This window comes from Mesorhizobium sp. CAU 1741, assembly GCF_039839275.1.
GTDB lineage: Bacteria > Pseudomonadota > Alphaproteobacteria > Rhizobiales > Rhizobiaceae > Aerobium.
Map to the genome: position 1 here is coordinate 1,243,430 of NZ_JBDOQP010000001.1, position 201,510 is coordinate 1,444,939.

The following is a 201,510-nucleotide window of genomic DNA, read 5'->3' on the forward strand; positions in this document are numbered from 1 at the left end:
CATTCGACGTCCTGTGTGGGCCCGGCAATAATGGCGGCGATGGCTATGTCGTTGCAAGACTGCTGCACGAATGGGGCAGCCTCGTTAGGGTCTGGACGGACGGTGCGCCGCGCGCCGCGACTGATGCCGCGCTGGCTGCCGCAGATTGCCCGGTGACCGTTGCTCCGCTTGCCGATTTCGTGCCCTCGCCTGGGGCCGTCGTCGTCGATGCGCTCTACGGCGCTGGACTGACGCGGGCCCTGGACGGCGCTGCCTTGCAAGCGGCAAGAGCCTGCAATGCCGCCGGCTGCACCGTGGTATCGGTCGACCTCCCGTCGGGCGTATCGGGCGCCAGTGGCGTCTCGCTTGGCGACGCGTTTGCGGCGCTACTGACCGTGACGTTCTTCCGCAGGAAGCCCGGCCATATGCTTGAGCCAGGGCGTCGCCTCTGCGGCGAGACGATCGTTGCCGATATCGGCATCGAGGGCGGTGTGCTCGATGTCGTCAAGCCGCTGGCCTTCGTCAATTCTCCCCTCAGTTGGCGCCACTCGTTTCCAAGGCCCGATCCCGACCAGCATAAATATTCGCGTGGCCACGTCGCCGTCTTCTCCGGTGGCATGATTTCGACCGGCGCAGCGCGTCTTGCAGCCATGGCTGCTGCGCGCATCGGGGCAGGGGCGGTGACCATTTATTCACCTGCCGCCGCCATCGCCACGAATGCGGCCCATCTGACGTCGATCATGCTGCGCAAGATCGACGACGCGTCCGAACTGCGTGCGGCTCTCGCAGCGCGCGCACCCGATGCGTTCGTGCTCGGACCTGGCTTCGGGCTCGGCAGGCCTGTGCGCGAGACGGTGCTCTCATTGCTTCGCGGCACCCAAAAGGGCGTATTGGTGCTGGATGCCGATGGGCTCAGCGCATTCCGCGACGAGCCTGAAGGGCTCTTCGAAGACGCGCGGCGCTCGCGCATGGGACTGGTACTGACGCCGCACGAGGGTGAGTTCGCGCGTCTGTTTCCCGATCTCGCCTGCAGTGACACGCTTTCAAAGCTCGACAAGGCGCGCGAAGCGGCCAATCGCGCGGGAAGCGTCGTGGTCTACAAGGGTCCCGACACGGTTATTGCCGCCCCGGATGGCCGCGCGGCGATCAATGCCAACGGTTCACCCTATCTTGCGACGGCGGGTTCCGGCGATGTCCTGGCTGGCATGATCGCGGGACTTTGCGCACAGAATATGCCCGCGTTCGATGCAGCATGTGTCGCCGTGTGGATCCACGCCGAAGCTGCCTTACGCTTCGGCCCCGGGCTGATCGCCGAGGACCTTCCGGGCATGCTGCCACCCTTGCTTGGGGAGTTGCTAGCCGACTAACTCCTGGAGTGCGATGGCTCCTTGGGGAGCGCGCACCTTACCTTCATGGATGATGTAGGCGAACACGTCGCGCGGCGTCTTCTCGACCTTAGCATCGGGGTCGGCGCGCGGCAGGCTGTCGGGCACGCCGCCCGCAGCCCATGTCTGCATGCATCTCGCCCAGCTATCGAGATCGTCCTGTGCATAGGCAGTCGGAATGTCGTCGCTGCCGCGCTGCAGCCGCGCATAGACGAAGTCGGCCGTCACGTCCGCGATCTCGGGATAGTCGGCATGATGCGCGTAGCAGATCGCCATGCGGTATTTCCGCGCGAGTGCGACGAAGCCTGCATCGACGAAGGTCGGGTGCCGCACTTCGAGCACGTGGCGCAGCGTCAGGCCGGCATGCTTTTCCGGCAGCAGCTTCAGAAACCCTTCGAAATCCTCGGGATCGAACTTCTTGGTGTTAGCGAACTGCCAGCAGATCGGTCCCAGCTTCGGGCCGAGTTCTTCCAGCCCCTGGGCGAAGAACTTTGCCATTGATTCCCCTGCCTCGGCCAGCACCTTGCGGTTGGTGACGAAACGGTTGCCCTTGATCGAAAAGACAAAATCGTCCGGCGTCTCCTCGTTCCATTTGGCGTAGGTGGCCGGTTTGAACCCTGAATAGTAGGTGCCGTTGACCTCGATCGTCCTGACCTGGCGCGAGGCGTATTCGAGCTGCTTCTTCTTCGACAGCTTGTCGGGATAGAACGTGCCCTCCCAAGGCTCGAAGGTCCAGCCGCCCATGCCGGCGCGGATCGTTCCGGAAGTCACGATTTGCTCCTCCAAATTAGTGGAATGCCCTATCGGCCGCGCTGTTTCCTGCGCACTCCAATGTAAGATTTGATGCATAGGCTGGATGACAGATCAATGTGGTGGATGGAACAGAAATATTCGGGAAAATATACACGCCTTTCTGCATAAGTTGTGGTCTATCGCAATAAAATAGCGTCTCAAACCACTTTTTATGCTTGAGGCCATACATGACGACAATCGACGGCGTTGCGCGCTTGATAAAATCGCGAATTAAGGTTGCTCTCCTCTCGAATAAGAATCTGTAGTATGTTTTTCGACTGACCCTAATTTCTGGAACTCTAGTCCAATCAGCATACAGCCACTTATTTATAGATGGCGAGGGGAGAGGGAATAGCTCTATTGATGCCACGTCACTATCAGGACCACACCATTCATCGCGCTGGAATGCATTGAGATCTTTGATAGGAATACCGAGTGCATTCCGGTATAGTTTTATAAGGCCCTGCCACGTATTCTGACGTCGATAGCCGGCTGTGCAGAATAGCTGCGGCATGCCTATGCGGGAATGGTATTCACGAATATCTGCCAGTCGAGGACGGCCAAGCGCCTCCCACGCATTTAGTCGTTTTGCTACCTCTTCGAGAGAGTTTCCGCCTCCTTCCTCCATCCCTATAAAGACTATTCTAGGCTTAGCGCTGCCATAGCCAAGAAAATTGAACGAGAAATCCTGAATAAGTTCGTCGTCTAGCACGTTGACTACTCCGCCGCCTCGCGCTTGCCGGGAGGCCTTCTCTCCAGAAGTTCCCTCAGAAATTGCCCGGTATGGCTGCGGGGTTCGTCGACGACGTCTTCCGGCGTCCCCGAAGCAACGAGTTCGCCGCCGCCGTCGCCTCCGTCAGGACCAAGGTCGAGCAACCAGTCGGCGGTCTTGATCACCTCGAGATTGTGCTCGATGACGACCACGGTGTTGCCCTGCTCGACGAGTTCATGCAGCACTTCGAGCAGTTTGGCGACGTCGTGGAAGTGCAGGCCGGTCGTCGGCTCATCAAGGATGTATAGCGTCTTGCCCGTCGCCTTGCGCGACAGTTCCTTGGCGAGCTTGATGCGCTGCGCCTCGCCGCCCGAAAGCGTGGTCGCCTGCTGTCCGACCTTGATGTAGCCCAGCCCCACCTTGGCCAGCGTCGCCAGCTTGTCGCGCACGCCCGGCACCGCGGCGAAGAAGTCGACGCCTTCCTCGACCGTCATGTCGAGCACGTCGGCGATCGACTTGCCCTTGAACAACACTTCCAGCGTCTCGCGGTTGTAGCGCTTGCCGTGGCAGACGTCACAGGTGACGTAGACGTCCGGCAGGAAGTGCATCTCGATCTTGATGACGCCGTCGCCCTGGCATGCCTCGCAGCGCCCGCCCTTGACGTTGAAGGAGAAACGGCCCGGCTGGTAGCCGCGCGCCTTGGCCTCCGGCAGACCGGCGAACCAGTCGCGGATCGGCGTGAAGGCGCCCGTGTAGGTCGCGGGATTGGAACGCGGCGTGCGGCCGATCGGGCTCTGGTCGATGTCGATGACCTTGTCGAGGAACTCGAGCCCCTCGATGCGGTCATGGTCGGCCGGGTGCTCGCGCGATCCCATGATGCGGCGCGAGGCGGCTTTGAACAGCGTCTCGATCAGGAAGGTCGACTTGCCGCCGCCCGAAACGCCGGTGACACAGGTGAACGTGCCGAGCGGAATTTCGGCGGTGACGTTCTTCAGGTTGTTGCCGCGCGCGCCGACTACCTTGATGCGCTTGCCCTTCTTGCCTTTGCGCCGCTCTGAGGGGACGGGAATGCCCATCGCGCCCGAAAGATATTGCCCGGTCAGCGAGTTGGGGTTGGCCATCACTTCGGCGGGCGTGCCCTGGGCGATGACCTTGCCGCCATGAATGCCGGCCGCCGGTCCGATGTCGACGACGTAGTCGGCGGTCAGCACGGCGTCCTCGTCGTGCTCGACCACGATGACCGTATTGCCGAGGTCGCGAAGATGCTTGAGCGTATCGAGCAAGCGGGCATTGTCACGCTGGTGCAGGCCGATCGACGGCTCGTCCAGCACGTAGAGCACGCCGGTCAGGCCGGAGCCGATCTGCGAGGCGAGGCGGATGCGCTGGCTCTCGCCACCAGACAGCGTGCCCGAATTGCGCGACAGCGTCAGATAGTCGAGGCCGACATCATTGAGGAAGCGCAGGCGCTCGCGGATCTCCTTGAAGATGCGCGCGGCGATCTCGTTCTGCTTGTCGGAGAGCTTGCCGGGCAGTTCGTTGAACCACGCATCCGCCTTGCGGATGGACATGCCTGTCACTTCGCCTATGTGCAAGCCAGCGATCTTGACCGCCAGTGCCTCCGGCTTGAGCCGATAGCCATTACAGGCCGGGCAGGGGGTGGCTGACATGAAGCGCTCGATCTCCTCGCGCATCCAGGCCGACTCCGTCTCTTTCCAGCGGCGCTCCAGATTGGGGATCACGCCCTCGAAAGTCTTGGTCGTCTTGTAGGCTCGCAGCCCATCGTCATAGGCGAATTCGATCTTGCGATCGCCGGTGCCACGGAGGATCGCATCCTTGCCTTCGTCCGGCAGATCGCGCCAGCGGTCGCCAACCTTGAAGCCATACGCCTTGCCCAGCGCTTCCAGCGTCTGAAGATAGTAGGGCGATGTGGATTTCGCCCACGGCGCCACGGCGCCCTGGCGCAGCGAAACATGCTCCTCGGGAACCACCAGGAACGGATCGATGGCGCGTTGCGTGCCGAGACCATCGCAGGCTGGGCACGCGCCGAACGGATTGTTGAACGAAAACAGTCGTGGCTCGATCTCGGGAATCGTGAAGCCGGACACCGGGCAGGCGAATTTCTCCGAGAACAGGATGCGCTCGTGCGTCTCGTTCTTCGACTTGTTGACCGCATCCGCGCCCGTCTGGCTGGCATCGAGCGGCTTGTCGGCGAATTCGGCGACGGCGATGCCTTCGGCGAGCTTGAGCGCCGTCTCGAGCGAGTCGGCCAGGCGGGCAGACAGGTCAGGACGCACCACGACACGGTCGACCACCACGTCGATGTCGTGCTTGTATTTCTTGTCCAGCGTCGGAACGTCTCCGATCTCGTAGAAGGTGCCGTCGATCTTGACGCGCTGGAACCCCTTCTTCTGGAGCTCGGCCAGTTCCTTGCGGTACTCGCCCTTGCGGCCGCGCACGATCGGCGCGGTGATGTAAAGCCGCGTCCCTTCCTCGAGCGCGAGAACGCGGTCGACCATCTGCGATACCGTCTGGCTCTCGATCGGCAGTCCGGTGGCCGGCGAATACGGAATGCCGGCGCGCGCGAAGAGCAGGCGCATGTAGTCGTAGATTTCAGTGACCGTGCCGACGGTGGAGCGCGGGTTCTTCGATGTGGTCTTCTGCTCGATGGAAATGGCCGGCGAAAGCCCGTCGATCTGGTCGACATCCGGCTTCTGCATCATTTCGAGAAACTGGCGCGCATAGGCCGACAGGCTCTCGACATAGCGACGCTGGCCTTCGGCATAGATGGTATCGAATGCAAGCGACGACTTGCCGGACCCCGAGAGCCCGGTCATCACGATCAGCCTGTCGCGCGGAAGGTCGAGATCGACGTTCTTGAGATTGTGCTCGCGCGCGCCGCGAATGGAAATGAATTTGTGGTCCGCCATGACCCTGTCGCCGCCTTGCATTGAAATGGCCGGCGCTTTGCCGGCCCTGAGCCTATATGGTGGTCGGGTCGCCATCCGTCGAGGCGGCCGCGTTCATGAAAACCAGCGATCGGTTTTCACGCATTCCAGCAATCAGGGCAAGCGCAAAGAACAGAGTGCGAACGACTTCCTGACATCGTGCTGGCAGGAGGGCGGTCGGGGTCGTCACGAATTGTTTCGCCGGGCACCTTTCCATTGACGCAGCGGAGGGCAGGGAGCACATTGTTACGGTGCAGTTGACGCTCGCGTCGTAGATCGTCCACACGCGCCCATGCGGCGGTGGAAACACTTCGTAGCTTGAGCATGCCTGCACTGAACGCAACCGGAAAGGAGGGAGGCATGACTCCACCCGACCAACTTGGCAGGCTCCTCGCTTGAAGGAGCCGCGGCGACGTTCGGACCGATCTAGAGGTGCCGCTGACATCGTCGATATCACCTCACAATCTGGCATATGGTCGGATCATCGGGCGTGACCCGAGACGCATCCGAAAACAGCCGGGCGCTTTGGCCCGACGGGAAACCATGAGTTTCCGTTGCCCTGCCCACCTCCGTGGTGGCAGGGCATTTGTCTGTGCCTCGAGCCCGGCGCTGCCACCCTGGACTTGCAAATGCTCCGGTTTGACGCTAGAACAAAAAGCGAACGCCATCGTCCATATTATTTGTGGACGACGCCCGGCGACAAGTCGACGGACAGCGCATGAATGCCGGGGTTCGGATAGTGTGCCGGCGACATCATTCAAGGTTTAGGACGAGCGCAGGAGAGTTTCATGGCCGGTAGTGTCAACAAGGTCATTCTGGTGGGCAATCTCGGGGCCGATCCCGAGATCCGTCGTTTGAATTCCGGCGATCCGGTCGTCAACCTGCGCATCGCCACATCCGAAACGTGGCGCGACAAGGGAAGCGGTGAACGCCGAGAGAAGACCGAATGGCATAACGTCGTGATATTCAACGACAATCTCGCCAAGGTTGCCGAGCAATATTTGAAGAAGGGCGCCAAGGTTTACATTGAGGGCCAGCTGCAGACCCGCAAATGGCAGGATCAGACCGGTCAGGACAAATACACCACGGAAGTGGTGTTGCAGAAATTCCGCGGCGAGTTGCAGATGCTTGACTCGCGCGGCGAAGGCGGCGGCGGCCAGGTTGGCTACCAGGGCGGCGGGCGAGGTTCGGACTTCGGGCAGTCAGGCCCGAGCGACGATCGTGGCCGCGGCAGCAGCGGTGGGGGTGGTGGCGGCTTTTCGCGCGACCTCGATGACGAGATCCCCTTCTAAGGCGACGACCAGCCTATGTGCCTTCTGTGCGGGGATGCCGGCGCGACGCGTCACGGAATCGCTATCACCGAGCGCCCCGCGCATCGTCTGGGCGGCTTGTGGTGGAGAGGGTCGTTCGAAGACGCCGCGGCGTCGGCCCTGCATCCGCTCATTGAAACCGTGAAGGACTTTTCCGCGGCCCGCGATACGGTCTGGAAGAGTCCGATCGTCGGTCTGTCGCGCAACCAGAGCAAAGATGGCTTCGACTATTTTGTCGGCATCGCCGTCGAAGAATCGGATGCGTTGCCTTCAGGGTTTCAACGGCTGAATGTCCCGGAGACGACGTTTGCAAGTTCGTGGCACGGTCGCGAAGACGGTGATGTCGTAAGCCATTACGGTGCTATGCTCGAATGGTTGAAGCTGCAGGGACACTCCGTTGATGCAAGCTTCTGCAGTCAACGCGAAGAATATCCTCACGATGTCGATCTAACGCAGGCTCCCACGCTGCGGCTGATGCTGCCGGTCCGCATGGTTCAGAACGCCGGGGCCACTACAAGGGCCATCATTTCTGAACGTATGTAAAAGAATGTTTCGTGCCACGTGCCAAAGTGACCGCGAAGCCTGATTTTGTCTCCATCTTCGTCACATTCTCGGCAGGTTGAGCGGCGAGTCTCCCGCCTGAACCTGCGGCATGCAAGCCCTCAGGTCTCCGACCAAATCGGGTTTCGAAGAGGAATGATGATGACTATCAAAGGGACGTTTCTAGCCGGGATTTCATCGCTGGCCATCGCATTTGGCGCATCGCTCGGCATCGCAGTTGCCCAGGACGCAGCGCCATCTCCGCAGACGCAAGCCCCTGCAGAGGCGGCGCAGATCGATGAAGGCAAACTGCAATCATTCGCAGTGGCCTTCCTGGAAGTGACAAAGGTCACACAGTCCTACCAGCCGCAGATCGAGGCGGCCGCGACTCCGGAGGATCAGCAGCGTCTCCAGCAGGAGGCCGGTGAACGCATGATCCAGGCGGTAAGCGACTCGGACGACATCACGGTCGACGAATACAACCAGATCATCCAGGCGGCGCAGGCCGATCCTGAACTCGCTCAGCGTATCAATACGCATATCAGCGAGGCAGCAGAGGGCCAGCAGCGCGCGCCGCAGCAGCCTGCCACGGAATAGCCTATCCCTGCTTGTCCCGGCCGCATTCTCTGCGGCCGGGACACAGTCAGGCTGCGATGAGCGCCTTGATCCCGTCAGCGACGAACTGCACGGCCAGCGCGGCGAGAATGACGCCCAATAGCCGCGTAAGGATCGACCGGCCCGTTTCCCCCAGGAAGCCGTCTATGCGCTCTGCCGCGACGAAGGTCAGCCACGTCAGGACGATGCACGCCGCAATGATAGCGACGAGCGTGATGCTCCCAGCAAGCCCCGGAAACGACCCTGAAATGAGTACCGTGGCCGAGATCGCGCCGGGACCGGCAATCAGTGGAATGGCGAGTGGAAACGCTGCGATGTTGCGGATGTGGTCGCGGGTAATCGCCTTGTCCGCGCTCTTTTCCTTGCGCTCCTGGCGACGCTCGAAGATCATCTCGAAGGCGATGTAGAACAGCAGCAATCCGCCAGCCACGCGGAATGCGGGCAGGGTGATGCCGAAGACCGACAGGATCACGGTTCCCGCAACGGCGAAAACCGCCATCACCACGAAACCGATGGCCGAGGCGCGCAGCGCGACCTGCATCCTTTCGCCACGGTTCATGCCGCCCGTCAGCGCGAGGAAAAGCGGCGCCAGCCCGGGCGGATCGATCGTCACGAGGATCGTGACGAATGCGTTGAATATCATCTCGAAGTTCGGCACGGGCATCCCTCCTTGCACCTCGCCGATAGCCAATTTGCTGTTCTAGTGCCTTTCACCGGCGAATGGAAATGGCATCCAGACGGGCAGCGATTCGCTCCATGCGGTGGTTTTTTGCCGCCATATCGGAGCCTCATCGACCGCACCTGTGCAAAATGACATTGCCATACCCGTAACATACTGAAAACATGCGAGAAAACGGCTCTGGAAAATCCGGTTGCCGATTTGGAAATCCGCAGACGCTTCCTATATAAGGAGCATGTGATTCCTTAGCATGATCGTGATCCCCATTGAGTGACCTGACCACGCCGCGCGGCCCGCAGGACCTGCCTGAAGGCATCGAGCCGATCTCCATCATCGAGGAGATGCAGCGCTCCTATCTTGACTACGCCATGAGCGTGATCGTGAGCCGCGCTCTGCCCGATGTCCGCGACGGTTTGAAGCCCGTGCACCGCCGGATCCTGTTTGCCTCGCATGAGAGCGGCTATCACTGGAACCGCAAATACGTGAAGTCGGCGCGCCCGGTCGCCGACGTGATGGGTAAGTATCACCCGCACGGCGACGCCTCGATCTATGACGCGCTCGTGCGCATGGCGCAGCACTGGTCGATGCGCGTGCAGCTCATTGACGGGCAGGGCAATTATGGCTCCATCGATGGCGATCCCCCTGCGGCGATGCGCTATACCGAGGCCCGCCTCACCAAGGTCGCCCACGAAATCCTCGAGGATATCGACAAGGATACCGTCGATTTCCAGGACACCTATGACGGGTCGGGGAGCGAGCCGAAGGTGTTGCCGGCCAGGTTCCCCAACCTCCTGGTCAACGGGTCGGGCGGCATCGCGGTCGGCATGGCGACCAACATCCCGCCCCACAACCTTTCCGAGGTGGTGGACGGTTGCGTGGCGCTGATCGAAAATCCGGCGATCGAGCTGCCGGAGCTGATGGAGATCATTCCCGGTCCCGATTTCCCCACGGGCGGCATCGTTCTCGGCCGGTCCGGCATCTACAATGCCTATTCGACCGGCCGTGGCTCGATCATCATGCGCGGGCGCGTGCATGTCGAGCCGATCCGCAACGAGCGCGAGGCCATCATCGTCACCGAAGTTCCCTATCAGGTGAACAAGGCGTCGATGATCGAGAAGATGGCGGAACTCGTGCGCGACAAGCGCATCGAGGGCATCTCCGACATCCGCGACGAAAGCGACAGGCAAGGCTATCGCGTCGTCATCGAACTCAAGCGCGATGCTAATTCCGACGTCATCCTGAACCAGCTCTACCGCTATACGCCGCTGCAAACCTCTTTCGGCGCCAATGTCGTGGCGCTGAACGGTGGCAAGCCGGAAGTGCTGACGCTGATCGACATGCTGCGCGCCTTCGTGACCTTCCGCGAGGAAGTCGTCAGCCGGCGCACGAAATTCCTGCTGCGCAAGGCGCGCGACCGCGCGCATGTGCTGGTGGGCCTGGCGATCGCTGTCGCCAATATCGACGAGATCATACGGCTGATCCGCCAGGCACCCGATCCGCAGACCGCGCGCGAGCAGTTGATGGAGCGCCGGTGGCCGGCGGCCGATGTCGAGGCGCTGATCCTTCTGATCGACGATCCGCGCCACCGGATCAACGAGGATGGCACCTACAACCTCTCCGAGGAGCAGGCGCGGGCCATTCTCGAACTGCGTCTGCAGCGCCTGACGGCGCTTGGCCGCGACGAGATCGCCGACGAGCTGAACACGATCGGCGCGGAGATCAGCGACTATCTCGACATTCTTTCGTCGCGCGCCCGCATCCAGCAGATCGTCAAGGACGAGCTGATCGCCGTCCGCGACGAGTTCGGCACCCCGCGGCGCACCGAACTCGCCGATGGCGGCGCGGACATGGATGACGAGGACCTGATCCAGCGCGAAGACATGGTCGTTACGGTCACGCATGAGGGCTACATCAAGCGTGTGCCGCTTTCGATCTACCGGTCCCAGGCCCGCGGTGGCAAGGGGCGTTCGGGCATGGCGACGAAGGACGAGGATTTCGTCACACGGCTGTTCGTCGCGAACACCCACACGCCGATCCTGTTCTTCTCTTCGCGCGGCATCGTCTACAAGGAGAAGGTGTGGCGGCTGCCGATCGGCACGCCGCAATCGCGCGGCAAGTTCCTGCGAAACATCCTGTCGCTCGACGAGGGCGACCGCATCACCGCCATCCTGCCGCTTCCGGAGGACGAAGATAGCTGGAGCGAGCTGGACGTGATGTTCGCAACCACACGAGGCACGGTGCGGCGCAACAAGCTGTCGGATTTCGTCGACGTCAAACGCAATGGCAAGATCGCCATGAAGCTCGACGAGGGCGACGCCATCCTGAATGTGCAGACCTGCACGGAAAATGACGACGTGTTGCTGACGGCCGATACCGGCCAATGCATCCGGTTCCCCGTCACGGACGTGAGGGTGTTTGCGGGCCGCAACTCCGTCGGTGTGCGCGGCATCTCGCTTGGCGACAGCGACCGGGCGATTTCCATGACGATTCTCGAGCATGTCGAGGCAGACGCTGCCGAACGCGCGGCGTATCTCAGGCGCGCGATGGCGGAACGCCGTGCTGCCATGGCCGATCTGGCGGAAGGGGACGACGATCTCGCGTTGACTAACGAGGAAGTCGTCGAGGAGACTGACCTGAACGAGGAGCGGTACGAGTTTCTCAAGGAACACGAACAGTTCGTGCTGACCGTGACGCAACGCGGCTACGGCAAGCGCTCGTCTTCCTACGATTTCCGCGTGATAGGGCGTGGCGGCAAGGGTATCCGCGCGACCGACGTGTCCAAGAAGGATGAAATTGGCGGGCTTGTTGCCGCGTTCCCAGTCGGAAATGACGACCAGCTTATGCTGGTGTCTGACGGTGGGCAGGTCATACGCGTTCCGGTCGCCGGCATCCGGTTTGCAAGCCGCGCCACGAAGGGCGTCACCATTTTCAAGACGGCATCAGACGAGAAAGTGGTGTCGGTGGAGCGGATTTCCGAGCCTCAGTCTCCAGAGGAGATCGAGGAGGTAGCTGCGGACGGCGCGCAGGGAAGTACGCCGCCCGCTGCTCTGGAGGATTAGTATATCAGCCGATCGGGTAGCGCCGAACTCTCTGGCGCTGCCGCTCAAGCTTGGCATTCTGGGCTTCGTTGTGGATGCCGAAGGCGGTTGCGATGAGCATCGCCAGCGTCATGGTCGTAGCAAGCAGGTAGATCATCATTCTGTTCTCCTTCGTGCTGTAGTAACGAGCGAACTCGAAAATCGTTTCATTCGGTTGATTTTTAGCGATTCGGGTTGAACTGGCGGTGAGCGCCGCGTTCATCGTCGGTTCAATGTCGGGGATCCAGACCGAGGAACGTGCCATTGGCCAGAGCGTGGAATTGCCTTTGTCCCGGTGTGCGGCTAGAAGCGCTGGCATGACCCAGCGCACTGCCTTTTATGCCGGTTCCTTCGACCCGTTGACCAATGGCCATCTCGACGTTCTCAAGGGTGCGCTCAGCATCGCGGATGAAATCATCCTCGCGATCGGAGTTCAGGCTTCGAAGCAGCCGCTGTTCTCGTTCGAAGAGCGGGTGGCGCTGATCGATGAATGGGCGCGCACGGAACTTCGCGATGACGCGACCCGCCTTCGCACGGTTGCATTCAAAGGGCTTCTCGTGGATGCGGCGCGCCAGCACGGCGCCTCGATCCTCATTCGTGGACTGCGCGACGGCACCGATCTCGACTATGAGATGCAGATGGCCGGGATGAACGAGACGATGGCGCCCGAACTGCAGACGATTTTCCTTCCCGCCAGTCCTTCCGTGCGCACCATTACCGCCACACTTGTGCGCCAGATAGCCTCGATGGGCGGAAACATCCGCCCCTTCGTTCCCGACAATGTCGCCCAGGCGCTGGAAACGAAGTTCAATTCTTGAGAACCGGGAGTCTTTCCATGCAGTTTCTGAGGCTGGCCTCTTCAATGGTGGTTGCCGCTATCCTTTTCACGGGGGCGCCGGCGCTCGCCGCCGATCCGGAAAACACGATGATCATCGAACTGGAGGACGGTGAAGTGGTCGTCGCTCTCCGCCCCGACCTCGCTCCCAAGCATGTCGAGCAGATCAAAGCACTGGTGCGCGCTGGCGAATACGACAATGTCGCGTTCCACCGTGTCATCGAAGGCTTCATGGCGCAGACGGGAGACGTCCAGTTCGGCGACCTTGCCGATGGATACAACAGCCAGCGTGCGGGCACCGGCGGTTCGTCGCTGGGCAACGTCGAAGCGGAATTTTCTGAAACGCCCTTCGAGCGGGGCACGGTCGGGATGGCGCGCGCCCAGGATCCCAATTCTGCCAATTCGCAATTCTTCATCATGTTCGCACCCGGTTCATCGCTGAACGGCGGATATACCGTCATCGGCAATGTCGAGAGCGGAATGGAGTTCGTCGACGCCATCAAGCGCGGAGACCAGGCCAATAACGGTGTCGTCACCGATCCGGATCGCATGATCTCCGTGCGCATTCAGGCAGACGACTGAGACCAGAGACCCAACGATCAGGAAGGAAGCCTCATGGCCGAGATCAAAGACCCCGAAAACACGATCATCATGGAAACGACCAAGGGCAAGGTTGTCATTGAACTCCTGCCCGATCTCGCGCCCGGCCACGTGGCCCGCGTCAAGGAACTCGCCCGCGAGAAGTTCTATGACGGCATTGTCTTCCACCGTGTGATCGACGGCTTCATGGCGCAGACCGGAGATCCGACGGGAACCGGCATGGGCGGTTCGGACAAGCCTGACCTCAAGGCCGAGTTCTCCAATATGAGCCACGTGCGCGGAACCTGCTCGATGGCGCGTTCGCAAAACCCGAACTCGGCCAATTCGCAGTTCTTCATCTGCTTCGACGATGCCCCTTGGCTCAATCGCCAGTATTCGGCCTGGGGTCAGGTGATCGAGGGCATGGAGAACATCGACCAGATCAAGAAGGGTGAGCCCGTGCGCGACCCCGACTCGATCGTCACCATGCGTGTTGCCGCCGACGTCTGATCGTCGGACGCGGCACGGACGGAGCGCGCCGTGCGTGTCGATCTGTTTGATTTCGAACTTCCTGAGGAGCGTATCGCGGTTCGGCCTGCCGAGCCGCGACACGCCGCGCGCATGCTTGTGGTCGAGCCGCAACGGCGGCTGGAAGACAGGGTGGTGTTCGATCTGCCGCAGTTCGTGCGGCCCGGCGACGCGCTGGTTTTCAACGATACCAAGGTGATACCCGCACAACTGACCGGGTTGCGGCGGCGCGAGGACAGCGTTGCGCAGGTCGATGCGACACTGCACATGCGCGTGGCGCCCGACCGCTGGAAGGCGTTCATGCGGCCTGCCAAGCGGCTTGCAAAGGGCGATCGCATCCAGTTCGGCCATGATGGCGGCAATGCCTGCTTGCTGGGATCGCTGGACGCGACTGTCGCGGAGAAAGGTGAGGCGGGCGAAGTCACGCTCGCCTTCGACCTCTCCGGACCGGCACTCGACGAGGCATTGCACGCCGTCGGCAAGATCCCGCTTCCGCCATACATCGCCGGCAAGCGGCCGGAGGATGAGCGGGACCGTAGCGACTACCAGACAATTTACGCGCGGGAGGAAGGCGCCGTGGCTGCTCCGACCGCCGGGCTGCATTTCACGCCGGAACTGATGGCGGCGCTCGATGCCATAGGGGTCGAGCGGCATTTCGTCACCCTGCATGTCGGCGCCGGCACCTTCCTGCCGGTTAAGGTCGACGATACGCAGCGGCACCGGATGCATGCCGAGATCGGCCATGTCGACGCTCGCACTGCATCGGCATTGAATGCAGTCAAGGCGCGAGGAGGGCGCATCGTCTCGATCGGCACGACGTCGCTGCGCCTGCTCGAAAGCGCGGCGAGTGTGGACGGCACGATCAATGCGTGGTCTGGCGCCACCGACATTTTCATCACCCCCGGCTACAGCTTCCGCACTGCCGACATTCTGATGACCAACTTCCACCTGCCGCGTTCGACCTTGTTCATGCTGGTCTCCGCGTTCTGCGGCCTGGAGACCATGCGGGCGGCCTATGCACATGCGATCGATCAGCGGTACCGCTTCTATTCGTATGGCGATTCAAGCCTGTTGTTCAGGAACACCAAGTGAGTGACGAATTCACCTTCAGGCTGCTCGCCACCGACGGTGGTGCGCGGCGCGGCGAGATCACTATGCCGCGTGGCACCGTGCGTACGCCTGCCTTCATGCCGGTGGGCACCGGCGGCACCGTCAAGGCAATGTACATGGACCAGGTACGCGACCTGGGCGCCGACATCGTGCTTGGCAATACCTATCACCTGATGCTCAGACCGGGCGCGGAACGGGTCGCGAGGCTCGGCGGCCTGCATGATTTCGCCCGCTGGCCATGGCCGATCCTTACAGATTCCGGCGGCTTCCAGGTCATGTCTTTGTCGAAGCTTCGCAAGCTCAACGAGCAAGGCGTGACCTTTCGTTCGCATATTGACGGCGCGAAATACGAGATGTCGCCCGAACGCTCGATCGAAATCCAGGGCCTGCTGGATTCGGACATCCAGATGCAGCTCGACGAATGCGTTGCGCTGCCGGCGAAGGAAGTCGACATCGCGCGTGCGATGGAGATGTCGCTGCGATGGGCCGAGCGCTGCAAGGTCGCGTTCGGAGACCAGCCGGGCAAGGCGATGTTCGGCATCGTCCAGGGCGGCGACATTCCGGCGCTGCGGGAACGATCGGCACAGGCGCTCACGGAGATGGACCTCAAGGGCTATGCAGTTGGGGGATTAGCGGTGGGCGAGCCTCAGCAGGTGATGCTCGACATGCTGGAGGTGACCTGTCCCGTTCTGCCGCAGGCGAAGCCGCGATACCTCATGGGGGTCGGCACGCCGGACGACATTCTCAAATCGGTTGCCCGCGGCATCGACATGTTCGACTGCGTGATGCCGACGCGGGCCGGGCGCCACGGCCTGGCATATACGCGACGGGGCAAGATAAACCTGCGCAATGCGCGGCACGCGGATGACCCACGACCTCTCGACGAGGAAAGCGAGTGCCCCGCTGCGCGCGACTATTCGCGTGCGTACCTTCATCACCTCGTCAAGTCGGGCGAGTCGCTGGGCGCAATGCTGCTGACCTGGAACAACCTCGCCTATTATCAGGCACTGATGGCGGACATCCGGTCAGCCATTGAGGCAGGCTGCTTTGCCGGGCGAGCGCGAGAGATCAGTCAGGCGTGGGAAGACGGCGACCTGCCGGCGCGCTGAGCGATGCCTGTCCGGGCAGACGGCAAGCCGCCTGTTTCTTGGGCAGTGGGCGCGATTTTGTACGCGGACAGGGTTTCCCTGCCTGAATTCACTTGATTTTCTCCCGGCCACTCCATGTTATGGGGAGGAGAGGGAGTTTCCGCTTGGTAGCATTCGATGAGATGCGCCCGGAAGGAGCCGGGCTAAGACAACCATATTCGAGCTATGAATCCTGGCTGCAAACCCAGGATTCGTCGCGTCTTACAGAAAAGATGCGTGATGCCGAACATGTGTTTCGCCGCACCGGCATCACCTTTGCCGTCTATGGAGAGCAGGAAGCGGCGGAGCGGTTGATCCCGTTCGACATCGTGCCGCGCATCATTTCGGGCGCCGAGTGGCGCAGGCTCACGCAGGGCATCGAGCAGCGCGTCCAGGCGCTGAACGCATTTCTCGACGACATCTACCATCGCCAGGAGATACTCAGGGCAGGGCGCATTCCCCGCGAATTGATCGCCGGCAATGCGGCTTTCCTGCCGGAGATGATCGGTGTCCGCCCGCCGGCTGGCGTGTACACCCACATTATCGGCGTGGATATCGTGCGAACGGGCGAGAACGAGTTTTTCGTCCTCGAAGACAATGCGCGCACGCCATCGGGCGTCTCCTACATGATCGAGAACCGCGAGACGATGATGCAGCTCTTTCCAGAGCTGTTCCAGACGATCAAGGTGCGTCCGGTGGAGAACTATCCGCAGCTTCTGCGCCAGTCCCTGTCCCAGGTTGCGCCGCGCAGCACGAAAGGCACGCCAACCGTCGCGGTGCTCACCCCGGGCAGCTACAATTCGGCCTATTTCGAACACGCGTTTCTCGCCGACCAGATGGGCGTCGAGCTCGTGGAAGGCCAGGACCTTCGCGTTGTCGACGGTCACGTCGCCATGCGAACCACTCAGGGCTACAAGCAGATCGACGTGCTGTATCGGCGTGTCGATGACGATTTCCTCGATCCGTTGACCTTCAACCCGGATTCCGCCCTTGGCGTACCCGGCATCATGGACGTGTACCGCGCGGGCAACATCACCATCGCCAACGCCCCAGGCACGGGGATTGCCGACGACAAGGCAATCTATTCCTACATGCCCGAGATCATCGAGTTCTATACCGGCCGTAAGGCGATACTCGGCAACATCCCGACATGGCGCTGCTCTGAAGCCGATAGCCTCAAATACGTGCTCGAGCACCTCGACGAACTCGTGGTGAAGGAGGTCCATGGTTCGGGTGGTTATGGAATGCTGGTGGGGCCAACCTCATCAAAAAAGGAACACGAGACCTTCGCGGCCAAGCTCAAGTCCAAACCGACCAACTATATTGCCCAGCCTACCCTCGCACTCTCGACCTGCCCGATTCTGACCGAGCAGGGGCTCGCTCCACGGCATGTCGACCTGCGCCCATTCGTGCTTGTCTCCGATCGCATCCGCATCGTACCCGGCGGCCTGACACGCGTCGCGCTCAAGGAGGGGTCGCTGGTGGTCAATTCTTCGCAAGGCGGCGGTACGAAGGATACATGGGTGCTCGATGACTAGCGCGGAGGGCTGACGGATGCTCCTGGGCAGGACGGCCAATGGTCTCTACTGGATGAGCCGCTACATCGAGCGAGCCGAGAACATGGCGCGGCTCGTCGATGCCGGGCTGCGCCTGGCGCTGACGCGAACCGAGACGTCCGCCGACGAGTGGCATTCCGTCGTCGTAAGCGCTGGCGCGGAAAACGCCTTCGCTTCACGCCATCAGACCTATTCGGCCGACAATGTCGCAGATTTCCTTTTGCGCGACACCAGCAATCCGTCGAGCGTCCTGTCGTCGGTCGAGACCGCGCGGAGCAACGCCCGCATGGTGCGCACCGCCCTGACGCGCGAAGTATGGGAGAGCATCAATGACGCCTGGATGACGTGCCGGCGCATTCTTGCATCGCCGATCGACCAGCGCGAGCTTCCCAAGATCCTCGACGCAGTCAAGCGCGAGACCGCACTCATCCGGGGCGCATTGCACGGCACGATGCTTCGCAACGAGATTTTCGACTTCGCCCAGCTCGGGATCTATGTCGAGCGCGCCGACAACACCGCGCGCATCCTCGACGTGAAATATTACGTGCTCCTTCCGTCGGTCTCCTGGGTCGGGTCTTCGCTCGACAACTACCAGTGGGAGTCGATCCTGCGGTCGGTATCCGCCCACAGATCGTATCGCTGGGTCTATGAAGCCGACTACAAGCCGACAAACATAGCCGACTTCCTGATCCTGAACCGGCGCATGCCGCGCTCGCTGGCCTTCTGCTACCGGATGATCGCGGAAAGCCTGACCTTCCTTGCCGACGACTATGGCGAACGCCATGACTGCCACCAGACACTGGAGGAGATTCTCAGCAAGCTTCGGCCCGGCACCATCGACGCGGTTTTCGACATCGGCCTGCACGAGTTCCTCGGGGATTTCATCCACCGCAACAACACGCTCGGCGACGAGGTCGCGCAGAATTACCGGTTCTTCTGATGCGGCTGAAGATCTCGCACCGGACCCAATACTCCTACGATGCCCCTCTGGCCTATGCCTTGCAGCGGCTTCGCCTGACGCCTCAGAACGCCCGTGGCCAGACGGTCGCGTCATGGACAGTCGAGACGCGCGGCGCAAGCGAAGAGGTGCGCTTCTTCGATCATTTCGCCAATGATACGCGGCTAGTCAGCATCACCGGCGAAGCGAACGTGATTGAAGTGCTGGCGCAAGGTGAAGTCGACGTGCAAGACACGGCCGGCATCACCGGCGCGCATAGCGGCTTCGCGCCGCTTTGGCTGTTCAACCACGAAACGCCATTGACCGTGGCGGGCCCGTTGGTAAGCGAAATCGCACAAAACGTGCAGGGTGCCAGCGATGTCGAGAGCCTGCACGCGCTGTCGCACCTCATTCGCGAAAAGGTCGCCTATACCCTCGGCTCCACCGTGTCCACGACGGCGGCGGAGGATGCCGTCTTACGCGGCGAGGGGGTGTGCCAGGACCATTCCCACATTTTTCTCGCTGCTTCCCGCAAGCTGGGATATCCGGCCCGCTATGTCAGCGGCTATCTGATGCTGGACGCCTCGAAGGACCAGGTCGCAACCCATGCGTGGGCGGAAGCCTATGTGGCGGGACTGGGCTGGGTGGCATTCGACGTTTCCAACGGCATTTCGCCGGACGAGCGCTATGTCCGGCTCGCAACGGGCCGCGACTACCGCGATGCGATGCCGGTTTCCGGTATAAGACTGGGTCAGGCGCAGGAACAGCTTGAAGTTCACATCACAGTCGAGCAGTAATCCGCAACTCGGCAACTGCGGACACCTGATTCATGACCTATTGCGTCGGCCTCAAGATCGATCGCGGCCTGGTATTCATGTCGGACACCCGCACGAATGCCGGTATCGATTCGATCTCCACGTTCCGCAAAATGTATACGTGGGAGGTGCCGGGCGAGCGCGTCTTGGTGCTTCTCGCCGCAGGAAACCTGGCGACCACGCAAGCCGTGGTCAGCCTGCTCGACGAGCGTTCCAAGGCGCCTGAAGACCGTTCCCCGTCGATCCTCAAGACGCCATCGATGTACCAGTCGGCAAGGCTGGTCGGCAACACGGTCAAGGAGGTCATCTCCAGTTCGGCCCCCGTCGGGCAGAGCGCCGACGCATTCTCGGCGTCTTTCGTCTTTGGCGGACAGATCCGGGGTACGGAACCCCGCCTGTTCCTCGTCTATCCCGAAGGCAACTTCATCGAGGCCAGCGACGACACCCCGTTCTTCCAGATCGGCGAAACCAAGTATGGCAAGCCGATCCTGGTGCGCGCCTACGACAAGGCGATGACGTTTGCGGAAACGGCGAAACTGCTGATGGTGTCGTTCGATTCGACGGTTAAGTCGAACCTGTCCGTTGGCTTGCCGCTCGACATCCTTTTCTACGGCAGGGACGGTTTCAATGTCAGCTACCGAAAGCGGATCGGCCATGACGACGCCTACTATCGCGAGATTTCGGATGGCTGGTCCGACGCGCTGAAATCGGCGTTCAAGAGGCTGCCCGACTTCCAGCAGTGATCCTGCGAATGCGGGTTGCATCGAACGCCATCCACGGGCTTTCTTGCGCAAACCGCTGAACGCGGGTCCGCAGGGCGCAATCAATCCGGAGGATGGCCATGGACAATGAGGATTTTCGCGCCTGGTCGCGACGCGCCGCGGAGTGGGGGGCGGACTATCGCGCCAATCTGAGCGAACGCCCGGTTCGGGCCAGGACCGCCCCAGGCGAAATTGCCTCGGCAATCGCCTCCCATGCGCCGGAAAAGCCGGAGGCGATGGACGACATCTTTGCTGACTTCGAAGCGCATATCGTGCCCGGCATGACGCATTGGCAGCACCCGCGCTTCTTTGCCTATTTCCCCGCCAACGCCGCGCCGGTCTCGGTGGTCGCCGAGTACCTCGTCTCGGCGATGGCCGCGCAGTGCATGCTTTGGCAGACGTCGCCGGCCGCGACGGAACTCGAGACGAAGATGCTCGACTGGCTTCGCCAGGCTCTCGGCCTGCCCCAAGAGTTTCAGGGCGTCATCCAGGACTCCGCATCGTCTGCCACGCTCGCAGCCGTTTTGACGATGCGCGAACGTGCGCTCGAGTGGCGCGGCAACAAGGCAGGGCTGGCGGGTCAGGCCGCCGTGCGCGTCTATTCTTCGGATCAGGTCCACACCTCGATCGACCGCGCCATCTGGGTCTCGGGTATCGGTGACGACAATCTCGTGCGCGTGCCGGTCTCCGGTCCGCTGCGTTCCATGGACACGCAAGCGCTGGACGCAGCGATCCGCGCCGATCGCGAAGCAGGCCTTCTGCCAGCCGGCATCATCGCTTCGGTCGGCGGCACCAGCACTGGTGGCACGGACGACGTTGCCGCCGTTTGCGCGGTTGCCCGCGCGCATGGCCTGTATGTCCATGTCGACGCCGCCTGGGCAGGCTCCGCGATGATCTGCCCGGAATTCAGGCATTTCTGGGCCGGCGTGGGGGAGGCGGACTCCATCGTCTTCAATCCGCACAAGTGGCTCGGCGCCCAATTCGACTGCTCCGCGCACTTCCTGCGCGATCCCGACAGCCTGGTGAAGACCCTCGCGATCCAGCCCGAATTTCTCAAGACCCACGGCCGCGACGGCATCATCAACTATTCGGAGTGGTCTGTGCCGCTCGGCCGCCGTTTTCGCGCGCTGAAGATATGGTTCCTCCTGCGCGCCCATGGTCTCGAGGGTCTCCGCGCAATGATACGCAACCATGTGGCGTGGAGCCAGGAGCTGGCCGAGCGGGTCCGTGCCATGCCGGGCTTCGAGATTGTCACCGAACCGATGCTATCCCTGTTCTCGTTCCGGCATGTGCCCGAAAACGCCGATGATCTCGACGCCCACAACCTGGCGCTCGTTACCGCGATCAACGATGACGGCCGGATTTACCTCACCCAAACGCGGGTGGACGGAAAACTTGCGATCCGCTTCCAGGCCGGGCAATTCGAGACGACCCGCGAAGACGTTATGTCGGCGCTGGACGTGATCGTCGGCTGCGCACAAAGGCTGATGTCAAATCGATAAACAAAGAAGAGGCCCGTCGCACTGGACGGGCCTCGTTCAATTCAGTCAGGTTGGTTCAGCCGTAAGGCGAGTTGCACTGACGGCGTCCGCCATTATAGGGCTGGAACGTGTTGTCCGAGGCGCGGTACGACCGATAGCGGTTGTAGCACCACTCTTCATGCGCACCGCCGCGCGGCCGGTAGCGAACCGGGGGTTCCTGTCCGGCAATAGCCCCACCGATGATCGCACCGGCAATAAAGGCTGCCGGCGGGAACCAGAAACCGTCATGGCGACGATAGCCAGGCCTGTAGTCGCGGTAGCCGCGGTGTCCGCGCCAATGGCGAACCTGCGGTCCGTCACCGCGCCAGCGGCGGTCGTTGTCGGCCCAATTGTCGCGACGCGGCGGCCAGCCACGGCGAAGATTGCGGTCTTGGCTGTAGCGGTCATGCTGGACCAGCAGGGGCGACGCGTCGCTCCAGGCAGGCGCGGGCTTCGCAACCGGCATGGCAACAGCGGGCGCGGCGAATGGTACCGTGACCACCATCACTGCCGCGCAAACACTAGAAACGAACTTGAACATGCTTGTTCTCCTCGGTCGTCCGTCAGAAAGTCCCTTAACTTCTCATATTAACGGATCGGCAGGCGATTTGTTCCGCCCCTGCAAATATCCGAAATATACGTCTGCGACCATATCGCGATCTCTGGCCGTATTCTTGCGGAAATCGAAGAGGGGAGATCACCGATTGGTGAGCGCGCAGGGGCTCGAACCCTGGACCTACTGATTAAAAGTCAGTTGCTCTACCAGCTGAGCTACGCGCTCCCTCGCGGGCGTACGAAGCCGCCCGGAAAGTGCGGCGGAACATAGGGAGAGGCGGTTCGCCGGTCAACCGGAAAAAGCCCATGGCCGGCAAGGCATTGCGCGCGCAGCGACGCTTTGCCACAAATTGGTGATTGGAGGCGGGCTTGTGCAACGACTATACCGCTCGCGACATGCCTGAACCATCGAGACAATAGCGACCATGGCCATCGACATCGGCTATCTCAGCGCCGTGGGTGCTGGCGCCATTTCCTTCCTGTCGCCGTGCGTGCTGCCGCTGGTGCCCCCATACCTGTGCTATATGGCCGGGGTCTCTATGGATGATTTCCGTGGCACCCATTCGTTGCCGCCGCAAGATGGCGCGGCGGTGGTCTCTGCCCCGCCGGCCCGCATGGCGCTGATTACCGCGTCCGTCGCCTTCGTCCTTGGCTTTTCCAGCGTCTTCGTGGCGCTCGGCGCGGGAGCATCCAGCATTGGCGGTCTGCTGCGCGCCTACCAGCAGGAACTGGCGGTCGTGGCCGGCCTGCTCATCATTGCCATGGGGCTTAACTTCCTTGGCGTGATCCGCATCCCGCTGCTTTCGCGCGAGGCGCGTTTCCAGCCCGGTGGAAAGCCCGCCAGCGCCGCGGCCGCCTATGTCATGGGGCTTGCCTTCGCCTTCGGCTGGACACCATGCATCGGCCCGGTGCTCGGCCCCATCCTGACACTGGCGGGCGGGCGAGAGACGGTGGGCGAAGGCGCATTGCTGCTGGCTGCCTATTCGCTCGGTCTCGGCATTCCCTTCCTTCTGGCGGCGTTCTTTTCAGGTGCGTTCATGCGCTTTCTTGGCCGTTTCCGCGGACAGATGGGACGGATCGAGAAGCTGATGGGGGGACTGCTTGTGCTCGCCGGCGTGCTGTTTCTGACCGGCGGCATCCAGGCGGCATCGTTCTGGCTGCTGGAGACGTTTCCCGCACTCGGCATGCTCGGCTAGAGATTTCGCCGCGCCGGAAAGGTTGCAAGGATCACCCCACCCATGACGAGCGCGATGCCGGCAGCGTGGAAAGGCTCGAAGCGTTCGCCCAGCAGCAGTGCTGCAAGCACGACGCCGTAGGGCGGCAAGAGATACATGAAGACTCCGGCCAAAGGCGCGCCAAGCTGCCTGATTCCGTATTGGAAGGTCATGAAGGCCAGCAGCGATGCGAAGACGACGATGCCGGCAATGCCCGACCATGCCTGGGCCGTAATCGGCAGGCGCGCGCCCATGATCCATTCGACGGCGGCCGCAGGCAACAGCAGGCCGGCGCCCAGTGCCGCCAGCAAGCCCAGCATCGCGGCGTTTGATACCTGCTGAAGCTCTGGGCTGCGATAGAGGATAGAGTAACCTGCCCAGGCAAAGGCAGCCGCGACGAGGACGAGGTCGCCGACATTGAAGCTTAGAGAAAACAATGCCGCCGGATCGCCGCGCAGAACGATGGTCGCGACGCCCAGAAAGGCAATGACGGCGCCTGCGCCTTCGCGCAGCCTGACGGGTCGGCCGCGGAAAATGCCTTCAAGCACCAGGATGATGACCGGCGATGTTGTGTAGATCAGCGTCGCATTGGTGGCTGTCGTCCATTGCAGCCCGAAATAGACGCCGCCACCGCACACCCACATGGCCAGGAAGGCGAGCGCCAGCAGCAAGCCCCACCGCCGCTGTACAACCACGCGCAGCTTCATTCGCTCGGCATAGATAAACGGCGACAGCGCCGCCGCCACGGCCAGCCAGCGAATCAGGGCCAGCGTGAACGGCGAGACTTCGCTGACGACGCCACGACCGAAGACGAGATTGGTGGCGAAGAAAAGCGGCGCGACGAGCATGACGAGGTAGGCGAGCCGCTGGCGGCTTGAATTGTCGTTGGGCAAGAGGGGGAAATCCTCGGGAAAACGGATCAGCCCGCCCGCAATAGCCGCACCGCGTCGTCGCGGCCATAGAGATAGAGAAGAATTCTCAACGCCTCGCCGCGCTGGGAGCGCAATTCTGGATCGCGCTCCAGCACAAGGCGCGCATCGTCGCGGGCGATTTCCAGCAGATCGCCATGGCGCTCGAGGCGGGCGACACGGAACCCCGGTGTGCCGGACTGGCGGGTGCCCAGCAATTCGCCTTCGCCGCGCAGCTTCAGGTCCTCTTCCGAGATGCGAAAGCCATCCTCTGTCTCACGCAGCACTGAAAGGCGCTGCTTGGCCACGAGGCCCAGCGGTTCCTTATAGAGCAGCACGCAGGTCGAAGGCTTGTCGCCGCGACCCACGCGGCCACGAAGCTGGTGCAACTGCGCCAGACCGAAGCGCTCGGCATGCTCGATCACGATGATCGTGGCATCTGGCACGTCGACGCCCACCTCGACGACCGTGGTGCCGACCAGGATGCGGGTGTCGCCATCCTTGAAGGCCCGCATCGCCTCGTCCTTGTCGCGCCCGGCCATGCGCCCGTGAATGAGGCCGACGGCCGCACCGAAGATGCTCTTGAGCGATGCATGGCGATCCTCCGCCGACATCAGTTTGATTTCTTCGGACTCTTCGACCAGCGGGCAGATCCAGTAGATCTTCTGGCCTTCCTCGACTGCATTTCTGATGCGTTCGACCAGTTCTGCGAGCCGCTCGACGGGCAGGGTCACGGTGGTGATCGGCCGCCTGCCAGCCGGCTTTTCGGTCAGCCGGGATACGTCCATGTCGCCGAATGCCGTCAGCACCAGCGTTCGCGGAATCGGCGTCGCCGTCATGACGAGCATGTCGACCGCATCGCCCTTTGCGGAAATTGCCAGACGCTGGTGGACACCGAAGCGGTGCTGCTCGTCGATGATGGCAAGCGCCAGATCGTGGAAGACGACGCTCTCCTGGAACAGGGCATGGGTGCCCAGAAGGATATCGATGCCGCCGGAAGCGACGGCTGCGAGAATTTCGGCGCGTTCGCGACCCTTTTCCCGCCCGGTCAGGACAGCCGCCCGCAGCCCCGCTTTCGCGGCGAGAGGCGCGATGGTGGCAAGATGCTGGCGGGCAAGGATCTCCGTTGGCGCCATCAGGGCGGATTGTCCGCCAGCTTCGGCGGCGCGCGCCATCGCCAGCAGCGCGACAACGGTCTTGCCTGCACCGACGTCGCCCTGAAGCAGACGCAGCATGCGCTCTGGCGAGGCAAGGTCGGCATGGATCTCACGCAGGGCGTGTTCCTGCGAGCCCGTCAGCGAGTAGGGCAGGGCCTCGCGGATCTTCTGCTCTATGCGACCGTCGCCACGCAGCGGTCGACCGGCGGTGCGCCGCAGCCGCTTGCGAACCAGTGCCAGCGCGAGCTGGCCGGCGAGCAATTCGTCATAGGCCAGCCTGCGCCAGGACGCGCTGGCGGGGTCGATGTCGAGTGGGTCCGACGGCTCGTGCAGCCTGTGCAGCGCCATGCGCAGGGATGGAAAGGAGTGGCGCCGGGCGAGCTCGGGATCGAGCCACTCGCTCATGTCCGGCAGCCGTTCAACGGCGCCCAGTACAGCGCGGCGCAGGATTTTGCCCGACAGGCCGGCGGTCAACGGATAGACGGGTTCCATCGCCGGCAGGTCGCCGGCGCGGCTGAACGGGACCATGTGGTCCGGATGCACCATGGAGGCCCGACTGTTGAACCACTCCATGCGGCCGGAAATCAGCATCCGTTCGCCTTCCGGCAACGCCTTGGCCAGCCATTCCGCCCTGGCATGGAAGAAGGTCAGTGCGATGTCGCCCGAATCATCATGCGCAAAGACGCGGTACGGCGCCGATCTGTTGCCCCTTGGCGCCGGCTGATGCTGGTCGATGGTGACGTCGAGTGTCACGATCATGCCTTCCGGCGCATCCGCAATGCGATAGCGCTTGCTCCTGTCGATGACGGAATGCGGCAGGACGAAGGGCAGGTCACCGACCCGCACATCACGCCCGGTCGTGTCGAACGGCAGCACGTTGGCGATCAGGCCGACAAGTTTCGGGCCGACGCCGTCGAGGGTCGTTGCGGGGGCGAACAGCGGATCGAGCAGGGAGGGACGCATCGGCCGAGCTTATGTCGGCAGACCGGTTCCGGAAAGGCTGACAATGGCGCGCACAGTCGCTATATGCCGCTGTCATCCACAAAGGTTTTTTGAATGACTGGAACTACGCGGTCCAGCGCCGACCTCGACATTCGCCGCCGCAAGGTGCTTTTCCGTTCCTGGCATCGCGGCATGCGGGAGGTCGACCTGATCCTCGGCGCTTTCGCCGACGCCGAGATAGGGCGCCTGTCCGATGCCGAACTCGAAATATACGAAGCCCTGATGGCCGAACCAGACGCCGATATCCTCAAATGGGTAACTGGAGAGGCAGCCGTGCCGGCGCATCACGACACGGACATCTTCGCCCGGATCCTGTCATACCGCGGCAGCGCCAACGCCTGAGCAAGCCATGAGCCTGATCCCCCCCATTCGCATGCCGGCAAGCGGCCTTGTCACAATTGACGGCGTCACCGACGGCTATGAAGCCTTTGCGCTGGCGTCCATTGCGCAGAACCTCGGCGAAGAACCGCTGATCTTCGTCGCGCGCGATGGCCAGCGCCTGCCCCAGATCAGGGAAACGCTGGCCTTTGCCGCGCCCGGTCTGCCGGTGCTCGAAATGCCGGCCTGGGACTGCCTGCCCTACGACCGGGTTTCGCCCGGCTCCGATGCCGCCGCACGGCGACTGGATGCCATGGTGGCAATGGCAGCACTTCGCCTTGCGCCCCATCGTGCGGTGATCCTGGTGAGCGCCAATGCGCTGCTGCAACGGATGCCGCCCGCAGATGCGGTCTCCGCCCAGACCATCGTGGCGAAGCCGGGCAACCAGATCGACATGAACGAACTGGCTCTGCGGCTGGATACGGCTGGTTTCGAGCGCGTTCCTACTGTTCGCGACGTGGGGGAATTTGCCGTGCGCGGCGGCATTCTCGATATCTACGCCCCCGGCGACGATCCGCTGCGGCTGGACTTCTTCGGCGACACGCTGGAATCCGTGCGAGCCTTCGATGTGGCGTCGCAGCGCACCACCGGGCAGCGGCAGTCGTTCTCGCTGAAACCGATGAGCGAGGTTGCGCTTACTCCCGAGACGATCAGTCGTTTTCGCCGCGCCTATATCGAGGCTTTCGGTGCGCCGTCGCGCGACGATGCTCTCTATGCGGCGGTCAGCGAAGGTCGTCGGTTCGCCGGCATGGAGCACTGGCTGCCCATGTTCTACGAGCGGCTCGACACGATATTCGACTATCTGCCGGACGCGCCGGTAATATTCGATCATCTGGCGCGCGAGGCGCTCGGCGAGCGGTACGCGCTCATCGTCGATCACTACGAGGCACGTTCGAAGCAGCCGGCGGATGCTTTCGCGGATTCCGTGCCCTACAAGCCGGTCAAGCCGGAATTGCTGTACCTGTCGCCGGAAGAGGCCTCGGCGAACGCGGCGATCGGCCTCTCCGCTAATCTGACGCCATTCGATGTCCCGGAGACCAGCGATCGGGCGCTGCGCCATGCCGGCGCCCATGCCGGCCGGAGCTTTGCCGAGGAACGGGCTGATCCCAATACAAATGTGTTCGAACATGCTGTCCGTCACATCGCCGACCGACGGGCAGCGGGGCGGCGTGTCCTCGTCGCCGGCTGGAGCGAAGGATCGCTCGACCGGCTGACGCAAATTCTTGCAGAGCATGGGCTCGAAAATCTGAGCCGTGTGCAATCGCTGAAGGAAGCGGAAGCGCTCAAAGCGGGCCAGGCGGGGCTCGTCGTGCTGCCGCTCGAATCGGGGTTCGAGACGCCTGAAATCGTTGTGGTGGCCGAGCAGGACATTCTTGGCGACCGGCTTGTCAGGCGCACGAAGAAACGCAAGAAGGCATCTGATTTCATTGCGGAAGTTTCGGCTCTTTCTGCCGGAGATATCGTTGTCCACGCCGATCACGGGATCGGCCGGTTCATTGGCCTGCGCACGATCGAGGCAGCCGGCGCACCGCACGACTGCCTTGAGTTGCGCTACGCGGGCGACGACCGGCTCTTCCTGCCGGTGGAGAATATCGAGCTGCTGTCGCGCTATGGTTCGGACGCGGCGGAAACCGTTCTGGACAAGCTAGGCGGTGTCGCGTGGCAGTCGCGCAAGGCCAAGCTCAAGCGGCGCCTGCTCGAGATGGCAGGCCAGCTCATCAACATCGCTGCGGAGCGCCAGATGCGGCCGGCGCCGGTGCTGACGCCTCCGGATGGACTCTATGGCGAGTTCGCCGCCCGCTTTCCATATGACGAGACCGAGGACCAGCAGACGGCCATCGACGCGGTGGCGGACGATCTTGCGGCTGGCCGGCCTATGGACAGGCTCATCTGCGGCGACGTCGGCTTCGGCAAGACGGAGGTCGCGCTGCGCGCCGCCTTCCTGGCAGCCATGGAAGGCTTTCAGGTGGCTGTGGTCGTTCCGACGACGCTTCTCGCGCGCCAGCACTACCGCACGTTCAGCCAGCGCTTCTCGGGCCTGCCCGTAAAAGTGCGTCAGGCATCACGGCTCGTAACGGCCAAAGAACTGGCCGAGACGAAGAAAGGCATCACGGAAGGCACAGTTGATATCGTGGTCGGAACCCATGCGCTGCTCGGGACTGCTATCGGCTTCAAGAATCTCGGCCTCCTGATCATCGACGAGGAGCAGCATTTCGGCGTCAAGCACAAGGAGCGGCTGAAGGAGCTGAAGAGCGACGTGCATGTGCTGACCCTCTCGGCGACACCGATCCCGCGCACGCTGCAACTTGCGTTGACGGGCGTGCGCGAGCTCTCGCTCATCACCACCCCACCGGTTGACCGGATGGCAGTGCGTACGTTCATTTCGCCCTTCGACGCGCTGGTGGTTCGTGAGACGCTGCTGCGGGAGCGTTATCGCGGCGGCCAGAGCTTCTACGTTGTGCCGCGCATCGCCGATCTCGGTGACATCAAGCAGTTTCTCGACGAGCAGGTGCCCGAACTGAAGGTCGCCACCGCGCATGGCCAGATGCCGGCAAGCGAGCTCGACGACATCATGAACGCGTTCTACGACGGCCAGTACGATGTGCTCTTGTCGACGACGATCGTGGAGTCCGGCCTCGACATTCCAACCGCCAACACGTTGATCGTTCATCGCGCCGACATGTTCGGGTTGGCACAGCTTTATCAGCTTCGCGGGCGGGTGGGTCGATCGAAGCTGCGCGCTTATGCGCTGTTCACTCTCCCGGCAAAGAAGACGCTGACCCAGCTTGCGGAGCGTCGACTCAAGGTTCTCCAGTCCCTCGACACTCTCGGCGCAGGCTTCCAGCTTGCAAGCCACGATCTCGACATTCGCGGGGCGGGCAATCTGCTGGGCGAGGAGCAATCCGGCCATATCAAGGAGGTCGGTTTCGAACTCTACCAGCAGATGCTCGAGGAGGCGGTCGCGGAACTCAAGGGCGACGCAGAGGCGACAGACGGAAGCTGGTCACCGCAGATCACCATCGGCACGGCCGTGATGATCCCGGAGAGCTACGTGCCCGACCTGCAACTCAGGCTTGGTCTATATCGCCGCCTCGCGGAACTCGAGACGCCGGAAGAGATCGACGGTTTCGGCGCCGAACTCATCGACCGCTTCGGCTCACTGCCGGAAGAAGTCGACCATCTGCTCAAGATCGTCTTCATCAAGTCGCTGTGCCGCAAGGCCAATGTCGAGAAGCTGGATGCAGGCCCGAAAGGCGTGGTGCTGCACTTCCGAAACAAGGCGTTCCCCGAGCCGGCAGGACTGGTTCGGTTCATCGCCGAGCAGGGGTCGCTCGCCAAGATCAGGCCGGACCACAGTGTCGTGCTCATGCGCGACTGGGCGAGCGCTTCCAAGCGCCTCTCGGGTTCGGCGGTGGTGATGACCCAGTTGGCGAAGCTGGCGGAAAAGGCGGCCTGATGCGACGGCTCATCATCCCGGGCAAGGAAACGAAGCGACCGCAGAGTCGGGACCCATTGATCCGAAGATCATGGGGCGCGGCCCGGTCGTCGTGAAAATGCATGCCAGCGCAGTAGCGCGCAACCGGCCGACCGGCCGCGCTGCTCAATCGGTCCCGACTCTCCCTCGCTTTGCTCGGTCGGCCGGGATGACGGTGTCATCGATCTATCCCGCCTCGTCGCCGCTCTCGATTTCACCGCGCGCCTTGGCCGCTGCAATCTGCTTCAAGGCGTCGGCGATCACTTCGGCATCCTGAGCGCCCATGACGGCGTATTTGCTTTCGATCAGGAAGCACGGCACACCGCGCACACCCATCTGTGCGGCGGTCGCGATCTCCGCCTGGACGGAATCCGCATCCGCATTCGAAGCCAGCAATGCCGTGACAAGCGCGGAATCCATGCCGATCTCGTCGGCGACTTCGCCCAGGACAGCAGGATCGCTGATGTCACGGCCCTCCTCGAAATTCAACTCAAACAGACGACGCACGGCCTGGGTCTGCGCACCGGACGGCGATTGCGGCGAGCCCGCCCACCGGATCAGCCGATGCGCGTCAAGGGTGTTGGCGGCCTTCTCCATGGCGTCGAAATGAAAACGGATGCCTTCGACCTCGCCGATCGTGGCGACCTGTTCGTGAATGGCCTTGAGCTTTTCATCGCTGCCGAATTTCGCCAGCATGTAGTCGCGGCGGGGGAGGCCTTCCTTCGGTATCGAGGGGTCGAGCTGGTAGGGGCGCCACCGCAGCGCGACATCGACTCCGTCCACCAACGCGACCGCCCGTTCAAGGCGCTTCATGCCGATGAAGCACCAGGGGCAGACCACGTCGGATATCACATCGACCGATATGTGTTCGACTTCGCTCATCTTTGTCTCCATCACTCCGACGGCTCGTGCCACCATGTCTGGAACTGGGGGCCGTAAAGCGGGGTGGTCTCCGGACGTTGGATCTGCTTCCAGCGCGCGACCCAGCTATTCGTCAGCGGGTTATAGAGCGGCACCACATAGGCGCCACTCAGAAGGACACGATCATAGGCGCGCACGGCCGTGACAAAATCCTCGCGCGAGCGCGCGGCAAGCAATGCCTCTATCATAGCGTCGATCGCCGGCTCCGCCACGCCGGCGAAGTTGAAAGTACCGTCGAGGTCGCGCGTTACCGAACCGAAGCGCGCAAGTTGCTCTGCGCCTGGCGAAAGCGACGAGGAGTAGTTGTGCAGGATGATGTCGTAGTCATAGGTGCGCTGGCGCTGGAGATATTGGGCGCTGTCCACGACGCGGATCGTCGCCGCGATGCCAAGACGCTCCAGCGTGCGCGCCCACGACATCGCAAGTGCCTGGCCCGATGGTCCGTTGAGCAGGATCTCAAAGCCTAATTGCGTGCCATTTTCGTCGACCAGCCGCCGACCGTCGAGACGATAGCCGGCCGCCTGCAAGGCTTCCAGCCCCTGGCGCATGAAGTCCCGGTCGCGTCCCGAACCATCTGACGTAGGCAGGACGTATGTGCCATCCATGATCTCGGGCCGCACGGCGTCGGGGTAAGGGGCGAGCAGGGCGCGCTCTGCCTCGCTTGCCGGTACGCCGTGGGACGAAAGCTCGGACCCGTCATAATAGCTTCTGATCCGCTTGTAGGCGCCGTTGAAGAGATTACGATTGGCCCACTCGAAATCGAACAGACCGACCAGCGCGCGACGCACGGCTTCGTCCGCGAAGACCGCGCGTCGGGTATTCATCACGAAACCATACATGCCCGATGGCAAGCGGCTTTCGAACTCGTCCTTGATGACCTTGCCTTCATTGGCGGCGGGAAAATCATATCCGGTTGTCCAGCGGCCCGTGTCCGTCTCGATGTGAAGCGAGAACAGACCGCGCTTGAAGGCCTCGAACATGGTGTTGTCGTCGCGGATATAGTTGATGCGGATCTCGTCGTAATTGTCGAAGCCGCGCTTGCTGGGGATGTCCTTGGCCCAATAGTCCGGATTGCGCTTCATCACGACCACTTCGCCGGGTCGCACGCTGTCGACGATATAAGGCCCCGACCCGATCATCGGCTCGAGCGAGGACCGGTCGAACGTTTCGGCGTCGATGGCGTGTTCCGGCAGGATCGGCAGTTGCGCCAGAAGCAGCGGAATCTCGCGTCCGGCATCCGGCTTCATCGTGAAGCGCACGCCGCGCTCGCCGACCGTCTCCATGGTGTCCACGGCGCGAATCCAGTTCTGGTAGTTCGGCCTGGCCTTGTCCAGAAGCAGCTTCATCGAGAAGATCACGTCGTCCGGGGTGATCGGTTCGCCGTCGGAGAAGCGCGCGCGTGGGTCAAGGGTAAACTCGATGAAACTGCGCTCCTCGTCCGTCTCTACGCTCTCGGCGATCAGCGGATAAAGCGTGAAGGCCTCGTCGCGCGAGCGCAGCAGCAACGTCTCGAACACATTGCTGCCGAAGAACTGGTCGAAGAGCCCGCGCGCGCCATCGCCCTGCACGATGAAGGGGTTAAGGCTGTCGAACGAACCCTGCACCGAATAATCGATGCGCCCGCCTTTCGGCGCATCGGGATTGGCATAAGGAAAATGGGTGAAATCGGAGGGCAGTTCCGGCTCGCCGTGCATCGCGATGGCATGGCTCGGACCGTTCTGCGCGGCGACAGGTCCCAGGGCCGACGCAAAGGCCATGATGAAAAGGGCGAGCATCGACATGCGCATCAACGAACTCCGGTACGATGTCTGGGACGGGCGATTCGAAGAACCCTAACATGAGAGCGGCGTGCGCCGGAATCCCCGCCGAAAGCGGCAAAACACCACTGGAGGTCTGGATTTGCCGTCACGTGCGGTGTAACACGCGCAAGAGTCATGCTGTCGCCGTATTTGATCAGCAGTAGCGGATCGATCGCCAGTCAGCGCCGCAGCCCACTTTCTGAGAGGAAATCGACCACATGAATCGCCGCAAGACCAATGCGACCCGACTTTCCCTTCTGGCCGCCGGCATCGCGGCCATCTTCGCCGGCGCGACAATGCCCGCATCTGCCCAGCAGCAGCAGCAGCAACAGTTGCCCGAAGGCTGGTTCAAGGCCTGCAGCAAGCAGGAAGACATCGACATCTGCAACGTGCAGAACATCCTCGTTGCCGACACCGGCCAGCTTCTGACCGGGGTGAGCCTGATCGAAGTCAAGGGCAAGACCAATCGCCGCATCTTCCAGATCACCGTGCCTACCGGCCGTCTGGTGCCTCCGGGCGTCGGCATGCAGATCGATGGCGGCCAGCCGCAGAAGATCGACTACATGATCTGCCTGCCGGATCGCTGCATTGCCGAGGGTCCGTTGAACGACGAACTGGTTGCATCGTTCAAGCGCGGCTCCGAACTCACATTGACGTCGGTCAACTTCCAGAACCAGCCGAACCCGATCAAGGTTTCGCTGGCAGGGTTCACGGCGGCGTTCGACGGCGAGCCGCTGCAGCAGGCCGACATCGAGGATCGCCAGAAGCGCATCCAGGACTTCGTCAACCGCAACACCGAAGACTTTGCTGAAAAGCTGCGCGAAGAGCAGGAAAAGGCGAAGCAGGGCAACTGATCGGACGCGCCCCGAAGCCAGTCTCGAAATACTGAAAAGGCGGGCCAAGGCCCGCCTTTTTCGTTATAGACCCTCAAACACGCGGTCAGTGGCTGGCGCGGCCCTTTGGCGCGTAGTGGCCGTCGCTGGTCTTGTCGAAGAATTCCGTCAATTGCGGATGGCGCACGGGCTCGCCGGAACTGTCGTCGAGCAGGTTCTGCTCGGACACGTAGGCGACGTACTCCGTGTCATCGTTTTCCGCCAGCAGATGATAGAATGGCTGGTCCTTCGACGGCCGGACCTCGGCTGGTATCGCCTCGTACCATTCATCGGTGTTGGCGAACTCCGGATCAACGTCGAAGACAACACCCCTGAAGGGGAAAAGCCGGTGGCGAACCACTTGGCCAATTCTGAACTTTGCTAGTTTTGCTTCACGCATATCCCGGTACCCTAGCCGCGCAATGTGGCGCATTGCGCCGCACAATTCAACCGTCTTGCAACTTGACGACGAGACAGGCGCGGGTTAGCCGCCTTCCGAGTGGCATCCGGCCTCTTGGATTCCAGGACCTTTCATGGCGAACATCATCGGCCTCGTTCTCCCGTTCTTCGGGATGATCTTCCTCGGCGCGCTGACCGCCCGGCTCACCCGGCAGCCGCTGGAGGCGCTGGGCTGGATGAACACGTTCATCATCTACGTGGCCTTGCCGGCGTTGTTCTTCCAGCTCATCGCGCGCACGCCCGTCGAACAGTTGACGGAGTGGCGCTACGTGTTTGGAGCGGTCTTCTCGACCTATCTGATCTTCGGGTTGATGTTCGCCGCATCGATGCTGGTTTCGCGGGATGGCATACGGCAAAGCACGATCAAGGCGCTTGCCGCAGCCTACGGAAATATCGGCTTCATGGGGCCGGGGCTGGCGCTGCTGGCATTCGGTCCCGAGGCTGCCGTGCCGGTTGCGCTGATCTTCTGCGTCGAGAACATCATGCATTTCGCGGTCGCACCGATGATGATGGCGCTTGCCGGCGGGCAGAAGGAACCGGCATCGCGCCTTGCTTTCGATGTTGCAAGGCGCATCGTGCTGCACCCCTTCATCATTGCAACAGCGGTCGGCGTCCTTGCTGCCGTCGTTCGTTTCGAGCCGCCAGCGCCTGTGGCCACGCTGCTCCAGTATCTCGCCCAGGCCGCGGCCCCATGTGCGCTGTTCGCCATGGGCGTGACACTTGCCTTGCGACCGCTCAAGCGAGTGCCACGCGAACTGGGGGCAATCGCCGCTCTCAAGCTCGTCGTGCATCCGCTCGTCTGCTACGTCGTTCTGAGCCTCGTCGGCGACTTCTCGGCGACATGGATGTATTCGGCGATGCTTCTGGCGGCGCTACCGACGGCGACCAACGTGTTCGTCATAGCCCAGCAATACGGGGTATGGCTGGAGAGGGCATCGGCCAGCGTGCTGATAACCACCGTGCTTTCCGTCGCCACCCTGACCGCGCTGCTCTACCTCATCAAGAACGGCATGGTGCCGCCCGATCTGTTTCCCTGAAATTAGCCTCGAAACAGGTTGCCGAGCCCGCTTCCGGTCCGCAGGCCTTCGCGCATGAAAAGCGCGCGCAGCGGGGAGGCGGCGCCAAGCAGCCCTAATCCGGCCGACCGCATCACCTGCACCGGCAGCATGTCCGATAGCAGCGAACGGTTGAGCAACTGGACCGCCGAGGAACGCGCGACGATGTCGGGCCTGCGGGCGCGATCATAGGCGTCAAGCGCCTTGACCGACCCGGGATCGGCGCCATGCCGGGCAGCAATGGCCGCAAGGCTCTCGATGTCCCGTATCCCGAGATTGAGCCCCTGGGCGCCTATCGGCGGAAAGATATGCGCTGCTTCACCGACCAGCGCCACGCGGTTGGCGGCGAACCGGTGCGGCAGGGCGGAGGCGAGGGGATAAAGCTGGTGCCCAGCCTCCACGGTCACACGGCCCAGCATGGATTGCATGCGTTCTTCGATGCGGCGTGAGAGCGTGTCGTCGTCCAGCGTCATGAGCGTTTCGGCCTCGTCCGGACGCGTTACCCAGACAAGGCTCGATCGCTTGCCCTGGAGCGGGACCTGGGTGAACGGGCCGGTTTCGGTATGAAACTCTGTCGAGGTGTCCTCGTGGCTCCGTGAATGCGAAAAGCTCAGCACCACTGCCGACTGTCGGCTAGGTCGCGATCTGACTTGGATGCCCGCAGCCTCGCGTGCGGGAGACAGTCGTCCGTCTGCGGCCACTGTGAGCATCGCCGCAATCATGTCGCCGTTGTCGAGCGCTGCCTCGACGACATCGGCTTGCGGCGCCCAACGTGCCACCAGCGAGGTCACGCGCTCGATGTTGGAGTTGCCTTTCACCGCCGCATCGAGTTCCGCCAGCAAATGCCCGTTGGGGATGTTGAGGCCGAAACGCGCTTCGCCGATCTCGCTGGCACGGAAAGTCACGACCGGGCTTCGAAAGAGACGCGAGGTTGCGTCCGCGATTCGCATGATCCGCAGCGGGGCTGAACCCGCCTCGAGCGAACCCAGGATCGACAACCGGTCGAGAAAGTCGAGCTGCGGCTCCATCAGCGCTGTGGTGCGCCGATCAGTCAGATTGGTCTCCGGCCCCACCAGAACGATGCGAAAGCCCTCGCCGGCCAGGGCAAGAGCCGCCATCAGGCCGGCTGGTCCGGTACCCGCAACGACGATGTCAGTCGAGATTTTCATGTGAAGCTCCGGCCAGTGCGCCTGACGCATATAGGCGCTGGGGCCTATGTCGATCAACGGCGGAAAGCCATCTACCTCGCGAACATGTCCGGCTCTCCCACACGGTTTTACAGCGCGCTCCGGTTCACGGGCCCCGAGGGATCGATGAAGATGTTCTGGATGATGCGCCTTGCGTATCACCCGCCAGTTGAAAAGCAGGTGCGCCGCGCGATATCCCATCGGCGAGACTGGCGCGATACTGCTTGTCTGAGAGTGCGCGGTGCTTGTAGTTTCGGGCCAGGAGGAGCAGAGGATGCGAAACGGGGACAGGGCAGTGAAGGGCGCTCACGCGCCGTTGCGCAACGGCACGTGCATCGACTTGCACGCCTTGGGACGACCGGCGAGAACGTCGAAGACCGGCGGATGCCGGCGGTGAACGGCGAGATACCCAGCAGGAAGAAGCTCTCGGAACGCATTCCGCGCCCGAAGAAGAAGGTGACGTGGCCGCAAGCGCGGGCCTTTTCGGTTCACCTGCTGACCGCCTCCGGTTCCTTCCTTGCATTTGTGTCGCTGGTGTTTGCCGCCGAAAAGCAGTGGACGGAAATGTGGCTGTGGCTCGGGCTTGCACTGTTCGTCGACGGCATCGACGGTCCCATCGCGCGCAAGCTGCAGGTCAAGGAAGTGCTGCCGACCTGGTCGGGAGAAATGCTCGACAACATCATCGACTACGTCACCTACGTGCTGATTCCGGCATTCGCGCTGTACCAGAGCGGCTTCATGGGTGAGGGGTTGTCCTTCCTTTCGGCGGCGATCATCGTCGTTTCGAGCGCGATCTACTACGCAGACACAGGCATTAAGACGAAGGAGAACTTCTTCAAGGGGTTCCCGGTCGTCTGGAACATGCTTGTCTTCACGCTATTCGTGATCGAGCCGGGAGAATATGTCTCGCTGGCGGCGGTGATCGTCGCGGCGATCCTCTCGTTCATTCCGGTGAATTTCCTCCACCCCGTACGCGTCAAGCGGCTGCGTCCGTTGAACCTGGGCATCTTCCTCGCCTGGTGTGCCTTCGGGGTCGTAGCGCTCATCCAGAACATGGAGGCGTCGATGCCGATACAGGCAGGCATTGGCGCAACGGGCATCTACCTGTTCGTGATCGGCGGTGTGATGCAGATGTTCCCAACTCTCGGCCTCAGGAAAGACTGACATGTCAAAGGCAATTCTCATTCGCGAGCATGGCGGACCCGAGGTCCTGCGATACGAGGATCATGACGCCGGCCGCCCTGGCAAAGGTCAGGTGTTGATCCGCCACACCGCCGTCGGTCTGAACTTCATCGATGTCTATTTCCGCACCGGCCTCTATCCTGCGCCGGCAGGCTTGCCGTTGATCGCCGGTGGCGAAGCGGCCGGAGAGGTGCTCGAGACGGGCGAAGGCGTTGACTGGCTTAAGCCCGGCGACCGGGTCGCCTATACAGTTCCCGTCGGCGCCTATGCGCAACAGCGGGTGATTGCCGCAGACCGCCTCGTAAAGGTGCCTGAAGGGATTTCCGACGACGAAGCCGCCGGCATGATGCTCAAGGGCATGACTGCCGAGTACCTCCTGCGCCGGACCTTTGCGGTCAAGCCGGGTGACATCGTGCTCTATCATGCCGCGGCAGGCGGAGTGGGCCTGATCTTCGGCCAGTGGGCGCGTGCGCTCGGCGTCACGCTGATCGGCACCGTCGGCTCGGCCGAGAAGGTCGAACTGGCCAAGGCGCATGGCTACGAGCATGTCATCAACTATCGCGAAGAAGATTTCGCCGCCCGCGTCAAGGACATCACCGGCGGCAAGAAATGCGACGTCGTCTACGATTCGGTTGGCAAGGACACGTTCGAAGGCTCGCTGGACTCACTTAAGGTCAGGGGAATGTTGGTCAGCTTCGGCCAGTCGTCTGGGCCGATCCCGCCCTTCAGCATGGGGCTGCTTTCCCAGAAGGGTTCGCTCTACACGACGCGCCCAACCCTATTCCAATATATCGCCACGCGTGAGGAGCTGGAGGAATCAGCTGGCGCGCTCTTCGACGTTGTGAAGTCCGGCGCCGTCAAGATCGCTGTGAACCAGCGCTACGCGCTCGCCGACGCCGCGCAGGCGCATATCGACCTTGAGGCGCGCAAGACCACCGGCACCACCGTTCTGCTGCCCTAGGGCGAACCGCGGCATTGCCTGCGTATTCGTTGAAAACCTTGAAGCACTTTCAATATTCGCGCTGGTTTGCTTACCGCTGGCGTGAAGCCTACGATACACGCGGGAACACAAAAAAACGCTCGGGCAAACCGCAGCGAAGGCCGGTAACGGATCGAGGGACACGTTGAACGAAGTGCGCAACGCGGGTGCAGCACCTCTGCTTGAGGTGCGCGGACTTACCAAGATTTTCGGACAGCTCAAGGCCTGCGACGCGGTCGACCTGACGATATCCAAGGGCGAGATCCACGCGCTGCTGGGCGAGAACGGTGCTGGCAAGTCGACCTTGGTGAAGATGCTCTTCGGCACGCTTGCGCCGGCGCAAGGCGATATCGTCTGGAAGGGTGAGACGGTCGACATCTCGACGCCGGCACAGGCGCGCCAGCTCGGCATCGGGATGGTCTTCCAGCATTTCTCGCTGTTCGAGGCGTTGACGGCGGCCGAAAACATCCTGCTTTCGCTTGACGACGGCACCTCGCTGGACACGATCGCGGCGAAGGCCCGCGACCTCTCCAAGGCCTACGGACTGCCGCTTGATCCGTTTGCGTGGGTGGGCGACCTGTCCGTCGGAGAGCGCCAGCGCATCGAGATCATCCGTTGCCTCCTGCAGGAACCGGAGTTGATCATCCTCGACGAGCCGACCTCGGTGCTCACGCCCCAGGAAGCCGACAAGCTGTTTGAAACGCTGGAGCGCCTGCGCAGTGAAGGCAAATCGATCCTCTACATTTCCCACCGGCTTGAGGAGGTGAAACGGCTGTGCGACCGCGCCACGGTCCTGCGCCACGGCAAGGTGGTTGCGAATTGCGACCCGCGCCAGGAAACCGCCGCGTCGCTTGCGCGCATGATGGTCGGCTCGGAGGTGACCACGGCAACCCGTCCTCCGTCGACGATCGGCGATGGTGAAGAGCTGCTCGCCATTCGCGGGCTTTCGCGCAAGCCGGCAAATCCGTTCGCGGTCCCTCTTCGTGAAATCTCCCTCAGCGTGAAAGCGGGCGAGGTGCTCGGCATCGCCGGCGTCGCGGGCAATGGCCAGGGTGAATTCTTCGAGGCCGTCTCCGGCGAGGTGAAGCAGGAAAGCGCCGACGTGGTCCGGATCAGAGACAAGCCCGTCGGGCATCTCGACATTTCCGAGCGACGGCTGCTTGGCGCGGCATTCGTGCCGGAAGAACGGCTCGGGCACGGCGCCGCCCCACGGATGCGTCTTTCCGAAAACCTGCTGCTGTCGCGCTTCCGGACGGACGCGAAGGCCTTCCTTGGCAGTCTTGGCGTCGTGCGCACTTCCGCGATCGCGGGCGCAACAAGACGCATCGTCGCGGAAATGGATGTGCGCAAGAGCGGGGAGGACCCGGAGGCCGCCGCGCTGTCGGGTGGAAACCTTCAGAAGTTCATCATCGGCCGTGAGCTCGACCGCAAGCCAGCCGTGATCGTCGTCAACCAGCCGACCTGGGGTGTGGACGCGGGCGCTGCCGCCCGCATTCGCCAGGCACTGATCGACCTCGCGCGCTCCGGCTCCGCGGTTCTGGTGATCAGCCAGGATCTGGACGAACTCTTCGAGGTCGCCGATTCCATCGCAGTCATGCACGATGGTCACCTGTCGGCACCGCTGCCGATCGCGGAGGCAACGCTCGAGCGTATCGGTCTTCTGATGGGCGGTGCCCAGACCGGCGCAGGTCTCACAGGAGAAGCCGCCTGATGCGCCTCGAACTCGTCAAGCGGCCACAGCAATCGAAAGCCTTCAGTGCACTGTCGCCGTTCATCGCTTTCGCCCTGACGATTCTGGCCGGCGCGCTCCTGTTTGCGCTCCTCGGCAAGAACCCGGCGACCACCCTGTATTACTATTTCATCGATCCGCTGATGGAGGAGTGGTCACTGCATGAGCTCGCCATCAAGGCTGCGCCGCTGATCCTCATCGCGGTCGGCCTGTCGGTCTGCTTCCTGTCCAACAACTGGAATATCGGGGCGGAGGGCCAGTTCGTGATCGGCGCCATCACCGGTTCGTTCCTGCCGGTGATCTTTCCCGAGTTCCAGGCGTGGATCGTACTGCCGTTGATGCTTCTGATGGGTATTGCCGGTGGTGCGGCCTATGCGACGATCCCGGCCTTCCTGAAGGTGCGGTTCAACACCAACGAGATCCTGACCAGCCTGATGCTGGTCTATGTAGCGCAGCTCTTTCTCGACTGGTTGGTCCGGGGCGCGTGGCGCAATCCGGCCGGGTTCAACTTTCCCGAGACGGTGCGGTTTCATTCCTATGCCGTACTACCGGAAATCCTCCCGGCATCGGGCCGCGCCCACTGGGGGTTTGCCTTCGCGCTGATCGCCGCGGTCCTGGTCTGGTTCATGCTGTCGAAGACGTTAAAGGGCTTCGAGGTCAAGGTGCTCGGCCAGAGCCCGCGCGCGGGCCGCTTCGCTGGATTTTCCGCCGGGCGCATGACGCTGTTCGCATTCGCGGTATCGGGCGGTCTGGCCGGCCTTGCAGGCATCTCGGAAGTCTCCGGTGCCATTGGGCAATTGCGGCCTGCGATATCGCCCGGTTACGGGTTCACGGCCATCATCGTGGCGTTTCTCGGCCGTCTCAATCCGCTCGGCATCGTGGCCGCGGGGCTTGTGCTTGCACTGACCTATCTCGGCGGCGAAGCCGCACAGATATCGGTCGGGCTGTCGGACAAGGTGGTGCGCGCATTCCAGGGGATGATCCTTTTCTTCGTCCTCGCCTGCGATACGCTGATCCACTACCAGCTTCGGCTGGTTCGTCCGCATGGGGCAAAGGCCGGGGAGACCTCGCATGTTTGAGGCCATCGTCATCACGATCGCAACGGCCGCGACGCCGCTGCTCATTGCCGCGATGGGAGAGCTAGTCGTCGAACGTTCCGGCGTGCTGAATCTCGGCGTCGAAGGCATGATGATCATGGGTGCGGTGACGGGCTTCGGCGTGGCGTTCACGACTGGATCGCCCTGGCTTGGCGTCGTTGCAGCGATCGTCGTCGGCGCGCTGTTCGCGCTTTTGTTCGGCTTCCTGACACTCACATTGGTGACCAACCAGGTGGCGACCGGCCTTGCGCTCACCCTGCTGGGTCTCGGCCTATCCGGCATGATCGGCGAAAGCTTCGTCGGCTTGCCAGGCGTCAAGATGGGCACGCTCTACATCCCCGGCCTGACCGAGTTGCCATTCGTCGGCCGGCTTGTGTTCGGCCAGGATCCCATCTTCTACATTTCGATCCTGCTGACGGCAGGCGTGGCCTGGTTCCTCTTCTTCACCAAGGCTGGACTGACACTTCGCTCGGTCGGCGACAATCACACCTCTGCCCATGCGCTGGGCATCAAGGTCATCGCCATCCGCTACCTGGCGGTGATGTTCGGTGGCGCGTGCGCAGGGCTCGCGGGCGCATACCTCGCGCTCGTCTACGTACCGCAATGGGTCGAGGGCATGAGCGCGGGTCGCGGATGGATCGCGCTGGCGCTGGTCGTGTTCGCTTCATGGCGGCCCTGGCGGGTTCTGGCCGGTGCCTACCTGTTCGGTGCGGTATCCATCGGCCAGCTCCACGCACAGGCGCTCGGCTGGCCGATCCCTTCTCAACTGCTTTCTGCGCTGCCCTATCTGGCGACGATCGTGGTTCTCGTTCTAATCTCGAGAAACAGGCGACTGACACTGGTGAACACACCGGCCTCGTTGGGGCGGCCATTTGTGCCTGATCGCTGATATAACAACGGGATAATGCCCCTTTCCTGAACTTAAACCTTAGAGGACGGACAACATGAAGAAGCTCATTACGGCCATGGCCGTGTCGGCGGCGGTGCTTCTGCCCGGCGGCGCCGCGCTTGCACAGGACCCGACCAAAGCCTGCTGGATCTATATCGGCCCCACGGGCGATTTCGGCTGGAGCTACCAGCACGACCAGGGTCGCCTCGAAGTCGAGGAAGAACTGGGCGACGCGGTCGAGACGGTGTTTCTCGAGAGCGTGCCGGAAAGCGCGGATGCCGAGCGTGCGCTGGAGCGTCTTGCGCGTTCGGGCTGCGATATCATCTTCACCACGTCGTTTGGCTACATGGACCCCACCAATGCGGTGGCCGCCAAGTTCCCGGACGTCAAGTTCGAGCACGCAACGGGCTACAAGCGCGAGCACGCAAACGTCGCGACGTACAACTCGAAGTTCCACGAGGGACGCTACGTCCAGGGCGTGATCGCGGCCAGCCTGTCAGAGGCCGGCGTCGCCGGCTACATCGCCTCCTTCCCGATTCCGGAAGTGGTGATGGGCATCAATGCCTTCGTGCTCGGCGCGCAATCGGTCAATCCGGATTTCCAGGTCAAGGTCGTGTGGGCCAACACGTGGTTCGATCCGGCCAAGGAAGCGGACGCGGCCAAGGCGCTCATCGACCAGGGCGTCGACATCATCACCCAGCACACCGATTCCACTGCGCCGATCCAGGTTGCCGCCGAGCGCGGCATCAAGGCCTTCGGCCAGGCGTCGGACATGATCGCCTTCGGTCCCGAGACGCAGCTCACCTCGATCATCGACGACTGGGGTCCGTATTACGTCGAGCGCGTCAAGGCGGTGATCGACGGCACGTGGGAACAGGTCGATGTGTGGGGCGGCATGGCCGAGGGGCACGTGGTGATGGCTCCCTATACCAACATGCCTGACGAGGTGAAGAAGCTCGCCGAAGAAACCGAGGCCAAGATCAAGAGCGGCGAATTCAATCCGTTCACCGGCCCGATTACAAAGCAGGACGGCTCGCAGTGGCTTGCCGACGGCGAAGTGGCCGAAGATGGCGTGCTGCTCGGCCTGAACTTCTACGTCGCCGGTGTCGACGACCAGCTTCCGCAGTAGAATCGTTTTTAGGATCATTCACGACGAAAGGGCGGCCTGTGGGCCGCCTTTTTTTGTTTTGGTCTGCTCTTGCCAGATAGCTGTCAGGAGGGCGGTGCTATGGTCCGACGCATTGCAAATAGGAGCACGAAATATGTTGAAGTTCTATCATGCACCGTGGTCGCGCTCGTCCGGCATCCTCTGGTTGCTCGAGGAGCTCGGTGCAGAATACGAGATGATCGAGATCGACATACGCCAGGACGGCGGCGTGCCTGAGGACTATCGGCTGATCCAGCCCAACAAGAAGGTGCCAGCCATCGAGCATGATGGCGTGGTCATCACCGAGCGCGCGGCGATCACGATCCATCTCGCCGATGCTTTTCCCGAAGCAGGCCTCGCCCCGCCGATCGGTGATCCGATGCGCGGTCCGTGTCTGTCGATGCTCGTCTATTGCGACGCGGTGTTCGACCCGGCGCTATCGGCAAAGGCCCAGGGTTGGACCTATGAGAGCAACGATTTCCCCTTCGGGCTCGCAGAGGACATGGTCAACCATCTCGACCGCATTCTCACCGAGCGCCTTTACGCCGCGGGAGACAGGTTCACGGCGGCGGACGTCCAGCTCGGTTCGGGTATCGGTTATACGATGGATAATCTGAAGGTGTTGCCGGAACGCCCGTCCTTCCGCGCATACATGGACAGGCTGAGCGATCGGCCTGCAAACATCCGCGCTGCGGAACTGGATAAGCAGATGGCCATGAACACACCATACTTCCAGAAGCAGTTCGGTGCGGCACCTAGCGAAGCATGAGCACACGGCACGCCGCGCCCTTCGCCGCCCCTGGCGCGTGCGGCTCGCGCACGATCAGCGCGTTGGCATCGGCAAGCGTCGTGAGCATCGAGGAATCCTGCGTGTCGAACGGCGTCGCGACGAGCCCGGCAGCCTCTTCGGTAACTTTCGCGCGAACGTAGTCCTGACGATGGTCGTTGGCCTTCATTGCCGCGGCCAGAGTGGCGGATCGGATGTCGGGCCGCCACTCGATGCCTGCCAGGCGTGCGATGAGCGGGCGAAGGAAAAGGTGAGCGCAAACCAGGCTCGAAACGGGGTTGCCCGGCAGACCGAGAACGCGACGCGTGCCGAAGCGGCCGAACATCAGCGGCTTGCCCGGTCGCATCCTGATCTTCCAGAAATCCAGGCTCATGCCTTGCCCGGTCAGCACCTCGCGTACGAGGTCGTGGTCGCCCACCGATGCGCCGCCGAGCGTGACGACGATGTCGGCTCCCGCGTCGACTGCGCGGCTTACCGCGCTTGCGATCACGTCGCGGTCGTCGGGCGCTATACCGAGGTCGAGGACAGCGGCGCCCGCCTCGCGCGCCAGCAGGCCAATCCCCAACCCGTTGGACGCCACGATCTGGTCGGGGCCGGGTAGCGCGCCTGGCGCGACCAGTTCCGTGCCCGTCGCCAGCACCGCCACGAGCGGCTGGCGAACGACCGCCAGATGTGCGTGGTTGCCTGCCGCGGCCAGCGAAAGGGCGGCCGCATCGAGCCAGCGCCCCGGTTCAAGCAGGCGGTCGCCCTTGCTGAAATCAAGCCCCGCGCGCCGGATATGACGCCCGCGCTCCGTCGCCTCAAGCACTTCGACGCCGCCGTCTGGCATCCGTCGTGCATCTTCCTGAAGAAGGACGGTGTCGGCACCTTGGGGGACGGGCGCGCCGGTGAAGATACGCACAGCCTCGCCAGGATTCAGATCTCCCACGAAGCGTTTTCCGGCTATCGATTCCCCGATGACGCGAAGCGTCGCGGGCAGGTCGGAGATATCGTCCGCGCGCACGGCATAACCGTCCATGGCGGAAGCGTCGAATGGGGGCTGGGTCCGCTGCGCGACGACGTCCTGGGCGAGCACGCGTCCGCCTGCCGCGGCGATATCGACGGTTTCGGCCCCCAGTGGCGCGGCGTCTTCTAGAAGCCGCGCCAGAGCGTCGTCGACCGACAGGAGATCGCTCATGTCAGAGTTCCCGTGTCGCGCGATAATCGCCCGACTTGCCGCCGCTCTTCTCCAGCACGCGTATGCCGGAAATCGTCATCCCGCGATCGACGGCCTTGGCCATGTCGTAGATCGTCAGGCAAGCGACGGAAGCGGCAGTCAGCGCCTCCATCTCGACGCCCGTCCTGCCGGTGACACGGACCAATGCGGTCACACGCAGACCGGGCAGGGCCTCGTCCAGCTCGATGTCGACGGTCACTTTCGTCAGGAGAAGCGGATGGCACAGCGGGATCAGTTCATGGGCGCGTTTGGCTGCCATGATGCCCGCGATGCGAGCGGTGCCCAGCACGTCGCCCTTCTTCGCGTCACCGGCGAGGATCATCGCCAGGGTCTCGGGCTTCATCGACACCGTGCCCTCGGCAACGGCGGTACGGCTCGTTTCGGCCTTGTCGCCAACGTCGACCATGTTGGCCTCGCCGGAACTGTCCAGATGCGTGAGCCGGGTTCCGCTCACCGCGTCAACCCTCGAAACCGAGCAGCGAGCGCGTCGCCGCCGCAACGTCGTGCCGGCGCATCAGGCTCTCGCCGACGAGGAAGGTGTTGATGCCCGCACGCGCAAGCCTTTGGCAGTCGTCGTTGGTCAGGATGCCGCTTTCGCCGACGATGACACGGCTGTCGGGCACGAGCTTTGCCAGGCGCTCGGATGTCTCCAGGGCGACCTCGAAGGTCCGCAGATTGCGATTGTTGATGCCGATCAACGGTGATGACAGGCTCGCCAGAGCGCGCTCCAGTTCGCTCTCGTCATGCACCTCGACCAGCACGTCCATGCCGAGCGATTGCGCCTCGTCTTCCAGCGCCTTCGCCTCGTCGTCAGCGAGGCTCGCCATGATGACGAGTATGGCATCGGCGCCCCAGCTCCGTGCCTCAAGCACCTGATAGGGCTCGAACATGAAATCCTTGCGCAGGGCCGGCAAGGTGGTTGCCGCGCGCGCCAATGTCAGGAATTCTGGCGCACCCTGAAAAGAGGGCGTATCGGTCAGGACCGACAGACAGGCCGCACCACCCTGCTCATAGGACCGGGCGAGGGCAGGCGGGTCGAAATCGGGCCGGATAAGTCCCTTGGACGGGCTCGCCTTCTTGATTTCGGCGATGAGCGCAAATTCGCTGGCCGCGTGCTTTTCCCGCAACGCAGCGGCAAAGCCGCGTGGTGGCTCGGCGTCGGCTGCTCGTGCCTTCACCTCGGCCAATGGCATCGCAATCTTCGCCGCGGCGATCTCCTGTCGCTTGTAGGCCTCGATCTTGCGCAGGATGTCGGTCATGCCTTTGGCCTGTTCGATACTTCGATCAGCCGGTCGAGCGCGGCCGCAGCAGCTCCGCTGTCGATCGACCGGGAGGCGATTTCCAATCCGTCTGTCAACGTACGCGCCTTTCCGGCCACGAAAAGAGCTCCGGCGGCATTGAAGATCGCGATATCGCGATAAGCGCTTCTCTGGCCGTCCAGGACGGCGCGCAGCGCCTTGGCATTGTGGGCGGCATCCGCGCCCTTGAGGTCATCGACCCGGGCGCGTGGCAGTCCGACATCTTCGGGTGATATCTCGAAGGTGCGGATTTCGCCGTCCTTCAGTTCGGCCACGCGCGTCATGCCGGCGGTCGTCATCTCGTCCAGCCCATCGCCGTGGACCACCCAGACCGATTCGGAACCCAGGCCTTTGAGGACATGCGCGATCGGCTCCACCCACCGCGGGGCGAAGACACCGACGAGCTGGCGCTTCACGCCAGCCGGATTGGACAGCGGCCCGAGCAGATTGAAAATCGTGCGGGTGCCGAGCTCAACGCGGGACGGCCCGACATGGCGCATCGCCGAATGGTGCGAGGGCGCAAACATGAAACCCAGGCCCGCCTCTTCGATGCATGCCGAGATCGCATCCGGTCCGATTTCGATATTGATGCCCAAAGCCGCCAGAGCATCGGCAGCGCCGGACTTCGAAGACAGCGCCCGATTGCCGTGCTTTGCAACCGGCACGCCGGCACCAGCGACGATGAATGCCGCACAAGTGGAGACGTTGTAGGTGCCGGACGCGTCGCCCCCGGTTCCGACGATGTCGATCGCGTCCGCCGGCGCTCGAACCGGCAGCATCTTCGCCCGCATCGTTGCGACTGCGCCCGAAATCTCGTCGACGGTCTCACCGCGCGTGCGCAGGGCCATCAGGAAGCCGCCAATCTGGCTGGGCGTTGCCTCGCCGGACATCATTATATCGAATGCCTGGCGAGCCTCCTCGAAGGTAAGAGGCGTTCCATCCGCAGCCTTGGCGATATGCGCTTTGAGATCGACCATCGTACCACTCAGAAGCTCAGCGCCTGCTGGATGGCGTTGCGATCGACCGTCACCTCGTACTGCGATTGCAGGCGCGCCACCAACTGGTCCAGCAAGTCGTCGCTGATGCCCGACGCCATTGCATCCCGCGTTTCTTCCGGCACCGCATCCGGACCTGCGCCGGCCGGCTGGATGACCTCGGCAACGCGAAACACGATCTGTGAGGTGTCGTCGGGCGCCGGGGCGACTCCGGTTTCGCCGCGCGCCACGCCAAAGGCCGCCGCGACCGCGGCGGTGCCCAGGTCAGCGTCGTTGGCATCGCGCGTGAGACCGCGCTTGGTCTGCAACTCGACGTCGAGCTCCTCGGCCAGTTCCGAGAACGGCGTCCCGTCAGCCAGGCGCTGTTCGATTTCCGCGGCGCGCTCGCTGAGCCGTGTGCTCCGCTCGTTGGCCGTCCAGTCTTCCACCACGCGCTCGCGCACCTCATCGAGTTCACGGTCTCGCGCCGCGTCCACCTGCGTGACTTCGTAGAAGAGATAGCCGGTCGAGCCCAGATTGAGCGGCGGGTTCTCGATGCCCTGTTCCGTCTCGAAAGCCTCCTGCAGCAGCAACCGGGATTCCGGCAGGTCGGTCAGGATGGTTCCTTCGGGATTGCGGCCACTGCGATCCACGGCTTCGACGGTCACCACCTCGAGGCGCTGGCTATCGGCAGCCGCCTGCATGGTATCGCCGGACGCGCGCGCATCCTCATAGGCATCATAGACATTGGTGACGAGGCGGTGCGCTTCGTCGATCGCGATCGCTTCACGAATTTCCTGCGACACCATTTCGAAGGGGCGGACCGTTTCCGGCGTGATCTCGGTCACGCGCAGGAGGATCGGGCCAAAGGTGCCCTCCACGACATCGCTGACCGCGCCTTCTTCGAGAGCGAACGCGGCTTCGGCAATCGCCGGATCGGCGACGCGCTCCTTTTCGAACGTACCGAGCAGCACGTCGCTCATCTGCTTGCCTTCCTCGGCAACCACATCCTCGAAGCTCGCGCCGGAACGAATCCTGTCGAGCGCGGCGCTGGCGGCCTCCGTGTCGGCAAAAACGATCTGTTCGATACGCCGCCTTTCGCCGGTCGTGTAGCGCTCGATCGTGCGGTCATATTCCTGGCGCGCCTGCTCCTCGCTCACGGCTGACGGGTCGGCGATGTCTTCCGGCTCGAGTTTGACGTACTGGATCTGCCGGTATTCCGGAGCGGCATAGTCCGAACGATGCTCCTCGAACCATTGCGCCACCTGCTCTTCGGAAGGTGCCTCGATCGGCTCGACCAGCGACGGGGGCAGCACGACAAATTCGACGGTCCTGTCCTCGCCGCCATGCAGAGCGACCGCACGGAGGAATGCATCGGGCGCATCGAGGCCATCGGAGACCGCTTCGACGATCTGCTGGCGCACTGCGACTTGCTGGCGATTGCGCAGATAGTCGTCGGGCCGCATCCCCACCTGCTGGAGGACCCAGTCGAACTGGTTCCGGTCGAATCGTCCGTCGGGCCCGTGGAAGGCGGGGTCCTCCGCCGTCAGCGATGCAAGACGATCTTCGGAAAGGCCAAGCCGCATTTCGCGGGCCTGCTCGTCGAGCACCGCGCCTGCCACCAGTTGCGCCAGCACCTGGTTGTCGACGCCGAAGGCCTGCGCCTGCTCGCGGGTGATCGAAGTTCCGAACTGCTGCGAGAGCTGCGCAATCTGCCGATCATAGGCGAGGCGGTAGTCCATCACCGAAACCCTGGTATCGCCCACAGCAAGGACGTTCGAGCCCAGGCCCCCGAAAATCTGCCCGGAAATGCCCCAGATCGCGAAACTGAGGACGAGCAGGACAAGGAGAACCTTCGAGACCCAGGATCGTGCTGCGTTTCTGAGGGAATTGAGCATGTCTACTTCCGGTTAGCCTGAAAATTGCGCCAATAGAGGCGGTGAACGGCAATACCGTCCTTCCCGGCCTCTGTCGATTGCTTTGTACCCCGTTTTTGATAGGAAAGCCCAGCTTCACGGCCAAAAGGAAGGACCTGATCGCCATGACACCGGGAATTCGCCCACTGGTTGCCGGCAACTGGAAGATGAACGGAACGAGCGCCGATCTGCCCGAACTGGCCGCGATCGGCAACGGCTTCATGAAAGGCCTCGAGACGGAACTCGACGCGCTCGTCTGCGTCCCAACGACGCTTTTGTGGCGCGCGTCCGAAATGCTTCATCGAACGCCGGTGAAGTCGGGAGGACAGGACTGTCACGCCAGCGAAAAGGGCGCGCACACCGGCGACGTGTCGGCGGAGATGCTCGCAGATGCGGGCGCTGCCTTCGTCATCACCGGCCATTCCGAGCGCCGGGCCGATCATGGCGAAAGCGACGCTGTCGTGCATGCCAAGGCTGATGCGGCATGGCGCGCAGGGCTAATCGCGATCATCTGCATCGGCGAGACGCAACAGGAACGAGAGGCGGGAAAGACGCTGGACATTCTGTCGCGGCAGATCGCCGGGTCCGTGCCCACCAGCGCCACGCATGCCTCCACGGTCATCGCGTATGAGCCTGTCTGGGCCATCGGAACCGGGCTGACGCCATCCGTCGACGACGTAGCCCAGGCGCATGCGCATATCCGCACGCAGCTTACCGCACTGATCGGCGACGAGGCGTCACGCACGCGCATCCTCTATGGCGGATCAGTCAAGCCGTCCAACGCCCGCGAATTGCTGTCGGTCAGCAATGTCGACGGCGCGCTCGTAGGGGGCGCGAGCCTGAAAGCCTCGGATTTCCTGGGCATCGCGGAAAGCTATCGCTCGTTCTAGGTCTCAATTTTGCGATATCGTCTTTTTTGCATGGCTGGTCTTTCCCATATGGGTTGGAATGCGCGGCAAAGCCGTGTAATGAGCCGCGTCCGCTCGAACGCGGCGGGAACTTTCCGGAAGGAACCATGCAGACTATTCTCATTGTGATCCATCTGATGGTCGTCATCGCCCTGGTGGGGGTGGTGCTTCTGCAGCGTTCGGAAGGCGGCGGTCTCGGTATTGGCGGCGGCTCGGGCTTCATGACCGCACGGGGTGCATCGAATGCGCTGACCCGCACGACGGCAATTCTTGCTGCGGCATTCTTCGCAACCTCGCTGTCGCTGTCGCTGCTTGCGCGCTACGGCGGCAACCCGTCCGACATCTTCGACCGGATACCGACGTCGAACGAGCAGAGCGCGCCTTCCGGCAGCGGCGGCATTCTCGATGAGCTCGGCGGCGAGACCACCGAGCCGGATGCGGCACCGGCTGAACCCGCCCAGCCGCAGGTGCCGAGCGGCGACTGACAGGTAGCCATCAAGAGGCTAGCCGTGGGCCGGCATGTGTCGGCCCTTTTTGTTTGTGGACTGGATAACCCGGTGGCGGATCATTTTCCGCTGGTGGAATCAATTCGAGCAGGTTAAGCGACGACTCCCATGGCGCGATACGTTTTCATCACCGGCGGCGTGGTTTCCTCACTCGGCAAAGGCATCGCCGCAGCGGCTCTCGCAGCCCTGCTGCAGGCGCGTGGCTACCGTGTGAGACTGCGGAAGCTCGATCCCTATCTCAACGTCGACCCGGGCACGATGTCGCCCTATCAGCACGGCGAGGTTTTCGTCACCGATGACGGGGCGGAGACCGACCTCGACCTTGGCCACTACGAGCGCTTTACCGGTCGCTCGGCCAACCAGCAGGACAACATCACCACCGGCCGCATCTACAAGAACATCATCGAACGCGAGCGGCGTGGCGACTATCTCGGCGCGACGGTGCAGGTGATCCCGCACGTCACCGACGAGATCAAGAAGTTCGTGCTCGAGGGCAACGAGGAATACGACTTCGTCCTGTGCGAGATCGGCGGCACGGTCGGCGACATCGAGGCGATGCCGTTCCTGGAATCGATTCGCCAGATCGGCAACGACCTGCCGCGCGGGCAGGCCGTCTACATCCATCTCACCTTGATGCCGTGGATTCCTGCTGCAGGCGAGCTCAAGACCAAGCCGACGCAGCATTCGGTCAAGGAACTGCGTTCAATCGGCATTGCGCCCGACATCCTTCTCGTGCGTGCCGACCGTGAAATCCCCAAGGAAGAACGCCGCAAGCTGTCGCTGTTCTGCAACGTGCGCGAGTCCGCCGTCATCCAGGCGCTCGACGTGGCACACATCTATGATGTGCCGATCGCCTACCACACGGAAGGGCTTGACGGCGAGGTGCTGGCCGCATTCGGCATCGATCCCGCGCCGAAGCCGCGCATGGAGCTTTGGCAGGAGGTTTCCGGCCGCATCCACAATCCGGAAGGCGAGGTCACCATCGCCGTGGTCGGGAAATATACCGGCCTCAAGGATGCCTACAAATCGCTGATCGAGGCGCTCTCGCATGGTGGCATCGCCAACCGCGTACGCGTCAAGCTGGAGTGGATCGAGAGCGAGATTTTCGAGAAGGAAGATCCCTCTCCGTGGCTCGAAAAGGTGCACGGCATCCTCGTGCCGGGCGGATTCGGCGAGCGTGGTTCCGAGGGCAAGATCCTGGCGGCGAAATTCGCCCGCGAGCGCAAGGTGCCGTATTTCGGCATCTGCTTCGGCATGCAGATGGCGTGCATCGAGGCCGCCCGCTCACTTGCCGGAATCGAAAACGCATCTTCCACCGAATTCGGCGAGACGAGGGAACCCGTCGTCGGGCTGATGACGGAGTGGCTCAAGGGCAACATGCTGGAAAAGCGCCGGGCCACCGGCGACCTGGGCGGCACGATGCGTCTGGGCGCCTATGCGGCAGAGCTTCGAGAGGGCACCCGGATAGCAGACATCTACGGCGACACGCACATCTCCGAACGCCATCGCCATCGCTATGAAGTGAATGTCGACTACAAGGAACGGCTGGAATCGTGCGGGCTGGTATTTTCCGGCATGTCTCCCGACGGCGTGCTTCCGGAGACAGTGGAATATGCCGACCATCCGTGGTTCATCGGCGTGCAGTACCATCCTGAACTCAAGTCGCGTCCGTTCGAACCACATCCGCTGTTCGCGAGCTTCATCGGCGCGGCCGTCGAGCAGAGCCGGCTGGTCTAGAAGTCGTACCGCCGCGTGCTCTTGTGGCGAACGCACGATCACTCTAAGACCGCGCCCATGACGATCCGTTCCATCGACCACCTCGTTCTGCCGACAGGTCATCTCGACGTTGCGCGGGCACGATTTCAGGCGCTGGGATTTACCGTGGCGCCAGAGGGGCTGCATCCGTTCGGCACGAAAAACGCTTGCGTCTATCTCGCCGACGACACCTTCATCGAGCCATTGGCGATCGCCGACCCGCTTCTCGCGGACGCGGCTGTTGCGGCCGGAAACGTCTTCGTGGCACGCGACAGGACGTTTCGTGCCAGTCGCGGCGAAGACGGCTTCTCCGCCGTCGTCATGGCGACCGCCGATGCAGACGCCGACCACGCCGCGTTTCACGCCGCCGGCGTTTCGGCAGGCATGCGGTTGGATTTTTCCCGCGCCTATGTCGATGCCGCAGGACGGTCGAAGACCGTATCATTCCGTCTGGCATTCGCGGCTCCAACGGGCGTGGGCGATACGTTCGTCTTCACTTGCGAGCGTGTCGATGCTCCTGTCGGGGGACGCGGCGCGCTCGCCGATCATGCGAATGGTGTTGTCGGGCTGTCGCGCATCGTTGGCTGCGCGCGCGATCCGCAGGCGGTGGAGGGACTGCTCTCGATACTGGTCGGCAGGCATCCCGAAGCAGAGGACGGCGGTCTCAGCGTGGCGGCTACGAATGCTTCGATTTCCGTTCTCACCCCGGCAGCGCTCGCTGCCCGATATCGCGTGGCACCTCAGCGGGATGCCGAACTGACCCTGCGTGGCATCGTCTACCGCGTCGCCGATCTCGGCGTGACGCAACGCGTGCTTGAGGCCAGCGGCATCGAATTCACGCGTATCGACGACCTGATCATCGTCGGGCCAGCCGACGGGCAGGGCGCCTTCTTTGGCTTCGAGGAGACCTCATCATGACCGTTCCCAATGCGTCCGTGTCCGCAGGCGCCGTCACGTTCTCGAACAGCGCGCCGCTGTCGCTGATAGCAGGCCCCTGCCAGCTCGAATCGCGCCAGCACGCCTTCGACATGGCCGGCGCGCTCAAGGAGATGTGCGCGAGCCTCGGGATCGGGCTCGTCTACAAGACGTCCTTCGACAAGGCCAACCGGACGTCGCTTTCCGGCAAGCGCGGCGCGGGCCTTGATGCGGCCATGCCAATCTTCGCGGACCTGAAGCGCGACCTCTCGCTGCCGGTGCTCACGGACGTTCACACCGAAGAGCAATGCGCCATTGTCGCGGAGACGGTGGACATCCTGCAGATCCCCGCTTTCCTCTCGCGCCAGACCGATCTTCTGATCGCCGCGGCAAACACGGGCAAGATCGTCAACGTCAAGAAGGGCCAGTTTCTGGCTCCATGGGACATGAAGAACGTAGTTGCCAAGGTGACGGAGTCTGGCAACGCGAATGTGTTGGTGACGGAGCGTGGTGCGTCGTTCGGCTACAACACGCTGGTGTCCGACATGCGCGCGCTGCCGATCATGGCGGGGTTCGGCGCACCGGTTATCTTCGACGCCACCCACTCGGTCCAGCAACCGGGCGGGCAGGGGGGCTCGAGCGGCGGTGACCGCCGGTTCGTGGAGACGCTGGCGCGCGCTGCCGTGGCAGTCGGCGTGGCAGGAATTTTCATCGAAACGCACCAGGATCCCGACAACGCGCCTTCCGACGGCCCCAACATGGTGCCATTGAAGGACATGCCCCGGCTGATCGAGACGCTGATGGCTTTTGATGAAGTAGCCAAACGCACCTGATCGCTCCGGAACTTCGCGACGCGTTCCTCATTGTCATGGAACACGGGGTGCGAAACGAAAAGGAGCGAACCATGGCCACTGCAACAGGGCATACGGAAGCCATCCAGGCCTCGCGCGTCATCGGCACCGAGGTCTACAACACCGAAGGCGAGCATATCGGGTCGATCGAGGATGTGATGCTGGACAAGACGACGAACAACATCATGTTCGCCGTCATCGGTTTCGGCGGTTTCCTCGGCATCGGCGAGAAATTCCATGCGATTCCATGGTCTTCGCTTGACTACGAACCAGCCCGGGGTGGCTATGTGGTGCCATTCACCAAGGATCAGCTCAAGGCTGCACCCGCCCATGACATCAACGAACTGACGGGCGGCGATGGGACCAAGGTCCGTGACGCTTCCTACAGCTACTACAAGGTCCCGCCTTACTGGGTGTGACGGCTACTATCTAGATCATCTGAAGGGCCTCGCGGCATGACGCGGGGCCCTTTCTGCTATTGTCCACGCAGATTGCCTCTTGCCCAGCCTTTCGCTAAGACGGCGGCGACCTCGTCATCCTGCATCGAAGGGACAACAGCCATGACCGCAATCATCGACATTATCGGCCGCGAAATACTCGACAGCCGCGGCAATCCGACCGTCGAGGTCGACGTGGTTCTGGAAGATGGCTCGATGGGGCGCGCTGCTGTGCCCTCAGGCGCGTCCACAGGCGCGCATGAGGCGGTGGAACTGCGCGACGGTGGGGCGCGCTATCTGGGCAAGGGCGTGATGAGCGCCGTGGATGCAGTCAATGGTGAGCTCTTCGAGGCGATCGGCGGGCTCGACGCCGAAAACCAGATGCAGATCGACCGCGCGATGATCGAGCTCGACGGAACTGCCAACAAAAGCCGGCTCGGCGCCAACGCCATTCTCGGCGTGTCGCTCGCCGTTGCGAAAGCTGCCGCAGAGGCGTCGTCACTGCCGCTCTACCGCTACGTCGGCGGTGCCGCCGCCCATGTCCTGCCCGTACCGATGATGAATATCGTCAATGGCGGTGCCCATGCCGACAATCCGATCGATTTCCAGGAATTCATGATCATGCCGGTCGGCGCGGAATCGTTTCGTGAGGGGCTGCGCTGGGGTGCGGAGATCTTCCACACGCTGAAGAAGGGCCTGAAAGACGCCGGCCACAACACCAATGTCGGCGACGAGGGGGGCTTTGCGCCCAACCTGAAGAGTGCACAGGCGGCGCTCGACTTCGTCATGGCCTCGATCGAGAAGGCGGGCTACACGCCTGGCGAGCAGATCGGCATCGCGCTCGACTGCGCGGCGACCGAATTCTTCAAGGACGGCAACTACGTCTATGAAGGCGAAAAGAAGACGCGCGATCCGAAGGCGCAGGCCAAGTACCTCGCCAAGCTTGCCGCCGATTATCCCATCATCTCTATCGAGGACGGCATGGCCGAGGACGACTGGGAGGGCTGGAAGATGCTGACGGACCTGGCCGGCGACAAGGTACAGCTCGTGGGAGACGACCTGTTCGTCACCAATTCGGCGCGGCTCAAGGACGGCATCCGCATGGGCGTTGCCAACTCGATCCTCGTCAAGGTCAACCAGATCGGGACGCTCACGGAGACGCTCGATGCCGTCGCGACTGCCCACAAGGCATCCTACACGGCGGTGATGTCGCATCGCTCCGGTGAGACCGAGGATTCCACCATCGCCGATCTGGCGGTGGCCACCAATTGCGGGCAGATCAAAACCGGATCGCTTGCCCGCTCGGACCGGCTTGCCAAGTACAACCAGCTCCTGCGCATCGAGGAAGAACTGGGCCGCAGCGCCCGCTACGCCGGCAGGGACATCCTCAAGGCGTGAAATTTCTGCGCTTGAGATGGACGATTTTGCGAGGGGCGGTTGCGGCGGTAACCGCCCCTTAAGCATGATGGTGTCAGATATGGCGATTGTATCCGAGTATCGCGTCAGCCATGTGGACCCGTCAGCATAAAAAGAGAAACACCGGCGCGCTGATCGTGCCGGCGATTGCCGTCGTCTTCCTTTCGTATTTCGGCTTCCACGCCTTCAACGGCGAGTACGGGATCTATTCCAAGCACCAGCTCGAAGGCCGCGTCGCGGTGCTCGAAGCTGAACTCGCAGGCGTCACCGCCACGCGAATCGAACTGGAAGAGCGGGTCAAGCTGCTGCATGATGGAACGCTGGAGAAGGACATGCTCGACGAACATGCCCGCTACTCCCTCAATCTTGCGCTGCCCGACGAGGTCATCATCATGAGGCCCGTCGCCGGCGATTAACCGACTTCGAGTTAATCGCTCAATTCCCCTGCAATTAGAGTTGCTTATGCGCATGCGAGCCATGCGTTTTTCCGCATGGCGGATCGATGCGGCTCATGCTAGCCTTTTCATGCAAATGGGAGGCGTCAAGCGTCCCCGAGTCCGCCAGGGACGCGTGAAGCAAGGGAGCGAACGATGGCGACAGCCGCCAGGAAAACATCCGCCAAATCCAAGGCGGATGGCAAAGCCCAGCCAACCGTGAAGACGCCGCCGCCGGCCAAGTTCTCCAAGGAGGACGAACTCAAGGCGTATCGCGGTATGCTCTTGATCCGCCGCTTCGAAGAAAAGGCCGGGCAACTCTACGGCATGGGTTTCATCGGCGGTTTCTGCCATCTCTATATCGGCCAGGAAGCGGTCGTGACCGGCATGTCGATGGCGATCAAGGACGGCGACCAGATGATCACCGCCTATCGCGATCATGGCCATATGCTGGCGATGGACATGTCCGCCCGTGGCGTCATGGCCGAGTTGACGGGTCGCCGTGGAGGGTACTCCAAGGGCAAGGGCGGCTCGATGCACATGTTCTCCAAGGAGAAGAACTTCTACGGCGGCCACGGCATCGTCGGCGCCCAGGTGTCGCTGGGCACCGGGCTGGCTTTCGCCAACCGCTATCGCGGCAACGACAATGTTTCGCTGACGTTCTTCGGCGACGGCGCGGCCAATCAGGGCCAGGTATACGAGAGCTTCAACATGGCCTCGCTGTGGAAGCTTCCGATCATCTACATCATTGAAAACAACCGCTATGCGATGGGCACCGCCGTGGCGCGCTCGTCGGCGGAGACGGATTTCTCGCATCGCGGCCTGTCCTTCCGCATTCCAGGGATACAGGTCGATGGCATGGACGTGCGCGCGGTGCGCAGCGCCAGCGACATGGCGCTGGAGTGGTGCCGCGCCGGCAATGGTCCGATCATCCTGGAAATGCAGACCTACCGCTATCGCGGCCATTCGATGTCGGACCCGGCAAAGTACCGGTCCAAGGACGAGGTCCAGAAGATGCGCTCGGAGCATGACCCCATCGAGCAGGTCAAGGCGCGCCTTCTGGAAGCCAAATGGGCAACGGAAGACGAGTTGAAGGCGATCGACAAGGAGGTGCGTGACGTGGTGGCGGACGCGGCCGACTTCGCCCAGACCGATCCCGAGCCCGATCCGTCGGAACTGTGGACCGACATCTATCTCGAGGCCGCCGAGTGACGGTTCGCATGCGCGGGTGTGTGGCAGAACTCCTGCCCGCGCCCCTGCATCGAGCTTCGTCATTCAAGGCGCTGACTTAAAGACTTCAATCGAGCGCGCGCCAAGGCAGCGAAGCTCCTCGGAGGAAACGAAAAAAGATGCCAGTCGAGATACTCATGCCAGCCCTTTCCCCGACGATGGAGGAGGGCAACCTGTCAAAATGGTTGAAGAAGGAGGGCGACAAGGTCGCCCCCGGCGACGTGATTGCCGAGATCGAGACCGACAAGGCAACGATGGAGGTCGAAGCCGTCGACGAAGGCACGTTGGGCAAAATCCTCGTGGCCGAGGGTTCGGAGGGCGTGAAGGTCAACACGCCGATCGCCGTGCTGCTCCAGGAGGGTGAAGACGCCAGCGCAGTGGAGAAGGCGGAGCCCAAGGTGCCTGCGCCAGCAGCCGACGACGCCGGTGGCAAGGGCCGCAAGGCAGAGGAAGAGCCGAGCGCGAAGAAGGACGCGACAGTGCCTGCAGCGCCGAAGCTCGAGGTCGCTGCCGACCCCGACATTCCCGAGGGCACCGAGATGGTGCCGACCACGGTGCGCGAAGCATTGCGCGATGCCATGGCGGAAGAGATGCGCCGTGACGAGAAGGTATTCGTCATGGGCGAGGAGGTCGCCGAGTACCAGGGCGCCTACAAGATCACGCAGGGGCTGCTGCAGGAATTCGGCGCGCGCCGCGTCGTCGATACGCCGATTACCGAGCATGGCTTTGCCGGCGTCGGAGTGGGCGCGGCGATGGCCGGGCTTCGGCCAATCGTGGAGTTCATGACCTTCAACTTCGCCATGCAGGCCATCGACCAGATCGTCAACTCCGCGGCGAAGACGCTCTATATGGCTGGCGGCCAGATGGGTGCGCCGATGGTGTTCCGCGGTCCCAACGGCGCGGCTGCCCGCGTCGCCGCTCAGCACTCGCAGTGCTACGCTGCCTGGTACAGCCACATACCGGGGCTGAAGGTGGTGATGCCATACACCGCCGCGGACGCGAAGGGACTGCTAAAGGCGGCAATCCGCGATCCGAACCCGGTGATCTTCCTCGAAAACGAAATCCTCTACGGCCAGACCTTCGACGTTCCGAAGCTGGACGATTTCGTGCTGCCGATCGGCAAGGCGCGCATCCACAAGAAGGGCAAGGACGCCACGATCGTCTCGTTCGGCATCGGCATGACCTATGTGGTCAAGGCCGAAGCGGAACTGCGTGAAATGGGCCTCGACGTCGAGATCATCGACCTGCGCACGATCCGGCCGCTCGATTTCGACACCGTCATCGCTTCGGTCAAGAAGACCAACCGCCTGGTGGTGGTCGAGGAAGGTTTCCCGCAATCGTCGGTGGGCGACCATATCGCCAGCCAGGTCATGCAGCGGGCCTTCGACCATCTCGACGCCCCGGTCATCACCATCGCGGGCAAGGACGTGCCGATGCCATACGCAGCCAATCTGGAGAAGCTGGCGCTGCCGAACGTCGGCGAAGTGGTCGAGGCGGTCAAGGCCGTCACCTACCGCACCTGAGGGAGGGCGCACCGATGCCGATCGAAATCACAATGCCCGCCCTTTCGCCGACGATGGAAGAGGGCAATCTCGCCAAATGGCTGGTCAAGGAAGGCGACGCTGTCGCACCGGGCGATGTCATCGCCGAGATCGAGACCGACAAGGCCACGATGGAAGTCGAGGCGGTCGACGAAGGGACCGTCGCCAAAATCGTCGTTCCCGCGGGTACCGAAGGCGTCAAGGTCAATGCGCTGATCGCGATACTCGCCGAGGAAGGCGAGGACGTCGCTGCTGCCGCAAAGGGCGATGGCGCGAAGGCGAAGGCTGAACCGGCGAAATCGGAAGCGGCTGAGAAACCGGCTAAGCAAGTTCCGGAACCGACAAAGCAAGCTCCATCGTCCAGCAGCCAATCGACTGCAGCGTCCGCGCCTGCGGTCACCAATGGCGAGCGGATATTCGCCTCGCCGCTCGCCCGCCGCATCGCCAAGGATGCCGGCGTCGACATTGCCGCCGTTGCCGGTTCCGGCCCCAGAGGGCGCGTGGTCAAGGCGGATGTGGAGGCTGCAGTCGCCGGCGGTGGCGCCAAACCGGCCTCGGCGAAGGCCGAGGCACAGGCCCCCGCGGCCCCGAAGCCGATGTCCGACGATGCGGTGCTGAAACTGTTCGAGGAAGGCTCCTACGAACTCGTGCCGCATGACGCCATGCGCAGGACCATCGCGCGCAGGCTGGTCGAGGCGAAGTCGACGATCCCGCATTTCTATCTCACCCTCGACTGCGAGATCGACGCGCTGCTGGCGCTGCGCAAGCAGCTCAACGACGCCGCCCCCAGGGTGAAGTCCGACAAGGGCGAGGAGCCGGCCTACAAGCTGTCGGTCAACGATCTGGTCATCAAGGCGATGGCGGTGGCGCTCAGGGCCGTGCCCGACGCCAACGCGTCGTGGACCGAAGGCGGCATGCTCAAGCACAAGCATGCCGACGTCGGCGTTGCCGTGTCGATCCCGGGCGGGCTGATCACGCCGATCGTGCGCAAGGCCGACGAAAAGACGCTGTCGGTCATCTCCAACGAGATGAAGGACCTGGCCGTGCGTGCGCGAAACCGCAAGCTGAAGCCGGAGGAGTACCAGGGCGGCACGACGGCGGTCTCCAATCTCGGCATGTTCGGGATCAAGGATTTCGCCGCCGTCATCAACCCGCCGCATGCGACGATCCTGGCGGTCGGCGCGGGCGAGGAGCGGGCGGTGGTCAAGGGGGGGCAGGTGGTCGTTGCCAATGTGATGTCGGTGACGCTGTCGACCGACCATCGCGCCGTCGACGGCGCGCTCGGCGCCGAACTGCTCGCCGCCTTCAAGCGCGCGATCGAAAACCCGCTGACGATGCTGGTGTAGAAGAACGGGCATGGTGCCCGGTTCCCTGGAGGGTACGGTCATGGCCGCCACAGTGCATGACGAGAAGCTGAGGAAGTCCTGGATCTGGATGGCGGTCTTCGCCGCCATCTCGCTGATCGGCGGCGTGCTAGCGCTGCTCAATCCGTTTGCGGCGACGCTGGCTGCCACCCTGATGGCCGGTTGGGCGTTCATTCTCCTGGGCGGCATGCAGGTCATCCAGTCGTTTCAGGTTCAGGGCTGGGGCGGCTTCCTCTGGGCGCTGCTTTTCGGCGTTCTGACGCTGGTCGTCGGACTTTCCCTGGTCTTCAACCCACTGGCAGGGATGGTGTCGCTGACATTGCTGGTTGCGGTGCTGTTTTTGGCCACTGGCATCGCGAAGATCATGTATGCGCTTTCGCTTCGGTCGATCTCCGGCTGGGGCTGGGTGCTGTTTTCCGGCATCGTCTCGCTGGCGCTCGGAATTCTCATTCTCGCTGATTTTCCGTGGGCGGCAGCGTCTGTGCTGGGCATCCTCCTCGGCGTCGAGCTGATTTCCAACGGCGTGCTCTTCATGGTCATGGCGCTGGGTCTGCGCCGGCTGGCATGAGGGCCGCGCACCGCAGGAGTGCTCGATGAAGACCATCCTATCTTATGGCGACTCACTCACATGGGGCTACGATCCTCGCGGACCGGCGCGGCACGCGCCGGAAGACCGCTGGCCCAATGTCCTGCAGTCGCTGCTGGGCGAAAAGGCGCAGGTGATTGCCGAAGGTCTCAACGGCCGTACCACCGCCTTTGACGACCATCTCGCCGATGCTGACAGGAATGGCGCGCGTCTGCTGCCAACGATCCTTCATTCGCACGCACCGATCGACCTCGTCATCATCATGCTCGGCTCGAACGACATGAAGCCGTTCGTCTGCGGCCATGCGTTTGGCGCCAAGCAGGGCATGCGCCGGCTGATCAACATCGTTCGCGCGCACGCCTATCCTTTCGAGATGGACGCGCCGGAGGTGCTGATCGTCGCGCCGCCGGCACTTTGCGAAACCGCCGATCCGGATTTTGCCGCAAGCTTCGGCCTCGGCAGGGAGCAGTCGGCAATGCTGGCCAGCCTCTATTCCGATCTCGCCGATCTGGAAGGATGCGGTTTCTTCGACGCGGGCTCCGTCGCGAAGACGACGCCGATCGACGGTGCGCATCTCGACGCCGACAACACACGCGCCATCGGCAAGGGGCTGGAGCCTCTCGTCCGGATGATGCTGGGACTTTGACTGAGGAGACGGGCAGTGGCCGAGAATTACGACGTCATCATCATCGGGGCTGGACCGGGCGGCTACATCGCCGCAATCCGCGCCGCGCAGCTCGGGCTGAAAACCGCGATCGTCGAGCGCGAACACCTGGCCGGCATCTGCTCCAACTGGGGCTGCATCCCGACGAAGGCGTTGCTGCGCTCCGCCGAGGTCATGCATCTTGCCGGGCACGCCAAGGATTACGGCCTGACGATCGAATCGGTAAAGCCCGACTTGAAGGCGATCGTCGCCCGCTCGCGCGGTATTGCCGAGCGCATGAACGGCGGCGTCGGCATGCTGATGAAAAAGAACAAGGTGGATGTGATCTGGGGCGAGGCAAAGTTCACCAAGCCGAATGAAATCGTCGTCTCCAAGACCGCGAAGAAGGTCATGCAGCCGCAGGCGCCGATGCCGAAGAACGCCAAGGGCGAGGGTACCTACACGGCCAAGCACATCATCGTGGCGACGGGCGCGCGGCCCCGCGCATTGCCCGGCATCGAGCCCGACGGCAAGCTGATCTGGACCTATTTCGAGGCAATGGTGCCGCAGGAAATGCCCAAATCTCTGCTGGTGATGGGTTCCGGTGCCATCGGCATCGAGTTTGCATCATTCTACCGCACGATGGGCGTCGACGTGACCGTCGTGGAGTTGATGCCGCAAATCATGCCGGTGGAAGATGCCGAGATCTCCAAATTCGCCCAGAAACGGTTGGAGAAGGAGGGCATGAAGTTCATTCTCGAAGCCAAGGTGACGAAGGTCGACAAGGCCGCGAACTCCGTCACTGCGCATGTCGAGAAGAAGGACGGCTCGGTCGAGAAGATCACCGCCGACCGGATGATCTCCGCCGTCGGGGTCCAGTGCAACACCGAGAATCTCGGCCTCGAGGCCATCGGGGTCAAGCTCGACCGCGGCGCTGTCGCCATTGACGGCTACTGCCGCACCAATGTCGCCGGCGTCTATGCGATCGGCGACGTCGCAGGTCCACCGATGCTCGCGCATAAGGCCGAGCACGAGGCCGTCATTTGCGTGGAGAAGATCGCAGGTCTCGACGTGCACCCGCTCGACAAGTCGCGCGTGCCCGGCTGCACCTACTGCCATCCGCAGGTTGCGTCCGTTGGCCTGACTGAGGCGAAAGCCAAGGACGCGGGGCATGACGTGCGAGTCGGCCGGTTTCCGTTCGTCGCCAACGGCAAGGCGGTGGCGCTGGGGGACGACCAGGGCCTCGTGAAAACGATCTTCGACAAGAAGACCGGCCAGTTGCTTGGCGCTCACATGGTGGGTCCCGAAGTAACAGAACTGATCCAGGGCTTCGTCGTGGCGATGAACCTGGAAACCACCGAGGAAGACCTGATGCATACGATCTTCCCGCATCCGACGCTGTCGGAAACGATGAAGGAAAGCGTGCTCGACGCTTACGGCCGCGCGCTGAACATGTAGGCGGTGGCGCGGTTTCAATCCCGCCCCGCAACGCCTATATCTGCCGGACGACAAGGATTCTTCCAGCATGGTCAACGTTCTCAATCTGATCGACAAGCCGCGCCCGCGCCACCCTGAGAAGGCCCACCGGCCCGACCAGGAAGTGCTACGCAAGCCGGAGTGGATACGCGTCAAGGCACCTGTTTCGCGGGGCTATCTCGAAACGCGCGAGATCGTGAAGTCGAACAAGCTCGTCACCGTTTGCGAGGAGGCCGGCTGTCCCAATATCGGCGAGTGCTGGGACAAGAAGCACGCCACCTTCATGATCATGGGCGAGATCTGCACGCGCGCCTGCGCCTTCTGCAATGTCGCGACAGGCATTCCCACGGCGCTTGATCCGGCGGAACCGGAGAGTGTCGGCAAGGCCGTACGCGAAATGGGCTTGAACCACGTGGTGATCACCTCCGTCGACCGGGATGACCTCGCCGATGGCGGAGCGCAGCATTTTGCAGACGTGATCCATGCCATTCGCGCGGCCTCACCGGGCACAACAGTTGAAATCCTGACGCCCGACTTCCTGCGCAAGGATGGCGCCAGGGCGCTGGAAACCGTCGTTGCCGCACGGCCCGATGTGTTCAACCACAACCTGGAGACGGTGCCGTCGAACTATCTCAAGGTCCGGCCGGGCGCGCGTTATTTCCATTCGCTGCGCCTGCTGCAGCGGGTCAAGGAGATCGATCCTACCATCTTCACCAAGTCAGGCATCATGGTCGGCCTCGGCGAGGAGCGCAACGAAGTGCTCCAGCTGATGGACGACCTGCGCACGGCCGACGTCGACTTCATCACCATCGGGCAATATCTGGCACCCTCTCGCAAGCATCACCCGGTCAAGGCGTTCGTCACTCCGGAAGAGTTCAAGTCGTACGAGACGATCGCCTACACCAAGGGTTTCCTCATGGTGGCATCCAGCCCTCTGACGCGATCCTCGCATCATGCGGGCGATGATTTCGCACGGCTGCGCGTTGCGCGGGAAAAGAAACTGGCAGCGACGGTTTGATCCCCATAGCCCATGCATGGCCGTCGCTGAGATCGGCCAGGCGCATGCTCGTCATCGGCTGCTCGGGAAGCGGCAAATCGACCTTGTCGCGCGCGCTTTCAGGCGCGCTCGGGCTGCCATACATATCGATGGATCGCGAGTTCTTCTGGATGCCGGGATGGAGGCTGCGGGAGAGGGCGGAAATTCGCCAGATGATCGCCGAAGCCGCGGCCGGCGAGCGATGGATCATGGACGGTACCAGCCCGGGAACGCTGGACCTTCGGCTTCCGCGCGCGGATCTGGTCGTGTGGATGCGCATGCCGAGACACCTTTGTCTGGCAAGGGTATTGAAGCGTCGGCTTCAGTATTCCGGCAAAAGCAGACCGGAGATGGCGGAAGGGTGCCCGGAAAGGATCGATATGGAGTTTCTGCGATACATCTGGAATTTCGAGCGCACGGAATCTCCGGAAATCATGCAGGCGCTTGAAGCCTGCAATCCGCCAGTGCCGCTCCTGACATTACGCACGCCTGCCGAGACCGCGGCAGTTCTTGCCCAACTGAAAATCGCGGTGTAGCGCTTTTTCATGCCCAGTTTCGAAACCACCAGAGTCGTCACGCACTCACCCGAGCAGATGTTCGCCCTGGTCGCGGATGTCGAACAGTACCCCGAATTCCTGCCGATGTGCGAGGATCTGACGGTGCGTTCGCGGCGCGAGCGCGACGGTGTCACCTTGCTTGTCGCCGACATGACCGTTGGCTACAAGGCGATCCGCGAGACCTTCACCAGCCAGGTCGTCCTCAAGCCGTCGGAAAGCCGCATCGACGTCAAATATCTCGACGGACCGTTCAAATATCTCAGCAATATCTGGCGCTTCGAAGAACGGGCCGGCGGCGGCACCGACGTGGTCTTCTTCATCGATTACGAATTCAAGAGCCGCATTCTCGGCGCCTTGATGGGCGCGATGTTCGACCGGGCATTCCGCATGTTTGCCGAAGCGTTCGAGAAGCGAGCGGATAAGATCTACACGACGGGCACGGTGCAGACGAGCGTATGAACGCAGTTCATTTTCGCGATAGCGCGCCGATACCCAGTTCCAGCGCGGTCGCAACAGCTTCCTTACGGATGAACTCGCGTCCATGATTGTCGAAACTGCGGCTTTCGGCCGTTGGTTCGTACCCCGTTCGCGCGACGCCAAACCAGACAAGTCCCACCGGCTTGTCGACACTGCCGCCGCCGGGGCCAGCGATTCCGGTCACGGACAGCGCGATGTCCGCGCGGCTGCGCTCGAGCGCGCCGGCGGCCATTTCCAGCGCCGTCTGGCGGGAGACGGCGCCATGGGCTGCGAGTGTGTCCGGCGAAACGCCGATCATTTCCATCTTCGCTTCATTGGAATAAGTCACGAAACCCCGATCGACCACCGAGGATGAGCCGGCGATATCGGTTAGTGCGGCAATGATGAGTCCACCCGTGCAAGACTCGGCAGTCGCCGCCATGATGCCTCGTTGCGTGCATCCGTCGAGAAAGCGGCGTGCAAGACTTGGGATCTGGTCGTCGCTCATGCCGGCACTTCGCCGTGAAACACCACGGTAGCGGTGGCTATCGCGGCAATGCCTTCCTCGCGCCCGACAAAGCCGAGCTTTTCGTTCGTCGTCGCCTTGATGGAAATCCGGTCCGCGGAGATGGTAAGCATGGATGCGAGCGCCTTCGTCATCGCTTCGCGGTGCGGCCCGACCTTCGGTGCCTCTGCGATCAATGTAATGTCGGCATTGGCAATGCGCCCTCCGCGCCCACGCACGATACGCACCGCTTCCTCCACGAAAATCCGCGAAGCCGCGCCCTTCCAGCGCATGTCGGAAGGCGGGAAATGCACACCGATGTCGCCGGCGCCACATGTGGCCAGCAGCGCATCCGTCAAGGCGTGCAATCCGACATCGGCATCTGAGTGGCCCGACAGTCGCTTATGGTACGGTATGTCGACGCCGCACAGTGTGACATGGTCGCCATCCTCGAAGGAATGCACATCGTAGCCATTGCCGGTTCGCACATCCGGAAAGGCGTTGGTCTGCAAGCGGGCGTTTGCCATCTCGATATCCCTTGCCCATGTCAGCTTGACGTTGTCTGCCGCACCCTCGACGATACGCACGGGAATTCCAGCCCATTCCGCGATCGCCGCATCGTCTGTAAAGTGATGATGCCCCTGGACATGAGCGCGCTCATGGGCGTCGAAAATCGCGTCAAATGGAAAACCCTGTGGGGTCTGGGCGCCAAATAGCCCGGCGCGCGGGATGGTTCCGGCCACAAGACCGTCGGGTCCCGCCTTCTTCAAGGTATCGGAGACGGGCAGCGTCGGAAGGCTGCCGCTGCCGCCCGCAAGCCCCTCAATCACGCGGTCGACGAGCCATGTGTCGACAAAGGGCCGCACTGCATCATGAATGAGCACAGCTTCTGGCGACCGGTGCCGCAATGCGTGCAGGGCAAGCCTCGTTGACGCCTGTCGTGTCGGCCCGCCGGCAACCGTGGTCACCGCCTTTGCCGCGTCACCTGCCGCGTCCAGGAACAGCGCTTCATCATCGGCATGAATGGCGACGATGATGTCGCCGATGGCGGGGTGAGCAAGAAAGGCATCAAGGGTGTGGCGGATCACCGGAATGCCTCCGATGCGGCGGTATTGCTTCGGGCCCTCGACGGATTGACCAGCGCGTTCACCTCGTCCGGCAGCGACGATCACCACTCCGATTCTGCCCGCCGCCATCGTTCCGCCGTTCTCTCCGGGTCTTGCTTTTGTGCGAGGCAAAGGCTTAGTGCGAGGGTCGGCGGATGACCAGCCCTATTCGTCCTCAGAGCTCTCTCCAACTGAATTCGCGGTTGCACAAACCAGGCTTTCTGGTTATTGCTTGTGCAATTGAAGCTAATGCTTGGTTTTTGTGCATGTCTCAACCAGCCAGACTTGCGACACCGCTCCGTCTTGGCAGCATCGTCATTGAAAACCGCGTTTTCCTCGCGCCACTCTCGGGTATCACCGATGAGCCGTTCCGGAAGCGCGCGATCATGCATGGTGCCGGGCTGGTCGTATCGGAAATGGTCGCCAGCGGCGAGTTGGCAAAGGGCCGCCGCAATTCCACTCTGCGCATTCGCCGGCCCGATGTTCCCGTTCATGTCGTGCAGCTTGCCGGACGCGAAGCGGAATGGATGGCCGAGGGCGCGCGTATTGCCGTGGGCGAGGGCGCGGATGTCATCGACATCAACATGGGCTGCCCTGCCAAGAAAGTGACGGGCGGCTACTGCGGGTCTGCATTGATGCGCGAGCCGGACCACGCGCTCTCGCTGATCGATGCCGTCGCATCGGCGGTGGACGTTCCCGTCACCGTCAAGATGCGACTGGGCTGGGATGAAGACGCGCTCAACGCACCTTTGATCGCGCGCCGCGCCGAGGATGCGGGCGTCGCCCTAGTAACCGTTCACGGGCGCACACGGTGCCAGTTCTACAAGGGCAGTGCCGACTGGCGGGCAATCCGCCGGGTCAAGGAGGCTGTCGGAATCCCGGTCGTCGCCAATGGCGACGTCCACTCGCTGGCGGATGCCGAGCGGGCTCTGGCGATGTCGGGCGCCGATGCGGTGATGGTCGGTCGCGCGCATTATGGAGCGCCATGGCTTGCCGGCGCCATCGCGGCGGAAGCCGCCGCCAGCGAGGCGCCCGCCGCTCCTAAAGGTGCAATTGAGCTTTTTGCTTATATTTCAAATCATTATGAGGACATGTTGATCTTATACGGAACACATCAAGGCGTTCGTCATGCGCGCAAGCATCTTGGCTGGTATCTCGACCGCCATGCGCCCGGAACAGACAGCGCCCTTCGCGCAACGGTCATGACGTCCACAGACCCCGACACGGTAAAGGCAGCGCTGTGCGCCGCATTCGATACTGCGATGCCGACAAGGAGCGCGGCATGACGCCGAAGCTTCCCAACGGCGCAGACCCTGCGTCGATCGTGCTGAACACAATTCGCCATCCCGTCATCATGGTGAACCCCGCTGGCAATATCGTGTTCGCGAATGCGGACGCGGAAGATTTCTTTCGCTCCAGCGCGACCATGCTTTCGCGCGTTGGTCTCGACAGGTTCGTGCCATTCGGCAGTCCGCTGCTGACGTTGGTGGATCAGGTGCGCGAGCAGCGCGCGCCGTTCAATGAGTACCGTGTCGACATTTCGTCTCCGCGCCTTGGGCCGGAGCGTGTCGTCGACCTCTACGTCGCCCCCGTGCCGGAATTGCCCGGCCACGTCGTGGTGATGTTCCAGGAGCGGTCGATGGCCGACAAGATCGATCGCCAGATGACGCACCGCGGTGCGGCGCGCTCGGTGACCGGCCTGGCCGCGATGCTCGCGCACGAGATCAAGAATCCGCTGTCCGGCATACGCGGCGCAGCCCAATTGCTCGAAAGCGTCGTCAGCGATGAGGACCGCGCGCTGACCCGGCTGATCACCGACGAGACCGACCGTATCGTCTCGCTGGTTGACCGGATGGAAGTGTTCTCCGACGAGCGACCCATCGACCGGCAGCCCGTCAACATTCACATCGTGCTCGATCATGTGAAGGCGATCGCCAAGAACGGCTTCGGACGCAAGGTGAAGATCGCCGAGGACTACGATCCCTCCTTGCCGCCGGTCTATGCCAACAGGGACCAGTTGATCCAGGTGTTCCTCAATCTCGTGAAGAACGCGGCTGAGGCGATCGGCAACGATTCCAATGGGGAGATTTCACTGACCACCGCCTTCCGGCCGGGCATCAGGTTGTCGGTGCCGGGAACCCAGGATCGCGTTTCGCTGCCACTGGAATTCTGCGTCCACGACAATGGTCCGGGGGTCCCTGACGACCTGCTGCCCATCCTGTTCGACCCCTTCATCACCACCAAGCAGAACGGCTCGGGCCTCGGCCTCGCGCTGGTGGCCAAGATCGTCGGTGAGCATGGCGGCGTGATCGAATGTGAATCGTCGTCGCGAGGAACGACGTTCCGCATTCTAATGCCCACCTGGAAGGAGCCGCGTGCGATGAACGAAGCGCCCGAACTCGAAGGGAATCCGGCATGACGATCCGCGGTAACATCCTCGTCGCCGACGACGACGCGGCGGTGCGCACCGTTCTCAGCCAGGCGCTGTCGCGCGTCGGGCACGACGTGCGCGTCACGTCGAACGCTTCGACGCTCTGGCGTTGGGTCGCCGCCGGTGACGGCGACCTCGTGATTACCGATGTCGTGATGCCGGACGAAAATGCATTCGACATGCTGCCGCGCATCAAGAAGGCGCGCCCCGACCTGCCGGTCATCGTGATGAGTGCGCAGAACACGTTCATGACGGCTATCCGGGCATCGGAGACAGGCGCCTACGAATATCTGCCGAAACCCTTCGACCTCACCGAACTCCTGACGATCGTCAGCCGCGCATTGTCCGAGCCGAAGCGGCATGCGCCCGACATGCGCGGCGAAGAGCAGCCGGACCCGATGCCGCTCGTCGGGCGATCGGCGGCGATGCAGGACATCTACCGCATGCTGGCGCGGATGATGCAGACCGACCTGACGGTGATGATCTCGGGCGAGTCCGGCACCGGCAAGGAGCTTGTGGCGCGCGCACTGCACGAATATGGCCGCCGCCGCAACGGGCCGTTCGTCGCGATCAACATGGCGGCGATCCCACGCGACCTGATCGAATCGGAGCTGTTTGGCCATGAGAAGGGCGCCTTCACAGGTGCGCAGAACCGCTCGACCGGACGTTTCGAGCAAGCAGAGGGCGGCACGCTGTTCCTCGACGAGATCGGCGACATGCCGATGGAAGCCCAGACACGGCTTCTGCGCGTCCTGCAGCAGGGAGAGTACACCACGGTTGGCGGACGGACGCCGATCCGCACCGACGTGCGCATCGTGGCGGCGACCAACAAGGACCTTCGCACCCTGATCAACCAGGGACTGTTCCGCGAGGATCTGTTCTATCGCCTCAATGTCGTGCCGCTTCGCCTGCCGGCGCTACGCGAACGTTCGGAAGATGTGCCGGACCTCGTGCGTCACTTCTTCAAGCAGGGCGAAAAGGAAGGCCTGCAGATAAAGCGCATCACGTCCGGCGGCATCGAACTGATGAAGCGCTATGCCTGGCCCGGAAACGTGCGCGAGCTGGAAAACCTCGTTCGTCGCCTGGCGGCACTTTATCCGCAGGACGAGATCGCCGCCGAGATCATCGAGACGGAGCTTCGCACCACCGATTCGGCACCGAGCGCGCCCGGCGGATCGATGCTGCCCGAGGACATCACGATCGCACAGGCGGTCGAGCACCACCTTCAGCGTTATTTTGCCAGTTTCGGTGGAGAGTTGCCGCCCCCCGGCCTGTACCAGCGTGTCCTTGCGGAAGTCGAGTATCCGCTGGTCCTGGCTTCCATGACGGCCACGCGCGGCAACCAGATCAAGGCAGCGGAACTCCTGGGCCTCAACCGAAACACGCTGCGCAAGAAGATCCGCGAGCTTGGAGTGAACGTTTATCGCGCATCGAAATAGCGCACAATTCAGCAGCCCCAGCCACGCTCCGTTGCATAATCGCCACAATGCGTTGCATAGATGCAACGCAATTTTGGGCGGACAGACAGGCTGATGGCGTTACAGACCCCCGCTATGACCGGCACGGTGCCAGCCGCAGACAACACGCGCGCTGATGGGCGCAGGCTGCTTGCCCTGCCTGGCATCGCAGCCATAATTGGGGCTCTCGCGACCTCTGGCGTGTCGTTTCTCGTGCTGCTCGGGCTGACGCCGATCACGCCCGACGAGACGACAACGCTGACGCTTATCGCTATCAACGCGGCGTTCATCCTGCTGCTGATCGGACTCATCGGCCGAGAGGTCCACCGCATTTCGATGGCGAGGCGCCGCGGCAAGGCGGCCTCGCGGCTGCATGTGCGCATCGTCACGATGTTCTCGCTCGTCGCAGCGATACCGGCGATCGTCGTTGCGATTGTTGCATCGGTCACGCTCGATCTCGGACTTGATCGCTGGTTCGAGATCAGGACCAAGGTCATCATCAGCTCATCGCTGTCGATTGCCGAAGCCTACGTCAACGAGAACGCCCGCAACCTGCAGGGTACGACCCTGTCGATGGCCTATGACCTCGACGCAAACCGCACGCTCTACACACTTGATCGCACGGGTTATCGTGTACTTCTGAGCAGGCAGGCCCAGGGCAGGGGCCTCGATCACGCCGCGATGATCCGCTCCGACGGCTCGGTCATCATGCAGGCCGATACGCCGGCCGACTTTCCAATGCCTGCACCCTATGCCGAGGTGATCGCGACCGCGGCGGACGGCTTGCCGGTGCTGATACCGCCGGGCACACGCAACATCGTCGGCGCCATCGTCAAGCTGCGCGACATCGAAGACGCCTATCTCTACACGATCCGGACACTCGACCCCGAGGTCATCCGGGCTCGCCAGATCGTGCGTGCCAATACGGACGAGTATCGGTCGCTGGAAGCCAACCGGCTGAGTACGCAGGTCGCCTTCGCGCTGATCTATCTTGGCGTGACCTTGATGATCGTGCTCTCGGCGATCTGGACCGGCATCGCGGTCGCAGACCGGCTGGTTCGGCCGATCCGCCAGCTCATCGGTGCCGCCGACGAGGTGGCGACCGGTAATCTCGACGTCGCGGTACCGATCCGGCAGTCGGACGGCGACGTCGCCTCGCTGGGCGACACCTTCAACAAGATGATCCTGCAACTCAAATCGCAGCGCACCGAACTCATCGGCGCCAAGGACCTGATCGATGAACGCCGCCGCTTCTCCGAAGCCGTGCTGGCGGGCGTTACCGCGGGCGTGATCGGCGTCCATCGGGACGGGACGATTTCGATCGTCAATCGTTCAGCGGAAAAGATGCTCGCACTGCGCTCCGAAACGGCAATGGGGCGCAGCCTCGTCGAAGTGCTGCCGAATGTCGGCGCGGTGTTCGACAACGGCCGCAAATCCGGCCGGCCGGTTCATCGCGAGCAAGTGACCTTCTTCAGGGCAGGGGCGGAACGAACCTTCAACGTGCAGGTGACCATCGAGGAAGGGGGTACCAGCGGCGAGACGACCTCCTATGTTGTGACCGTCGACGACATCACTGATCTCGTCTCCGCGCAGCGTTCCTCGGCCTGGGCAGACGTGGCGCGCCGCATTGCTCACGAGATCAAGAACCCGCTGACTCCGATCCAACTTTCGGCGGAGCGCATCAGGCGCCGTTTCGGCAAGGTGATCACCGAGGACCGCGAGGTGTTCGACCAGTGCACTGAAACCATCATTCGCCAGGTCGGCGACATCGGTCGGATGGTCGACGAGTTCTCCGCATTCGCCCGCATGCCCAAACCGGACATGCAGGTTCTCGATCTGCGCGAGCCGCTGCGCGAGGCGTCATTTCTGGTAGAAGTCAGCCGCGCCGACATCGCCTTCGAGCGGGATTTCGGCAGCGCGCCCTTGATGGGTACGTTCGACAGCCGGCTGCTCAGCCAGGCCTTCGGCAATCTCATCAAGAACGCCGCGGAAGCGATCGAAGCGGCGGAGCGCGGGTCCGACACTCCGGGCATAATTCGCATCCGTGCCGAAAAAACCGGCAAGGAAATTCGCGTCGATGTGATCGACAATGGCAAGGGACTGCCGCGCGAAAACAGACAGCGGCTGCTCGAGCCCTATATGACGACACGTGAAAAGGGCACCGGCCTTGGTCTCGCCATCGTCAAGAAGATCGTTGAAGACCATGGCGGGCGACTCGAATTGCACGATGCGCCGACGGATTTCCACGGCGGGCAAGGGGCGTTGATCCGGATCGTGCTCCCGGCAGTCGAAGCCGGACCGCGCGACAAGACTACTGAGAAGGTTGAAAATGGCGTCTGACATTCTGATCGTGGACGACGAGGAGGACATCCGGGAACTCGTTGCCGGCATTCTCGGGGACGAGGGCCATGAGACCCGAACGGCCCACGACGCCGACAGCGCGCTGGCGACGATCTCCGACCGTGTGCCGCGACTGGTCTTCCTCGACATCTGGCTGCAGGGTTCGCGGCTGGACGGGCTCGCCCTGCTCGACGAGATCAAGAAGATCCACCCCAACCTGCCGGTCGTGATGATATCGGGCCACGGCAACATCGAGACGGCGGTGTCGGCGATTCGTCGTGGCGCCTACGACTTCATCGAGAAGCCCTTCAAGACGGACCGGCTTATCCTGATCGCGGAACGCGCCCTGGAGACCTCGAAGCTTCGGCGCGAGCTCTCCGACCTGAAGAAACGCAGCGGCGAGACGTTCGACCTGATCGGCATGTCGGCGGCGATGACGCAGTTGCGCCAGACGATCGAGCGTGTCGCGCCCACAAACAGCAGGGTGATGATGATCGGACCGTCGGGATCCGGCAAGGAATTGGCCGCCCGCGCAATGCATGCGCTGTCGGCGCGCAAGGACGGCCCCTTCGTCACGGTCAGCGCCGCATCGATCACGCCGGATCGAATGGAGGTGGAACTCTTCGGTACGGAGGCCAATGGAGGCGGATTGCGCAAGGTCGGCGCGCTGGAGGAAGCGCATCGCGGCATCCTCTACCTCGATGAGGTCGCCGACATGCCGCGCGAGACACAGGGAAAAATCCTGCGGGTGCTGGTCGACCAGCAATTTGAGCGCGTCGGCGGCTCCCAGCGGGTGAAGGTCGATGTGCGCATTATTTCTTCGACAGCCCAGAATGTAGAAACCCTGATCCGCCAGGGGCGTTTTCGCGAGGACCTCTACCATCGCCTCGCGGTCGTTCCCGTCGTCGTGCCTGGGCTGTCGGAACGGCGCGAAGACATCCCCTACCTGGTCGACCACTTCATGCGCCAGGTGGCTGGCCAGGCGGGCATCCGCATGCGCCGCATCGGCGACGATGCGCTGGCCGTTCTGCAGGCCCACAATTGGCCCGGCAACGTGCGGCAGCTCAAGAACAACATCGAGCGCCTGATGATCCTGGCACGCGGTGACGACGTCGATGCGCCGATCACCGCCGACCTGCTGCCGCAGGAGATCGGCGACGTGATGCCACGCGCTCCCAATCAGTCGGACCAGCACATCATGGCGCTGCCGTTGCGAGAGGCTCGGGAACTGTTCGAGAAGGAATACCTGCTGGCCCAGATCAACCGTTTCGGGGGGAATATATCGCGCACCGCCGAGTTCATTGGCATGGAGCGTTCCGCGTTGCACCGAAAGCTGAAGTCGCTGGGCGTGTAAAACCGGTTCCAAGGGCGCCGCAAAAGCGGCAAGAGTGTCGAGACGCGGCGTGGTGGTGGTGCGCCGCCTTGCAATTCCCGTGGCTGCTGCCTTATTGCCGTACTGCCTTATTGCCCTACCGAGAGGGGAACACATGCCACGCATAGCCTATGTCAACGGCCGCTATACGCCGCACTCCGATGCAGCGGTGCACATCGAGGATCGCGGTTACCAGTTCGCCGACGGCGTCTATGAAGTCTGCGAGGTTTCGCGCGGCCACATCATGGATATGACGCGGCATCTCAATCGGCTCGATCGATCGCTCGGAGAGTTGCAAATCGCATGGCCCATGAGCCGGCGTGCGCTTCAGATGGTGATGTCGGAGGTGGTGCGTCGCAACAAGATCACCAACGGGCTGGTCTATCTCCAGGTTACGCGCGGCGTTGCTCCGCGCGACCATTTCTACCCGTCAGCCGACACTCCGCCGGCGATCGTGGTGACCGCGAAGCGCAGCGATCCCAAGGCGGCGGCGAGCAAGGCCGCGCAGGGCATCAAGGTCATAACCGTTCCGGAGAACCGCTGGGAACGCGTCGACATCAAGACGGTCGGGTTGTTGCCGAACGTCATGGCACGCCAGAAGGCGAAGGAAGCGGGCGCTTCCGAAGCGTGGTTCGTCGACGCTGACGGCACCGTAAAGGAGGGTGCGGCGACCAATGTCTGGATCGTCACCAAGGACGGCAAGCTGGTCACGCGGCCTGCGGATTTCGGCATCTTGCGCGGCGTCACGCGCACAACTGTGTTGGATGTCGCCAAGAAGCTCGGGCTGAGCGTCGAGGAGCGCAGCTTCACCGTCGACGAGGCCAAGCAGGCTAAGGAAGCCTTCATTACCGCCGCCACGGCGCTGGTTATGCCGGTTGTGGAGATCGATGGCGACAGCGTCGCAAACGGCCACCCCGGTTCGGTGACACTTTCCCTGCGCGAGGCATTTTTTGACGTTGCGGAGAAGACTCCGGCCTGATAACCGCAACAGCGAAAGGGCCGAATGAATCGTTCGCGGGCTCATCGAAGCGTGCGGATTGTGTGTTGCGCGCTTGACATCGCCCTTTCAATTGGGCGCTACTAGCGATGCACCGTTGGGGATCGGCGAAAGAAAAGAAAAATGGCGGAACGGACGCAAAACCTCCAGGACGTGTTCCTGAATTCAGTTCGCAAGAGCAAGAATCCACTTACAATCTTTCTTATCAACGGCGTCAAATTGACGGGCGTCGTCACCTCGTTCGACAATTTCTGCGTCCTGCTGCGGCGCGACGGGCATTCGCAGCTTGTCTACAAGCATGCCATATCCACGATCATGCCAAGCCAGCCGGTACAGATGTTCGATGGTGAAGACGGCAGCCGGGACGCCTGATTGACCGGAAACAGGCGGGCAGGGGGCAAGGAAGGCCGTTCCAGCGGAGCGGACCGGAAAAACATGCCCGACGACAAGACGGCACGCGCCGTCATCATCGTGCCGGTTCTCACACGCCAGCCAAGGAGCAGCGCGGATGATGCTTCCGGCCGGCCGCGCCTGGCGCGGTCGCCGCAGGCCCGCCTTGACGAAGCGATCGGTCTCGCCGGCGCGATCGATCTCGATGCCGTCCACAGCGAAATCGTCACGGTCAACGACCCTCGGCCGGCCACGTTGCTCGGCACCGGTAAGCTCGAGGACTTTGCCGAGATCGTCAAGGAACGAGACGCGGAACTGGTCTTCGTCGACCATCCTCTGACGCCGGTCCAGCAGCGCAATCTTGAAAAGGCGTTGAATGCGAAGGTGCTCGATCGCACCGGCATCATCCTGGAAATCTTCGGACGCAGAGCGCGTACCCGAGAGGGCACGCTGCAGGTCGATCTCGCCCACCTGAACTACCAAAAGGGACGTCTCGTGCGAAGCTGGACGCACCTCGAGCGCCAGCGCGGCGGTGCAGGCTTCCTCGGCGGCCCTGGCGAAACCCAGATCGAAGCCGACCGGCGCATGCTGCAGGAAAAGATCATCAAGCTGAAACGCGAACTGGAAACGGTGCGCCGGACGCGTGAACTGCATCGGTCGAAGCGCAAGAAGGTGCCCTATCCGATCGTTGCCATTGTCGGCTATACCAATGCTGGCAAGTCGACGCTCTTCAACCGCATGACGGGCGCTGGCGTCCTGGCGGAAGACATGCTTTTCGCCACGCTCGACCCGACATTGCGGCGCGTGAAGCTGCCCTATGGCACGATCGTGCTTCTGTCTGACACCGTTGGCTTCATTTCTGACCTGCCCACCCATCTTGTCGCCGCGTTCCGTGCCACGCTGGAAGAGGTTGTCGAAGCTGACCTTGTCATCCATCTTCGCGACATCTCCGACCCCGACACGATGGCGCAGGCCGAGGACGTCGAGCGGATCCTGGGAGACCTCGGCGTCGATGCGGAAGACGAACGACGCGTGCTCGAGGTGTGGAACAAGGTGGATCTGCTCGATCCTGCCGACCACGACAGGCTGCTAAGCGAGGGCGCACGGCGAGACAAGATCCAGCCGATCGCGATTTCGGCGGTGACGGGCGAGGGTGTCGAGCAGCTTGCGGCGATCGTCGAGGAACGTATCGCGGGAAGTCTGTCCACGATCCAGGTGGTCGTTCCGGCACAGCAGGCAGGCGACGTCGACTGGCTCTACCGCAACGGGGACGTGACGGGACGAACCGATCGAGAGGATGGCGGTGTCGAGCTGACGATCCGCGCCACTGAGGCTATTCGCCGAGAGATCGCCGGGCGCTTCGGTGACGGAGTCAAGCCGGCTTGAGAGTCACCTCCGTTCGCGGAATGCCGAACACCGGCTACTTCGCGGTCTTGGCCTCCTGCCACAGCACTTCCATCTGGTCGAGAGACGCCTCTTCGAGTGAGCTCCCCTTTTCTGCGAGCTGTGCCTCCACATAGTGGAAGCGCGACCGAAACTTGTCATTGGTGCGCCGCAGAGCGTCTTCGGCGTCGATCTTAAGGTGCCGGCCGAAATTGACGAACGCGAACAGCACGTCGCCAAATTCTTCGGAGACATGGTCGGCATCGCCTTCTTCCATCGCCTCGCGCAGTTCGGCGATCTCCTCCTCGATCTTGTCGAGAATCGGCTTGGCTTCCTTCCAGTCGAATCCGACACGCGCCGCTTTTTCCTGAATTTTTAGCGCCCGTGTCAGCGCGGGATGCACGAGTGGGATGCCATCGAGATAGCCGCTGCCATGATCTTCCGGCTCAACGCCCCTTGCGAGCCTCGCTGCACGCTTCTCGGCTTTTTCCTCCGCCTTGATCCTCTCCCACATGCCCTTGGCCATGCCGGCACTGCGCGCCGCGTCGTCACCGAAAACATGCGGGTGCCGGCGGATCATCTTTTTCGTCACCGCCTCGACGACGTCGCCGAAGTCGAAATCGCCGTCCTCCTGCGCCATGCGGGCGTGGTAGACCACCTGAAGGAGGAGATCGCCGAGCTCGTCACGCAGATCGTCGCGATCACCGCGCTGTATTGCGTCGGCGACCTCATAAGCTTCCTCGATGGTGTAGGGGGCGATGGAAGCGAAGTCCTGCTCGATGTCCCACGGACAGCCGGTGTCGGGATCGCGCAGAGCAGCCATGATCTCGATCAGGCGCGAAATGTCTTTGGAAGGTGTCATGGAACTCTCTCGGGGCAGGGATGCGCGCGCCCCGAGAGGTAGAACGTGCGCGGGCCGATGTCCACGGCCCGCCAACAGTCGATCAGAAGAACGCCTGGATGCCGGTCTGCGCCCGGCCGAGGATCAGCGCATGCACATCATGCGTGCCCTCATAGGTGTTGACCGTCTCGAGGTTCGCCGCGTGGCGCATGATCTGATATTCGATCTGGATGCCGTTGCCGCCGTGCATGTCGCGCGCCATGCGGGCGATGTCGAGAGCCTTGCCGCAATTGTTGCGCTTGATGATCGAAACCATCTCCGGGGCAGCTCGACCTTCGTCCATCAGGCGGCCGACGCGCAATGACGCCTGGAGGCCGAGCGCGATCTCGGTCTGCATGTCGGCGAGCTTCTTCTGGAAAAGCTGGGTGCCGGCGAGCGGCTTGCCGAACTGCTTGCGGTCGAGGCCATACTGGCGCGCGCGGTGCCAGCACTCTTCCGCAGCGCCCATCACACCCCATGAAATGCCGTAGCGGGCGCGGTTGAGGCAGCCGAAGGGACCCTTGAGGCCTTCGACATGCGGCAGCAGGGCTTCCTCACCAACCTCGACGTTCTCCATGACGATTTCGCCGGTGATCGAGGCGCGCAGCGAGAGCTTGCCGCCGATCTTCGGCGCGGACAGGCCCTTCATGCCCTTGTCGAGCACAAAGCCACGGATCTTGCCGCCATGGGCTTCCGATTTGGCCCAGACAACGAAGACGTCGGCGATCGGTGCGTTGGAGATCCACATCTTGGAGCCGTTGAGGCGATAGCCGCCGTCGGTCTTCACGGCTCGCGTCTTCATGCCGCCGGGATCGGAACCGGCATCCGGCTCGGTCAGGCCGAAGCAGCCGATATATTCGCCGGAAGCGAGTTTCGGCAGGTACTTCTTGCGCTGCTCCTCGGACCCGTAGGCGTAAATCGGGTACATCACGAGCGACGACTGCACGCTCATCATCGAGCGATAGCCGGAATCGACGCGCTCGACTTCGCGGGCGACGAGGCCGTACGAAACATACGAAGAACCGATACCGCCATATTCTTCCGGAATGGTCACGCCGAGCAGACCGAGCGCACCCATCTCGCGGAAAATCTCGGGATCGGTCACTTCGTCGAGATAGGCCTTCTCGACACGCGGCCGCAGGCTCTGGTTTGCGAACTCGGCCGCCGAGTCGCGGATCATCCGCTCTTCCTCGGAGAGCTGGTCATCGAACAGGAACGGGTCCTCCCAGTTGAAGCTGGAAAGGTCGGGACGTTCCTTGGGCTTGAGCGTACGTGTTTCGGGCGCGGACATCTTATCCTCCATCTTGTTCGACGGCGCAGTCTGGTGCGCGCCGCATAGCATGGCCGGGGGCTGGTTTCCAACGAGCATTGCTGTCATGGTGATGAGCATTACTCATAGGGCGGAAATCAGGTCATGCGTGATGCTTATATGCCCACGATCAGCGAGTTGCATGCGTTCGTTTCGTGCGCCAGGACCGGCTCGACGACGCGCGCCGCCGATGAATTGCACTTGACCCAAAGCGCGGTCAGCCGCTCGCTTGGAACTTTGGAGGAGAGGCTCGGCGTCCTTCTGTTTCATCGCGTCAAGCAAAGGCTGGTGCTTTCCGATGCCGGCCATGCGTTCCGCAGGGAGGCCGAGCGCATACTTGGCGATCTCAACCAGGCCGCCGTCGCCGTTATGGCGTTTGGCGGACACAGCGAGGTCCTGCGGCTTGCGGTGCTGCCGACTTTCGCCTCGCGCTGGCTGGTGCCGCGCCTGCGCCAGTTCCGCGACCTCATGCCGAAGGTGAGTTTCGACATCGTCTCGCGACTCGATGCCATCGATTTCGACAACGAGCCCTTTGACGCCGCGATCCAGCGCAGCGACCTGCGTCCGTCCAACGCCGAGTTGCTTCCGCTGATGGAGGAGCGGCTCGTGGTGGTTGTGGCGCCGGAACTGCTGGCGGGGAAGGGGGAACTGAGCGACGCTGAACTCGGTCGCCTGCCCTTGTTGCAGCAGACGACGCGTCCGACGCTGTGGCTCGACTGGTTCAGGGATGTCGGCAACGATCCCCGCTCCATCCTGCGCGGTCCGCGTTTCGAGCATTTCGACATGGTCATCAACGCCGCGGTCTCGGGCCTCGGCGTCGCCCTCGTACCAGAGGTCCTGGTGGAACCGGAGATGGCGGCAGCCCGCCTCGTCCCCGCGTCGAGCCGGCGACTGATCGTCAGTGAACCCTATTCGCTGATCTATCCATCGCGCAGCATGGACGTGGTCGGTTTCGCGGCGTTTCGACAATGGCTCGACGGCCTTGTCCGCTCCGAGACATAACCGGATGTTGACATAAACATGTCTTTATGTGATTTCTTCCTTGTCGTTGGAAGGATGGATCATGTCGCAATCATCGTCACCGCTGGACGCACTGCTCGGACCGGTTGCCGCGAAACCCGATGGCTCGGAGATATTCGACGCTCTCGCCGCTGCGGCTCGTGAACGCATTCTCGTGCTCGACGGGGCGATGGGCACTCAGATCCAGGATCTCGGATTTGACGAGGATCATTTCCGCGGTGACCGCTTCGGTGGCTGCGCCTGTCACCAGCAGGGCAACAACGACCTCCTGATCCTGACACAGCCCAAGGCGATCGAGGACATCCACTACGCCTATGCGATGGCCGGCGCGGATATCGTCGAGACCAACACGTTTTCCTCGACGACGATCGCCCAGGCCGATTATGGCATGGAGGACATGGTCTACGACCTCAACCGCGACGGCGCGCGGCTTGCGAAGCGGGCGGTGCGCCGGGCAGAGCAGCAGGACGGTAAGCGCCGTTTCGTGGCCGGCGCTTTGGGACCGACGAACCGCACCGCGTCGATCTCGCCGGATGTGAACAATCCGGGCTATCGCGCCGTCACTTTCGACGATCTGCGCATCGCCTATGGCGAGCAGCTACGCGGCCTGATCGACGGCGGCGTCGACATCATCCTGATCGAGACGATCTTCGACACGCTCAATGCCAAGGCGGCGATATTCTCCACGGAAGAGATTTTTCTGGAGAAGGGCGTGCGCCTGCCGGTGATGATCTCCGGCACCATCACCGATCTGTCGGGCCGCACGCTTTCAGGCCAGACGCCGACCGCGTTCTGGAACTCGATCCGTCATGCACGGCCGTTCACCGTCGGGCTGAACTGCGCGCTCGGCGCAGCGGCCATGCGGCCGCATCTGGGCGAGCTTTCCAGTGTCGCCGACACCTTCACCTGCGCATATCCCAATGCCGGTCTGCCAAACGCCTTCGGAAAATATGACGAGAGCCCGGAGTTCATGGCAGCCCAGGTCGAGGAATTCGCACGCGAGGGCTTGGTCAACGTTGTCGGTGGGTGCTGCGGGTCCACGCCCGAACACATTGCTGCCATTGCCCAGGCCGTCGCAAGGCACCGGCCAAGGGCGCTGCCTGAGGTGAGGCCGCTGATGCGCCTGTCGGGGCTGGAACCGTTCACGCTCACGGACGACATTCCGTTCGTCAATGTTGGCGAGCGTACCAATGTCACCGGCTCGGCGAAATTCCGCAAGCTGATCACGGCGGGCGACTATGCGGCCGCACTTGATGTCGCCCGCGACCAAGTCGCCAACGGCGCACAGATCATCGACATCAACATGGACGAGGGGCTGATCGATTCGACCAGGGCGATGGTTGAGTATCTCAACCTGATCGCGGCAGAGCCAGACATCGCGCTGGTGCCGGTGATGATCGACTCCTCCAAATGGGAGGTGATCGAGGCCGGGCTGAAATGCGTGCAGGGCAAGGCAATCGTCAATTCGATCTCGATGAAGGAAGGCGAGGAGGCATTCCTGCATCATGCCAGGCTCTGCCGCATGTACGGCGCTGCGGTCGTCGTCATGGCGTTCGACGAGGCCGGGCAGGCGGATACGAAGGCCCGCAAGGTCGAGATTTGCACGCGCGCCTACAAGCTTCTGACCGAGCAGGCCGGGTTCGCTCCGCAAGACATCATCTTCGACCCAAACATTTTCGCCGTCGCCACCGGTATCGAGGAGCATGACAATTACGGCGTCGACTTCATCGAGGCGGCCCGGGAGATCACCTCCACGTTGCCGCATGTCCACGTCTCGGGCGGCGTGTCGAACCTGTCCTTTTCCTTCCGTGGCAACGAGCCGGTGCGCGAGGCGATGCATGCCGTGTTCCTCTATCATGCCATCCAGGCTGGCATGGACATGGGTATCGTCAACGCCGGCCAGCTTGCCGTGTACGAGTCGATCGATCCCGAGCTGCGGGAGGCGTGCGAAGACGTGGTCCTCAATCGAACGCCCAAGGCTGGCGGAACGGCGACGGAGCGCATGCTGGAACTGGCCGAACGCTACAAGGGCACCGCAGGCAAGGAAGCGCGGGAGAGGGACCTTGCATGGCGCGAGTGGCCGGTGGAGAAGCGGCTCGAACACGCTCTGGTCAACGGCATCACCGAATTTATTGATGGAGACACCGAGGAAGCGCGACAGAATGCCGAGCGTCCTTTGCATGTCATTGAGGGCCCGCTGATGGCCGGCATGAACGTCGTTGGCGACCTGTTCGGTGCTGGCAAGATGTTCCTGCCGCAGGTGGTGAAGTCGGCGCGAGTCATGAAGCAGGCCGTCGCGGTGCTTTTGCCCTATATGGAGGCCGAGAAAGCCGCCAATGGCGGTGGCGAGCGTGAAACCGCCGGCAAGATCCTGATGGCCACGGTCAAGGGCGACGTCCACGACATCGGCAAGAACATTGTCGGCGTCGTACTTGCCTGCAACAATTACGAGATCATCGATCTCGGCGTGATGGTGCCGGCAGCAAGGATCCTCGAGACGGCGAAGGCCGAGAAGGTCGACATTATTGGCCTGTCTGGCCTGATCACGCCGTCTCTGGACGAGATGGCTCACGTCGCCGCCGAGATGGAGCGCGAGGGCTTCGACATCCCGCTGCTCATCGGCGGCGCCACCACCAGCCGCGTCCACACGGCTGTGAAAATTCATCCGCGTTACGATCGAGGGCAGGCGGTGTACGTTACCGACGCGAGCAGGGCGGTCGGGGTGGTCTCCAGCCTTCTTTCTGCGCAACAGAAGCCCGGCTACGTCCAGACGATCCAGGCGGAATACAAGAAGGTCGCGGACGCTCACTATCGTTCCGAGGCCGACAAGCAGCGTCTGCCGCTGGCAAAGGCGCGTGCCAACGCGCATCGCGTCGACTGGGACGGCTACACCCCGCCGGCGCCATCATTCCTCGGCACAAGGACGTTCGAAGGCTGGGACCTTGCCGAGCTCGCCCGCTACATCGACTGGACGCCGTTCTTTCAGACCTGGGAGTTAAAGGGCCGCTATCCGAAAATCCTCGAGGACGAGAAGCAGGGTTCTGCAGCGCGCCAGCTCTTCGAAGACGCTCAGGATATGCTCAAGAAGATCATCGACGAGAGGTGGTTTGCGCCGCGTGCCGTCATCGGGTTCTGGCCTGCGAACGCGGTCGGCGACGATATCCGCTTGTACGCGGACGAGGCGCGCGCGAAGGAATTGGGAAGCTTCTTCACGCTGCGCCAGCAACTGACGAAACGTGATGGCAGGGCGAATGTCGCGCTTTCCGATTTCGTCGCGCCAGCCGGCATCGGCAAGCCGGACTATGTCGGCGGCTTCGTCGTGACCGCCGGCATTGAAGAAGTCGCAATCGCCGAGCGCTTCGAGCGTGCCAATGACGACTATTCGTCCATCATGGTCAAGGCGCTGGCCGATCGCTTCGCGGAAGCCTTTGCCGAACGCATGCACGAGAAGGTGCGCAAGGAGTTCTGGGGCTATGCGCCGGAGGAGGAACTGGGTCCCGAAGATCTCATCGGGGAACCGTACCGCGGCATCCGTCCGGCGCCCGGCTATCCCGCGCAGCCGGATCACACCGAGAAGCTGACCTTGTTCCGGTTGCTCGACGCCGAGAGGCAGGCAGGCGTGAGCCTGACCGAAAGCATGGCGATGTGGCCGGGCTCGTCGGTATCGGGACTCTATCTCGCGCATCCCGAAAGCTACTATTTCGGTGTCGCGAAAGTAGAACGCGACCAGGTCGAGGATTATGCGGCGCGCAAGAAGATGGATGTGGACGAGGTCGAACGCTGGCTCGGTCCGATCCTCAACTACACGCCTTCCTCCTATGCGCAGGCGGCAGAATAGGGCACTCGGCGTCGGCGGGTATTGCAACCGGCCGGCTTCCGCAGTTGGAGTTATGCGGGCATGCGGACAGGCACACACCTGAGTCGCATAAGATGGATTATGGAACCCACGAGCATCAACTACCGGGACAATTCGGGCACAAGGCAATCGCCTTTCATATAATGTAATCAGTGCCCTGTGACAGGAAGCTCAATTACCATGCCGTCGTGGGCCGGCACGACGTGGTCCGGCGTCTCGGCGAGAACGGTGTCGTAGTCGAGCGGGATGTGCATGTGGGTCAGCACGGCCAGCTTGGGTGCAAGTCGGTCGATCCACTCCAATGCCTGTCCCAGCGAGAAATGGCTTGGATGCTCGCGGTACTGGAGAGCATCAATGATCAGGACGTCGAGGTCCCGGAGCTGGCTGGCGGTTTCGTCCGGAAACGCGCTGACGTCGGAACAATAGGCAAGATTGCCGATACGAAAGCCGAGAGAAAAGATGTCGCCGTGAAGCTGCGTCAGCGGCGTGAATGGTATCGCGCCGCCTGCGCCGCTGATCTCGAACGGCAAATCGTGGGCGATATGATGCGGTTCGACGATCGGCGGATACGAGCTTCCGGGCGGCGTCTTGAAGCAATAGCCGAAACTGTCCTCGATCTTGTCCAGCGTCGTCTTGTCGCCATAGACGTCGATGCGATGTCGCTGCACGAGGAAATAGCCACGCAGATCATCGACGCCGTGGATGTGATCGGCATGGGCATGCGTATAGACCACCGCATCGAGATGCGTCACGTTTGCATCAAGCATCTGGTCACGGAAATCGGGGCCGGTGTCGATCGCGACACGCGTTATCCCGCCGCCGGCTGACACCCGTTCGACGACGGCGGCGGCGCGCCGGCGCCGGTTCCTCGGATTTGATGGATCGCAATTGCCCCAGTCACCGGTGATGCGCGGAACGCCTGGCGACGACCCGCACCCGGTGATGGTAAAACGCAGGCGGTCAGCCATCGTCGCCCGGCCGAGGCATCTTGGAGAACAGACGGAAGAAGTTGTCGGTCGTCAGGCGTGCGACGTCATCTGTGGAGATACCGAGCGTATCGGCGAGTACCTTCGCCGTTTCGGCCACATAGGCCGGTTCGTTTCGTTTGCCGCGATATGGCTGAGGTGCCAGATACGGCGCATCGGTTTCGACCAGCAGCCTGTCACGAGGAATGTCGCGCGCGATGTCACGCAGATCCTGCGAACGCTTGAACGTCAGGATGCCTGAAAACGAGACGTAGCCGCCAAGCGTTACGCCGCGCTCGGCCAGTTCGCGGCCCGAGGAGAAGCAATGCAGTACGAAAGGGAAGGCCCCCTTCCCTGTTTCTTGCTCAAGGATAGCGGCCATGTCGTCGTCGGCGTCGCGTGAATGGATGACGAGTGGCAGCCCGGTTCGGCGCGCGGCCTCGATGTGGGTGCGCAGCCCCTGCGCCTGCGCATCGCGTGGTGCGTTGTCATAGAAATAGTCGAGGCCGGCCTCGCCGATCGCCACCACCTTCGGATGGCGCGCGGCGTCGACCAGATCGTCGACGGTCACGTCGAGTTCTTCATCTGCATTGTGCGGATGCGTGCCGACCGAGCAATAGACCTGCGGATACGTCTCGGCGATGGCGCGGATTTCCGCAAATCGCCTGACCCGCGTCGAGATCGTCACCATGCGGCCGATGCCGGCGGCAAGGGCGCGCGACACGATGGCATCGCGCTCCTCGGCGAAATCCGGAAAATCAAGATGGCAGTGGCTGTCGACGAGCATCACGATCGTTCAGCTCGCCGGTTCCTGCTCGACATAGCGCGGAAATACCCCTTGTGGCGCCGGCAGCGCGTCGCCGGGCGTCAACGCCTTGTCGTCCGCAACGTGGGCGAAACTGCGCGCGCGTTCAGGCACCGAAAGCAGGTCGAGCAGCCTGGAAGACGATTCCGGCATGAAAGGCTGGCACATGATCGCCACGCGCCGAACGGTCTCGATCGTCGTCCAAAGCACGGTCTCCATGCGCGACGGGTCCGTCTTGCGCAGCGCCCACGGCTCCTGCCCGGCAAAATATCGGTTGGCTTCCGCGACCACAGCGAAGATGGCGCCGAGGGCCGTATGGATCGCCTGCGTCTTCATGGCCGCGCGTGCGGTCGCCAGCGCCTGGGTTGCCTGGAACAGGATGGCGCGATCCGCCTCCTGCAGCGCGCCGCGCTGTGGCACCACGCCGCCGCAATTTTTGGCGATCATCGACAGCGAGCGCTGCGCCAGATTGCCGAGATCGTTGGCGAGATCCGCGTTGGTGCGGTTGACGATCGCATCGTGGCTGTAGTTGCCGTCCTGGCCGAACGGTACTTCGCGCAACAGGAAATAGCGCACCTGGTCGAGGCCATAGTGTTCGACGAGCGCGAAAGGATCGATGACGTTGCCCACCGACTTCGACATCTTCTCGCCGCGGTTGAACACGAAGCCGTGGCCGAAGACACGCTTCGGTAGCGGAATACCCGCAGACATCAGGAAGGCAGGCCAGTAGACGGTATGAAAGCGCGTGATGTCCTTGCCGATCACGTGCAGGTCAGCCGGCCAGTACTTCCACAGCTTGGCATTGTCGTCGGGATAACCGACGCCGGTGATGTAATTGGTCAGCGCGTCCACCCACACATACATGACATGCTTTTCGTCGCCGGGAACGGGAATGCCCCAGTCGAACGTGGTACGCGACATGGAGAGGTCGCGCAGGCCCGACTTCACGAAGCTGACGATCTCGTTACGCCGCTCGACGGGGCCGATGAAGTCGGGACGGTCTTCATAAAGCTTGAGCAAACGGTCCTGATAGGCGGACAGCTTGAAGAAATAGCTCTCTTCCTCCACCCATTCCACTGGCGTGCCCTGTGGCCCGTAGCGGACGCCGTCCTCTCGAACCTCTATCTCTTCCTCGTCGTAATAGGCCTCGTCGCGGACCGAATACCAACCGGCATAACCACCCTTGTAGATGTCGCCATTGGCCGCCATCGCCTTCCAGATCGCCTGCGAGGACGCATGGTGCCGTTCCTCGGTCGTGCGGATGAAGTCTTCGTTGGACGCGTTGAGAGCCTCCGCCATGCGCTTGAACTCGGCCGCATTGCGGTCGGCCAGCTCGCGCGGCGAGACGCCTTCCTTCTTTGCCGTCTGCACCATCTTGATGCCGTGCTCATCGGTGCCGGTGAGGAAGTAGACATCCTTGCCGTCGAGGCGCTGGAAACGCGCCAGCGCGTCCGTCGCGATCAACTCGTAGGCATGGCCGATATGCGGCTTGCCGTTCGGATAGGAGATAGCCGTGGTGATATAGTAGCGGTCGCGTGACATGTGAGCTCGGAGTTCCGACGGGTCTGTGGTCTGGCGGTCAGATAGCGCATCGACGATGCGATGGCTACAGGGCTGGTTCGCTCGCGTGGTACGCCTGCCACATTCGCCGCAGCAATCCGCCGACATGCTGCTTCTTGTCGAGATTGTAGGTCTCGGTCTCGACTATCGTCCGCTCGGCGTCGTTCCAGACCTGCGACATGCGCGCAGCCTGGTCGAGCAACCCAGCTTCGGCCATCTGCCTCGCCCAGCCGGCAACGATATCTAGGGCCGCCTGATTGAAGATCGAAAACTGGATGGCGTTGTCTCGACCCGCTACAGCATCGGCGACCCGCATCGCGGCACTCACCTTGAAGCGCGGCGCATCCACCACCGAAACGATCGCATCGGCGATGTCGAGCCCGCCGAACTGCGTCAGCAGGAGTGCGTCGCGAACGCTGCCTCCTGCCCTGCCCACCAGCGCCGCGCGCCCATTCCCGTCCTGCGGCAGGCCCGCGTCGAGGCCCTCGAGAACATTCAGCAGCGACGTGTCGTCCAGCGGCTTGAGCTTGATTGTCTGGCAGCGCGAGCGGATCGTGGGAAGCAGGCTGCCCAGCGAATGGCTGATCAGAACGAAGAGCGTGCGGGCGGGCGGCTCTTCCAATGTCTTCAAGAGCGCATTCGCCGCGTTGACATTCATGTCGTCGGCCGGATCGACAATCACGACGCGATAGCTGCCGTCATGCGACGTCATCGACAGGAAGCGATTGACGCGGCGGATCTCATCCACCGTCACGACTGATTTGAAAGCCTTGGTCTTGTCGTTGAGTGGTCGCGTCAGATGCAGCACTCCGGCATGGGAGCCCTGCGCAACCTGTCGAAACAGGCTCGATGCCGGATCGCGTGGCGAGAAATTTGGGGGCGCTTCACTTGCCACGGGGTTGGCAAGCAGATGATGGGCAAGATGAAAGGCGAACGTCGCCTTGCCGATTCCAGGCGGACCAGCCAGCAGGATGGCGTGGTGCAGCTTGCCGGACCGATAGGCATCGGCCACCTGTGCCATTGCTTCGTCATGCCCGACGAGCCGGGGATTTTCGGCCGGCTCGGCGATCTCTGGAATGGTGTCGTACTGCTCCGGGGCAAGGCGAACGAAACTCATGCCGCCCCGGCCTCCTCGACGCTCAGCCTTCGGCGGTGGAGCAGGTCGCTGACAGCCAGCGCTATCTGGGCCGCAACCTTCTTCGGGGCCTGCGCTGCGTCGACCACGACGCAGCGTTGAGGTTCGGCCCGCGCGATGTCGAGGAATGCCTCGCGGCGGCGGCGGTGAATATCGATCGTCTCCTTCTCGAACCGGTCGGCGCTGCCGTCGCCGCGGCGCGCGGTTGCGCGGCGAAGACCTTCCTCCGGGTCGAGGTCCAGAACGATCGTCAGATCCGGCGTCATGCCGTTGATCGCGACTTCCTCGAGCGAACGCATGAAGTCGGCATCGAGGTTGCCCGTCACGCCTTGATAGACGCGGCTCGAATCCATGAAGCGGTCGCACAGCACGATCTTGCCGCGTTTCACGGCCGGGCGAATGACCTGCTCGACATGATCGGACCGCGCGGCGGCAAACAGAAGCGCTTCCATGCTCGGACCGAACGGCTCGGCGGCGCCCGAAAGCAGGACATGCCTGACGGCTTCGGCACCTGGCGAGCCACCGGGCTCCCGCGTGACGAGGACATCCCGGCCGTTCTCGCGCAACGTCGCGGCAAGGGTTCGGATCTGGCTCGACTTGCCAGCTCCTTCGCCGCCCTCGAATGTAATGAAGATGCCGCGCGCCACGTCGATCTTTCCGCTGCTCATCTGCTTGCCTGCCTCCCCACGAGGCATCGGCAATCACATAGGCCAACATGAGCAGGATATCCACGGTGCGTTGTCGCGAGGACGGATTCAGCGCAGCCAGCCGACCAGCAATTCCTCGACCGCATCCAGGGCGCGTTGGTGGATCTTGCCCACGCCCACGCTTTCGGCAGCATAGAGTGGTGTTTCCTGGCTCATTGTGTCGCCGATCCAGACACGCAGCGCGCCGATCGGAGCCCCCTCCTCCACTGGCGCGATCACGGGGCCTTCATAGACGATCCGGGCAATCAGCCGGTCTCGGTTGACCATGGGCACAAGTATCGAGACCGGACCATCCGCGCGCAAGGGCACGCCGCCGCGATCACCGCCATAGGTCTTTGCTTCGCCGACGATTTCGCCGGCGGCGTAGATCTGCTTGCTGTCGAAGGCACGCAAACCCCAATCGAGGATGCGGCGCGCCTCCTGGGCTCTTTCATTGTCACTTTCGAGGCCACTGAGCGCCAGAAAGACACGCCGTCCGTCACGGTCTACCGAGCCGACGATCGCATAGCCGGATTCCTCGGTGAAACCCGTCTTCAGTCCATCAGCGCCGATGTTCATCGCCAGCAGCGGATTGCGATTGCGCTGCAGAATCTCGTTCCAGGTAAATTCGGTCTGAGAATAGTAGCGATAGAATTCCGGGTACTCACGCCACAGGTGCTGCGCCAGTTTGACGAGCTCTCGCGCGGTGACGAACTGGCCCTCCGCCGGAAGTCCTGTCGAGTTCTTGAAGACGGATGTCTGCAACCCGATCGCGCGCGCCCGATCGGTCATCAGCCGGGCGAAATTCTCCTCCGAACCGGCCATGCCCTCGGCAATGATGATGCAGCCATCGTTCGCCGATTGCACGATAACACCCTGGATGAGGTCTTCCAGACGGATCGATGAACCCAGTTCCGCGAACATTGTGGACGTTCGTGATGGCGCGCCGCCGGTGCGCCAGGCGTTCTCCGAAACGTAAAACTCTTCGTCGAGCGACAGCCGCCCCGACTTGATCGCATCGAAGACGACTTCCATGGTCATCAACTTGGCAAGCGAGGCCGGCGGGAACGGCGCGTCCGGGTCCTTGGAATACAGAACCGTCCCGGTCTGGGCGTCGACCATGAAGGCCTGTTTCGCCCTCGTCTCGAAGTCCTGCGCTTGTGCGCCGACGACCAGAAAAAGCAACGAAATCAGGAACGACAGTCCACCTTTGCGTGCCGACGATGCCATGATTATCCTTGTCGCGGCGCGTTTGCCCAATGTCGGCGGCAAGCTAGTGCGTTTCAAGGCCGATGGAAAGGCCGTCGCGGCCCCCTCGCCCGCTCGCTCGCACTATTCGCGGACCGTCAACGCATCCTTGGCGCCGGCAGCCCATGCTGTACGCAGCATGTCGTCGATGGGAAGCGAACCGTCCGGCATCATGCGCAGACTGTAGCCGTCGCCATGATAGTCGGTCTCGATGAGAATGCGACCCGCGCCATCCAATGCACGGGCCATGGCTTCCGCCGCATGCTGGTCGGAATAGGTGCCGACTGCAATATACTCGGACGATGCGACCTTGGCAGGTGCGTCCGCGTAGCGCCGATTGAGCGCGGCAACCAAGGCCCGCTTTGCATCGCTTTCATCAGCAAAATCGTTGACCGCCTGCGCGGCACGCTTGACCCGGTCGTCGGCATAGGCGAGTGCGCCGGAAAGCGACTTGCCGGCGAGCGCCGCAATGCCGGCACCCGGGCGCTCCGGTGCAATGGGGCCGAAATCCGGCAGCACGATATCAAACTCACCCAGCGCCACCACCGTCTGCGCGGCGGGATTTTGCTGGCCTGGGAAAGCCGGAGAAGCACCAGATACGGAAGCGGTTGGTGTCGGACCATTCAGCGCGATCATGACACCGGTGGGCAAGCCGTCGGACGGATCGATGGAGCGACCCGCGGGCCTGTAGGAGGCCATCAGGAAGGCGTCGTCCTGCCCATCCAGCGGTGCGCGGCCGATATATTCGACGTCGACCTTGGCCAAGCCGTTATGTGTGTAGTCCAGAAGTTCGGCCGCACGGCGTGAAAGGTCGATGATGCGGCCACGCGCGAACGGGCCGCGATCGTTGACGCGCACGACCACCGAGGAGCCATTGGATTTGTTGGTCACCCTCGCATAGCTCGGCAGCGGCATCGTCGGATGCGCCGCAGTAAGATGCGTCATGTCGTAGATTTCACCGTTGGCGGTAAGACGACCGTGAAACGCATCGCCGTACCATGAGGCCATGCCCGAGTTGCGGTAATCGGGATCTTCCTTTGGGTGATACCACTGCCCCTTGACCTTGTACGGCCTGCCGATCTGGTCGCGCCCGCCGCCCCGCGGCAGTCTCGACCTCTGGTTCGTGACCCTGGGACTGGCTTTCACGCCATATTCCGATTCGGCGAAATATTCCTTTGAACGGGTCGGCTTGCCTGATGCCGATTTCTGGCCGGACGATGAACAAGCCGCCAACGCCAGTGCAGAAGCGGCCAGCAGAACCGTCGTCGCGCCGCGCAGCGCAGGCATAAAACCGTCGGTCATACGTACATCGTCCCCGAACTTTCAGGATTCCGTGACAGATCTGTCCATCAGCGGTTCCCGACCCCCTGTCCGCATTGCACGAACGATAGAGCCTAAGTGAGCTACAATACCTTATTACCCTGTTAATCAATTGTGACATCATGCGGGCAAGATTGTGGCATCGCATCCGCCTTTGGACATTTGGCCTCTTTGACGGAACCAATCGGCCCTATCGGCGTTACGTGATGGGAACAATCGTCTGGAGGGACATCCGAGATGCCGGTACCACAAGTTCCGTCACGACCAGCGACAGGCAAGGCGCGCGCCGAACGCTCGCCGTTGCGCATCGATCGCGATGCTGAGGGCGTGAAAGTGATCTTCTCGATGGCCAGCTCGCAGGGATCGCAGGCCAATCGCGGCAAGGTTCTCGAGCGCGCACGCCGTATGGTTGCCGCCGCTATCGAAGAAGAACAGCGCCGGGAAGCGGAAGCCATCGAAACGGCGCGCACCTCGCGCAACGCCATCGGGTGCGCCCCAGGCAACGGCGCGTGGTGGTGTTTTTGACCGCGACATCCTGGGAATGAGTTTTCCGCCAATCGACATACGACGAACGGCCTTTTTTCTGGATTTTGACGGGACGCTGGCTGAGATCGTGGACGATCCAGACAAAGCTGCAATATCCGAGGCAAACTTTGCCGCGCTGCAAAAACTTGCGGAAGCAGCCGACGACGCCGTGGCGGTTGTTTCGGGTCGAAGCATTGCCCAGCTCGATCGTCTTCTTCATCCGTTGCGCCTGCCGCTTGCCGGTGTGCATGGCCTCGAACGGCGCACCGCCGACGGCCGTCTCGTGAACGCGCCCATCGATGAGGATGCGCAACGCACGCTTCAGGCCGGTGTCAAAACGTTCGCAGATGCCAATCCGGGACTGCTCGCCGAAGCCAAACCCGGTTCCGTGGCGCTGCATTACCGAATGCGTCCCGATCTCGCGGCAGAATGCGCGCGCTTGGCCGATGAACTCGCACGGCACGATCCTCGAATTGAGGTGGTGGCTGGAAAGATGGTGTTCGAAATCAAGCTTGGCGCCCTGACCAAGGGCGATGCGATTTCGGCCTTCATGGAGGAGTCGCCATTTCGCGGCCGCGTGCCGTTTTTCGCCGGCGACGATGTGACCGACGAAACCGGCTTCAAGGTGGTCAACGCCATGGGCGGGATTTCGCTGAAGGTGGGCTCCGGGAAGACTTTTGCCGACCACCGTGTTATGGATACCGCCTCATTCACGGCCGGCTTCGAAGCTCTGGTCATGAATTCGCCGGCGGCAGGGAAAGTCACTTAGGCTTTCCAGGAGGAGGAACCGAAGCGCCGCCAGAAAACTGCGCGTTTTGGAGGAGAAACAAAGAAGAAGAACAAGGTTGATGAAGCCACTCACCATGCAAGCACCGATTTCTATTGCCGATACGCCGACTGTTCCACTTGAGCTGACCTTCGCCGACAGCGACCCCGACGCTCAAAGTAGGAACTCGCCCTCACCCGCCCCTCGGAGAGAGCGGTTGGTCATCGTTTCCAATCGCGTCGCCGATCTGCGGGCCTCGTCCCAGTCTGGCGGATTGGCGGTGGGTCTTGCCGATGCGCTGAAGGAGCGTGGCGGCATCTGGTTCGGATGGAATGGGGAACGCGAAGGCGTTACGGGCGGCGACCTCAACATCGAGTCGATCGGGTCGGTTGAGCGCATCGAGGCACAAATTTCACCGCAGGATTTCTCCGACTATTACCTCGGCTATTCGAACAGCGTGCTGTGGCCCCTATTTCACTATCGCCTTGATCTCGTCGACTTCCGACCTGCCTATTTCGAGGGCTATCAGCGCGTCAACGAGATGTTCGCGCGCCAACTCGCCACCTTCCTGCGGGAAGACGACGTGATCTGGGTGCACGACTACCACCTCATCCCGCTCGCCTCCTTCCTTCGCAAACTCGGCTGCAAGCAGCGCATCGGCTTCTTCCTGCATATCCCGTTTCCGCCACCGGACCTGCTGGCGGCGTCTCCGAACCATGCGGAGCTAGTGGACGGTCTGCTGGAATACGACGTCGTCGGTTTTCAGACGAAAACGGATGTCGTGAACCTGAAATCCTACCTTCGCGAACATGCGTCTGCGGTGCAGGTCGCTGAAGATCGTTTCAGCATTGGCGAGCGTTCGGTCGTGGTCGATCGCTTTCCCATCGGCATCGATGCGGCCGGCTTCACGGCGCTTGCCAAACAGGCGGACGAAGATGTCCAGGTCGACCTCATGCGCCGGCGTGTTCTCGGGCGGCGGCAGATCATCGGCGTCGACAGGCTCGATTACTCGAAGGGTCTGCCCGAACGGCTAAAGGCATTCGGCAAGCTTTTGTCGACGCATCCGGAGATGGAAAAGGCCGTCACCTTCCTGCAGATCGCACCGCCGACGCGCGAGGAGGTCGACGCTTATTCGGACATTCGCATGGAACTGGAGGGGCTTGCAGGATCGATCAACGGACAGTTTGCCGACTTCAACTGGACACCGATCCGCTACATCCACAGGCCCGTTGCGCGTGACAAGCTGGCGCCGCTGTTCAGGGGCAGCCAGGTGGGCTTCATCACCCCCTTGCGGGATGGCATGAACCTCGTCGCCAAGGAGTATGTCGCGGCGCAGAACCCGGAGGATCCGGGCGTGCTGGTGCTGTCGCAATTTGCCGGCGCGGCGGAGGAAATGCACGACGCGCTGATCGTCAACCCATACGATATCGACCACATGGCAGAGCAGTTGCACCGTGCGCTGACAATGCCTCTGGACGAACGGCGCCGTCGCCATGAAACGCTCATGCACCATGTGACCACGCAGGACGCGCAGGCGTGGCTCCAGTCATACCTGAAGACGTTGACGCAGGACGAACCTGAATACGGTGCCGTGGGCTGAGCGGAGCCCGGGGAACAAGTCGTCACCAGAGGGGTTTAGTCCTGCAAGGCAGGAGAACCTCGATGACAAACGCCTCCCCGATAGACGACCACGAGTCGCCGGTTTCCACCGCGCTGGCTGACGCTGACAGCTCAGGCGAAGCAGTGGCGCGACCAGCCGGGGGGCTCGTCGCTTTTGCGGAAGCCATCGAGGCATCGAAGGGCGATCTTGCCGGAACGCTGGAGCGGCTCGCCCAGTCGCTTTACGAAAAGGATCGGCGGGAACTCCTCGACGAGATGTTGGCGCGAGAGCGTGAAAATCCCGGCGCGTTCCTGTCAGGTGCCCTTGCGGGCTTCGTGATCGGGCGCGGCGGGGCCGACTTCCGCTCTCTGCGAGAAGCGGCTGAGCCTGCGAAGGCTCCCACGGACGACCGCGAGGCCGGTATCGTCGTTGGACCGATGGATACCGCGCAGCAAGGTCCGGGAGGCCCCGGTCACCTCGAACCCGGACATTCCGACGACGATCGATCATAACAACCGTCAACCAAATCGCCTGGCGACAGGAGGTCTATCATGTGGAATCGACTTCGCAGCCTGCTCGCGGAACTACTGCCTGGAATGGTCAAGGCGCGGGCGTTGCGCGCGCAGAAAAACAAGATCCGTTCTCAACCGGTAGCTCAGGCTGATTCCGTTCGCGCCAGGGCCCAGACCAATAGTCGGCGATAGAGGCGCTCTGTCAGCGATTGGGGCGCGTCTAGCCTCATACGACGCAATTGTGTGATGTATTTCGTGTCATCATCCCGCTTGACGATTGCCGACCACGCGGCCGCCAATGCGCCCGTTCGCGACGCGGTGCGCTCGCGCAACAGAGCGAGCGCCGGCAAGAGGCGTCGTTCTTCATCGGTAAAGTTGGTGCCGAATGGAAACGCGTCACCCCATCCGTGCTCACGCGCGCTGGACAGCGCTTCTGTGAGAAAGGCGGCGGTATTGGTGCGCTTGCCAGCGTCCAGTCGGTAGCTCCTTTCCATCTTTGACGCGCCTTTGGCCTGTTCCAGCAAAGGCTCCTGAAACGCAGCGTCGCAGATCGCCAGCATTTCGGCGACGCAATCGCGATCCGTTTTGCCACGTAGGTCCGCGACCCCGTACTCAGTGATGAAGATGTCGCGCAGGTGGCGCGGGATTGTCGTGTGTCCGTAGTTCCAAAGGACGCGCGACTCAGACCGGCCGCCGACCGTGCGCGTTGCGTTCAGCGTGATGATCGAGCGCGCGTCATCGAGCGCAAACGCCTGCGCCACGAAATTGTATTGTCCACCCACACCCGAGACGATCCGCCCGTCGGCGAGTCCATCCGACACCGCGCTGCCGAGCAGCGTTGCCATCATCGCGGTGTTGACGAAGCGCGCATCCGTCCGGTCGGCACGCTTTTGCTCTTCATCGCCATAGAGTTCGTTGACGAACGAGATGCCGCGCATCTGGAACAGGTCACGCTCCTCGTCCGGCAGTTCGCGCAGGAAACAGTAGAAATCTTCGGCGCCAAGGAAGAATCCGGCGTGAAGAAGGGCGCCATCGCTGGCCCGCCGCTTGAGGATGCCATGGCGGTAGAGTTCCATGAATCCGTCGACGAACATCTCGCTCGCAGCGTAGAGACCACGCTCGAACCGGCCCGTCTCGCGTCCCGGAGGAATGTCGCCATGGCAGAGCCGACGTAGCGTTTCCACGAAGATATCGGGCGCCTCGTGCCGCATGACGAGTGCGGCAGCCACGGCGTCTCCCAGCGAACCGATGCCGATCTGAAGGGTGCCTCCATCCTTGACCAGGCTGGCGACGTGGATGCCGATCGCGTGATCGGCGTCAGAGACCGGTTGCTTTGGAGTGGCAAAAAGCCTCGGCTCATTGCCGGGCGTTTCCAGCATGTGTGCGAAGCGTGACGCCGGCAACACCGCCTTGCCGCCCATGTAGGGGAGCGCGCCACTGACTTCACCGGCAAGGATGACCTTGCGGTCGGCCGCATCGAGCGCCGGGAGAAGATCGAGCGTGATGTCGGTGTTGCAAGACAGGCTGAAACTGGCGTCTTCACCGGTGCCGCGCTTGGCGACGAGTTGCGCGATCACATTGACCCCGCGATCGAGCAACACGCGCGCGGCATGGGTATAGTTGGCGCTCACATAGGACCGTTGCACGGCCGGATCGCCGAGCCAGCGCCCGGCGAGCAGGAAGAATTCGCTGACGGAAACGTTGGCCGGCAGCGTTCCGCTGCGCAGGGCTCGGGCGTAGTCGAGCTCTTCATAGCCGGCAAAAAGACGTTCGCTCAGAGGCTCGAGAAAACGCCGCTCCATATCCGACGACGCGGTGGGCGGCTCCAGCGTCAGCGCGGTGAAGATTTCCAGAGAGAGAGCAGGATTGGCCTTGGCGCGCCTGAACAGCGCGTTGGCGATGCGGTTGGCCTTGCCAAGACCGAGCGGGAGACCGAGTACGATCCTGCCGTCGAGCTCATCGAAGATCCGGGCAGCGATCGCGTCTGCATCCCTGTCGTAGATAGGACCCTTCATCTCAGGTCGCTGAAAGGCTGCGCCAGCCGTCATCCGGGCGGAAGCGACCCCCATGCGCCTTTTCGAGGCCATTCAGGGTGGTGACGACGTCCTCGATGCCGCGCTGGTGCGCATAGTGGATCGGGCCGCCACGGAACGGTGCGAAGCCGGTGCCGAAGATCATCGCGCCATCGAGTGTGTCTGCGTCCACGACAATTCCGTCGCGCAACATGCGCACGCACGCGTTCAGCATTGGCAAGACAAGCCGGTCCGCCATCCGCGGATCGGGCGATGGCGCCTCGCTCTTTTTTGGCTTCCCCTCATCGTCATAGTCGTAGAGACCCTTGCCCGTCTTGCGGCCGAGTTCCTTCCGTTCGACCTTTTCGCGCAACCATCCCGGAACGTCAGGCACTTCTTCAGGAAAGGCTGCTTTCAAACTCTCCGCCACTTCCAAGGCAATGTCGAGACCAACACGATCGGCTAGTTCGACCGGTCCCATCGGCATTCCGAAGCTGGTGGCCGCCTTGTCGATGGTCTCCTTGGCGATGCCTTCTTCGATCATCAGGAATGCCTCGGCGAGATAGGGCGTCAAGGCGCGGTTGACGAGAAAGCCGGGAGCGCTCTTCACTGGCGCGGGCAGACGATCTATCGCGCCACAGAACGCCCGTGACCGCGCAAGCGTGTCGTCACTCGCCTGATCATGCGAAACGATTTCGACGAGCTCCATTCTGGTGACTGGATTGAAGAAATGGATACCGACCAAGCGCTCCGGACGAGGCAGGTCTTCGCGCAGGGTTTCAAGCGGAATGCTCGACGTGTTTGTCGCCAAGAGAGCGTCAGGCTTCATGCGCGGCGCGATCTCGGCAAACACCTTCTTCTTGACCTCCGCCTTCTCTGCGATCGCCTCGATCACCAGATCGGCGCGCGCAGCACCCTCGCCTGAGAAATCAGGAACGAGCCGGTCCAGCGCATCGCGGCGCTCGATCCCGCTATGCAGCTTGCGGCCATAGAATTTTCGTGCCTCGCCAACCGCCCGGGCGAGCGCCTTGCGGTCGAGATCGGCAATCGTCACGACAAGGCCTTGAGCCGCGCACCACATGGCGATCTCGCGCCCCATCTCGCCCGCTCCGATGACGTGGACGTGTTTGATGCCGCTGGCGCCCTTCCCGAACGCCTTCAATTTCTCGCGCAGGAAGAAGACGCGGATCAGGTTCTGCGCCGTCTGGCCGGCGAGCAGGTCAGAGAACGAGCGTATCTCCGCCTTCTGCATCAACTCAGCATTTCCGCCATAGGACTCCCAAAGACCGATGAGCCGCTGCGGCGCGGGATAATGCTCCGGCGGCGCCTGCCTGGCCGCTTCCTTCCTCATCCGACCGGCGGCAAGCTTGCGTGCGGGGGCAAAGGCGAAGACGCCGTGTTTCCAATCACGCCCGCCGCGCTCCAGTTCGCCATCGATAGCCGACTGTACGGCAGCGGTGACGTGCCGTTCCTCGACGACGGCGTCCACGAGCCCCAATGTCCTGGCGCGCTGCGCGTGAGCCGACTTGCCCGTCAGCATCATCGTCATTGCTTGGATCGGGTCGATCAATGCCGGCAGGCGGAACGTTCCGCCAAGTCCCGGATGAAGACCCAGCATGACCTCCGGAAATCCGAGCTTGGCATCAGGAGTAGCGATTCGGTGATCGCATGCCAGCGCCAATTCGAGGCCGCCGCCGAGGCAATGGCCGTGAATGACGGCAACCGTCGGCATCTTCAACCGATCAAGTCTGTCAATGACACCGTGCGCGCGGGTCATACGCTCTACGATTTCGTCGGCGTTGGTGACATTGCGGAAATCGCGGATGTCAGCACCGGCTACGAATCCACCCTTCTTGGCGGAGCGGATCACCAGGCCGCGTGGGTTGAGGCCCTCGACCTTCGAAAGAATGGTATCGAGTTCGGCGATAACCTCTTCCGACAGCGTGTTGGTGCTCTCGTCGGCCCGATCGAGCGTCAGCCAGGCTATGCCGTCGTCACCCTTGGCAAGAGTCCAGTGGCGAAGAGCCTGAACGATATCGTTCGGCCCCCGCTCCTGTTCGCGTTGTGCGAGTGCTGCGCGAACACGTCCGTGCTTGTTTTGCATCACACGGCCTCCAGCAGCATCGCGCCGCCCTGGCCGCCGCCGATGCATTCGGTTGCAACGCCGCGCTTGGCGCCGCGCTTGCGCATGGCGTGAGCCAGATGTAGCACGATGCGATTGCCGCTCGTCCCGACCGGATGTCCAAGACTGATGGCGCCGCCATCGACGTTCAGGCGGTCATGGGCGACGCGTCCGAACGCGTTCTCAAGCCCCAGCACGTCGCGACAGAAAGTCTCGTCTTCCCACGCCGCCTGGCAGGCGAGCACCTGGGCGGCGAACGCCTCGTTGAGTTCCCACACGTCAATATCCTCGCGGACGAGGTCGTGCCGCTTCATCATCGGCGTGACGGAAAGCACTGGCCCCAGCCCCATGATGGACGGATCGAGAGCCGCCCACTCGCTGTCGACCAGCCGCGCCAACGGCGTCAAGCCGTGCTCTTCCACCGCCCGCTCCGACGCCAGGACAACCCAGGACGCGCCGTCGGTGATCTGTGATGAGTTGCCGGGTGTCACCTTCCCATAGGGCTTCTCGAACACCGGCTTGAGCCGGGCGAGCTTGTCCATCGACGAATCGGGGCGAACGCCGTCATCCTTGTCGTACAACGCGCCGCTGCGCGAGATCGCCGGCACGACTTCGTCCTCAAGTTCTCCATTGTCCTGTGCCCTCGCAAGCCGGCGGTGACTTTCCAGCGCGTAGGCATCCGCCGATTTGCGCGAAATATCGAAGAGATGCGCGAGGACTTCCGCTGTCTGGCCCATGTTCAGCGTCGTGATCGGGTCGGTCAGGCCACGCTCCAGGCCGATCACCGGCTTGAGGAATCCGGGCCGCCATTGGCCCAGCGCCGCCAGTCTTTGGGTCAACGTCCGTGCACCGGCGAATGCGCCGAACCACTCCGTTGCCTCACGCGAGAGCACCAATGGCGCATGGCTCAGTGACTCGGCCCCGCCTGCGAGTATGAGGTCGGCCTTGCCTGCTTCGATCGTCCGAAAGGCCGTGTCGATCGACTGCATGCCGGACCCGCAATTGATCTGAACGGTGAAGGCGGTCATTGCCTCCCCCATGCCAAGCCGCAGCGCCGCAACCCGAGCCGGGTTCATCTCGTCGGCGACGACGTTGACGCAACCCAGGATGACGGTGTCGAAGCGATCCGGCGCAAAGGGCTGTCGCAGCAGCAGCGGGCGCCCACACTGCACCGCAAGGTCTACGGGGGTGAACGGCCCCGGCTTGCCGCGCGCGCGCAGGAATGGTGTGCGGGCGCCATCAACGAGATAGACGGGCCTCTGTGCGCGTTGCGCGGATGCTTTCGCTGTCCTGCGCGGCGCGGCTTTCTTCGCAGGCGCAGGGGCCATTATTCTGCGGCCTCGCGACGTGTAGGCTTGCCGGGCTGCTGCGGCCGATGTTGGGCCGCGATCGGCGACACCTCCTCCATCGGCCATGCGTCGACCGCGACGACCCGCGCCACGGCATCCTGTGCCTCGACGATGCGGCCATGTTCCGCCTCGTCGATCACACCTTGCTGCAGCGCTGCGTCGGCATCGCGCAATTTCGCCTCGCGCATCTTCCGCTCGAGCGGCTCGATATCGGTGATCAGCGCGAAGGCGCGTTCAAGATCCTTCAGTGCATGATCGTCGTGCCCCTCACCCAGATAGAGCCCCGGCGTCAGCCGGTCACGCTGCTGCGACGGCTTCATCAGCGTTTCCGCCACCTTGTTGACAAGGCGGTCGGACGGCGCGCGATGAGCGATGCCGAACGGGAAGGCGATCACGCGCACCATAAGAGCTGCCCAGCGCGCGGGTAGGTTCTGGAGGACACCTTCGAAAGCATCGGCGATGCGATCGATGCCGCGCACCATGACATAGTCGACGATGGGACGGTCGACCTTTTGGCGCCCTTCGTCTTCATAACGCTTGAGCACCGCGCCGAGCAGGTACAGTTCCGACAGGATGTCGCCCAGCCGCGCCGAAATCATCTCCTTGCGCTTGAGTTCGCCGCCGAGTGTCAGGAGCGACATGTCCGAGAGAAGCGCGAACGCCGCCGTGTACCGCGAAAGCCGCTGCCAGTGATGTGGCAGGTCGGCGTCCTTCGGCGACGGAGCGATCGCCGCTCCCGACCAGCCACGAATAAATGACCGGCCTACATTTCCGATCGCGTGGCCGACATGGGACCAGAAATTGCGATCGAATGTATCGAGACCTGACTCCTGGTCATCGTCGGATAGGGCGAGCAATTCTTTGAGCATGTAAGGGTGCGATCGGATCGCACCCTGCCCGAAGATCATCAGATTGCGGGTCAGGATATTGGCGCCTTCGACGGTGATGCCGATCGGCACCGAGCGATACTGCCCACCCATATAGTTTCGCGGGCCGTCGATGATCGCCTTGCCACCATGAATGTCCATGGCCTTTTCAATCGACTCGCGCATGCGCTCGGTCGCGTGATACTTCATTACCGCTGAAATCACCGAGGGCTTGTGGCCTTCGTCGAGGGCGGCAACCGTCAGCCGTCTGGCTGCATCGATCAGATAGGCATTGGCTGCCAGATTGGCCAGATGCTCGCGGATGCCCTCGAATTGGCCGATCGGGATGCCGAACTGGCTGCGAACACGCGCATAAGCGCCGGTCGCCCGAGCGCACATCGCCGCCGAGGCGGCGGATTGAGAGGGCAGCGAAATGCCCCTGCCCGCCGCAAGCGCTGTCATCAGCATCTTCCAGCCCTGGCCGATCTGCTTCTCACCGCCAAGCACCCACTCCAGTGGGATGAAGACGTCTTCGCCGTACAGCGGACCGTTCTGGAAGTGCGTGAATTGCGGGATATGCCGATCGCCGTGCCGGACACCGGGTGTCGATGTGGGGAGCAGTGCCACCGTAATTCCACGCTCGACACCGCCGCCCAGATGGTCCTCGGGGTCGCGCAGCTTGAATGCAAGGCCCATGACGGTCGCGACCGGGCCCAACGTGATGTAACGCTTGGCGAAGTTCAGCCTGATGCCGAGCACCTGCTCCCCGTTATGCTCACCGTACTCGATGATACCGCTGTCGGTCATTGCCGCGGCATCCGACCCCGCATCTTCAGACGTCAGGCCGAAGCAGGGTATCTCGGAACCTTCCGCCAGGCGCGGCAGCCAATGATCCTTCTGCTCCTGCGTGCCGAAATGCAGCAGCAGTTCGCCTGGTCCGAGCGAGTTTGGAACCATTACGGTGACACCGGCGACGACGCTGGCGGACGACACCGTTCGGACGACTTCCGAATGCATCGTGTTGGAGAAGCCTAGACCGCCATAGTCTTTCGGGATGATCATGCCGAAGAATTTCTCCCGGCGCATGAACTCCCACACCTCCGGCGGCAGGTCCCTGTCCTGCCAGGCAATCTTCCAGTCGTCGATCATCGCGCAAAGCTGGCGCACAGGCCCTTCCATGAAGGCCTGTTCCTCGTCGCTGAGCTTTGCGGCCGGCATCGCCAGCAACGCTGACCAGTCCGGATTGCCGGAAAACAGCTCGCCGTCCCACCAGACCGTGCCCGCATCGATGGCGTCGCGCTCGGTCTCGGAGATCGGCGGCATCGCCTTTTTCGCCCAGCGAAAGATCGGGCCTGTCAGATAGTCTCTGCGCAGTGTTCGTATGGACATGTCGCTCCCCTGTGCCTCGTCAGGAACGCATCTGTCGGCGTTTTGGTTCCTGAATCGCCGCTCAGGTCAAGCGGCGTGCCAGGTCTGCGGCGTGGACGAGATCGTCAGGCGTGTTGACATTGAAGAACGGATCGAACGGGGTTGCTTCGAACTCAACCGTCACAACCTCATGGCGCTCAGCCCAGACGCGGACCTTGCGCATCCCCGCATGGAGCGATCCCCGCAAGTCGGCTGCCAACGCAGTCGACCAGAGCCCAATCGTCGGATGAACATGCAGTGTTCTGCTGTCATCCCGCGATGCAGCCAATGCGATGCGGGCGTCCCGCCCATCCACTGCCTCCGCCAACCGACTGACGAGATCACGCGGAACGAACGGGGTATCTGCGGCAACCGTCACCATCCAGGCGGCGCGCCGGCTGGTGCCCCACTCCATCCCAGCAAGAATACCGGCTAGAGGTCCGGGAAAGTCATCGACGCTGTCAGCGATAACTGGCAGGCCAAATCCCGAGAAACGCGCGGGTTCGCCATTCGCGTTGAGCACAAGCTCACCGCATTGCGGCCGCAGCCTGTCGAGAAGGTGCTCGAGCAGCGTGCGACCATCAATATGCAGCAGGGCCTTGTCGACGCCTCCCATGCGGGTCGCCCGTCCGCCCGCCAGGATAACGCCGACAACGTCGCTGGTCATTTGCGCTTGAACGCGTCGGCGAGCGCTGCCCCAAACGACCCGACGTTGCCGGATTTGGCCGCCGGCGGCTGCTTGCGCTCGCTTTGATTGCCCTTCGCCGAGCGCTGTTTTGCTGGACTGCGGTCGCCGCGCGGCTCGGCGCGCTGCTCTCCGCCGTCCTTGCGCATGCTCAGACCGATTCGCTTGCGCTTGACGTCCACTTCGACAACGCGAACCTTCACAACATCGCCCGCCTTGACGACCTCGTGGGCATCCTTGACGAAACGGTCGGCCAGTTGCGAGACATGCACAAGCCCGTCCTGATGCACGCCGATGTCGACGAAAGCACCGAAAGCGGCGACGTTCGTGACGGTGCCTTCCAGCACCATCCCGGGCTTGAGATCCTTGATGTCGTCGACGCCATCGGCGAATGTCGCGGTCCTGAACTCCGGACGCGGATCGCGGCCGGGCTTTTCCAGCTCCGAAATGATGTCCCGCACGGTGGGCAAACCGAACCGTTCGTCGACGAAGCTGCGCGGATCCAGCGCGCGCAATGCGGCGCTGTCGCCCATAAGGATGCGGAGGTCCCGCCCACAGGCGGCGACGATCCGGCGCGCCAGGCCATACGCCTCGGGGTGCACGGCCGATGAGTCAAGTGGCTCGGCACCATCGCGAATCCGAAGAAATCCGGCGCATTGTTCGAACGCGCGCGGCCCCAGCCGGCCCACCTTGAGCAACTCCTTGCGGCTTGAAAAAGGCCCATTGGCATCGCGATGCAGCACGATCGCCTCGGCGAGCGACGCACCAAGGCCCGACACGTGCGAAAGCAGAGCCGCGGAAGCAGTATTGAGGTCGACGCCGACTGCGTTCACCGCATCCTCGACGACCGTCTCGAGCATCCAGCCGAGATGATGCTGGTCGACATCGTGCTGGTACTGCCCGACCCCGATCGCCTTCGGTTCGATCTTCACCAGTTCGGCAAGCGGATCCTGCAGCCGGCGCGCGATGGAAACGGCGCCACGCAATGAAACGTCGAGGCCGGGCAATTCGGCCGAGGCTGCCGCCGAGGCAGAATAGACCGACGCACCCGCCTCGCTGACGATGACCTTCAGAGGTTTCCTGCCGTCTTTCTGGCTCGGCAGCTCAGCCAGCATCTCCGCGACGAGTTTCTCCGTCTCCCGACTGCCGGTGCCGTTGCCGATGGCGATCAGTTCGACCTTGTGCCTGACGATCAGAGTGGCAAGTTCGGCCTGCGCGCCGCGCACGTCGTTTCTCGCCTGAAACGGATAGACCGTCGACGTATCCAGCACCTTGCCGGTGGCGTCGATGACCGCAACCTTGACCCCGGTCCGGATGCCGGGATCCAGCCCCATCGTCGCCCTCGTGCCGGCTGGTGCCGCCAACAGCAGATCCTTCAGATTGCGGGCAAAGACCCTGATCGCCTCCTCCTCGGCGCGCTCCCGCAGTTCCCGCATCAGGTCGAGCGACAGCGACAGGGAGAGTTTCACACGCCAGGTCCAGCCAGCCACTTCCGCCAGCCACGTGTCGCCTGCGCCACCGTTACCGATCCTGAACTCGGCGCGGATGATCCGCTCCACGGGCTTGACGGGCGCCGTGTCGTCCGCATCGACCTCGATCGCCAGCGACAGGACGTCTTCATTGCGGCCGCGCAGCATGGCCAGCGCGCGGTGGCTCGGAACGGTCGCCCAGCGTTCGGCATGATCGAAATAGTCGGAAAACTTCGCGCCTGCCTCCTGCTTGCCATCAACGACTGTCGCGCGCAGGAAAGCGCGCTCGCGCAGATGGGACCGCAGCCGGCCGAGAAGGTCGGCACTTTCCGCGAAGGTTTCTGCCACGATGTCGCGCGCGCCTTCCAGGGCCGCCTTGACGTCCGGCACCTCCTCGCTGACGTAGCTTGCGGCTAGCTGCGCAGGGACGAGGCTGCGATCGGCAAGGATCGTTTCGGCGAGCGGTCCAAGCCCGCGCTCTCGCGCGATCTCCGCGCGCGTGCGCCGCTTCGGCTTGTAGGGAAGATAAATATCTTCCAGTTCAGCCTTCGTCGCCACCGCCACGATCCTGGCTTCGAGGTCGACCGTCAGCTTGCCTTGCGAACGGATCGAGTCGAGGATCGCATCGCGGCGTGCGTCGAGCTCGCGCAAGTAGGAAAGGCGCTCGGCAAGAAGACGAAGCTGAGTGTCGTCGAGGCCACCTGTCGCTTCCTTGCGGTAGCGGGCGATGAACGGCACCGTAGCGCCTTCGTCGAGGAGAGCGATGGCGGCAGCCGCCTGTTCATCGCGGGCGTTGACCTCTCTGGCGATGAGTGTGGCGAGGCGTGTCTTGTCGTTGGCCATGAGTGTCCGTGGAATCGTTTGCAAGTGGCGACCATAGGGCCAAGCTGCGCGGCTTCCAACCGGCAGGGTGTTCGCACGCAATCCCGTTCACGACGAGATTTTGAAACTCGAACGGCCGGGCCTAAAAAGCACCGGCACGTGATATGTTTTACCGATCCGTTACATGTCGTGATGTCAGGTGACGTCGTGCCTAAATCCCATACGCGACCGGCCCCGAACGACGGTTTGATGCAACGCTGCGGGCACGGCGGCATTGGGCAATGACGATCGCGGCCTTTGGTGCCGCAATGAAGTTAGAACCGTCCGGTAAGCCGGCCGGGTCGCAGCAGAAAGTGGTGTAGTGAAAGCAAGCAAATACATATGGCCGGTCATCGGCGTTGCAGCCGTCGCGTTCTCGATCTGGCTTCTCTACCATGAATTGAGGGGGCTATCGTTCGCCGAACTTGGCGACAGCCTGCGTGCCATTGCACCGACTGGATGGGCGTTGGCGGGTTGTGCCACCTTGCTAGCCTACGGTGCCTTGGCGGGATACGACCATTTGGCACTGATGCATCTGGGCCGACGTGTCGGCTGGCTCTACATCACGCTGTGCTCATTCACCACCTACGCACTGTCTCACAATATAGGCGCCTCGGTCTTCTCCGGTTCCGTGGTCCGCTACCGCGCCTATACCGCGAAAGGTTTAAGCGCGGCGGAGGTTGGCGTGCTGGTCGCGTTCTGCTCATTTACCTTCGCGCTCGGGACGATCATGCTCGCCGGCATCGTCCTCGTGTTCATGCCTGAGCTATCGGAGCGCTTCGTGGACGTGATGCCGGTAGAGGCATCAGCGGCCACCGGCTTTGCATTGCTGGGCCTGGTGACCCTCTATGTTCTTGGCAGCGCGTTGCACCTGAAGCCGCTGAAGCTCGGCTCGTTCGCCGTGTACTATCCACGTCTGCCGATCGTTGCGCGGCAATTGATCGTCGCGCCGCTCGAACTCATCGGCGCGGCGGGAATCGTCTACTTTGCACTTCCGGAAATGGGAAATCCCGGCTTCATGATCGTGCTGGGCATCTTTGTCGTGTCTTTTTCCGCCGCCCTGCTTTCGCATGCTCCAGGCGGACTCGGCGTGCTCGAACTCGTGTTTATCAGCGGCCTGCACGAAATGGACACCGCCGACGTGCTGGCAGCACTGCTGGTCTTCAGGTTGTTCTACTTGATCATACCCTTCATCGTGGCTTCCGTGGTGGTTCTGGCATTCGAGAAGACTCAGCTTGCGGATCAGGAGGAATGACCGCGGTGCCATGGCTTGGCCAGCGTATCGGTTGGGATTCGGGGATCATCGCGCCGCCCGAAACGATGAACGCCATTGCATCGTTCTTCGTCCAATCGAGAAAGGTCAGTCGCGACGTCGGCACCAGCTCGACGAAGCCGGAGGTGGGGTTCGGTGTCGTGGGCACATAGACGGCAGCAAGCTCGGGATTGTGTTCCGTGGCGGGAAACACCCGTGTCACGATTCCAACAGCGCGCATGTTCTCCGAAGGGAATTCGATCAGAACGACACGCTGGCCTGTGGGTTTTCCATCGCCACCGAGCGAACGGATGAGGGTCTGGGTCGCACTGTAGATGGTGCGCGCAAGCGGCACCGCTTCCACGGCGCGGTCGAAAAGGCGAAGAACCCGGCGCCCGACGACGGCGTTGGCGATGCGCCCGAGCAGAAACAGGAACGCCAGCGCGAGAAGCAGCGCCAGCGCCGACTGGAACCAGGTCTCCAGTAACAAATTCGCAAGGTCTGGCCATGTCGGCCGAATCATGCCCGACAGCGCGAACGTCCCCGGACGCCCCAGCCATATCAGCATATCGACGACGAACCACACGATCCATATCGTGACAAATAGCGGGATCACGGTCAGGACGCCGGCGATGACGTGACGGGTAATACCCTGCATGTTCTTGCCCCCGTTCCTTCGGCTAGCTATGCGCGCGCGGCGGCACTGTTTCGGCAAGTGTACCGCGTGCGACGTCCTGGGCGGGGACTTCCGGGCTGCCCTCCGCGCGGTCGCGATAAAGCGCCGCCCTTCCCAGCATCATCAACGTCACCGGAGTGGTGATCGTCACAAAGACGCCGATGAGTATTTCCTGGAATACCGGCCGCGTCTCGAGCACCGTGAACGTGATCATCGATGCGATAAGAATGCTGGCAGTGCCCCAACTCGTGCCCAGTGTCGGTGCATGGATGCGATCATAAAACGAGCGCAGCCGGATGAAACCGACGCAGCCAATCAAGGTGAGACCCGCGCCGAGCAGCATGAAGACGGCAACCGGGAGCGCGGCCCAAAGTGGAAGATCGGCAGCCCCGGTCATTCGATCACCTCGCCACGCATCAGGAATTTCGCGAGCGCCACTGTCGCAACGAAGCCCAGCAAGCCGATGACCAGCGAAGCTTCGAAGTAGACCGAATTGCCGGTGCGGATGCCGAACACCAGCAGCATCAGCATCGAGTTGATATAGAGCGTGTCGAGGCCGAGCACACGGTCCTGTGCGCGCGGACCCTTGATCATGCGAACGGTGGCCAACCACATCGCTACCGCCAAAGCTGCCTGTGCGATTGTCGCTGACCACAAGATGATGGTGGCGCTCATTCGAATATCTCCAGCAACAGATGCTCGTACCGCTCCTTGATCAGGCCGTGCCATTCTTCCTCGTCAACAAGATCGAACACGTGCATGAGCAGCGTACCCCTGGCGGAATCGTAGTCCAGCCAGGCCGTGCCGGGGGTCGCGGTGAGGATGATCGCAAGGATGGCAAGCGCCGTTGGATCACGCAGGTCGAGCGCGATCGTCATGAAGCCGGATCGTCGGTTGCGCCGCGTTCCGCTCAGGATGATGCCGGCCACCGCGATGTTGGAACGTATGATGTCGTACAGCACGATCGCAATCAGCTTGGGGACCAGGTCCCACCGCCGCAGTCTCGGCTTTGCCGGATGCAGCGCAGCCATCCCTTGAGCGGCGAGCATGGCGACAGCGAAGCCGACGATGAACTGTCCGACGGTGAAGCGTGTCAACAAGAGCCACGCCATGACCAGCGAGGCGATGAGCAGCGGATAAGGGAAAACCCTGCTCATTCGCCACTCTCCTGTTCGCGTTCGACGCGCGGTGCTCCCATGACGCCCTCGACGTAGGAACGCGGCGAATGAAGCCCGGCGGCGGTCGCCTCCATGAACCGCATGATCGGCCCCGCCTGGACCGTCAGGAACAGCGTCATCGCCAGCAGCGCGGCAACGGGAGCGATTTCTATCAACAGGACGCGTGGCACGTTTTCCTCGACCGGCGCCCAGAAGGCCCGAATACCCGCACGGCTGACGGAAATCAGCGCAGCCAGCCCCGAGATGATCAGGAAGGCCGCGAACCAGCCGCCAGCCGCGGTGATGACACCGCCCTGCCCGAAGCCGTCAGGATTGAAGACCGCGGTCAGCATGGCAAACTTGGCGATGAAGCCCGACAGTGGAGGCAGCCCGGTCATGAGAAGCCCGCAGGCTGCAAAGCTGATCCCGAGAATTGCCAGCGTGCCGGGGATCGCGACACCGACTTCGCCGTCATCCTCCTCCTCTTCCTCGCCTTCGCCGAACGCCTCCATCGTCACGGCAAGAACGTTGGCGACCGCGTCCTGGCCGCGCTCGATGAGCTCGATCAAGAGGAAGAAGGCACTGAGCGCGAGGGTAGAACTGACCAGATAAAACAGCGCCCCGGCCGTAACACCGTCCTCGAGCAGGCCCATCGCAGCAAGCAGCGTACCGGACGACACCAATACCGAAAAGCCCGCCAGTCGCCCGAGAGCCTGTGAAGCGAGAACGCCGATCGTGCCGAAAACGATCGTCAGCATGCCGCCGATGAACAGGATCTGGGAGCCGAAACCGGTGCCGCCGGGCACCTCTTCGAAGAACAGCAGCGACAGGCGAAGCAGCACGTAGATGCCGACTTTCGTCATGATGGCGAAGAGCGCGGCGACGGGTGCCGGCGCGGCCGTGTACGTCGTTGGCAGCCAGAATGAGAGTGGCCACATGCCGGCCTTGATGAGGAACGCGACACCCAGGATGGCCGCCCCGGATTGCAGCATCAACCGGCTCTCTGGGGAAATCTGCGGAATCCGGACCGCAAGATCGGCCATGTTGAGCGTGCCGGTGACACCATAGATGATCGCCACGCCGATGAGGAAGAGAAGCGCAGCGGCGAGATTGATGGCGATGTAATGCAGCCCGGCCTTGACGCGCTGCACACCCGAACCGTGCAGCATGAGTCCGTAAGACGCTGCCAGCATCACCTCGAAGAACACGAAGAGATTGAAGAGGTCTCCGGTCAGGAAGGCGCCGTTGAGCCCCATCAGCAGCATCAGGAAAAGCGTGTGGAAGTGCGGGCCGGCCCTGTGCCATCGCCCAAGTGAAAAGACGAGCGAGGGTATGGCGAGCACGGATGTCAGCAAAAGCATCATTGCCGACAGCCTGTCCAGCACCAGGACTATGGCGAAAGGCGGCGGCCAGTTGCCGAGCAGGTAGACGACGACGCGTCCATCGCCGACAAATCCGTCGGCGTGGGCCATTCGAAGCAGGGCCACCGAGACGACCAGCAGCGCGATGGTGGACAGCATCGAGATCGTCGCCTTCAGGCGCCGTTCCCTGTCGTCGAAGAACAGCAGCAGTGCTGCGGCGACGAGCGGGATGACGATCGGTGCGATGACGAGATGTTGCGGGCTGAAGCTCATCGCTCTGGCTCCCTCCCGTCGACGTGGTCGGTGCCGGTGAGACCGCGCGCCGCGAGCAACACCACCAGGAACAGCGCCGTCGTGGCGAAGCCGATGACGATTGCCGTCAGCACAAGCGCCTGCGGCAGAGGATCGGCGAATGCCATCGGGTCGATTTCCTCGGCGCCCGGCAGGACCGGTGGCACGTTGTACCAGAGCCGGCCCGTCGAAAAGATAAAGAGATTGACCGCGTAGGACAGCAGCGCGAGCCCGATGATGACCTGATATGTCCGCGGACGCTGGATCAGCCAGACGCCCGATCCGACCAGGAAGCCGATGCCGATAGAGAGGACGAGTTCCATCAGAGCTCCTCCTCGATCTTGGCGGCCTCGACCGCACGGACCCGATGGCTGCGTACGGACTGATGCGCCAGCGCGATCAGGATGAGGACGGTTGCTCCCACGACGAGCGAGAAGACGCCAAGGTCAAAGAGCAGCGCCGTCGCGGCCGGCATCTTGGCGATGAACGGGATCTCGACATACTGGAAATAGGAGGTGAGGAACGGAAAGCCGAACAGCCACGACCCCATGCCGGTAAATGCCGCGGTGAGCAGCCCGAAGCCGATCCATTTCACGGGAAGAATGCGAAGCCTGTCCTCGACCCAGCGCGCACCGCCAGCAAGATATTGCAGCAGGAATCCGATGGCCATGGCGATGCCGGCCGCAAATCCGCCGCCAGGCAGATCGTGGCCGCGCAGGAACAGGTAGGCGGCGACAACGATCGTCACCGGGAACATCCATTGCATGATCACCGACGGGACCAGCAGGTAGTCGCGTACGGTGGTGCCCGGGTCGCGGTCATCCGTGGCGGCATCGTAGGCATTCTGGATGCGCTGCTGCTCCGGAACGTCGACGCTGTCGGCGGCAGGACGGAAACGCCTGAGCAGTGCGAACACTGTGAGAGCGACGATGCCGAGCACCGCGATCTCCCCGAACGTGTCGAAGCCACGGAAATCAACGAGGATGACGTTGACGACATTGGTGCCGCCGCCCTCGGTATAAGCGTTGAGAAGGAAGAAATCGGCGATCGTGTCGGGAACCGGCATCGTCATCAGCGTGTAGGAAAGGACGGCCATCCCGCCCCCGCACAGGACGGCCAGGGTGAAATCGCGATGCCGGCGCATGCGCGCCGGCGCCTTGATCGAGTTGTCGACCTCTTCGAGACGCTTTGGCAGCCAGCGGAGCCCCAGAAGAATCAGTACCGTCGTGACGATCTCGACGAGCAGTTGCGTCACCGCAAGGTCCGGTGCGGAGAACCACACGAAGGTGATGCAGGTGACGATGCCTGCCCCTCCCAACAGAACCAGAGCCGCCAGGCGGTGATATTTCGCCTGATGTGCCGCGCCCAGGGCGCAGATGATCCCGACCAGCCAGATCGCCGCAAAGACCGGATCGACGCCCGCAAGGGTCGGTATCGGAGGCGTGAACCCGGCGCGGAAAAGCGGCCAGAGACCGGCAAGAAACGCGAGAAAGACAACAAGCCGCAATTGCGGCTGCAGCCGGCGCGTCCCAAGATTGGCCTCCACCCAGCGCGCCACGCGCCAGGATAGTGTCACCAGTATCCGTTCGAAGATGCGCTGCCCCTTCAGATTGCGCAGAAACGGCGTGCCGTCCTCGCACGTCGCGAGGTATCGCCTCAAAGCAAGATAGAGCACGACACCGCCGACGAGCGCGGCGATACTCATGATCAATGGCAGGTTCACGCCATGCCATACCGCGAGGCTGTATTCCGGCGTCCGGTCTCCCAGGACAGCTACCACCGCCGCATGCAGATACGGGCCAACCGTCACGCTCGGGATGATGCCGACGATGAGGCAGATCAGCACCAGGAGTTCGATCGGCAGTCGCATCCAGTGCGGCGGCTCATGCGGTACACGGGGCAGATCGACCGGCTTCGGACCGAAGAACACGGTGTGAATGAAACGAAGCGAATATGCCACCGCCAAGACACCAGCGACGGTCGCCACGTGCGGGGCGATACCGTCCAGCCACAGATGCGAATGCTCCTCCAGCGCTTCGGCGAAAAACATCTCCTTGGACAGGAATCCGTTCAGAAGCGGCACACCCGCCATTGAGGCGCTCGCCACCATGGCGAGCGTGGCGGTGATCGGCAGGTAGGTGATGAGGCCGGAAAGCCTGCGCATGTCGCGGGTGCCGGCCTCGTGGTCGATAATGCCGGCGGCCATGAACAGCGATGCCTTGAAGGTCGCGTGGTTCATCATGTGAAAGATGGCGGCAACCGCGGCAAGCGGGCTGCCGAAGCTCAGCAGCGTGGTGATGAGGCCGAGATGGCTGATGGTCGAATAGGCCAGCAGACCTTTCAGGTCCTGCTGGAAAATCGCGAAGAAGGCCCCCAGCAACAGCGTCGACATGCCAGCAGCGCCGAGGATGACGAACCATTCCTCGGTACCGGACAGGACCGGCCAGAACCGTGCCAGCAGGAATACGCCAGCCTTCACCATCGTGGCCGAATGCAGGTAGGCCGATACAGGCGTCGGCGCCGCCATCGCGTTGGGCAGCCAGAAGTGAAACGGAAACTGGGCGCTCTTTGTGAGTGCCCCCATAAGGATTAGTAGCAGTGCCGGCAGGTAAAGGTCGTGGTTGCGTATCGCGTCGCCTGACGCGAGCACCACGTCGAGGTCATAGCTGCCGACGATGTGGCCGATCAGCACGAGCCCGACCAGCAGGCAAAGGCCGCCGGCGCCGGTGATCGTCAATGCCATGCGAGCACCGTCGCGCGCGGCCTGGTTGTGGTGCCAGTAGCCGATGAGCAGGAAGGAGAAGATGCTGGTCAATTCCCAGAAGATCGCCAGCACGATCAGGTTGCCCGAGATCACCAGTCCCTGCATAGCGCCCATGAACGCAAGAAGGAACGAGAAGAATCGCGGCACTGGATCCTTCGGCGACATGTAGTATCGGGCATAGACCACGACGAGGAAGCCGATGCCGGTTATCAGCATCGAGAACATCCAGGCGAAACCGTCCATCCGCAGCGTGAAGCTCAGGCCCAGCTCGGGCACCCAGTCGACAGCACGCCGCACCACTTCCCCGTCCTTGACCTGTGGAAACAGAGAGACCGTGATCGCGAAGGCGACGATGGTCACCGCGCCCGATAGCCATGCCTCAGAATTGCGTGCGTCCCCCGGCAGCATCGCTGCCAGAACGCTGCCCATGAAAGGCAGCAAAATCAGAAGCAGAAGCAGGTTCGAATCGGTCATTGACTAGGGCGCTGGATCGAATCGGCAATGCCGGACAAACCGGCGACTCACAGTTGAAAAGCAACATCGGAGGCACCCGCGTCAACCCGGGAATTGCGCATAGCGGCTATGTGTTGCAGGACGCGCGTGCTCGCCCGCCGATGAAGCCGTCACGGCTGCGCGGAACGGCGCTGATCGACGGTTTGCGAGAGGTCGGGATGGACCGGCTGCACCGGCGCGGCCATCTCCTCGTTGGTGTTCATTTCATGCAGCCATTCGCGCCAGATTGCGACCAGCAGCGCCATCAGCACCGGCCCGATGAACAGGCCGAGGAACCCCATCGTCTTGACGCCGCCGATGAGGCCGAAAAACGTCGGCAGGAAGGGCAGCTTGATGGGCCCGCCCACCAGCTTGGGGCGCAGGGTCTTGTCGACGACGAACAGCTCGGTTGCTCCCCAGGCGAACAGCGCGAACCCGGCCACCGGCGAGCCGGAGGCGACAAGATAGATGGAAACGAGCGTGAAGGTCAGCGGCGCGCCGCCGGGAACCAGTGCCATGACGCCCGTTATGACGCCGAGCGTCACGGGCGACGGCACGCCGGCGATCCAGTAGGCGACGCCCAGGACGATGCCTTCGCCGATCGCGATCAGGGTCATGCCCATCACGGTCGAGCTTATGGTCGCGGGAACAACGCGCGAGATACGGCCCCATCGCATCGGCAATATCCGCTCGCCCAACGTGTCGACCTGGGCCACGAACGATTCTCCGTCCTTGTAGACGAAGAACAGCGCGATCATCATGAACAGCAAGTTCAGCAGCAGATCGAACAGGCCGCTGCCTGCCGCAAGTACACCGCGATAGATGCTTCCGATGTTGGCGCCGCTGATGATCTGCACAAGTTCACCGATTGCACCGGGATGGCCGATGTAGCGGTACCACTGATCGTCGATCCATTGGCCGATGCCGGGCAGTGTCGCCATCCACTCCGGCGTGGCCGAACCCACGCGGTTGGTTGCGACCGCCCAGTTGAACCAGATCCCGATCTCGCTGATCGTGTAACTGATCGCCATGACGATCGGCACCACCAGGAACGTCAGGATGAGGAGGATCGCAACCGTCGCGGCCATGGCTCGATTGCCGCCGCAGCGCCGGAGGATATCGCGATAGATCGGCCAACTTGCAAAACCGATCACCAGGGCCGCCAGGATCGGAACGAGGAAGCCGTGGAAGAAATAAACTCCGGCCGCGAGCACGAACACCAGCATCCATCGCGCCAGCGAAATCGGCGGTATCAGCCCGATGCGGTTGGAGGCCGCTGTTCCGAGCCAGCGGGGCTCATGGGGCATTTCATTCGGCTTCATGCTTCAGGACTCATTGGCGATCGACCTTGAAACCACCCGTTCAACTGATCCATCTCCGGCCGACCAGCCTGCAGGATCATTGTGTTGCATTGCCGCGCGACCCTGGTCAAGCGCCTCGTCCAATCCCTCGCCGCCCGACGCCGCGTCGATGCAGTGCGACGCTACTGGAACCGATGAATGTCAAACCGCGTTTTGTGCAGCAGGCCGCAGGCATGCGGCTCCGGAGGGGGCTATGCTTGTCATCTCATATAGGTACGATGGCGCGTTCGGCCAGCCGCGCTCGCTTCTGGACGGCTGCATCCGTTCCGGGACTATCGGCAAAGGAGACACACAATGGAAGACGCAGGGGTAGGCTGGATTGCTGCAATCGTCATCGGCGGCATCGCAGGCTGGTTGGCGAAGCAGTTCATGAACACCGACACCGGCCTGTTTCTAAATATCGTCTTGGGAATCGTCGGTGCCGCGGTCGCAAGCGCCCTTTTGGGGCTGCTTGGCGTCAGCTTCGGCGGCTGGCTCGGATATCTCGTCGCCGGCTTCATCGGCGCGTGCATCCTCATCGCCATCGCGCGAGCAGTTAGGCCCGGCTGACATCGTATCAGTAAGGTCGGGGCGGACCCGCGTCCGCCCCCTCACGCCTAATCGTCGGCGCGCTTGTAAGGCGCAAGTCCCCTCGCCGCCCGTGAATAGCGCCGGTGATCATGCCAGGGCCGGAACGGCTCCGCGATGGAAAAGCGCGGCGCGTCAATCAAACCAGAGCCAGATCCGCCAGATTCCGACAACGTCACTTCCGCGCTGCCTTGTCTGGCGAGGTCCCGCTTCGTCAAAACCTTCGCCCTTCCGCCACATCTGTAGCGCGCCGTGGCGTCGTCGAGAATGATGACGCTGGCATATGCGCATGCCTGGGCGGCAGCCACTTTGTCCTGCGTATAGACCACGACGTGCCCGCGCTGACGCGCCAGGCAAAGGCGGTCGTCACAGATGAAGCCTGGATCCCTCGTTTCGGCGAACGGATCGCCGTCGCGTGGTTTCAGTACATCGTTAGCGCTGAACGCCCGTTCCCAATTCTCGAGTACGAATGCGCGCGGCCGATCGACGTTGACCGCGATGCGTCCATCGGAAAGACGGACCGCGACGAGACGACCGTCTTCCGCGACGAACATGTCGGGAAGGTCCCGCGTGACCAGAGTGAAAATTCCTGCGACCAGCAGCGGTACCGCCGCCCATCGAAGGCGTGTTCCCGACATGGTCAGGATCGCCAAAGCGGCCGTAAGCAGCAGGACCGCGTAGAGCGGGATCGCGCCGGTGGCGTCGAACGCGGAGCGGTCGGCCAGCCAGAATGCGATCCTGTTCATGGCGGCGATGCCCATGCCCATGATTTGCAGCGGCGGTCCATCCAGCCCGAGCGGCATCAGCAGCGAGGCGAGCACTGCCATCGGCATCACCAGCACCGAAACGAATGGCATTGCTGCCAGATTGGCCAGCAGACCCAGAGGAGATACCTGCTGGAAGTGCCATGCCGTGAAAAGTGCCGTCGCGGCGCCTGCGACAACGGATGTCATCGACAACCCGCCGCCATATTTCATCATGGCGGCCATCGTTCCGATCACCGGACCCCGCGCCGCAGGTGCAGACCTGACGCGACCCGCCCGATATTGGGTCCAGGCCGCATAGGCCGCAACCAGCGCTGCGGTTGCCGCGAACGACATCTGGAAGCTCGGTCCGATCACCTCGTGCGGTGCCATCAGCAATATGATGATCGCGCTGATCGCCAGGTTGCGCATGGTCAACGCCGCGCGATCGAAAAGCACCGCAAGGAGCATGACGCCGAGCATCATGAAGCTGCGCTGCGCTGCGATGTCCGCGCCCGAGATGAAGAGATAAAACGCCGTCGCGGCAAGCGCGGCCGCCGCGGCGAATTTCTTCACCGGCCAGCGTGATGAGAATGTTGGCGTCAGCGCGAAGCCGATCCTCAGCACCACCATCACGGTGCCGCCAACCAGCGCCATGTGCAGCCCTGAGATCGAGATTACGTGATAGAGGCCGACAATACGCAGCGCTTCGTTGATCTCTTCGGGAATTCCGGCGCGCACGCCGGTAATCAGCGCCGCCGCGATCGCGCCTTCAGGGCCGCCGATCTCTCCCGAGATGCGCTCGGCCATGCGCAGCCGCCAGTCTTCGACGCTGGCCCGCAGCCTGTCGCTGATGTCGGGCGGTGGTGATTCCCCGCTTCGTTCGGGGTTCGAGTAGAAGAAACCGACCGCGCCGATGCCATTGAAGTAGCTGTAGAAGGCAAAGTCGTAGCTTTGGGGGCGCACCGGTCCGGAGGCCGGCATCAACCGCACTACGCCTTCCACGGTTTCGCCCGGCCGCAGCCCCTCGGGAACCGCCCGGGCGCTGGCGCGCACCCGATCGGGTGCGTAGCGCAGCGTCGGGCGCTGTGTTGCGACCACGTCCATGGTGAGGCGCACCCGGCCTGTCGCCTGGTGTTCGATCTGGACCACGCGGCCAGTCAGTCGCGTGGTGACTTCGGAACCGAGCATCGGCGTGTCGATGCGCCAGGTCTCGAGCTTTGCCGCGACCATTCCTGCGATCGTGAACAGCAGCGCCAGGAGCCCCGCCTTCAGCGCCGGGCGAGCATGCGCGGCGAGCGACAGCACACCGACCACCAAAGCCGAAAGCAATAGCGGCGTGAACGCGGGTTCCGACGTCAGCGAGAAATAGACCAGCGCGCCAAGAGCGAGAAACACGGGTACGAACAGGAACAGCGCGCCGTGGTCCCGTTCGCTCTCGAAGGCCTGGACGACCGTGCTGGATAGGCGCGCAAGGACGGTCCCAGGGTGAAATCCAGCGCTTGCCGGAAGTGTCGAGGCGGGCGCGTCACGTTGCACCGGAAGTTGCTCGGCGCGGTCGGCCGGGGTCGTGCGTGAGGAGGCGCCAAAGTGCAGGCGCTCGTCGGCAGACTTCTCCTCCGTCAAGCTCACGCCGCGCTCCCCTGCCCGGTATCTGCTTGCACGTCCAAGTCTCTATGCTACATGAGCGCCAGCAAAAGACCACAGGGCCATGCGAGCCCGCCTCCCCGTACCGAGGAAGATGAGATGTCCGACAAGGTCGTAACCCGTTTTGCCCCCTCGCCCACCGGCTATCTGCACATAGGCGGCGCGCGCACGGCACTGTTCAACTGGCTCTATTCAAGGCACACCGGCGGCGAGATGCTGCTGCGTATCGAGGACACGGACCGCGAACGCTCGACCGACGCCGCCACTGCCGCGATCATGGACGGCCTGACGTGGCTTGGCCTGGAGTGGCACGGAGAGCCCGTCTCGCAATATGCGCGCGCAGACCGCCATCGCGAGGTCGCGGAAGAACTCGTGCGCATGGGCAAGGCCTATCGTTGCTACGCGACGCAGCAGGAACTGGAGGAAATGCGCGAGACGGCGCGGGCGAACGGGCTGCCGCCGCGCTACGATGGCCGCTGGCGCGATCGCGACCCAGCCGAGGCACCGGAAGGCATCAAGCCGGCGATCCGCATCAAGGCGCCGCGCGAGGGCGAAACGCTTGTTCGCGACCGCGTGCAGGGCGATGTGCGCTTCCCCAACAAGGACCTCGACGACTTCATCATCCTGCGATCGGACGGCAACCCGACCTACATGCATGCCGTCGTCGTTGACGACCATGACATGGGCGTCACGCATATCATCCGGGGCGACGACCACCTGACGAACGCTGCACGGCAGACGATTATCTATCAGGCGATGGGCTGGGACGTGCCGGTCATGGCGCACATCCCTCTCATCCACGGGCCCGATGGCGCCAAGCTTTCGAAGCGTCACGGTGCACTCGGTGTAGAAGCCTATCGTGCGATGGGCTATCTGCCGGAAGCGCTGCGCAACTATCTCGCCCGTCTCGGCTGGAGCCATGGCGACGACGAGGTAATGAGCACCGACGACATGATCGCCTGGTTCGAGATCGAGGACGTCAACAAGGGTGCCGCCCGCTTCGACTTCGCCAAGCTGGAGGCGCTCAACGGCATTCACATGCGAAGCATGGATGACGCTGCCCTGCTCGACCGCTTCCTTGCGACACTGCCGTTCATCGAAACGCGCGGCCTGATCCCCGTCGAGCCGGATGCGCGCCAAAAGGCGATGCTGCTCGCCGCCCTGCCGGGCCTCAAGGAGCGCGCCAAGACGCTCGTGGAGCTGGCCGAGAGCGCGCAATATCTTTTCGTTTCGCGGCCGCTGCAGCTCGACGAGAAGGCGGCGCAGATTCTCGATGCGGACGCTCGCGCCACGATCGCCGCCATCGTTCCGGCGCTGGAAGCCCTGGACGAGTGGTCTGCGGCCTCAACCGAGGCTGCTGTGCGGGCATATGCCGAGCAGGCCGGTCTCAAGCTCGGTAAGGTCGCACAGCCGTTGCGGGCAGCCGCGACGGGCCGCTCGACCTCGCCCGGAGTGTTCGATGTGCTGGCAGTTCTGGGGCGTGAGGAAACGCTTGGCCGGCTACGCGATCAGCTCGCCGCGTGACGCCAACTGCGATCACCGTCTGTTTTGCGACGCAACAAAGTGGGCGTTCGATAGCTTGGCAGACCCCCTCAAATCGGATAGCAAGAGCGCGCAATCGGAGCGCGATTGTTATGCGTCATTGCTGATCGGCATCGAGGGCGGGGCAACATAATTGAGAGGTGATTGTGATGAGCGATTCCACTGCCAAGCTTGAATTGAGCGGCAAAGCCAGCGAATTCAAGGTCCGAAAGGGGTCGGTCGGACCTGACGTCATCGACATCAGCGCTCTGTACAAGGACACCGGGGCATTCACCTACGACCCGGGTTTCACCTCGACCGCGAGCTGCGAATCGCAGATCACCTATATCGACGGCGACGAGGGCGTGCTGCTGCATCGCGGCTACCCGATCGACCAGCTCGCCGAGCACGGCGACTTCCTCGAAACCTGCTATCTGCTGCTTTACGGTGAACTGCCGACGAAGGCGCAGAAGGAAGATTTCGACTACCGCGTCACGCACCACACCATGGTGCACGAGCAGCTCTCGCGCTTCTTCACCGGCTTCCGCCGTGATGCGCACCCGATGGCCGTCATGTGCGGTGTCGTCGGCGCGCTGTCGGCCTTCTACCACGACTCGACCGACATTTCCGACCCGCATCACCGCATGGTTGCGTCGATCCGACTGATCGCCAAAATGCCGACGATCGCCGCGATGGCGTACAAGTACCATATCGGTCAGCCGTTCATCTATCCGAAGAACGAACTGCCTTTCGCGGCCAACTTCCTGCACATGTGCTTCGCGGTTCCGTGCGAGGACTACAAGGTCAACCCGGTGTTGGCACGCGCCATGGAGCGCATCTTCATCCTGCACGCCGACCACGAACAGAATGCCTCGACCTCGACAGTCAGGCTCGCCGGTTCGTCGGGCGCCAATCCGTTCGCCTGCATCGCGGCCGGAATCGCCTGCCTGTGGGGACCTGCCCATGGCGGTGCGAATGAAGCGGCGCTCAACATGCTGGCGGAGATCGGATCGGTCGATCGGATCCCCGAATATATCGACAAGGCGAAGGACAAGAACGATCCGTTCCGCCTGATGGGCTTCGGTCACCGCGTCTACAAGAACTACGATCCGCGCGCCAAGATCATGCAGAAGACCACGCATGAAGTGCTCGGCGAACTCGGCATCAAGGACGACCCGCTGCTTGACGTGGCGATGGAGCTGGAAAAAATCGCGCTCACGGATCCCTATTTCGTCGAGAAGAAGCTTTATCCGAACATCGATTTCTATTCGGGCATCACGCTGAAGGCGCTCGGCTTCCCCACCACGATGTTCACGGTTCTGTTCGCGCTTGCGCGCACTGTCGGCTGGGTTGCCCAGTGGAAAGAGATGATCGAGGATCCGAGCCAGAAGATCGGCCGCCCGCGCCAGCTCTACACGGGCCATACGGCACGCGACTACGTGCCGATCGCCAAGCGCTGATTGGCGACACTGTAAATGGAACAGGGGCGCCGTCGGGCGCCCTTTTTCGTTTCAGCGCGTCGTGATCTCGGCGAGTACGGCCTCGGCCGCGAGCACGCCCGATGGCCGCTCCGTCGCCATTCGCTCGGCGACGTAGCGAAAACCGTCGAGCTGCGCGGTCCGCATCGCCGTATCGGCCATCAATTGCTCCAGCACACGCACGATGTAGCTCGGGCGCAGCATTATATCGTAGAATTCCGGCACGATCGGCCGGTCCGCGATCAGGTTGGGCAGTGCCGCCGACCAGACCGTCAAGAGCCTGCGCATGAGTGGTCCGATCAACGGATCGGTCCTGTAGCACGAGATCGTCGGCACCCTTGCCAGGGCGAGTTCGAGCAAGACCGTACCCGAAGCGGCGAGCGCGGCATCGGCCTCCGCGAAAGCACGCCACTTGGCCGCTTCGTCGGTGACGATGGCAGGCCGAACCGGCCAGTTCGCCGTCCCGCTCTCCAAGAGCGCGGCGACATGCGGCACGGTCGGAACGGTCACTTCGAAACTGCTGCCCCGCCCGGCCAGTTGACGCACCACGTCACCGAACGGCTCCAACAGTCGCGACACCTCCCCGCGCCGCGAGCCCGGGAGCACCAGCAGCTTGCGCGGCTGTCCAGCCGGTCTGTGCGTGCGTGCCATCTGACTGGCAGCCGCCGCCGCGACGCCGGGATACGTCGCGAGCCGATGACCGACATAGGTGCCCCTCGGTCCGTGGAGCCGATCCAGCGCCTCAGGCTCGAAAGGCAACACGCACAGGATGCGATCGACATATTCGCGCATCGCCGGTGCGCGCCCGGGCCGCCACGCCCATACGCTCGGGCAGACATAGTGGATGATCGGTATCGTTGGATCGGCGGCCCTCACCTTCTTGGCCACCCGCAGGCTGAAATCCGGACTGTCGATCGTGACGAGGCAATCGGGGTTGCAGCGCAAGACCGCATCCGCTGTCTGGCCGATGCGCCGCATCAGCCGCGGCAGGTCGCGAATCACCGCCGTCACGCCCATCAGCGCGATGTCCGAGCCGTCGAACAGGGAGTTGAGCCCCATCGATGCCAGATGCCGCCCGCCGACGCCGACCAGTTCGACGTCGCGTCCCGTCGCCGCCTTCAGGGCAGCGACGAGGTCGGCGCCCAGGAGGTCGCCCGACTCCTCGCCGGCGACGATGGCGACACGCAACGGAGCGGTCATGACCGTACATCCTCCGCGTCGAGCCCGACCAGATAGAGACCCAATTCATCGGCGCGCGCGATGGTGGCGTCGAATTCAAGGATGAAGGACCGCCCGGAATCGACTGCAACGCCCGCCAGGCCGGCGGCGTGCGCCTGGTCCATCGTGTCTGGGCCGATGGCGGGCAGGTCGGCCCGCATTTCCTGATCTGGCTTGCAGAGTTTGACCAATGCGCCGCGTCGCTTGCCGGCCAATCGGCCGTGGTCACGCAATCCGATCGCGCGCTCAAGCAAGCCCTCGGTCCCTTCGATCCCCTCCAGCGCCACGGCCCGGCCACCGATCGCGATTGCCGCCTGGCCGATGTCGAGGCGGCCAATGGCGATGGCTGCCTCGGACGCGGCCTTGATGTCGTTCCAGTCTCGTTTCGTCGGCTTGACGCGCGTGAGCGTGCCACGGGGCGCGAGCAGGTCAGGCACGACCTCGTGGGCGCCCACCACGGTGATGCCGTCGGCTTCCATGATGGCAACCAGCGTGCGCAACAGCCGGTCGTCTCCACCAGAAATGGCGCCGGCAATGCGCGGGATCAGTTTCAGCGTCGAAAAGGTCCATCGCACCGCACGAAGTCGTGGCCGGCGCTTTACACTGCCCGCCATGACAAGCCGCTTCACCCCGGCCTTCTTGAGTTGCGGCAACAGAAGGCCGACATCCTCCAGCGTTATGACCAGATGGTCGACATCGCCGTAGCTGGCGGGATCGTCCGCTTCACCGTCGATCAGGATTACGAAAGGATCTGCCGAATGTGCGGAGAGTGTCCTGATGACCGCAAGCGGCAATGCCCCTCCGCCCGCGATGACCCCGATGCGCCCTTCGGAAAAGCGCTGCGGGAGCCGAGATGGCTCAGTCGCGTTCATCGTCGGCCGCGTCGTCGCTGCCGCCGGCACCTGGCACGATGAAATGCCGCTTGCCGCGACTGGTCAGGAAGTCGGCGATCTCGAGCACGGCTGGCGACTCCGCGAACGCCTCGCGCGCCGCCTGCGCATTGTCGATGATCGAGCCATGCGCGAAGATCATGCGATAGGCGGCCCGCAGCGTCGCCAGTTCGGTTCGCGACACCCCTGCCCGCTTCAGACCGACAATATTGAACCCGCGCAGACGCGCCCGATTGCCGGTGACCATGCCGAACGGGATGAGGTCTCCCGTAACACCTGTCATGCCGCCGACGAAGGCGCGCCGCCCGATCCGCGTGAACTGGTGGACCGCGGCCAGTCCGCCGATGATGACATGGTCGCCGACTTCGCAGTGCCCGCCCAGCATCGACCCGTTCGTCATGGTGACATTGTCGCCGACGATGCAGTCGTGGCCGACATGGGAACAGGCGAGGAAGAAACAATTGTCGCCGACCCTCGTCTCCGCGCGGCCATAGTCGGTGCCGGAATTCATCGTCACGCTCTCGCGGATGATGCAGTTCTGGCCGATGATCAGGCGGGACGGGCCGCCGCCGTGCTTGAGATCCTGGGGTGGCCCGCCGAGCGCGGCAAATGCATGAACCTTGGTCCCGGCGCCGATTTGCGTGCTACCGGCGACGGAAACGTGGTTCGTCAGTTCGACGCCGTCGCCTAACACGACCTGGGCGCCGACACTGCAAAAGGGACCGATTTGTACGCCGGCGCCGATCTGTGCGCCGTCTTCGACGAAAGCGGTGGGATGAACGAAGGTTTCACTGTCCATGGCGACCACCTTCAAGCGGCCGGCTTTAGCGACATCATGGCGGAGATTTCCGCCTCGGCGACTTTCACGCCGTCGACCATGCCCTCGCAGGCAAACCGAAAGATGTTGCTGCGCTGCTTGAGTTTGCGCACATGGAGCTCCAGCCTGTCGCCCGGAACCACCGGCTTGCGGAACTTGGCGCCGTCGATGGTCATGAAATAGACCAGCGACGGGGTGTCCGCGCCAACGGCCTTGATGCAGATCGCGCCGGCCGTCTGCGCCATCGCTTCGACGATGAGCACGCCCGGCATGACCGGCTGTTCAGGAAAATGCCCCTGGAAGTGCGGTTCGTTCATCGTCACGTTCTTGATGCCGATCGCGGAATTGTCGCCATCGATGTCGATGATGCGGTCCACCAGCAGGAATGGATAGCGGTGCGGCAGGAGCTTCATGATCCTGAGAATGTCCACCGTCTCCAGCGTGGCCGTGGCGGTATCAGCCATTCGGTTTTTCCTTTTTCTCGGTCTTGCTGCGGACATAGGCACGTAGCAGGGCAAACTCGCGCATCGCATCCTTCAAAGGCTGGGCCGGAAACCCACCCCATTTTGCACCTGCGGGCACGTCGTTCATCACACCGCTGCGAGCGGCGATCTGGGCACCATTGCCGATGTTCAGATGATCCGCCAGCCCGACGCCCCCGCCAAGCAGCACACCATCGCCGAGCGTGACCGACCCGGCCAGGCCGCAATGACCGGCCAGGATGCAGGCACGTCCGATGCGCACGTTGTGGGCGATCTGCACGAGATTGTCGATCTTGGTGGCTTCACCGATGACCGTGTCGCCAAGCGCGCCCCGGTCGATCGCGGTGTTTGCGCCGATCTCGACATCGTCCTGGATGATCACCCTGCCAAGCTGCGGGACTTTCTCCGGGCTGGTGCGACCTGGAACGTAGCCGAACCCGTCCTGTCCCAGCCGCGCTCCGGCATGGATGACGACACGATTGCCGAGAAAGCTGTGAACGATCGTCGCGCCGGGACCGACATAGCATTCGCGGCCGATCTGGCAGAATGGCCCGATCACCGCGTTTGGCGCAACGATCGAACCCGCACCTATGGAGGCGCCAGCTCCGATGACCGCACCGGCCTCCACGATAACGCCCTTCTCGAGGGAGGCGTCGGGATGAATGTGGGCTGACGCCGAGACACCGGTCTCGCCGGTCAGCGGCGCTGGCCGTACGGATGACGGAAACATCAGCCGCCCGATCAGCGCGAAATCCGCATGGGCACGCCGTGAAACGATAACCGCAGTGCCAGCCGGGACATGTGCGGCGAGATCCTCGCTGCACAGCACGGCTGACGCCCGCAGGCCCGAGAGCCTGGCTGCGTTTCGCTTGCCTTCGGCGAAGACAAGCGACGCCTCGCCGCCCTTTTCGATGGAGGCGAGCGCAGAAACGTTATTGTCGGCAAGGTCGGGAGTACGCAGATCCGCCCCGGTCAGGGCGGCAATCTCGCCTGCTGTGTATCGGCGCGCCGCTTGGAAGAATACCGGATCGGTCATGCAAACCTTCTCTTCCGGGCCTGACCGCCCCGGAAGCGTGTTACCCGCCGCTGGATGGCCGAAAGGAACCCGCGCCTGCGCTCGGGTTCCGCTCCGGTGCGCGAACCATGTGCCAGCGTCCCGCTGGCACGTCCGCCCGAGTGCATCCTGCCCTAGAACCGGGTGGACATGCCGAAATTGAAGTTCTGGACCCGGTCGCCCGTTTCCTTCTGTACAGGCACGGCGTAGTCCACGCGCAGCGGGCCGAAGGGCGAAGCCCAGAGAAGGCTGGCGCCCACCGAAGCGCGCCACTCCATGTCAGTGCCGAGAATTGCGTTGCTGCCGCTCAACTCGCTGCCATAGAGCGTTGCCGCATCGACGAAGGCGGCACCACGAAGGCCGATGCTCTCTGGAACCAGCGGAAGCGGGAACTGGACCTCGGCGGAGGCATTGAAATAGGTCGTGCCACCCAGGTGATCACCGGTGATCCCGTCGCGCGGACCGATTCCGTTGAACTTGAAGCCGCGAATCATGCGGTCGTTGCCCTGGAAGTGGTCGAACACGCGCAGCGTGCCGCCATCAAAAGCCTGGATGTGTCCGGCACCGACGGAAACCAGGCCGACGAGATCCAGTTCCTCAGCCAGCGGCTGGTAGTACGAACCGCGCGCCGTGAACTGCGCCCACTTGGCGTCTCCGCCCAGGCCGGCGACCTCGGTGGTGAAGTTGGCGTACATGCCGCTGCGCGGATTGCGCATGTCGTCGATCGTGTTGAAGATCAGCGATCCGCTCACCGACGACTTCGTCCACGGGCTCTGATCCTGGATCGCCGTCTTTAGGTACTGCGAAATGTTGCAGGTGGCCGACGGGAAGCCCGGATTGTTCGGATCTTCGCAATCGTCCGAATAGCCATACTCTTCTTGAGTGTAGTTGTAGGCGATCTGCGTCGTCAGGGCTTCCGTAATCGGAATGCCGAAGCGCACCGTGCCGCCGGTCAACTCGCTGGTGTAGTTGTCGTATTCGCGGGTGTTGCGATAGATGTCGAAGCCGGCACTGATCCGGCGACCGAGGAAATAAGGCTCCGTGAACGACAAGGTGTAGTCGCGCGAGTTCTCGCCGCCGCCCGCCGACAGCCTTATCGACTGGCCACGGCCGAGGAAGTTGCGCTCGGCGATCGAACCTTCGACCGCGAAACCACCGGTCGGACCGCTACCCGTCGTGTAGCCGCCGCCGATCGCAAGCTCACCGGTCGACTTCTCGACCACGTCGATGACCAGGATCACCTGGTCGGGCTGCGAGCCCGGCGCCGTCGCAACGTTGACAGCGGTAAAGAAATCAAGGGCTTCAAGGCGACGCTTCGCGCGGGTGACGAGCACCTGATTGAATGCGTCGCCCTCGCTGAGATCGAACTCGCGGCGGATGACGTAGTCACGCGTGCGCTCGTTTCCACGGATCTCGATGCGCTCGATATAGGCGCGCGGTCCCTGGTCGATCGTGTAGACGACCGAGATCGTCTGATTCTCGAAATTGCGGTCGCCGCGCGGCGTCACCTGGGCGAATGCATAGCCGAGATCGGCGACGCGCTCGGACAGGCCGACGAGCGTCTTTTCGACGTCCTCGGCGCTGTAATAGGAACCCGACTGGCTTTCGACTTCCGAGTTCAGCGACTCGGGCGTGAGGCCCTCGACTGTGCTTTCGACATCGATCGAGCCGAACCGGTAGCGCTGGCCCTCATCCACCGTGAACTGGATCCGGTAGGAATTGCTCGCTTCGTCCAACTCGCCAAAAGACGAGATGACGCGGAAATCGGCATAGCCGCGATTGTAGTAGAAACGGCGCAGTGCCTCTTCGTCGGCCCGCAGGCGGTCTTCGTCATAGATATCGTTGCGCGCGAGCCAGGACAGGATGCCCGACTGCTTGGTCGCGATCACGTCACGAAGACGACCGTCGGAATAGGCCGTGTTGCCCTCGAAATTGATCGAATCGATCTTGGTGCGGTCGCCTTCCTGGATGTTGTAGACGACGTTGACGCGGTTCTCGCCGAGATCGACGACCTGCGCGCTGACCGACGCGTCATCACGGCCGATACGGCCGTAGGCGTCGCGGATCGTCTGCACGTCCGCTTCCATGATGGCGCTCGAATAGGCGCCACGCGGCTGGATCTGCACCTGACGCTCGAGATCGGCGTCCTTGATCTTCTTGTTGCCCTGGAACAGCACCTGGTTGACGACCGACTGCTCATCCACCGCGATCACCAGGGTGGAGCCCACCTGGTTGATCCGCACGTCGGAGAAAAGTCCCGTCGAAAACAGTTGCTTGACTGCCTCGTTCACATCGCCAGCGCTGAAATTCTGGCCCGGACGAATTGCCACGTAGTTGCGGATGGTCTCGGCATCCACGCGGCGATTGCCGCGCACCTCGATGCTGTTGACCACCGCCGCCTCTGCAGCGGTAACGGAGAGGAGCTGCAATGCAGCGGAGCCGGAAACAATAAGACCGGCCGAAAGAGCTACCGCTGAAGCGGCGCTCAACAAACTGGAAGCTGCCTTCATTGGGCTTTGAAACCTTTTTATTCTCGTAGTCCCCACGGCGAGAAATCCGGACGTCGCGGTCAGTCCGCTACGGTATTACCCGGATTTTCCATACACGCAAGACTCCCGGTTAAGATGTGTTTACTAAATCCCGCAGCGTGGCTTTCGCGTCACGCCTATCGGACCTCATGGTAAATGGGCGGTCAACGCGCTCCCCAAACTGCCTGTCCCGTTCATATTTCAGCATCCGAACAGATCGTTCCAGAACACGAACAGCATAAATCCCAGCACCAGTATCAGCCCGATTCGATAAACAAATTCCATGATGCGCTCCGAAACCGGGCGGCGCATCGCAGCCTCCAGTCCGTAGAACACCAGATGGCCGCCGTCGAGTGGTGGAATCGGCAGAAGATTGAGAAATCCGATTCCGACAGACAGCAGGGCAACCAGTTGCACCAGCCATTCGAAGCCGAGCGCAGCCGCCTGCCCCGACATTTCGGCGATGCGGACTGGGCCACCCAACTGGCAGCGATCCTCGCGCCCTGAAGCGAAGCGCTGCAGGAACTGCGCGGTGCGCACGATGATGTGGCCCGTCTCGCTGATCGCCTCGCCAGTCGCCTCGATCGGATTGAAGGTGACCAACCGTGGCTGGCCCAACTCCTCGTTGTTGACGACGCCGATGACGCCGATCCGGATCGTGTTTCCGAGCGCGTCGGTTTGCTCGACGATCTCAGGTGTTGCGGTGAGCGTCACCTCTTCGTCGCCGCGTGCCATGACGAATACGATCGGGTCGCCTGCCCGCCCCGATACCAGCCTCTGGACGTCCGAGAAGGTCTCGACCTCACGTCCGTCGACCGAAACGAAACGATCTCCGGGCTGGAATCCGGCCGCTTGCGCCGGGCTGTCGGGCCGAATCTCGGCAACGGTGGGTTCCGATACCGTCTTGCCGTAGATCGAGAACATCACGGCGAAAACGGCGATCGTCAGCAGGAAGTTGAACAGCGGGCCGGCAAACACCGTCGCCGCCCGCTTCCAGACCGGCTGGAGATGAAAGGCGTGCTTCTTTTCCTGGTCGCTCAGCAGGTCGGTTTCCTGGGCGCCCGGGTCGCTGGTAACCGACATGTCGCCCAGGAACTTGACGTAACCGCCTAGCGGGATCGCCGACAGTTTCCAGCGTGTACCATGGCTGTCGTTGAAGCCGACCAGTTCCGGACCGAAACCGATCGAGAATTCGCGAACGCCGATGCCGCACCACCTGCCGACGAGGTAATGGCCCATCTCGTGAACAAAAACCACGACGGTCAGCACGAACAGAAACGGAACAATCGTCGTGATGAAAATGTTGTCGAGGCTGAAGAAGGTCGTGAAAAATTCGGTCAAAATAGCCCCTGCCAACGTAGTTCATGCGCGCCCGAGGCGACAGCTATCACATCAATACAGGCGAATCCGTGTCCGAAGCTTGTCATCGGGATCCAGACGCTCAGCCGCCGAAAAATGCGTGGGCGGGACGCTCCAGCCCGACGAAAGCGACGCCTATCACAAACAGCGCCACCGCGGCGGCCACGAGACCGTCCACGCGATCCATCACGCCGCCATGGCCCGGTATGAGCTGGCTCGAGTCCTTGACCGAAAACATCCGTTTCAGCCGCGATTCGAAGAGATCGCCGATCTGCGAAAGCACCGATAGCAGCAGGGCGACCACGACCAGGGCCGCCACTCCCGCACCTGCGCCCAGCGCCAGTGCGACAAGCACGCCTGCCACCACGCCGGCCACCGTACCGCCGATGGCGCCACTCCATGTCTTTCCCGGCGATATGGCGGGAGCAAGCTTGGGACCGCCGATCGCGCGCCCGACGAAATACGCCAGTATGTCTGTGGCCCACACAACTGCGAACAGGAACAGTGTAGCGGCAAACCCGGCCGCATCAGCGCCGCGCAGCGCCGCAAGCGCGATAGCCAAGCCACCGGCGTAGGCGATGCCCGTCACCGGCCAGAAGCCACGCCGCTCATATGCTGCATGCGCGGCCGCGACGACTATCGTCGCGGCAAGGGCGCCAAGCTGCGTTCGCACCGGATAACCCGCCAGCATCAGTATGAGCACCAGCGCAAGCAGTGCGGAAAGGAGCGCCCCGTGCACGCGGGCTTCGCTCGGCAGTATCATCATGAGCCACTCATAGAGGACGGCGGCGGCGATCGCAGCACACAACAGCCGATACCAGATGCCTCCCAGCCAGGTGAGCAGCAGCGCGGCCACGACGAGGACGATCGCCGACAAGACGCGTTGCTGAAGATTGCTGCGGCCCGCCATCCCGGTCACAAGGCGACGTCACGGGGGACCACCCCGCCAAACCTGCGCTCGCGCGAACGAAAGCGTTCGATCGCCTCGGCAAGCTCGCCAGCGCCGAAATCCGGCCAGTAACAGGGCAGAAACACGAGTTCGCTATAGGCTGCCTGCCACAAAAGGAAGTTGGACAGGCGCAGTTCTCCGCTCGTGCGCACGACGAGGTCGGGATCGGGAATCAGCCGGGTATCGAGAAACTGGCCAAAGCTCTCCGGCGTGATCTCGGCAGGGTCCAGCGTTCCGGCAGCGGCAGCCTCGGCGACCAGCCGCGCGGCCCGGGCGATCTCGTCACGCGCCCCATAGTTGAACGCAATCACGAGGTTCATGGCGGAGTTGGCCGCCGTCAGCGTCTCAGCCTCGTCGACCAGTGCGCGGATGTCAGGAGCGAGGCTGTCGCGTTCGCCAATCATGCGCACGCGAACCCCGGCCTGGTGGATTTCGGCCAGATCCCGACGGATGAACAGCTTCAGAAGTCCCATGAGGTCGCTGACCTCGGCTTTCGGCCGCGACCAGTTCTCCGACGAAAACGCGTAGACTGTCAGCCACTCGATGCCCTGATCGCCCGCCGCGCGCACCGTACGGCGCAGCGCTTCGACACCAGCGCGATGGCCGGCCGCGCGCGGAAGACCACGCGCCTTGGCCCATCGACCGTTGCCGTCCATGATGATCGCTATATGGGCAGGCTTCAATTCCCGGTTCCTTTCCAGAGAACCTGTTGGCGCCGAGGCGCAACGCGGTGATCAGACCTGCATGATCTCCGCTTCCTTTTCGGCCAGCAGGCCGTCGATCATGGTGATCGTCTCGTCCGTGATCTTCTGCACCCGGTCCGACTGGACGCGCGAATCGTCCTGGCTGATGTCGCCGTCCTTTTCCGCCTTCTTGGCGATCTCCATGCCGTCGCGACGAACGTGGCGCGTCGCCACCTTGGCGCTTTCGGCATATTGATGAGCGATCTTGGCCAATTCCTTGCGGCGCTGCTCGTTGAGCTCGGGCAAGGGAATGCGAAGATTGGTGCCGTCGACGATCGGATTGAAGCCGAGGTTCGATTCGCGGATCGCGCGGTCAACCGCCCCGACAAGCTGCTTGTCCCAAACCGAGACCGACAGCATTCGCGGTTCAGGTACGGTCACCGTCGCCACCTGGGTGATCGGCATCGGGGCGCCGTAGGCCTGGACCTGGACCGGGTCGAGGAGATTGGCCGAGGCGCGTCCAGTGCGCAGCGACGCGAGGTCGTGCTTGAACGCGGCGATGGCGCCGTCCATTCGGCGCTGCAGGTCCTTGAAATCGACTCCGGTACTCATCCCTAACCCTCCGCTGCCGGCCTCGCCGGTCCTTCTTGCTGGTCTCGTTCGGCGGGCGCCGTCACTGTTGCTTGTCGCTGACGATCGTGCAGCGGCCCTCGCCTCTCAGTATGGCGCCGAAACCGCCCTTCTCATGAATCGAGTAGACGATTATCGGAATGTTGTTCTCGCGTGCAAGAGCAATTGCCGCCGCATCCATGATTGAAAGCCCTTCGCGGAGCACATCCGAGTGAGTGATGTGCTCATAGCGCGTTGCCGTGGGGTCCTTCTTGGGATCCGCGGAGTAGACCCCGTCCACCTGCGTGCCCTTGAAAAGAGCGTCGGCGCCGATTTCGGCGGCCCGCAGCGCTGCGGCCGAATCGGTGGTGAAGAACGGGTTGCCCGTGCCACCGGCAAAGATCACGACCTTTCCGGCGTTCATGTAGGCGGTCGCTTGACGCTGGGAAAAGCTCTCGCACAATTCGGGCATCGCGATGGCGGACAGGACGACGGCGTCGACGCCGATCTTGACCAGCGAGGTGCGCAGGGCGAGCGAGTTGATCACCGTCGCCAGCATGCCCATGTGGTCGCCGGTGACCCGGTCGCCGCCCTTGGAAGCGACCGCCACGCCGCGGAAGATGTTACCGCCGCCGATGACGACGCCGACCTCGATGCCGAGCCCGCGCGCTTCCTTGATGTCAGCCGCGATCCGGTCAGCGACGGAAACGTCTATGCCGAAGCCCTGTTCGCCCATGAGCGCCTCGCCGGAGGCTTTGAGAAGGACACGGCGAAAGGCAGGCTTGGACGTCATCGATTTCTCTCGGTGGGTGATTGCTGGCCCGCGATACACGAAGGGCGCCGCGATGTCACGCGGCGCCCTTCGATTGATAACGCAAGGTTGCAGAAGCGTCAGCTCTTGACTGCAGCGGCGACTTCGGCGGCGAAGTCGCTCTCTTCCTTCTCGATGCCCTCGCCGAGCGCGAAGCGCACGAAGCCGGTCAGCTTGGCGGGCGCGCCGATGTCCTTCTCGGCGGCCTTGAGCGCCTGCTCGACCGTCAGGTCGGGGTTGAGAACGAACGCCTGCTTCAGAAGCACCACTTCCTCGTAGAACTTGCGCAAACGGCCCTCCACCATCTTTTCGATGATGTTCTCTGGCTTGCCGGATTCGCGCGCCTGGGCGGAGAAAATGTCCTTCTCACGCGCCACGGCAGCCGGATCCACCTCCTCGGCCGTCAACGCCAGCGGATTGGTCGCCGCCACATGCATGGCAACCTGGCGGGCAAACGCGCGCGCGGCCTCCGCGTCGCCGGTCGTCTCCACGCCGACGAGCACGCCGAGCTTGCCGAGACCATCGGCCACCTGGTTGTGGATGTACGTCGCCACGGTGCCGGAAAGCTTGGCGCTGCGGCGCAGGCTCATGTTCTCGCCGATGGTGCCGATCGCGTCCTTGATGGTGTCGACGACAGACTTCTCGCTGCCTGGATAGGTCGCAGCACCGACTGCGTCGATGGACCCGTCGGTCGACAGAGCCACCTGGGCAACGTTGCGCACGATGTCCTGGAAGGCATCATTGCGGGCCACGAAATCGGTCTCGGAATTGACCTCCACCACCACGGCGCCCGACGCATCGGCGGCAACGCCGATGAGACCTTCGGCGGCGGTGCGGCCAGCCTTCTTGTCGGCCTTGGCGATACCCTTGGTGCGCAGCCAGTCGACTGCGGCTTCCATGTCGCCATTCGTCTCGGCCAGGGCCGCCTTGCAGTCCATCATGCCCGCGCCGGTCATCTCGCGCAGTTGTTTGACCTGTGCAGCAGAAATGCTCATTGTCGCCTCTTCAATATCCTGATCGTTCAAAAGGCGCGGCGCACCGTGGTTTCATCCAGGTGCGCCTGCCGATAATGCAAGTTCCGCGACCGCCGGGGCGGCCGACAGGATCATGCGCCCTTGTTTTCCTCGGTCGGCGTCTCGTCGAGGGCCGGTTCGACCGGCGTTTCCTCGGCTGCACCGATGTCGACGCCCATGGCACCCTGCTGGCGCGCAATGCCGTCGAGGGCCGCACGCGAGATCAGGTCGCAATAGAGCTGGATGGCGCGCGCGGCATCGTCATTGCCCGGGATCGGGTAGTCGACCTTGTCCGGATCGCAGTTCGAATCGATGATCGCCACGACCGGAATGCCGAGGCGCTTCGCCTCCTGAATCGCGATCGCTTCCTTGTTGGTGTCGATCACGAACATCAGGTCAGGCGTCGAGCCCATGTCCTTGATGCCGCCGAGCGCCTTGTCGAGCTTCTCGCGCTCGCGGTCGAGGTTGAGACGCTCCTTCTTGGTGAAGCCCTGGGCTTCGCCGGCCAGCATCTCGTCGAGCTTGCGCAGGCGCGAGATCGAGTTGGAGATCGTCTTCCAGTTGGTCAGCATGCCGCCGAGCCAGCGCGAATTGACGTAGTACTGCGCCGAACGCTGTGCGGCATCGGCGACGATGTCGGACGCCTGGCGCTTGGTGCCGACGAACAGCACGCGGCCGCCGCGGGCCACGGTGTCGGAAACGACCTTGAGCGCCTGGTCCAGAAGCGGAACCGACTGCGACAGGTCGATGATGTGGATGTTGTTGCGGGCGCCAAAGATGTAGGGCGCCATTTTCGGGTTCCAGCGGTGAGTCTGGTGGCCGAAGTGAACGCCAGCTTCGAGGAGCTGGCGCATGCTGAAATCAGGCAGAGCCATTCGTTTCTTCCTTTCCGGTTTGCCTCCACGGACCATCGGCGGATCGGGCCTGTGCCCTTCCCCGCCACCGGAGGCTTCAGCCGGATTTCTCCCGGACAGACGCCCAAGCCCGTGTGTGGAATGAGCGCGCATATAGAGGGTGGCGGCGACAAAAGCAACCGCGGAGGCTGCAATGCCGCCGGACTATTGCGCGCAGGTGTCGGTGACGTCGAACATCGAGAGGTCGACCAGCGTGCCCGACATGGAAAAATCGCCATAGTCCATCACGAGGTCGCGGGTCACGCCGTTCTCGTGCAGCTTGAAGCTGATCCGATAGGTCGGGGTCTCCTCGCCGGTGGTGAGGTCGAAATAGGCGACGTCGACGGGCCAGTAGCGGTCCTGCTTCAGCGGCCCTATCGCCTCGGCCTCAGCATCGTTGGCCGTTGGCGTCGACGGACGACCGATCACCACACTTGTGGTCATCACCTTGTCTGCATCCTCGGAACCGTCGAACAAGGTCGTCTCGTAGAACGTTTCCCCTGCGCGCGCCTTGTCGAGAAGCTCCAGCAGATGCTGGGTAGGAAACTGGGTGGCTTCCAGGCTGATTTCCTGCCGCTCCGGCTCCTCGATATCAACCAGCGTCTCGTCGGGTTCCAGCCGCGCATTGCCGCGCAGCTCCTTGCTGAGTTGGTCGTCGACGAACGAGCGCGTGACGAAGCTGAAGGTTTCGCCGTCGCCGCCTTCGAACGTTGTCGTCTGTTGGTCCGTCAGTCGCGCCACGTCACTGGTCTGGATCTGGGTGACGAAGCGAAACGTCACAGTATAGCCCTCGCAGGACGATCCGTTGAATTCGTAGACCATGCGGCCGCTGATGCCGGTGATTCCGGACCGGTCGGATGCATCGTCGAGCGCGAGATCGTAGACGGCGCGGTGCGGCAGCAGCGAATTCGCCGAAGCAGGAACTGTCACGACCGTGGTGGAAAGAAGCAGGACTGGCAAGGCAAGGCGCGCAAAGCGCATGAAAAATCTCCAACGCGGCGCATGCCGCAATCTGACTATTCACCACAGTCGACATTCGTGGCAGAAGCTGGGCGCATATCCGAAAATGCCCCGACGCAGGCCGACCATAAGGAATAGATGATGAGCGACACAATCGAAAAACGTCTCGCAGCACTTGGCGTGACGATTCCTACGGCCGCGGCTCCGGCTGCCAATTACCTGCCTTTCGTCCAGACCGGCACGCTTATGATGACAGCAGGGCAGCTTCCGCTGGTGGGCGGCAAGCTCGAGGCGACCGGCCTTCTGGGCCGGGATCTCGACACCGAAGCCGGCAAGCGCGCGGCGAAACTGTGCGCCATCAACATTCTCGCGCAGATCAAGGCGGCGACCGGCGATCTCGAGAAAATCGCGCGCATCGTCAAGATCACCGTCTTTGTCGCCTCCACGCCGGACTTCACCGAGCAGCATCTTGTCGCCAACGGCGCGTCTGACTTTCTCGCGGAAGCCTTGGGCGATGCCGGCAAGCACGCACGTTCCGCCGTCGGTGTCGCCGTGCTGCCGCTCAACGCGCCCGTCGAGATAGAAGCGATCGTTGAACTGAAGTGACGGCAGGCCCCATGACCGACATCTCCTGGCTCACCGCCCGGCCGATTGCCCATCGGGGATTTCACGACCAGAACAAGACGAGGTGGGAAAACACACTGTCCGCCTTCGATGCGGCGGTCGGGCGCGGCTACGCGATCGAATGCGACGTGCATCTGAGCGCCGACGGCGTGCCGGTCGTGTTTCATGACGACACGCTGGAGCGTCTTACCGGGCGGCAAGGCTCCGTGCATGAGGTAACGGCAGCCGAGCTGGCTCAGGTGACGATCGGTGGCACCACCGACCACGTGCCGACATTGGCGGAGATGCTGGCGCGGGTGCGCGGTCGGGTGCCGCTGGTGATCGAGCTCAAGGGGATTCAGGGCAAGGACGAGGGCCTCGTCGCCGCCGTTGGCAGAGCGCTGGCGGACTATGCAGGGGAAGCCGCAATCATGTCCTTTGACCACTGGCTGGTCCGCCAGTTTGCCGAGCAGGCGCCGGGCATTCCTGGCGGCCTCACCGCGCATGGCCGTACGACAAGCGATCTGGAGGCTCACTTCGCCATGCTCGCTCATCCCATCTCGTTCGTTTCCTTCGGTGTCATGGACCTGCCAAATCCATTCGTGAATCTGGTGCGCGAAAAGCTGGCGATGCCGGTCATCACATGGACCGTGCGGGACGAGTGGGGCCGCAAGGTCACCAGCGAGCATGCCGACCAGATGACTTTCGAAGGCTTCGAGGCTTGAGAAGTATCTTGCATTGCACAATGGTCGGCATATCTAGGAAGCCATGAGCGGACCGAGCGATGCCGATGCGCAGCCTGACGACGGCGGATTTGTCATCCGCGTGGTTCAGTCGATGGAATCCTTTTCCCGCGACGAATGGGCATCGCTTTCTGGCACCACGCGCTCATCTGGCTCGACTCCCTATAACCCGTTCGTATCCTACGACTTTCTGCTATCCCTAGAAGAGAGCGGCTGTGCGGCCAGGTCGACGGGCTGGGTGGGACAGCACCTGCGTCTGGAGGGGCCCGACGGCACACTGCTCGGGGCCGTGCCGTGCTACCTCAAGAGCCACAGCCAGGGCGAATATGTCTTCGATCACGGATGGGCGGATGCGTTCGAGCGCGCCGGCGGACAGTATTATCCCAAGCTGCAGGTGTCGGTGCCATTCACCCCTGCGACCGGCCCCCGCTTGCTGGCCCGCAGTGGCGACGGTGGCTCCGCCACGCGTATCGCGCTTGCCGAGGGGCTGAAGGCGCTGAATCAGAAGCTTGGAACTTCCTCGGTTCATGTCACCTTCGCGGAATCCGCCGATGTCGACGCGTTGAACGAAGCGGGCTACCTGCAGCGAACCGACCAGCAGTTTCATTTCTTCAATGACGGCTATGGCAGCTACGACGACTTCCTCGCCACACTCGCATCCCGCAAGCGCAAGGCGCTGAAGCGCGAGCGTCGAGAGGCGCTTTCCGCCGGCATCGAGATCGAGTGGCTGACGGGATCGGACCTGACGCAATCGGCCTGGGACGATTTCTTTGCATTCTACCTCGATACCGGCGAACGCAAATGGGGAAGTCCCTATCTCAACCGTCGGTTCTTCGCGCTCGTCGGGGAGCGGATGGCGGATGACATCCTGCTCGTCATGGCAAAGCGCGACGGACGGCGCATCGCAGGCGCGATCAACTTCATCGGCTCGGATACGCTCTATGGCCGCAACTGGGGTTGCGTCGAGGATCATCCGTTCCTGCATTTCGAGGTCTGCTATCATCAGGCAATCGATTTCGCCATCGATCGCAAACTCGCGGTGGTGGAAGCCGGCGCCCAGGGCGAACACAAGCTGGCGCGCGGCTATCGACCCGTGACCACGCATTCCGCACACCACATCGCCCATCCGGGACTGCGCCGCGCCGTTGCCGACTATCTCGAGCGCGAACGGCAGGAAGTCGAGATGATCGGCGGCTATCTGGAGGAGCGCGCGCCCTTCAAGAAGGCGTGATCCACGTTCAGTGGGCGAGCGAATTCGAGAACAGGTTGATGACCAGGACACCGGCAATGATCAGCGCGATGCCGATCAACGCCGCGGGATCCAGTACCTGCCTGAACCAGAACCATCCGATCGACGTCACCAGCACGATGCCGACGCCCGACCACACGGCATAAACCACCCCGACAGGCATCGTCCTCAACGGCAATGCCAGGAAATAGAACGCCAGCGCATAGCCGCCCACGGTGACAAGCGAGGGCACCAGCCTGGTGAATCCGTCTGTCTGCTTCAGCGCGGTCGTGGCGACCACCTCGAACAGGATAGCCACCATCATGTAAACGTAGTTCATTGCAGCTCCATCGGGGGTCGATCCATGGTTGACGCCAGCGAGGCTAGCATCGAAACATGGGCGTAGCAGTCCACAGATCGCGAGGAAATGATGAGCCAGGCCGCCTACGACGCCGACAATATCTTTGCCAGGATCCTGCGCGGCGACCTGCCCGCGCACAAGGTCTACGAGGATGATGCGACGTTCGCATTCATGGACATCATGCCGCGCGGCGACGGCCATTGCCTGGTGATTCCCAAGAAGCCGTCACGCAACATTCTGGATGTCGACGCCGACAGCCTCTCAGCGGTAATGGCGACGACGCAAAAGCTCGCCCGCGCGGTCATGAAGGCATTTTCGGCGGACGGCGTTACCGTCCAGCAATTCAACGAACCGGCCGGCGGCCAGGTCGTATTCCACCTCCACGTCCATGTCATTCCGCGATTCGAAGGCGTTGGCCTCAAGCCGCATACGGGACAGATGGCCGACCAGGACCTGTTGGCCTCACATGCAGAAAAGATACGCGCGGCGTTGATCTAGTCGAGAAATCCACCGGCATAGACGGCAGCCAGAAGCACGGCCTCCGCAACCAGAATCCCGACGAGCATGTTTTTTCTCGCCACCAAGTACGCGACGAAGCCGATGGCGGCCGCGCCGACCCTGACCATCAGCGGCACGCCGGCAAGTGCCCCAGAGGGAAACACGACGAGGTTGCCGATGACGGCCGCAACCAGCGCGGTCGCCAGCGTGCGTACGAAAACCAGTGCTGGCGATTCTTCAGTGATCTTGCCGCCGAGATAGACGCCGAGAAAACGCCAGCCGTCGGTCGCCAGCCAACCGCCGAGCAAGATGAAGAGATAAGGCCACCACCAGGCATCGAAGGCGCCGAACGTCATTGCCGCACCTTCCTCTCGGTCATCACGTGGATCAGGAAGGCGCCGCCGCCGCCGATCAGGCCTGCCAGCAGCAGATCGAAGCCCGGCACCAGCACGTGGAACACCGGACCAAGAACCAGCCCGAAGCCCATCGCAAAATGGCTGGCGGTTTCACGCGCCGAACTCCACAGCGACGTCAGGAAATAGATGGGCGTCAGCAGCAGCAATGCTGCCGACAGCTCCGGCGGAAGACTGCCGGCAAGCACGTAGACGACCGCGACCACGCCCATGTTCGCAACCACAAGCGTACCGCCAAGCCCGCCATAATAGACGGTGCGCATGTCGCGCGGCACGTCCGGCAGCCGTTCCATGGCAAGTACCCACGACGTTACGGCAACGAAGTGCGACAGCAAATAGAGCACCCAGGGCCGCGTCTTTTCGGTGCGCAGTTCGGGCACCAGCGCGACGACCATCGGCGCCAGCCGAACGGACGACAAGGCGACGGCGAACGCTGCAGCGGGAAGCGACGCTCCGGACATGATGGCGCCGATCAACACCACCTTGGCGGGCAGTGCCCAGATGATTCCGGTCATGAAGACGGTCTGCGCAAGGCTCAGCCCCGCCTCGCGAGCAAGCCCCGCAAAGCCCACGAAGGCGCTCATCAGGATCAGGCCGGGGATCGACGCCGCGCCAATGATGCCCTTGAGGAACCAATGTCGATAGTCGGATGCGCGGTGAATCGTGTGCGAGGAAGAATCGGCCATGTCTGATGGCGAGATAGCACAAGCAAACGCCGCGCGCGACACTCGGTCGCCACGCGGCGTTTGTTCTCGTCGTGCTGCGCGCGACTACTTGCGCGGCAGTTGCGGCACGATGCTGCGCTTCGGCGGCTCCTTGGTCGCCTTTGGCGCCGCGGCCTTTTCCTTGCCCTTGGCTGCCGGCTTCTTCGCCGGCTTGCGCTTCACAGCGCGCCCTTCGGGCTCTTCCTTCTTGGGCTTCACCGGGATTTCGTCGGTGATCGCATCAAGCTTGAGTTCGTCGAGACCGGCATCGTTCTTGGCGACCGACACCTTGACCGTCCCGCCCTTCTTGAGCCGGCCGAAGAGCACTTCATCCGCCAGCGGCTTCTTGATGTGCTCCTGGATGACACGCGCCAGAGGACGCGCGCCCATGCGCTCGTCGTAACCCTTGTCCGCCAGCCAGGCGATTGCCTCGGGCGTCAGTTCGAACGTAACGCGACGTTCGGCGAGCTGCGCCTCGAGCTGCATGACGAACTTCTGCACGACCTGATGAATGACCGGGACTGGCAGAGAGCCGAACGGGATGATGGCGTCGAGACGGTTGCGGAATTCCGGCGTGAACAACCGGTTGATCGCCTCCATGTCGTCGCTGTCGCGCTTGGAAGAACCGAAGCCGATCGCCGCCTTGGCGAGGTCCGCGGCGCCCGCATTCGTGGTCATGATCAGGATCACGTTGCGGAAGTCGATCTGCTTGCCGTTGTGGTCCGTCAGCTTGCCGTGGTCCATCACCTGCAACAGGATGTTGAACAGGTCCGGGTGCGCCTTCTCGATCTCGTCAAGCAGCAGCACGCAATGCGGATGCTGGTCGACACCGTCGGTCAAAAGCCCGCCCTGGTCGAACCCGACATAGCCGGGAGGCGCGCCGATCAGGCGGGAGACCGTATGCCGCTCCATGTACTCCGACATGTCGAAGCGCAGGAGTTCCACGCCGAGCGAAGCAGCCAGTTGCTTGGCGACCTCCGTCTTGCCGACGCCCGTCGGGCCGGAGAACAGATAGGAGCCGATCGGCTTGTCAGGCTCGCGCAAGCCCGCGCGGGCCAGCTTGATCGCCGACGAAAGCGCGGTGATCGCCGTATCCTGACCGTAGACGACACGCTTGAGCTCGGCCTCCAGCGTCGACAGCACCTTCTCGTCGTCAGCCGAAACCGTCTTCGGCGGAATCCGCGCCATTGTCGCGACCGTCGCCTCGATCTCCTTGATGGTGATCGTCTTCTTGCGCTTGCCTGCAGGAAGCAGCATCTGCGAGGCGCCGGTCTCATCGATCACGTCGATGGCCTTGTCCGGCAGCTTGCGGTCGTTGATGTAGCGCGAGGACAACTCCACCGCCGCCTTGATGGCTTCGGCGGTGTACTTCACCTTGTGGAAGGTCTCGAAATAGGGCTTGAGGCCCTTCATGATTTCGATCGCGTCCTCAACGGTCGGCTCGTTCACGTCGATCTTCTGGAACCGGCGCACAAGCGCGCGATCCTTCTCGAAGAACTGGCGGAACTCCTTGTAGGTTGTCGAGCCGATGCAGCGGATAGCGCCCGAGGACAGCGCCGGCTTCAGCAGGTTCGAGGCATCCATTGCCCCACCCGACGTCGCACCGGCGCCAATCACCGTGTGGATCTCGTCGATGAAGAGCACGGCGCCCGGAAAGTCCTCGAGTTCCTTCACGACCTGCTTGAGCCGCTCCTCGAAGTCGCCGCGGTAGCGCGTGCCGGCAAGCAGCGTACCCATGTCGAGCGAGAAGATCGTCGCATCACGCAGCACCTCTGGCACCTCGCCCTCGACGATGCGCTTCGCCAGGCCTTCGGCGATCGCCGTCTTGCCGACGCCGGGGTCGCCGACATAGAGCGGATTGTTCTTGGAGCGTCGGCACAGCACCTGGATCGTACGGTTGATCTCGGTTTCGCGGCCGATGAGTGGGTCGATCTTGCCTGAACGTGCCTTGGCGTTGAGATTGACGCAGTAGGCCGTAAGCGCGTCCTGCTGCTTCTTCTTGGACACGTCTTCACCCTCGACCCCTGGCTGACCGGACTGCTCTTCCTCCGCACCGCGCGGCGCGCGTGCTTCCGAGGAGCCGGGTCGCTTGGCGATCCCGTGCGAGATGTAGTTGACCGCGTCGTAACGCGTCATCTGCTGTTCCTGGAGGAAATAGGCAGCATGGCTTTCGCGCTCGGCGAATATCGCGACGAGCACGTTGGCACCCGACACCTCCTCACGTCCGGAAGACTGGACATGGATGACGGCGCGCTGGATGACCCGCTGGAAACCCGCGGTCGGCTTGGAGTCCTCGTCATATCCGGTGACGAGATTGTCGAGTTCCGTGTCGATATAGGTGAGGACGGTGGTTTTCAGTTCGTCGAGATTGACGTTGCACGCGCGCATGACGGCCGACGCATCGGAGTCGTCGAGCAGTGCGAGCAGCAGATGTTCGAGGGTTGCGTATTCATGATGGCGCTCGTTGGCAAAGGTGAGAGCCTGGTGAAGCGCCCTTTCGAGGCCTTGCGAGAAAGCCGGCATTCAGAACCTCATTTCTTTTCCATCACGCATTGCAGCGGATGTTGGTGCTGTCGGGCGAAATCCATGACCTGAGTCACTTTGGTCTCGGCCACTTCGTATGTGAAGACCCCGCATTCGCCCACTCCGTGATTGTGGACGTGAAGCATGATGCGGGTCGCCGCCTCGCGGTCCTTCTGGAAAAAACGCTCCAGTACATGGACCACGAACTCCATTGGCGTGTAATCGTCGTTGAGTATCAGGACGCGGTAGAGCGAAGGCTTTTTGGTCTTTGGCTTCGTGCGGGTGATAACGGCCGTACCCCGGCTCGGACCGTTGCCGCCGCCTTCGTCGCCCTGCATTTTCATCGCATAGCCGTACATATTTGCTTCGTCGAATTTCACTGCATCCTGCCCATCGCCCGAACTTCGTACAAGGCACGACATGTAGGCACTCATCCCAGAATTTTAAGGCCTTATGCGGCGCTGACAATACAGGCGATCATCACGAAACGCGAAATTGCCGCCGGAAGTCGCATGCCGCAGCGTCACAAATGAAAAAAACCCGGCCGCGCGATGGCGACCGGGTACAGCGCCGACCGAAACGGCCGGCACGAACGTCGAAAAGACGGAACTACTTGGCCTTGGCGACAACCGATTCGAAAGGCTTGTAGGCATCTTTCGCCATCTCGGCATAAAGTTCGCTCATCTTCGTGGCCTGGGCGACAAAGCCCTCGTAAGCCTGCTTGGCGTAATCGGTCTGGATCTCGAATGCCTTGTCGACGGACTTGGCGGAGACGAGCTTTTCGGCTGCCGCAGAACCGGTCTCGAATGCCTTCTTGGAATATTCCGTGGCTTCGACCGTGATCGCCTGCATGTTCTTCGACATCGCGGCAAAGCTCTTCAAGCCGGTGTCCATGAATTCCTTGCCGGCCTTGCCAGCATCTTCAAACGTCTGGATCATCGTATGCAACCTTCCTTGGAGGTGGGTGACTGACGCGCCGTATCGTGCGTTGCAACCCATTTATGTTGCACTGCACAAAATGTCAAGGTCGGGCGTCTGATGGTGACCCGCGGGTTCGGACCATTCCTCAAATTCGAGGCAATTGGTGAACGCGCCGCTTACCATAAACGGATTGGTAACCCGCCCGTGTCTAGGATGATTGTTGGGCCACGAGAGCGCGCCCTCATTCGCTAGCATGTGTAAAATAAAAAAAGGGTAAGGTTGTGCGTCGAGCGTTGGCAGGATTTATCTCGCATATTTCGACCCTCCCGAAATTTCTCGTCATCACCCTTGTGTCGGCCGCGATGCTGACGCTCGGCTCGATGGGCGACGCATCGGCCAATTCGCGCTATGCCGCCTATGTGATCGATGCGAAGACCGGCAAGGTCCTCTTCGCCCGGAATGCGGATGCAAAGCGCTATCCAGCATCCCTGACCAAGATGATGACGCTGTATCTCGTCTTTGAAGCCATCGAGGCGAAGCGCATCTCGACAAATACGCCGATCCCGTTCTCGAAAAATGCGGCGGCGGAACAGCCCACGAAGCTTGGCGTCAGGGCCGGCGGATCGATCACCGTCGACACCGCCATCCGCGCGCTCGTCACGCGTTCGGCAAACGACGTCTCCACCGCCATCGGCGAAATGCTTGGGGGCTCGGAGGCTGGCTTTGCGAAGATGATGACCCGCAAGGCGCATCAGCTCGGCATGAACTCGACGCAGTTCCGCAACGCCCACGGCCTGCCGAACAATCAGCAGTTCACCTCGGCGCGCGACATGGCGATCCTCGGCATGGCGCTGCGCGAGCACTTCCCGCAGCACTACGCCTATTTCTCGACGCGCTCCTTCATGTACGGCAAGCAGCGCATCACCACGCACAATCGCATGTTCGGCCGCATCGAGGGTGTAGACGGAATCAAGACGGGCTACATCCGTGCTTCCGGCTTCAACCTCGTCACCTCGGTTCAGGACAAAGGCCGCAGCATCGTGGCTGTCGTCATGGGTGGCCAGAGCGCGCGCAGCCGCGACGACCATATGGCAGCGCTGATCCGCGAGCATCTGCCGCGCGCGTCGCGCAGCGGCGGAGGCAATCTCGTTCCTGGCCGCCAGCTCACGCCTGGTTCCGCACTCGTCGCCAGCGCATTCTCGCTTCCGCAGCGCGACATTCCGACGCCGTCCTTCCGGCCGGTCGCCGAAGCCGACCTTCCCCTCGTCGCCTATGCGCAGGAGACGGCGCCTTCGGTTGCGCCGATGCCGGTCGCAACAGCCAGCGCCGGGCCGATACCACCCCTGCCCGTCGCCTCCGTGCCGCTTCCCTCGGCGTCAGCGGAGCGTTTCACGGCCGAGGTCGGTGCTGTCGATCCCGTGATGACGTCTTCGACCCAACAATCCGGCTGGGCCGTCCAGATCGCCTCCTCACCCTCCCAGGGCGACGCCTTTGCGGCGCTGGTGCGCGTCGGCAAGGAAGCATCCACTGTCCTCGGTTCAGCGAACGCATTCATCGAAGAGTTCAACAACAAAGGCACCACATTCTACCGCGCACGCTTCGGCGGCTTCGGCTCCAAGAGCCAGGCATGGAATACGTGCGACGCACTCAAGAAGCAGCGTATCGACTGTTTCGCCGCGGAACTCTAAACGCCTGCCGGACCCCCGGTCTGTATTTTGTCGAAGGGGACTACTTGTGATCAGACAGCAGAACGTCCTTGGCCTCGTTGATCCGCGCCGCAAGGAAAGAAGTGCCGCCGAGATCGGGGTGAAGGCGCTGCATCAGGCGGCGATGCGCCTTGCGGATCTCCGGCGCACCGGCACCGGCTTCAAGACCAAGGATCTCGTAGGCCTCCTTCTTAGTCATGGGGCCAGAAGCTGGCGCGCCAGCCTGCCCCCTGCCCGCGTTCGCCTCGCGGTCTTCTCGCCAGGCGGGAAAACGGCCGTCAAGATAGGTCTCGAGTAGCTGCACGCTCTCCTGGTCGGCGGACAACTCCCCGATCAGATCCCGCAGCTCTGCCAGTTCGAGTGTCGACAGTTCACGCCCCTCGAAGCGGCCCGCAAGAACGATGCCTTCCAGACTTCCGGTATCGTGATCCAGTTCCATCTCGAGGGCAGCCGTTCGCACACTCGATCTTCGCCCAGGCGATGGCCGCGCAGAACGACGGCGGCGCGCCGAAAGGTGCCACGCCAGCGCGGCTGATATCAGCATGCCTCCAAGGCCGGCGCGGCCAACCAGCAAGAGCCCGGCACCCACGACTCCGATGACGATCGGTCCGGCAAGGCGCAGCCCGCCCGCCATGCGCGCGGCATCCAGGCGCAGGAATGCGCCCAGCAGCAACGCCAGCACCAACACAAGCGCGAGCGCGTAGATCATGAACGTCATCGGCCGCCGCCCGTCAGGTGCTCGATCATAAGGCGATCCTCGGCGCGGCCACGGGCCTCGAGCGCGCTGAGGCCGCCTGACGCATAGACGGCGACCGCCGACAGCAATCTGGACAAGGTCGAAGCCGCCGATCGGTCGAAACGAAACCATGCCCCTTTCGACAGGCGCGCGATTTCGCGGAATGCCGTCTCGGCGGCGGGATCATGTCCTTCCTGGAAGAGGAAAACCGGCACGCCATGCAGGCCGAGCCTGCCCGCCTTCTCGGCGAGATCGTCGACGGCTTCTTCCATGGCGTCGCCGATGAACACCAGCGCATTGACCTTGCCGCGCTCGTTCTCCTTCAACGCATGCGACAGCACCTTTCCGATCTGGGTATGGCCGCCCCTACAGTCGATGCGGGTCATCAGTTCCTTCAGGGAACCGGTATCGGAGACGAACTTCGATGCCCTACATTCATTGAAGCCGCGAAAATAGACGAGTTGCACGTTCAGGCCGCCAGCCTTGGCGACGGCGTCGAACATCTCACCCTGGAGCGACACCGCGAGGTCCCAGGTCGGCTGCCGGCTCATTGTCGCGTCGAGCGCCAGCACCAGTCGCCCACCGCCTTCTGCGCGCGAGGCCGTCGAAAGCGCCCTGGCCTGGCGCACGAATGCGTCGATCGCTGTCGTATCGGATCGTCGCGTTACCGGATCGCTCGATCCTGCAGTGCGGCTCGGAATCTTCTTGTCGCTCATGCGATCAAGATGTGGCGTGGCGCGGGGGCTTGCAAGTGCGCGGTGCTCAGAGCAGGCCCAGTTCCGTCAGTTCCTTGCGAAGGCTGAGCGGCAGTTCCTCGCCGGTCCCTGCCTCGCCCAGATCGCGCGGCGCGTCCGCGCTGGCCAGATAGCGCCACCCCTGAAACGGCCGCCGCGGCTGCCATTCGGTTCTGACGACCGCCGCGTCGAACACCAGACGGCACCGCCCTATTCCCTCGGAATCGGTGAAAGGCCGTATATCGACCAGTACCTGCCTGCATTGCACGCCGCCCTTGATGATCCAGTATAGGGAGCCGCCGTCGAGCAGTTCCTCGACGCGCTTGGGGACCATGCGGGTGGTATGGAAATGTTCGGCCGGCTGCCCGGCGCGCCGCTTCTCGTCGAGCCGCAGCGCAATCCAGTCTTCAAGTTCCTCGACGCTTTCGCAGCCGACGCACAGTTTGATCAGGTGTAGAGCCATTGGCTTCAATGTAGGGGCTGCGGGCACCCGCACAATGCGGCGACGGTGGATGTCCACAGGTCCGGCGCACGGGTGATGGACTTCAGCACTCCACGACGTTCACCGCCAGCCCGCCGAGGCTGGTTTCCTTGTAGCGCTCGTTCATGTCGAGGCCCGTCTGGCGCATCGTCTCGATAGCAGCGTCGAGCGGCACGAAATGCGTGCCGTCGCCCTTGATCGCCAGCGACGCGGCGGTGACTGCCTTGACCGCGCCGAGCGCGTTGCGCTCGATGCAGGGCACCTGCACCAGCCCGCCGACCGGGTCGCATGTCATTCCCAGATGATGTTCCAATGCGATCTCGGCCGCGTTCTCAACCTGTTCTGGCGTGCCGCCCATGACGGCGCATAGTCCCGCAGCCGCCATGGCGGACGCCGACCCCACTTCGCCCTGGCAACCAACTTCTGCGCCGGAGATCGACGCATTGTGCTTGATGATACCGCCGACGGCCGCTGCCGTGAGAAGGAAATCGCGGATCGAGTCCTGATCCGCCTCGACATGGAAGTGCAGCCAGTAGCGCATCACCGCTGGCACCACGCCTGCCGCGCCATTCGTCGGCGCGGTCACCACGCGTCCGCCGGCCGCATTCTCCTCGTTCACGGCCATCGCATAGATCGAAAGCCAGTCATTGGCCAGCAGAGGGTTTGGCCTGTTGCGGCTCCACTCATCCTGCAGCCGGTCGTGGAGTTGCCTGGCCCTGCGCTTGACCTTGAGCCCGCCCGGCATGATGCCTTCCTGCGACAGCCCGCGTTCGATGCAGCCGCGCATCGCCTCCCAGACGCCGTCGAGGCCTTCGTTCAAGGCCTCGCGAGACTGGTGGATTTCCTCGTTGGCTCGCTTCATGGCGGCAATCGACATGCCGCTGCGGGCAGCCATTGCCAACATTTCGCGGGCGTTCACGAACGGATACGGCACGCGCTTGCCGACGTCCTGACGCAAAGGACCTTCGGCCTTCATGCGCTGCAGTTCTTCGTCTGAAACGACGAATCCGCCACCGATTGAATAATAGATTCGGCGCAGAAGAAGTCGGTCGTCGGCATCGAAGGCGGAGAACGCCATGCCGTTGGCATGGCCCGGCAGCGGGGTCTTCTTGTCGAGGACGAGGTCGCTTTTCGGGTCGAAGCGGTAGCTCGGGTGCCCGGGAGGGGCGACGCGCCGGGACTCGTGGACCGCAGCCAGCACGGACTCCGAGGCGTCCGGGTCCACGGTGACCGGCGTCTGGCCGGTAAGGCCAAGGATGACGGCCCGATCGGTGCCATGTCCGATGCCCGTGAAGGCAAGCGAACCATGCAGGCTCACGGAAAGTCGATCAACCTTTGCGCCAACCGGGCGGGGCCAATCGTCACCCCGCAATTCCTCCAGAAAACGCGCTGCTGCCGTCATCGGTCCCATCGTGTGCGACGAGGATGGCCCGATGCCGATCTTGAAGAGATCGAAGACGGAAAGGAACATGGCAGGGGCTGCGCTCCGCTGTGACTGGTCGTCGATGTTTCGCGAGTTTCTAATCGCTTAGCAAGTGGGGCACCGACACTGGCTGACAAGCCTGCGACATAGGCGCGACAATTTCTGAGCCGAAATGGCAAGGGCGCGACAATCGTCGCGCCCTTGCCAGAAACCTTCATCTACCAGGAGATTTATCCGATGGTCATCATCGCGGCATTCGCCGGGCCGCCAAACAGCCAGACGAGCAAGAGGATGCCACCAAAACCGATCACTGCCTTGGCTGTCACGCCCCAGCAGGATTTCTGAACACTTTCGTCCATGTCCGTCCTGTTTTCGTAGTTTACCCCAATTTGCGGCTCTCGAACGCCGCGACGGTCCCACCCGTCTCGCCGCTGCATAGCCGTTCGGCACTGCTCTCGCAATCCGGAAAACGGCAGGATAAAGGCGAGGCACACGGCGAATACTGTGCGACAGATCTGAAATACGCGTTAAAACAGCGGCTTAGCAAAGTCGTTAACCTTTACTTTTGGTCAACAAATCAGCCTGAAACACGGCGTCTCCGGCGTGCCAACGCGGACTGTTAGGGCTATCCTGATCGTATGCTGCTCGATTCCCTGCTCCGCGATCCGACCGATATCGCCGCTCTCGCCTTCTTCCTGTTGGGCTGGGTCGCCTATGCACAGGCCGTTCAGGGCCGCATCATCTCCCGCGTGACGCTCACAACCGCGATGGACCACCAGCGCGAAAGGTGGATGCGCACCATGGCGCGCCGTGAGCTGCGGATGGTCGACACGGGCATCATGAGCGGGCTCCAGCAGGGAACGGCCTTTTTCGCCTCGAGCTGCCTGTTGGCAATCGGCGGATGCTTTGCGCTGCTGGGTTCCACCGAAGCGGTCTTGGGCGTGCTGAGCGATCTGCCGGCCACGGACGCCATGGCGAGGCCGGCCTTCGAGGCCAAGGTGCTCGGACTGATCGCCATCCTTTCCTACGCGTTCTTCAAGTTCGGCTGGTCGTACCGTCTCTTCAACTACTGCTCGATCCTGATAGGCGCCGTGCCTTTGCCAGGAGAAACGTCCGAGACGGAGACGGAACTGGAAGTCATGCGCGCCGCGCGCATGAACATCCTCGCGGGCAAGCATTTCAACGCCGGCCTGCGCGGTGTCTTCTTTTCAATCGGCTATCTGGGATGGTTCGTTGGGCCGTGGGTGTTCATGGCGACGACGCTGTTCATTCTCTGCGTGCTGGTGCGCCGCCAGTTCTTCTCGGCCGCGCGACGGGCCACGCTGAATGCCGAAAGGCTCTAGGTCGCCTCGGGCAGGATGCTGTCGATGCGTCCCGTGAGGCGATAGGCAAGCAGCCCGATCCATTCGCGTATCGCCAGCGTCAGATTCTGCAGCGAATCGGCGACGTTGTCCTGGGCCAGCCCGATCGTCTCCCTACCGCTGGTTCGGTAGTCGGCCGGCCATGGCACCACGTCGAAGCCAGCTTTTCGGAACAGCCCGACGGATCGCGGCATATGGAAGGCGGAGGTCACCAGCAACCATGTCTCGTTTGGCTGCGGCTCAACCATCTCTCGGGTAAACAGCGCATTTTCGTAGGTATTGCGCGATCGGTTCTCCAGGACCAGCCGCTCCTGCGCAACACCCAGAGCCGTCAGCAGGCGCGGTGCCGTGTCGCCATCCCCCTCGCCCTCCAGCACCAGCGTCCCGGTGCCGCCCGTCACCACGACCCGGGCGTCCGGATAGCGGCGGGCAAGGACCGCCGTTTCGACGAAACGGTCGCCGCTGGCATTCAGCTCGTAACCGCCGCGTGCAAGGTTCACGGACCCTTCGAAGCCGCCTCCGAGCACGATGATCCCAGCGATCCCGGCTGGAGCGGGATCAGGTCTTGGAAAATGATCTTCAAGGGGATGCAGCATAAGCGCGCCCGTGCTCGTCCATGCGCCCACCGCCAGGACCATAAGGCCGAAGCCGGATAGGAACAGTCCGGTGCGCCGCAGCCGGAACAGGGCCGCGACGATCCCGAGCAGAATGAGAATGCCGATCAGGTTGATTGGCTGAGCGACGATCCAGAAGATCTTGGAGAGAATGAAGAACATGTCGTCTCCGGTATCGCCACGTCAGCCTACCACCATTTCTCCGGCTGGAAGCGTCCGGCTGCCTGCTCGACAACATGCGAGGCGCGGAACAGCGTCTCTTCGTCGAAGGGACGGCCGATAAGCTGCAGGCCCAGCGGCAGGCCGCGTGCGTCGAGGCCCGCCGGCACCGCGATGCCGGGCAGTCCGGCCATGTTCACGGTCACCGTGAAGATGTCGTTGAGGTACATCTTGACCGGATCGGCGGCCATATCCTGATCCGCGATGCCGAAGGCGGCGGAAGGCGTGGCCGGGGTCAGGATCGCGTCGACGCCATCATGGAAGACGTCCTCGAAATCCTTCTTGATCAGCGTGCGGACCTTCTGCGCCTGCACGTAATACGCATCGTAATAGCCAGCCGACAGCACGTAGGTGCCGATCATGATGCGGCGCTTGACCTCGCGACCGAAGCCTTCGGCGCGGGTCTTTTCGTACATGTCGACGATGTCCTTGCCTGGCACCCGCAGGCCGTAGCGCACGCCATCGTAGCGGGCGAGGTTGGACGAGGCTTCCGCCGGCGCGACGATGTAGTAGGCCGGCAGCGCGTACTTCGTGTGCGGCAGGGTGATGTCGACGATCTCGGCACCGGCATCCTTGAGCCAGGCGATGCCCTGCTGCCAGAGCGCCTCGATCTCGTCCGGCATGCCGTCGACGCGGTATTCCTTCGGAATGCCTATCTTCATGCCCTTCACCGACTGGCCCAGCGCGGCCTCGTAGTCCGGCACCGCGCGATCCACCGACGTCGTGTCCTTCGCATCGACCGAGGCCATCGATTTCAGCATGATCGCCGCGTCGCGCACATCGCGGGTGATCGGTCCGGCCTGGTCGAGCGACGACGCAAACGCGGCAATGCCCCAGCGCGAGCAGCGGCCATAGGTCGGCTTGATGCCGACGGTGCCCGTGAACGCGGCCGGCTGGCGGATCGAGCCGCCGGTGTCGGTCGCAGTCGCGGCGGCGCACAGGAACGCCGAGACCGCCGATGCCGAACCACCGGAAGACCCGCCCGGCACGAGATCCTGGTTCGAACCCTTGGCCCGCCAGGGATTCTTGACCGGCCCGTAATACGACGTCTCGTTGGACGAGCCCATGGCGAACTCGTCCATGTTCAGCTTGCCCAGCATGACTGCGCCGTCAGCCCACAGATTGGCCGTGACGGTCGATTCGTAGCGCGGTTCGAAGCCGTCGAGCACATGGCTGCAGGCCTGCGTGTGGACGCCTTCGGTGGCGAACAGATCCTTGATGCCAAGCGGGATACCTTCCAGCGCGCCGCCCTTGCCTGCCGCAAGGCGCGAATCCGATGCCTTGGCCATGTCGCGTGCCTTGTCAGACGTAACGGCGACATAGGCGTTCAGCGATCCGTTGGCCGCGTCGATCGCGCCGAGATAGGCGTCGGTCAGTTCCAACGCGGTGACTTCCTTGGCACGCAGCTTCTCGCGCGCCTGCGAAATCGTCAGTCTTGTCAGATCGGTCATCAGGAGAGCTTCTTTTCGTAAAATCGCGAATAGCCGGAATCGGGATAGTCCAGAACCGCGCCGCAAACCGTATATCCGCCGCGCTCATAGACGCGCCAGGCGGGTTCGAAGCCGGCCGCCTCGCCGGTCTCAAGCACGAGGCGGTCGAGACTTCTCTCGCGTGCGAGCTGCTCGATACGCTGCAACAGTTGCGCGCCGACGCGCTGGCCGCGCACCTCCGGCAGGGTGTACATGCGCTTGACCTCGCCAAGCCCGCCGCCGTGTTCCTTGAGCGCGCCCATGCCCACCGGCTTGCCCTGGGCATCGCGCGCCACGAACAGCGTCAGCGTGGCCTCCGCCATCTGCTCGACGGTCATCTGGAACTGGAACTCGCGCGGCGTCAGCGGCATCATGTATGCATTGAGCTCGGCCACCAGCCGGCGAATGTCGTCCTGCAACGGCGTCTCAGCCGTAATCGAGACGCTCATCGTCCTACTCCACGACCTTCGGCACGAGGAAGAAATGATCTTCCGTGGCCGGCGCATTGGCGACGATGTCAGCCGCCTTGCCGCCGTCGGTGACGGCATCCTGGCGCTTTTTCATCTCCATCGGGATGACGGACGTCATCGGTTCGACGCCGGACACGTCCACCTCCCCCAATTGCTCGACGAAGCCGAGAATCGTATTCAGCTCGCCGGTCATCCGGTTTGCCTCATCCTCGGTGACGGCAATGCGGGCGAGCCGCGCGACGCGCTTGACGGTGTCGATGTCGACGGACATGGAAAGCTCCGGCAGATGCTGGGAAATCAACATCCGCGCTATACCGGCGCTGCCGGCATAGCGCAACATCGTTCACCGTCCATCAGCCGCCGGCAGGCGGTTTCAGACCCCGAACGGCTCGCCGATCTGTGGCGTCAGCACCTTCGTCGCCGAGCCGGCCATGCCGTCGACGAATTTTTGCGCCGTCTGGTCCAGCAGCCCGAACGTGCCGAAATGGCATGGCACGACGCTCTCGAACTTGAAGAAGCGCTGGCAGGCGAGCGCCGCTACGGCGCCTCCCATCGTGAACCGGTCGCCGACAGGGACGATACCGATATCGGGCTGATGGAGCTCGTTGATCAGCGCCATGTCGGAGAAGATGTCGGTATCCCCCATATGGTAGAGGGTCTTGTCGTCCGGAAAGTGCAGGATCAGCCCGTTCGGATTGCCGAGATAGACGTTCGAACCATCCTCGAGCGTCGAGGCCGAGGAATGCAGCGCATTGACGAAGGTGGTGGTGAAGCCGCCGCAATCGACGGTGCCGCCATGGTTCCCCGGATTGACCTTCTCCGCGCCCTTTCCTGAAAAGTAGTCGCAGATTTCAGGATTTGCGACCAGCATCGCGCCGGTCTTCTTCACGATCGCAAGCGTGTCGCCTAGATGGTCGTTGTGGCCGTGGGTCAGCAGCACGTGCGTGACACCTTCCGCAGGGCCCTCCCAGTCCTTGCCCCAGGACGGATTGCCGCTCAGGAACGGGTCGATCAGGATCTTTGCGTTGCCGGCCTCGACGCCGAATGCCGCGTGGCCATACCAGGTCAGTTTCATGAAATACCTTCTCCTCGCTTTTGGATGACCGGAAGGATAGAACCCGCGAGCGACAAGTCAAAGAAGGATGCACGCGCTTGGCGGTGATCGACATCGGTGATTTGTCCGGGCAACTGGAGCCCGGAAGCCGCATTGCAGGGCTCGACCTCGGCACGAAGACGATCGGGCTTGCGGTTTCGGATGCCAGCCTGTCCTTCGCGCATCCGCGCCCCGTCATCATGCGCAGGAAGTTCACGCTCGACGCCGAGGCGCTGCTTGCGGCGCTGAGGACGGACGCGGTTCGCGCCGTCGTCATCGGCTTGCCGGTCAACATGGACGGCACCGAAGGCCCCCGCGTCCAGGCGACCCGCGCGTTCGTGCGCAACATGGTAAAGCTGACCGAGCTGCCTTTCGTCTATTGGGACGAGCGGCTGTCGACGGTGGCTGCGGAGCGCGCCCTGATCTCGATGGACGTGTCTCGCAGGAAGCGCGACGAACGTATCGATTCGGCAGCCGCGTCGTTCATTCTGCAGGGGGTACTCGACCGGCTTCGTGCGATACGCCGCTCATGAATCCCGGTTGCCGATCCCGCCACCAGGCGGCGATCTCGCGGCGCTTACGGAAGCCGTAGATCGAGAAGATCAGGGCCGTGTCCACGACACACGCACGCGCCACCATTGCCGGGATCGTGGCGGGCTCGATGCCGAGCATGTCGCCGTAGAAGCGGAAGGCGAAATCATGCACGAGCCGGCTGAAGAACAGCATGCCGAAATTGATGTCGTTGTAGGACAGGAAGTACCAGCCCCAGAAGATGCTCATCGGCAGGCCCCAGAAGATCAGGATGTAGCGCATCAGGCATCGGTCTCCAGAGTATGCGGTCCCCGCCGGGACAATCGTGTCAGCATCGAGCCGTGCGCGGCGCCCGTGGCGAGCCGGCGCGCGACCTCGTTGGAATAGTCGCGTTCCGGTTGCTCCTCGCGGCTCCTCGCATCCTCATCCCGGACGACGAGATAAGTGACGCCGAGTGCGGCGAGCTGAAACGCGGTATCGCCGAGCGTTGCAGGCTCCGCGCCCGCATTGAGCGCGGTGGTTGCCGCCAGAACGACCGCGGCCGCCGCGAAGGCGAGCGCCGTCACCTCGGCGACGTCACCGCCACCTCGGCCCCACACGGTCACCCCGGCCCATAGAAACAGGACACCGACAAGCGCGTGCGCGGCGGCATCGAAACCCGCGCCGATGCTCGTTCCCATATCACCGGCATCGGCCAGTCCGGCCGCCTGCGTGGCCCAAAGTCCGTAGACGATCGCCCAATGCGCGGTGAGGCAGGTGATGAGAATCTTGTTCATGGGCTCCCTTCGAGCATTGCCCGAGACTGGACGCCCCTCCTGTTAACGGCAACGGAAACCATTCGTTAAGGTTAACGGGAGGTTTCCCGGTGGACGGACGCGCCTTTACACGCACCGCACCCACGACTATTGCGGTCACACGTCGCCCACCCCGCACCGGTTCACCCGCGCATGCTCGACATCTTCGAAAGCATTCTGCCGATCTTCCTGCTGATCGGGTCGGGCGCGGTGATGCGCCGCCTGCCGATCATCAGTGATGCCGCATGGCCGGGCATGGAACAGCTCAGCTACTGGTTCCTGTATCCGTGCCTGCTGTTCGCGACGATCTATAAGGCCGATTTTTCCAGCATCGAGCTCGACGCAATGCTGGCCTCCCTCATCGTGGCGATGCTTGCCATGGCGGGGCTCGTTCTTGCCTTATGGCCACCGCTCAAGCGCTCCGGCCTCGTGGCGGCAAGCGAGTATTCCTCCGTTTTCCAGACTTCGGTTCGCTGGAACGCGTTCATCGCACTGCCGCTCGCAACCAAGATATTTCCGCCCGAAGGTGCCGCGGTCGTCGCACTGGCGATGGCGGCGATCATCGTGCCGATCAACGTGGTGGTGATTTTCGTGGTGACGCGCTTCGCGAACGGGCGCTCGGGAATCCTCGACACGCTGAAAAGGGTGGCCCTCAATCCCCTCGTCCTGGCGGTGTTGCTGGGAATGGCGTTTCGGCAGATGCCTTTCGGTCTCTACCAGCCCCTCGACGATACGCTCAGCCTCTTGGGCAGCGCCGCGCTCGGGCTCGGTCTGATGGCGATCGGCGCCGGTCTACGCCTGTCCGACCTGGTAACGACGCGCCTGGCGGTATGGCTGCCCGTCGTGCTCAAGCTGGTGCTGTTTCCGGTGCTGCTCGTCGGCATCGCCTTCGCGTTCGGCATTCGCGGGGATGCGCTGACATATCTGGCCCTGTGCGGCGCGGTGCCGACGGCGATGAACGGTTACGTGTTGGCGCGCCAGCTTGGCGGCGATGCCGAACTTTACGCGGCGGTCGCAACGCTGCAGACGGCGCTGTCGTTCTTCACCGTGCCACTGGCTCTGTCGCTGGCCGCTCAGTTCAGCTCGGGATAAAGCGTATCGAGGATCGCGCGCGCATCGTGGCGGGCATCCAGCATGCCATATGTCGCGCGCCACTGGCCCGCCAGCCGTGATTCGACAAACGCATCGGCGATCTGGCCAGCGCCAAGGCGGCGCAATTCCGCTGCGGCCGCCGAGATGGCAAGCTGCTCGGTCAGGATGCGTGCCGAACCCTCATCGGAACTGGCGACCTGGAGCGCGGCGCGCAGGACGCCCGTCGTACCCTTGCCGGCTGGCCCGAGATCGCGGCCGATTCCCTCCAGCACGTCTTCGAAGAGCTGGGGCGCCCGACGCAGGACCCGTAGCACGTCCAGCGCCATGACGTTTCCGGCGCCTTCCCATATCGCGTTGACCGGGGCCTCACGATAGTAGCGCGCCAGCGGCGCTTCCTCGACATAGCCATTGCCGCCGAGACACTCCATCGCTTCGTAGAGCAACGCCGGGGCAATTTTGCAGACCCAGTATTTGACCACAGGCGTCATTGAGCGCGCGAATGCCGCCTCCCCCGGATTGTTCGCCGCCTCGTCGAAGGAGCGGGCCAGGCGAAGGGCCAGCGCCGTGGCGCCGGCAACGTCGAGCGCCATGTCGGCAAGCACGCGTTGCATCAGCGGCTGGTCGAAAAGCGGCTTGCCGAAGGCGTTGCGATGGCGCGTATGGTGAACCGCTTCCGCCAGTCCCGCCCGCATGATGCCGGCATTGGCAACTGCGCAGTCGAGGCGGGTCAGGGTCACCATGTCCATGATGGTCTTCACGCCCGCTCCCGGCTCCCCGACCATCTCGCCGATGGTCCCCGCGAACTCGACCTCGGACGAAGCATTCGAGCGGTTTCCGAGCTTGTCCTTGAGGCGCTGGAAGCGCAGTCCGTTCTCGGTGCCGTCACCAAGGATGCGTGGAACGAGGAAGCACGAGACGCCTTCGTTCGCCTGCGCCAGCATAAGGAACGCGTCCGACATCGGCGCCGACATGAACCATTTGTGTCCCGTCAGCCTGTAGAAGCCACTGCCAGCACGTTCCGCCCGGGTGGTGTTGGCGCGAACGTCCGTACCGCCCTGCTTCTCGGTCATGCCCATCCCGAGCGTCAGTCCCACCTTTTCCACCGGTGGCTTCTGCGACTGGTCGTATTTGCGTGTCGTCACGCGTGGCGCCCATTCTCGAAACAGCTTCGGATTGCCCATCAGCGCCGCGAGCGACGCGCTCGTCATGGTGATCGGGCACAGATGTCCGCATTCCAGTTGCGCGGTCATGAAGAAGCGCGCGGCGCGCACCTGATGGCGTTTGCCCGATTCGTTGGCGTTGTTCTCCCAGACCGACGAGTGCAGGCCCACCGAGACGGAACGGCGCATCAGCGCGTGATAGGCGGGGTGATACTCGACCAGATCGATGCGACGCCCCTGTCGATCATGGGTGCGCAGCTTCGGTGTCTCGACATTGGCCAGCCGCGCCAGTTCCTGGGCTTCTCCGGAACGGACATAGCGGCCAAGCTGGTCGAGTTCGCGACGAATCGGTTCGGAATAGGATTCTGCGAGCTGTACCAGGAGAGGATCGGCGCGCCATGCGCTCGTCCCCGTCAAGGGCGGGCTCTGGTTCAGGACCTCATGCGTCAATGCTACGGCTCCGGGACGTGGAAAGGCTTTCGCGTAGTGTTACAGTCAAACGACCCGGATTTGCGAGGGAAATTCCGGTGCATCCACGCTCCGGCGCTTGCGGGGACGCCTCCCCTTGCCTATAGCACGGCCTTGCCATGACCCAGCGCGCGCCCCTGCCTCTGTATCCCCACCGCCACCTTCTTGGCATCAAGGACCTTTCCCCCCTCGACATCGAACTGCTTCTCGATCGTGCCGATGGCGCGGTGGCGATCTCTCGGCAGTCGGAGAAGAAGACGTCGGCCCTGCGTGGCCGCACACAGATCAATCTTTTCTACGAGGCGTCGACGCGCACCCAGTCCTCTTTCGAGCTGGCCGGAAAGCGGCTTGGCGCAGACGTCATGAACATGTCGGTCGCGTCCTCTTCCGTGAAGAAAGGCGAAACGCTGGTCGATACCGCAATGACGCTGAACGCGATGCGGCCAGATATCCTCATCATCCGCCATTCGTCGGCTGGCGCGGCTGCGCTGCTGGCGCAGAAAGTCGGATGTTCCGTCGTCAATGCGGGCGACGGGGCGCACGAGCACCCCACCCAAGCCCTGCTCGATGCGCTCACCATCCGCCGCGCCAGGGGACGGATCGCCGGACTGATCGTCGCCATCAGCGGCGATGTCTTGCATTCGCGCGTCGCGCGCTCCAACATAGTGCTGCTCAACGCGATGGGAGCCAGGGTGCGCGTGGTCGCGCCGTCGACCCTGCTGCCCTCGGGAATCGCCGACATGGGCGTCGAGGTCTTCAATTCGATGAAGCACGGGCTGGCCGACGCCGACGTCGTCATGATGCTGCGCCTGCAGCGCGAACGCATGGCCGGCGCCTTCGTCCCTTCCGTGCGCGAATATTTCCGCTATTGGGGACTGGATGCGGAGAAGCTGAAATACGCCAAGCCCGACGCGCTGGTGATGCATCCGGGGCCGATGAACCGGGGTGTCGAGATCGCGTCCGAGATCGCCGATGGGCCGCAAAGCGTTATCCAGGAGCAGGTGGAGATGGGCGTTGCCGTCCGCATGGCGGTGATGGAAGCGCTGCTCGACCCACGCCGCAACGCGGAAGGGAGCGCGGCGTGAGTGTCACCGTCCTCCAGAATGCGCGCGTCGTCGACCCGTCTCGCGGCATCGACGAGATCGGAACCGTCATCGTCGAGGGCAAGTCGATCTTGGCCGCCGGAGCCGAAGCACGCAATCAGGGCGTGCCGGAAGGCGCCACTCTGATCGACTGCACCGGCAAGGCCATCCTGCCGGGCCTCGTCGACGCGCGGGTGCATATCGGCGAGCCTGGCGGCGAGCATCGCGAGACGATCGCCTCGGCCAGCGTGGCGGCAGCGGCGGGCGGCGTCACGTCGATCGTAATGATGCCGGACACCGAGCCGGTCATCGACGATGTGGCGCTGGTGGAATTCGTGCTGCGGACAGCGCGCGACACGGCGATCGTCAACGTCTTCCCGGCCGCTGCCATCACGCGGGGGCTGCTGGGCCGCGAGATGACGGAGTTCGGCTTGCTGCGCGAAGCCGGCGCCGTTGCATTCACCGAAGGACGCCGCACCATTTCCAGCGCGCTGGTGATGCGGCGCGCGCAAACCTATGCACGCGATTTCGGCGCGGTGATCGACCATGTCACCCAGGATCCGGACCTTTCGTCTTCCGGCGTGATGAATGAGGGGCTGTTTGCAAGCTGGCTCGGCTTGCCGGGCATTCCGCGTGAAGCCGAAGCCATTCCGCTCGAGCGCGACCTGATGCTGGCGCGGCTGACGCGTGGCGCCTATCACGCCGCCAAGATATCGACGGCGATGTCCGCCGAAGCGATCGCTCGGGCCAAGGCTGACGGCGCCAACGTGACCGCCGGCGCGTCCATAGCCAGCCTTTCGCTCAACGAACACGACGTGGGCGAGTACCGCACCTTTTTCAGGCTCACGCCGCCGCTGCGCACCGAAGACGATCGGCTGGCAATCGTCGAGGCGCTGCGCGACGGGACCATCGACATCCTCGTGTCCTCGCATGATCCGCAGGACGTCGATACCAAGCGCCTGCCCTTCGCCGATGCCGCTTCCGGCGCGATCGGGCTCGAGACCCTGCTCGGCGCGGCCCTTCGGCTCCATCACAATCGCGACGTGCCGCTGATGCGTCTTGTCGAGGCCCTGTCCACCAATCCCGCGAAGCGTTTCGGCCTTCCGGGAGGAACGTTGAAAGCAGGCGCTCCGGCTGACCTCATCGTCGTCGATCTCGACGAGCCGTGGATCGTGCGCGAACAGGATATCCGCTCGCGGTCCAAGAACACCTGCTTCGAGGGTGCGCGGCTACAAGGCAGGGTCTTGCAAACCATGGTCTCTGGCCGCACAGTTCACCAGATTTGACAGCTCCGGTTGCCGGGAGGGGATCGCCCGCCACATGACCATCATCATCATTGCGCTGGCCTTCGGCTACCTGCTTGGTTCCATTCCCTTTGGCCTCATCATCACTCGCGCCGCCGGGCTGGGCGACGTGCGCAAGATCGGTTCCGGCAATATCGGCGCAACCAACGTGCTTCGTACCGGCAACAAGGGGCTCGCCGCCCTCACCCTCGTCTTCGACGTGCTCAAGGGTACGATCGCCGTGCTCGTTGCGGCAAACTGGGGCATGGAAGCAGCCATGGCGGCAGGCTTCGGCGCCTTCCTCGGCCATCTCTTTCCGGTCTGGCTCGGCTTCATGGGTGGCAAGGGGGTCGCCACCTATCTCGGCGTGCTGGTCGCGCTGGCCTGGAAGGCGGCGCTCGTATTCGCGATCACATGGCTCGCCGTGGCGTTCCTGTCGCGCTACTCCTCGCTGGCCGCGCTCGTCTCGGCAGTCGCCTCGCCGGCGATGCTCTATCTGATGGATTTGCCTGAACAGGCGGCCGTCGTCGGCGTCATGAGCATCCTCGTCTTCATGAAGCATCGCGCCAATATTGCCCGACTGGCTGCCGGCACGGAGTCACGCATCGGAGCCAAGGGATGACGCGCTCGCCGGCGGTGGCTCCAAGCCTCTCCGACCGGCAGCGGCTACAGTGGCTTCGCCTCATCCGGACCGAAACGGTCGGCCCGGCGACCTTTCGCGAACTGATCAATCGCTACGGTTCCGCCGGCACGGCAATCGAGATGCTGCCGGAACTCGCCGCGCGCGGCGGCGCGACCCGCCTTCCCCGCATTCCCGACGAGCGCGAAGTGGAAGCGGAGATGGAGGCCGCACGGCGCAATGGCGCGCGATTCGTGGCCATCGGCGAGGCGGATTATCCCCAAATGCTGAGACGTATGGACCTGCCGCCGCCGCTCATTGCGGTGAAAGGCCGCTCAGAGGTGTTCGGGCTACCCGCCGTTTCGATCGTTGGCGCGCGCAATGCCTCGCTCGCCGGCATCCGCATGGCGAAGCAGCTTGCCCATGAACTCGGACGCGAGGGCTACGCGATTGCGTCCGGCCTGGCGCGCGGCATCGATGCCGCCGCGCATGCCGGGAGCCTCGACACCGGCACGATCGCGGTTCTCGCCGGCGGGCTGGATTGCCCTTATCCGCCCGAAAACCACGCGCTTTGCCGTGAGATCGCCGAGCGGGGCGCGGTGATCTCCGAAATGCCGTTCGGCTGGGAGCCACGTGCGCGGGACTTTCCTCGGCGCAACCGCCTCGTCGCAGGGCTTGGACTGGGGCTCGTCGTCGTCGAAGCGGCAAAGCGCTCAGGCTCGCTGATCAGCGCGCGGCTCGCCAACGAGATGGGACGGATCGTCTTCGCCGTTCCCGGCTCGCCACTGGACCCTCGCGCCAGCGGCACCAACGGGCTGCTCAAGGACGGCGCGACGATCGTCACGGAAACCCGGGATGTCCTCGAGGCGCTGGCACCACTGAATGGCGGGCCGACGCCTGTTCCCCCGCTGCTATCGGAGCCCGAGGAGCCAACCAGCGCGCCACCGCCCGGCGATAGCGACAGAGGACGCGTCACCGAGGCTCTGGGGCCAGTCCCCGTTCATGTCGACGAGCTCATCCGGCATACGGGCCTTCACCCGTCGCAGGTGATGACGATCCTACTGGAACTTGATCTTGCCGGTCGGCTCGAACGGCACGTCGGTGGGTCTGTGTCCCTTATCCTGGACACGTAGCGGCCGCTCGCCGCGCAGAATGTCGCTGACTTCGACATAGGCCATCTCGACGAGATAGGCGAGCATGTCACATCTTTCTGCCTCGGCCATGTTTCGAAGCTGACCCAGCATCGACTGCATGTAGTCCAGCGTATCGGTGCGCCGTTTATTGAGCTGCTGTCGCATGAATGTGCCTTTGCCGCTCGAAAATTGCATGACCTTTACCGGTCATGCCTCTATAGGTTGCAAACACTTTCCAATGCCATCTGCGGATGAATTAGAGAATATTCAGGTAATCAAAAATTGCAAGAGCAATTCTTTCTCTTAATGGTTGCATTTACCATGTCGAGGCGATGAAATACGGCAAGGGCCTTGACCCGATTGCAAAGCGCAGCCATGTGACGAGCTGTTTTTCTACCATAACAAGCGGCGCGCGCTGTTTTAGCGCCCAAGGGATATTCGTTAAACTATGGACGTTGTCGTCGTCGAGTCGCCCGCCAAGGCCAAGACCATCAACAAATATCTGGGGTCGAACTACACGGTTCTGGCCTCGTTCGGTCATGTCCGCGACCTCCCCGCGAAAGACGGTTCGGTGCGTCCCGACGAAGATTTCGCCATGTCCTGGGAGGTTGACGGTCCTTCCTCCAAACGGCTCAACGACATCGTCAAGGCAATGAAGGATGCCGACGGTCTCATCCTCGCTACCGACCCCGATCGTGAAGGCGAAGCGATTTCCTGGCATGTGCTGGAAGTATTGCAGCAGAAGAAGGCGCTGAAGGACAAGAAGGTCCAACGCGTTGTCTTCAATGCGATCACGAAGAAGTCAGTACTGGACGCGATGGCCAACCCGCGTGATCTCGACGTGCCGCTGGTCGACGCCTATCTGGCGCGCCGGGCACTCGACTATCTCGTCGGCTTCACCCTGTCGCCGGTGCTTTGGCGCAAATTGCCCGGCGCACGGTCTGCCGGACGCGTCCAGTCGGTGGCATTGCGGCTGGTCTGCGACCGAGAAGGCGAAATCGAACGCTTCGTGCGCGAGGACTACTGGCAGATCGCCGCCCTGCTCGCGACGCCACGCGCGGAGGATTTCGAGACACGGCTGACGGGTTTCGAAGGCAAGAAGCTCCAGAAGCTCGACATCAAGTCGGCCGACCAGGCCGACGACATCAAGTCGATGCTGGAGGGTGCGAGTTTCAAGACCGCGTCGGTCGAGGCGAAGCCCACCAGGCGCAATCCTTCCCCACCCTTCACGACGTCGACGCTGCAGCAGGCTGCCTCGTCGCAGATCGGCTTTTCCGCCTCCCGGACCATGCAGGTGGCGCAAAGGCTGTATGAGGGCGTGGAGATCGGTGGCGAGACGACGGGCCTCATTACCTATATGCGAACCGACGGCGTCCAGATGGCTCCAGAGGCCATCGAGGCCGCACGCAGTGCCATAAAGGACGAATTCGGCGACAAGTACCTTCCGGAAAAGCCGCGGCTCTACACGTCCAAGGCGAAGAATGCCCAAGAGGCCCACGAGGCGGTGCGTCCCACCGACTTCAGCCGCACCCCCGCGCAGGTGCGCAAATTCCTCGATGCCGATCAGGCGCGGCTCTACGAGATCGTCTGGAAGCGCGCCATCGCCAGCCAGATGCAGTCGGCGGAGATCGAGCGCACGACGGTTGAGATAGAAGCTGTCAACGGTGCCCGCAACGCCAATTTGCGAGCCGTTGGCTCGGTCATCCGCTTCGACGGCTTCCTTGCCGCCTACACGGAGCAGAAGGACGACGACGCGGAAGATGAAGACAGCCGCCGCCTGCCGGAAATCAAGGCGGGTGAGGCCTTGTCACGCAGGTCCGTGACCGTCACCCAGCATACAACGGAACCGCCACCGCGCTATTCCGAGGCGTCGCTGATCCGCAAGATGGAAGAACTCGGCATCGGACGGCCCTCCACCTACGCGGCCACCCTGAAGACGCTGGAAGACCGCGACTACGTCACGATCGACAAGCGCAGGCTTGTGCCGCAGGCAAAGGGACGGCTGGTCACGGCCTTTCTGGAAAATTTCTTCGAGCGCTATGTCGAGTATGATTTCACGGCTGCGCTGGAGGAAAAGCTCGACGAGATTTCCGACGGCAAGCTCTCGTGGAAAGACGTTCTTCGCGATTTCTGGCGTGAGTTCTCGGGCCATGTCGATGGCACCAAGGAACTGCGTGTCACCGACGTGCTCGACGCGCTCAACGAGGAGTTGGCCCCACTCGTCTTCCCGGAGCGCGAGGACGGCTCCAATCCACGCATCTGTCCGCGTTGCGGAACCGGCAACCTGTCGTTGAAACTGGGCAAGTTCGGCGCGTTTGTCGGATGCTCCAACTATCCGGAATGCGGCTTCACGCGCCAGCTCGGCGAAAACCCGAACGGCGATGGCGACGGCGGCGGCGATACTGGCGACAAGCTTCTCGGCAAGGACCCGTATACCGAGGAAGAGATTTTCCTCAAGAACGGTCGTTTTGGTCCCTATGTCCAGCGCGGCGAAGGCAAGGAAGCCAAGCGCGCCAGCATTCCCAAGGGCTGGAGTCCAAGCGAGATGGACCACGAGAAGGCCCTGGCGCTGCTGGCGCTGCCGCGCGATGTCGGGCAGCACCCGGAGACCGGCAAGATGATTTCCGCCGGAATCGGGCGCTATGGCCCGTTCGTCCTGCATGACGGCACCTATGCCAATCTGGAAACGGTCGAGGATGTCTTCACCGTCGGGCTCAACCGAGCCGTCTCGGTCATCGCCGAGAAGAAGTCGAAGTTCGCAAACGGCAAGGGCCGCGCCACGCCGGCAGCGTTGAAGGAGCTGGGAGACCATCCCGACGGCGGACCGATCACGGTTCGTGACGGCCGCTACGGCCCCTATGTCAACTGGGGCAAGATCAACGCGACCCTGCCGAAAGGCAAGGACCCCGTCAGCGTTACGGTCGAGGAAGCACTCGAGCTGATCGTCGCCAAGGGGGGCAAGGCGGGCAGCGGCAAGTCGGGCGGCGCCAAGTCGGCTACGGCCAAGAAGGCCGCGCCAAAGAAGGCTGCCGCGAAGAAGCCCGCGGCGAAAAAGGCCGCCAAGAAAAAGGAATAGCCTCACTTGGCCAGACGGATATCGGGCAGCAAGACCGGCAACGAAGCGGGCGAATTCCGCCCGACGCGCGACGATATCCTCAAATTCGTCAAGGAGAACCCGGATCAGGGCGGCAAGCGCGAGATCGCGCGGGCCTTCAATCTAAAAGGTGCCGACCGGGTCTGGCTGAAGGACGTCCTGCGCGATCTCCAGGACGAAGGACTCCTGGAAAAGCGCTCGAAGAAGTTCACCCGCGCCGGCGCTCTGCCGCACGTCGTGGTACTCGATGTCTTCTCGCGCGATGCCGACGGATTGCTGCTTGCCAGACCGAGCGAGTGGCCGGAGGAGAACGGTGCCGCACCGATCGTCTCGATACGACCGCCGCGCGGTGCCGGCGCCCGGGTGCCGGGTATCGGCGAGCGCGTGCTGGCGAAGGTCTTTCCCACCGAGGAAGACATCGGCCCTGCCTACACGGCGCGCATCCTCAAGCTGATCGAGAAGCGAAGCGATGCCGTTCTCGGCGTCCTGCGCAAGCTTCAGGATGGTACGCTGCGCATTGAGCCGGTGGAGCGTCGACAATCGGAGCTCACGGTCGATCCGGAGCATGCCGGTGGCGCCAAGCCTGGTGACCTCATCGAGGTCGAACCCGTGTCGAGCGGACGGTACGGCCTACCCAAGGCCAAGGTGTTGACGGTTCTGGGATCTCTCACCAGCGAGAAGGCGATTTCGATGATCGCCATCCACGCCCACGAGATTCCCCACATCTTCCCCGCCGAGGTGCTGGAAGAGGCGCAGGACGCGCGGCCCGCGACGATGGATGGCCGCGACGACTTTCGCCCAATTCCGCTGATCACGATCGATCCGGCGGATGCCAAGGACCATGACGATGCCGTCCATGCAGAGCCCGACACCGATGACGCCAATGTGGGCGGCTTCATCGTCACGGTCGCCATAGCGGACGTTGCAACCTATGTGAAACTCGGCTCGCCGCTCGACCAGGAAGCACTCAGGCGGGGCAACTCGGTCTATTTTCCCGACCGCGTCGTGCCGATGCTGCCCGAACGCATATCCAATGACCTGTGTTCGCTGCGCGAAGGCGAGGATCGCCCTGCCCTGGCGGTGCGGATGACCTTCAGCGCCGACGGCCGCAAGATCCGCCACGCGTTTCATCGCGTGATGATGCGCTCGGCGGCAAAGCTTTCCTACCAGCAGGCACAGGCGGCGATCGACGGAAACGTCGACGACAAGACCGGCCCGCTGCTCGAACCGGTGCTGCGTTCGCTGTGGGACGCCTATGGCGCGCTGCGGCGCGGCCGCGCATCCCGAGAGCCGCTGGAGCTGGATCTCCCCGAACGCAAGATATTGCTCAAGGAGGACGGCACGGTTGATCGCGTGATCGTCCCGGACAGGCTTGATGCGCACAAGCTCATCGAGGAATTCATGATCCAGGCGAATGTCGCGGCGGCCGAAACGCTGGAAGGCAAACGGCAACCGCTGATCTACCGCATCCACGATGCGCCGTCGCTTGCGAAGCAGGAATCACTGCGCGAGTTTCTCCAGACGATCGGCCTGTCGCTGGCGCGCGGCGCGCAAATGAAGCCTGCCTCCTTCAATGGCATATTGTCGCGGGTCGTCGGCTCGGACCAGGAGTCGCTGGTCAACGAAGTGGTGTTGCGCAGCCAGAGCCAGGCTGTCTATTCGCCAGACAATATCGGCCATTTCGGCCTCAATCTGCGCCGCTATGCCCATTTCACCTCTCCGATCCGCCGCTATGCGGACCTGATCGTGCATCGCGCGCTGATCGGTACGCTGGGCCTTGGAAAGGAAGGGCTTTCGCCTGCCGAGGAAGCACGGCTGGAGGAGATCGCGGCGCTGATCTCCGCCACGGAAAGGCGCGCCATGGCAGCCGAGCGCGAGACCGTCGACCGGCTGGTCGCCGCCCATCTCTCGACCCGCGTGGAAGAGATGTTCCGCGCGCGGATTTCGGGCGTGACCAAGTCGGGGCTGTTCGTGCAACTGCCGCAATTTGGCGCAGACGGCTTTATCCCCGTGTCATCGCTCGGTGACGACTACTATATATTCGACGAATCCGCGCGCGCGCTGTTCGGGGAGCGAAGCCACAAGGGCTATCAGTTGGCCGACGAGGTCGAGGTCAAACTGGTGGAAGTGGCACCACTGGCAGGCGCGATCCGGTTCGAGATGCTGAGCGAGCCAAAACCGCTGCCCGGCTCGAAGCAGTCGTATCACAAGGCGCGGCGCGGCAAGCCGCAATCTCGCGGTCCCGTCAAGCGGGGGCGCTCAAGGAGAAGATGATGCAGGAGCAGGTATTCGGCCGCGGCCTGGACGGTCAACGCTCTGTCATGCAGGCCATGGCACGCGGTTTCATGGGGCGTTGCCCGCATTGCGGCAAGGGCCGTCTGTTCGGCCGTTTCCTCAAGGTGGCCGATAGCTGCGATGCCTGCGGGGAAGCATACCATCATCACCGCGCCGACGATCTGCCGGCCTACCTCGTCATCTTTGTGGTCGGCCACGTCGTGGTCGGCGCCTTTATGGGCGCCGAACAGATGTTCACGCTTTCCACCTGGCAGCATCTTGCGATCTGGGCGCCGCTGACGCTGATCGCGTGCGTCGCGTTGCTTCAACCGACCAAAGGGGCTGTCGTCGGCCTGCAATGGGCGCTTCGCATGCATGGCTTCTCCGGCAAGCCGGATGCCCTCGATACGCATCCGGAACTTTGACCACATCGATGAAGGGCGGAGGAAACAGCATGGAGGGCATGACGCGCGCGCAGATCGATCGCGCCGAGAACAAGGACTTCGCCCTCGGCAAGGGTCCGCTGCGTCCGCGCGATGCAGCCACGCTGATCCTTCTCGACAGGTCGGGCGGCGAGTTCAGGGTTCTTCTTGGACGTCGCCACATGCGCCACGCCTTCATGCCCGGCAAGTTCGTCTTCCCGGGCGGACGCACGGATCCCGCCGACAGCCGCGTACCGGTCGCTACCGGTCTTCATCCCGACGAGGAGAAAAAGCTCGTCGGGACGCGCATCTCCCAGGCACGCGCGCGGGCGATCGCCATGTCCGCGGTACGCGAGACCTATGAGGAAGCCGGACTTCTGATCGGCCGCAAGGGTGCGTTCTCCACCACCAAGACAGACTGGCAGGGCTTCGTCGAACACGGCGTGTTCCCATCGCTTGACCGTCTACGCCTGATCGCGCGCGCGATCACCCCTCCCGGTCGCGTCCGGCGCTTCGACACGCGCTTCCTCGCCGCCTTCAAATCTGATGTCGCGGTGGAACTGCCCGAGGGTGGACCGACCAACGAACTGGAAGAACTCGTCTGGCTGCCGATTGGCGAGGCCAAGGAAGCAGACATCCCCACCATCACGCGCACCATACTGGGCGACCTGGAATCACGTCTCCAGCAAGACCCGGACCTGTCTCCCGGCGGGCCCGTGCCGTTCTACTATCTGCGCTACAACAATTTCAAACGCGACATACTGTAAATCAAGCAGGTGAAGGCGATGGCATCGATGCCGTCCGATCCGGCCGACCAGGCCGCAGGCGAGATGCGATGGCTGTCCATCGGGGCGGCAATCGCGTCGATCAGCGTCGTCGGCATCGCCATTGGCCTGGGCGTGCCATTGCTGTCGGTGATTCTCGAATCGCGCGGTTATTCTGCGACGATGATCGGGGCAAACACTGCCGTTGCCGGCATCGCCTCGATCATAGCCGCGCCGTTCGCGACGCCGCTGGCAAGTCGCTTCGGCGTGGTGCCCACGATGCTGGCAATGATCCTGCTTGGCGGCGTCTCCTTCGTCGGTTTCTATTTCGTGCCGCATTTCTGGTTGTGGTTTCCCCTGCGCGCGGTGCTCCACTTCGCACTGACGCTGCTGTTCATCCTGTCGGAATTCTGGATATCGACATCCGCGCCGCCACACCGTCGGGGGCTGGTGCTCGGGCTGTACGCGACGGTGCTATCGCTCGGCTTCGCCTTTGGACCCTGGCTTTTCGCCCAGGTCGGTTCGACCGGTTTCGCGCCGTTCGGAATCACCTTCGCCCTGGTCATGCTCGCGGCCTTGCCGGTTCTTGCGGCATGGCGCGAAGGGCCCGACATGTCGAGCCAGGACGGGCACGGCACCGGGGGCGGCTTTGCCCGCTATCTCTGGATGGTGCCCATGGCGACGGCCGCGGTCCTCGTCTTCGGTGCAGTGGAGACCGGCGGCTTCGCGCTGTTTCCCGTCTACGGCTCGCGCATCGGCTATTCGGAAGCCGACGCGGCACTCCTGCTGACCGCTGTCGGGCTCGGCAACGTTCTGCTGCAGATGCCGCTCGGCATCATCAGCGATCGCATGCGCGACCGCCGCCACCTGTTGATGGCCTGCGCCGCCGTCGGCCTGCTGGGCGTGCTGGTCCTGCCCACCGTGTCGGGCAACTGGCATGCAAGCGCTGCCGTCCTGTTCGTCTGGGGCGGCGTCGTCGCCGGGCTCTACACGGTCGGTCTCGCCCATCTGGGCTCAAGGCTGTCCGGCCGCGACCTGGCCTCGGCCAACGCCGCCTTCGTGTTGTGCTATGGAATCGGCATGCTGGTCGGACCGCAGGCCATCGGTATTGGCATGGACCTGTTCGGGCCGGACGGGTTCGCGTGGTCGATCGGCCTGTTCTTCGCGCTCTATCTCGGGCTTGCGGTTTTCCGGTTGGCCGTTCGCGCGCCGGGAGGCTGATCGGACTTGACTTTCGCCCAGTGTTCTTTATGTCTCCGCGCAAGTTTTCCGCAGCCGGGCTCGCCGCCCGATCCAATGCGGCGACAGGACTCCTACTAGATTGAGCGGACAGGAAAAATGGCCAAGGCTACGACCATCAAGATCAAGCTGCTGTCGACTGCCGACACGGGTTTCTTCTACGTCACCAGCAAGAACAGCCGGACGATGACCGACAAGATGACCAAGCGGAAGTACGACCCGATTGCAAAGAAGCACGTCGACTTCAAGGAAGCGAAGATCAAGTAATATTCGCAAGCGGTTGATGCACCAATTGAAACCCCCGGCCTCGTCCGGGGGTTTTTGATTCTCGGCAGCGCTGCCGTCTCTCGCCGGCCCATCAAAAAACCCCGCCGGAGACCGACGGGGTTTTAGTTTTTCCATGCGTCGAGGACGCAGGCGCCGAATCTATTCGGCGTCGTCCTTGGCAGCAGCCTTCTTCTTCGGCGCAGCCTTCTTCTTGGCTTCGCCCTCGCCTGCATCGTCGGCCTTCTCGGCCTTCGCCTTGGCAGCCTTCTTGGCGGGCTTCCTCTCTTCGGTTGCGCCAGTCTCCTCGTCGTCGTCGGCGAGAAGCGCTTCCTTGGTGACCTTCTGGTCGTCGACGGAAATCACGCCGAGCAGGTGGTCCACGACCTTCTCCTCGAACAGCGGTGCACGGATGTTGGCGAGCGCCTGCGGGTTCTCGCGGTAGAACTCGTACACCTGCTGCTGCTGGCTCTGCGGCACGCGACGGATCTGCTCGAACAGGGCGCGCTGCAGTTCCTCGTCGGTGACCTGCACGCCGGCCTTGTCGCCGATGTCGGCCAGCACGAGGCCGAGGCGAACGCGGCGCTCGGCAAGGCGCTGGTATTCGGCGCGTGCTTCCGTTTCCGTCGTCTCTTCGTCCTCGAAGGTGCGGCCGGCCTGGGCGAGATCGGCGTTGACCTGGGCCCAGATGTTGTTGAACTCGGCTTCGACCAGCTTGGACGGCGCCTCGAACTTGTATTCCGCGTCCAGCGCGTCGAGGAGCTGGCGCTTGGCCTTCTGACGGGTCACGCCGCCATACTGGCTCTCGATCTGGCCGCGCACGATCTCACGCAGCTTCTCGGCGCTTTCCAGGCCGAGCTGCTTGGCGACATCGTCGTTGATCTCCAGCTTGCCGGGCTTGGCAACGGCCTTGACCTTGATGTCGAAGGCAGCTTCCTTGCCGGCGAGATGCGTCGCGGGATACTGCTCCGGGAAAGTGACGCTGATCGTCGTCTCGTCGCCTTCCTTCACGCCGACCATCTTTTCCTCGAAGCCGGGAATGAACTGGTTGGAGCCGAGCACCAGGTCGGAATCGTCCGCCGCGCCACCTTCGAAGGGTTCGCCGTCGATCTTGCCGAGATAATCGAAGGTGACCCGGTCACCCATCTCGGCCTTGCCCTTCTTGGGCTCGTAGGTACGCGCCGAATCGGCAACCCGCTCGACCTGCTCATCGACCTCGCTCTCCGGCACGTCATAGACGAGGCGGGAAATCTTGATCTTGGAGAAATCCTTCTCCTCGATCGGAGGCAGGACCTCGTAATCGAGGGAGAACTCGAAGTCGGCATTGCCGGCGAGGATGTTCTCGGCTTCCTTCTCGTCCTCGGTCATGCTGACCTCGGGCTGCATCGCAGCCTTCTCGCCGCGATCGTCGAGGATCGAGCGGGTCGAGTTCGAGAGGATCTCGTTCACCACCTCGGCCATGAAGGATTTGCCATACATCTTGCGCATGTGCTGCATGGGCACCTTGCCCGGCCGGAAGCCATTGATACGGACCTTGTCCTTGGCTGCCGAAAGCCGCTCCATGAGCTTGGCCTCCAAGTCCTTTGCCGGGACTGTTACCTTGATCTGGCGCTTGAGCCCATTGTTGAGCGTTTCGGTTACCTGCATCTCAAAACCTTTGTCTTCATCACGCCGCCGGACCGGCACGTTGCCGTCCAGCATGCTGGAAACTCTTTGGCCGGGGAGTGGCTTTGGTGCGGGTGAAAGGACTTGAACCTTCACGACTTGCGTCACGGGAACCTAAATCCCGCGTGTCTACCAATTCCACCACACCCGCATTTCTCGGGAGCATCGCCCCTGAAAGCGCGTGGTTCTATATCACCGGGGGCCCCCGGTTCAAAGGAAAATTGCCGCGAAACACGGCGTTTTTTTGCCGGAAGGACCGTTGGATGCCGGCTCAGTAAAGCGGTTCAGCGTAAAGCATCGTCTCGCCGTCGTGAAATGACTTGATCTGGGCGGTGCCGTCGACGTCGATTGCCAGCTTCATGCGGAACGGACGCACGTTCATGTCACGCTCGATCGCAAGCCCCTCACCCTCGGGAACATAGAACCGTTCGACGCCGTAGTCGATGCTCACGGAGGCAGCATCGCCATGCCAGGTGCCGGCCTTGCCCCGGATGTCGATTTCGTCGGCCGCCGCGGCAGGTTCTGGTGCCTGTCCATAGCGTGCCGCAATCGGCTGCCAGAGGCCGTCCGCGTTGGCCTTCAGCCGCACGTATACCGAGGCGTCGCCGGCCCTGTCTTCCTCGGAGGGCGCTTCGACGAACAGCTCCGTTGCCACCTGCGAGATATTATAGTCGAGCACGACATAGTCTCCGCGCAGCAGGTCGCGCGGATCCACGGGCCGGACCTCGAGGAAGACCTCCCGCCCGTCCTGAAGGATCGCGGCGCGGCCGACGATCATCGAGGCGAGGAAGCCCACCTGGACGACCGCGACGGCGGTTGCTATCGCCAACAACCAGCGGCTCCCGTTCATGCGGCACCTGTGGAATGCGATGGGCTCGAGAAGCGCCGCTCCAACCTCGTGATGATCCAGGCGAGGACCGAGAGCGCAAGCCCGCCAAACACGAAGAAGCCGGCCGTCCCGAGCATGGAGCCCAGCATCATCGTGTAGACGAAGCAGAGCTGGCAAATGAAGGCCGCATAGGCGAGGCGGCGCAGCCAAGCGTTCTCGCGACCCGCCGTCAGCATGGCACCGATGATGCCGGCAAACGCAATCAGCGTCGTCACCAGGAAGAGCGGCTCGTCGAGCCATTCGAACTGCAGGATGCCGATGCCGACGAGAAAGCCCACCAAGCCATGGATGGGAAGCCCACCGCCAAGGCCGAGCAACGCCTCGGCCTGGCGTGGAAACAGGACGCCGAAGGCGAACAGTGCCGCCGAGCAAACCGCTACAAGCTGCGGCACGAACACAGATTCGTCTCGCCAGAAGAAGATGAAGGCGAAAAGCAAAAAGGACTGGATCAGCAGATGCCGCGCGGCCGGGCTTCGCGTCCAGAACGACAACACATAAAGCACGGCTGCAAACGGTATATAGAGCGTCGGAAGGTCATCCGCCTCCCAGCGGTCGAGCGGATGCATCACCATCCATGCGATGCCGAGCAGGACGGCACCCACCGTCAACGGTCCGGAGCGCAGGGCGCCTGCCGCCAGAGCCGTTGCGAGGCCCCACACGAACACCGCCTGCTTCTCGTCTCCCGACAGATGATACATCTGACCGATGAGCGCCAGCGACGCCCCGAAGGCGGCTGCGGCCACGATCCACGCCGCCTCGGCCCCGCCGCCGCGCCCGGCCCGCTTGAGCATGGCGCCGCCAACATAGCCGACGATGATGAGGGCGAAGAGCATCGCCACGCGCGCAAGGCGCGGCATGGCTTGCCAGTTGGCGGCAATGAAGATCAGGACCGCTGCGGCAAACAGTGCGGCAGCCATCAGCGACAGAACCACACCGAAGGACAGACGGCCCCCGCCATTTGCGTCGATGTCGGCTGCCAGCACGCGTGCGGTGGCCGCATCCACAAGTCCGGCCGTCCGCCACCGTTCGATGTCCCGCTTGACCCTGGTGGGATAGCTCGCCACGGGTCGTCCTCCCCTTGCACCAAATTCCACTTCGCACTGCACAACGACGCCGATTTACGACCGAATTACGGCAACATAGCCGAATCGGCCACAGTCCGGGCGCATATGCTGACGGACGTTAATGTTGCATTGCACAAAATGCATTGGTGCTATGCAGCATCGTCACTTCAAAATCGCCGGGAACCCGACTATCTACCAATCATCGCAAGAACAAATGAAACTTGAAGAAACGCTCTAGGTGAAGATATGAACTTGATCCGCAACTACCGCAACTGGCGCCGCTACCGTGAAACCGTCACCGAGCTGAGCCGCCTGTCCAACCGTGAACTCAACGACCTCGGCATTGCTCGCGGCGACATCCCGTTCGTCGCCCGCCGCTCGGTCTAACAACGAATTTCGTCAGGGTTTACCTCCTCCCAAACGCTGACGGATAAGGCCCGAGACTACCTCCTCCCAGTCGAGGGCCACCTAAACGACACCCGCCGGACCTCCTCCCCCGGCGGGTGTTGTTGCGTCTGGGGCCGTGTTGCGGCATTCCTTGCATTCGCTGCCCCGGAGGATTAATCCAGCTCCCATGACACTCAAGCCAGTCCATGTCGTCGGCGGCGGCCTTGCCGGTTCGGAAGCCTCCTGGCAACTTGCCCAGGCCGGCGTTCCGGTCGTCCTTCACGAAATGCGACCCGTGCGCGGCACCGACGCTCACAAGACAGACGGGCTCGCCGAACTCGTCTGCTCCAACTCCTTCCGCTCGGATGACGCGCAGACGAACGCTGTCGGGGTCCTGCACGCCGAGATGCGGCTGGCGAATTCGCTGATCATGGCATGCGGAGACGCCAACCAGGTGCCGGCCGGCGGCGCACTCGCGGTCGACCGCGACGGCTTTTCCGCCGCCGTTACCGCGCGGCTCGAATCGCACCCGCTGATCACCATCGATCGGGGGGAAGTTGCTGGCCTGCCTCCGGCGGACTGGGACCAGGCCATCATCGCCACCGGCCCGTTGACCGCCCCCGCCCTTGCCGAAGCGATCGCAAGCGAGACCGGTTCGGATGCGCTCGCCTTCTTCGACGCCATCGCTCCGATCATCCACTTCGATACGATCGACATGGGCATCGCATGGTTCCAGTCGCGCTACGACAAGGTCGGGCCCGGCGGCACCGGCAAGGACTACATCAACTGCCCCATGGACAAGGCGCAGTATGACGGGTTCATCGCCGCTCTCATGGAAGGCGGCAAGACCGAGTTCAAGCAGTGGGAAGGCACGCCCTATTTCGATGGTTGCCTGCCCATCGAAGTGATGGCCGAGCGAGGACCCGAGACGCTACGCCATGGCCCGATGAAGCCGATGGGCCTGACCAACGCACACAATCCGTCAGTCAAGGCTTACGCAGTCGTCCAGCTCCGGCAGGACAACGCGCTCGGCACGCTCTACAACATGGTGGGTTTCCAGACCAAGCTGAAGCACGCGGAACAGGTGCGCATCTTCCGCACCATTCCCGGCCTGGAAAACGCCGAGTTTGCGCGGCTCGGCGGGCTGCACCGCAACACCTACATCAACTCGCCGACCCTTCTCGACGGTTCGCTCCAATTGAAATCGCGTCCAGGCCTGCGATTCGCGGGGCAGATCACCGGCTGTGAGGGCTATGTCGAGTCTGCTGCGATCGGATTGCTGGCAGGCCGCTTTGCCGCCGCGGAACGCCTTGGCGCCGCGTCCGCCCTGCCGCCGGTCACCACGGCGTTTGGTGCGCTGCTCAATCACATTACGGGCGGCCATATCGTTTCCGACGACGAACCGGGCAAGCGCTCGTTTCAGCCGATGAACGTCAATTTCGGGCTGTTTCCGCCACTCGAGCCCGGTACAAAGCTCCGCCCCGACGATTTCGAGGGCCGGTTCCGCGGCAAGGACAAGTCGCAGGCCAAGAAGCGGGCAATGTCCGCGCGGGCACTCGACCACTGCCGCGCCTGGCTCGGCATCGCATCGGTGGCGGATGCGGCTGAATAGCGCGGCGGTCTTTTCCGAGTTCGCAGAAGTCCGCTCAACCCCAGCCGCCTGTCGCCTTCCTTAGCATGATCCAGTGGCGTCGAATGGCGGAAATATCTGTTGGCCGCACTAGCGCATCGGACGGGTGAGCCGCAATGCGGTCGAGATAGGCCGACACCGGCGCAGCCGGCAGGAACGCCGGGCGAAGACTGACTGGCATCGCGCCTGCTTCGGCTCCAAAGCGTGCCAGGTGCTCGCGACCCAAGGCAACCATTGCCTCGACGGCATGCTGCACGGCCGCGTTGTCGTCACCGGAAAGCAAGGCCTCCCGGCTCGTGCCGGCGGCTTCCAGCATCTCGGCGGGAAAGAAGCACTGGCCCCTCGCCCGATGCAGCGGCAACTGGCGCAGCATGCCGGTGATCGCGATCGCGCAGCCGCCATGGCCGGACGCTGCCGAGAATTGCGGCGCCGCCTCCGGTTCGAGGATCAGAGCCGCAAGCTGGACGACTGCCGACGCGGTCTCGCCGCAATACCCCTCCAGGTCAGCACGGCTGGGCATCGGGTCGTCATAGAGATCGAAGATCCGTGCTTCCAGGTACCGATCAAATGCGGCAAGCGGCAAATCGTGATCGTCGATCACCCGCGCCAGCGCCATGGCAAGCGGATGCCCTGCAACCGCGTCCCTCCCCCCGGCCAAGGCATCGCGCCACCATTGAAGGCGAATCTCGCCCGGCAGCGGTTCGTGGACCCGGTCGCGGATCGCCGCGATCTCAGCGTTGAAGAGATAGAGCGCTGACAGCGCGTCGCGCTTGTCGGCAGGCGCATAGAGCGTCGCCAGGTAACGGTCGGGGTCGACTTTGCGCAGCGCCGTTAGCCCGACAGCGTCGTCGGTCGCGGTCATTTCACTCGACCGCCAGCAAGGCGGCGGCGACGGCGCGATCCTCCGCGAGGAGGATATTGTAAGTGCGCACCGCAGATCCGGTCGACATCGGGTCCGCGGAGACACCCGCGTCCTTCAGCCTCTGCCGCACGTCTCGGGGCAGCGGCGAAAGCGTCGTGCCGGTACCAACCAGCAGGATGTCGATCTGTTGAGCCTGTTCGAAAATCAGGGCGAAGTCCGTTTCGACAAGTGCTTTGGGATCACGTGGTTCCCAGCCATGGATCCCCGACGGCAGGCACAGGATCGAACCGCGGTGCGACATGTCGGCGAAGCGAAACCCGCCGCCGCCATAAGCATCGATCGGCGCGCGGCCCGGATAATGGGCCGCGCGAATGATGATCCCTTCGCTCATCCCGCCTCAGGCTTCCGCCGGCGTCTGTGTGCCGGTCTTCGCCTTCTCTTCCTCCACACCGAACATGTCAGGTCGCAACTTGAAGATGATCAGCATCGGTCCGGCGACGAACAGCGACGAATATGTGCCGATGAACAGGCCGAGCAGGATGGGGAACACGAAGGAGGCAATCACCTCGCCGCCGAAGAAGTAGAGCGCCAGCAGCGCCAGCAGCGTCGTCAAGCCGGTGAGGATCGTGCGCGAGAAAGTCTGGTTGAGCGACAGGTCGATCAGCTCGTCCAGCGGCATCTTCTTGTATTTGCGCAGCGATTCGCGGATGCGGTCATAGATGACGATGGTGTCGTTGATCGAATAGCCGACGACCGTGAGAATGGCCGCGATCGCGGACAGATTCATCTCCAGCCCGAACAAAAGGAAGACGCCGACGATCAGCACGATGTCATGTGCCGTCGAGACGATCGCACCCACGCCGAACTGCCACTCGAAGCGCAGCCAGATGTAGATCAGCATGCCAACCATCGACAGCAGGATGCCGATCACGCCAGTCGTCGCCAGTTCGCTGGAGACCGTCGGTCCCACCACCTCGATCCGCCGGAACTCGTAGTCGTTCTCCAGCGTGTTCTGCACCAGTTGCATGGCGGACTGCTCGGCATTGTCGCCTTCCTGCGCCTGCAGACGGATCATCAGCTCGCTGTCGCCGAACGCCTGGACCTGGACCTCGCCCAGATTGAGGTCGACCAAACGCGTCCGGACATCGGCGGGATCGGCCGATCCCTCCTTCGCCTGGACTTCGATCAGCGAACCGCCCTGGAAATCGATGCCGTAATTGAAGTTCTTGACGAAGAACAGCCCGACCACGGCGAGCGACAGCGCGATCGACACCACAAACATGATGTTGCGGATCTTCATGAAAGTGAAGCTCGGCTGCAACGGCATGTAGTGCACCAGACCGGCCGGCAGGGTGGTCGGGCGCGAGCGCTTGAGCCACCACATCGCGATCATCCACCGCGTCAGCGTGTAGGCGGTAAACACCGTCGTTATGAGACCGATCCCCAGCGTCACGGCGAAGCCGCGCACAGGACCGGTGCCGACATAGAAGAGAATGCCTGCGACGATCATCGTCGTGACGTTGGCATCGACGACGGTCGACAAGGCGCGCTGGAAGCCCGCGTCCAGGGACTGGACCAGCGATCGCCCTTTGGCGACTTCCTCTCGCACGCGCTCGAAGATGATGACGTTCGAATCCACCGCCATGCCGATCGTCAGCACGATGCCGGCGATGCCCGGAAGCGTCAGCGTGGCGCCCAGCGCCGTCAACACCGCTATCAGCATCGCCAGGTTCGCAACGAGCGCGATGTTGGCGATCAGGCCGAGCTTGCCGTAGATGACGAACATGGCGATCAGCACGAGTGCCGCGCCGATCAGCGCCGAAATCGTTCCTGCCTCGATCGAATCCTGCCCAAGGCTCGGACCCACCGTGCGTTCCTCAATGATGTTGAGATCGACCGGCAAGGCGCCAGCCCGCAGCAGTACCGCGAGGTCGTTGGCCGTCTGCACGGTGAAGTTTCCGGAAATCTGCCCTGACCCGCCAAGGATGGGTTCGCGGATCTGCGGCGCGGAAATCACCTGGTCGTCGAGGATGATCGCAAACAGGCGGCCCACATTCTGCTGCGTGGCCTGGCCGAACCGCGTGGCGCCCTGATTGTCGAATCGGAAGGAGACCACCGGCTCGTTGGTGCGCTGGTCGAAGCCGGTCTGCGCATCGATGAGATTTTCACCTGAAACGATGACGCGGTTTTCGATGATGTAGGGGACCGGCGGATCATCCGTCGAGTACATCACCGTCGAACCTGCAGGCGGGCGGCCTTCGATCGCTTCCTGCGCCGGCATCGACTGGTCGACCATCTGGAACGTCAGGCGCGCGGTCTGGCCGAGAATGTCCTTGAGCCTCTGCGGGTCCTCCAGCCCGGGCACCTGCACGAGTATGCGGTCGTTGCCCTGCTGCTGGATGATAGGTTCGGTCGTGCCGAGCTCGTTGACGCGGCGGTTGACCACTTCGACCGACTGGCTGATAGCCGTCGAAAGGCGATAGTTTATGCCCTCTTCCGTCAGGGTGAAGCGCAACAGGCCGGGCTCCGGCTCCTCCATTGCGAGTTCGCTGACGCTGCCTGCACCGAAAAGGGTGGCGGATACCGGCTCCGTCAGGCTTTCCAGAGCAGTCTTTGCTGCTTCCACCTGCTCGGCATCGCGGATACGTACCTGCACGGTGCGGTCGGAGCCGGTCAGGCCGGTATAGCCGACGCGCGCCTCGCGCAGCGCCTCGCGAATATCGTCACGCGCCGTTTCCAGCCGATCGGCGATCATGAGATCGCGGTCGACCTGCAGCAGGATGTGCGAGCCGCCCTGCAGATCGAGGCCCAGCGTCATCTGCCGCTTCGGCATCCAGTCCGGCAGCGCATCCAACGTCGATCGCGGGATCAGGTTCGGGGCCGCCACAACGACGGCGAGCAGAACGACCAGCCAGATCGCAATCGACTTCCAGCGCGAAAAATAGAGCATTGTGCTTCGTCCAATCAGACGGAAAGAAGACCGCTTCCGCCGGGAATGCGGTTATTTCTTGGCGTTCTGGTTGGCGACGGGCTCGCCCTTGACGCGGACATCCGCGATCGTGGCGCGCAACGCCGTCACCTTCATTCCGCCGAGATCGAGCTCGAGTTCTTTGTCGTCGACCACCTTGGTCACCTTGCCGACAAGGCCGCCACCCGTCACCACCGTATCACCGCGCCGTATCGCAGCCAGCATCTCGCCGCGCCGCTTCATCTGCGTGCGCTGCGGACGGATGATGAGGAAGTACATGATAACGAAGATCAGCACGAACGGCAAAATGCTGATGAGGACGTCGCCGCCGCCGCCCATTCCCTGGGCGTATGCCGGTGTCACGAACATGGTCTAGCTCCTGGACAATACATGAAGGGACCGGCGAACCGGTCCCGTTGAAATTGCGCGGAATATAATCGCTGGCAGCGCCAATGCAACCGCGATAGCCTGCGCGGCCGCGCCTTTTCCCGCCCGATAGCGCGTGTTTGAGGCCCAGACCAACGAGAAACGGAAGAATAGCATACTCCATGACCACCAGCCTGCCCGAAACGCTCGAACAGAAACTCGACCGGCTGATTGCCGCCGTTGGCGCACTCGCCCCGCGCGAACCCGAACCGTCAGACCTGAGCACCGCCGATTGTTTCGTCTGGTCGGCTGAGAAAGGCGCGCTAGAGCCGGTGGTCCGCGTCAACCGCGTCGACATGGAGCTGATCAAGGGTATCGACCGGGTTCGCGATATCCTCGTCGACAACACGCAGCGTTTCGCCGAGGGGCTGCCGGCCAACAATGCGTTGCTGTGGGGCGCGCGCGGCATGGGCAAATCGTCGCTGGTCAAGGCCGCGCATGCGACGATCAACCGCGCGCAGAAGCAGGGCACGGCACCGCTCAAGCTGATCGAAATCCACCGCGAGGACATCGATACGCTGCCGAAGCTGATGACGATCCTCAAGGCGTCGACGTTCCGCTTCGTGCTGTTTTGCGACGATCTGTCGTTCGACCATGACGACACGTCCTACAAGTCGCTGAAGGCGGCACTCGAGGGCGGCGTGGAAGGGCGACCCGACAACGTCATCTTCTACGCGACGTCGAACCGCCGGCATTTGCTGCCCCGCGACATGATCGACAACGAACGCTCGACAGCGATCAACCCGAACGAAGCCGTCGAGGAGAAGGTATCGCTGTCTGACCGGTTCGGCCTGTGGCTCGGCTTCCACAAATGCTCCCAGGACGACTATCTCCTGATGATCGACGGCTACGCGCGCCATTTCGCGCTCGATGTCGACACTGAAACGCTCCATCGGGACGCGCTGGAATGGGCAACGACCCGTGGCAGCCGCTCGGGCCGCGTCGCCTGGCAGTTCACCCAGGATCTCGCGGGTCGTCTCGGCCGGACGCTCGCGCCATGAAAAACGCCCGCCTGGGAGGCGGGCGAATTGAGCGACCCGGACTGGAGACAACGGGCCGCGACCGTTCTTCTTCTTGAAGCAGCCTGGCCCTATTCGAGATAGGACACAGGGTCGACCGGCGTGGATTCCTTGCGCACCTCGAAATGCAGCTTTGGCGTCTCGGCCGAACCGCTCATGCCTGCCTTGGCGATCTCGTCGCCACGGCGCACCTTCTGGCCACGCTGGACGTTGACCGCGCTGGCATGGCCATAAACGGTAACGAGGCCGTCTTCGTGGCGCACCAGGACGGTGTTGCCAAATTCCTTCAAACCGTCACCGGCATAGATGACGACGCCGTTTTCGGCTGCGCGCACCGGTGTTCCTTCGGGCACTGCGATGTCGATGCCGTCATTCTTGACGCCGTTGCCACTACCGAAGCCGGAAATCACACGGCCGCGCACGGGCCAGCGCATACGGGAGATACCAGTCGCGTCCGGCGCCGCAGCCGTCGTGGCCAGAGATGCCTGCTCGATGACCTTGTCGGCCTGCTGCTTTGGCGGCGTGTAGCCTGCTTCCGGCTTCTGAGCGCCCGAACCGGCGTTCTGGACCGTGCCGGTGGTGGTCTTGTCGGTGGCCGACGCCGCAGCAACCTGCTGGGCCGCGGCCCCGGCGCCTGGTATCGTCAGCTTCTGGCCAATGCGGATCATGCCATCGGAAAGTCCGTTCGCCTGCTTGAGCGCCTCGGTGGTGACGCCGTTGCGACGTGCGATTGCATGCAGCGTGTCGCCCGAGACCACGGTATAGCCCCCGCCCGCCGTCCCCGTGCGCTGGGTATCCGTCGAAGCGGTCTGTGCTCCGGCTTCCCCTTCCTTCAGCTTCGGCTGCTGCGGCAGGACCGCTATACGATCGTTGGGCGCGCCGCCGGGAACCGGGACGCGATCAGCCGGCACGCCGAAACGCGTGCCAGTCGAAGAACGTGCGTCCGCGACATTCGGATTGGCATCCGGAGCGCTGACGGGCGCCTGCGCCGAATGCACATAGGTGGGGATCACCACCTGCTGACCGGCCGCCAGAGCCGTGGCATTCGACATGCCGTTGGCCTTGAGGATCGCGTCCACCGGAACGCCGAAGCGACGCGACAGATTGTAGACGGTTTCGCCCTGCTTGATAGACACCTGGGTGCCGCCTGCCCGCGACCAGCCGCCACCGGTGGACGACACACCCGCGGAAACAGGCTGCTGGGGAGCCGACGCGACCTGTGGCGCCGTTGCCAGGGCTGCTGGCGCGGGCTGGTTCGTCGGTATCTGGCGTGGCGCGGACGATGTCGAGCCCGTCACGGTCGTATCGAGATTGCCGCCTGACGACACTGGAGCAAGCGCCGGACCCGCCGTCACGGCCTGCCGCGCCGGCGCCGTGTATACGGGCTGTTGCTGCTGCGCCGCGGGATACGGGTTCGTCGGATAGGGCTGCTGGTAGCCGCCGTTTGAAGGCGCCGATGCCACCGTCGTCCCGCCGACGTCGCCTTGCGGCCTTGGCGTCAGTCCGACCCGGCTGAGGATCCCGCCCCCACGTCGCGGCGTCGAGATAGACGCCGTCGTGGTCTGGTCGAGACCGGAATAGTCGCCCGGATATTGTTGCTGCGCAGGCGCCGCCTGCTGCGGCCGGGACGAACCCGTCAGGATCGAATCCTGAAACCGCGTCACGTCGGAGCTGCAACCAGCGGCGACGCCGCCTATCATGAAGAGTGCTGCACCTTGCGCCAGAGCGCGCCGATGCCTGCCTGAGATTGCCAACCGCATCACACTACCCGCGATACCCATACCAAGAACTGGCTTGATTAAAGCGCGTTAATGTTACTGGGCGGTTAAGCCGCGAGAATCTTTATTTACACATCCCCGGCAAACGCTCAGATGGCGGCGGCCACACCGCTCGCCATCGGCTGCAACCTTACCTCTGCAACGGGAACGCGCTCGAAGCGGCTGCCAAGCTTGGACATCTTTTCCATGATTTGCACGCCCTCACCCGGCCCGATCGGAGCCACCATGATTCCGCCGGTGGAAAGCTGGTCGACGAAACCACGCGGCAGGGTGTCATACGCCGCCCATGCGACGATGCGGTCGAAAGGTCCGTCGGCCGGGAAGCCTTGTGTGCCATCGGCCTGTCTCAAAACGACGTTTGAGATGCCCAGTGATTCGTGGCGCAGCCGCGCCTGATCGACCAGTGTCTTGAAGCGGTCGACGCTCAGCACACGCCCGGAGAGCCGGCCCATCACCGCCGACGTGTAGCCGGACCCGGTACCGATCTCGAGAACGCGTTGCCCGGGCTCGATGGAAAGTGCCGCCAGGACGCGCATCTGCAGGTCGATGCCTTCGATCGCTTCACCGCATTCAATCGGCACCATGCGGTCGGACCATGCGTCGGCATGCCACTGTGCGGGAACGAACGCGCTGCGCGGCGTCGCCTCGATGGCGGATGCGATGTCATGCCGGTCGAGGCCGGCTGCACGCATGCGCAGGAGCAGCGCGGCGAATTTTTCCCGCTCGTCCGCTTCCAGGCTCATGCGCGCCTCGCGATCATGCCAGTGCCTTGGCGATCTGATCCTTGACCGCATAGGCGGTCAGATCCATGTGCAGCGGCGTCACCGAGATATGGTCTGCCTTGAGAGCCGCCAGATCCGTGCCGTCGCGCATTTCTGCGGGCTCGCGACCAAAGCGCAGCCAAAAATACGGGAACCCCCTGCCATCCTTGCGCTCGTCCAGCCACAGGCCATGCGTGATCTTGCCCTGGCTGGTCACCGACACGCCCTGGACGTCGTCGGGACCGCAATTCGGGAAGTTCAGGTTGAGGAAGACGTTGGCCGGCAGCGACAGGCCGATGAGCTTTCCCAACAGATCCGGCGCGTGGCGCTCGGTCGTCTCCCAGCGCACGGTGCGGCCTTCTTCCGTGACCGAATAGCCCTGGCTCAGCGCCACGGAACGGATGCCCAGAAGCGTGCCCTCCATGGCACCGGCGATGGTGCCCGAATATGTGACGTCGTCGGCGACGTTCGAGCCCGAATTGACCCCAGACAGGATCAGGTCCGGCGGCTCGGGCAAGATGTGGCGCACGCCCATGATGACGCAATCGGTCGGCGTTCCGCGCACCGCATAGTGCTTCTCCTTCACCTTGCGCATGCGCAACGGTTCGGAGAGCGACAGCGAATGCGCGAAACCGGACTGGTCGGTCTCCGGTGCGACAACCCACACGTCATCGGAAAGCGTGCGCGCGATGCGCTCCAGGACCTGCAGGCCCTCGGCATGAACGCCGTCGTCATTGGTAAGAAGAATGCGCATGATCAGGCTGCCTCGATCTTCGTGATGCCGCCCATGTAAGGCCGCAGGACATCGGGCACGCCGATCGACCCGTCGTCGTTCTGATAGTTTTCCATCACCGCGATCAGCGCGCGCCCCACGGCGACGCCCGAGCCGTTGAGCGTGTGCACGAAGGCCGGGCTCTTGGCATCGGCCGGGCGGTAGCGCGCATTCATGCGGCGCGCCTGGAAATCCCCGCAGACCGAACAGGATGAGATCTCGCGATAGGTATTCTGCCCGGGTAGCCACACCTCAATGTCATAGGTCTTGCGCGCGCCGAAACCCATGTCTCCCGAACACAGCACCACGGTGCGGAACGGCAGGTCGAGCTTCTTGAGAACCGTCTCGGCACATTCGGTCATGCGCTCATGCTCGGCGACCGAACTCTCCGTGTCGGTGATCGACACCAGTTCCACCTTGTAGAACTGGTGCTGGCGCAGCATGCCGCGCGTGTCGCGACCGGCCGACCCTGCCTCGGAGCGGAAGCATGGTGTCAACGCGGTGAACCGCAACGGCAGCTTCTCGGTGGCGACAATCTCCTCGCGCACCAGGTTCGTCATCGGCACCTCGGCCGTGGGAATGAGGCCAAGGCGCCCCTCGCCGTGCTTGACGAAGAACAGGTCTTCCTCGAACTTCGGCAGCTGGTTGGTGCCGAACAGGACTTCGTCGCGCACCAGCAATGGCGGCTGGATTTCGGTATAGCCGTGCTCGTTGACATGCAGGTCGAGCATGAACTGCCCCAGCGCCCGCTCCAGCCGCGCCAACTTCCCTGAAAGCACGGTGAAGCGCGAGCCGGACAATTTCGCCGCCCGCTCGAAATCCATGAAGCCCAGCGCCTCGCCCAGCTCGTAGTGTTCCTTGGCAGAATTGATGCGCCGAGGCTCGCCGACGCGGCGAATCTCGACATTGTCGTTCTCGTCCCTGCCGACGGGTACATCGTCGAATGGCACGTTCGGGATCACCGCGAGTGCGTCGTTGAGCGCTCTGTCAAGCTCGCGCGCTTCGTTCTCGCCTGCTTGCACGAAAGCCTTCAGTTCCGCGACCTCCGTCTTCAGACGATCAGCAAGCGCGGCATCCTTCGACGCCATTGCCTTGCCGATCTCCTTGGAGGCGGCATTCTGGCGCGCCTGCGCGTCCTGCAGCCGTGTCAGGTGCGTGCGCCGCGCTTCGTCCTTGCGGATCAGATCGTCGACGACGGATCGCGAAGCCTCCGCAGACTGGCCGCGCTTGACCAGCGCATCGCTCAGGGCCTGCGGGTTCTCACGAATCCATCTGATGTCGAGCATGATTTCCTGTCCTCAAACAGCCATCGAAAGGGCACGGCACCAACGCTGTTGGCGCTCGAGCGGGGTAAACCGCAATTCGTTTCGACGCAAGCACCTGCATCGCCCTGCCCGCCGCCTCAAACGAACGAAGGGGCCCAGAGGCCCCTTCAAAAAGTCATCTGCAATAGTCAGACGATCAGGCTGCCTCGGCCTCGCCTGCGGCTTCCTCAGCCTCTACGCGTGCACGGTCGCCGGCGCCCTTCGCCGAGACGTCGCGGTCGACGAACTCGATGACCGCCATGGCGGCGTTGTCGCCGTGACGGAAGCCCGCCTTCATGATGCGCAGGTAGCCGCCGTTGCGGGTGGCGTAGCGCGGCGCGATGATGTCGAACAGGCGCTTGGCAGCATCTTCCGAACCGATGGCCGATGCGGCCTGACGGCGCGCGTGAAGATCGCCGCGCTTGCCCAGCGTGACGAGCTTCTCGACGATCGGCCGCAGTTCCTTGGCCTTCGGCAGCGTGGTAGTGATCTGCTCGTGCTCGATCAGCGAGGCGGCCATGTTCGAGAACAGCGCCTTGCGGTGGCTGACAGTGCGGCCGAGACGGCGACCGGATTTTCCGTGGCGCATTGGCCTACTCCTTCTCTGCGAGGCAAGCGCCTCAATTGGTTAGCCGCATGATCGGGTCCGGAAGGCTTTCAGCCCTCCGGGATCATGCTCAATACTGGTCTTCGTAACGTTTTGCGAGGTCTTCGATGTTCTCCGGCGGCCAGTCCTGCACCTCCATGCCGAGGTGGAGGCCCATGGCGGCCAGAACTTCCTTGATCTCGTTGAGCGACTTGCGGCCGAAATTCGGCGTGCGCAGCATCTCGGCTTCCGTCTTCTGGATCAGGTCGCCGATATAGACGATGTTGTCGTTCTTCAGGCAGTTGGCCGAACGCACCGAGAGCTCGAGTTCGTCGACCTTCTTGAGCAGCGCCGGGTTGAAGGCAAGCTCGGTGACCTGCTCCGAAGCGACTTCCTTCTGCGGCTCGTCGAAATTGACGAACAGCCCGAGCTGGTCCTGCAGGATGCGTGCCGCAAATGCCACGGCATCCTCGCCGGTGACCGCGCCGTTGGTCTCGAGCGTCATGGTCAGCTTGTCATAATCGAGCACCTGGCCCTCGCGGGTGTTCTCGACCTTGTAGGAGACCTTCTTGACCGGCGAGTAGAGGCTGTCGACCGGGATCAGCCCGATCGGCGCATCTTCGGCGCGGTTGCGGTCGGCAGGCACATAGCCCTTGCCGGTATCGACGGTGAATTCCATGCGGATCTCCGCGCCCTCGTCGAGGGTGCAGATCACGTGGTCGGGATTCAGGATATCGACGTCACCCACGGTCTGAATGTCACCAGCCGTCACGACGCCTGGACCCTGCTTGCGCACGACCATGCGCTTGGGGCCGTCGCCTTCCATGCGGATGGCGATTTCCTTGATGTTGAGGACGATGTCGGTCACGTCCTCGCGAACGCCGGCGATCGACGAGAACTCGTGCAGAACGCCGTCGATCTGAACCGCGGTGACGGCTGCTCCGCGCAGCGACGACAGAAGAATGCGACGCAGCGCGTTGCCGAGCGTCAGGCCGTAGCCCCGCTCGAGCGGCTCCGCGACGAGCGTCGTCATCGTCTTGCCCTTCGAGGTGAACTCGATCTTGTTGGGCTTGATCAGTTCCTGCCAGTTTTTCTGGATCATTATGGCTTTCCTTCCGTTTCCCGCCACCATCCAATCGTGGCGGGCAAATCTGGAAACCGAGAGAGGAGCGCCCCAGTCACCACGCGGGTACTGCGGCGCTCATCCGGTATGAATGGTTTTAGACGCGGCGCTTCTTGCGCGGGCGGCAGCCATTGTGCGGGATCGGCGTCACGTCGCGGATCGATGTGATCGTGAAGCCTGCGGCCTGCAAGGCGCGCAGTGCCGACTCACGGCCCGAACCCGGACCGCAAACCTCGACCTCGAGCGTGCGCATGCCGTGCTCGGAAGCCTTCTTTGCGGCGTCTTCGGCAGCGACCTGAGCGGCGAACGGCGTCGACTTGCGCGAACCCTTGAAACCCTGAGCACCGGCAGACGACCAGGCAATCGTATTGCCCTGCGCGTCGGTGATGGTGATCATCGTGTTGTTGAAGGTCGAGTTGACGTGTGCGACACCCGACGAAATGTTCTTGCGTTCGCGACGGCGAACTCGTGCGGCTTCCTTGGCCATGGTAGTCCTTTCAACGATATCTTCGCCGCCGTAGTGCCAGCGGCTACACCTGGGCAAGGGGCATGAGGCAGTGGGCAATTGGCAGAAGACCCTGCCTTACGCCCCTACTGCCTACTGCCCATTCCCCAATCCCAATAATTACTTCTTCTTGCCGGCGATCGCCTTGGCAGGTCCCTTGCGGGTGCGGGCGTTCGTGTGCGTGCGCTGGCCGCGAACCGGCAGCGAACGGCGATGACGCAGACCGCGGTAGCAGCCGAGGTCCATGAGGCGCTTGATGTTCATCGACACTTCACGACGCAGGTCGCCTTCGACCTGGTAGTCGCGGTCGATGGCCTCGCGAATCTGAAGGACTTCGGCGTCGGTGAGCTGATTGACGCGACGATCGAGCGGAATGCCGACCTTCTCGACGATCTCGGCTGCGAACTTCGCGCCGATGCCATGAATGTACTGCAGCGCGATGATCACGCGCTTGTTCGTCGGGATATTGACGCCAGCTATACGGGCCATTCTCTTCTCCATCTGGGCCGGCTTGGCCGGCGCTATGTTTCGTTCCCGCGTCCGGTGGAGGCCGGCCCATGCGGGGTTCTCGCTTCAATGCAACCGCACGGCCCAGAAGGGCCGAACGTTTCGCGCCTGAATGGAAGACGGGCCGCTTTAGTCCAGAAAGCGGCCGCAGTCAACACTTCAGTCACTCTTTATCAGGAGATCGGCTCACGCACCGCCAGAACGGCATCGATCTGCTTGGTGACATCGTCGATACCGGCCATGCCGTCGACCTGCTTGAGCAGCCCCTTGGCGTAGTAGTAGCCGATCAGCGCCGCCGTCTTCTTGTAGTATTCTCGCAACCGCTCCTCGAAGACGTCGGGATTGTCGTCCTTGCGTACCGTCTGACCAGCGGCCCGCGCCTCATCGGCACGCTTGACGATACGCCCGACCAGCGCCTTGTCGTCGACCACCAGTTCAATCGCCATGTCGAGGCCGATGCCACGCTCAGCGAGCATTTCTTGAACGGCATCCGCCTGCACCAGCGTGCGCGGATAACCGTCGAGAATGAATCCGTTGGCGCAGTCGGCTTGGTCGATGCGTTCGGCGACGATCGCATTCACGATCGCGTCCGATACCAGTTCGCCGGCATCCATGACCGCCTTGGCACGTTTGCCGACTTCCGTCCCCGCGGCAACGGCAGCGCGAAGCATGTCGCCTGTCGAAAGCTGGGGGATCCCGTGCCTCTCGACCAGTCGCTGTGCCTGCGTACCCTTTCCGGCCCCCGGCGGTCCGAGCAGTATAAGCCTCATCGTCCCCTCTTTCCTCCACGCAGCTTCGACTTCTTGATCAGTCCCTCATATTGGTGAGCGATCAGATGACCTTGCACCTGGGCGACGGTGTCGAGCGTCACGCTGACAACGATCAGCAGCGACGTGCCGCCAAGGTAGAATGGAACGCCCGTCGCCGAGATCAGGAACTCGGGGATCAGACACACGACCACCAGATAAAGCGCGCCGACAACGGTGATGCGGGTCAGCACATAGTCGATATATTCCGCCGTGCGCTCGCCCGGACGGTAGCCCGGAATGAAGCCCGAATGCTTCTTGAGCTGGTCGGCGGTATCCTTCGGATTGAACACGATCGCCGTGTAGAAGAACGCAAAGAACACGATCATCGCGCCATAGAGGAACATATAGAGCGGCTGGCCGTGACCGAGCGACGCCAGCACCGCATTGGCCCAGGACGGCAGGTTCGTCGTGTCCGAGAACCCGGCAAGCGTCGCCGGCAGCAACAGCAGCGAGGACGCGAAGATCGCGGGAATCACGCCGGCGGTATTCAGCTTCAGCGGCAGATGCGAAGTGTCGCCCTGGAACATCCGGTTGCCGACCTGGCGCTTCGGATACTGGATCAGCAGGCGGCGCTGGGCACGTTCGAAGAAGACGATGACGGCGATCAGCACGAGCGCGAGGACGAAGATCGCAAGGATCAGGCCCGTCGACAGCGCGCCGGTGCGGCCCAGTTCCAGCGTTCCGCTCAACGCCGACGGCAGACCCGCGACGATGCCAGCGAAGATGATCAGCGAGATGCCGTTGCCGATGCCGCGCGCCGTGATCTGCTCGCCGAGCCACATCATGAACATCGTGCCGCCGACAAGCGTGATGACGGCGGAAGCGCGGAAGAACCAGCCGGGATCGGTGACGATGTCGGCGCCGCTTTCAAGCCCGACCGAGATCCCGTACGCCTGCACGGTCGCCAGCAGCACCGTGCCGTAGCGCGTGTACTGGTTGATGACCTTGCGGCCCTGCTCGCCTTCCTTCTTCAGTTGCTCGAGCGTCGGAACGACCGACGTCATGAGCTGCATGATGATGGAGGCGGAAATGTAGGGCATAATGCCGAGCGCGAAGATCGCCATGCGCTCCACGGCGCCGCCGGCAAACATGTTGAACATGCCGAGCACACCGCCCGACTGCTGCTGGAACGCCTGCGCGAACGCCTCCGGATTGATGCCGGGCAGCGGGATATAGGTGCCGAGACGATAGACCAGCAGTGCACCCAGCGTGAACCAGATACGCTTCTTGAGGTCCTCGGCCTTGGCGAAGGCCGAAAAGTTCAGATTGGAAGCAAGCTGTTCCGCTGCCGATGCCATGAAATATTCTCCGCTTCGTCACGCGCAAGCGCCTGCAGGTGCAGACCGCGTGTCGCCGAGCCCACGAGATAGGCTCCAGCCGGCAAAGATGCAAGCGGCGGCTTGCTCATGTATGGCGCGATCGAAGGTTTTCAACCGAACCGAAACATGGGCAAACCGCCGCCTGATGTAGAAGCCCGTTACTCGGCTGCGGCCGCTTCCGGCAGCTTGACCGATCCCCCGGCCTTCTCGACCTGTTCGATCGCCGGCTTGGACGCGCCGGCGATGTCGAAGTTCACCTTCGCCTTGAGTTCGCCGCCGCCCAGGAGGCGCACGCCATCCTTCTTGGCCCGACGAATGACGCCCGCCTTGACCAGCGTTTCAGACGTCACGGTTTCCTTGGCGTCGAGCTTTTTCGCGTCGATGGCAGCCTGAACACGACCCAGAGTGACTTCATTGAAGTCCTTCGAGAAAATGTTCTTGAAGCCACGCTTTGGAAGCCGGCGATAGAGCGGCATCTGGCCGCCCTCGAAGCCGTTGATGGCGACGCCGGAGCGCGAGCTCTGGCCCTTGACGCCGCGGCCACCGGTCTTGCCGGAGCCCGAGCCGATGCCACGGCCGACACGCTTGCGCGCCTTGCTGGCGCCGTCGACGTCACGCAGTTCGTTGAGTTTCATAATATCGCTCCCGCGGTCTTACGCCTCGTCCACAACACGGACGAGGTGCTGCACCTTGGCGATCATGCCGCGGACGGACGGGGTGTCCTCCAGCGTCGAACGACGGTGCATCTTGTTGAGACCCAGACCGATCAGCGTCGCGCGCTGTTCGGCCGGGCGGCGGATGGGGCTGCCGATCTGTTCGACGACAACCGTCTTGCCCTGTTTCTTGGCCATGGTCGCAATCCCTATTCGTCAGCCGAAACGGCAGCGCCACGACGCGCCTGCAGGGCAGCGTACTTGATGCCGCGCTGGGCTGCGATGTCCTTCGGATGCATCTGGCTCTTCAGCGCATCGAACGTGGCGCGCACCATGTTGTAGGGGTTGGAAGACCCCATCGACTTGGCGACGACATCATGGACACCGAGCGTCTCGAAGACGGCGCGCATCGGGCCGCCGGCGATGATGCCGGTACCTGCCTTCGCAGCGCGCAGCAGCACGCGTCCGGCGCCATGACGGCCCTCGACGTCGTGGTGCAGCGTACGGCCGCCACGCAGCGGCACGAAGATCAGCTCACGCTTGGCGCTTTCGGTCGCCTTGCGGATCGCCTCCGGCACTTCGCGCGCCTTGCCGTGGCCGAAGCCGACGCGGCCCTTCTGGTCGCCCACGACGACGAGCGCGGCGAAGCCGAAGCGACGGCCGCCCTTCACCACCTTGGCGACGCGATTGATATGAACGAGCTTGTCGACGAAACCGTCGTCGCGCTCATCGCGGTCACGATTACGATCGCGACCGCCTTCCCTACGTTCCTGTGCCATTGCCCTGGTCCTTATTCTTTTCCGGTAGCACGGATTGGAGGATGCCTGCCCGGCTCAGCGTGCAGGCGGCGAAAAATCAGAAGCTGAGGCCGCCTTCGCGTGCCGCCTCGGCGAGCGCCTTGACGCGGCCGTGATAGATGTAGGCGCCGCGATCGAACACGACTTCCTTCACGCCGGCCTTGGTGGCGCGTTCGGCAAGCAGCTTGCCGACGGCTGCAGCGGCAGCAGAGTCAGCACCGGTCTTGAGCGAACCCTTCAGGTCCTTCTCGAGCGTCGACGCGGCAGCCAGCGTGTGGCCGTTCGCATCGTCGATGACCTGTGCGTAGATGTGCTTCGAGGAGCGGTGGACGGAAAGACGCGGACGCTCGCCTGCAACTTTCTTGATCTGACGACGCACGCGCGCGGCGCGGCGCTGAATGGATACCTTGGTGGCCATGGCCAATCTTCCTTGCCTTGAAAAACGGGGCTGGCCGTGTGCGGTAAGCGAGGCTTCCCGCGACCATGCCCCGTGGCGTTGCGATCTTACTTCTTCTTGCCTTCCTTGCGGACAATCCGCTCGCCGGCATACTTCACGCCCTTGCCCTTGTAGGGCTCGGGGCCGCGATATTTGCGGATCTCGGCGGCCACCTGGCCGACGGCCTGCTTGTCGATGCCGTTGACGACGATCTCGGTCGGCTTCGGCACGGTAATCGAGATGCCCTCCGGCGTCTGATAGACGACGTCGTGGCTGAAGCCAAGGGCGAGCTGCAGGTTCTTGCCCTGCAGCGCGGCACGATAGCCGACGCCGTTGATCTCTAGCTTCTTCTCGAAGCCGTCCTTCACGCCACGCAGGATGTTCTCGATCTGCGTACGCGACATGCCCCACTTGGAGCGAGCCTCTTTCGACTCGTCGCGCGGCGTGACCGAGATCTCGCCGTCTTCGAGCTTGACCAGAACCTCGTCGTTGACGACGAACTTCAGCTCGCCCTTGGGGCCCTTGGCGGTGACGGTCTGGCCGCTCACATCGGCGGTGACGCCCTGCGGGACCGGAACGGGTTTCTTACCAATACGAGACATGATCTGTGTCCTCGTTCTTTCTTGTTCTGTCAGCCGGCTCTATCAGAATACCTGGCAGAGCACTTCGCCGCCCACATTCTGCTCGCGGGCCTGATGATCGGCCATCACGCCCTTCGGCGTCGACAGGATGGAAATGCCGAGGCCGTTGGCCACCGACGGGATCGACTTGACCGAAACATAGACGCGGCGGCCGGGCTTCGACACGCGGGCGATCTCGCGGATGACCGGAGTGCCTTCGTAGTACTTCAGCTCGATCTCGAGCTCCGACTTGCCATCTTCGTAGTCGACCTTGGCATAGTCACGGATGTAGCCTTCAGCCTTGAGCACTTCGAGAACGCGGGCGCGCAGGCTCGATGCAGGCGTGGAGACCTTCGTCTTGCGGCGGCCATAGGCGTTGCGGATGCGGGTCAGCATATCGCCGAGAGGATCACTAAGGGACATTTGTCGTCCTCCTTACCAGCTTGACTTCACGAGCCCGGGAACCAGGCCGTTATTGCCGAGTTCGCGCAGCGCAATACGGCTCATCCTGAGCTTGCGGTAGTAGGCGCGCGGGCGGCCGGTAACTTCGCAACGGTTGCGGATGCGGACCTTCGCGGAATTGCGCGGCAGCGCAGCCAGCTTGAGCTGGGCGCGGAAGCGCTCCTCGATCGGCTTGGACTGGTCCATGATGATCGCCTTCAGCGCTGCCCGCTTGGCAGCATACTGACCGGCGAGCTTGCGCCGCTTCTCGTTCTTTTCGACTGAGCTGGTCTTTGCCATTTCAGATTCCTTTGTTCGCTGCCGTTACTGGCGGAAGGGGAAGTTCAAGGCCTTGAGCAGAGCCCGTGCCTCGTCGTCCGTCTTCGCAGTCGTACAAACGATGATGTCCATTCCCCAAATCTGATCGACCTTGTCGTAGTTGATCTCGGGGAACACGATGTGTTCCTTGACGCCCATGGCGAAATTGCCACGGCCATCGAAGCTCTTTGCGTTGAGGCCGCGGAAGTCGCGAACGCGCGGCAGCGCGATCGTGACCAGGCGGTCCACGAAGTCATACATGCGGTCCTTGCGAAGCGTGACCTTCGCGCCGATCGGCATGTTCTCGCGAACCTTGAAGCCGGCGATCGAATTGCGCGCACGTGTCACGACGGCCTTCTGGCCGGCGATCTGGGCAAGGTCTTCGGCGGCGATGGTCGGCTTCTTGGAATCCGCCGTCGCCTCGCCAACGCCCATGTTGATCACGACCTTGTCGAGACGCGGAATCTGCATCTCGTTGTCGTAGTTGAACTGCTCCTGGAGCGCCTTGCGGATCGTCTCGTTGTAGAGCTTCTTGAGCCTGGGCTCATACTTCTGGTCAGCCATTGATGACTTCTCCCGAGCGCTTCGCGACGCGAACCTTCTTGCCGTCACGGACCTCGAAGCCGACGCGGGTCGGCGTCTTGCCGTCCTTCGGGTCGGCGACTGCGATATTGGACAGGTGAATGGCTGCTTCCTTGCGGATCAGCCCACCTTCCTGCGTCTGCGACTGGCGCTGGTGACGCACGATCATGTTGATCCCGCGCACGATGGCCTTGTCGTCCTTCGGCATAACCCGAAGCACTTCACCGGTACGGCCCTTGTCCTTGCCGGCCAGCACGACGACCTTGTCGCCTTTGCGAATCTTGTTCATGTCACCGGCCTCCTTAGAGCACTTCAGGCGCGAGCGAGATGATCTTCATGTGGTTCTTGGCGCGGAGTTCGCGCGGAACCGGTCCGAAGATACGAGTGCCGATCGGCTCTTTCTTGTTGTCGACGAGAACGGCTGCGTTCTTGTCGAAACGGATCACGCTGCCGTCCGGGCGACGGATGTCCTTGGCGGTGCGTACGACGACCGCCTTCATCACATCACCCTTCTTAACGCGGCCCCGCGGAATGGCTTCCTTGATCGAGACGACGATGATGTCGCCGACCGAGGCATACTTCCGCTTCGAGCCGCCCAGCACCTTGATGCACATGACACGACGTGCGCCGGAATTATCCGCCACGTCGAGGTTTGTTTGCATCTGAATCATGACTGGCCGCCTTCTTCTTTAATTCCGGCAGAGCGACCGCTCCGCCCGGCTGTCCAACTTGTTATTCGGCTTGCGCCGACTGCTCCTGGGTCTGATTCTGAATCACGACCCAGCGCTTTTCCCTGGAGATCGGAGCCGATTCCTGGATGAAGACGAAGTCGCCCACCTTGCAGGTGTTGTTCTCGTCATGCGCCTTGTAGCGCTTGGTCTGACGAACGGTCTTCTTCATCACCGGATGGGTGAAGCGGCGCTCGATCTTGACGACAACCGTCTTGTCGTTCTTGTCGCTGACGACAGTGCCCTGCATGATGCGCTTCGGCATATTCTTCGTCCTTAAGCCTTCTTGGCGGCGGATTTCTCCGCCGCAATCGTCTTGATGCGCGCTATGTCCTTGCGGACCTGCTTGACGCGCGCGGTTTTCTCGAGCTGGCCTGTCGCCTTCTGGAAGCGCAGGTTGAACTGCTCCTTCTTCAAGGAAGCCAGGTCGTCGTTCAGTTCGTCGAGGGTCTTGACCCTCGCGTCGGAGGCTTTCATCTCAAGTACCCTTCCTATTCAGCGATGCGCTGCACGAAGCGGGTGCGCACCGAAAGCTTCGCCGCGCCAAGACGCAGGGCCTCGCGCGCAATCTCCTCGGTCACGCCGTCGATCTCGAACATCACACGGCCAGGCTTGACACGGGCCGCCCAGAAATCGACGGAGCCCTTGCCCTTACCCATGCGAACTTCGGTCGGCTTCGAGGTGACTGGCAGGTCGGGGAAAACCCGGATCCACACGCGGCCCTGACGCTTCATCTGGCGGGTGATCGCGCGGCGGGCCGCTTCGATCTCACGCGCAGTCACGCGATTCGGTTCGAGTGCTTTAAGGCCATAGCCGCCGAAGTTCAAGTCGGTGCCGCCCTTGGCTGCGCCGTGAATGCGTCCCTTGAACTGCTTGCGGAACTTTGTGCGCTTTGGCTGCAGCATCGTTCTTCTCCAAAATTCCTATGCTTCTCAGGCGTTTTCGCGACGGCGCGGACCACCACCCGACTGATCACCCTCGATCGCCTTGCGCTCGGATGCCATCGGATCGTGCTCGAGGATCTCGCCCTTGAACACCCAAACCTTGACGCCGCAGATGCCATAGGCAGTCTGGGCCTCGGCGGTGCCGTAGTCGACGTCGGCACGCAGCGTATGCAGCGGCACGCGACCTTCACGGTACCATTCCATGCGCGCGATTTCCGCGCCACCGAGACGGCCACCGCAATTGATGCGGATACCCTCGGCGCCCAGGCGCATCGCCGACTGAACGGCGCGCTTCATGGCGCGACGGAAGGCAACGCGACGCTCGAGCTGCTGAGCGATGGACTGGGCGACCAGCTTGGCATCGATCTCGGGCTTGCGGACCTCGACGATGTTGAGGTGCGTGTCGACCTTGGTCATGTCGGTCAGCTTCTTGCGAAGCTTGTCGATGTCAGCGCCCTTCTTGCCGATGATCAGGCCCGGACGTGCTGCGTGAATGGTCACGCGGCACTTCTTGTGGGGACGTTCGATCACGATCTTGGAGACGGCAGCCTGCTTGAGCTCCTTCTCCAGATATTCGCGGATCTTCAGATCTTCGTGCAGCAGCTTGCCGTACTCGCCGGTGTTTGCATACCAGCGCGAATCCCAGGTCCGGTTGATGCCAAGCCGAAAACCGATCGGGTTGATTTTCTGACCCATTATGCGGCCTCCACTTTCTCTTCAACTTCGCGGACGACGATCGTCAGATGCGAGAACGGCTTCTCGATGCGGCTGGCGCGACCGCGTCCGCGGGCATGGAACCGCTTCATGACGATCGACTTGCCGACATAGGCCTCGGCCACAACCAGCGCATCCACGTCCAGGTCGTGGTTGTTCTCCGCATTCGCAATCGCCGATTCCAGCGTCTTCCTGACGGTACCGGCAATGCGCTTGCGCGAGAATTCGAGATCTGCCAGCGCGGTGCCGACCTTCTTGCCGCGGATCATGGCGGCAACCAGGTTCAGCTTCTGCGGGCTGACGCGGATCGTGCGCAGAACGGCGCGCGCCTCGTTGTCGGCGAGCCTGCGCGGAGCTTTGGCCTTGCCCATCGTTACTTCCTCTTTGCCTTCTTGTCCGCGCCATGGCCGTAATAGGTACGGGTGGGCGAGAACTCACCAAACTTGTGGCCGACCATTTCCTCGGTCACGTTGACCGGGATGTGCTTCTGACCATTGTAGACACCGAAGGTGAGGCCGACAAACTGCGGCAGGATGGTGGAGCGACGGCTCCACATCTTGATCACCTCGTTACGGCCGCCCTCACGTACCTTATCCGTCTTCTTGAGCAGATAGCCGTCGATGAACGGGCCTTTCCAGACTGAACGAGTCACGTCCTACACCTTTCCTTAGCTCTTGCGCTGATGGCGCGAGCGCATGATGAACTTGTCGGTCGCCTTGTTGGACCGGGTCCGCTTGCCCTTGGTCGGCTTGCCCCATGGGGAAACCGGGTGACGACCACCGGAGGTGCGGCCTTCGCCACCGCCGTGCGGGTGGTCGACCGGGTTCATGGTGACGCCGCGATTGTGCGGACGCTTGCCGCGCCAGCGGGTGCGGCCTGCCTTGCCGTCGTTGATGTTGCCGTGATCCGCATTGGACACGGCGCCGACGGTCGCGATGCACGAACCGTGCACGATGCGCTGCTCGCCCGAATTCAGGCGCAGGATCGCCATGCCCTGGTCGCGGCCCACCAACTGAGCGTATGCGCCGGCGGAGCGTGCGACCTGTCCACCCTTGCCGGGCTTCAGCTCGACATTGTGGATGATCGTGCCGATCGGCATCGCACCCAGCGGCATCGCATTGCCCGGCTTCACATCGACGCTTTCGCCCGCGATGACCTTGTCGCCGGCAGCCAGGCGCTGCGGCGCCAGGATGTAGGACAGTTCGCCATCATCATACTTGATCAGCGCGATGAACGCCGTGCGGTTCGGATCGTACTCGATGCGCTCGACCGTCGCCGACACGTCGAACTTGCGACGCTTGAAGTCGATGACGCGGTACGAACGCTTGTGACCACCACCGATGAAGCGAGCGGTGACGCGACCGTAGTTGTTGCGTCCGCCCTTCTTGGTGAGGCCTTCCGTCAGACCCTTGACCGGCTTGCCCTTGTAGAGGCCGGAACGGTCGACGATCACGAGCTGGCGCGTGCCAGGCGTAATCGGGTTGAATTTCTTCAGTGCCATCGTTCCGTTCCTTACAGTCCGGTCGCGACGTCGATAGACTGGCCTTCGGCCAACGTCACGACAGCCTTCTTCACATCGCTCTGGCGGCCGATGGTGCCGCGGAACCGCTTCACCTTGCCTTTGCGCAGGAGCGTATTCACGGCAGTCACCTTGACGCCGAACAGCGCCTCGACAGCAGCCTTGATCTCCGGCTTGGTCGCCTTGCGGGCGACGTTGAAGACCACCTGGTTGAATTCCGACGCCATTGTCGACTTCTCGGTGATCGCCGGCGAGACGATTACGTCATAGTGGCGAAGATCAGTCATTTGAACCGCTCCTCCAGAGCCTCGACTGCAGCCTTGGAAAGCACGAGCGTGCCACGGCGCAGAATGTCGTAGACGTTGATGCCCTGGATCGGCAGCACGTCGATGTTCGGAATGTTCGAAGCAGCGCGCTTGAAGTTCTGGTCGAGCTCCGCGCCGCCGATGACGAGCGCGTTGATCAGGCCGAGCTTGGCGAAGTCCGCGACCAGACCCTTGGTCTTGACATCATTCATCACCAGATCGTCGACGATGATCAGGCTGGACGTCCTGGCCTTGGCCGAGAGCGCATGCTTGAGGCCCAGTGCGCGCACCTTCTTGGGAAGAGCGTGCTCATGGCTGCGAACCACGGGGCCGTGGGCCTTGCCGCCGCCACGGAACTGCGGTGCACGCGCCGAGTGGTGACGGGCGCGGCCCGTACCCTTCTGCTTGTACATCTTGGCGCCGGTACGCGCGATTTCCGCGCGACCCTTGGCCTTGTGCGTGCCCTGCTGCTTCTTGGCGAGCTGCCAGCGAACCACGCGCTGGAGGATATCCTCGCGCGGGTCGAGGCCGAAGATCTCGTCGGAGAGCTTCACCTCGCCGGCGGCCTTGCCCGACAGGGTGGTGATCTTGATGTCCATTATTCGGCTCCCTCAGTCGCCGGAGCGGTCTCGGCCGCCGGAGCTTCTTGCTTCTTGCCTGCGCGGATGCCGCCCGGCTTCGGCGCATTGTCCGGAAGCGGGAACTTCACCGCGTCGCGCACCATGATCCATGCGCCCTTCGAGCCCGGGACGGCGCCGCGGATCAGGATCAGGCCGCGGTCCGTGTCGGTCGAAACGACCTCGACATTCTGCGTCGTCACGCGGGTCGAACCCATGTGACCGGCCATCTTCTTGCCCTTGAACACCTTGCCCGGATCCTGGCGCTGGCCGGTCGAGCCGTGGGCACGGTGAGACACCGAGTTACCATGGGACGCGCGGCCGCCACCGAAATTGTGGCGCTTCATGACGCCCTGGAAACCCTTACCGATCGAGGTGCCCGTCACGTCGACCTTCTGGCCGGCGACGAAATGCTCGACAGTGATCTCCGATCCGACGTCGATCAGGTTTTCCGGCGACACGCGGAACTCCGCGAGCTTGGCCTTCGGTTCGACGGAAGCGGTCGCGAAATGTCCGCGCAGCGCCTTCGACGTGTTCTTGACCTTGGCAAGACCGACGCCCAACTGGACCGCCGTGTAGCCATTCTTCTCCTGGGTGCGCTGAGCAACGACCTGGCAGTTCTCCATGCGGAGAACCGTGACCGGCACATGCTCGCCAGCGTCGTTGTAGACGCGCGTCATCCCGATTTTCTGTGCGATAACACCTGAACGCATCGGTTGTTTTCCTTCAGAGTTCCCGGTCGGGGCCAAAGCCCCTTCCTGCCTCTTGTTCCTTCAGAGGAGCCATTCGGGGCGTTCCCGGCCGGCTCGTGTTCCAGCTCCTAGAGCTTGATCTCGACGTCGACGCCTGCGGCAAGGTCGAGCTTCATCAGCGCGTCCACCGTCTGCGGTGTCGGGTCAACGATGTCCAGGAGGCGCTTGTGGGTGCGCATCTCGAACTGCTCGCGGCTCTTCTTGTCGATGTGCGGCGAGCGGTTGACGGTGAATTTCTCGATCCGCGTCGGCAGCGGGATGGGTCCACGTACGTTGGCCCCGGTGCGTTTTGCAGTCGACACGATTTCGCGCGTCGACGCATCAAGCACCCGATGGTCAAACGCCTTGAGGCGAATGCGGATGTTCTGGCCGTTCATTGCGTCAATTCCTTCAGTCTTCCGCGGACGCGGGCAAACTGCGCCCGCGACAGACCCTGTTGATCTTCTTATTCGGTGATCGAGGCGACGATGCCGGCGCCGACGGTGCGGCCGCCTTCACGGATGGCGAAGCGCAGCTTCTCTTCCATCGCGATCGGCACGATCAGCGTCACGTCCACCGTCACGTTGT

The 201,510-nt window shown here is 62.8% G+C and carries 197 protein-coding genes, 2 tRNA genes and 1 pseudogene (1 of these 200 running past the window's edge); 82 read left to right on the top strand and 118 right to left on the bottom strand.

The genetic code is table 11. The features are described from left to right. A protein-coding gene (locus tag AAFN84_RS05900; protein WP_347513562.1) for an NAD(P)H-hydrate dehydratase crosses the window boundary here: on the top strand, positions 1 to 1,346 show its 3' portion. The gene continues 172 nt to the left of window position 1, outside the view; only the last 1,346 of its 1,518 coding nucleotides appear in the window; its start codon lies beyond the left edge, outside the window; its stop codon occupies positions 1,344 to 1,346. Here the strand turns inward: AAFN84_RS05900 and AAFN84_RS05905 are convergent. From AAFN84_RS05905 to uvrA, 3 genes are read right to left on the bottom strand one after another with little or no spacing between them, the layout of a single operon-like run. Continuing rightward, a complete protein-coding gene (locus AAFN84_RS05905; protein ID WP_347513809.1) occupies positions 1,335 to 2,138 on the bottom strand; it encodes a DUF72 domain-containing protein in 804 nt (267 codons plus the stop codon). The two genes, AAFN84_RS05900 and AAFN84_RS05905, sit on opposite strands and share 12 nt — an antisense overlap. A gap of 13 nt (positions 2,139 to 2,151) precedes the next feature. Continuing rightward, positions 2,152 to 2,868, bottom strand: a complete 717-nt coding sequence (locus tag AAFN84_RS05910) for a hypothetical protein (RefSeq protein ID WP_347513563.1) — start codon at positions 2,866 to 2,868, stop codon at positions 2,152 to 2,154. Positions 2,869 to 2,873: 5 nt separating this feature from the next. Continuing rightward, on the bottom strand, positions 2,874 to 5,795 hold the full coding sequence (gene uvrA / locus AAFN84_RS05915; RefSeq protein WP_347513564.1) for an excinuclease ABC subunit UvrA: 2,922 nt from the start codon (positions 5,793 to 5,795) through the stop codon (positions 2,874 to 2,876). Positions 5,796 to 6,601: 806 nt separating this feature from the next. On the opposite strand from uvrA, the gene AAFN84_RS05920 reads away from it, so the two are divergent. The 3 genes from AAFN84_RS05920 to AAFN84_RS05930 all read left to right on the top strand — a co-directional run bounded on the left by AAFN84_RS05920 (position 6,602) and on the right by AAFN84_RS05930 (position 8,260). Further along, positions 6,602 to 7,105: a single-stranded DNA-binding protein gene (locus AAFN84_RS05920; protein ID WP_347513565.1), complete on the top strand. Its 504-nt coding sequence runs from the start codon at positions 6,602 to 6,604 to the stop codon at positions 7,103 to 7,105. A 15-nt stretch (positions 7,106 to 7,120) separates the two neighbouring features. Further along, positions 7,121 to 7,666: a GyrI-like domain-containing protein gene (locus AAFN84_RS05925; protein ID WP_347513566.1), complete on the top strand. Its 546-nt coding sequence runs from the start codon at positions 7,121 to 7,123 to the stop codon at positions 7,664 to 7,666. 156 nt (positions 7,667 to 7,822) lie between these two features. Continuing rightward, entirely contained in the window at positions 7,823 to 8,260 is a 438-nt protein-coding gene (locus AAFN84_RS05930) for a DUF4168 domain-containing protein (protein WP_347513567.1), read from the top strand. Between the two features lie 46 nt (positions 8,261 to 8,306). On the opposite strand, the gene AAFN84_RS05935 is transcribed toward AAFN84_RS05930, so the two are convergent. Beyond that, positions 8,307 to 8,936 carry a MarC family protein gene (locus AAFN84_RS05935; RefSeq protein WP_347513568.1) on the bottom strand — a complete coding sequence of 210 codons (630 nt, stop codon included), beginning with the start codon at positions 8,934 to 8,936 and terminating at the stop codon, positions 8,307 to 8,309. A gap of 287 nt (positions 8,937 to 9,223) precedes the next feature. Here AAFN84_RS05935 and gyrA point away from each other — a divergent pair, with 287 nt between their 5' ends. Next, on the top strand, positions 9,224 to 12,016 hold the full coding sequence (gene gyrA / locus AAFN84_RS05940; protein WP_347513569.1) for a DNA gyrase subunit A: 2,793 nt from the start codon (positions 9,224 to 9,226) through the stop codon (positions 12,014 to 12,016). 4 nt (positions 12,017 to 12,020) lie between these two features. Here gyrA and AAFN84_RS05945 read toward each other — a convergent pair whose 3' ends face one another. After that, complete coding sequence (locus AAFN84_RS05945; protein WP_347513570.1) at positions 12,021 to 12,257, bottom strand: hypothetical protein; 237 nt, start codon at positions 12,255 to 12,257, stop codon at positions 12,021 to 12,023. Between the two features lie 94 nt (positions 12,258 to 12,351). Between AAFN84_RS05945 and coaD the strand changes: the two genes are divergently transcribed. From coaD to AAFN84_RS05995, 10 genes are all read left to right on the top strand, one after another. Further along, positions 12,352 to 12,852 carry a pantetheine-phosphate adenylyltransferase gene (gene coaD / locus AAFN84_RS05950; protein ID WP_347513571.1) on the top strand — a complete coding sequence of 167 codons (501 nt, stop codon included), beginning with the start codon at positions 12,352 to 12,354 and terminating at the stop codon, positions 12,850 to 12,852. 17 nt (positions 12,853 to 12,869) lie between these two features. Then, positions 12,870 to 13,451 (top strand): peptidylprolyl isomerase, encoded by a 582-nt coding sequence (locus tag AAFN84_RS05955; RefSeq protein ID WP_347513572.1) that lies wholly within the window; start codon positions 12,870 to 12,872, stop codon positions 13,449 to 13,451. A gap of 33 nt (positions 13,452 to 13,484) precedes the next feature. Further along, positions 13,485 to 13,958 (top strand): peptidylprolyl isomerase, encoded by a 474-nt coding sequence (locus AAFN84_RS05960; RefSeq protein WP_347513573.1) that lies wholly within the window; start codon positions 13,485 to 13,487, stop codon positions 13,956 to 13,958. Between the two features lie 30 nt (positions 13,959 to 13,988). Beyond that, positions 13,989 to 15,068, top strand: a complete 1,080-nt coding sequence (gene queA, locus AAFN84_RS05965) for a tRNA preQ1(34) S-adenosylmethionine ribosyltransferase-isomerase QueA (RefSeq protein WP_347513574.1) — start codon at positions 13,989 to 13,991, stop codon at positions 15,066 to 15,068. After that, on the top strand, positions 15,065 to 16,195 hold the full coding sequence (gene tgt / locus AAFN84_RS05970; protein WP_347513575.1) for a tRNA guanosine(34) transglycosylase Tgt: 1,131 nt from the start codon (positions 15,065 to 15,067) through the stop codon (positions 16,193 to 16,195). The genes queA and tgt overlap by 4 nt, the downstream gene beginning before the upstream one ends. 143 nt (positions 16,196 to 16,338) lie before the next feature. After that, positions 16,339 to 17,751, top strand: coding sequence for a circularly permuted type 2 ATP-grasp protein (locus tag AAFN84_RS05975; RefSeq protein WP_347513576.1), 1,413 nt, complete (start codon positions 16,339 to 16,341; stop codon positions 17,749 to 17,751). Between the two features lie 16 nt (positions 17,752 to 17,767). After that, complete coding sequence (locus tag AAFN84_RS05980; protein WP_347513577.1) at positions 17,768 to 18,709, top strand: alpha-E domain-containing protein; 942 nt, start codon at positions 17,768 to 17,770, stop codon at positions 18,707 to 18,709. Continuing rightward, positions 18,709 to 19,503 carry a transglutaminase family protein gene (locus AAFN84_RS05985; protein ID WP_347513578.1) on the top strand — a complete coding sequence of 265 codons (795 nt, stop codon included), beginning with the start codon at positions 18,709 to 18,711 and terminating at the stop codon, positions 19,501 to 19,503. Before AAFN84_RS05980 ends, AAFN84_RS05985 begins: the two co-directional genes overlap by 1 nt. A 32-nt stretch (positions 19,504 to 19,535) precedes the next feature. Next, the gene (locus tag AAFN84_RS05990; protein ID WP_347513579.1) at positions 19,536 to 20,264 is read left to right on the top strand and encodes a proteasome-type protease; all 729 of its coding nucleotides are present in this window, start codon (positions 19,536 to 19,538) and stop codon (positions 20,262 to 20,264) included. Between the two features lie 98 nt (positions 20,265 to 20,362). After that, on the top strand, positions 20,363 to 21,784 hold the full coding sequence (locus AAFN84_RS05995; protein WP_347513580.1) for a pyridoxal-dependent decarboxylase: 1,422 nt from the start codon (positions 20,363 to 20,365) through the stop codon (positions 21,782 to 21,784). A gap of 55 nt (positions 21,785 to 21,839) precedes the next feature. Here the strand turns inward: AAFN84_RS05995 and AAFN84_RS06000 are convergent, their stop codons facing one another. Beyond that, complete coding sequence (locus AAFN84_RS06000; protein ID WP_347513581.1) at positions 21,840 to 22,343, bottom strand: BA14K family protein; 504 nt, start codon at positions 22,341 to 22,343, stop codon at positions 21,840 to 21,842. A 164-nt stretch (positions 22,344 to 22,507) separates the two neighbouring features. After that, positions 22,508 to 22,583, bottom strand: a tRNA-Lys gene (locus AAFN84_RS06005). A gap of 199 nt (positions 22,584 to 22,782) precedes the next feature. Between AAFN84_RS06005 and AAFN84_RS06010 the strand changes: the two genes are divergently transcribed. Further along, entirely contained in the window at positions 22,783 to 23,553 is a 771-nt protein-coding gene (locus AAFN84_RS06010; RefSeq protein WP_347513582.1) for a cytochrome c biogenesis CcdA family protein, read from the top strand. On the opposite strand, the gene AAFN84_RS06015 is transcribed toward AAFN84_RS06010, so the two are convergent. Next, positions 23,550 to 24,464 (bottom strand): DMT family transporter, encoded by a 915-nt coding sequence (locus AAFN84_RS06015; protein ID WP_347513583.1) that lies wholly within the window; start codon positions 24,462 to 24,464, stop codon positions 23,550 to 23,552. The two genes, AAFN84_RS06010 and AAFN84_RS06015, sit on opposite strands and share 4 nt — an antisense overlap. Before the next feature lie 26 nt (positions 24,465 to 24,490). Then, positions 24,491 to 26,599: an ATP-dependent DNA helicase RecG gene (recG, locus tag AAFN84_RS06020; protein WP_347513584.1), complete on the bottom strand. Its 2,109-nt coding sequence runs from the start codon at positions 26,597 to 26,599 to the stop codon at positions 24,491 to 24,493. A gap of 93 nt (positions 26,600 to 26,692) precedes the next feature. On the opposite strand from recG, the gene AAFN84_RS06025 reads away from it, so the two are divergent. Further along, positions 26,693 to 26,980, top strand: a complete 288-nt coding sequence (locus AAFN84_RS06025) for a succinate dehydrogenase assembly factor 2 (RefSeq protein ID WP_347513585.1) — start codon at positions 26,693 to 26,695, stop codon at positions 26,978 to 26,980. Between the two features lie 7 nt (positions 26,981 to 26,987). Continuing rightward, on the top strand, positions 26,988 to 30,473 hold the full coding sequence (gene mfd / locus AAFN84_RS06030; protein WP_347513586.1) for a transcription-repair coupling factor: 3,486 nt from the start codon (positions 26,988 to 26,990) through the stop codon (positions 30,471 to 30,473). A 204-nt stretch (positions 30,474 to 30,677) separates the two neighbouring features. Here mfd and AAFN84_RS06035 read toward each other — a convergent pair whose 3' ends face one another. Both AAFN84_RS06035 and AAFN84_RS06040 read right to left on the bottom strand, forming a co-directional pair. Next, positions 30,678 to 31,373 (bottom strand): DsbA family oxidoreductase, encoded by a 696-nt coding sequence (locus AAFN84_RS06035; protein ID WP_347513587.1) that lies wholly within the window; start codon positions 31,371 to 31,373, stop codon positions 30,678 to 30,680. Between the two features lie 11 nt (positions 31,374 to 31,384). After that, the gene (locus AAFN84_RS06040) at positions 31,385 to 33,187 is read right to left on the bottom strand and encodes an extracellular solute-binding protein (protein WP_347513810.1); all 1,803 of its coding nucleotides are present in this window, start codon (positions 33,185 to 33,187) and stop codon (positions 31,385 to 31,387) included. A gap of 242 nt (positions 33,188 to 33,429) precedes the next feature. Here AAFN84_RS06040 and AAFN84_RS06045 point away from each other — a divergent pair, with 242 nt between their 5' ends. Continuing rightward, positions 33,430 to 34,065 carry an invasion associated locus B family protein gene (locus tag AAFN84_RS06045; protein ID WP_347513588.1) on the top strand — a complete coding sequence of 212 codons (636 nt, stop codon included), beginning with the start codon at positions 33,430 to 33,432 and terminating at the stop codon, positions 34,063 to 34,065. Positions 34,066 to 34,150: 85 nt separating this feature from the next. Here AAFN84_RS06045 and hspQ read toward each other — a convergent pair whose 3' ends face one another. Then, positions 34,151 to 34,483 (bottom strand): heat shock protein HspQ, encoded by a 333-nt coding sequence (hspQ, locus tag AAFN84_RS06050; protein WP_347513589.1) that lies wholly within the window; start codon positions 34,481 to 34,483, stop codon positions 34,151 to 34,153. 133 nt (positions 34,484 to 34,616) lie between these two features. Here hspQ and AAFN84_RS06055 point away from each other — a divergent pair, with 133 nt between their 5' ends. Further along, positions 34,617 to 35,579: an AEC family transporter gene (locus AAFN84_RS06055; protein ID WP_347513590.1), complete on the top strand. Its 963-nt coding sequence runs from the start codon at positions 34,617 to 34,619 to the stop codon at positions 35,577 to 35,579. 2 nt (positions 35,580 to 35,581) lie between these two features. Here AAFN84_RS06055 and AAFN84_RS06060 read toward each other — a convergent pair whose 3' ends face one another. Beyond that, positions 35,582 to 36,766: a UbiH/UbiF family hydroxylase gene (locus tag AAFN84_RS06060; RefSeq protein WP_347513591.1), complete on the bottom strand. Its 1,185-nt coding sequence runs from the start codon at positions 36,764 to 36,766 to the stop codon at positions 35,582 to 35,584. 402 nt (positions 36,767 to 37,168) lie between these two features. On the opposite strand from AAFN84_RS06060, the gene pcsA reads away from it, so the two are divergent. The 7 genes from pcsA (at position 37,169) to AAFN84_RS06095 (ending at position 44,576) form a co-directional block, all read left to right on the top strand. Continuing rightward, on the top strand, positions 37,169 to 37,948 hold the full coding sequence (gene pcsA, locus AAFN84_RS06065; protein WP_347513811.1) for a phosphatidylcholine synthase: 780 nt from the start codon (positions 37,169 to 37,171) through the stop codon (positions 37,946 to 37,948). A 1-nt stretch (position 37,949) separates the two neighbouring features. Further along, a complete protein-coding gene (locus AAFN84_RS06070; protein WP_347513592.1) occupies positions 37,950 to 38,927 on the top strand; it encodes a quinone oxidoreductase in 978 nt (325 codons plus the stop codon). A gap of 163 nt (positions 38,928 to 39,090) precedes the next feature. Next, entirely contained in the window at positions 39,091 to 40,656 is a 1,566-nt protein-coding gene (locus tag AAFN84_RS06075; RefSeq protein ID WP_347513593.1) for an ABC transporter ATP-binding protein, read from the top strand. After that, entirely contained in the window at positions 40,656 to 41,753 is a 1,098-nt protein-coding gene (locus AAFN84_RS06080; protein ID WP_347513594.1) for an ABC transporter permease, read from the top strand. Before AAFN84_RS06075 ends, AAFN84_RS06080 begins: the two co-directional genes overlap by 1 nt. Further along, positions 41,746 to 42,660 (top strand): ABC transporter permease, encoded by a 915-nt coding sequence (locus tag AAFN84_RS06085; protein ID WP_347513595.1) that lies wholly within the window; start codon positions 41,746 to 41,748, stop codon positions 42,658 to 42,660. The genes AAFN84_RS06080 and AAFN84_RS06085 overlap by 8 nt, the downstream gene beginning before the upstream one ends. Before the next feature lie 55 nt (positions 42,661 to 42,715). After that, complete coding sequence (locus tag AAFN84_RS06090) at positions 42,716 to 43,789, top strand: BMP family ABC transporter substrate-binding protein (RefSeq protein WP_347513596.1); 1,074 nt, start codon at positions 42,716 to 42,718, stop codon at positions 43,787 to 43,789. A gap of 133 nt (positions 43,790 to 43,922) precedes the next feature. Continuing rightward, a complete protein-coding gene (locus AAFN84_RS06095) occupies positions 43,923 to 44,576 on the top strand; it encodes a glutathione S-transferase (protein WP_347513597.1) in 654 nt (217 codons plus the stop codon). Here AAFN84_RS06095 and glp read toward each other — a convergent pair. From glp to AAFN84_RS06120, 5 genes are read right to left on the bottom strand one after another with little or no spacing between them, the layout of a single operon-like run. Beyond that, positions 44,563 to 45,771 carry a gephyrin-like molybdotransferase Glp gene (glp, locus tag AAFN84_RS06100; RefSeq protein WP_347513598.1) on the bottom strand — a complete coding sequence of 403 codons (1,209 nt, stop codon included), beginning with the start codon at positions 45,769 to 45,771 and terminating at the stop codon, positions 44,563 to 44,565. The genes AAFN84_RS06095 and glp overlap by 14 nt on opposite strands. Before the next feature lies 1 nt (position 45,772). Further along, positions 45,773 to 46,264, bottom strand: a complete 492-nt coding sequence (gene moaC / locus AAFN84_RS06105; protein WP_347513599.1) for a cyclic pyranopterin monophosphate synthase MoaC — start codon at positions 46,262 to 46,264, stop codon at positions 45,773 to 45,775. 4 nt (positions 46,265 to 46,268) lie between these two features. Then, positions 46,269 to 47,069 carry an indole-3-glycerol phosphate synthase TrpC gene (gene trpC / locus AAFN84_RS06110; protein ID WP_347513600.1) on the bottom strand — a complete coding sequence of 267 codons (801 nt, stop codon included), beginning with the start codon at positions 47,067 to 47,069 and terminating at the stop codon, positions 46,269 to 46,271. Beyond that, positions 47,066 to 48,085, bottom strand: coding sequence for an anthranilate phosphoribosyltransferase (trpD, locus tag AAFN84_RS06115; RefSeq protein ID WP_347513601.1), 1,020 nt, complete (start codon positions 48,083 to 48,085; stop codon positions 47,066 to 47,068). Before trpD ends, trpC begins: the two co-directional genes overlap by 4 nt. An 8-nt stretch (positions 48,086 to 48,093) precedes the next feature. Further along, positions 48,094 to 49,980 (bottom strand): SurA N-terminal domain-containing protein, encoded by a 1,887-nt coding sequence (locus tag AAFN84_RS06120; RefSeq protein WP_347513602.1) that lies wholly within the window; start codon positions 49,978 to 49,980, stop codon positions 48,094 to 48,096. 143 nt (positions 49,981 to 50,123) lie between these two features. Between AAFN84_RS06120 and tpiA the strand changes: the two genes are divergently transcribed. The 17 genes from tpiA to AAFN84_RS06205 all read left to right on the top strand — a co-directional run bounded on the left by tpiA (position 50,124) and on the right by AAFN84_RS06205 (position 66,112). Continuing rightward, positions 50,124 to 50,888 (top strand): triose-phosphate isomerase, encoded by a 765-nt coding sequence (gene tpiA, locus AAFN84_RS06125; protein WP_347513603.1) that lies wholly within the window; start codon positions 50,124 to 50,126, stop codon positions 50,886 to 50,888. A gap of 125 nt (positions 50,889 to 51,013) precedes the next feature. Continuing rightward, positions 51,014 to 51,391 carry a preprotein translocase subunit SecG gene (secG, locus tag AAFN84_RS06130; RefSeq protein WP_347513604.1) on the top strand — a complete coding sequence of 126 codons (378 nt, stop codon included), beginning with the start codon at positions 51,014 to 51,016 and terminating at the stop codon, positions 51,389 to 51,391. Between the two features lie 129 nt (positions 51,392 to 51,520). Then, positions 51,521 to 53,149 (top strand): CTP synthase, encoded by a 1,629-nt coding sequence (locus AAFN84_RS06135; RefSeq protein ID WP_347513605.1) that lies wholly within the window; start codon positions 51,521 to 51,523, stop codon positions 53,147 to 53,149. Between the two features lie 57 nt (positions 53,150 to 53,206). Beyond that, positions 53,207 to 54,085: a VOC family protein gene (locus AAFN84_RS06140; RefSeq protein ID WP_347513606.1), complete on the top strand. Its 879-nt coding sequence runs from the start codon at positions 53,207 to 53,209 to the stop codon at positions 54,083 to 54,085. Next, positions 54,082 to 54,915, top strand: a complete 834-nt coding sequence (kdsA, locus tag AAFN84_RS06145) for a 3-deoxy-8-phosphooctulonate synthase (protein WP_347513607.1) — start codon at positions 54,082 to 54,084, stop codon at positions 54,913 to 54,915. The genes AAFN84_RS06140 and kdsA overlap by 4 nt, the downstream gene beginning before the upstream one ends. A gap of 71 nt (positions 54,916 to 54,986) precedes the next feature. Further along, the gene (locus tag AAFN84_RS06150; RefSeq protein ID WP_347513608.1) at positions 54,987 to 55,352 is read left to right on the top strand and encodes a PRC-barrel domain-containing protein; all 366 of its coding nucleotides are present in this window, start codon (positions 54,987 to 54,989) and stop codon (positions 55,350 to 55,352) included. A 141-nt stretch (positions 55,353 to 55,493) separates the two neighbouring features. Next, positions 55,494 to 56,768, top strand: coding sequence for a phosphopyruvate hydratase (eno, locus tag AAFN84_RS06155; protein ID WP_347513609.1), 1,275 nt, complete (start codon positions 55,494 to 55,496; stop codon positions 56,766 to 56,768). Between the two features lie 110 nt (positions 56,769 to 56,878). Beyond that, positions 56,879 to 57,202 carry a septum formation initiator family protein gene (locus AAFN84_RS06160; RefSeq protein WP_347513610.1) on the top strand — a complete coding sequence of 108 codons (324 nt, stop codon included), beginning with the start codon at positions 56,879 to 56,881 and terminating at the stop codon, positions 57,200 to 57,202. A 174-nt stretch (positions 57,203 to 57,376) separates the two neighbouring features. Further along, positions 57,377 to 58,432, top strand: a complete 1,056-nt coding sequence (gene pdhA, locus AAFN84_RS06165; protein WP_347513611.1) for a pyruvate dehydrogenase (acetyl-transferring) E1 component subunit alpha — start codon at positions 57,377 to 57,379, stop codon at positions 58,430 to 58,432. Positions 58,433 to 58,569: 137 nt separating this feature from the next. After that, complete coding sequence (locus AAFN84_RS06170) at positions 58,570 to 59,973, top strand: pyruvate dehydrogenase complex E1 component subunit beta (RefSeq protein WP_347513612.1); 1,404 nt, start codon at positions 58,570 to 58,572, stop codon at positions 59,971 to 59,973. A gap of 14 nt (positions 59,974 to 59,987) precedes the next feature. Further along, on the top strand, positions 59,988 to 61,337 hold the full coding sequence (locus tag AAFN84_RS06175) for a pyruvate dehydrogenase complex dihydrolipoamide acetyltransferase (protein ID WP_347513613.1): 1,350 nt from the start codon (positions 59,988 to 59,990) through the stop codon (positions 61,335 to 61,337). Positions 61,338 to 61,377: 40 nt separating this feature from the next. Next, a complete protein-coding gene (locus AAFN84_RS06180; protein WP_347513614.1) occupies positions 61,378 to 61,923 on the top strand; it encodes an HdeD family acid-resistance protein in 546 nt (181 codons plus the stop codon). A 25-nt stretch (positions 61,924 to 61,948) separates the two neighbouring features. Further along, a complete protein-coding gene (locus tag AAFN84_RS06185) occupies positions 61,949 to 62,587 on the top strand; it encodes an SGNH/GDSL hydrolase family protein (RefSeq protein ID WP_347513615.1) in 639 nt (212 codons plus the stop codon). Positions 62,588 to 62,602: 15 nt separating this feature from the next. Next, a complete protein-coding gene (gene lpdA, locus AAFN84_RS06190) occupies positions 62,603 to 64,042 on the top strand; it encodes a dihydrolipoyl dehydrogenase (protein WP_347513616.1) in 1,440 nt (479 codons plus the stop codon). Positions 64,043 to 64,109: 67 nt separating this feature from the next. After that, the gene (gene lipA, locus AAFN84_RS06195; RefSeq protein ID WP_347513617.1) at positions 64,110 to 65,078 is read left to right on the top strand and encodes a lipoyl synthase; all 969 of its coding nucleotides are present in this window, start codon (positions 64,110 to 64,112) and stop codon (positions 65,076 to 65,078) included. Between the two features lie 44 nt (positions 65,079 to 65,122). Then, positions 65,123 to 65,632 (top strand): AAA family ATPase, encoded by a 510-nt coding sequence (locus tag AAFN84_RS06200; RefSeq protein ID WP_347513618.1) that lies wholly within the window; start codon positions 65,123 to 65,125, stop codon positions 65,630 to 65,632. A gap of 9 nt (positions 65,633 to 65,641) precedes the next feature. Then, positions 65,642 to 66,112, top strand: coding sequence for a type II toxin-antitoxin system RatA family toxin (locus AAFN84_RS06205; protein ID WP_347513619.1), 471 nt, complete (start codon positions 65,642 to 65,644; stop codon positions 66,110 to 66,112). A 7-nt stretch (positions 66,113 to 66,119) separates the two neighbouring features. Here the strand turns inward: AAFN84_RS06205 and AAFN84_RS06210 are convergent, their stop codons facing one another. Together AAFN84_RS06210 and AAFN84_RS06215 are read right to left on the bottom strand one after the other, a co-directional pair. Further along, complete coding sequence (locus AAFN84_RS06210) at positions 66,120 to 66,617, bottom strand: CinA family protein (RefSeq protein WP_347513620.1); 498 nt, start codon at positions 66,615 to 66,617, stop codon at positions 66,120 to 66,122. Beyond that, the gene (locus AAFN84_RS06215) at positions 66,614 to 67,810 is read right to left on the bottom strand and encodes a bifunctional 2-C-methyl-D-erythritol 4-phosphate cytidylyltransferase/2-C-methyl-D-erythritol 2,4-cyclodiphosphate synthase (protein ID WP_347513621.1); all 1,197 of its coding nucleotides are present in this window, start codon (positions 67,808 to 67,810) and stop codon (positions 66,614 to 66,616) included. Before AAFN84_RS06215 ends, AAFN84_RS06210 begins: the two co-directional genes overlap by 4 nt. A gap of 176 nt (positions 67,811 to 67,986) precedes the next feature. On the opposite strand from AAFN84_RS06215, the gene dusB reads away from it, so the two are divergent. The 8 genes from dusB to hflX all read left to right on the top strand — a co-directional run bounded on the left by dusB (position 67,987) and on the right by hflX (position 78,093). Further along, positions 67,987 to 69,006 carry a tRNA dihydrouridine synthase DusB gene (dusB, locus tag AAFN84_RS06220; RefSeq protein ID WP_347513622.1) on the top strand — a complete coding sequence of 340 codons (1,020 nt, stop codon included), beginning with the start codon at positions 67,987 to 67,989 and terminating at the stop codon, positions 69,004 to 69,006. Continuing rightward, on the top strand, positions 69,003 to 70,139 hold the full coding sequence (locus AAFN84_RS06225) for a nitrogen regulation protein NR(II) (protein WP_347513623.1): 1,137 nt from the start codon (positions 69,003 to 69,005) through the stop codon (positions 70,137 to 70,139). The genes dusB and AAFN84_RS06225 overlap by 4 nt, the downstream gene beginning before the upstream one ends. Then, complete coding sequence (gene ntrC, locus AAFN84_RS06230) at positions 70,136 to 71,590, top strand: nitrogen regulation protein NR(I) (RefSeq protein WP_347513624.1); 1,455 nt, start codon at positions 70,136 to 70,138, stop codon at positions 71,588 to 71,590. Before AAFN84_RS06225 ends, ntrC begins: the two co-directional genes overlap by 4 nt. 93 nt (positions 71,591 to 71,683) lie before the next feature. Then, complete coding sequence (locus AAFN84_RS06235; protein WP_347513625.1) at positions 71,684 to 73,948, top strand: PAS domain-containing sensor histidine kinase; 2,265 nt, start codon at positions 71,684 to 71,686, stop codon at positions 73,946 to 73,948. Then, positions 73,938 to 75,302: a sigma-54 dependent transcriptional regulator gene (locus tag AAFN84_RS06240; protein WP_347513626.1), complete on the top strand. Its 1,365-nt coding sequence runs from the start codon at positions 73,938 to 73,940 to the stop codon at positions 75,300 to 75,302. The genes AAFN84_RS06235 and AAFN84_RS06240 overlap by 11 nt, the downstream gene beginning before the upstream one ends. 133 nt (positions 75,303 to 75,435) lie before the next feature. Beyond that, positions 75,436 to 76,299: a D-amino-acid transaminase gene (locus AAFN84_RS06245; RefSeq protein WP_347513627.1), complete on the top strand. Its 864-nt coding sequence runs from the start codon at positions 75,436 to 75,438 to the stop codon at positions 76,297 to 76,299. Between the two features lie 141 nt (positions 76,300 to 76,440). After that, on the top strand, positions 76,441 to 76,689 hold the full coding sequence (hfq, locus tag AAFN84_RS06250; RefSeq protein WP_347513628.1) for an RNA chaperone Hfq: 249 nt from the start codon (positions 76,441 to 76,443) through the stop codon (positions 76,687 to 76,689). Positions 76,690 to 76,752: 63 nt separating this feature from the next. After that, on the top strand, positions 76,753 to 78,093 hold the full coding sequence (hflX, locus tag AAFN84_RS06255; protein WP_347513629.1) for a GTPase HflX: 1,341 nt from the start codon (positions 76,753 to 76,755) through the stop codon (positions 78,091 to 78,093). A 34-nt stretch (positions 78,094 to 78,127) separates the two neighbouring features. Here hflX and mazG read toward each other — a convergent pair whose 3' ends face one another. Together mazG and AAFN84_RS06265 are read right to left on the bottom strand one after the other, a co-directional pair. Further along, entirely contained in the window at positions 78,128 to 78,952 is an 825-nt protein-coding gene (mazG, locus tag AAFN84_RS06260) for a nucleoside triphosphate pyrophosphohydrolase (protein WP_347513630.1), read from the bottom strand. Positions 78,953 to 79,034: 82 nt separating this feature from the next. Further along, complete coding sequence (locus AAFN84_RS06265) at positions 79,035 to 80,261, bottom strand: acyl-CoA dehydrogenase (RefSeq protein WP_347513631.1); 1,227 nt, start codon at positions 80,259 to 80,261, stop codon at positions 79,035 to 79,037. A 123-nt stretch (positions 80,262 to 80,384) separates the two neighbouring features. Between AAFN84_RS06265 and AAFN84_RS06270 the strand changes: the two genes are divergently transcribed. Both AAFN84_RS06270 and metH read left to right on the top strand, forming a co-directional pair. Then, entirely contained in the window at positions 80,385 to 81,281 is an 897-nt protein-coding gene (locus AAFN84_RS06270) for a LysR substrate-binding domain-containing protein (protein WP_347513632.1), read from the top strand. 61 nt (positions 81,282 to 81,342) lie between these two features. Next, the gene (gene metH, locus AAFN84_RS06275; RefSeq protein WP_347513633.1) at positions 81,343 to 85,137 is read left to right on the top strand and encodes a methionine synthase; all 3,795 of its coding nucleotides are present in this window, start codon (positions 81,343 to 81,345) and stop codon (positions 85,135 to 85,137) included. Positions 85,138 to 85,304: 167 nt separating this feature from the next. Here the strand turns inward: metH and AAFN84_RS06280 are convergent, their stop codons facing one another. The 7 genes from AAFN84_RS06280 to AAFN84_RS06310 all read right to left on the bottom strand — a co-directional run bounded on the left by AAFN84_RS06280 (position 85,305) and on the right by AAFN84_RS06310 (position 92,856). After that, on the bottom strand, positions 85,305 to 86,123 hold the full coding sequence (locus AAFN84_RS06280) for an MBL fold metallo-hydrolase (protein WP_347513634.1): 819 nt from the start codon (positions 86,121 to 86,123) through the stop codon (positions 85,305 to 85,307). Next, entirely contained in the window at positions 86,116 to 86,907 is a 792-nt protein-coding gene (locus AAFN84_RS06285; RefSeq protein ID WP_347513635.1) for a TatD family hydrolase, read from the bottom strand. Before AAFN84_RS06285 ends, AAFN84_RS06280 begins: the two co-directional genes overlap by 8 nt. A gap of 9 nt (positions 86,908 to 86,916) precedes the next feature. Beyond that, on the bottom strand, positions 86,917 to 88,467 hold the full coding sequence (gene metG, locus AAFN84_RS06290) for a methionine--tRNA ligase (protein ID WP_347513636.1): 1,551 nt from the start codon (positions 88,465 to 88,467) through the stop codon (positions 86,917 to 86,919). 64 nt (positions 88,468 to 88,531) lie between these two features. Beyond that, positions 88,532 to 89,602, bottom strand: a complete 1,071-nt coding sequence (locus AAFN84_RS06295) for a DNA polymerase III subunit delta' (protein WP_347513637.1) — start codon at positions 89,600 to 89,602, stop codon at positions 88,532 to 88,534. Further along, entirely contained in the window at positions 89,599 to 90,267 is a 669-nt protein-coding gene (gene tmk / locus AAFN84_RS06300; protein WP_347513812.1) for a dTMP kinase, read from the bottom strand. Before tmk ends, AAFN84_RS06295 begins: the two co-directional genes overlap by 4 nt. A 108-nt stretch (positions 90,268 to 90,375) precedes the next feature. Next, complete coding sequence (locus AAFN84_RS06305; protein ID WP_347513638.1) at positions 90,376 to 91,536, bottom strand: D-alanyl-D-alanine carboxypeptidase family protein; 1,161 nt, start codon at positions 91,534 to 91,536, stop codon at positions 90,376 to 90,378. A 102-nt stretch (positions 91,537 to 91,638) separates the two neighbouring features. Continuing rightward, positions 91,639 to 92,856, bottom strand: a complete 1,218-nt coding sequence (locus tag AAFN84_RS06310; RefSeq protein ID WP_347513639.1) for a septal ring lytic transglycosylase RlpA family protein — start codon at positions 92,854 to 92,856, stop codon at positions 91,639 to 91,641. Positions 92,857 to 93,283: 427 nt separating this feature from the next. Here AAFN84_RS06310 and otsB point away from each other — a divergent pair, with 427 nt between their 5' ends. The 3 genes from otsB to AAFN84_RS06325 all read left to right on the top strand — a co-directional run bounded on the left by otsB (position 93,284) and on the right by AAFN84_RS06325 (position 96,277). Further along, positions 93,284 to 94,168 (top strand): trehalose-phosphatase, encoded by an 885-nt coding sequence (gene otsB / locus AAFN84_RS06315; RefSeq protein ID WP_347513640.1) that lies wholly within the window; start codon positions 93,284 to 93,286, stop codon positions 94,166 to 94,168. A 214-nt stretch (positions 94,169 to 94,382) separates the two neighbouring features. Next, positions 94,383 to 95,765: a trehalose-6-phosphate synthase gene (locus tag AAFN84_RS06320; RefSeq protein ID WP_347513641.1), complete on the top strand. Its 1,383-nt coding sequence runs from the start codon at positions 94,383 to 94,385 to the stop codon at positions 95,763 to 95,765. 62 nt (positions 95,766 to 95,827) lie between these two features. Beyond that, a complete protein-coding gene (locus AAFN84_RS06325; RefSeq protein ID WP_347513642.1) occupies positions 95,828 to 96,277 on the top strand; it encodes a hypothetical protein in 450 nt (149 codons plus the stop codon). A 143-nt stretch (positions 96,278 to 96,420) separates the two neighbouring features. Here AAFN84_RS06325 and AAFN84_RS06330 read toward each other — a convergent pair whose 3' ends face one another. The 6 genes from AAFN84_RS06330 to AAFN84_RS06355 form a co-directional block, all read right to left on the bottom strand. Continuing rightward, the gene (locus AAFN84_RS06330; RefSeq protein WP_347513643.1) at positions 96,421 to 98,292 is read right to left on the bottom strand and encodes an acetyl-CoA hydrolase/transferase C-terminal domain-containing protein; all 1,872 of its coding nucleotides are present in this window, start codon (positions 98,290 to 98,292) and stop codon (positions 96,421 to 96,423) included. 1 nt (position 98,293) lies between these two features. Continuing rightward, positions 98,294 to 100,393, bottom strand: a complete 2,100-nt coding sequence (locus AAFN84_RS06335; RefSeq protein WP_347513644.1) for a 3-hydroxyacyl-CoA dehydrogenase NAD-binding domain-containing protein — start codon at positions 100,391 to 100,393, stop codon at positions 98,294 to 98,296. Then, positions 100,393 to 101,739 carry an acetyl-CoA C-acetyltransferase gene (locus tag AAFN84_RS06340; protein WP_347513645.1) on the bottom strand — a complete coding sequence of 449 codons (1,347 nt, stop codon included), beginning with the start codon at positions 101,737 to 101,739 and terminating at the stop codon, positions 100,393 to 100,395. Before AAFN84_RS06340 ends, AAFN84_RS06335 begins: the two co-directional genes overlap by 1 nt. Continuing rightward, positions 101,739 to 104,015 carry an acyl-CoA dehydrogenase gene (locus AAFN84_RS06345; RefSeq protein ID WP_347513646.1) on the bottom strand — a complete coding sequence of 759 codons (2,277 nt, stop codon included), beginning with the start codon at positions 104,013 to 104,015 and terminating at the stop codon, positions 101,739 to 101,741. The genes AAFN84_RS06340 and AAFN84_RS06345 overlap by 1 nt, the downstream gene beginning before the upstream one ends. A gap of 61 nt (positions 104,016 to 104,076) precedes the next feature. Next, positions 104,077 to 104,700, bottom strand: coding sequence for a molybdenum cofactor guanylyltransferase MobA (mobA, locus tag AAFN84_RS06350; RefSeq protein ID WP_347513647.1), 624 nt, complete (start codon positions 104,698 to 104,700; stop codon positions 104,077 to 104,079). After that, positions 104,697 to 107,030 carry a Tex family protein gene (locus AAFN84_RS06355; RefSeq protein ID WP_347513648.1) on the bottom strand — a complete coding sequence of 778 codons (2,334 nt, stop codon included), beginning with the start codon at positions 107,028 to 107,030 and terminating at the stop codon, positions 104,697 to 104,699. The genes mobA and AAFN84_RS06355 overlap by 4 nt, the downstream gene beginning before the upstream one ends. Positions 107,031 to 107,370: 340 nt before the next feature. Between AAFN84_RS06355 and AAFN84_RS06360 the strand changes: the two genes are divergently transcribed. Beyond that, positions 107,371 to 108,303, top strand: coding sequence for a lysylphosphatidylglycerol synthase domain-containing protein (locus AAFN84_RS06360; RefSeq protein ID WP_347513649.1), 933 nt, complete (start codon positions 107,371 to 107,373; stop codon positions 108,301 to 108,303). Here the strand turns inward: AAFN84_RS06360 and AAFN84_RS06365 are convergent. From AAFN84_RS06365 to AAFN84_RS06400, 8 genes are all read right to left on the bottom strand, one after another. Further along, on the bottom strand, positions 108,239 to 108,958 hold the full coding sequence (locus AAFN84_RS06365; protein ID WP_347513650.1) for a DUF502 domain-containing protein: 720 nt from the start codon (positions 108,956 to 108,958) through the stop codon (positions 108,239 to 108,241). The genes AAFN84_RS06360 and AAFN84_RS06365 overlap by 65 nt on opposite strands. A 22-nt stretch (positions 108,959 to 108,980) precedes the next feature. Continuing rightward, a complete protein-coding gene (gene mnhG / locus AAFN84_RS06370) occupies positions 108,981 to 109,373 on the bottom strand; it encodes a monovalent cation/H(+) antiporter subunit G (RefSeq protein WP_347513651.1) in 393 nt (130 codons plus the stop codon). Then, entirely contained in the window at positions 109,370 to 109,651 is a 282-nt protein-coding gene (locus AAFN84_RS06375; RefSeq protein ID WP_347513652.1) for a K+/H+ antiporter subunit F, read from the bottom strand. The genes mnhG and AAFN84_RS06375 overlap by 4 nt, the downstream gene beginning before the upstream one ends. Continuing rightward, the gene (locus tag AAFN84_RS06380) at positions 109,648 to 110,133 is read right to left on the bottom strand and encodes a Na+/H+ antiporter subunit E (RefSeq protein ID WP_347513653.1); all 486 of its coding nucleotides are present in this window, start codon (positions 110,131 to 110,133) and stop codon (positions 109,648 to 109,650) included. Before AAFN84_RS06380 ends, AAFN84_RS06375 begins: the two co-directional genes overlap by 4 nt. Then, positions 110,130 to 111,767, bottom strand: coding sequence for a monovalent cation/H+ antiporter subunit D (locus AAFN84_RS06385; RefSeq protein WP_347513654.1), 1,638 nt, complete (start codon positions 111,765 to 111,767; stop codon positions 110,130 to 110,132). Before AAFN84_RS06385 ends, AAFN84_RS06380 begins: the two co-directional genes overlap by 4 nt. After that, positions 111,764 to 112,108, bottom strand: coding sequence for a Na+/H+ antiporter subunit C (locus tag AAFN84_RS06390; RefSeq protein ID WP_347513655.1), 345 nt, complete (start codon positions 112,106 to 112,108; stop codon positions 111,764 to 111,766). Before AAFN84_RS06390 ends, AAFN84_RS06385 begins: the two co-directional genes overlap by 4 nt. After that, positions 112,108 to 115,023 carry a monovalent cation/H+ antiporter subunit A gene (locus tag AAFN84_RS06395; protein WP_347513656.1) on the bottom strand — a complete coding sequence of 972 codons (2,916 nt, stop codon included), beginning with the start codon at positions 115,021 to 115,023 and terminating at the stop codon, positions 112,108 to 112,110. The genes AAFN84_RS06390 and AAFN84_RS06395 overlap by 1 nt, the downstream gene beginning before the upstream one ends. 149 nt (positions 115,024 to 115,172) lie before the next feature. Next, positions 115,173 to 116,363: an AI-2E family transporter gene (locus tag AAFN84_RS06400; protein WP_347513657.1), complete on the bottom strand. Its 1,191-nt coding sequence runs from the start codon at positions 116,361 to 116,363 to the stop codon at positions 115,173 to 115,175. 333 nt (positions 116,364 to 116,696) lie between these two features. On the opposite strand from AAFN84_RS06400, the gene AAFN84_RS06405 reads away from it, so the two are divergent. Then, positions 116,697 to 116,951, top strand: coding sequence for a GlsB/YeaQ/YmgE family stress response membrane protein (locus tag AAFN84_RS06405; protein ID WP_347513658.1), 255 nt, complete (start codon positions 116,697 to 116,699; stop codon positions 116,949 to 116,951). A 47-nt stretch (positions 116,952 to 116,998) separates the two neighbouring features. Here AAFN84_RS06405 and AAFN84_RS06410 read toward each other — a convergent pair whose 3' ends face one another. After that, positions 116,999 to 119,344, bottom strand: coding sequence for a ComEC/Rec2 family competence protein (locus AAFN84_RS06410; RefSeq protein WP_347513659.1), 2,346 nt, complete (start codon positions 119,342 to 119,344; stop codon positions 116,999 to 117,001). A 114-nt stretch (positions 119,345 to 119,458) separates the two neighbouring features. Between AAFN84_RS06410 and gltX the strand changes: the two genes are divergently transcribed. After that, the gene (gene gltX, locus AAFN84_RS06415; protein ID WP_347513660.1) at positions 119,459 to 120,883 is read left to right on the top strand and encodes a glutamate--tRNA ligase; all 1,425 of its coding nucleotides are present in this window, start codon (positions 119,459 to 119,461) and stop codon (positions 120,881 to 120,883) included. Positions 120,884 to 121,050: 167 nt separating this feature from the next. After that, complete coding sequence (gltA, locus tag AAFN84_RS06420) at positions 121,051 to 122,340, top strand: citrate synthase (RefSeq protein ID WP_347513661.1); 1,290 nt, start codon at positions 121,051 to 121,053, stop codon at positions 122,338 to 122,340. 51 nt (positions 122,341 to 122,391) lie between these two features. Here gltA and lpxB read toward each other — a convergent pair whose 3' ends face one another. From lpxB to AAFN84_RS06490, 14 genes are all read right to left on the bottom strand, one after another. Next, positions 122,392 to 123,558 (bottom strand): lipid-A-disaccharide synthase, encoded by a 1,167-nt coding sequence (gene lpxB / locus AAFN84_RS06425; RefSeq protein WP_347513662.1) that lies wholly within the window; start codon positions 123,556 to 123,558, stop codon positions 122,392 to 122,394. After that, positions 123,555 to 124,448 carry a UDP-2,3-diacylglucosamine diphosphatase LpxI gene (lpxI, locus tag AAFN84_RS06430; protein WP_347513663.1) on the bottom strand — a complete coding sequence of 298 codons (894 nt, stop codon included), beginning with the start codon at positions 124,446 to 124,448 and terminating at the stop codon, positions 123,555 to 123,557. Before lpxI ends, lpxB begins: the two co-directional genes overlap by 4 nt. Next, a complete protein-coding gene (lpxA, locus tag AAFN84_RS06435) occupies positions 124,435 to 125,265 on the bottom strand; it encodes an acyl-ACP--UDP-N-acetylglucosamine O-acyltransferase (RefSeq protein ID WP_347513664.1) in 831 nt (276 codons plus the stop codon). Before lpxA ends, lpxI begins: the two co-directional genes overlap by 14 nt. Positions 125,266 to 125,276: 11 nt before the next feature. Continuing rightward, complete coding sequence (gene fabZ / locus AAFN84_RS06440; protein WP_347513665.1) at positions 125,277 to 125,747, bottom strand: 3-hydroxyacyl-ACP dehydratase FabZ; 471 nt, start codon at positions 125,745 to 125,747, stop codon at positions 125,277 to 125,279. Then, entirely contained in the window at positions 125,740 to 126,801 is a 1,062-nt protein-coding gene (gene lpxD / locus AAFN84_RS06445; protein ID WP_347513666.1) for a UDP-3-O-(3-hydroxymyristoyl)glucosamine N-acyltransferase, read from the bottom strand. The genes fabZ and lpxD overlap by 8 nt, the downstream gene beginning before the upstream one ends. A 152-nt stretch (positions 126,802 to 126,953) precedes the next feature. Further along, positions 126,954 to 129,329, bottom strand: a complete 2,376-nt coding sequence (gene bamA, locus AAFN84_RS06450; RefSeq protein ID WP_347513667.1) for an outer membrane protein assembly factor BamA — start codon at positions 129,327 to 129,329, stop codon at positions 126,954 to 126,956. 219 nt (positions 129,330 to 129,548) lie between these two features. Next, positions 129,549 to 130,688, bottom strand: coding sequence for an RIP metalloprotease RseP (gene rseP / locus AAFN84_RS06455; RefSeq protein ID WP_347513668.1), 1,140 nt, complete (start codon positions 130,686 to 130,688; stop codon positions 129,549 to 129,551). Between the two features lie 100 nt (positions 130,689 to 130,788). Then, positions 130,789 to 131,616 carry a phosphatidate cytidylyltransferase gene (locus tag AAFN84_RS06460; protein WP_347513669.1) on the bottom strand — a complete coding sequence of 276 codons (828 nt, stop codon included), beginning with the start codon at positions 131,614 to 131,616 and terminating at the stop codon, positions 130,789 to 130,791. A gap of 5 nt (positions 131,617 to 131,621) precedes the next feature. Next, positions 131,622 to 132,356, bottom strand: coding sequence for an isoprenyl transferase (locus tag AAFN84_RS06465; RefSeq protein WP_347513814.1), 735 nt, complete (start codon positions 132,354 to 132,356; stop codon positions 131,622 to 131,624). Positions 132,357 to 132,389: 33 nt separating this feature from the next. Next, positions 132,390 to 132,950, bottom strand: a complete 561-nt coding sequence (frr, locus tag AAFN84_RS06470; protein ID WP_347513670.1) for a ribosome recycling factor — start codon at positions 132,948 to 132,950, stop codon at positions 132,390 to 132,392. 61 nt (positions 132,951 to 133,011) lie between these two features. Continuing rightward, the gene (pyrH, locus tag AAFN84_RS06475; RefSeq protein WP_347513671.1) at positions 133,012 to 133,740 is read right to left on the bottom strand and encodes a UMP kinase; all 729 of its coding nucleotides are present in this window, start codon (positions 133,738 to 133,740) and stop codon (positions 133,012 to 133,014) included. Positions 133,741 to 133,838: 98 nt separating this feature from the next. After that, positions 133,839 to 134,753, bottom strand: coding sequence for a translation elongation factor Ts (tsf, locus tag AAFN84_RS06480; protein ID WP_347513672.1), 915 nt, complete (start codon positions 134,751 to 134,753; stop codon positions 133,839 to 133,841). Between the two features lie 110 nt (positions 134,754 to 134,863). Continuing rightward, positions 134,864 to 135,646: a 30S ribosomal protein S2 gene (gene rpsB, locus AAFN84_RS06485; RefSeq protein WP_347513673.1), complete on the bottom strand. Its 783-nt coding sequence runs from the start codon at positions 135,644 to 135,646 to the stop codon at positions 134,864 to 134,866. 183 nt (positions 135,647 to 135,829) lie between these two features. Further along, on the bottom strand, positions 135,830 to 136,645 hold the full coding sequence (locus AAFN84_RS06490; RefSeq protein WP_347513674.1) for a cell envelope integrity EipB family protein: 816 nt from the start codon (positions 136,643 to 136,645) through the stop codon (positions 135,830 to 135,832). 120 nt (positions 136,646 to 136,765) lie between these two features. On the opposite strand from AAFN84_RS06490, the gene AAFN84_RS06495 reads away from it, so the two are divergent. Genes AAFN84_RS06495 through AAFN84_RS06505 form a run of 3 tightly spaced genes read left to right on the top strand, consistent with a single transcriptional unit; the run spans position 136,766 to position 139,201 of the window. Then, positions 136,766 to 137,230: a RidA family protein gene (locus AAFN84_RS06495; protein ID WP_347513675.1), complete on the top strand. Its 465-nt coding sequence runs from the start codon at positions 136,766 to 136,768 to the stop codon at positions 137,228 to 137,230. An 11-nt stretch (positions 137,231 to 137,241) separates the two neighbouring features. Then, positions 137,242 to 137,952: a glycerophosphodiester phosphodiesterase gene (locus AAFN84_RS06500; RefSeq protein WP_347513676.1), complete on the top strand. Its 711-nt coding sequence runs from the start codon at positions 137,242 to 137,244 to the stop codon at positions 137,950 to 137,952. A gap of 43 nt (positions 137,953 to 137,995) precedes the next feature. After that, positions 137,996 to 139,201, top strand: coding sequence for a GNAT family N-acetyltransferase (locus tag AAFN84_RS06505; protein WP_347513677.1), 1,206 nt, complete (start codon positions 137,996 to 137,998; stop codon positions 139,199 to 139,201). Positions 139,202 to 139,208: 7 nt separating this feature from the next. Here the strand turns inward: AAFN84_RS06505 and AAFN84_RS06510 are convergent, their stop codons facing one another. Next, positions 139,209 to 139,538, bottom strand: a complete 330-nt coding sequence (locus AAFN84_RS06510) for a multidrug efflux SMR transporter (RefSeq protein ID WP_347513678.1) — start codon at positions 139,536 to 139,538, stop codon at positions 139,209 to 139,211. Positions 139,539 to 139,628: 90 nt separating this feature from the next. Between AAFN84_RS06510 and AAFN84_RS06515 the strand changes: the two genes are divergently transcribed. Continuing rightward, complete coding sequence (locus AAFN84_RS06515) at positions 139,629 to 140,057, top strand: HIT family protein (RefSeq protein ID WP_347513679.1); 429 nt, start codon at positions 139,629 to 139,631, stop codon at positions 140,055 to 140,057. On the opposite strand, the gene AAFN84_RS06520 is transcribed toward AAFN84_RS06515, so the two are convergent. The 5 genes from AAFN84_RS06520 to AAFN84_RS06540 form a co-directional block, all read right to left on the bottom strand. After that, on the bottom strand, positions 140,054 to 140,413 hold the full coding sequence (locus tag AAFN84_RS06520) for an AzlD domain-containing protein (protein WP_347513680.1): 360 nt from the start codon (positions 140,411 to 140,413) through the stop codon (positions 140,054 to 140,056). The genes AAFN84_RS06515 and AAFN84_RS06520 overlap by 4 nt on opposite strands. Then, on the bottom strand, positions 140,410 to 141,156 hold the full coding sequence (locus AAFN84_RS06525; RefSeq protein WP_347513681.1) for an AzlC family ABC transporter permease: 747 nt from the start codon (positions 141,154 to 141,156) through the stop codon (positions 140,410 to 140,412). The genes AAFN84_RS06520 and AAFN84_RS06525 overlap by 4 nt, the downstream gene beginning before the upstream one ends. An 84-nt stretch (positions 141,157 to 141,240) precedes the next feature. Then, positions 141,241 to 143,697 carry an ATP-dependent Clp protease ATP-binding subunit ClpA gene (gene clpA, locus AAFN84_RS06530; RefSeq protein ID WP_347513682.1) on the bottom strand — a complete coding sequence of 819 codons (2,457 nt, stop codon included), beginning with the start codon at positions 143,695 to 143,697 and terminating at the stop codon, positions 141,241 to 141,243. Positions 143,698 to 143,705: 8 nt separating this feature from the next. Then, the gene (gene clpS, locus AAFN84_RS06535; RefSeq protein ID WP_347513815.1) at positions 143,706 to 144,056 is read right to left on the bottom strand and encodes an ATP-dependent Clp protease adapter ClpS; all 351 of its coding nucleotides are present in this window, start codon (positions 144,054 to 144,056) and stop codon (positions 143,706 to 143,708) included. Positions 144,057 to 144,306: 250 nt separating this feature from the next. Next, positions 144,307 to 144,636: a phasin family protein gene (locus tag AAFN84_RS06540; protein WP_347513683.1), complete on the bottom strand. Its 330-nt coding sequence runs from the start codon at positions 144,634 to 144,636 to the stop codon at positions 144,307 to 144,309. A gap of 275 nt (positions 144,637 to 144,911) precedes the next feature. Here AAFN84_RS06540 and AAFN84_RS06545 point away from each other — a divergent pair, with 275 nt between their 5' ends. Further along, positions 144,912 to 146,306 (top strand): D-alanyl-D-alanine carboxypeptidase, encoded by a 1,395-nt coding sequence (locus AAFN84_RS06545; RefSeq protein WP_347513684.1) that lies wholly within the window; start codon positions 144,912 to 144,914, stop codon positions 146,304 to 146,306. A gap of 40 nt (positions 146,307 to 146,346) precedes the next feature. Here AAFN84_RS06545 and AAFN84_RS06550 read toward each other — a convergent pair whose 3' ends face one another. The 5 genes from AAFN84_RS06550 to AAFN84_RS06570 all read right to left on the bottom strand — a co-directional run bounded on the left by AAFN84_RS06550 (position 146,347) and on the right by AAFN84_RS06570 (position 150,057). Further along, a complete protein-coding gene (locus AAFN84_RS06550; RefSeq protein ID WP_347513685.1) occupies positions 146,347 to 147,042 on the bottom strand; it encodes a DnaJ domain-containing protein in 696 nt (231 codons plus the stop codon). Then, the gene (locus AAFN84_RS06555; RefSeq protein ID WP_347513686.1) at positions 147,039 to 147,776 is read right to left on the bottom strand and encodes a VWA domain-containing protein; all 738 of its coding nucleotides are present in this window, start codon (positions 147,774 to 147,776) and stop codon (positions 147,039 to 147,041) included. The genes AAFN84_RS06550 and AAFN84_RS06555 overlap by 4 nt, the downstream gene beginning before the upstream one ends. Positions 147,777 to 147,822: 46 nt before the next feature. Next, a complete protein-coding gene (locus tag AAFN84_RS06560) occupies positions 147,823 to 148,257 on the bottom strand; it encodes a DUF1489 family protein (protein ID WP_347513687.1) in 435 nt (144 codons plus the stop codon). Positions 148,258 to 148,339: 82 nt separating this feature from the next. Next, positions 148,340 to 149,746: an L-serine ammonia-lyase gene (locus AAFN84_RS06565; protein ID WP_347513688.1), complete on the bottom strand. Its 1,407-nt coding sequence runs from the start codon at positions 149,744 to 149,746 to the stop codon at positions 148,340 to 148,342. A gap of 182 nt (positions 149,747 to 149,928) precedes the next feature. Further along, a complete protein-coding gene (locus tag AAFN84_RS06570) occupies positions 149,929 to 150,057 on the bottom strand; it encodes a hypothetical protein (protein ID WP_347513689.1) in 129 nt (42 codons plus the stop codon). A 279-nt stretch (positions 150,058 to 150,336) separates the two neighbouring features. On the opposite strand from AAFN84_RS06570, the gene AAFN84_RS06575 reads away from it, so the two are divergent. After that, on the top strand, positions 150,337 to 151,041 hold the full coding sequence (locus AAFN84_RS06575) for a DUF599 family protein (protein ID WP_347513690.1): 705 nt from the start codon (positions 150,337 to 150,339) through the stop codon (positions 151,039 to 151,041). Here AAFN84_RS06575 and AAFN84_RS06580 read toward each other — a convergent pair. The 5 genes from AAFN84_RS06580 to AAFN84_RS06600 all read right to left on the bottom strand — a co-directional run bounded on the left by AAFN84_RS06580 (position 151,038) and on the right by AAFN84_RS06600 (position 154,906). Next, positions 151,038 to 151,835, bottom strand: a complete 798-nt coding sequence (locus tag AAFN84_RS06580; RefSeq protein WP_347513691.1) for a YdcF family protein — start codon at positions 151,833 to 151,835, stop codon at positions 151,038 to 151,040. The genes AAFN84_RS06575 and AAFN84_RS06580 overlap by 4 nt on opposite strands. A 26-nt stretch (positions 151,836 to 151,861) precedes the next feature. Continuing rightward, entirely contained in the window at positions 151,862 to 153,343 is a 1,482-nt protein-coding gene (gatA, locus tag AAFN84_RS06585; RefSeq protein WP_347513692.1) for an Asp-tRNA(Asn)/Glu-tRNA(Gln) amidotransferase subunit GatA, read from the bottom strand. Beyond that, complete coding sequence (locus AAFN84_RS06590; RefSeq protein WP_347513693.1) at positions 153,343 to 153,810, bottom strand: GNAT family N-acetyltransferase; 468 nt, start codon at positions 153,808 to 153,810, stop codon at positions 153,343 to 153,345. Before AAFN84_RS06590 ends, gatA begins: the two co-directional genes overlap by 1 nt. Before the next feature lie 4 nt (positions 153,811 to 153,814). Beyond that, positions 153,815 to 154,102, bottom strand: coding sequence for an Asp-tRNA(Asn)/Glu-tRNA(Gln) amidotransferase subunit GatC (gatC, locus tag AAFN84_RS06595; protein ID WP_347513694.1), 288 nt, complete (start codon positions 154,100 to 154,102; stop codon positions 153,815 to 153,817). A gap of 102 nt (positions 154,103 to 154,204) precedes the next feature. After that, positions 154,205 to 154,906: a metal-dependent hydrolase gene (locus AAFN84_RS06600; protein WP_347513695.1), complete on the bottom strand. Its 702-nt coding sequence runs from the start codon at positions 154,904 to 154,906 to the stop codon at positions 154,205 to 154,207. A gap of 77 nt (positions 154,907 to 154,983) precedes the next feature. On the opposite strand from AAFN84_RS06600, the gene ruvX reads away from it, so the two are divergent. Further along, positions 154,984 to 155,457, top strand: a complete 474-nt coding sequence (gene ruvX, locus AAFN84_RS06605; protein WP_347513696.1) for a Holliday junction resolvase RuvX — start codon at positions 154,984 to 154,986, stop codon at positions 155,455 to 155,457. Here ruvX and AAFN84_RS06610 read toward each other — a convergent pair. Together AAFN84_RS06610 and AAFN84_RS06615 are read right to left on the bottom strand one after the other, a co-directional pair. Further along, the gene (locus tag AAFN84_RS06610; RefSeq protein ID WP_347513697.1) at positions 155,408 to 155,737 is read right to left on the bottom strand and encodes a DUF6105 family protein; all 330 of its coding nucleotides are present in this window, start codon (positions 155,735 to 155,737) and stop codon (positions 155,408 to 155,410) included. The two genes, ruvX and AAFN84_RS06610, sit on opposite strands and share 50 nt — an antisense overlap. After that, positions 155,737 to 156,231, bottom strand: coding sequence for a hypothetical protein (locus tag AAFN84_RS06615; protein WP_347513698.1), 495 nt, complete (start codon positions 156,229 to 156,231; stop codon positions 155,737 to 155,739). Before AAFN84_RS06615 ends, AAFN84_RS06610 begins: the two co-directional genes overlap by 1 nt. Before the next feature lie 171 nt (positions 156,232 to 156,402). On the opposite strand from AAFN84_RS06615, the gene AAFN84_RS06620 reads away from it, so the two are divergent. After that, the gene (locus tag AAFN84_RS06620; RefSeq protein ID WP_347513699.1) at positions 156,403 to 157,341 is read left to right on the top strand and encodes an AEC family transporter; all 939 of its coding nucleotides are present in this window, start codon (positions 156,403 to 156,405) and stop codon (positions 157,339 to 157,341) included. Here the strand turns inward: AAFN84_RS06620 and AAFN84_RS06625 are convergent. Continuing rightward, the gene (locus tag AAFN84_RS06625; protein ID WP_347513700.1) at positions 157,323 to 158,951 is read right to left on the bottom strand and encodes an acyl-CoA dehydrogenase family protein; all 1,629 of its coding nucleotides are present in this window, start codon (positions 158,949 to 158,951) and stop codon (positions 157,323 to 157,325) included. The two genes, AAFN84_RS06620 and AAFN84_RS06625, sit on opposite strands and share 19 nt — an antisense overlap. 137 nt (positions 158,952 to 159,088) lie before the next feature. On the opposite strand from AAFN84_RS06625, the gene AAFN84_RS06630 reads away from it, so the two are divergent. The 4 genes from AAFN84_RS06630 to dprA are packed head-to-tail and all read left to right on the top strand — an operon-like array spanning position 159,089 to position 163,086. Next, complete coding sequence (locus AAFN84_RS06630) at positions 159,089 to 160,054, top strand: aspartate carbamoyltransferase catalytic subunit (protein WP_347513701.1); 966 nt, start codon at positions 159,089 to 159,091, stop codon at positions 160,052 to 160,054. Continuing rightward, positions 160,051 to 161,337, top strand: a complete 1,287-nt coding sequence (locus AAFN84_RS06635; RefSeq protein WP_347513702.1) for a dihydroorotase — start codon at positions 160,051 to 160,053, stop codon at positions 161,335 to 161,337. The genes AAFN84_RS06630 and AAFN84_RS06635 overlap by 4 nt, the downstream gene beginning before the upstream one ends. A gap of 34 nt (positions 161,338 to 161,371) precedes the next feature. Then, entirely contained in the window at positions 161,372 to 161,956 is a 585-nt protein-coding gene (gene plsY / locus AAFN84_RS06640) for a glycerol-3-phosphate 1-O-acyltransferase PlsY (protein WP_347513703.1), read from the top strand. Continuing rightward, entirely contained in the window at positions 161,953 to 163,086 is a 1,134-nt protein-coding gene (dprA, locus tag AAFN84_RS06645) for a DNA-processing protein DprA (protein ID WP_347513704.1), read from the top strand. The genes plsY and dprA overlap by 4 nt, the downstream gene beginning before the upstream one ends. Here dprA and AAFN84_RS06650 read toward each other — a convergent pair. Further along, complete coding sequence (locus AAFN84_RS06650; RefSeq protein ID WP_347513705.1) at positions 163,012 to 163,281, bottom strand: hypothetical protein; 270 nt, start codon at positions 163,279 to 163,281, stop codon at positions 163,012 to 163,014. The genes dprA and AAFN84_RS06650 overlap by 75 nt on opposite strands. Positions 163,282 to 163,534: 253 nt before the next feature. Between AAFN84_RS06650 and topA the strand changes: the two genes are divergently transcribed. The 6 genes from topA (at position 163,535) to rpmG (ending at position 171,146) form a co-directional block, all read left to right on the top strand. Then, complete coding sequence (gene topA / locus AAFN84_RS06655; protein ID WP_347513706.1) at positions 163,535 to 166,162, top strand: type I DNA topoisomerase; 2,628 nt, start codon at positions 163,535 to 163,537, stop codon at positions 166,160 to 166,162. A 6-nt stretch (positions 166,163 to 166,168) separates the two neighbouring features. Then, complete coding sequence (gene rnr / locus AAFN84_RS06660; protein ID WP_347513707.1) at positions 166,169 to 168,454, top strand: ribonuclease R; 2,286 nt, start codon at positions 166,169 to 166,171, stop codon at positions 168,452 to 168,454. Then, positions 168,454 to 168,879 (top strand): DUF983 domain-containing protein, encoded by a 426-nt coding sequence (locus AAFN84_RS06665; protein WP_347513708.1) that lies wholly within the window; start codon positions 168,454 to 168,456, stop codon positions 168,877 to 168,879. Before rnr ends, AAFN84_RS06665 begins: the two co-directional genes overlap by 1 nt. A 29-nt stretch (positions 168,880 to 168,908) precedes the next feature. Continuing rightward, on the top strand, positions 168,909 to 169,643 hold the full coding sequence (locus AAFN84_RS06670; protein WP_347513709.1) for an NUDIX hydrolase: 735 nt from the start codon (positions 168,909 to 168,911) through the stop codon (positions 169,641 to 169,643). Between the two features lie 27 nt (positions 169,644 to 169,670). Further along, a complete protein-coding gene (locus AAFN84_RS06675) occupies positions 169,671 to 170,861 on the top strand; it encodes an MFS transporter (RefSeq protein ID WP_347513817.1) in 1,191 nt (396 codons plus the stop codon). A 117-nt stretch (positions 170,862 to 170,978) separates the two neighbouring features. Next, the gene (gene rpmG, locus AAFN84_RS06680) at positions 170,979 to 171,146 is read left to right on the top strand and encodes a 50S ribosomal protein L33 (protein WP_347513710.1); all 168 of its coding nucleotides are present in this window, start codon (positions 170,979 to 170,981) and stop codon (positions 171,144 to 171,146) included. Positions 171,147 to 171,305: 159 nt separating this feature from the next. Here the strand turns inward: rpmG and tig are convergent, their stop codons facing one another. From tig to AAFN84_RS06700, 4 genes are all read right to left on the bottom strand, one after another. Continuing rightward, positions 171,306 to 172,790, bottom strand: coding sequence for a trigger factor (gene tig / locus AAFN84_RS06685; RefSeq protein ID WP_347513818.1), 1,485 nt, complete (start codon positions 172,788 to 172,790; stop codon positions 171,306 to 171,308). Positions 172,791 to 172,874: 84 nt separating this feature from the next. Beyond that, positions 172,875 to 172,959: transfer RNA gene (locus AAFN84_RS06690), tRNA-Leu, on the bottom strand. 120 nt (positions 172,960 to 173,079) lie between these two features. Then, the gene (locus AAFN84_RS06695; RefSeq protein WP_347513711.1) at positions 173,080 to 173,640 is read right to left on the bottom strand and encodes a GDYXXLXY domain-containing protein; all 561 of its coding nucleotides are present in this window, start codon (positions 173,638 to 173,640) and stop codon (positions 173,080 to 173,082) included. Between the two features lie 14 nt (positions 173,641 to 173,654). Next, complete coding sequence (locus tag AAFN84_RS06700) at positions 173,655 to 174,761, bottom strand: DUF2157 domain-containing protein (RefSeq protein ID WP_347513712.1); 1,107 nt, start codon at positions 174,759 to 174,761, stop codon at positions 173,655 to 173,657. Between the two features lie 246 nt (positions 174,762 to 175,007). Here AAFN84_RS06700 and AAFN84_RS06705 point away from each other — a divergent pair, with 246 nt between their 5' ends. Both AAFN84_RS06705 and trmFO read left to right on the top strand, forming a co-directional pair. Then, complete coding sequence (locus tag AAFN84_RS06705) at positions 175,008 to 175,148, top strand: DUF1127 domain-containing protein (protein ID WP_347513713.1); 141 nt, start codon at positions 175,008 to 175,010, stop codon at positions 175,146 to 175,148. 187 nt (positions 175,149 to 175,335) lie between these two features. Continuing rightward, positions 175,336 to 176,760 (top strand): methylenetetrahydrofolate--tRNA-(uracil(54)-C(5))-methyltransferase (FADH(2)-oxidizing) TrmFO, encoded by a 1,425-nt coding sequence (trmFO, locus tag AAFN84_RS06710; RefSeq protein WP_347513714.1) that lies wholly within the window; start codon positions 175,336 to 175,338, stop codon positions 176,758 to 176,760. Positions 176,761 to 176,794: 34 nt separating this feature from the next. Here the strand turns inward: trmFO and AAFN84_RS06715 are convergent, their stop codons facing one another. The 4 genes from AAFN84_RS06715 to yajC are packed head-to-tail and all read right to left on the bottom strand — an operon-like array spanning position 176,795 to position 180,977. Continuing rightward, the gene (locus AAFN84_RS06715; RefSeq protein ID WP_347513715.1) at positions 176,795 to 177,640 is read right to left on the bottom strand and encodes a phytoene/squalene synthase family protein; all 846 of its coding nucleotides are present in this window, start codon (positions 177,638 to 177,640) and stop codon (positions 176,795 to 176,797) included. A 1-nt stretch (position 177,641) separates the two neighbouring features. Next, entirely contained in the window at positions 177,642 to 178,031 is a 390-nt protein-coding gene (locus AAFN84_RS06720; RefSeq protein ID WP_347513716.1) for an Mth938-like domain-containing protein, read from the bottom strand. Between the two features lie 6 nt (positions 178,032 to 178,037). Then, complete coding sequence (gene secDF / locus AAFN84_RS06725; protein ID WP_347513717.1) at positions 178,038 to 180,590, bottom strand: protein translocase subunit SecDF; 2,553 nt, start codon at positions 180,588 to 180,590, stop codon at positions 178,038 to 178,040. A 51-nt stretch (positions 180,591 to 180,641) separates the two neighbouring features. Beyond that, a complete protein-coding gene (gene yajC / locus AAFN84_RS06730) occupies positions 180,642 to 180,977 on the bottom strand; it encodes a preprotein translocase subunit YajC (protein ID WP_347513718.1) in 336 nt (111 codons plus the stop codon). 179 nt (positions 180,978 to 181,156) lie between these two features. Between yajC and AAFN84_RS06735 the strand changes: the two genes are divergently transcribed. Then, positions 181,157 to 182,035: an ATP-binding protein gene (locus AAFN84_RS06735; protein WP_347513719.1), complete on the top strand. Its 879-nt coding sequence runs from the start codon at positions 181,157 to 181,159 to the stop codon at positions 182,033 to 182,035. A gap of 89 nt (positions 182,036 to 182,124) precedes the next feature. Here the strand turns inward: AAFN84_RS06735 and AAFN84_RS06740 are convergent, their stop codons facing one another. The 32 genes and pseudogenes from AAFN84_RS06740 to AAFN84_RS06895 form a co-directional block, all read right to left on the bottom strand. Continuing rightward, on the bottom strand, positions 182,125 to 183,813 hold the full coding sequence (locus AAFN84_RS06740) for a peptidoglycan DD-metalloendopeptidase family protein (protein WP_347513720.1): 1,689 nt from the start codon (positions 183,811 to 183,813) through the stop codon (positions 182,125 to 182,127). 107 nt (positions 183,814 to 183,920) lie between these two features. Continuing rightward, entirely contained in the window at positions 183,921 to 184,574 is a 654-nt protein-coding gene (locus AAFN84_RS06745; protein ID WP_347513721.1) for a protein-L-isoaspartate(D-aspartate) O-methyltransferase, read from the bottom strand. A gap of 13 nt (positions 184,575 to 184,587) precedes the next feature. Next, positions 184,588 to 185,346, bottom strand: coding sequence for a 5'/3'-nucleotidase SurE (gene surE / locus AAFN84_RS06750; protein ID WP_347513722.1), 759 nt, complete (start codon positions 185,344 to 185,346; stop codon positions 184,588 to 184,590). Between the two features lie 2 nt (positions 185,347 to 185,348). Then, complete coding sequence (serS, locus tag AAFN84_RS06755; RefSeq protein WP_347513723.1) at positions 185,349 to 186,650, bottom strand: serine--tRNA ligase; 1,302 nt, start codon at positions 186,648 to 186,650, stop codon at positions 185,349 to 185,351. Between the two features lie 175 nt (positions 186,651 to 186,825). Further along, positions 186,826 to 187,257 carry a 50S ribosomal protein L17 gene (gene rplQ / locus AAFN84_RS06760; protein WP_347513725.1) on the bottom strand — a complete coding sequence of 144 codons (432 nt, stop codon included), beginning with the start codon at positions 187,255 to 187,257 and terminating at the stop codon, positions 186,826 to 186,828. 88 nt (positions 187,258 to 187,345) lie between these two features. Further along, positions 187,346 to 188,356 (bottom strand): DNA-directed RNA polymerase subunit alpha, encoded by a 1,011-nt coding sequence (locus AAFN84_RS06765; RefSeq protein WP_347513726.1) that lies wholly within the window; start codon positions 188,354 to 188,356, stop codon positions 187,346 to 187,348. A gap of 118 nt (positions 188,357 to 188,474) precedes the next feature. Further along, on the bottom strand, positions 188,475 to 188,864 hold the full coding sequence (gene rpsK, locus AAFN84_RS06770) for a 30S ribosomal protein S11 (RefSeq protein ID WP_347513727.1): 390 nt from the start codon (positions 188,862 to 188,864) through the stop codon (positions 188,475 to 188,477). A gap of 138 nt (positions 188,865 to 189,002) precedes the next feature. Further along, on the bottom strand, positions 189,003 to 189,371 hold the full coding sequence (gene rpsM / locus AAFN84_RS06775; RefSeq protein ID WP_347513728.1) for a 30S ribosomal protein S13: 369 nt from the start codon (positions 189,369 to 189,371) through the stop codon (positions 189,003 to 189,005). A 191-nt stretch (positions 189,372 to 189,562) separates the two neighbouring features. Next, entirely contained in the window at positions 189,563 to 190,159 is a 597-nt protein-coding gene (locus tag AAFN84_RS06780) for an adenylate kinase (RefSeq protein ID WP_347513729.1), read from the bottom strand. Continuing rightward, complete coding sequence (gene secY, locus AAFN84_RS06785) at positions 190,156 to 191,496, bottom strand: preprotein translocase subunit SecY (RefSeq protein WP_347513730.1); 1,341 nt, start codon at positions 191,494 to 191,496, stop codon at positions 190,156 to 190,158. Before secY ends, AAFN84_RS06780 begins: the two co-directional genes overlap by 4 nt. Positions 191,497 to 191,675: 179 nt before the next feature. Further along, positions 191,676 to 192,152 (bottom strand): 50S ribosomal protein L15, encoded by a 477-nt coding sequence (rplO, locus tag AAFN84_RS06790; RefSeq protein WP_347513731.1) that lies wholly within the window; start codon positions 192,150 to 192,152, stop codon positions 191,676 to 191,678. Positions 192,153 to 192,170: 18 nt separating this feature from the next. Further along, positions 192,171 to 192,368 carry a 50S ribosomal protein L30 gene (gene rpmD / locus AAFN84_RS06795; RefSeq protein ID WP_347513732.1) on the bottom strand — a complete coding sequence of 66 codons (198 nt, stop codon included), beginning with the start codon at positions 192,366 to 192,368 and terminating at the stop codon, positions 192,171 to 192,173. A gap of 11 nt (positions 192,369 to 192,379) precedes the next feature. Next, positions 192,380 to 192,949 (bottom strand): 30S ribosomal protein S5, encoded by a 570-nt coding sequence (gene rpsE, locus AAFN84_RS06800; RefSeq protein WP_347513733.1) that lies wholly within the window; start codon positions 192,947 to 192,949, stop codon positions 192,380 to 192,382. Between the two features lie 76 nt (positions 192,950 to 193,025). Beyond that, positions 193,026 to 193,385, bottom strand: coding sequence for a 50S ribosomal protein L18 (gene rplR, locus AAFN84_RS06805; RefSeq protein WP_347513734.1), 360 nt, complete (start codon positions 193,383 to 193,385; stop codon positions 193,026 to 193,028). An 86-nt stretch (positions 193,386 to 193,471) separates the two neighbouring features. Continuing rightward, complete coding sequence (rplF, locus tag AAFN84_RS06810) at positions 193,472 to 194,005, bottom strand: 50S ribosomal protein L6 (protein ID WP_347513735.1); 534 nt, start codon at positions 194,003 to 194,005, stop codon at positions 193,472 to 193,474. Between the two features lie 42 nt (positions 194,006 to 194,047). Further along, positions 194,048 to 194,446: a 30S ribosomal protein S8 gene (rpsH, locus tag AAFN84_RS06815; protein ID WP_347513736.1), complete on the bottom strand. Its 399-nt coding sequence runs from the start codon at positions 194,444 to 194,446 to the stop codon at positions 194,048 to 194,050. 12 nt (positions 194,447 to 194,458) lie between these two features. Continuing rightward, the gene (gene rpsN, locus AAFN84_RS06820) at positions 194,459 to 194,764 is read right to left on the bottom strand and encodes a 30S ribosomal protein S14 (RefSeq protein ID WP_347513737.1); all 306 of its coding nucleotides are present in this window, start codon (positions 194,762 to 194,764) and stop codon (positions 194,459 to 194,461) included. 24 nt (positions 194,765 to 194,788) lie between these two features. Then, positions 194,789 to 195,346 carry a 50S ribosomal protein L5 gene (gene rplE / locus AAFN84_RS06825; protein ID WP_347513738.1) on the bottom strand — a complete coding sequence of 186 codons (558 nt, stop codon included), beginning with the start codon at positions 195,344 to 195,346 and terminating at the stop codon, positions 194,789 to 194,791. Continuing rightward, positions 195,339 to 195,653 (bottom strand): 50S ribosomal protein L24, encoded by a 315-nt coding sequence (gene rplX / locus AAFN84_RS06830; RefSeq protein WP_347513739.1) that lies wholly within the window; start codon positions 195,651 to 195,653, stop codon positions 195,339 to 195,341. The genes rplE and rplX overlap by 8 nt, the downstream gene beginning before the upstream one ends. A gap of 13 nt (positions 195,654 to 195,666) precedes the next feature. Then, complete coding sequence (rplN, locus tag AAFN84_RS06835) at positions 195,667 to 196,035, bottom strand: 50S ribosomal protein L14 (RefSeq protein WP_006205457.1); 369 nt, start codon at positions 196,033 to 196,035, stop codon at positions 195,667 to 195,669. 61 nt (positions 196,036 to 196,096) lie between these two features. Beyond that, the gene (gene rpsQ / locus AAFN84_RS06840; protein WP_347513740.1) at positions 196,097 to 196,357 is read right to left on the bottom strand and encodes a 30S ribosomal protein S17; all 261 of its coding nucleotides are present in this window, start codon (positions 196,355 to 196,357) and stop codon (positions 196,097 to 196,099) included. Between the two features lie 11 nt (positions 196,358 to 196,368). Further along, positions 196,369 to 196,569, bottom strand: coding sequence for a 50S ribosomal protein L29 (gene rpmC / locus AAFN84_RS06845; RefSeq protein ID WP_347513741.1), 201 nt, complete (start codon positions 196,567 to 196,569; stop codon positions 196,369 to 196,371). A gap of 14 nt (positions 196,570 to 196,583) precedes the next feature. Beyond that, on the bottom strand, positions 196,584 to 196,997 hold the full coding sequence (gene rplP / locus AAFN84_RS06850) for a 50S ribosomal protein L16 (protein WP_347513742.1): 414 nt from the start codon (positions 196,995 to 196,997) through the stop codon (positions 196,584 to 196,586). Positions 196,998 to 197,024: 27 nt separating this feature from the next. After that, complete coding sequence (gene rpsC / locus AAFN84_RS06855; RefSeq protein WP_347513743.1) at positions 197,025 to 197,732, bottom strand: 30S ribosomal protein S3; 708 nt, start codon at positions 197,730 to 197,732, stop codon at positions 197,025 to 197,027. Further along, a complete protein-coding gene (gene rplV / locus AAFN84_RS06860) occupies positions 197,732 to 198,121 on the bottom strand; it encodes a 50S ribosomal protein L22 (RefSeq protein ID WP_347513744.1) in 390 nt (129 codons plus the stop codon). Before rplV ends, rpsC begins: the two co-directional genes overlap by 1 nt. A 2-nt stretch (positions 198,122 to 198,123) precedes the next feature. After that, positions 198,124 to 198,402, bottom strand: a complete 279-nt coding sequence (gene rpsS / locus AAFN84_RS06865) for a 30S ribosomal protein S19 (protein WP_347513745.1) — start codon at positions 198,400 to 198,402, stop codon at positions 198,124 to 198,126. Positions 198,403 to 198,417: 15 nt separating this feature from the next. After that, on the bottom strand, positions 198,418 to 199,251 hold the full coding sequence (rplB, locus tag AAFN84_RS06870; protein ID WP_347513746.1) for a 50S ribosomal protein L2: 834 nt from the start codon (positions 199,249 to 199,251) through the stop codon (positions 198,418 to 198,420). Between the two features lie 11 nt (positions 199,252 to 199,262). After that, positions 199,263 to 199,556 (bottom strand): 50S ribosomal protein L23, encoded by a 294-nt coding sequence (locus AAFN84_RS06875; RefSeq protein WP_347513747.1) that lies wholly within the window; start codon positions 199,554 to 199,556, stop codon positions 199,263 to 199,265. Next, positions 199,553 to 200,173 (bottom strand): 50S ribosomal protein L4, encoded by a 621-nt coding sequence (rplD, locus tag AAFN84_RS06880; RefSeq protein ID WP_347513748.1) that lies wholly within the window; start codon positions 200,171 to 200,173, stop codon positions 199,553 to 199,555. Before rplD ends, AAFN84_RS06875 begins: the two co-directional genes overlap by 4 nt. Then, the gene (gene rplC, locus AAFN84_RS06885; RefSeq protein WP_347513749.1) at positions 200,173 to 200,904 is read right to left on the bottom strand and encodes a 50S ribosomal protein L3; all 732 of its coding nucleotides are present in this window, start codon (positions 200,902 to 200,904) and stop codon (positions 200,173 to 200,175) included. The genes rplD and rplC overlap by 1 nt, the downstream gene beginning before the upstream one ends. A gap of 107 nt (positions 200,905 to 201,011) precedes the next feature. Further along, complete coding sequence (gene rpsJ, locus AAFN84_RS06890) at positions 201,012 to 201,320, bottom strand: 30S ribosomal protein S10 (RefSeq protein WP_007066362.1); 309 nt, start codon at positions 201,318 to 201,320, stop codon at positions 201,012 to 201,014. Between the two features lie 68 nt (positions 201,321 to 201,388). After that, positions 201,389 to 201,510: pseudogene (locus tag AAFN84_RS06895) on the bottom strand (elongation factor Tu); the annotation flags it as partial.

Excerpts from the sequence above, each read along its gene's own strand:
- uvrA (WP_347513564.1), bottom strand. The coding sequence starts at position 5,795 with ATGGCGGACCACAAATTCATTTCCATTCGCGGCGCGCGCGAGCACAAT.
- AAFN84_RS05920 (WP_347513565.1), top strand. The coding sequence starts at position 6,602 with ATGGCCGGTAGTGTCAACAAGGTCATTCTGGTGGGCAATCTCGGGGCC.
- AAFN84_RS05925 (WP_347513566.1), top strand. The coding sequence starts at position 7,121 with ATGTGCCTTCTGTGCGGGGATGCCGGCGCGACGCGTCACGGAATCGCT.
- AAFN84_RS05930 (WP_347513567.1), top strand. The coding sequence starts at position 7,823 with ATGATGACTATCAAAGGGACGTTTCTAGCCGGGATTTCATCGCTGGCC.
- AAFN84_RS05945 (WP_347513570.1), bottom strand. The coding sequence starts at position 12,257 with ATGAACGCGGCGCTCACCGCCAGTTCAACCCGAATCGCTAAAAATCAA.
- coaD (WP_347513571.1), top strand. The coding sequence starts at position 12,352 with ATGACCCAGCGCACTGCCTTTTATGCCGGTTCCTTCGACCCGTTGACC.
- AAFN84_RS05955 (WP_347513572.1), top strand. The coding sequence starts at position 12,870 with ATGCAGTTTCTGAGGCTGGCCTCTTCAATGGTGGTTGCCGCTATCCTT.
- AAFN84_RS05960 (WP_347513573.1), top strand. The coding sequence starts at position 13,485 with ATGGCCGAGATCAAAGACCCCGAAAACACGATCATCATGGAAACGACC.
- AAFN84_RS05980 (WP_347513577.1), top strand. The coding sequence starts at position 17,768 with ATGCTCCTGGGCAGGACGGCCAATGGTCTCTACTGGATGAGCCGCTAC.
- AAFN84_RS05985 (WP_347513578.1), top strand. The coding sequence starts at position 18,709 with ATGCGGCTGAAGATCTCGCACCGGACCCAATACTCCTACGATGCCCCT.
- AAFN84_RS05990 (WP_347513579.1), top strand. The coding sequence starts at position 19,536 with ATGACCTATTGCGTCGGCCTCAAGATCGATCGCGGCCTGGTATTCATG.
- AAFN84_RS05995 (WP_347513580.1), top strand. The coding sequence starts at position 20,363 with ATGGACAATGAGGATTTTCGCGCCTGGTCGCGACGCGCCGCGGAGTGG.
- AAFN84_RS06000 (WP_347513581.1), bottom strand. The coding sequence starts at position 22,343 with ATGTTCAAGTTCGTTTCTAGTGTTTGCGCGGCAGTGATGGTGGTCACG.
- AAFN84_RS06010 (WP_347513582.1), top strand. The coding sequence starts at position 22,783 with ATGGCCATCGACATCGGCTATCTCAGCGCCGTGGGTGCTGGCGCCATT.
- recG (WP_347513584.1), bottom strand. The coding sequence starts at position 26,599 with ATGCGTCCCTCCCTGCTCGATCCGCTGTTCGCCCCCGCAACGACCCTC.
- AAFN84_RS06025 (WP_347513585.1), top strand. The coding sequence starts at position 26,693 with ATGACTGGAACTACGCGGTCCAGCGCCGACCTCGACATTCGCCGCCGC.
- mfd (WP_347513586.1), top strand. The coding sequence starts at position 26,988 with ATGAGCCTGATCCCCCCCATTCGCATGCCGGCAAGCGGCCTTGTCACA.
- AAFN84_RS06035 (WP_347513587.1), bottom strand. The coding sequence starts at position 31,373 with ATGAGCGAAGTCGAACACATATCGGTCGATGTGATATCCGACGTGGTC.
- AAFN84_RS06040 (WP_347513810.1), bottom strand. The coding sequence starts at position 33,187 with ATGCTCGCCCTTTTCATCATGGCCTTTGCGTCGGCCCTGGGACCTGTC.
- AAFN84_RS06045 (WP_347513588.1), top strand. The coding sequence starts at position 33,430 with ATGAATCGCCGCAAGACCAATGCGACCCGACTTTCCCTTCTGGCCGCC.
- hspQ (WP_347513589.1), bottom strand. The coding sequence starts at position 34,483 with ATGCGTGAAGCAAAACTAGCAAAGTTCAGAATTGGCCAAGTGGTTCGC.
- AAFN84_RS06055 (WP_347513590.1), top strand. The coding sequence starts at position 34,617 with ATGGCGAACATCATCGGCCTCGTTCTCCCGTTCTTCGGGATGATCTTC.
- AAFN84_RS06060 (WP_347513591.1), bottom strand. The coding sequence starts at position 36,766 with ATGAAAATCTCGACTGACATCGTCGTTGCGGGTACCGGACCAGCCGGC.
- pcsA (WP_347513811.1), top strand. The coding sequence starts at position 37,169 with ATGCCGGCGGTGAACGGCGAGATACCCAGCAGGAAGAAGCTCTCGGAA.
- AAFN84_RS06070 (WP_347513592.1), top strand. The coding sequence starts at position 37,950 with ATGTCAAAGGCAATTCTCATTCGCGAGCATGGCGGACCCGAGGTCCTG.
- AAFN84_RS06080 (WP_347513594.1), top strand. The coding sequence starts at position 40,656 with ATGCGCCTCGAACTCGTCAAGCGGCCACAGCAATCGAAAGCCTTCAGT.
- AAFN84_RS06085 (WP_347513595.1), top strand. The coding sequence starts at position 41,746 with ATGTTTGAGGCCATCGTCATCACGATCGCAACGGCCGCGACGCCGCTG.
- AAFN84_RS06090 (WP_347513596.1), top strand. The coding sequence starts at position 42,716 with ATGAAGAAGCTCATTACGGCCATGGCCGTGTCGGCGGCGGTGCTTCTG.
- AAFN84_RS06095 (WP_347513597.1), top strand. The coding sequence starts at position 43,923 with ATGTTGAAGTTCTATCATGCACCGTGGTCGCGCTCGTCCGGCATCCTC.
- glp (WP_347513598.1), bottom strand. The coding sequence starts at position 45,771 with ATGAGCGATCTCCTGTCGGTCGACGACGCTCTGGCGCGGCTTCTAGAA.
- trpC (WP_347513600.1), bottom strand. The coding sequence starts at position 47,069 with ATGACCGACATCCTGCGCAAGATCGAGGCCTACAAGCGACAGGAGATC.
- trpD (WP_347513601.1), bottom strand. The coding sequence starts at position 48,085 with ATGGTCGATCTCAAAGCGCATATCGCCAAGGCTGCGGATGGAACGCCT.
- AAFN84_RS06120 (WP_347513602.1), bottom strand. The coding sequence starts at position 49,980 with ATGCTCAATTCCCTCAGAAACGCAGCACGATCCTGGGTCTCGAAGGTT.
- tpiA (WP_347513603.1), top strand. The coding sequence starts at position 50,124 with ATGACACCGGGAATTCGCCCACTGGTTGCCGGCAACTGGAAGATGAAC.
- secG (WP_347513604.1), top strand. The coding sequence starts at position 51,014 with ATGCAGACTATTCTCATTGTGATCCATCTGATGGTCGTCATCGCCCTG.
- AAFN84_RS06135 (WP_347513605.1), top strand. The coding sequence starts at position 51,521 with ATGGCGCGATACGTTTTCATCACCGGCGGCGTGGTTTCCTCACTCGGC.
- AAFN84_RS06140 (WP_347513606.1), top strand. The coding sequence starts at position 53,207 with ATGACGATCCGTTCCATCGACCACCTCGTTCTGCCGACAGGTCATCTC.
- kdsA (WP_347513607.1), top strand. The coding sequence starts at position 54,082 with ATGACCGTTCCCAATGCGTCCGTGTCCGCAGGCGCCGTCACGTTCTCG.
- AAFN84_RS06150 (WP_347513608.1), top strand. The coding sequence starts at position 54,987 with ATGGCCACTGCAACAGGGCATACGGAAGCCATCCAGGCCTCGCGCGTC.
- eno (WP_347513609.1), top strand. The coding sequence starts at position 55,494 with ATGACCGCAATCATCGACATTATCGGCCGCGAAATACTCGACAGCCGC.
- AAFN84_RS06160 (WP_347513610.1), top strand. The coding sequence starts at position 56,879 with ATGTGGACCCGTCAGCATAAAAAGAGAAACACCGGCGCGCTGATCGTG.
- pdhA (WP_347513611.1), top strand. The coding sequence starts at position 57,377 with ATGGCGACAGCCGCCAGGAAAACATCCGCCAAATCCAAGGCGGATGGC.
- AAFN84_RS06170 (WP_347513612.1), top strand. The coding sequence starts at position 58,570 with ATGCCAGTCGAGATACTCATGCCAGCCCTTTCCCCGACGATGGAGGAG.
- AAFN84_RS06175 (WP_347513613.1), top strand. The coding sequence starts at position 59,988 with ATGCCGATCGAAATCACAATGCCCGCCCTTTCGCCGACGATGGAAGAG.
- AAFN84_RS06180 (WP_347513614.1), top strand. The coding sequence starts at position 61,378 with ATGGCCGCCACAGTGCATGACGAGAAGCTGAGGAAGTCCTGGATCTGG.
- AAFN84_RS06185 (WP_347513615.1), top strand. The coding sequence starts at position 61,949 with ATGAAGACCATCCTATCTTATGGCGACTCACTCACATGGGGCTACGAT.
- lipA (WP_347513617.1), top strand. The coding sequence starts at position 64,110 with ATGGTCAACGTTCTCAATCTGATCGACAAGCCGCGCCCGCGCCACCCT.
- AAFN84_RS06200 (WP_347513618.1), top strand. The coding sequence starts at position 65,123 with ATGCTCGTCATCGGCTGCTCGGGAAGCGGCAAATCGACCTTGTCGCGC.
- AAFN84_RS06205 (WP_347513619.1), top strand. The coding sequence starts at position 65,642 with ATGCCCAGTTTCGAAACCACCAGAGTCGTCACGCACTCACCCGAGCAG.
- AAFN84_RS06210 (WP_347513620.1), bottom strand. The coding sequence starts at position 66,617 with ATGAGCGACGACCAGATCCCAAGTCTTGCACGCCGCTTTCTCGACGGA.
- AAFN84_RS06215 (WP_347513621.1), bottom strand. The coding sequence starts at position 67,810 with ATGGCGGCGGGCAGAATCGGAGTGGTGATCGTCGCTGCCGGACGAGGT.
- dusB (WP_347513622.1), top strand. The coding sequence starts at position 67,987 with ATGTCTCAACCAGCCAGACTTGCGACACCGCTCCGTCTTGGCAGCATC.
- AAFN84_RS06225 (WP_347513623.1), top strand. The coding sequence starts at position 69,003 with ATGACGCCGAAGCTTCCCAACGGCGCAGACCCTGCGTCGATCGTGCTG.
- ntrC (WP_347513624.1), top strand. The coding sequence starts at position 70,136 with ATGACGATCCGCGGTAACATCCTCGTCGCCGACGACGACGCGGCGGTG.
- AAFN84_RS06235 (WP_347513625.1), top strand. The coding sequence starts at position 71,684 with ATGGCGTTACAGACCCCCGCTATGACCGGCACGGTGCCAGCCGCAGAC.
- AAFN84_RS06240 (WP_347513626.1), top strand. The coding sequence starts at position 73,938 with ATGGCGTCTGACATTCTGATCGTGGACGACGAGGAGGACATCCGGGAA.
- AAFN84_RS06245 (WP_347513627.1), top strand. The coding sequence starts at position 75,436 with ATGCCACGCATAGCCTATGTCAACGGCCGCTATACGCCGCACTCCGAT.
- hfq (WP_347513628.1), top strand. The coding sequence starts at position 76,441 with ATGGCGGAACGGACGCAAAACCTCCAGGACGTGTTCCTGAATTCAGTT.
- hflX (WP_347513629.1), top strand. The coding sequence starts at position 76,753 with ATGCCCGACGACAAGACGGCACGCGCCGTCATCATCGTGCCGGTTCTC.
- mazG (WP_347513630.1), bottom strand. The coding sequence starts at position 78,952 with ATGACACCTTCCAAAGACATTTCGCGCCTGATCGAGATCATGGCTGCT.
- AAFN84_RS06265 (WP_347513631.1), bottom strand. The coding sequence starts at position 80,261 with ATGTCCGCGCCCGAAACACGTACGCTCAAGCCCAAGGAACGTCCCGAC.
- AAFN84_RS06270 (WP_347513632.1), top strand. The coding sequence starts at position 80,385 with ATGCGTGATGCTTATATGCCCACGATCAGCGAGTTGCATGCGTTCGTT.
- metH (WP_347513633.1), top strand. The coding sequence starts at position 81,343 with ATGTCGCAATCATCGTCACCGCTGGACGCACTGCTCGGACCGGTTGCC.
- AAFN84_RS06280 (WP_347513634.1), bottom strand. The coding sequence starts at position 86,123 with ATGGCTGACCGCCTGCGTTTTACCATCACCGGGTGCGGGTCGTCGCCA.
- AAFN84_RS06285 (WP_347513635.1), bottom strand. The coding sequence starts at position 86,907 with ATGCTCGTCGACAGCCACTGCCATCTTGATTTTCCGGATTTCGCCGAG.
- metG (WP_347513636.1), bottom strand. The coding sequence starts at position 88,467 with ATGTCACGCGACCGCTACTATATCACCACGGCTATCTCCTATCCGAAC.
- AAFN84_RS06295 (WP_347513637.1), bottom strand. The coding sequence starts at position 89,602 with ATGAGTTTCGTTCGCCTTGCCCCGGAGCAGTACGACACCATTCCAGAG.
- AAFN84_RS06305 (WP_347513638.1), bottom strand. The coding sequence starts at position 91,536 with ATGGCATCGTCGGCACGCAAAGGTGGACTGTCGTTCCTGATTTCGTTG.
- AAFN84_RS06310 (WP_347513639.1), bottom strand. The coding sequence starts at position 92,856 with ATGACCGACGGTTTTATGCCTGCGCTGCGCGGCGCGACGACGGTTCTG.
- AAFN84_RS06325 (WP_347513642.1), top strand. The coding sequence starts at position 95,828 with ATGACAAACGCCTCCCCGATAGACGACCACGAGTCGCCGGTTTCCACC.
- AAFN84_RS06330 (WP_347513643.1), bottom strand. The coding sequence starts at position 98,292 with ATGAAGGGTCCTATCTACGACAGGGATGCAGACGCGATCGCTGCCCGG.
- AAFN84_RS06335 (WP_347513644.1), bottom strand. The coding sequence starts at position 100,393 with ATGCAAAACAAGCACGGACGTGTTCGCGCAGCACTCGCACAACGCGAA.
- AAFN84_RS06340 (WP_347513645.1), bottom strand. The coding sequence starts at position 101,739 with ATGGCCCCTGCGCCTGCGAAGAAAGCCGCGCCGCGCAGGACAGCGAAA.
- AAFN84_RS06345 (WP_347513646.1), bottom strand. The coding sequence starts at position 104,015 with ATGTCCATACGAACACTGCGCAGAGACTATCTGACAGGCCCGATCTTT.
- mobA (WP_347513647.1), bottom strand. The coding sequence starts at position 104,700 with ATGACCAGCGACGTTGTCGGCGTTATCCTGGCGGGCGGACGGGCGACC.
- AAFN84_RS06355 (WP_347513648.1), bottom strand. The coding sequence starts at position 107,030 with ATGGCCAACGACAAGACACGCCTCGCCACACTCATCGCCAGAGAGGTC.
- AAFN84_RS06365 (WP_347513650.1), bottom strand. The coding sequence starts at position 108,958 with ATGCAGGGTATTACCCGTCACGTCATCGCCGGCGTCCTGACCGTGATC.
- mnhG (WP_347513651.1), bottom strand. The coding sequence starts at position 109,373 with ATGACCGGGGCTGCCGATCTTCCACTTTGGGCCGCGCTCCCGGTTGCC.
- AAFN84_RS06375 (WP_347513652.1), bottom strand. The coding sequence starts at position 109,651 with ATGAGCGCCACCATCATCTTGTGGTCAGCGACAATCGCACAGGCAGCT.
- AAFN84_RS06380 (WP_347513653.1), bottom strand. The coding sequence starts at position 110,133 with ATGAGCAGGGTTTTCCCTTATCCGCTGCTCATCGCCTCGCTGGTCATG.
- AAFN84_RS06385 (WP_347513654.1), bottom strand. The coding sequence starts at position 111,767 with ATGAGCTTCAGCCCGCAACATCTCGTCATCGCACCGATCGTCATCCCG.
- AAFN84_RS06390 (WP_347513655.1), bottom strand. The coding sequence starts at position 112,108 with ATGGAACTCGTCCTCTCTATCGGCATCGGCTTCCTGGTCGGATCGGGC.
- AAFN84_RS06395 (WP_347513656.1), bottom strand. The coding sequence starts at position 115,023 with ATGACCGATTCGAACCTGCTTCTGCTTCTGATTTTGCTGCCTTTCATG.
- AAFN84_RS06400 (WP_347513657.1), bottom strand. The coding sequence starts at position 116,363 with ATGAAGCCGAATGAAATGCCCCATGAGCCCCGCTGGCTCGGAACAGCG.
- AAFN84_RS06405 (WP_347513658.1), top strand. The coding sequence starts at position 116,697 with ATGGAAGACGCAGGGGTAGGCTGGATTGCTGCAATCGTCATCGGCGGC.
- gltX (WP_347513660.1), top strand. The coding sequence starts at position 119,459 with ATGTCCGACAAGGTCGTAACCCGTTTTGCCCCCTCGCCCACCGGCTAT.
- gltA (WP_347513661.1), top strand. The coding sequence starts at position 121,051 with ATGAGCGATTCCACTGCCAAGCTTGAATTGAGCGGCAAAGCCAGCGAA.
- lpxB (WP_347513662.1), bottom strand. The coding sequence starts at position 123,558 with ATGACCGCTCCGTTGCGTGTCGCCATCGTCGCCGGCGAGGAGTCGGGC.
- lpxI (WP_347513663.1), bottom strand. The coding sequence starts at position 124,448 with ATGAACGCGACTGAGCCATCTCGGCTCCCGCAGCGCTTTTCCGAAGGG.
- lpxA (WP_347513664.1), bottom strand. The coding sequence starts at position 125,265 with ATGGACAGTGAAACCTTCGTTCATCCCACCGCTTTCGTCGAAGACGGC.
- fabZ (WP_347513665.1), bottom strand. The coding sequence starts at position 125,747 with ATGGCTGATACCGCCACGGCCACGCTGGAGACGGTGGACATTCTCAGG.
- lpxD (WP_347513666.1), bottom strand. The coding sequence starts at position 126,801 with ATGACCGATCCGGTATTCTTCCAAGCGGCGCGCCGATACACAGCAGGC.
- bamA (WP_347513667.1), bottom strand. The coding sequence starts at position 129,329 with ATGAAGGCAGCTTCCAGTTTGTTGAGCGCCGCTTCAGCGGTAGCTCTT.
- AAFN84_RS06460 (WP_347513669.1), bottom strand. The coding sequence starts at position 131,616 with ATGGCGGGCCGCAGCAATCTTCAGCAACGCGTCTTGTCGGCGATCGTC.
- frr (WP_347513670.1), bottom strand. The coding sequence starts at position 132,950 with ATGAGTACCGGAGTCGATTTCAAGGACCTGCAGCGCCGAATGGACGGC.
- pyrH (WP_347513671.1), bottom strand. The coding sequence starts at position 133,740 with ATGACGTCCAAGCCTGCCTTTCGCCGTGTCCTTCTCAAAGCCTCCGGC.
- tsf (WP_347513672.1), bottom strand. The coding sequence starts at position 134,753 with ATGAGCATTTCTGCTGCACAGGTCAAACAACTGCGCGAGATGACCGGC.
- rpsB (WP_347513673.1), bottom strand. The coding sequence starts at position 135,646 with ATGGCTCTGCCTGATTTCAGCATGCGCCAGCTCCTCGAAGCTGGCGTT.
- AAFN84_RS06490 (WP_347513674.1), bottom strand. The coding sequence starts at position 136,645 with ATGCGCTTTGCGCGCCTTGCCTTGCCAGTCCTGCTTCTTTCCACCACG.
- AAFN84_RS06495 (WP_347513675.1), top strand. The coding sequence starts at position 136,766 with ATGAGCGACACAATCGAAAAACGTCTCGCAGCACTTGGCGTGACGATT.
- AAFN84_RS06500 (WP_347513676.1), top strand. The coding sequence starts at position 137,242 with ATGACCGACATCTCCTGGCTCACCGCCCGGCCGATTGCCCATCGGGGA.
- AAFN84_RS06505 (WP_347513677.1), top strand. The coding sequence starts at position 137,996 with ATGAGCGGACCGAGCGATGCCGATGCGCAGCCTGACGACGGCGGATTT.
- AAFN84_RS06510 (WP_347513678.1), bottom strand. The coding sequence starts at position 139,538 with ATGAACTACGTTTACATGATGGTGGCTATCCTGTTCGAGGTGGTCGCC.
- AAFN84_RS06515 (WP_347513679.1), top strand. The coding sequence starts at position 139,629 with ATGAGCCAGGCCGCCTACGACGCCGACAATATCTTTGCCAGGATCCTG.
- AAFN84_RS06520 (WP_347513680.1), bottom strand. The coding sequence starts at position 140,413 with ATGACGTTCGGCGCCTTCGATGCCTGGTGGTGGCCTTATCTCTTCATC.
- AAFN84_RS06525 (WP_347513681.1), bottom strand. The coding sequence starts at position 141,156 with ATGGCCGATTCTTCCTCGCACACGATTCACCGCGCATCCGACTATCGA.
- clpA (WP_347513682.1), bottom strand. The coding sequence starts at position 143,697 with ATGCCGGCTTTCTCGCAAGGCCTCGAAAGGGCGCTTCACCAGGCTCTC.
- clpS (WP_347513815.1), bottom strand. The coding sequence starts at position 144,056 with ATGTACGGCTATGCGATGAAAATGCAGGGCGACGAAGGCGGCGGCAAC.
- AAFN84_RS06540 (WP_347513683.1), bottom strand. The coding sequence starts at position 144,636 with ATGATCCAGACGTTTGAAGATGCTGGCAAGGCCGGCAAGGAATTCATG.
- AAFN84_RS06550 (WP_347513685.1), bottom strand. The coding sequence starts at position 147,042 with ATGACGTTCATGATCTACGCGCTCGCGCTTGTGTTGGTGCTGGCGTTG.
- AAFN84_RS06555 (WP_347513686.1), bottom strand. The coding sequence starts at position 147,776 with ATGAGCGACAAGAAGATTCCGAGCCGCACTGCAGGATCGAGCGATCCG.
- AAFN84_RS06560 (WP_347513687.1), bottom strand. The coding sequence starts at position 148,257 with ATGGCTCTACACCTGATCAAACTGTGCGTCGGCTGCGAAAGCGTCGAG.
- AAFN84_RS06565 (WP_347513688.1), bottom strand. The coding sequence starts at position 149,746 with ATGTTCCTTTCCGTCTTCGATCTCTTCAAGATCGGCATCGGGCCATCC.
- AAFN84_RS06570 (WP_347513689.1), bottom strand. The coding sequence starts at position 150,057 with ATGGACGAAAGTGTTCAGAAATCCTGCTGGGGCGTGACAGCCAAGGCA.
- AAFN84_RS06575 (WP_347513690.1), top strand. The coding sequence starts at position 150,337 with ATGCTGCTCGATTCCCTGCTCCGCGATCCGACCGATATCGCCGCTCTC.
- AAFN84_RS06580 (WP_347513691.1), bottom strand. The coding sequence starts at position 151,835 with ATGTTCTTCATTCTCTCCAAGATCTTCTGGATCGTCGCTCAGCCAATC.
- gatA (WP_347513692.1), bottom strand. The coding sequence starts at position 153,343 with ATGACCGATCTGACAAGACTGACGATTTCGCAGGCGCGCGAGAAGCTG.
- AAFN84_RS06590 (WP_347513693.1), bottom strand. The coding sequence starts at position 153,810 with ATGAGCGTCTCGATTACGGCTGAGACGCCGTTGCAGGACGACATTCGC.
- gatC (WP_347513694.1), bottom strand. The coding sequence starts at position 154,102 with ATGTCCGTCGACATCGACACCGTCAAGCGCGTCGCGCGGCTCGCCCGC.
- AAFN84_RS06600 (WP_347513695.1), bottom strand. The coding sequence starts at position 154,906 with ATGAAACTGACCTGGTATGGCCACGCGGCATTCGGCGTCGAGGCCGGC.
- AAFN84_RS06610 (WP_347513697.1), bottom strand. The coding sequence starts at position 155,737 with ATGCGCTACATCCTGATCTTCTGGGGCCTGCCGATGAGCATCTTCTGG.
- AAFN84_RS06615 (WP_347513698.1), bottom strand. The coding sequence starts at position 156,231 with ATGAACAAGATTCTCATCACCTGCCTCACCGCGCATTGGGCGATCGTC.
- AAFN84_RS06620 (WP_347513699.1), top strand. The coding sequence starts at position 156,403 with ATGCTCGACATCTTCGAAAGCATTCTGCCGATCTTCCTGCTGATCGGG.
- AAFN84_RS06630 (WP_347513701.1), top strand. The coding sequence starts at position 159,089 with ATGACCCAGCGCGCGCCCCTGCCTCTGTATCCCCACCGCCACCTTCTT.
- plsY (WP_347513703.1), top strand. The coding sequence starts at position 161,372 with ATGACCATCATCATCATTGCGCTGGCCTTCGGCTACCTGCTTGGTTCC.
- dprA (WP_347513704.1), top strand. The coding sequence starts at position 161,953 with ATGACGCGCTCGCCGGCGGTGGCTCCAAGCCTCTCCGACCGGCAGCGG.
- AAFN84_RS06650 (WP_347513705.1), bottom strand. The coding sequence starts at position 163,281 with ATGCAATTTTCGAGCGGCAAAGGCACATTCATGCGACAGCAGCTCAAT.
- topA (WP_347513706.1), top strand. The coding sequence starts at position 163,535 with ATGGACGTTGTCGTCGTCGAGTCGCCCGCCAAGGCCAAGACCATCAAC.
- AAFN84_RS06665 (WP_347513708.1), top strand. The coding sequence starts at position 168,454 with ATGCAGGAGCAGGTATTCGGCCGCGGCCTGGACGGTCAACGCTCTGTC.
- AAFN84_RS06670 (WP_347513709.1), top strand. The coding sequence starts at position 168,909 with ATGGAGGGCATGACGCGCGCGCAGATCGATCGCGCCGAGAACAAGGAC.
- AAFN84_RS06675 (WP_347513817.1), top strand. The coding sequence starts at position 169,671 with ATGCCGTCCGATCCGGCCGACCAGGCCGCAGGCGAGATGCGATGGCTG.
- rpmG (WP_347513710.1), top strand. The coding sequence starts at position 170,979 with ATGGCCAAGGCTACGACCATCAAGATCAAGCTGCTGTCGACTGCCGAC.
- tig (WP_347513818.1), bottom strand. The coding sequence starts at position 172,790 with ATGCAGGTAACCGAAACGCTCAACAATGGGCTCAAGCGCCAGATCAAG.
- AAFN84_RS06705 (WP_347513713.1), top strand. The coding sequence starts at position 175,008 with ATGAACTTGATCCGCAACTACCGCAACTGGCGCCGCTACCGTGAAACC.
- trmFO (WP_347513714.1), top strand. The coding sequence starts at position 175,336 with ATGACACTCAAGCCAGTCCATGTCGTCGGCGGCGGCCTTGCCGGTTCG.
- AAFN84_RS06715 (WP_347513715.1), bottom strand. The coding sequence starts at position 177,640 with ATGACCGCGACCGACGACGCTGTCGGGCTAACGGCGCTGCGCAAAGTC.
- AAFN84_RS06720 (WP_347513716.1), bottom strand. The coding sequence starts at position 178,031 with ATGAGCGAAGGGATCATCATTCGCGCGGCCCATTATCCGGGCCGCGCG.
- secDF (WP_347513717.1), bottom strand. The coding sequence starts at position 180,590 with ATGCTCTATTTTTCGCGCTGGAAGTCGATTGCGATCTGGCTGGTCGTT.
- yajC (WP_347513718.1), bottom strand. The coding sequence starts at position 180,977 with ATGTTCGTGACACCGGCATACGCCCAGGGAATGGGCGGCGGCGGCGAC.
- AAFN84_RS06735 (WP_347513719.1), top strand. The coding sequence starts at position 181,157 with ATGACCACCAGCCTGCCCGAAACGCTCGAACAGAAACTCGACCGGCTG.
- AAFN84_RS06740 (WP_347513720.1), bottom strand. The coding sequence starts at position 183,813 with ATGCGGTTGGCAATCTCAGGCAGGCATCGGCGCGCTCTGGCGCAAGGT.
- AAFN84_RS06745 (WP_347513721.1), bottom strand. The coding sequence starts at position 184,574 with ATGAGCCTGGAAGCGGACGAGCGGGAAAAATTCGCCGCGCTGCTCCTG.
- surE (WP_347513722.1), bottom strand. The coding sequence starts at position 185,346 with ATGCGCATTCTTCTTACCAATGACGACGGCGTTCATGCCGAGGGCCTG.
- serS (WP_347513723.1), bottom strand. The coding sequence starts at position 186,650 with ATGCTCGACATCAGATGGATTCGTGAGAACCCGCAGGCCCTGAGCGAT.
- rplQ (WP_347513725.1), bottom strand. The coding sequence starts at position 187,257 with ATGCGCCACGGAAAATCCGGTCGCCGTCTCGGCCGCACTGTCAGCCAC.
- AAFN84_RS06765 (WP_347513726.1), bottom strand. The coding sequence starts at position 188,356 with ATGATCCAGAAAAACTGGCAGGAACTGATCAAGCCCAACAAGATCGAG.
- rpsK (WP_347513727.1), bottom strand. The coding sequence starts at position 188,864 with ATGGCCAAGGAAGCCGCACGAGTTCGCCGTCGCGAACGCAAGAACATT.
- rpsM (WP_347513728.1), bottom strand. The coding sequence starts at position 189,371 with ATGGCCCGTATAGCTGGCGTCAATATCCCGACGAACAAGCGCGTGATC.
- AAFN84_RS06780 (WP_347513729.1), bottom strand. The coding sequence starts at position 190,159 with ATGAGGCTTATACTGCTCGGACCGCCGGGGGCCGGAAAGGGTACGCAG.
- secY (WP_347513730.1), bottom strand. The coding sequence starts at position 191,496 with ATGGCATCGGCAGCGGAACAGCTTGCTTCCAATCTGAACTTTTCGGCC.
- rplO (WP_347513731.1), bottom strand. The coding sequence starts at position 192,152 with ATGAAACTCAACGAACTGCGTGACGTCGACGGCGCCAGCAAGGCGCGC.
- rpmD (WP_347513732.1), bottom strand. The coding sequence starts at position 192,368 with ATGGCCAAGAAACAGGGCAAGACGGTTGTCGTCGAACAGATCGGCAGC.
- rpsE (WP_347513733.1), bottom strand. The coding sequence starts at position 192,949 with ATGGCACAGGAACGTAGGGAAGGCGGTCGCGATCGTAATCGTGACCGC.
- rplR (WP_347513734.1), bottom strand. The coding sequence starts at position 193,385 with ATGGCCACCAAGGTATCCATTCAGCGCCGCGCCGCGCGCGTGCGTCGT.
- rplF (WP_347513735.1), bottom strand. The coding sequence starts at position 194,005 with ATGTCTCGTATTGGTAAGAAACCCGTTCCGGTCCCGCAGGGCGTCACC.
- rpsH (WP_347513736.1), bottom strand. The coding sequence starts at position 194,446 with ATGTCCCTTAGTGATCCTCTCGGCGATATGCTGACCCGCATCCGCAAC.
- rpsN (WP_347513737.1), bottom strand. The coding sequence starts at position 194,764 with ATGGCAAAGACCAGCTCAGTCGAAAAGAACGAGAAGCGGCGCAAGCTC.
- rplE (WP_347513738.1), bottom strand. The coding sequence starts at position 195,346 with ATGGCTGACCAGAAGTATGAGCCCAGGCTCAAGAAGCTCTACAACGAG.
- rplX (WP_347513739.1), bottom strand. The coding sequence starts at position 195,653 with ATGAACAAGATTCGCAAAGGCGACAAGGTCGTCGTGCTGGCCGGCAAG.
- rplN (WP_006205457.1), bottom strand. The coding sequence starts at position 196,035 with ATGATTCAGATGCAAACAAACCTCGACGTGGCGGATAATTCCGGCGCA.
- rpsQ (WP_347513740.1), bottom strand. The coding sequence starts at position 196,357 with ATGCCGAAGCGCATCATGCAGGGCACTGTCGTCAGCGACAAGAACGAC.
- rpmC (WP_347513741.1), bottom strand. The coding sequence starts at position 196,569 with ATGAAAGCCTCCGACGCGAGGGTCAAGACCCTCGACGAACTGAACGAC.
- rplP (WP_347513742.1), bottom strand. The coding sequence starts at position 196,997 with ATGCTGCAGCCAAAGCGCACAAAGTTCCGCAAGCAGTTCAAGGGACGC.
- rpsC (WP_347513743.1), bottom strand. The coding sequence starts at position 197,732 with ATGGGTCAGAAAATCAACCCGATCGGTTTTCGGCTTGGCATCAACCGG.
- rplV (WP_347513744.1), bottom strand. The coding sequence starts at position 198,121 with ATGGGCAAGGCCAAAGCTCCGCGCAGGCTCGCCGACAACGAGGCGCGC.
- rplB (WP_347513746.1), bottom strand. The coding sequence starts at position 199,251 with ATGGCACTGAAGAAATTCAACCCGATTACGCCTGGCACGCGCCAGCTC.
- AAFN84_RS06875 (WP_347513747.1), bottom strand. The coding sequence starts at position 199,556 with ATGACTGATCTTCGCCACTATGACGTAATCGTCTCGCCGGCGATCACC.
- rplD (WP_347513748.1), bottom strand. The coding sequence starts at position 200,173 with ATGGACATCAAGATCACCACCCTGTCGGGCAAGGCCGCCGGCGAGGTG.
- rplC (WP_347513749.1), bottom strand. The coding sequence starts at position 200,904 with ATGCGTTCAGGTGTTATCGCACAGAAAATCGGGATGACGCGCGTCTAC.
- rpsJ (WP_007066362.1), bottom strand. The coding sequence starts at position 201,320 with ATGAACGGCCAGAACATCCGCATTCGCCTCAAGGCGTTTGACCATCGG.